Origin of the sequence: Citrobacter sp. TBCS-14, assembly GCF_005280805.1 — a bacterium.
GTDB classification, from domain to species: Bacteria; Pseudomonadota; Gammaproteobacteria; order Enterobacterales; family Enterobacteriaceae; genus Citrobacter; species Citrobacter gillenii.
The window spans coordinates 56,231-286,916 of sequence record NZ_SZWM01001345.1 but is presented as its reverse complement, the minus strand read 5'-3'; the positions used below and the strand labels follow the sequence as shown (position 1 = coordinate 286,916).

The following is a 230,686-nucleotide window of genomic DNA, read 5'->3' as shown; positions in this document are numbered from 1 at the left end:
TGGCCAATCAGCTCCCGCCAGTTGGCTTCCGGCCAATGTTTATCATCACGGGTTGTCGCGTGTAAAAATACCGCATATTGGCCTGCATCAGCATTAAGATTGTTCAAGAAATGCTGCGCGATAGCATAATCGCCCTGCGACTGTGGTTTGGTATACCCCAGACTTTTCGCAAACAGTTCCCGCGTACGTTCAACGGCATGCTGCTGCCTGGCAATATGATGCTTACAGTTATAAAACAGGCTTGCCAGTGGCTCGCGTGCCGTGCTCCAGTCCATGCCATGCTTGATGCCGCGCCCCAGACGCGTAACCAGAGCGGCACTTTTAACCAGACCTTGGGCATCGATTATCGCGTCATACTGCTGTAAACGCACCGCATCGCGAAACGCTTTACGTTCGGCTTTAATCGGTGCTGAAAACCAGGCTTTACGCCAGCGGCGAATCGCCACGGGGATCACCCGGTCAACGGCTGAATGCCAGGATGGGATTTGCGCGAACCCTTCTTCAACCACCCAGTCAAACTGAATATCTGGAATTGCCCGCTGCGCATCGGTTAGCGCAGGCAATGTATGCAGTACATCGCCCATCGACGATGTTTTAACGATCAGAACCCGCATCCGTCAGGCTTCCTCTTGTAACAACAGGTCGTTCAGTTCTTCCAGAACGCGCTGAGGAGTGATGTCAATCAGGCTCTGATGATACCCTTGTGCCGCATCGCCCTTACGCACTTTGTGATAACCCGTTATCAGGCGGATCACACGTGCTTTATGGGAAAGAGGTGGAGTAAAGTCCGGGCTGCTAGGGCCGTACAGAGCGACCAGCGGACGGTTCAGCGCGGCGGCTACGTGCATTAATCCTGAGTCATTGGTGACTACCGCTTTACAGGCGGCGAGAAGAATAACGGCCTGCTCGAGCTGCGTTTCACCCGCCAGATTACGGCACCATGCCTGCTGTTCGGTGTTGAGTGTCGCCAGAATTTCATTACCGGCTTCATGATCTTTGGCTGAGCCAAACAGTACAACTTGATGACCTTCGTCGATCAGCTGTTTTGCCAGTTCCGCATAGTGATAATGCGGCCAGCGTTTGGCCGGACCAAATTCTGCCCCAGGACAAAAACCGATGATCGGGCGTTCAGCAGAGAGAGAGAACTGGCTACAGGTCAGTGATTTTTCACCTTCGCTGACTTGCAGCTGCGGCCATAACAGCGGCTGCGGTAAATCTTTCGCTGAAAGCATTACGCCTTTATCGTAGGCCAGCGCTACATAGCGCTCGACCATCAGCGGCCAGGCTTCTTTATCCAGCACGCGTGCATCATTGAGCAGCCCGTAGCGCATCTCACCGCGCCATCCGGTACGATGGGGAATGCCCGCAAAGAACGGCACCAGTGCTGACTTAAATGAGTTCGGCAGCACGAAGGCACGATCGTAGCGTTTTTCACGCAGACTGTGGCCGAGTTTACGCCGTTCACCGATCTCCAGCGCACCGTGTCCTAGCGGCATGGCAATCGCGTCGTTGACTTCAGGCATGCGCGACAGCAGCGGACGACACCATGCCGGTGCCATCACGTCGATTATCGCCTGGGGATAGCGCGCCTTGAGCGTGCGATAGAGACTTTGCGACATCATCATGTCGCCAACCCAGGACGGGCCTATCACCAAAATTTTCATACTTACGCGTCGCGGTTCAGCCAGGCCATATATTCCGTTACGCCTTCGGCCACGGTCTTAAACGGCTTGTCGTAGCCTGCTGCGCGCAGGTTAGTCAGATCCGCCTGAGTAAACGCCTGGTAGCGGCCTTTCAGTTTTTCCGGGAACGGAATGTACTCAATGCTGCCTTTTTTATGGTAAGCCAGCGTAGCATCCGCCACGGCCTGGAATGATTCCGCGCGGCCGGTACCGAGGTTAAAGATACCGGATACACCGTTTTCCAGGAACCACAGGTTAACTGCGGCAACATCGCCGACATAGACGAAATCACGTTTGAAGTTTTCGCTGCCTTCAAACAGTTTTGGCGTTTCGCCATTGTTGAGTTGGGTATTGAGATGGAAAGCCACGCTTGCCATGCTGCCTTTATGGCCTTCACGCGGTCCGTAGACGTTGAAATAGCGGAAGCCGACAATCTGCGAATCCGCTTCTGGCAGGATCTGACGAACATACTCGTCGAACAGGAACTTTGAGTAGCCGTAAACGTTCAGCGGTTTTTCATATTCACGGGATTCGATGAAGTCAGAAGTACGCCCGCCGTAAGTGGCTGCAGAAGAGGCGTACAGGAACGGAATTTCGCGTTCCAGGCAGTAGTGCAGCAGCTCTTTGGAGTATTGATAGTTATTGTCCATCATATACTTGCCATCCCACTCGGTGGTGGAAGAGCATGCGCCTTCGTGGAAAATTGCTTCGATATCGCCGAATTCTTCACCGGCCATAATCTGGATCAGGAAGTCTTCCTTATCCATGTAGTTAGCAATATTCAGATCCACCAGGTTAACAAACTTGGTGCCGTCTTTCAGGTTGTCCACCACCAGGATATCAGTGATGCCTTTATCATTCAGTGATTTAACGATGTTGCTGCCGATAAAGCCCGCGCCGCCGGTAACGATGATCATAAATGTAACCTTCGAATTATGGAGTCAGAGACAATCTCAGACACGAATACTTCTATCATATCACTACATGGCCCTGGCTTCAGCCATTCACCGATAAGCCGTGCGGGTACACGTGATTTATGCTTCATTTTGAAGAAGTGATGACGCGTCATCTCGTATCAATGTATAGCTTTGGGTAATATGTGCTGAAATTTGCCCAGTCTGGAGAATTGCAATGCGTGGGAATTTTTACAAGCAGTTAACGAACGACCTGGAAACCGCACGTGCGGAAGGGCTGTTTAAAGAAGAACGCATTATTACGTCTGCGCAGCAGGCGGATATCACGGTAGCTGATGGAAGCCACGTGATTAACTTTTGTGCGAACAACTATCTGGGACTGGCTAACCACCCGGAACTGATTGCAGCGGCAAAAGCGGGTATGGATTCTCACGGGTTTGGCATGGCTTCGGTGCGCTTTATCTGCGGCACCCAGGACAGCCACAAGCAGCTGGAGCAAAAACTGGCGGCGTTCCTCGGTATGGAAGATGCCATTCTTTATTCTTCCTGCTTTGATGCCAACGGCGGCCTGTTCGAAACGCTGCTGGGCGCAGAAGATGCGATTATCTCCGATGCCCTGAACCACGCCTCTATCATCGACGGCGTTCGTCTGTGTAAAGCGAAGCGTTTCCGTTACGCCAATAATGATATGCAGGAACTGGAAGCGCGCCTGAAAGAAGCGCGTGAATCTGGGGCGCGTCACGTGCTGATTGCTACCGACGGTGTGTTCTCGATGGACGGCGTGATTGCCAACCTGAAAGGTGTCTGCGACCTTGCGGATAAGTACGATGCACTGGTGATGGTTGATGATTCCCACGCGGTGGGTTTTGTCGGCGAAAACGGCCGCGGTTCCCATGAATACTGCGAAGTGATGGGGCGTGTCGACATCATTACCGGTACGCTGGGTAAAGCACTGGGCGGCGCGTCCGGTGGTTATACCGCAGCGCGTAAAGAAGTCGTGGAGTGGCTACGTCAGCGTTCCCGTCCGTACCTGTTCTCCAACTCACTGGCTCCGGCGATTGTGGCGGCGTCCATTAAGGTGCTGGAAATGGTTGAGTCCGGCCATGACCTGCGCGATCGCCTGTGGGCAAACGCTCGTCAGTTCCGTGAGCAAATGTCCGCCGCTGGCTTTACGTTAGCCGGTGCCGATCACGCGATTATTCCGGTGATGTTGGGTGATGCAGTCGTTGCACAACAGTTCTCCCGTGAACTGCAAAAAGAAGGTATTTACGTTACCGGCTTCTTCTATCCGGTGGTTCCGAAAGGCCAGGCGCGTATCCGTACCCAGATGTCTGCGGCGCATACCCCTGAGCAGATTACGCGTGCTGTTGACGCGTTCACACGCATTGGTAAACAACTGGGCGTTATTGCCTGAGGATGTGAAATGAAAGCGTTATCCAAACTGAAAGCGGAAGAAGGCATTTGGATGACCGACGTTCCTGAACCGGAAGTCGGTCATAACGATTTGCTGATTAAAATCCGTAAAACAGCCATCTGCGGGACTGACGTTCACATTTATAACTGGGATGAATGGTCGCAAAAAACCATCCCGGTTCCAATGGTTGTTGGGCATGAGTATGTCGGCGAAGTAGTCGGCATCGGCCAGGAAGTGAAAGGTTTTAAAATTGGCGATCGCGTGTCGGGTGAAGGCCACATTACTTGCGGACATTGCCGTAACTGCCGTGGTGGGCGTACTCACCTGTGCCGCAATACGACCGGTGTCGGTGTAAACCGTCCGGGTTGTTTTGCTGAGTACCTGGTGATCCCGGCGTTTAACGCGTTCAAGATCCCGGATAACATCTCCGATGATTTAGCCTCAATCTTCGATCCGTTCGGCAATGCGGTTCACACGGCACTGTCGTTCGATTTGGTCGGAGAAGATGTGCTGGTTTCCGGTGCAGGTCCTATCGGTATTATGGCGGCAGCCGTCGCGAAGCACGTTGGTGCACGCCACGTTGTCATTACGGATGTGAATGAGTATCGCCTTGAGCTGGCACGAAAAATGGGTATTACTCGCGCGGTAAACGTAGCGAAAGAGAACCTGACTGATGTCATGGCCGAGCTGGGTATGACCGAAGGGTTTGATGTGGGTCTGGAGATGTCCGGTGCGCCGCCAGCGTTCCGCACCATGCTGGACACCATGAACCACGGCGGTCGCATCGCCATGCTGGGTATTCCGCCGTCAGACATGTCCGTCGACTGGACGAAGGTTATCTTTAAAGGGCTGTTTATTAAAGGTATCTACGGTCGCGAAATGTTTGAAACCTGGTACAAAATGGCTGCACTTATCCAGTCTGGTCTGGATTTGTCGCCAATCATCACCCATCGGTTCTCCATCGATGAGTTCCAGCAGGGCTTTGACGCGATGCGTTCAGGTCAGTCAGGGAAAGTGATCCTGAGCTGGGATTAACCGTTTCTGATTAATGGGTTCTGTGTGCTGTCCCCGGATATTTATGTTCATTAAATACCCGGGGATTTTTTTCTGGCGCGATCCCGCTTGTCTGGCGCATTTTAGGTCAAAGATAAGAATAACTTTCTCTGATCTTCTGCCGCGTAATATGCTAAAAATTGCCGTTAATTACATTGTTTGGCAGGATTTTATATGACCTATACTCCAGGCCTATTGAGCGTCATTATGCCGCTTTACAATACGGGTGAACCGTTCATTGCGTGTATGGATTCGCTGATCGCGCAAACCTGGAAAAATCTGGAGATCATCATCGTAAATGATGGCTCTACGGATAACTCGGCAGAGCTTGCTCAGGCCTATGCGGATCGTTATCCACACGTCCATTTGCTGCACCAGCGCAACGGGGGCGTCTCGGCAGCGCGAAATACCGGTATGGCGGTAGCAAAGGGCGAGTATATCGCTTACGTCGATGGTGACGACATTGCCTATCCGGAAATGTATGAAACGCTGATGAATATGGCGCTGCAGGACAATCTGGACGTTGCCCAGTGTAACGCCGACTGGTGTATTGCGGAAACGGGTCATACCTGGGCATCTATTCCCACCGATCGTATTCGTTCTACCGGCGTCATGACCGGGCCGGACTGGCTGCGCAAAGCACTTGCCAGTCGTCGCTGGCGGCATGTGGTCTGGATGGGGGTTTACCGTCATCAAACCATCCGCGACGCTGGGCTAACCTTTCTTTCCGGTCTGCACCACCAGGATATTATTTGGACGACGGAGTTTATGTTTAACGCCAAACGCGCGCGTTACACGGAGGTTCCGCTGTATAAATATTTCCTGCACGGCGCGTCCGTCAGTCGCCTGCCGCGTACCGGAGAGAAGAACCTGGCCTATCAGCGCCACTACATCAAAATTACCCGCCTGCTGGATAAGATGAATCATGATTACGCCGGGCGTATTCCGATTTACCCTGAATTCAAACAGCAGGTGATTTACGAAGCGCTACGCGTATGCCATTGCATCCGCAAAGAGCCAGACGAAAAGATTCGCCAGCGCATGATTGCCGAGGTGTTTGTATCGGGTATGTTCAAGCGAATGGTGAGCAATATTTGCAGCGTTAAGCTGGGTTATCAGGTGCTGTTATGGGCCATCCGGTTTAGCAAGTGGCGCGATAAATCACTGACGCCACGCCGTCTGGCCCATGTCACGCTGGGTCTGAAAGACTGATTACGACCAGCCCTGCCACTGCAGGCGCATATATTGTACCAGCGTGCTTTGGGTGATGCTCTCACCGAGCACGCTAAAGAATCGGCTGGCGTAAACGGGTTCTAACGGTTGCTTCGGTTTGCACAGTTTCACCCCGCGGAAAGGATTACGCGGCGCATCAGGCGTGCTGTTTTTCGGCGGCGTCAGATTTGGCGTAGAGGTATCTACCTGTGGTTCATTGAGCAGGCTGCTTGGGCGAACCAGCGTAATGTCGGCGGGCAGGTTATAAACCATTTGCTGCAATACGCGTACCGTCGAAGGATGAGGGTGCCCAATCGCGATAGCAGAACCGTTGCGGCGTGCCAGTTCGACCGCGCGGTTAAACTGGCGGCGAATGTCCGCTTCGTTTTGCGTGTCGTCGAGGAAGACTTTGCGTTTGATCACTTTCACGCCCGTTCCTCCTGCCGCACGCATGGACTGGCTGTTACCGATGGTCATACTGTCCAGGAAATAAAGATCGTACCGTTCCAGTGCCTGCATCACTTTCTGCATGCCAAACAGGCTGGAGGTCATCGCGCTGCCCATATGGTTGTTAAGCCCGACGGCATACGGCACTTTGCTGACCGCATCGCGAATAATCCGCTCAATCTCGTCGCTGCTCATCTCCGGGCGCAGGGTATCTTTCTCAAGCGGCTGTTTGCTGAGAGGCGCCATCGGCAGATGGATTAAGACTTCATGTCCGCTGTTATGCGCTTTGGTCGCCATCTCCCGTGCATGTGGTGCATTGGGCAGAACGGCAACGGAGATCGCAGAAGGCATCGCTAGCACCTGATTCTCGTTGTGCGGACGATAACCGAAATCGTCAATCACGATGGCAAGCTTACCGGCAAAAACAGAGGGAGCGAATGCCAGCAGGCTGGCGAGTGAGAATATTATGCGGCGAAACTGAGGCAAAACTTATCTTCCCAACCACGGCTGTGGATTGACCGCCTGACCCTGGCGACGAATTTCGAAATAGAGTGCGGGTCTGCCCTGACCGCCGCTGCTACCCACCAGGGCAATCGGCTGTCCGGCACGCACCTGCGTACCTACGCTGACCAGCGCGCTTTGGTTATAGCCGTACAGGCTCATATCGCCTTTACCGTGCTCAACCACGACCACCAGACCATAACCCTGAAGCCAGTCGGCCAGAATAACGCGACCATCGGCAATGGCTTTCACTTCGGTGCCTTCAGATGCGCCAATGACCATCCCTTTCCAACGTAGCTCACCTTGCAGCTGTTCGCCATAACGATGCAGCGTTGGGCCACGGACGGGCCAGAATGCCTGACCGCGCGGCGAACCTAACCCCCCGGTACGGGACATCAAGGATTTTTCGTTTTCGGTCGGCTTGTAGGTCGACCCTTTGCGCGATGCATCCTTTTGCTTATCGCGCACCGCCTGTGCTTCGCGGGCTTCACGTTCAGCGCGCGCTTTGGCGGCGGCCTCGGCCCGTGCAAGGCTGCTGCGTAGGCGGGATTCGTTGGCGCGCAGTTCGCTGAGCTGCTGCTGGCCCTGCTGAATGGAGGACTCCAGCCCTGCGAGCGTTTTTTGGCGCTCGTTACGCGCCTGTTCCAGCTTGGCCTGTTGAGCGCGCTGCTCGTACAGCAGCGTTTGCTGCTCACTCTGTTTATCTTCCAGCTCGGCCTTCTGCGAATCGACTTCTTCGCGGGTTTGCTTCAACTGGGCGATGGTTTCCTGCCGCGCCTGGTTCAGATAGCCAAAATAGGCCTGCAGGCGCTGCCCGCGCTGACTCTCTTCACCACTGAGGATTAACTGAATGCCGGTGTGCTCACCCTGACGAAACGCGGCGTCCAGTTGGGCGGCCAGGCTGCGTTCCTGTGCTGCTCGCTGCTTTTCCAGCTTCGCGAGGGCGGCGTTCATTTCGGCAATTTGCGCATTCAGTTGCGCCAGTGAATTTTGCGTTTCGCGCAGCTGTCGTGCCGCAACGGCGATGGCCTGTTCCTGGGCTTTAAGCTGGGCGAGGAGGGTGGAACGTTGCTGTTGTTGCTGGCGTACCGCGCGTTCTTTTGCCGCGATATCGGCCTGAATAGATTTGAGCTGGTCGCGTTCGTCCGCGTGGGCGGAAAAGGCGCACAACAATACGCCAGCGCTAATCACGCTGGCGTATAACAAGGGCCTGACTGAAAACCTACGCGGTTTTGCGGCCCATGTGATGGTATTAATCGCCTTTCCCCTCATGGGGAGGGATTATTCCACGATGAACAGCGGCTTACCAGTCATCTCTTGCGGGATTTCCATGCCCATCAGCGTCAGCATGGTCGGGGCGATATCGGAAAGTTTACCGCCATCGACAGCTTTGACGTTTTTACCACCGACATAAATCAGCGGAACCGGCAGGTTGGTATGTGCAGTATGTGCCTGACCGGTAGACGGATCGCGCATTTGCTCAGCGTTACCGTGGTCTGCGGTGATCAGCAATTGGCCGCCAACGGACTCAACCGCTTTGGCCACTTGCTCAACGCAGTGATCCAGCGCTTCAACCGCTTTAACCGCAGCATCCATTACCCCGGTATGACCGACCATGTCGCCGTTCGGGTAGTTACAGATGATGGTGTCGTATTTCCCGCTCTCAATCGCGGCAACCAGCTTCTCGGTCAGCTCTGCGGAACTCATTTCTGGCTGCAGATCGTAGGTGGCTACTTTCGGCGAGTTGATCAGGATACGGTCTTCGCCTTTGAACGGCTCTTCTACGCCACCGTTGAAGAAGAAGGTCACGTGTGCATATTTTTCAGTTTCGGAAATACGTAGCTGGGTTTTGTCGTGCTTCGCCATCCACTCGCCGAGGGTATTCGCCAGAGACGTTGGTGGGTAAGCTACCGCTGTTTTGATGTCGGCCGCGTATTCGGTCAACTGCACAAAGTTGAGGTTAACCACTTTCTTACGCGCGAAGCCATCGAAGTCAGCGTTCACAAACGCGCGGGTGATTTCACGTGCACGGTCAGCACGGAAGTTCATGAAAATCAGCGTATCGCCGTCTTCCATTGCGGCATCGGCCTGGCCTTCTGCGCGGATCACGGTCGCTTTTACGAATTCGTCGTTTTCATCACGAGCATAAGCGGCCTGCAGACCTGCTACTGCGGTGTCAGCCTGGAATTCACCCTGGGCCAGCGTCATCAGGTCATACGCTTTTTCAACGCGATCCCAACGGTTGTCGCGGTCCATGGCGTAGTAACGACCAATAATGGACGCAACGCGACCTTTGCCCAGCGCGGCAAATTTTTCTTCGAATTTTTGCAGCGACTTTTCAGCGCTGCGCGGTGGGGTGTCACGGCCATCGAGGAAGGCGTGCAGATAGATTTTTTCTGCGCCGCGTTCTGCCGCCAGCTCAACCATCGCCAGGATGTGATCTTCGTGGCTGTGTACGCCGCCCGCAGACAGCAGACCCATGATGTGTACTGCTTTGCCGCTATTTTTCGCCTGGTCGACCGCATCGGTCAGTACCGGGTTAGTGAAGAAAGTCCGTTCTTTAATTTCAACATCCAGACGGGTCAGATCCTGATACACGATACGGCCCGCGCCCAGGTTGACGTGACCCACTTCGGAGTTACCCATCTGGCGGTCAGGCAGGCCGACTTCCAGACCAGATGCGTCAATCAGGGTATGTGGACGTTTGGCCCACAGAGCATCCATAACCGGGGTTTTAGCATTAAAAATGGCGTTATCCTGGCTGTCTTCGCGATAGCCGTAGCCATCCAGAATCACCAGTACCATAGGTTTTTTAGAAACCGACATTGCGACAACCTCACACTTAATAGATAAAAATAATTGCGTAATTTTACTACAGCTGAATCGATAAAGTAGCCCCCGAAGATCAAATAATGGGGTATAGCACGTCAGGGAGGACTCGGATTTACGTTTTTTTTTCCGTAGCGCCCCGCAAAAATGCAATCCAATGCACGCTCTGGCTGTATTTGCGCCAACGCGCAGGTATACTCTTTCCCTGGTTTTTTTAATCACTGAGTCGGGAGTTGTTACCCCCCATGCAAGAAATTATGCAATTTGTTAGTCGCCACCCTGTCTTGAGTATCGCCTGGATTGCGTTACTGGCGGCTGTATTATTTACGACCATCAAAAGCCTGACCTCGAAAGTGAAGGTGATTACCCGCGGCGAAGCCACTCGTCTTCTCAATAAAGAAGATGCGGTTATTGTGGATTTACGTCAGCGTGATGACTTCCGCAAAGGCCATATCGCCGGTTCAACTAACCTGCTGCCGAGCGAAATTAAAGCCAACAACTTCGGCGAGCTTGAAAAACACAAAGCCAAACCGGTTATTGTGGTTGACGGTTCTGGCATGCAGTGCCAGGAATCTGCAACTGCGCTGATTAAAGCGGGTTTTGAGCAGGTGTCCGTGCTGAAAGACGGCGTAGCAGGCTGGAGTGGTGAAAACCTCCCGCTGGTACGTGGCAAGTAACACCGTAAGTTAATATCGGAGATAAGTCATGGCCAACATCGAGATCTACACCAAAGCAACCTGCCCATTTTGCCATCGCGCGAAAGCGCTATTGAACAGCAAGGGCGTGAGTTTCCAGGAACTTCCGATTGACGGCGACGCCGTGAAGCGCGAAGAGATGATCAAACGCAGTGGTCGTACGACGGTTCCGCAGATTTTTATTGATGCACAGCACATTGGTGGTTGTGACGACTTGTATGCGTTGGATGCGCGTGGTGGACTGGATCCCCTGCTGCGTTAAGGCGTACGGATAGTATTTAAAGGACAACACTAAAGGGTTTTCTAAACATGTCAGAACAAAATAACACTGAAATGGCTTTCCAGATCCAACGTATTTATACCAAGGATGTGTCTTTCGAAGCGCCAAATGCACCGCATGTTTTCCAGAAAGATTGGCAGCCAGAGGTTAAACTTGATCTTGATACTGCATCTACCCAACTGGCAGATGACGTGTATGAAGTTGTGCTGCGTGTCACCGTAACGGCTTCTCTGGGTGAAGAAACGGCGTTCCTGTGCGAAGTTCAGCAGGGCGGGATTTTCTCCATCAGCGGAATTGAAGGGACTCAGATGGCGCATTGCCTGGGTGCATACTGCCCGAACATCCTGTTCCCGTATGCCCGTGAATGCATCACCAGCCTGGTATCACGCGGTACGTTCCCGCAGCTGAACCTTGCACCGGTCAACTTTGATGCGCTGTTCATGAACTATTTACAGCAGCAGACTGGCGAAGGTACTGAAGAACATCAGGATGCCTGATGAATCAAAGTAATGCTTCAATGACTGTGATTGGTGCCGGCTCGTACGGCACCGCTCTTGCCATTACCCTGGCAAGAAACGGCCACCCGGTTATCCTGTGGGGCCACGATCCCAAACATATCGCAACGCTCGAGCACGATCGCTGCAACGTTGCGTTCCTTCCTGATGTGCCTTTTCCCGATACGCTGCGCCTGGAAAGTGATTTAGCCACTGCGCTGGCCGCCAGCCGTAATATTCTGGTGGTGGTGCCGAGCCACGTCTTTGGCGAAGTGCTGCGTCAGATCAAACCGTTGATGCGCTCTGATGCGCGCCTGGTTTGGGCGACAAAAGGTCTGGAAGCAGAAACGGGACGCCTGTTACAGGATGTCGCGCGTGAAGCGTTGGGGGATGCCATTCCGCTGGCGGTGATTTCCGGTCCTACGTTTGCCAAAGAACTGGCTGCAGGCATGCCTACGGCGATTTCGCTGGCGTCAACGGACGAGACGTTTGCTGACGATCTCCAGCAACTGCTGCACTGCGGCAAAAGTTTCCGCGTTTACAGCAACCCGGACTTCATTGGTGTACAGCTCGGCGGTGCAGTGAAAAACGTGATTGCTATTGGCGCAGGGATGTCTGACGGCATCGGCTTTGGTGCTAATGCCCGTACGGCATTGATCACCCGCGGGTTGACCGAAATGTCACGCCTTGGCGCGGCGCTGGGTGCCGATCCGGCGACCTTCATGGGCATGGCGGGTCTGGGCGATCTGGTGCTGACGTGTACCGACAACCAGTCGCGTAACCGCCGTTTTGGCATGATGCTCGGTCAGGGCATGGATGTTCAGGGCGCGCAGGACAAGATTGGCCAAGTGGTTGAAGGCTATCGCAATACGAAAGAAGTTCGTGAATTGGCGCACCGTTTTGGTGTCGAAATGCCAATAACCGAGGAAATTTATCAAGTATTGTATTGCGGAAAAAATGCGCGCGAGGCAGCATTGACGTTATTAGGTCGTGCACGCAAGGACGAGCGGAGCAGCCACTAGCCGTAAGGAACCGTTTTATTATAACGACCCGACCCGCGTAGAACGGGTTGGTCGTTTTGCTACCTTCTGTGGAGTACGCAATGCCGTGTGAAGAACTGGATATCGTCTGGAAAAATATTAAAGCAGAAGCCCGGGCACTGGCGGATTGTGAGCCAATGCTGGCCAGTTTTTACCACGCAACGCTGCTCAAGCATGAGAATCTCGGCAGCGCGCTAAGCTATATGCTGGCGAATAAGCTTGCGTCGCCAATCATGCCGGCGATTGCTATTCGTGAAGTGGTGGAAGAAGCCTACGCCGCCGATCCGGAAATGATTGCCTCGGCGGCCTGCGATATCCAGGCTGTGCGCACGCGTGACCCGGCTGTCGACAAATATTCCACCCCGCTTTTGTACCTGAAGGGCTTCCATGCGCTGCAGGCTTACCGCATCGGCCACTGGCTGTGGCATCAGGGGCGTCAGGCACTGGCGATCTTCTTGCAAAATCAGGTGTCCGTGACTTTCCAAGTCGACATTCATCCGGCGGCAAAAATTGGTCGTGGGATCATGCTCGATCATGCCACCGGAATTGTGGTGGGTGAAACCGCGGTGATCGAAAACGACGTCTCGATCCTGCAATCCGTCACCTTAGGCGGGACTGGTAAAGCGGGCGGCGATCGTCACCCAAAAATTCGTGAAGGCGTGATGATTGGCGCGGGCGCAAAAATTCTCGGCAACATCGAGGTTGGGCGCGGGGCGAAGATAGGCGCGGGTTCTGTCGTCTTACAGCCCGTACCGCCACATACCACCGCCGCAGGCGTTCCGGCACGGATTGTCGGTAAACCTGACAGCGATAAGCCGTCCATGGATATGGATCAGCATTTCAACGGGATACATCATACGTTCGAATGCGGCGATGGCATCTGATTTCGAGCTATCTTACTTGCCATATTGAACCTGGGCTGTGCTCGTCATCCTCACGTACTGCGTGTACGCTCCGGTGACTGTGCGCAGTCCGTGTTCAATCTGTCTGCGCCGATAACGCTCGAAACGAATAACATCAAATTAATGTAGGTCGGATAAGGCGCTAGCCGCATCCGACAAAATCAACTGCGTAATACGGCGCCCGGATACCCCAGCTGGCGCCAGGCCTCATACACTACCACCGACACCGCGTTAGACAGGTTCATGCTGCGGCTGTCCGGCATCATCGGAATACGAATTTTTTGTTCTGCAGGCAGCGCGTCGAGAATGCTGGCGGGCAGGCCGCGCGTTTCCGGGCCAAACATCAGATAATCACCATCCTGATAGCTTACCGCGCTATGGGCCGGCGTCCCTTTGGTGGTCAGCGCAAAAAGACGTTGCGGACTTTCTGCAGCCACAAAGGCGGCGTAATCAGGGTGGCGCAGTACGGCGGTAAATTCGTGATAATCCAGCCCCGCGCGACGCAGGCGCTTGTCGTCCCAGGTAAAGCCCATGGGTTCAATAATATGCAGACGAAAGCCGGTATTGGCGCATAGGCGGATGATATTGCCGGTATTTGGCGGGATTTCTGGTTCGAATAAAACGATGTTAAGCATACTGCCCCCTTAATAACGGGGGGCAGGATAGCAGAAAGGACGGGTACTATGCGACGGTCAGAGGCTGCGGTTTATAGCGTTGCAGCTTATAAAGCGTTGCGGCAGCAGCCAGCAGCGCGGGAACGCTGAGGAACATCAATATGCTGTCAGCCTGCCATTGCAGAGAAAGTAATTGGGCGCTGGTCATGGTCCCGGCGACGCCACCAAAGCGGCCCACGCCCTGCATCCAGGCAATACCTGTTGCGCGACAGTGGGTCGGGTAAAACGTTGCCGCCAGCGTCTGTAGTCCGGACTGTGCACCGTTCATGGTGATCCCCATCAGGAAGATTAGGGCGCCAAACAGAATGATGTGGTTATGTTCAAACCCGAGCGCCAGTGCAAACAGCATTGTCAGGATAAAACCGATGGAGACGACTTTGTGCGCTTCCCAGCGATCCATCAGCCAGCCGGCCAGCAGGATCCCCGCGGTACCGCCGAAGGTGAACAGTGATGTCAGCCAGGCAGATTCTGCCAGCGGGTAACCCATTCCCAGCATCAGCGTCGGCATCCAGCTCAGCAGCACATAATAGATAACCAGCCCCATAAAGTAGGTCATCCACAGCATCAACGTGCCCGGCAGCCACGGCATGCTGAACAACTGCGCCACGCTGCCTTTTTTGACGTCAGTCCGTTCTTCATCCAGATAAAAATGGGTGACCTGGTCTATGTCACCTGGCATAAAGCGACGGGCAATTCGTTTGACTTGCGCGATCTCTTTCCCGCGATGGACCAGATACTTGACCGACTCCGGCAGAAATAACACCAGGAGGATGGTCAGCGCCAGCGGGGCAATTGCCCCGGCGAGCAGGACGCTGTGCCAGCCGTAGTTAGGAATCAGCCAGGAGGAGATAACCCCGCCACCTGCTGCACCGAGCGGGAAACCGCAGTACATGGTGTTAATCGCCATCGAGCGGCAGCGTTTTGGCGCAAATTCTGACACCAACGTGATGGCGTTCGGCATTGCTGCACCCAGCCCGAGTCCGGTGAGAAACCGCCAAAACGTTAACATATTTAGCGTCTGGGCATAGGCGGTGCCCAGACTGGCGAGACCAAAGAACAGGCAGGAAAAAACCAGTACGCGTTTACGTCCCATGCGATCGGAAATTGGCCCGGCCAGCAGGGCGCCAAATGAGAGCCCCAGCAGCGCGGCGCTTAATACCGGCCCGAGATCTTGTTTCTTGATCCCCCAGTCGGCTGAGAGGGTAGGGGCAATATATCCCATCGCCGCCGTGTCGAAGCCATCAATGGCCAGCACCAGAAAGCCAAGGACGATGATGACCCAATGAAAGCGTGAAAAAGGACTGTCATCTATCGCCTGCTGGATATTCACTTTACCGGAATAAACCATGTCACCCTCGCCCGTTATGATGGTTGTTGTCGTGTGGATTATTATTGTGTGGGTTGTTGTTGTATTAGCTTGTATATACATTTGGCAGGTGAATAAAAAGTTGTCAAATATATTGAGTGTAAATGTTAACTGGTCGTTATTTTTGCATAAAAAATGGCCGGACTGAGAACAAGCCGACCATTCAAAGTGTAGGGTTTTACGGGGATACGGTTACGCGGCGCTACCCTGGACGAGAGGTGCCAGTGCGGCGGGCAGTTGCTTTCCCAGCTCTTGTACCAGTGAGTCACGGCTGATTTCACGAATGGATTTTGCACCGGTCAGCGTCATCGCCACTTTCATTTCTTTCTCAATAAGGTTCAACAGGTTAGCGACACCTGCCTGACCGTGGGTCGCCAGTGCATACAGGTAAGCACGGCCCAGCAGTACGGTATCTGCACCCAGTGCAATCATGCGCACCACGTCCAGACCGTTACGGATGCCGCTGTCTGCCAGAATCGCAATATCGCCTTTCACCGCGTCGGCAATGGCGGGTAGCGCACGCGCAGAAGACAGCACGCCGTCCAGCTGGCGGCCGCCGTGGTTCGAGACCACGATGCCGTCGGCGCCAAAGCGTACGGCGTCGCGGGCATCTTCCGGGTCGAGGATCCCTTTGATTACCATCGGACCGTCCCAGAATTCACGGATCCACTCGAGGTCTTTCCAGGAGATGGACGGATCGAAGTTGTTTGCCAGCCAGCCGATGTAATCCTCCAGGCCGGTGGGTTTACCCAGGTAGGTCGAGATATTGCCTAAATCATGCGGACGACCGTTCAGGCCAACGTCCCACGCCCACTGCGGATGGGTTACCGCCTGCCAGTAACGGCGCAGCGCGGCATTCGGACCGCTCATCCCGGAATGTGCGTCACGGTAGCGCGCGCCGGGCGTGGGCATATCGACGGTAAAGACCAGCGTGGAGCAACCCGCTGCTTTAGCACGCTCCAGCGCGTTACGCATAAAACCGCGATCGCGCAGGACGTACAGCTGGAACCACATCGGACGCTTGATCGTCGGGGCAACTTCTTCAATCGGGCAGACGGAAACCGTCGAAAGCGTAAACGGAATACCTTTGGCGTCAGCGGCAGCGGCGGCCTGAACTTCGCCCCGGCGGGCATACATGCCGCACAAGCCAACCGGCGCTAATGCCACCGGCATCGACAGTTTTTCGTTGAACAGGGTGGTTTCCAGACTCAGGTCGGCCATGTTCTTCAGCACGCGCTGGCGTAGTGCCACCTCCGATAAATCTTCGACGTTACGGCGCAGGGTATGCTCTGCATAGGCACCACCGTCGATGTAGTGGAACAGGAAGGGGGGCAGAATGCGCTGTGCTGCGGCGCGATAATCGCTGGCTGCTGAAATAATCATGAATTGTTCTCCCTGCTAATTTCATTATGGTCACCGGGCAGACGGGTAATACGCGCCTGGCGGGCCTGGGCTTCATCAAAGCGTTTAATGGTGGTGTGGACAAAGCTGAGGTGCGCCATCATCGCCTTACGCGCGCCATCAGCGTCCCCGGCGACAATCGCGTCCAGCACGGCAAGGTGCTGTGCTGTGAGCTGTGAAAACACAGGTGGCACCAGGTACATACGCTGGCGGCTCTGTTTTACCGAGGACTGCAATACGTCGAAGAAACCGCGCATGGTCTGGAGCAGCACCACGTTGTGCGACGCTTCCGCAATGGCGAGGTGAAAGCGAACGTCTGCTTGTGAGGCGAGATCCGGGTCCTCACTCTGCGTGGCCTCAAAACAGAGCCTGATTTTCTCTTTGTCGGCAGTCGTGGCGCGCATCGCGGCATGCCATGCGGTGCTGGCCTCAATAGCGTGGCGGGCTTCGAGAATATCGAAGCTGTAATCCGGGTCGTCCGCCATCAGGCTTTTCAGCGGCTGAACGATGTTTTGTTCGGACCAGGCTTCATGCTGCCAGCGGACAAACGTCCCGCCGCCGCGACGGCTGAGCAGCACGCCTTCACTGACCAGCTTTGCCAGCGCCTCGCGCAGTGAATTACGCGACACGCCGAGCTGTACGGCCAGCTGGCGCTCGGCGGGCAACTTCATGCCCGCCTCCAGCTGTTGTTCTTCAATCAGCGCCCGCACGCGAGTAGCGACCTCGTCGGACAGGCGTCTGGGCATCACTATCATGGGATCATCCAGGTTAAGACATAGGCCTGAAGCGTGGTAATCACACCCACCATACAGGTGAATATCAGGCTGTGTTTCACGGTAAAGCGGAACAGGTCAGACTCTTTACCCACCAGCCCCACGGCCGCACAGGCGATGGCGATAGATTGCGGGGAGATCATTTTGCCGGTTACGCCACCGGTGGTATTTGCCGCCACCAGCAGTACATCGGAGACACCGATTTGCTGCGCTGCCGTTGCCTGTAGGGCTGCGAACAGTGCGTTAGAAGAGGTATCTGACCCGGTCAGGAATACGCCCAGCCAGCCGAGGAACGGCGAGAAGAAGGTAAAGGCGCTGCCGGTGTGTGCCAGCGCTAATGCCAGCGTCGAAGACAGTCCTGAGTAGTTAGAGATAAATGCGAATGCCAGTACCATCCCGATGGAATAGATGGGCAACGCCAGCTCTTTCAGCGTGCTGCCGAAGGTTTGCAGGGCGGCAGAGGGCTTCATTTTCAGCCAGACGATAGACAGCAGGGCGGCAAACAGAATGGCGGTGCCGGTCGCTGAGAACCAGTCAAACTTGTATACCGCCGCGTAGGCCGTAGCTTCGTGTACCACCGGCGGCATGCGGGCCACCAGTTTGTCGAGGAACGGTACCGGAACATTCACCACCCAGTGATACATCGCGCCGCCAGGGGCAAACAGCGCTTTAAACGGTGGGATGCTCCACAGCGTGACCGTTGCTGTCAGAAACAGGAACGGTGACCAGGCGCGAACCACCTGGCCGGCGGTGTAGTGAGTGCGGGCCAGCGTTTGATCGACCTGTGAAGCACCCATGTCGCCAAAGCGGAAGATGCGCACCGGCTGCCAGCGTTTCAGGAACAGCGTCAAACACACCAGTGACACCAGAGAAGAGATGATGTCCGGCAGTTCCGGCCCGATAAAGTTAGAGCTGAGGTACTGCGCGATGGCAAAGGAGCCGCCTGCGACCATTACTGCCGGCCAGGTCTCTTTCACGCCGCGCCAGCCGTCCATAATCGCCATGATCCAGAACAGCACGATAATCGTCAGGAACGGCAGCTGGCGGCCTACCATCTGGCCGATTTCAAAACTGTCCAGCCCGGTAACCTGACCAGCAACCAGGATCGGAATACCCATTGCGCCAAACGCCACCGGCGCGGTGTTTACAATCAGGCACAGACCTGCGGCGTACAGCGGGTTGAAGCCCAGGCCAACCAGCAGTGCGGCGGTAATCGCCACCGGGGCGCCAAATCCTGCAGCCCCCTCGAGGAATGCGCCAAAGCAGAAGCCGACAATCAGCATCTGCAGACGCTGGTCCGGGGTAATCGACAGGATTGAGGAACGGATAATGTCGAACTGCCCGGTCTTGACCGAAATCTTATAGACGAATACGGCGGCGATGATTATCCAGGCAATCGGCCACAGACCATAGAAGAAGCCGTACACCACGGATGCCAGCGCGTGATCGACCGGCATTTTGTAGAACAGCAAGGCGACCAACAGGGCAATCCCTACCGTCCACGTCGCAGCGACATAACCTTTCAGCTTGAGCTTAATCAGCGCGAAGAAAAAGAACAGAATAGGGAGTGAGGCAATCAGGCTTGAAAGCCAGATGTTACCGGCCGGGTCGTAGTTTTGTTGCCAGAGATTCATTGCAGGTCTCCTGGGGGCCGCCGACATAATGCAATGAGTCTGTGCTCATCTCGTCGTCACACTATGTGTAAAAGTGGCCCTGCCAATATTGTTGTGTAGGGGTAATGACAACGAATGGTTAATCAAATGTTATTTATTGGCAACGGCATTGTAAGTTATTTTTAACGAAATGTGAGGGGGTATTCGGATCTGGCTAAAATTGGTAGGGCCAATTGGCGGGGAAATAGGAGACCGGGCAAGCGGACGTTGCCCGGAGGGTGATCAAAACTCAGTCTTTGAAAAGCCAGTCATCTCTTTCAGGCCCATTTCACGACCCAGTTCGGTCATCGGGTGTACGATCACCAGACCGCGCACGCTTTTCTTCAGCTTGCCCATGTCGGCCTGCTCTTTTTTGGTGATGGCGCGACGGAACGGGAGCTTGCTGAGCTTTTGTGCTTCTTTGCTCAACTTCTGACCGTGAACTTCACGCAGGCGCACGATCTCGGCTTCCAGCGTTTCTTTTTCTTTTTCCAGCTCGGCATATTTGTCGGCGGCTTCAACCAGTGACAGGTCTGCCTGCTGGTGGCGGATGGCGTCCAGGCGATCGCTCAGACGTTTAATTTCGTTTTTTTCGACTTCTTTCATAGGATAGCTTCTGCTAAAAATAGGATGAATATCCTATAGTATGCGCGCAGAGGGGGATTATTCTCAACTAATCGAAGATAAATAATCAAATGCTGCAAGTATTATTTCGCTAATGAAAATGTTAGCTGTTTGATTAAAAAGGGATTTTAAGAAATAAGATCGTTGATGGTGCTTTTTGTCGGTGGCGGCATAGTGAAGCACGTTTTCCTCAATATAATTAACCATCCGATCCTAAACTTAAACCATCGACCGCGCAGGCGGGTCGCGGATAATACATGGAGGATGAATCATCATGGCGAAAATAGGTGAGAACGTTTCGATTCTTATTGATAAAACCATCGATTTTATGGCGTCAAGCCAGGCTTTTCGTGAGTACTTGAATAAAACGCCGCCGCGTAACACGGTGCCTTCTGAGGTCCCGCAGGAAAACGTGCCGCTGTATCTGCAGCGTCTGGAGTACTATCGCCAGCTGTATCGACCGCAGCAGGATGAGAAGTAAATCGGTATGACGTTATTTCTGAAAGGCTTTCTTTAAGCTGATTTTAGAAATCAGCTCGGTCAGAGAGAGCACCATGGTTGAGCGTACCATTTGCTGGTAGCGCTGGATTTGCATGGCGTACAAACCCGAGTCTGAGGTATCAAACTGGGGCGGGGGCGGGAGCGCCGTCACGCAGTGCAGTTCACCAAACGGTCCGAGAATTTCGTCGTCGGTGAACGCATATTCATTACCGTCGTGATTCAATTCCTCACGCAGCGCCATCAGCAGTTCCGCATCTTCATACTCAGGGCGGCTGAGCACACCCAGGCCGTAGATCAGCTTCAGACGGACCGACAGATCGCCCAGCGGCCCGTCGCCGTCGAGCAACGGTTCCACTGCATATTTAACCGCGTAGTCGTCTTTGCGAAATACCTGAAGCACCAGGATATTCACCGCCTCGGTGAGTAAATCTACGGCGGTGATGAGGAAGCTGCGTACGGTTTTGCCAGCATTCAGACGCTCAAGCACACGATTTTCAAAGGCCTGCGTTTGTTCCATTATTGCCTGCATATCTGACAATCTGATATTCGGGCGCAGGCTGACCTGCGCCGCACTGTGGATCATTTGGTTGCGTTATATGCGTTAACCGCCTCCGCCACCACGTCGCTGTTGGCATCCAGCCCGGAAACCTGTGCCAGCGCGGCCTGTGGGCCTTTTTCGTCAATCAGCGCTGCCAGTTCCTGCGCCTGCGGGTCTTCTTCACTGCGGTAATGCATCGCCGCAGCAATACCCTGCACCAGATTAACGTGCTGCAGGCCGTACTCCAGCGTGCCGAGCAGCGGCTTGATTAAACGGTCGCCTGCGCTCAGTTTACGCAGCGGCTGGCGGCCCACGCGCTCAACGTCATCTTTCAGGTACGGGTTTTCGAAACGACTGAGGATTTTCTGAATGTATGCTGCATGTTTTGCCGCATCAAAGCCATAGCGTTTGATCAGTACCGCGCCGCTCTCTTCCATCGCACCTTTTACCACTGCGCGGATTTTCTCGTCGAGAATCGCGTCACGGATGGTCTGATGACCGGTCAATTTTCCGAGGTACGCGGTTATAGCATGCCCCGTGTTCAGCGTGAAGAGCTTACGTTCGACAAATGCCATCAGGTTATCAGTTAATTCCATTCCCGGGATGTTTGGCAACTCGCCTTTAAACTGGGTTTTGTCGACAATCCACTCGCTGAAGGTTTCTACGGTCACTTCCAGCGGGTCATTGGTGGCAGAGGCGGAAGGCGGAACAATACGGTCTACGGCAGAATCGACAAAACCAACGTGTTCTTCAACCCAGGCTTTATCCGCATCGTCCAGCGCGTTCAGCACGTGGCCTTTCAGCTGGGTGGTGCCGCGCACCATGTTTTCACAGGCAATAATATTCAGAGGGGTGCTAATACCCTGCGCTTTACGCTTGACCAGCCCTTTGGCGATGGCAGGCGCAATGCGTTCCAGCACGACCGGACCAACCGCGGTGGTCACGAGATCAACCTGGGCAATCAGTTCAACGACATCGTCGCCGATGCTGCTGACGGCGTTAACGCCGGAAACGGTATCAACCTGCTCATTTTCACCGACAACATGAACCTGATAGCTATGACGGGCATTCAGGGCGTCGAGAACCACCTGATTTACATCCGCAAACGTCAGTTGTATCCCCGCGTCTGCCAGCAGTTTGCCGATAAAGCCACGACCGATATTACCTGCGCCAAAATGTAATGCTTTCATAGTATTAACCTTCATTAATGTTTTTACCCAAGAGGGCTGGGGTGAGGCTTTTCCCTCAACCTAACCCTCTCCACAAGGGAGAGGATTTTGTAGGCCCGGTAAGCATGAGTCTTACCGGGCAATAACGCTTACTTACGACCTGCCAGCAGTTCCAGCACTTCATCCACGCTGGTGGTCTGCGCCAGACGTTCGATCACGGATTCATCATCCAGCGCGTTGGTCAGGCTGGTAATCACCTGGATGTGCTCATTGTTACGCGCGGCGATACCAATCACCAGGCGGGCAATGTCGTCTTCTTCTTCACCGAAGCGCACACCTTCCGGGTACTGACAGAACACGATGCCGGTTTTCAGCACGCGATCTTTAGCTTCGATGGTGCCGTGCGGTACCGCAATGGACTCACCCAGGTAGGTAGAGGTCAGTTTTTCGCGATCCAGCATTGCCTGGACGTATTCCGGCTCAACATAGCCGCCTTTCACCAGTTGCTCACCGGCAAACAGAATGGCTTCTTCTTTGTTGGTGGCTTTACGGCCAAGGAAGATATTCTCCGCACCCAGTTTGAACAGGTTGTTATCACCTTCATCAAAACTGTCTTTCAGGTGGTCACGTACCTTCTCTTCGTTAATGTTGTGGCGCTGTGCGGCAACCAGACGCTCGGTCAGGCTGGTGTACAGACCGCTGTCGAGGAAGTTGGTCAGCGAAATGTGCTGCGCCTGCGGAACCTGGCGCATAGCGCGTTCGGTCAGGTCACGGTGGGTAATGACCAGATCCACATCCGGCGGCAGATTGTTAATCGCGCTGTTGGTGACGGAGATCTGAGACAGACCGGCATCCTGCACTTTCTTGCGCAGTACGCCTGCACCCATTGCGCTGGAGCCCATACCGGCATCACAGGCAACGATGATTTTACGCACATGGCTCAGGTCGTTGGTGACATCGCCCGCAGACAGCGGAGATGAACCTTTGGATTCTGCTTTCATGTCGTGCATGCGACGGGTCGCTGCATCAATGTCATCTTCTTCTTTCACTTTGCTGGTTTTCAGCAGAATGGCTGAGACCACAAAGGAGACCGCCATGGCCGCACAGATTGCCGCGATGTTAGCGAAGTACGCGCCTTTTGGCGTCATGGCCAGTACGGCCAGGATAGAGCCCGGAGAGGCCGGAGAAACCAGACCGCCGCCGAGGATAGTCAGCGTAAATACGCCGGTCATACCGCCGAGGATAACGGCCAGGATCAGACGTGGGTTCATCAGCACGTACGGGAAGTAGATTTCGTGGATACCGCCCAGGAAGTGGATGATAGCCGCACCGCCCGCAGACTGTTTAGCGCTACCGCGACCGAAGAACATGTACGCCAGCAGGACGCCCATACCCGGACCCGGGTTTGCTTCAATCAGGAAGAAGATGGATTTGCCCATCTCATGGGACTGCTGAATGCCCAGCGGTGAGAAAATACCGTGGTTGATGGCGTTGTTGAGGAACAGGATTTTCGCCGGTTCAACAAAGATAGACGCCAGCGGCAGCATGTCATGGACAACCATGAAGTTAACGCCTGCTGCCAGAATTTTGGACAGGGCCTCAACCAGTGGGCCAATGCCGAGGAACGCCAGGATAGCGAGGATCATCCCGATGATGCCGGCGGAGAAGTTGTTCACCAGCATCTCAAAGCCGGATTTAATCTTACCGTCAACCCAGTTATCGAAGTGTTTAATCGCCCAGCCGCCCAACGGACCGGCAATCATTGCGCCGAGGAACATCGGCATATCGGCACCGACGATCACACCCATTGTGGTGATGGCACCGACCACACCGCCGCGATCGCCACCCACCAATTTACCGCCGGTGTAACCAATCAGCAGCGGCAGAAGATAGGTGATCATAGGGCCAACGAGCTTAGCCAGCGTTTCGCTCGGCAACCACCCTGTCGGAATGAATAATGCGGTGATAATACCCCACGCGATAAACGCGCCGATATTCGGCATCACCATGTTGCTGAGGAATCGACCAAAGCTTTGCACTTTGATCTTAATATCGGATGACATAAAAACACCCCTTCTTATGTTTGCTATCGCGCAGGCTGAAAGCCCGAGGTTTGTTAATGTAGCGGCAGGAGGTAGCCGGACCCTGTAGATACTGCGAAATCTGGCACTGAATCGTTCAACTGTCCAGTCGACGCCTTTTTATGTGATATTCGTCACGTAAATATAGGGTGTATGGCGGTAGTTAATGTGATATTCATCACAAAACACCAGTACAAAAAAACACCTCACGGTTAGAATTCACCCAAAAAGGCAGAAAAATGCGAATTGGTTCACGTTTTATGTTGGCGTGTTTGTTGGGTCTTTGTGATCTGAATCACAAGAAATTTTCATCTGTTTTTTTTCCAGTGTGATCTGAAGCAGATTCTCCCCCGCCCATTTTTTGCGGAAAATAAAGCAATTTTTACTCAGAAAATATATTTTTTTTGTGGTATGGAAAAAATTGCCAACTCCAGTTATGTTCAAGACATCAGCCAGGGTACATACGGCTGCCAGCACAAAAAAACTCTAATTAGTGTGAATTCGAGGCAGGTATGTTTCTAAATTATTTCGCGTTGGGCGTGCTCATTTTCGTCTTCCTGGTTCTGTTCTACGGAATCATCGCCATCCATGATATTCCCTACAACATGGCTAAAAAGCGTAACCATCCCCATGCCGATGCGATTCATACGGCGGGCTGGATTAGCTTGTTTACGCTCCATGCCATTTGGCCGTTCCTGTGGATTTGGGCCACGCTCTACCAACCCGAACGCGGCTGGGGAATGCAAAACCATATTCAGCCAATGACGGGCAACCCTGATATTGACGCTCTTGCGAAGCGCGTAGCCGATCTGGAACAAAAACTGGCTGCGGTGCAACCCGCCGCTGATAAGAACACGCAGGAGCGCTGATCATGGATCTGTTGATTGTTTTGACCTACGTGGCATTTGCCTGGGCCATCTTTAAGATATTCCGTATCCCGGTAAACCAATGGACGCTTGCTACCGCAGCTTTAGGTGGCGTGTTTATTGTTGCGGGCCTCATTTTATTAATGAACTATAACCACCCGTATACCTACACTGCGCAAAAAGCGGTGATCTCCATTCCAATTACGCCGCAGGTTACGGGGATTGTGAGTGAGGTTACCGATAAAAATAATCAGCTGATTAAAAAAGGCGAGGTGTTGTTCAAACTCGATCCAGGCCGCTACCAGGCGCGCGTCGACAGGCTGCAGGCCGACCTGGTTACCGCAACGCACAATATCGATAATTTAAAAGCGCAACTTTCGGAAGCGGTCGCCAACACCACGCGAGTGTCTGCCGAGCGCGATCGTCTGTATAAAGATTATCAACGCTACCTGAAAGGCAGCCAGGCGAAGGTTAACCCGTTTTCTGAAAGCGACATCGACAACGCCCGCCAAAACTACCTGGCACAAGATGCGCTGGTGAAAGGCTCCGTTGCGGAACAAACCCAGATCCAAAGTCAGTTAGACAGCATGGTTAACGGTGAGCAGTCGCAGGTTGCCTCTCTGCGTGCTCAGCTTGCTGAAGCCAAATACAATCTGGATCAGACCGTCGTGCGTGCGCCAAGTAATGGCTATATCACGCAGGTGCTGATCCGTCCGGGGACCTATGCCGCTGCGCTGCCTCTGCGACCGGTGATGGTCTTTATTCCGGAACAGAAACGCCAGATTGTGGCCCAGTTCCGCCAGAACTCATTGCTGCGTCTTGAACCGGGCGATGAAGCGGAAGTGGTGTTTAATGCGCTACCAGGCCAGGTTTTCTCCGGTAAATTGACCAGCATTCTGCCGGTTGTGCCGGGAGGCTCTTATCAGGCTCAGGGCGCATTGCAGTCCTTAACGGTGGTGCCGGGTACCGATGGCGTGCTGGCAACGATTGAACTGGAGCCGAATGCTGAAGTTGACGCCTTACCGGACGGCATTTATGCCCAGGTGGCGGTTTACTCCGACCATTTCGCCCACGTGTCGGTGATGCGTAAAGTACTGCTGCGTATGACCAGCTGGATGCATTACCTTTATTTAGATCATTGAGACCGTCGTCACCTGCCATTTGCCGTGGCCTGAGCCATACTGATATTTTTGTTGGCAAAAAGGACACGGCATGAAACTCATTGGTAGCTACACCAGCCCTTTTGTGCGAAAAATCTCTATTCTGTTGCTGGAAAAGGGCATTACCTTCGAATTCGTTAATGAACTCCCCTACAACGCCGAAAACGGCGTGGCGCGCTACAACCCGTTAGGAAAAGTGCCCGCGCTGGTCACCGATGAGGGCGAGTACTGGTTCGATTCGCCAATCATCGCCGAATACATTGAGCTGCTGGATATTGCGCCAGCCATGTTACCGCGCGATCCGCTGGCGGCGCTGAAGGTGCGTCAGATTGAAGCGCTGGCGGACGGTATTATGGATGCTGGACTTGTCTCCGTACGTGAACAGGCCCGGCCAGCCGCACAGCAATCAGAAATCGAACTGCTGCGCCAGCGCGAGAAAATTACCCGCAGCCTGGATGTGCTGGAAGGCTATCTGGCAGACGGCACCCTGAAAACGGACACGGTGAATCTGGCCACCGTCGCCATCGCCTGCGCCGTGGGTTATCTCAATTTCCGTCGCGTCGCACCCGGCTGGTGTGTTGACCGACCGCGACTGGTTAAACTGGTGGAAACGCTCTTTCAGCGTGAGAGCTTTGCCCGCACGGAACCGCCAAAGGCTTGATGCGTATTATGTCCGCCTGAGCAAACTCACGGTACAATCCCCCCATATTGCTATCCCTCTCCCCGGCGGAGAGGGCCACCAACAGCCAGGCCCTTTCATGACAACCGACATGCGTTCACTCTACAGCCAGCTTCCTGCGATCGATCGTTTATTGCGCGACAGCGCCTTTCTTGCCTTACGTGAGTCTCACGGTCATACCCGAGTGGTGGAGCTTCTTCGCCATATGCTCGACGAAGCCAGGGAAACGATTCGCGACACGCAGGCACTCCCGGCGTGGAGTGACGACTGGGCGCAAGAAGCCAGCGCCCGGCTGGAGCGCGAGTCGCACAGCGCGCTGCGTCCGGTCATCAACCTGACGGGTACGGTGCTGCACACCAACCTGGGTCGTGCGTTGCAGGCGCAAGAAGCGATTGAGGCGGTGATGCAGGTGATGCACGCGCCGGTGACGCTGGAGTATGACCTCGACGGCGCCGGTCGTGGGCATCGCGATCGTGCGCTGGCGGACCTGTTGTGTCGCATTACGGGAGCCGAAGATGCCTGCATCGTTAATAACAATGCGGCAGCGGTACTGCTGATGTTGGCTGCAACCGCCAATGGTAAAGAGGTGGTGGTTTCACGCGGTGAGCTGGTGGAAATTGGCGGCGCATTTCGTATTCCGGACGTGATGCGCCAGGCCGGGTGTGTTCTACATGAGGTCGGTACCACTAACCGGACGCACGCCAGCGATTACCGTCAGGCAGTGAATGAAAATACCGGTCTGTTGATGAAAGTGCATACCAGCAATTACAGCATTGAAGGCTTTACCAAAACGGTGGATGAAGCCGAGCTGGCGGCGATCGGTCATGAGCTGGATATTCCGGTGGTGACGGATCTGGGCAGCGGCTCGCTGGTGGATCTCAGCCTGTACGGTTTACCCAAGGAGCCGATGCCGCAGCAGTTGATTGCCGCGGGTGTTAGCCTGGTCAGCTTCTCGGGCGACAAGCTGCTGGGCGGGCCGCAGGCCGGAATTATCGTCGGTAAGAAAGAGATGATTGCCCGGCTGCAGCGTCATCCGCTGAAACGTGCGCTGCGGGCCGATAAAATGACCCTGGCGGCACTGGAAGCCACGCTGCGGCTTTATTTGCATCCGGAAGCACTGGCGGAAAAATTACCCACGCTGCGCCTGCTCACCCGTAAGGACGAGGCGATCCGCGAACAGGCACAACGCTTACAGGCACAGCTCGAACAACATTATGGCGGCGAGTTTGCACTGAACGTGATGCCTTGTCTGTCGCAGATTGGCAGTGGTTCGCTACCGGTTGATAGACTGCCCAGCGCGGCATTAACCTTTACCCCGCATGACGGGCGCGGTAGCCGCCTTGAGGCCCTGGCTGCCCGCTGGCGCGCGCTACCGGTGCCGGTCATTGGGCGAATTTATGATGGCCGCTTATGGCTGGATCTGCGCTGTCTTGAAGACGAGCCCCGGTTTATGGAGATGATGCTGAAATGATTATTGCAACAGCCGGACACGTTGACCACGGAAAAACCACGTTATTACAGGCGATTACCGGTGTGAATGCCGATCGTCTGCCGGAAGAAAAAAAACGTGGCATGACTATCGATTTGGGCTATGCCTACTGGCCGCAGCCGGATGGCCGCGTGCTGGGGTTTATCGACGTTCCCGGACACGAAAAGTTTCTGTCCAACATGCTGGCGGGCGTCGGCGGCATCGATCACGCGCTGTTGGTGGTGGCCTGCGATGATGGCGTGATGGCGCAAACGCGGGAGCATTTGCAGATCCTGCAACTGACGGGCAATCCGCAGCTCACCGTGGCGCTGACCAAAGCCGATCGCGTGGATGACGCGCGTATTGACGACGTGCGTGCAGAAGTGCAGTCAACGTTGGCAAACTTTGGTTTTGCCGGGGCGACACTTTTCGTGACCGCCGCCAGTGAAGGGCTGGGTATTGATGCATTACGTGAGCATCTGCTGCAGCTGCCTGCGCGAGAGCTGGCCCGCAATCACACCTTCCGGCTGGCAATTGACCGCGCCTTTACGGTGAAGGGGGCGGGCCTGGTAGTTACCGGCACGGCGCTCAGTGGTGAAGTGAACGTTGGCGACACGCTGTGGCTGACTGGGGTCAACAAACCGATGCGCGTGCGTAGTCTGCATGCGCAAAACCAGGCCACTGAGTACGCTCATGCCGGGCAGCGTATTGCCCTGAATATTGCCGGCGATGCGGAGAAAGAACAGCTCACCCGCGGTGACTGGCTGTTGTCCGATGCACCGCCGGATGCCTTGACCCGCGTCATTGTCTCTTTAGAGCACGCCGCCCCGCTGACACAGTGGCAACCGCTGCATATTCACCACGCGGCCAGCCACGTGACCGGGCGTATTTCCCTGCTCGAAGGGACGCTGGCGGAGCTGGTGTTTGATACGCCGCTGTGGCTGGCCGATAACGACAGACTGGTGCTGCGCGATATTTCTGCCCGCACGACGCTTGCGGGTGCACGCGTGGTGACGCTCAACCCGCCGCGTCGTGGCAAGCGTAAACCGGAGTATCTGCAGTGGCTATCGGCGCTGGAAAACGCACAGAATGACGGCGACGCGCTGGCAGTGCATCTGACGCGTGGCGCGGTGAACATCCCCGATTTCGCATGGGCGCGCCAGCTTAACGGCGACGGGATGCGCCCGTTGATTGAGCAACATGGTTTTATTCAGGCTGGATATAGCCTGTTGAATGCCTCTGTCGCCGCCCGCTGGCAGCGTAAAATTTTGGATACGCTGGCGACGTACCACGAGCAGCATCGCGATGAGCCGGGACCGGGGCGTGAGCGTCTGCGGCGCATGGCGCTGCCGATGGAAGACGAAGCGCTGGTCCTGCTGCTGATCGAAAAAATGCGCGATAGCGGCGTTATCCATAGCCACCATGGCTGGCTGCATTTACCGGACCATAAGGCCGGCTTTAGCGATGAGCAGCAGGCCATCTGGCAAAAAGTTGAGCCTCTCTTCGGCGATGAGCCGTGGTGGGTGCGGGACCTGGCGAAAGAAACGGGCACTGATGAGCAGGCCATGCGTCTGGCGTTACGGCAGGCAGCGCAGCAGGGCATCATTACCGCGATCGTCAAAGATCGCTATTATCGTAACGATCGCATCGTGGCTTTTGCCAATATGATCCGCGAACTGGATCTGGAAAGAGGATCAACCTGTGCCGCTGATTTCCGCGACAGGCTGAATGTGGGACGTAAATTGGCTATCCAAATTCTGGAATATTTTGACCGTATTGGGTTTACCCGTCGCCGGGGAAATGATCATTTATTACGCGATGCATTACTGTTTCCCGAAAAGTAATGACACAATTAATTCATAGAAAACATGAATTAATACAAAATAGCGGTTGATTTATATAAGCACATTAGATTTTAAACCTAATGTGCTTTTTTAATTTCTGGTGTTATTAAAATAACAACCACGATCATATTTTGATGGGATTTTCACACGTATGCTGCCTACCTCTTTAGAGTAATTAAGGATTGTACAATGGCTGCTTCAACATTTTTTATCCCATCTGTGAACGTAATCGGTACTGGTGCATTGAAGGATGCCATGAATACAATGGCGGAATATGGATTCCGTCGTACGTTAATCGTGACGGATGCCATGCTGACCCAATTAGGGATGGCGGGCGATATTCAAAAGGCCTTACAGGAACGTGATATTTTCAGTGTTATTTTTGATGGTACGCATCCTAACCCAACTACCAGCAACGTTGCGGCAGGTCTGAAACTTCTGCAAGAACACCAGTGTGATAGCGTTATTTCCCTGGGCGGCGGCTCACCACACGACTGTGCGAAAGGCATTGCGCTGGTGGCGGCTAACGGCGGCGACATTCGTGACTACGAAGGCGTTGACCGTTCTGCAAAACCACAGCTGCCGATGATTGCCATCAACACCACGGCGGGTACGGCATCTGAAATGACCCGTTTCTGCATCATCACTGATGAAGAACGCCACATTAAAATGGCGATTGTTGATAAGCACGTAACCCCGCTGCTGTCGGTAAATGATTCCTCGCTGATGGTCGGTATGCCGAAGTCTCTGACGGCGGCCACCGGTATGGATGCGCTGACCCACGCCATTGAAGCCTATGTTTCCACTGCTGCCACGCCGATTACCGATGCTTGTGCACTCAAAGCGGTAACGATGATTGCTGAAAATCTGACGGTTGCCGTGGAAGAGGGCAGTAACGCGCAGGCGCGCGAAGCCATGGCCTACGCGCAGTTCCTCGCCGGTATGGCCTTTAACAATGCATCTCTGGGTTACGTTCACGCAATGGCGCACCAGCTGGGCGGTTTCTATAACCTGCCGCACGGGGTGTGCAACGCCGTCCTGCTGCCGCATGTTCAGGTGTTCAACAGCAAGGTTGCTGCGGCTCGCCTGCGTGACTGTGCGGCTGCAATGGGTGTGAATGTGGCGGATATGAGCGAAGCGCAAGGCGCTGAGGCCTGCATCGCGGCGATCCGTGAGCTGGCGCAGAAAGTGGCAATTCCGGCAGGCCTGCGCGACCTGAACGTGAAGGAAGAAGATTTTGCTATTCTGGCGACCAACGCCCTGAAGGATGCCTGTGGTTTTACCAACCCGATTCAGGCGACGCATGAGGAAATCATGGCGATCTATCGCGCGGCAATGTAAACCGTGACATCTGTCGTAAAGCAGTAAATGGCTGGCGAATAATTCGCCAGTCCCGTCTACCTTTGTAGTACCCCTACAGCAAGGAGACGGTCATGACCAATAACCCCCCTTCAACGCGTATTCATCCCGGCGAGTATGGTTATCCCCTGAAGTTAAAAGCCCGATACGATAACTTTATCGGCGGCGATTGGGTGGCACCGGTGGACGGTGAGTATTACCAGAACCTGACGCCGGTCACCGGGCAGTTACTGTGCGAAGTGGCCTCTTCCGGCAAAAAAGACATCGACCTGGCATTGGATGCCGCGCACAAAGTCAAAGATAAATGGGCGCATACGTCCGTTCAGGATCGTGCTGCGCTCCTGTTCAAGATTGCCGATCGCATGGAGCAAAACCTGGAGCTGCTGGCGACGGCAGAAACCTGGGATAACGGTAAGCCAATCCGCGAAACCAGCGCGGCAGATGTGCCGCTGGCCATTGACCATTTCCGCTATTTCGCCTCCTGTATTCGAGCCCAGGAAGGGGGGATCAGTGAAGTCGACAGCGATACGGTGGCGTATCATTTCCATGAACCGCTCGGCGTAGTCGGGCAAATTATCCCGTGGAACTTCCCGTTGCTGATGGCGAGCTGGAAGATGGCGCCGGCCCTGGCAGCGGGTAACTGCGTGGTGCTGAAGCCAGCTCGTCTGACGCCGCTGTCGGTGCTGCTGCTGATGGAAGTTATCGGCGATTTGCTGCCACCGGGCGTGGTGAACGTGGTCAACGGTGCGGGCGGAGAAATCGGCGAATATCTGGCGACATCAAAACGCATTGCGAAAGTGGCGTTTACCGGTTCGACGGAAGTCGGCCAGCAGATCATGCAGTACGCCACACAGAATATTATCCCTGTCACGCTGGAACTGGGTGGCAAGTCGCCGAATATCTTCTTTGCCGACGTTATGGATGAGGAAGATGCGTTCTTTGACAAGGCGCTGGAAGGTTTTGCGCTATTTGCCTTCAACCAGGGCGAGGTGTGTACTTGCCCGAGTCGTGCACTGGTGCAGGAATCTATATACGAACGTTTTATGGAGCGAGCCATTCGCCGTGTGGAGAGTATCCGCAGCGGTAACCCGCTTGATAGCGTCACGCAGATGGGCGCGCAGGTCTCGCATGGGCAGTTAGAAACCATTCTGAACTACATTGATATCGGTAAGAAAGAAGGGGCGGATATCCTGACCGGCGGGCGGCGTAAGCAGCTGGATGGGGAGTTAAAAGAGGGCTACTACCTCGAGCCAACCATCCTGTACGGAAAGAACAATATGCGCGTTTTCCAGGAAGAGATCTTCGGCCCGGTGCTGGCGGTCACAACCTTTAAAACTATGGAAGACGCGCTGGAGATCGCCAACGATACCCAATACGGACTGGGTGCTGGTGTCTGGAGCCGTAACGGTAATCTGGCCTATAAGATGGGACGTGGTATTCAGGCCGGACGCGTCTGGACCAACTGCTACCATGCCTACCCGGCACATGCGGCGTTTGGCGGCTATAAACAGTCGGGTATCGGGCGGGAAACTCACAAGATGATGCTGAACCACTACCAGCAGACCAAGTGCCTGCTGGTGAGCTACTCTGATAAACCGCTGGGGCTGTTTTAATCTCCTGTCACTTATTGCCCGGTATCGCATAGCGAGCCGGGCATCAAGTTCTGCTCTGCAGTTTACTCAGGTAAATGACTGGGGTGAGCGAACGAAGCCAACAAAGAAGCAGTTCAAAAGACGATGGGTATATATAAACCCATATATCGTTATATAAATAAGACAATTGCATCCAATCTGGTTATTCCACTATTATGCTCAAATCTATTATTTAAAACTAATAGCATACAAATTCTTTATTTTTAATCCCTGAGGCAAATATGTTTCTTGATTATTTTGCATTAGGAGTGCTTATTTTTGTATTCCTGGTCATTTTTTATGGGGTTATTATTCTGCATGATATTCCCTATCTAATTGCAAAAAAACGTAACCATCCTCATGCCGACGCTATCCATGTTGCGGGATGGGTAAGTCTGTTTACGCTGCATGTTATTTGGCCCTTTTTATGGATTTGGGCAACGCTTTACCGCCCGGAGCGCGGTTGGGGCATGCAAAGCGCTGATTCTTCCCTGATTCAACTTCAGGAACGGGTAGCCGATCTGGAAAAGAAACTGGCCGAGGTTAAGACCTCCCCGGCGGAGTAATATCGATGGATTTACTGATCGTTTTGACCTATGTGGCTTGTGCATGGTCTGTATTTAAAATTTTCAAAATTCCTGTAAATAAATGGACAGTACCGACTGCAGCATTGGGCGGTATTTTTATTGTTTGCGGACTTATATTACTGATGAACTATAACCATCCGTATACATTTAAGGCGCAAAAGGCGGTTATTTCTATTCCCGTCGTGCCGCAGGTGACCGGGGTGGTAACAGAAGTCACGGATAAGAAAAACACGCTGATCAAAAAAGGCGAGGTGCTGTTTAAGCTTAACCCAGGGCGTTATCAGGCGAGGGTTGACCGCCTGAAAGCCGACATTGTCACGGCACAGCATAAAGAGCAGGCGCTGGTTGCGCAGTTAGATGAAATGAAAGCGAACACGCAGCAGAAAAAGGCCACGCGTGACAAGTTGGCAAAAGATTACCAGCGTTACGCGCAGGGTAGCCAGGCGAAGGTAAATCCTTTTTCTGAACGCGATATCGATGCGGCACGGCAAAACTATCTGGCGCAGGAAGCGTCGGTAAAATCGTCCCTCGCAGAGCAACAGCAAATACAGAGCCAGTTAGACAGCATGGTGATGGGTGAGCATTCACAAATTGCCAGCCTGAAAGCCCAGCTGGCGGAAGCAGAATTTAACCTCGATCAAACCGTGGTTCGTGCGCCCAGCGATGGCTATGTTACCCAGGTGCTGATCCGACCGGGCACCTATGCCGCTGCGCTGCCGATGCGTCCGGTGATGGTGTTTATCCCGGATCAAAAACGACAGATTATTGCCCAGTTCCGCCAAAACTCACTTCTGCGACTGGAGCCAGGTGACGAAGCTGAAGTGGTATTTAACGCGCTACCGGGGAAAGTTTATAGCGGAAAACTGGCCGCGATTAGCCCGGCGGTTCCGGGTGGTACGTATCAGTCGAACGGCGCGTTGCAATCCTTAAACTCCACGCCGGGTTCGGAAGGGGTGATCGCCACGATTGAACTGAATGAGAATGTGGACGTCAACGCGTTGCCTGATGGTATTTACGCTCAGGTCGCGGTGTATTCGGACCATTTCGCCCATGTATCAGTGATGCGTAAGGTCCTGTTACGCATGACCAGTTGGGTGCATTACCTGTATCTCGACCACTAGGTGCAGACTATTTTACTTACTCAGGTGGCTGTTGTAGCACCTGAGTAAGCTGCTCGCGAATCTCCGCCAACATCTCATCCAGAATAAACTGCACTCGCCAGGGTTGGTATTCACGCTTACGGAAAATCGCGACCAGATCCAGCCACCACTCGTGCTGTTCAGAGAAGCACGGAACCAGCGCCCCAGCCTCAATATCAAGTTGAACGCTTTCATTGGGCGCAAAAACAATGCCCAGATGATTACGTGCCAGCGCCAGCGCGGATTGCGTATTATCGCAGACGTAATTTCCTGTCACCCGATAGTCATGCATCTCCTTGCCACCGGCTGAATTGAATCGCCAAATATTGGCGTCATCAATCATCATTGAATCAATCAAAATACAGGAATGTTGCTCCAGTTCTTCAGGGCTACTGATGGGGTGCTTATCGAGATATCCCTGGCTGGCAAAAGCCGTAACCGCATATTTAGTAATGAAACTGGCAACCAGTGTTTCATCTTTGGGATGTGCGTAGGAAATTAAAACATCACAATCATCAGGGAATTCGACCCCTTCATAAAATGCTTTACGTTCCAGGTTATAGGTTTTCAGCGAGAGGCTAATTCCACCAATATTCTGAATTTTTGCAATAACATGTTGCGATAAGTAAGCAATAATTCCCGTTGGTGCATATACAGTGACCCGACCACGTTTTTCATGCTTATAATCGGCAATAAAATTGTTCAGCTGTTCGTTTCTGTCTAACATGTCATTGATGTAGGGTAGCAACGCGGTGCCAAAGGGCGTCAGGGTAAGTTGTCGGGTGGTTCTGTCAAACACCTTTAATCCAACTTTTGATTCAAAATCAGCAAGATATTTGCTGACGTTGGCCTGCGCAATGCCGAGTACGGTTGCGGCATGGCTGATGTTTTCACTGGCAGCAATGACCGAAATAATTTTCAGTTCCCGGTGTTTGAGTTGTAATTTGTTCATCGCTGAATCCAATATATATATGATTTTATATATTACTATATAAATATGCGTCTTGCACTGATGAAATTGTAAGCATTATTATGCGCCTGCTTTGTAGCTTATTTTAAAATGGAAAGTTGGCATGTTAATTAAACGCAATATTGCGGCGCTAGTTGCTTTGTCTTTTATGGCAAGTGCATCAGCCGCAGAGTTTTCTCTTGGCGGTGGGGCTGTATATAACGAATCTCCTTATCGTGGATACAATGAAAATGTCCATGCAGTACCGCTTATCAGTTATGAAGGCGAATCATTTTATTTTAGGCAAACAACGCTAGGTTATATTCTGTCGAAGAGTGAAAGTAATGAATTTAGCATTACTGCTTCGTGGATGCCGCTTGAGTTTGACCCAGGCGATAACGACGATCATGCGATGAAGCAGCTCGACAAGCGTGACGCAACCGCAATGGCGGGGGCCGCATGGTATCACCATGAGAAATGGGGCAGCGTGAAAGTCTCTGCCGCAGCGGATGTAATGGACAACAGCAGCGGTTGGGCTGGCGAAGTTTCTCTGTTCCGTCCAATGCCGATGGGCAAGCTGACGCTGACGCCGTCCATTGGTGTGCTCTACTACGATGAAAAATTCAACGAATATTACTACGGCATCTCAGGCAATGAGTCTCGCCGTAGCGGGTTATCTAGCTATTCCCCAGGCGATAGCTGGACACCGTATGCCGGTCTGTCCGCAAAATATGCGTTAACCGCTAACCTGACACTGCTGGCCAGCGCCAACTATAGCGTGCTGCCAGATGATATTAAGGATAGCCCAATGGTTGATCGCGATGACAGCTTCACTTTCCTGTCAGGGGTGAGCTGGCGTTTCTAATTCTCACCCGTTTGTCCTCATGGAAGAGGGCAATTTTTTCATGATGTTTTGACGGATGGCGCCAACAGTCGCCATCCGTCATATCATTACTGCTCGTTGACCCAAATCCGCATTTCACCTTCACCACGGTTCGCCCAGCTAAACCACGGAATAAACGTCAGCGTATGCGTTTGCCGGGAAGCGGGGGAGACATCGTAGTGCCACAACGATTGCTGCGTGGCATCATCAGCGCTTTGCTTCACCCCTTCCGTTTGAATCAGTATTTTATGGCTGAATAGCCCTTTCCCCTCAAAGACCCTGAATTCACTCTCTTTGGGCAGCCACAGGTTATGCAATTCCTCGCCGTTATCCGCCTGCTCCAGACAATAGACTAACGGTCCACGTTGAATGGCAACTTTACCGGCAACATGGCGAACCAGCGGATTGCCGTATACCCGACGCACCGGCATCGGGAGCGTCAGGCTCAGCGTATCCCCTTCTTGCCAGGTGCGGGTTATGTGCAAATAGCCTTTGTGAACATCCTGCTCGACCGGCAGACCGTTCAGCATGACCTGCGGCGCGGAGCACCAGTCCGGCAGGCGTAGTGCCAGGGTGTGGTGTACTGGCTGCACGGAATCAATGGTGATATTAACCTGCTCATGCCACGGATAATCTCCGCTAATGCGGAGTTTCAGCGTCCCGTTTTCAACGGGTATTTCCATGCTGTTGCCCACATACATATTGATATACAGCGCGTCCTGGCGCGGCGTGTAGAGGTAATGGCCAATCGACGTTAACACGCGCGCGATATTCGGTGGGCAGCAGGCGCAGCCAAACCAGCGCTGGCGAATGGGCTTCACGTGGTCATAAATATGGTTAAATTTTAGAGATTTAGGATGCACTTCCAGCGGGTTAACGTAGAAAAAGTGTTTCCCGTCAAGCGCCATACCACCCAGTACGGTGTTATACAGCGCGCGTTCCATCACGTCGGCGTACTGACTGTCGGCCTCCATCTCCAGCATCCGGCGGGCGAACATCATCAGACCAATAGAGGCGCAGCTTTCCGCATACACAGAGTCGTTGGGCAGATCGTAGTCGCTGCTAAACGCCTCGCCGCTGCTTTGCGAGCCGATCCCGCCGGTAATGTACAACTGGCGCTGGGCCATATTGTTCCACAGTCGCAGGCAGTCCTGGCGCTTGCCTTCGTCCTGGCTTAAGCGGGCCAAGTGGGCCACACCGGTCATCAGGTAGACAAAGCGCACGGCGTGACCGATGGCGGTTTGCTGTTCAGATATTGGCTGGTGCGCCTGGCTGTAAGGCTTGTCTTTCACCATCCACGCCGGGCCGTAGGTGTGCCAGTAGGAGGTGCGACCGCGTTTTTCGTACTCTTCATCGTAGAAATGCGGCTGTGTGCCACGCTGCTCAACAAAATAATTTACCAGCGTCATATACCGTGGTTGCTGCGTGACTTCATACAATCGCATGAGCGCCAGCTCAATTTCCGGGTGTCCGGGATAGCCATGCAGCTGGTTTTCACCGGGTCCAAAAACGTTGTCGATATGGTCTGCCAGACGACATACCACCTCCAGTAAGCGGCGTTTTCCCGTCGCCTGAAAGAAGGCCACACCCGCTTCTATCATGTGACCCGCGCAGTACAGCTCATGACATTCGGCCAGATTCGTCCAGCGTTCTTCAGGGGCCTTCACCGTAAAATAGGTGTTGAGATAGCCATCTTCGCACTGGGCGGCGGCGACCAGTTCAATCACCTCATCGGCGGTTTTTTCCAGCTCGGTATCCGGTTTCTGACACAGCGACCAGGCCACGGCCTCCAGCCATTTGGCCACGTCGCTATCCTGAAAAACCATGCCGTAAAACTCACCGGATTGCTGGCCCGCAGCAATGCGGAAATTCTCGATAGCGTGGCTGGGATCGGCTTCTGCAATGCGGTCATTGAGTGCATCCCACTGATAGGGGATCACCACGTCGCGCACCAGTTGCTGGTATTGTCCGAGGAACGGATCGCTGACCGTGAGCTTATGCAGGTCGACTTCTTGTGCGTTCATTTCGTGCTCCTTAAGGCTGTACATGACGCTGACGCAGATCGGTAGCAATGCGCGACATCATCGGGTTATTGAGTTTGCAAAGGCGGATAGACAGCGCCAGCAGTAGGTGGAACAGGGCGGGTAGCAGCGTCTCCATGGCGGTAATACCTTGCAGCGAACTGGCGGTTTGGTTGCCAGCGCCAGGCTGATAGGCGACAAAAATAAACAACACGCTGATGATCCCGGCACTGGAGGCCCAGGCCAGCTTGATGAAAAACAGGTTGAAGGCGAAATTCATGCCGGAGGAACGCACGCCGGTTTTCCATTCGCCGTAATCATCAGCAAAGGCCATCAGCGAGAAGTGCAGCGGCAGCGTGAAGCCGAGAATAATGCCGTTGCCGAGAATCACCGCCAGCCATAACGTCTGGTGCGCTGGACCGGTTGGCAGGAACCACATTAACGCTGCCAGCGCCGCCAGTACCAGGTTGGTGTAGTAATAGAGTTTGACGGTGTCGATGCGTCGCGTCAGCGGGCTAACCACCACCGAACCGATGATCGAAGCGAAGGTGACCATGGTGAAAAACAGCGAGGTGTAAGCGGTACTGCCTTCCAGCACGTAGGTAATGAAGTACATGTACCCGCCGCCACGAATATTAAAGACATTGATCAGCAGGAAGGACATCACCAGCATCAGCAGCAGTTGGTCATTTTTACGCAGTCCGCCGATGTGTTCGCGCAGCGTAAATTTCCCCATCATCGCCAGCGGTACTCGCTCGCGCACCCAGAAGAAACAGCACAGGAACATGACGACTGCGATGGCACACAGGATGCCCACGCCAAACTGATAACCCTGCGCGGCGTTGCCCTGACCGAGTATCTCCACCATCCACGGCAGGCCGACGGAGACTAAAAAACCGGCGACACCGCACAGCACAAATCGCCAGGACTGGCAGGCGATCACTTCATTGTGGCGCGTCGTCATGGTGTTGATCAGCGCACAATACGGCACATTGATCGCGGTATAGCCGACGGAAAGCAGCAGATAGGTGCCAAATGCCCAGGCGATTTTTACCCCCATGCTGGCGTCCGGGACGGTAAAGGTCAGAACGCCAATAATGCCGATGGGAACGGCCACCCACAGCTGCCATGGGCGAAAGCGTCCCCAGCGGCTTTGCGTGCGGTCGGCGAGGACACCCATGATCGGGTCAGAAACCGCGTCAAATACGCGCAGGGCAATAAACAAGGTGCCGACCAGTGCGGGCGTTAAGCCAAACACATCAGTATAGAAAAAAGTCAGGAAGTTCATGATCAGGCAGGTAATAACGGTCCCGCCTGCATCGCCTAATCCGTAACCTATTTTTTCACGCAGAGATAATTTGTCGTCTTGTGCACGTTGTGCCAAATCGTTGGTCGTAATCGGAGCCGAAGTCATAAATAACTCCCGGAGAGGATGTTCAGAAAGTACCCCGCTACATTGCGGGCTTTTATTGTGTCATTTGCAAAGTACGTTATTTATTCTGCACCAAATACTCAGACCAACAAGGGAAGGGAAAAGTATAAAAAGATGACAATTCCGACGTAATTGAAAAAGTGTGATTTCGATCCGGCGAGATACTATTTTATCGTGAATAATCAAAGATGAAGGCAGGTTTTTAGGGTGCTAAAAGCGGGAAATTGAATAGTTATGCTTGAATTATCCATGTCACTTCCGATTAAAGTACAAAATGGCGGGCTGTTTATTTCTCGTGGCGTGGGAAGTCATCCGGCGCGGCAACTTCATTCCTGGGAAATTATCTTTGTCGAAAAAGGGACATTAACGATTCGTGAAGGGAACGCTATTTTTAGCGTGCAGGCTGGAGAGAGTTTGCTGTTGTGGCCGCAGCGTTTACATGTCGGCGTGGAACAATTTCCGCCCGATTTAAAATTTTATTGGCTGCATTTTGAAGTGAAGTCCGGTGAGCGTGTTTCACCGCCTGAAGCGCTGCTTTCGATCCCGCAACAGACTCGGGTGAATGAGCCACAATATATTATTTCGCTGTTTCGCCAGTTTTTACGTGAGCAGGAGAATATCCATCGCAGCGTTGCGCTGGAGCTGATCCTGTTGCTGATTTTGCAGCAAATATCCGCTGCCGCCAGCGAACAACCTGCCGATACGCCCGGTAATGCGCTGGCGTGGAAAGCGCAGCAAATGATACATACGCAGTTCCATTTACCCCTATCAGCCTCATTGCTGGCGAAAGAACTGCATTGCAATGCAGACTATCTGGGGCGTGTATTCCGGGGTGTTTTTCGGCTGACGTTAACCGAAGCGCTGCATCGCCAGCGGGTGAGGGCGGCAGAAAAGCTGTTGATCAGTGATTCGCTGTCGCTGACCGAGGTGGCGTTTAAATGTGGATTTAACGACGTGGGGTATTTTCGCAAAATTTTCCGTACGCACACCAGCCTGACCCCGGCGGCGTGGAAGCGCCGTTACTGCAAAGAGCATATTAATTCGGCGTAGTTGCCCCTGCCTGGCTCATACACCTGACAAAATTCCACCGTTTCCCCTGTCCGATCAAAGCGGTGGGGGCCGGCTCTCTGGCACTCTGTGGTTTTAACGGCGACGGAGAAGGCAATGAACGGGTTTATTATGGCGGATGCGGCTAAATGCATTGGATGTCGAACCTGCGAAGTGGCCTGCGTCGTCGCGCATCAGGAAAACCAGACGTGTGCGACGGTCTCCTCCGGGGCATTTATCCCGCGTATTCGTGTGATTAAAGACGACGCGTTTACCACGGCGGTAACGTGTCATCAATGCGAAGACGCACCTTGTGCGAATGCCTGCCCGACCACCGCTATTCGCCGCGAACATGGGCATATCTTCGTGGAACAGGCACGCTGCATTGGCTGTAAGAGCTGTATGCTGGCCTGTCCGTTTGGGGCCATGAATGTGGTTGCACAGCGCTCGCGGGTGCAGGCGGTTAAATGTGATTTGTGCTGGCATCGCGAAACGGGCCCGGCGTGTGTAGAATCCTGCCCGACCCGTGCGTTGCAATGCGTTGACGCCGCAAAAATTCAGCAGCAGCGTTTGCGTTCACAGCCGTTGTAATGCGTGACCCGACCGATTAGGCGGTCGGGTTTGCCATCAGCCTTCACGCCAGGCGCGTTCTATCTCTTCAGCCAGAATCTTCACGCCAGCCTCGATTTTCTCCGGCTCCGGAACGTAGTTCATCCGCATGCACTGGTGGGTGTGCGGCCACGGCTTGTCCAGCCCCGGGAAGAAGTAATCACCGGGAACCATCAACACGCCGCGTGCTTTCAGGCGCTGATACAGCAGCTCGGTGGTGATAGGCAAGTCCTTGAACCACAGCCACAGGAAAATCGCCCCTTCTGGTTTATGGATAAGGCAGCGCTCTTCGGATAAGTAACGGCGAATGATCGCCACGGTCTCCTGAACGCGCTGATAATAAAACGGCTTGATCACGGTCTCCGACAGGCGCAGGAGATCGTTGCGTTTAATCATCTCGCACATGATAGCCGGACCCATACCGCCAGGGGCAAGGCTGATGATGCCGTTCATGTTGGTGATCGCGGTGATGATTTTTTCATTGGCGATAATAATACCGCAGCGCGAACCTGGCAGCCCGAGCTTGGAAAGGCTCATGCACAGTACAATGTTGGGGTTCCACAGCGGGCGGGCTTCGCTAAAGATAATGCCGGGGAACGGGACGCCATAGGCATTATCAATGACCAGCGGAATACCGTGCTGATTGGCGAGACGGTCCAGCTTCAATAACTCTTCGTCAGTAATCACATTACCTGTCGGGTTGGTGGGGCGCGACACGCAAATCATGCCGGTCTCTTCGCCAATGTGCAGGTGTTCAAAGTCAACGTGATACTTAAACTGACCTTCCGGCAGCAGCTCGATATTCGGGCGCGCAGAGACGAAGAGCTCCTCTTCCAACCCGGAATCGGCATAGCCAATGTATTCCGGTGCCAGTGGGAACAGGACTTTTCGGGTGGTCCCGTCGGCGCGACGTCCGGCGAAAAGATTGAATAAGTAGAAAAACGCGCTCTGACTGCCATTTGTCAGTGCAATATTTTGTGGTTCGATATCCCAGCCCAGCTTCTCGCGCAGCAGCGTGGCCAGTTCGGCCAGTAGCTCGGTTTTCCCTTGTGGACCGTCATAATTACAAAGCGCATCAGTGACTTTGCCGTTTTCCAGCATCTCGGCTAGCAGAGACTGGAAGTACTCCTGCATCTGTGGGATTTGCGCCGGGTTACCGCCGCCAAGCATGATCGCGCCGGGCGTACGTAAACCGTCGTTGAGGTCCTCCATCAGGCGGGTGATGCCTGAATGGCGGGTAAATTTGTCGCCAAAAAGTGAGAATGTCATAGCAGGTGGTCTGTCGAGCTGAGTAATAAAGTGGCTAACCATAGCGCTACCTATGGCGGGGTGCAAATCAGGCCTGTGAGACTAAATTGACGTTTTGTGCTACACATTTGTAACAGGGTGGTGTTTTATTTTGCATAACGCTTCTCGCCCCACCGGGTACGAGAAGCCAGGGGGGATTAGGGCTGACCTGCCCAAATGACCATCACTTTGTCGTCACCGTGCTCGCGGGAAAATCCGTATCCTTGTTTCAACGTCAGCGTGGTTTGTTTACCAGCGCCGATGGCGGCATGTCTGGCCCTGAACTGGCTGATTTTCTGCCAGTGTGCGACGCTGGCGGCCGATTTACCGCTGACGTCCTGCCAGTTCATATCGGATCGCGTGCCTTGTAAAGGGTCTGAGCCGGTCGGGCCGAAAGGACGCGCGGATTCGTCACCGTAAAACAGCTGCACCGCGCCCGGAGCCAGTAGCAACAGCTCGGCGGCTTTATCTCCACCTTCGCGGAACAGGCGCGTGTCGTGCGATGAGAGATAGCTCAGAACGTTAAAATCCTGCAATTTATCCGCCATCTGCTGCCAGGTGAGATCCATATTCGCCAGGCAGTCGACGGCGCTGGCCGCCTGCTCTTGATAATCAAAATTGATCATCGCATCAAAGCCGTGGCGGTAATACTCACTGCGCATAACGCCGTGACCCCAGGCTTCGCCGGTCATCCAGAAGGGTTTATCATCCAGCGCTTTGTCCGGGTTAGCTTTCTTCCATTCGGTCAGTGCTGCGCTGGCCTGGGTTTTCAACTGCTGCCAGGCGGGAAGTTCGACGTGTTTGGCGGTATCGACCCGAAACCCGTCAATCCCGTAGTCGCGCACCCACTGGCTGAGCCAGTGGGTCAGATAATCTCGTGGCGCGTAGCCCGCAATGGCTTTGGCGTGGGTATCCGGTTTGTTATTGTAAAACACCGGTAACCCGGAAGGCGTGTTGGACTCGGTTTTCAGATCGGGCAGGAAGGCCAGCGACATCGTCAGGTCGTCAAAACCGGGGCTGTCGTAGTCGCCGATGTCGGTACGGATCCAATTTTTCCCCCACCATTTTTCCCAGGCGGCTTTATCACTGAAATTGATGTAATCATTAAAGCTGTGCCAGCTCTGTCCGGCGGCGGGCTTCCAGTCCGTCCAGCGTTCACCGAGCGTATGTTTCAATTCATCGCCCGATAAATATAACGCGCCAAACTGATAAGCCTGCATATCGGCCAGCGTCGCGTAACCGGCATGGTTCATCACCACATCGAACAGAATGCGGATACCGCGCTGGTGAGCGCCATCGACCAGCGCACGCAGATCGGCCTCGTTGCCCATATTGGCATCAAGCGTGGTCCAGTCTTGCGTGTAATAACCGTGATAGGCGTAGTGGGGGAAATCCCCTTTGGTGCCACCACCTACCCAGCCGTGAATCTGCTCAAACGGAGCGCTGATCCACAGGGCGTTAACGCCTAACTGTTGCAGATAGTCGAGTTTGCTGGTGAGGCCACGTAAATCGCCACCGTGAAACGTCCCAATCTCCTGCATGCCGTCGTTGTGGCGACCGTAGCTGTGGTCATTGGTCGGATCGCCGTTTTGAAAGCGATCCGTCAGTACGAAATACACTGTGGCGTTATGCCAGTCGAAGGGGGCAGGGGCGTCCGTTTCTGCGCGTTCAAGCAGTAATAGCCCGTTGCTACTGGCTGCGGGTTGGAGGGTGATTTGACCGTGCTTAACCATTGCCGTCTGCTGGCTGTAGTAATCACGCACCACGGCACCTTCAGGGAAAGTCTGACTCACATCCAGCGTCAGCGGTGAGCCATCCCATTTCGGACACTGGCGAATCAGGTTGCTCACCGGCTCAACGGCGGATGCTAGTGACAGCATCAACGTTGGCGTTCCGGAGCGGGTATCCACTTCCAGCGTGTAACTACCGTCTTTGAATAAACGCCACTGTGGTGGCTCGCCTGTGCAAGGTTTTAGCGACAGCATCTGGTTGAGTTTAATGGTTTCGGCAGGCTGCCAGCACTGTTGGTCAAAATTTAGTATTAAAGGACGGGTACCCTTCGTCAACGTTGCATGGCTGACAAACTTACCCGTACCCTCCACTTCGAAGGTGGGGAACCCTTGAGAAGTCCATGACGAGGCGATGGTGATGCCTGGCATAAGCGCCAGCGCAAAGGCGGCAAGTTTCATAACGCTGTCCTGAATGCTGCGATTTTAGCCAGTTTGCCAGCGAATTACGGTCGGAGACTCATCCTTTGGGTGGATTCCGCCAGGATGAGACGTGAGGGTGAGCGATCGTGCGCAAAAAACGGCATTATTTTGCGATAACACCCGCATTTTCTTCGAATTAATACCAATCTTAACCGTTAGCGCGTGACATAGTTTCGGAATTGGACTATTCCTTTGGGTGCTCTTGACGGCTATTTTTGCTATGATTTGAGATTCATCTCTCATTTTTATGAAAAATATAAGGTGTTGGAATGTATAAATCCGACCAGGAGACCTAATGATATTGACTCCCATTCGACGATATGGGGCCATGATTCTAATGTTACTCACCATTGCATTTTCCGGTGAGGTGCTGGCAAAGACACACACGGCAACAACGAGTCAGAAGCCCCAGGCAACCAAGACAAGTAATACACAGGTAAGCAGTAAACAAGAGTATTCTCGCAATAGTGCAAAGAGTAGTTCACTTCCTGATTTGCGAAAATACCCTTCCGGAACACCAAGGAAAAAAGCGTTTCTCCGGACGGTTATGCCTTACATTACTAGTCAAAATGCGGCCATTACTGCTGAACGTAACTGGCTGATTTCAAAACAGTACCAGAATCGCTGGTCGCCGAGCGAGCGTGCGCGCATGAAAGATATCGCCAAACGCTACAAGGTGAGCTGGTCTGGCAACACGCGTAAAATTCCGTGGAACACGCTGCTTGAGCGCGTGGATATTATCCCTACCAGTATGGTGGCAACCATGGCTGCGGCAGAAAGCGGCTGGGGTACGTCGAAGCTGGCACGTAGCAACAATAATCTGTTTGGCATGAAATGTGTCAAAGGTCGTTGCACCAATGCGCCGGGTAAGGTGAAAGGCTACTCTCAGTTTGACTCGGTGAAAGAGTCAGTGACGGCTTACGTCATTAATCTGAATACGCATCCGGCATACTCTTCTTTCCGTAAGTCACGCGCTCAGCTGCGTAAAACCGATCAGGAAGTCACCGCCACGGCGATGATTCATAAGCTGAAGGGGTATTCCACCCAAGGGAAGAGCTACAACAACTATCTGTTCGCGATGTACCAGGATAACCAGCGCTTAATTGCAGCGCATATGTAATTCCTGCGCCTGATGGCGCTACGTTTATCCGGCCAACAAGATGACTCGTCGGCCGGATAAAGCGCAGTCGCCATCCGGCAACACATCACATCAGCACTTCGCTGTTCACATCGCGGTATTCTTTTGGCGTCGTGTCGTACTCTTTCTTGAACACCGAATAGAAATACTGCAGAGACGGGTAGCCGCACATTTGTGAAATCTCGTTGATGGAAAGCGTGGTGGAAATCAGCAGGCTGCGCGCTTTCTCCAGCTTTTCGGCATGGATCACCGCATGAATGGTTTCCCCGACCTCCTCTTTAAAACGCTTCTCCAGATTCGACCGTGAAATCCCCACCGAATCCAGTACCTGTTCGACCTTGATGCCCTTACAGGCATGGTTGCGGATGAAGTGCATCGCCTGAATAACGGCCGGATCGGTAAGTGAACGGTAGTCGGTTGAACGACGTTCCACGACGCGTACCGGAGGGACCAGAATGCGTTGTAGCGTCGGCTCTTCGTTCGCCAGCACGCGGTGCAGGAGTTTTGCGGCCTGATAGCCCATCTGACGAGCACCCTGAGCAACGGATGATAACGCCACGCGCGACAGGTAGCGGGTCAGTTCTTCGTTATCAATGCCAATGACGCACAGTTTCTCCGGTACCGGAATATGCAGATGTTCACAGGCCTGCAAAACGTGCCGTGCACGCGCGTCGGTGACGGCGATAATCCCGGTTTGCGGCGGCAGAGTTTGCAGCCAGTCGGCTAACCTGTTTTGTGCGTGTTGCCAGTTTTCTGGTGCAGTTTCCAGGCCCTGATAGACCACGCCACGGTACTTTTCTTTCGCTACCAGTTGGCAAAAGGCATATTCACGCTCCTCGGCCCAGCGTTTGCCGCTGGAAGGTGGTAGACCGTAAAATGCAAAGCGGTTCACCCCTTTTTCTTTCAAATGCAGAAAGGCGCTTTCAACCAATGCGTGGTTATCGGTGGCAATGTAGTGGACCGGTGGATAATGTTCAGCAAGATGGTAAGAACCCCCGACGCCAACGATGGGGACATCGACATCGGCAAGTAATTGCGCAATGTCATCGTCGTCATAATCGGCAATAACACCGTCGCCTAACCAGTCTTTAATATTATCAATACGCGCGCGAAAATCTTCCTCGATGAATATATCCCATTCAGATTGCGACGCTTGCAAATATTCACCCACGCCCTCAACCACCTGGCGGTCGTAGGCTTTATTGGCATTAAATAAAAGAGTGATACGGTGACGTTTATCAAACATAAGAGCCTGTCCTGGAAAGGGTGAATATGGGCCTGTCGATACTACCAAAACCGTGGATAATGCTGCCTGATTATGTGTGACAAATTTTTGATTTGCGTAGCGCTACGCAAAACTCACATACCCTAAGCGGGAAGGCAATTGTCATATCTTATCCGCGGATTATGGTTTTTAGTTTATTCATCAGGTTTCGATCCCGATCGTCTTTTTATTTCTTTATTTAGCGCGTTTTTTTGGGAGCCAGCGCACATTTGGGTATTCTCTTAATAGCGGTGTGAAATAACGTAATTGAGCAATAAATCAGGAAATTCCAGTATGGCGATATCGCAGTTTACTTGCCGTATTACCTGATTATGGAGCTTATTATGCAGGCTTATTTTGACCAACTCGACCGTGTTCGTTTTGAAGGGACAAAATCCACTAACCCGCTCGCATTTCGCCATTACAATCCTGATGAGACAGTGTTAGGCAAGCGTATGGAAGATCACCTGCGTTTTGCCGCCTGCTATTGGCACACTTTCTGCTGGAATGGTGCAGACATGTTCGGCATGGGGGCCTTTGACCGCCCATGGCAGCAACCCGGTGAAGCGCTGGCGCTGGCGAAACGCAAAGCGGATGTGGCGTTTGAGTTTTTCCACAAGCTGAACGTGCCTTACTACTGCTTCCATGATGTAGATGTCTCGCCTGAAGGTGCTTCGCTGAAAGAGTACAAAAACAACTTCGCGCAGATGGTTGATGTGCTGGGCGCTAAACAGGAACAAAGCGGCGTGAAGCTGCTGTGGGGGACGGCAAACTGCTTTACTAACCCACGTTACGGCGCAGGCGCGGCTACCAACCCGGACCCGGAAGTGTTCAGTTGGGCGGCCACCCAGGTGGTGACTGCCATGGATGCTACGCATAAATTAGGCGGCGAGAACTATGTTCTGTGGGGCGGTCGTGAAGGCTATGAAACCCTGCTTAATACCGATCTGCGTCAGGAACGCGAGCAGATTGGCCGTTTCATGCAACTGGTGGTTGAGCACAAACACAAAACCGGTTTTCAGGGGACTTTGCTTATCGAACCGAAGCCGCAGGAGCCGACCAAACATCAGTACGACTACGATGCGGCGACCGTTTACGGCTTCCTGAAACAGTTTGGCCTGGAAAAAGAGATCAAACTGAATATCGAAGCCAACCACGCCACGCTGGCTGGCCACTCGTTCCACCACGAAATTGCCACCGCAATCGCGCTGGGCCTGTTTGGCTCTGTCGATGCCAACCGCGGAGATGCGCAGCTGGGCTGGGATACCGACCAGTTCCCGAACAGCGTGGAAGAGAATGCGCTGGTGATGTACGAAATCCTGAAAGCGGGTGGTTTCACCACGGGTGGCCTGAACTTTGATGCCAAAGTGCGTCGCCAGAGCACCGATAAATACGATCTGTTCTATGGTCATATTGGGGCGATGGACACCATGGCACTGTCGCTGAAAATCGCAGCTCGCATGATTGAAGATGGCGGCCTGGATCAGCGCGTTGCAAAACGTTATGCCGGTTGGAATGGTGAGCTGGGCCAGCAAATTCTGAAGGGCCAGATGACGCTGACCGAAATTGCGCAGTACGCTGAACAACATAATCTGGCGCCGGTGCATCAGAGCGGTCATCAGGAACAGCTGGAAAATCTGGTAAACCATTATTTGTTCGACAAATAACGGATCGTTAAGAACGTTCGTCAGCCCGGATAGCTTTGCGCTGCCGGGCATTTCTTTAAGGAACGATACCCTATGTATATCGGGATAGATCTGGGCACATCAGGCGTAAAGGCCATACTGCTGAATGAGCAGGGTGATGTTGTGGCCTCGCAGACGCAGAAACTCACGGTTTCGCGTCCTCATCCGCTATGGTCGGAGCAGGATCCTGAACAGTGGTGGCTGGCAACGGATCGCGCCGTCAAAGCACTGGCTCAGCAACATTCACTCAGTGAGGTGAAGGCGCTGGGGATTGCCGGTCAAATGCACGGTGCGACGCTACTTGATGAGCAGCAGAAGGTATTGCGCCCGGCGATCCTGTGGAATGACGGACGCTGCGCACAAGAGTGCGAGATACTGGAAAACCAGGTTCCAGAGTCTCGCGGCATTACCGGCAATCTGATGATGCCGGGTTTTACGGCACCCAAATTGCTGTGGGTTCAGCGCCATGAACCGGATATTTTCCGCCAGGTTGATAAAGTCCTGCTGCCGAAAGATTACCTGCGTTTGCGTATGACCGGGGAATTCGCCAGCGATATGTCTGATGCCGCCGGTACGATGTGGCTGGACGTTGCGAAGCGCGACTGGAGCGACGTCATGCTGGCAGCCTGTCACCTGACCCGTGCGAATATGCCTGCGTTGTTTGAAGGCAGCGAGATTACCGGCACGTTGTTGCCTGCGGTCGCGCAAGCCTGGGGCATGTCCGAGATCCCGGTGATTGCGGGTGGCGGAGATAACGCGGCAGGCGCGGTTGGCGTCGGTATGATGAATGCCGGTCAGGCGATGCTTTCGCTGGGTACATCCGGTGTTTACTTTGCGGTAAGCGACGGATTCCTCAGTAAACCAGAAAGTGCGGTACACAGTTTTTGTCATGCTTTACCTGAAAGATGGCATCTGATGTCCGTTATGCTCAGTGCGGCATCCTGCCTGGACTGGGCGGCAAAATTAACCGGGCTGAGCAGCGTTCCTGCGCTAATAACTGCGGCACAACAGGTGGATGAGCAGGCTGAACCCGTCTGGTTTTTGCCGTACCTGTCGGGTGAACGTACGCCGCATAATAATCCGCAGGCGAAAGGCGTCTTTTTTGGTCTGACGCATCAGCATGGGCCGGCAGAACTGGCGAAAGCAGTGCTGGAAGGCGTGGGATTCGCGCTGGCAGATGGTATGGATGTGGTGCATGCCTGTGGTGTTAAACCGGCCAGCATTACGCTCATTGGCGGGGGGGCTCGCAGCGAGTACTGGCGCCAGATGCTGTCTGATATCAGCGGGTTGCAGCTGGATTACCGTACCGGCGGTGACGTTGGTCCTGCGTTGGGGGCGGCACGTTTGGCACAAATTGCGATGAATTCCGATAAGCCATTATCTGACCTATTGCCTCAACTGGCGCTGGAACAGGCGCATTATCCTGACGCAGATCGCCATGCGCTTTATTTGCAGCGTCGCGAAACCTTCCGTCGTCTCTATCAGCAATTGCTGCCGCTGATGTCATGATCATATTTCCCCTCTGCTAAATGGAGGGGATTTTTATAATCTATGTGTTTTTTAAATTAATAAGTTACGTGCATGGATTTATTCTGAAAATATAACTTAGTGCTATTTTTCTGTGTTGTCTTTAGTGGGTTATTCATATTGTATCCGTGATGGATAAGGAGATCCCAATGAAGACTACGAGGTTTATGGCATGGCTATTATTCCTTTCGGGTGCACTCATTTACGTTATTGGTTTATGGCGCGCCTGTCCCTTATTGAACGGGAAAGGATACTTTCTGGGTGTCCTGATGACAGGGATGTTTGTGACGTACGCTTACCAGCGTGCTGAAAATAGTAATCAGAATGACGAACACTTTACGCGTGTGTGCCAGATGGTGGCATTGATAACAGTAGGGTTGCTGCTGCTGGGGATGCTGAACGCTCCCTTGTCACTCATCGAAATGGGCGCCTATCCAATGGCATTCTTCGTGTGTTTAGCGGGGCAAATTATGCTGATGCGCCCGCTAAAAGAGTAACGACGGGTGAGTGTTAACTCACCAGTCGGCGTGTATCGATGCGTTGCAGCAGAACCGAAAGTAGCAGGCTGCCCGCCAGCGTGGCGCTGAAAATCCACAGCATATCCAGCGGCGGCCAGTTCTTGAGCTCGATACTGTTAGTGCGCAGCGCATGAATGATCAGCGCGTGGAAGCCATAGATACCCAGTGAGTGGCGGGAAATCAGGCACAGTACGGGGACAGTGCGTGCGCTAAGGGTGTTTTTGACCAGCGTCAGCAGCGAGACTGCGCAAATAAATACGGCTGGGCCGCAGTAGAGATACCAGGTGTCGGCAAAATTCCCTCGCCAGCGGAGCTCGTATAAGGTTCCGCGAGAGATAACAAAGACGGCGGTGACGCACAGTGCCGCACTGACCCAGGTGAGTGCGCGTTTTTGTGTATTCATCATGCCAATCGCCCTGCCCAGCAAGCCGTACAGGATGTAATAGACCGTGTCGCCGCTGATGTACAGGTTGATGGGCAGCCACTCAACGCCCCCCATTTTTAGCGAGACGGTGTTGGGATTAGCAACGATGCCAAGCACCACCATCAGCGCCAGCAGCATTTTTCCGCTAATACTTTTCACTTGAATCAGCGGTGAGACCAGGTAGATGACGGCGATGGCGAAGAAAAACCACAGGTGATAGAACACCGGTTTTTGCAGCAGATTTTTCAAAGACAGCTCGGCGTTAATCGAGGTGAACAGTGAGATGTAGGCCAGTGCGACGGCGCTATAAAACAGAACGCAGAGCGCAATACGGAGAAAATGTCGCGGCTGGGCGCTGCGCTCGCCAAAGAAAAGAAAGCCTGAAATCATGAAAAACAGCGGTACGCTGACGCGTGAAGCTGAATTGAGCACATTGGCAAGATCCCAGGCTAACGGGCTGACGCTGTGCGCATTGGTGATGTACCAGGTGGTGGTATGGATCATAACCACCATTAAACAGGCAATCCCGCGCAGGTTATCAATCCAGAAAATTTTGGGCTGCATCAGTTCCTCTGTTTCCATTAAAAAAAGTCTGACTGGCATTTCGCGGATGTATCTCACTGGAATAATCTGAGTTTTTACGCTAAAGCTTGTGATGGTCCGATGAGATTCTCAAAATAGGATCCGTTTCCAGACAGTAATAATAATAAGACTGACCCGCAAATCAGAGGGTAATAAAATGATGATGAAGTATTTCTTTCCCGCGATGGCTGCCCTCCTGCTGGCAGGATGCGCGGACCCACAGCCGCCGGCACCGACTCAGAAAGCGCAAAAGGCCAAAGTGAGCTCTTCACGTTCGCTGGATATGGAAGCATTATGCAAAAATGAAGCGGCTGAACGTTATAACACCGGGACGCAGAAAATAGACGTAACCGGCTTCGAACAGTTCCAGGGCAGCTATGAGATGCGTGGTTCTACCTTCCGTAAAGAGAGTTTTGTCTGCTCATTTGACGCAGACGGGCAGTTTTTGCACCTTTCCATGCGCTAAGTTCCTCCTTTTTCCCGTTTCGTACTGTATATCTTGCAGCCAGCGGGTATACTGATCGCTTCCTTTAAATCCACACGTATCCAGCACGAAATAATATGCAAAAGTTTGATACCAGGACCTTCCAGGGCTTGATCCTGACCTTACAGGATTACTGGGCTCGCCAGGGCTGCACCATTGTTCAACCATTGGACATGGAAGTCGGCGCGGGTACTTCTCACCCAATGACCTGCCTGCGCGCGCTGGGGCCGGAGCCGATGGCGACTGCTTATGTGCAGCCTTCTCGTCGTCCGACCGACGGTCGCTATGGCGAAAACCCGAACCGCTTACAGCATTACTATCAGTTCCAGGTCGTCATTAAGCCGTCCCCGGACAACATTCAGGAGCTGTACCTTGGTTCGCTGAAAGAGCTGGGTATGGATCCAACCATTCACGACATCCGTTTCGTGGAAGATAACTGGGAAAACCCAACGCTGGGTGCCTGGGGTCTGGGTTGGGAAGTGTGGCTGAACGGCATGGAAGTGACGCAGTTCACCTACTTCCAGCAGGTTGGTGGTCTGGAATGTAAGCCTGTGACCGGAGAAATCACTTACGGTCTGGAACGTCTGGCGATGTACATTCAGGGCGTAGACAGCGTTTACGACCTGGTCTGGAGCGACGGCCCGCTGGGTAAAACCACTTACGGCGATGTGTTCCATCAGAACGAAGTCGAGCAGTCGACTTACAACTTTGAATACGCTGACGTGGACTTCCTGTTCACCTGCTTCGAGCAGTATGAGAAAGAAGCCCAGCAGCTGCTGGCGCTGGAAAACCCACTGCCGCTGCCTGCTTACGAACGTATTCTGAAAGCCGCCCATAGCTTCAACCTGCTGGATGCGCGTAAAGCCATCTCCGTCACCGAGCGTCAGCGTTATATTCTGCGCATTCGCACCCTGACCAAAGCAGTGGCAGAAGCTTACTATGCTTCCCGTGAAGCCCTTGGCTTCCCGATGTGCAACAAAGACAAATAAGAGGCGGCCATGTCTGAGAAAACTTTTCTGGTGGAAATTGGCACTGAAGAGCTGCCACCAAAAGCACTGCGCAGCCTGGCTGAGTCCTTCGCTGCGAACTTCACTGCGGAGCTGGACAATGCTGGCCTCGCACACGGCAACGTAGAGTGGTTTGCTGCGCCGCGTCGTCTGGCGCTGAAAGTGGCTGCCCTTGCTGAATCGCAACCTGACCGTGAAGTAGAAAAGCGCGGCCCGGCGATTGCCCAGGCGTTTGACGCGGAAGGTAAACCGAGCAAAGCGGCAGAAGGTTGGGCGCGCGGTTGCGGTATCACCGTTGATCAGGCTGAACGACTGACCACCGACAAAGGTGAATGGCTGCTGTATCGTGCGCATGTGAAAGGCGAAAGCGCAGAAACGCTGCTGCCAAACATGATTGCCACGTCACTGGCTAAGCTGCCGATCCCGAAACTGATGCGCTGGGGCGCGTCTGACGTCCATTTCGTGCGCCCGGTTCATACCGTCACGCTGCTGCTGGGCGACAAAGTCATCCCGGCAACGATTCTGGGTATTCAGTCCGATCGCGTGATCCGCGGCCACCGCTTTATGGGTGAGCCTGAATTCACCATCGACAATGCCGACCAGTATCCTGAAATCCTGCGCCAGCGCGGCAAAGTCATTGCCGATTACGCCGAGCGTAAGGCAAAAATCAAGGCCGATGCCGAAGAGGCGGCGCGTAAGATTGGCGGTAACGCTGACCTGAGCGAAAGCCTGCTGGAAGAAGTCGCGTCTCTGGTTGAATGGCCGGTGGTGCTGACGGCGAAGTTCGAAGAAAAATTCCTCGCGGTACCGTCTGAAGCGCTGGTTCACACCATGAAAGGTGACCAGAAGTACTTCCCTGTGTACGCGAACGACGGCAAACTGCTGCCGAACTTTATCTTCGTCGCTAACATCGAATCGAAAGATCCGATGCAGATTATTTCCGGTAACGAGAAAGTGGTTCGTCCGCGTCTGGCGGATGCCGAATTCTTCTTCAATACTGACCGCAAAAAACGTCTGGAAGATCATCTGCCGCGTCTGCAAACCGTGCTGTTCCAACAGCAACTGGGTACCCTGCGCGACAAGACCGATCGTATTCAGGCGCTGGCGGGCTGGATTGCCGAACAGATTGGCGCTGACGTCAACCATGCCACCCGCGCGGGCCTGCTGTCCAAGTGTGACCTGATGACCAATATGGTCTTCGAGTTCACCGACACCCAGGGCGTGATGGGCATGCACTACGCACGTCATGATGGTGAAGCGGAAGATGTAGCGGTAGCGCTGAACGAGCAATATCAGCCACGCTTTGCCGGTGATGACCTGCCGTCTAACCCGGTGGCCTGTGCGGTAGCCATTGCCGATAAAATGGACACCCTGGCGGGTATTTTCGGTATTGGTCAGCATCCAAAAGGTGACAAAGACCCGTTTGCACTGCGTCGTGCTGCGCTGGGCGTGCTGCGTATCATCGTTGAGAAGAACCTGAACCTTGATCTGCAAACGCTGACCGAAGAAGCGGTACGTCTGTACGGTGACAAGCTGTCCAACGCGAACGTAGTGGATGATGTCATCGACTTTATGCTGGGCCGCTTCCGTGCCTGGTATCAGGACGAAGGCTACACCGTTGATACCATTCAGGCGGTGCTGGCGCGTCGTCCGACGCGTCCGGCTGATTTCGACGCACGTATGAAGGCGGTTTCGCACTTCCGTACGCTGGAAGCCGCGTCTGCGCTGGCTGCGGCTAACAAACGTGTTTCTAACATCCTCGCGAAAACGACAGAGCCGCTGAACGACCGTGTGAATGCAGCAACGCTGAAAGAGCCGGAAGAAATTACGCTGGCGATGAAGGTTGTAGTACTGCGTGACAAGCTGGAGCCTGCGTTTGCTGAGGGTCGCTATCAGGAAGCGCTGGTTGAACTGGCCGAACTGCGCGAACCGGTTGATGCGTTCTTCGAGAAAGTAATGGTTATGGTGGAAGATAAGGATTTACGTATCAACCGTCTCACCATGCTCGAAAAACTGCGTGAGCTGTTCCTGCGCGTGGCGGATATTTCGCTGCTGCAGTAACCGTCTGTTTTGATGTAAAAAATGCCGGATATGCAATTGCTTATCCGGCATTTTTTTATGCTGTTAGCGCAGCTGCAATTCGGTCAGACAGGTCTGGCTGTCATTCATCGTTTTGATGGCGTGAGACGCTTTTTTGCCGTTGTAGCTCACTTCAATTGTGCCTTCCATATTGCGTGGTAGCCATACGCCGATAAAACCATTGCGGTAGCTGGTCATTGCTTTCTGCACCACCACGTCTCCCTTGCTATCCGTCACTTTGACATCAAAGGTCTTCTCGGGCATTTCTCCCTTGCAGCCAGAAAGGCTGTGGTTAAAGCAGGGGTGAGTTTGCCATTCGTACGGGGCAAAGGAGAGATAGAACTTGTCACCAAGCGGTAGCGTATAAACCTGTTCACCGGAAGAGAGTTTTAGTTCGGTGCTGGTGATGGAAGCAGAATAGGGCAGTGGTCGACTCTGAGGCGACTGGTCAATGGCGTCGACAATTTGCTCAACGGATTTCCCGCTTAGCCCATGTTGCGCCAGAAAGGTTGATTCCGGGGTAGCAGCGAATACGCTACTTGTGGTGAGTAAACCTAATAACAGCAACAGTGAGGTTTTCGACATAGCTTCAATTCCTTGTGAAAATTGTGGAATACATGCCGACGTACTATAAAGCTTACCCTTAGGGAAAGGTCAAAGGTGCGGTGGGTAAAGTAATGCAAAGAAGAAAGCTGGGGAAATTTATTGCGAGAGACAGATAAAAAAAATCCCCGCCGTTTGGCAGGGATCTAGAATTTTGAGCTTTTTAAGCTTACAGGCTGGTTACGTTGCCAGCTGCCGGGCCTTTAGCGCCGCTTTCGATGGTGAAGGAAACTTTCTGACCTTCGTCCAGAGATTTGTAGCCTTCGTTCTGGATAGCAGAGAAGTGTACGAACACGTCTTTTGAGCCATCGTCAGGAGTGATGAAACCGAAGCCTTTATCAGCGTTGAACCATTTTACGATACCAGTCATTTTACCGGACATAGTGTATTACCTTTTAAAAAATAAGTGTGCCTTTCGGCGATATGGCGTGCTTTACAGATTTTTTAACAGTAAAGGAAAATGCTCACTACGAAGGGTATCAATGATAACTCTTGAAGGGACTTGCCTTACTAAACTGCTGTAATGGTCTGTACGTCAAACCGTTGAGTGCATTAACTCATTTTACGCCGGAGGATGCAACTACTATTTTCTTTTTTGTTGCTGGGGTTGGTAGTAGAACGGTCCATTTACAGGACCGTTCTGAAGAAAAACCAGAAAAAACATCAATCCATCAACTGCTTACTTAATCTCGGGTCGGCCTGAATCAGGCGCATCAATTTCAATTCGGTACTGGAAGGCTTTACGCGTTTAGACTCCCACTCATGAACCATCGCAACCGTAACGCCCATTACTCGGGCAAAATCATCTGTTTTTAAACCCGTCCCTCGTCGTAGCTGTTCAAATTCGGTAAACGGGTTGGCTTTTTGCGTCAAGGTGACGGTCTGCGATACATCTTTAAAAACAATCTGTTCCAGACTGCTAAGCAGTTCAAGCATAGGATCTTTATATTCCATTGAGGACTCCTAAAATCACACAGCGGGATCGTGAATTTCATCGAAGCTCATTAAGAATAGTCGCAAAAAAAGACGGCGGGCGTGGCGCGCGCGCGGTGGGCGCGTTTCAGCGGATCGCGGTGGCCGACCTGTAGTTTGCTAACGATCTGATAACGGTCGGGATCTCCTCTCGGCCAAACTCATTTGTAAAGATGACAAAATTTTTACGCCATTCGGCTGATGGCGCATTGTTCAGCAAAACGCAGGGCCACCGAAACGGGTATTTTCCCCGACAAGATTACGCGGAAAGGGTATCTTGCGGGGCTGACCTGGACTATCCTTGTCATCGTCAGGCACGCGGGTGTCGTTGTGCGCATTTTTGGGTGAAGGAGTATTAAAATGGCGACAGGTAAGTCCTGCTCTCGCTGGTTTGCGCCTGTTTTGGCGCTCTTAATGGTAGTTGGCCTGAGTGGGTGTTTTGATAAAGAAGGCGATCAACGCAAAGCGTTTGTCGATTTCCTGCAGAATACTGCAATGCGTAGCGGAGAGCGTTTACCGACGCTGACCGCCGATCAGAAAAAACAGTTTGGCCCGTTTGTCTCCGATTACGCGATTCTTTATGGTTATTCACAGCAGGTGAATCAGGCGATGGACTCCGGTCTGCGCCCGGTTGTGGATAGCGTAAATGCCATCCGTGTTCCTCAGGATTACGTGACCCAGCGTGAACCGCTGCGTCAGGCAAATGGTGCGCTGGGCGTGTTAGGGCAACAGCTGCAGAATGCGAAGCTGCAGGCCGATGCCGCACGTGGTGCGCTGAAGCAAAGCGAGGATCTGAAACCCGTCTTTGATCAGGTCTACAGCAAAGTCGTGACTGCTCCGTCAGAGGCGCTACAGCCGCTGATTCCTGCCGCGCAAATCTTTACGCAGCAACTGGTACAGGTGGGTGATTTTATCGCGCAGCAGGATACGCAGGTGAGCTTTGTGGCGAACGGTATCCAGTTCCCGACCTCACAACAGGCAAGCCAGTACAACACGCTGATTGGCCCGCTGGCAGCCCAGCATCAGGCATTTAATCAAGCCTGGACTGCTGCGGTGAACGCAGCCCAGTAATTCAGGGAATAGCGATATACAGAATGCCGGGTACGCAGTAGCGCCACCCGGCATTTTTTTATCCTGCTACCTGCGGATTCACACAGTTCTTCTCGACGTTCCCTTGCAGTGCATCAATTAAGTTATCTACCGCACAGGCCGCCATGTTGTAGCGGGTTTCATGGGTTGCTGAACCAATATGCGGTAGCGCCACCACGTTTGGTAACGACAGCAGCGGAGAGTCTACTGGCAGCGGTTCCTGCTCAAACACATCCAGACCGGCGGCATGAATCTCCCCGCTTTGCAGGGCGGCAATCAGTGCGGTTTCGTCCACGACCGGGCCACGTCCAGCGTTGATGAAAATGGCGGAGGACTTCATTTTGGCGAACTGCGCGGCGCCAAACAGATGGTGAGTCTCATCCGTTAGCGGCAGGATCAGACAGACAAAATCCGATTCCTGCAACAGCGTATCCAGATTGCAGTAGCGCGCGTTGAAGCGCTCTTCCGCTTCCTTATGCTGGCGGCGTGCATTGTAGAGAATGGGCATGCCAAAGCCGAAATGGGCGCGTTGTGCCAGTGCGAGGCCGATGCGGCCCATACCGACAATCCCCAACGTTTTGTGATGTACATCGGTGCCGAACCAATCCGGCCCGATGCTCTTGGTCCATTCACCTACTTTCACGCGTTCAGCCACCTCGACTACGCGGCGAGCCGTGCTTAACACCAGTGCCATTATCGTATCCGCCACGGTTTCGGTCAGTACGGTTGGGGTGTGCATCAGTAAGACATTACGGGCGTTAAGCGCCTCGACGTCGAAATTATCATAGCCTACGGAGATTGTTGAGGTTGCGCGCAGCCTGGGCATGTTCTCCAGCAGGGCGCTATTGACGGTTTCGCTGGAGCCCAGCAGACCTTCCGCACTGGCGAAGGCCTGCGCGTGCTGTGCGACCGTTTCCGGGCGCAGGTTAGGGACTTGAGTCACCGAAAAATGTGCTTCCAGGCGCTGCAGTAAATCGTCAGGTAACGCTTTGTAGAGAATAATGGACGGCTTCATGCGAATCTCCGTAAGTTAAAATTTAAGCGTGGCGTGCGCCAACCGGAATGCGGGTATTATTAGCAGGCTTAACAATCAGAGTTAGCCACACTGAGACAAAAAGCGCCACCCCCATAAAAATGTACGAGGCGGACGGGCTGCCGGTGGTGCCATTGAGGTAGCCAACAAACCAGGAGCCAAAGAATGACCCCAGCGCGCCCATACTGTTAATCAGCGCCATGGCGCCCCCGGCGACGTTACGCGGCAGCATTTCAGGAATGATGGCGAAGAAGGGACCATACGGGGCGTACATCGCCGCACCGGCTATCACCAGCAGGGTGTAAGACATCCAGAAGTGGTCAGCGCCAACGGCCCAGGAGCCGATAAAGGCACACGCGGCGATCAGTAACAGCGGCCAGACAAACAGCTTACGGTTTTGCAGTTTGTCGGAAGCCCATGAGGCCAAAATCATCGCGACGGTGGCGGCCAGATACGGGACCGATGAAAGCCAGCCCACTTCCACCATGCCGAGATTCGCGCCGCCGCTGCGGATAATTGACGGCAGCCACAACACAAAACCGTAAACGCCGATACTCCAGGTAAAATACTGCATACACAGCAGGATCACATTGCGTGAGCGGAAAGCCTCACCATAGTTACGCACGGCTTTAATTCCCTGCTGCTCTTGTTCCAGCTGTGCCTGCAGCGCGCTTTTTTCGGACTCCGTCAGCCAGCCCACCTGGGAAGGTTTGTCTTTGACCAACACCCACCAGCAGAACGCCCAAATGACGGCCGGAAAGCCTTCGATGATGAACATTTCACGCCAGCCGAGCGCCTGAATCAAATAACCCGAAACGACGGACATCCACAGCACGGTGACCGGGTTACCGAGGATCAGGAAGGTGTTGGCGCGTGAACGCTCGGATTTGGTAAACCAGTTGCTGATATAAATCAGCATCGCGGGCATGACGGCGGCTTCTACGACGCCAAGAATAAAGCGGATGGCGGCAAGCATGGGGATGTTACTGACCATTCCGGTCAGCGAGGCGCACCCGCCCCACAGGATCAGGCAGATAAAAATGAGTTTTCGTACGCTGCGGCGCTCGGCGTAAATTGCGCCTGGGATCTGGAAAAAGAAATAGCCGAGGAAAAACAGGGCACCCAGCAGGGAAGAGATCCCTTTGGTAATGCCAAGATCCTCGTTAATGCCTGCGGCGGAGGCGAAGCTGAAGTTCGCGCGGTCGAGATATGCCAGGCTGTACGTGATGAACACGATTGGCATGATGTACCACCAGCGTTTTGCTGCATTGGTTGAGCTATTCATAGACTGCCCTCTGGTTATGCTGTTACGCCGCCTCTGTATGTAGGGTACAGAGTGGGCCGGGGGTTTATTCCGCTAATTGTTCACGTGTGGGTAATCCTTCACTGTCGCCCTGAACCTGTATGGCCAGGGCGCCAATTTTATTGCCTCGGGTCACCGCCTGATGCAGTGAGTGCCCTTCCAGCAGGGCGCTGATGACGCCGACCGCAAAGCCATCGCCCGCGCCGACGGTATCGACCACGTTGTCGACCTTCACCGGTGCGACGCAGCCCTGCTCGCCGTTGGCTGCCTTATACCAGGCGCCATCGGCACCTGTTTTAACAATCACTGCCTTCACGCCGTGGCGCAGATAAAAGTCAGCGATGCCTTCAGGCGTCTGTTGTCCCGTCAAAATCATGCCCTCTTTTAACCCCGGCAGAACCCAGTCGGCCTGGAATGCGAGTCGGTTGAGTTTCTCCACCATCTCCGCTTCGCTATTCCACAGCACCGGGCGTAAATTGGGATCGAACGAGATAGTCTTTCCCTGGGCTTTCATGGTGCGGGCGGTATGGGCCAGCAGTTCGTAAGAACTGGCGGACAGCGCTGCCGCCACGCCACTCAGGTGCAGGTGGCGTGCGCTGGAGAAGTACGCTTCGTGATAATCCTCCATGCCAAGATGGCTGGCGGCTGAGCCTTTGCGAAAATATTCCACGATGGGATCGGTTCCATTTTCGACTTTAGATTTCAGCTGAAAGCCGGTTGCGTAGCGTCCATCCTGGGTGACTCCCTGCGCATCAATCCCTTCTTTTTCCAGCGACTTAATAATAAATCGGCCAAAACTGTCGTGACCTACGCGACTCACCCAGCCGACCTTCAGGCCCAGACGGGCAAGGCCGGTTGCCACGTTAAGCTCTGCGCCCGCGACCCGTTTGATAAATGTCTCTACATCCGCCAGTTCGCCGGTTTGCGTGGCGACAAACATCGTCATTGCTTCGCCAATGGTGACGACATCCAGTGAATTTTTCATGTGTTACTCCTCGCGTAGCAGTTCGACGTAGTGACGGGTCACCGCCGCTAAATCGTGCCCTTCCAGGGGGAATTCAATGCCGCGCGGGACGTCCGTGGGCAGCGTGTTTAACAGTGCCAGCCAGCGCGGGTCTGCCCGATCGGGCGCAACGGCACGAAAGCTGTCGAGATGCGGAGTGGCGGCCTTCACATGGATATATCCCACGGTTGAGGCGAGCGCCTGCGCGGCGTCTTCGGGGGAGTCGCCGACCCACAGCCAGTTGCCCATATCAAAGGTCAGGGATACCGGCAGCTCCTGCTTCTGGCAGGCATCCCTGAAGTGCAGCATAGGCTGCAGGCGTCCGCAGGGCGTTTGATCGTTCTCGACCACCAGTTCCATACCGCTGTCGTTGAGCCACTCACGCAGTGTGTCGAATTGCTGAGTATGGGAAAAATGACCCAGGGAGACTTTTAACCATAACGCCTGCAACGTTTGGGCTTCCTGAAGGAGCGCCGGCAGGTGGGGATTGAGATGACCATCTTGTAGAAATAGCGGTTCTGGCGCGGAGTAGCAGGCCAGCAGGCCGAAGATTTCAATCGCGGATGCCAGGGTTGGCAGCGTTTTAAGCTCGGTGTCGCTCAGCATTTCGCGGCGAATTTCAACGCCGTCAGCACCAGCTTCAGCAATAATAGGCAGCATGGCAGTTTGCCCGCCAGCTGCATGCACCTGGTCGTAACCGTAAGCAGCGGTGACCACCATAATTTTTCTTTTCATGGAAACTCCAAATCGTGCGTTCTTGCTATAACGCTAGATGGAACCGGTTCCAAAGAAAAGACTATGATGCCGAATTTATGATCACCATCACGAAGGAAATTTAACGGGCGGTAGACCCGCGAACGATCAGCTCACCGGAGAAAACCTGTTCCTGAACAGCATCCGATTTACCATCGATCCGGCGTACAACCTGCTCGACGGCGGTATAGCCAATCTGCCAGGTGGGCTGCTTCAGGGTGGTGATGCCGACGCCAGCCAGTTCGGCCCATTCCAGTTCGTCAAAACCGAGCAGGCCGATGTCGCTGCCCCAGTTGAGGCCAATACGCTTCAGCGAGCGGGCCACCTGCAGCGTGAGCGCGCCGTTGGCAGAGATAACGGCCTTACGCATTCCGCGATGCTGCTGATGAAACTGACGCAGCGTGTCATCCAGTTGCGTATTTTCCGCCAGCGAAACCTCGGCATTTTCGGCGATAACGCCGGGATATCGCGCCAGCGTGGCGCGAAAAGCAGTCAGACGTTCGCGTCGGGTGTTAACCATCCCCAACGGCTCGCTGAGGAACAGAATAGCTTCGAAGCCTTGTTCAATCAGGTGCTCAGTGGCAACTGTCGCCGCCTGGGTGTTATCCAGACCGACCATATCACAGGCGAAATCCGGAATTTTACGATCAATCAACACCATCGGTAGTGCAGACTGTTGCAGGCGGTTCAGCCCTTCTTCGCGCATGCCGACGGCATTCACCACAATCCCCTCAACCTGATAGCTGCGCAGCAGATCGAGATAATGCAGCTCCTGGTCCACTTCGTTGTTGGTATTACAGACCAGCGGGGTAAAACCTTTTTCGCGACAGGCAGCTTCGATACCGCTTAACACGTTAACGGAGTAGGGGTTGGTAATGTCGGCGATAATCAGGCCTATCAGGCGGGTACGGCCATGCTTCAGGCCTCGTGCCATCAGGCTGGGGCGATAGTCGAGTTCGGCAATGGCGTGTTCAATGCGGGCCAACAGCGCGTCGGAAAGCAGATGCTTCTCACCGTTGAGGTAGCGTGAAATGCTGGTCTTACCCGTTTTTGCAGCTTTCGCCACATCGCTGATGGTGGCACGTGTTGATTTGCTCATCGCTGATTTCCCTGAATTTAGTGTGAACACCTTATCGTGAAAATCAACGATGGCAAGTGCTTCATGCCGGATAAGGCGCAGCCTGTCTCCGGCACAAAACGTTACTGAATTGGACTCAACGTGATTTCTACGCGGCGGTTTTGTGCTTTACCTTCCGCGGTGCTGTTGCTGGCTATTGGATTCGCCGGGCCCATTCCACGGGTGCGGATACGGTTAGCTTCCACACCCTGAGTGATCAGGGCGCTGGCAACGGAGTCCGCACGCTGCTGTGACAGACGCATGTTCAGATCCTGGCTGCCGGTGCTGTCGGTGAAGCCCAATACGTTGACCGCGGTTTTATTGTACTCTTTCAGTACCATAGCCACGCCGGTCAGGGTGTTGGCCCCGGCAGGTTTCAGGTTGGCGCTGCTGCTGTCGAAGGTGACGTTGTTGGGCATATTCAGAATGATGTTATCGCCACTGCGCGTCACGCTCACGCCGGTTCCCTGCATTTTTTCGCGCAGTTTTGCTTCCTGCACGTCCATGTAGTAACCGATACCACCACCCACGGCGGCCCCTGCGGCTGCGCCAATCAACGCGCCTTTGCCGCGATCTTTCTTCGACGAGGAGAGCGCGCCAATGCCCGCACCCACCAGCGAACCAATGCCCGCCCCCATGCCGGATTTACCCGCTTCGCGTTCACCGGTGTAAGGGTTTGTTGTGCAGCCAGAAACCGCCAGGGCGCCGCTCACGATGGCAGCAATCACAAATACACGTTTCTTCATCTTAATTCCTTAATGACTTTTTTATTCTTTACCACAGCGACTGTGGCGGTTGATTATGACGTGTGAACATGAAGAAAATTCCAGGGAAGACTCTGAAATTTGTAAGTAACATTGAACGGCATAATAAATAAGCCGTCACATCGCATTCAGGAGCGCCATCTTGGCTAATTCACCCGCACATTACTCGGTATTAACCGCCGCCCACTGGGGACCCATTCTTGTTGAAACCGATGGCGACACGGTTTTCTCCTCGCGTGGCGCATTGCCCACTTCACAGCCCAATTCGTTGCAGACCGTGGTGCGCGATCAGGTACACAGCAAAACGCGGGTGCGTTTTCCGATGGTGCGTAAAGGCTTTCTGGCCTCGCCGGAGGCCCCACAGGGTGTGCGCGGGCAGGATGAGTTTGTCCGTGTCAGCTGGGATGAGGCGCTGAATCTGATCCATACCCAGCATAAGCGCATTCGCGACAGTTACGGTCCGTCCTCCATTTTTGCCGGTTCGTACGGTTGGCGTTCGAACGGTGTGTTACACAAGGCCGCGACCCTGCTGCAGCGGTATATGGCGCTGGCGGGTGGTTATACCGGCCATTTGGGGGATTACTCAACGGGGGCGGCGCAGGCCATCATGCCGTACGTCGTGGGCGGGAACGAAGTCTATCAGCAGCAGACCAGTTGGCCCGTCGTACTGGAGCACAGCGACGTGGTGGTGCTTTGGAGCGCGAATCCGCTCAACACCCTGAAGATTGCCTGGAACGCCTCTGATGAGCAGGGGCTCGCGTACTTTGAGGCGTTACGCAACAGCGGTAAACGCCTGATCTGCATTGATCCGATGCGATCGGAGAGCGTGGATTTCTTTGGTGACAAAATGGAGTGGGTCGCCCCGCATATGGGTACCGATGTCGCCCTGATGCTCGGCATTGCCCATACGCTGGTGGAAAACGGCTGGCACGACGAGGCGTTTCTTGCCCGCTGTACCACCGGTTATGAACGATTTGCCGACTATCTGGTGGGGAAATCCGATGATGTCGCCAAAACGGCAGAGTGGGCTGCGGAGATTTGTGGTGTACCTGCGGCGAAAATACGTGAACTGGCAGAAATATTTCACCAAAATACCACCATGCTGATGGCCGGGTGGGGTATGCAACGTCAGCAGTATGGTGAACAAAAGCACTGGATGATCGTCACGTTGGCCGCCATGCTTGGGCAAATTGGCACGCCTGGCGGTGGTTTTGGTCTCTCTTATCATTTTGCTAACGGCGGCAATCCGACGCGTCGCGCGGCGGTGCTCGCCTCCATGCAGGGGAGCGTAAAAGGTGGCACCGATGCGGTGGATAAAATCCCGGTTGCGCGCATCGTTGAGGCTCTGGAGAACCCCGGAGGGTTCTACCAACACAACGGTATGGACCGCCATTTCCCGGATATCCGTTTTCTCTGGTGGGCGGGCGGGGCAAACTTCACCCATCATCAGGATACCAATCGTCTGATTCGCGCCTGGCAAAAGCCAGAGCTGGTGGTGATCTCCGAGTGTTTCTGGACTGCGGCGGCGAAGCATGCCGATATCGTTTTGCCCGCCACCACCTCTTTTGAGCGCAACGACCTCACCATGACCGGTGATTACAGTAATCAGCATCTGGTACCGATGAAGCAGGTTGTGCCGGCACGCGATGAGGCGCGCAATGATTTTGATGTTTTTGCTGAACTCAGCGGGCGCTGGGAGCAGGGGGGGTATGAACGGTTTACGGAAGGCAAAAGCGAGCTGGAATGGCTGGAGACCTTTTACAAGATTGCCGGGCAGCGCGGGGCCAGCCAGCAGGTGACGTTGCCGCCCTTTGCCGAGTTCTGGCAGGCCAACAGGCTTATCGAAATGCCGGAAAGTGCCGTCAACGCGCAGTTTATTCGCTTTGCTGATTTTCGCCGTGACCCGCAGGCGCATCCGCTGAAAACTGACAGCGGCAAAATCGAAATCTACTCGCAGAAGATTGCAAGTTACGGCTACGCGGATTGTGCAGGGCACCCGATGTGGCTGGCGCCGGATGAATGGTTCGGTAATGCTGAGCCCGAGCAATTACAGGTGCTGTCGGCCCATCCGGCGCACCGTTTGCACAGCCAGTTGAATTACAGCACGTTACGCGAGCAGTACGCGGTGGCGGATCGCGAACCGGTGACCATTCACCCGCAGGATGCGAGGGCGCGGGGGATTGCCGATGGCGACACGGTCAGGGTGTGGAATCATCGCGGGCAAATTCTGGCCGGGGCGGTGGTGACGACAGGCATCAAAGCGGGCGTGATTTGTATTCACGAGGGCGCCTGGCCAGATTTGGACCTGTCCGCAGGGGGTATTTGTAAGAATGGCGCGGTGAATGTGCTGACCTGCGATCTCCCCAGCTCGACGCTGGGGAATGGCTGCGCGGGCAACACCGCGCTGGCGTGGCTGGAAAAGTACACCGGGCCCGCACTGGCGCTTACGGCGTTTGATCCGCCTGCCAGTTCATAATCCACGTGGGGTGATGCGTCTCTTCCTGCCATGCGCTGTCTTCAATACGAAAACCCAGCGCATGGTAGAAATTCACCGCCGACTGGTTCTTCTGATAAACCTCAAGGCTGAGCAACGAAAAGCGCTGCTGGACATGCTGCACCAGCGCTTTGCCGATCCCGCTTCTGATGGCGGTAGGTTCAACAAACAGTGCGCCCAAAAAGCGCGCTTCCATCACGCTGGCAAAGCCTTTGAGCTGGCCGCTTTCCTCCCATACCCAGGTTTGTGCTGCGGGCAGGTAGACATCGCGTACGATGGGTTCACTCTCACGCCAGTAGCGTTCTTCAATAAACGGATGAGCATAAATCGTGCTATCCATCCACAGCGCCAGAATCGGCGCCAGATCGTCAGGCGTTGATTGGCGAATCATGTTGACCCTCCGGGTAGCAAATACAGCCGGTGACATGGTCGTTGACCAGCCCGCATGCCTGCATAAAGGAGTAACAGATGGTGGTGCCGACAAACTTAAAGCCGCGCTTTTTTAACGCTTTTGAGAGCGCGTCAGACGCAGGGGTTGAGGTGGGGATGTCGCTCAGGCTGGCGGCGCGCGTCAGCTGCGGTTGATGATCAACGAACGACCAGACAAACTCGCTAAACGGTTCGCCGTTTTGCGCCATCGCCAGGTAGGCGCGTGCGTTGCCGATAATGGCCTGAATTTTCCCTCGATGACGAATAATACCGGCATCCAGCACCAGCCTTTCGACATCATCTTCGGTCATCGCGGCAACGGCGACAGGATCGAAATGGTGGAAAGCATGACGATAGTTTTCCCGTTTCTTCAGGACGGTTATCCACGATAACCCCGCCTGCTGCCCCTCCAGACAGATCATCTCGAACAGCTTTTGACCGTCGGTTTCGGGGACACCCCACTCCTTGTCGTGATAGGCAATGTATAGTGGATCCTGACTGACCCAGCCGCAACGCTGCATATTCTTCCTCGCTGTTTTTACTGGCGTAAAAATTTCATTCGGCTCGCCTTGACGCGCCCGCTAAAAAGACAATATTTAATACAGGGCCTAATGTGCCCGATATCCTTCACACAATGACAATAATATCGCCGAATTCGGCTCTTTTCTGGAGTCGCGTTGATGATTATAAGAAACAGTAGTGGTCGCCAGAGGTTCAGCCTTCTGGTGAGCGTCGTGGTCTGTGCGCTGTCTACCCATACGGCCTATGGCTGGCAACAAGAATATATCGTTGATGCTATGTCAGGTCATACGGCTGAACGTTATACATGGGACAGCGATCACCAACCACGCTATAACGACATACTTGAAGAACGCATTCGTTCCACGAAGAGCGTGGCGGGTCCGGTGGTGAACCTGGCGGACCAAACGACGCTGGATACGACCAGCGGTATGAGTATGGGCTGGAATTTCCCCGTGTCCAGACAAGTGACGACCGGCCCGATCGCAGCCCTACATTATGACGGTTCGGCAACGTCCACCTATAACGAGTTTGGCGACAGTGCGACGTCCGTCACGCAGACCGATCCGTTATGGCATGCCAGCGTTAGCACCTTAGGCTGGCGGGTTAATTCGCAGTTTGGCGATCTGCGTCCGTGGGCGCAAATCAGCTATAACCAGCAGTTTGGCGAGAATATCTGGAAGGCGCAATCGGGCCTCAGCCGGATGTCTGCGGCGAGTCAGGACGGCAACTGGCTGGATGTTACCGTGGGTGCCGATATGCTGCTCAATCCGCATATGGCGGCCTATGCTGCGCTCTCTCAGGCGGAAAATAGCACCAATAATAGTGACTATATGTACACCATGGGAGTAAGCGCTAAATTTTAACGCGAACATGCGTAAATAAAACAACTCCGTTACAAATTAGAATCAATAATCACACGCGTCTCAGTGATAGCGGGTACTCACTTGTGTGAAAAAAACCGGTCCTCTCACTTTTTGTCTCGTCATTCATTCCGCAATCCAGGCATTTCATTCCGTTCTGATGGCACTTCATGCCGTTTTCCCCTCGTCATAAATGCACTTCGGTATGGTTGTTGGCAGAGAATTTCCCAATTTGCTTATGCAGGAATACTGCCATGAAAACTTCTGATTATCAGCGTACCCGGTGGCTGACCCTGATCGGCACCATCATTACCCAATTTGCCTTAGGTTCGGTTTACACCTGGAGCCTGTTCAATGGCGCGCTTTCTTCAAAGCTGGATGCGCCGGTCAGCCAGGTGGCTTTCTCCTTTGGCCTGTTAAGCCTGGGCCTGGCGATTTCTTCTTCTGTCGCCGGGAAACTTCAGGAACGTTTTGGCGTGAAACGCGTCACCATGGCATCCGGTATCCTGCTGGGCGTGGGCTTCTTCTTAACCGCACACTCTGACAGCCTGATTATGCTGTGGCTGAGTGCGGGTGTACTGGTGGGCCTGGCGGATGGTGCGGGCTACCTGTTAACGCTGTCCAACTGCGTAAAATGGTTCCCTGAGCGTAAAGGGCTGATTTCTGCTTTTGCTATCGGCTCTTATGGCCTCGGCAGCCTCGGCTTCAAGTTTATCGACACTCATCTGCTGGAAACCGTCGGGCTGGAGAAAACCTTTGTTATCTGGGGTGCCATTGTGCTGGTGATGATCGTCTTTGGCTCTACGCTGATGAAAGATGCACCAAATCAGGAAGTAAAAACGGTGAATGGCGTGGTCGAGCACGACTACACTCTGGCGCAATCGATGCGCAAACCACAGTACTGGATGCTGGCAGTGATGTTCCTGACCGCGTGTATGAGTGGGCTGTATGTCATTGGTGTGGCAAAAGATATTGCGCAAACTCTGGCGCATATGGATGTGGCGACAGCGGCCAATGCGGTGACGGTGATTTCCATCGCTAACCTGTCAGGCCGTCTGGTGCTGGGCATCCTGTCCGACAAGATTTCCCGTATTCGCGTTATCACCATTGGTCAGGTTGTTTCGCTGGTCGGTATGGCGGCGCTGTTATTCGCACCGCTGAACGAAGCGACCTTCTTCGCGGCGATTGCCTGCGTTGCCTTTAACTTTGGCGGTACGATTACCGTATTCCCGTCCTTGGTCAGTGAGTTCTTTGGCCTGAATAATCTGGCTAAAAACTATGGGGTTATCTATCTGGGCTTCGGGATTGGCAGCATCTGTGGGTCCATCATCGCTTCCCTGTTTGGCGGTTTTTACGTGACCTTCTGTGTCATCTTCGCGCTGTTAATCATCTCGCTGGCGCTGTCTACCACCATTCGTCAGCCTCAGCGTAGCGTATTTACCGAGGCGCACGCCTGATTCTATTAGTGGTGTCATTAATACCTGGCGCATATATTTACAAAAATATATGCGCCATTTTCATTCTCTATAAGCACTTTTGCGTTTACCTGTGGTCTACTTACTCGCGCCCGTAGACATTTCAAACTCTGCCGTTGTCGCATCTTTCACCTGCCCGGTCTAACTGACTGTAAGTAGGGCTTTTTATCCCGTTTTCCAGGTTTTATTGATGAGATATATTAAGTCGATGACGCAGCAGAAGCTCAGTCTCTTGCTGGCAATCTATATCGGTCTGTTTATGAACTCCGCTGTATTTTACCGTCGTTTTAGCGGATATGCGTACGAGTTCACCGTCTGGAAAGGAATCTCTGCGGTTGTTGAATTAGCTGGCGCGGTGCTGGCAACCTTCTTTTTACTTCGTCTTCTCTCTTTATTTGGCCGACGCGCCTGGCGTGTACTGGCAACCTTTGTGGTGCTGTGTTCTGCAGGTGCCAGCTATTATATGACCTTCCTGAACGTGGTGATCGGTTACGGCATTATTGCCTCGGTTATGACCACCGATATTGATTTATCGAAGGAAGTTGTGGGCTGGCATTTTATTGCGTGGCTGGTTTCGGTCAGTATTTTGCCGTTGCTCTTAATCTGGAATAACCGCTGTCGCTACACCCTGATAAAACAGCTGCGCACGCCAGGTATGAGATTTCGCAATGTGGCGGTCGTTTTGCTGGCGGGGATCATGGTATGGGCGCCGATTCGTCTGCTCAGCATGCAGCAGAGATCCGTCGAGCGTGAAACCGGCATCGATTTACCCAGCTACGGCGGCGTCGTGGCAAACTCCTATCTGCCGTCAAACTGGCTCTCCGCGTTAGGGCTGTATGCCTGGGCGCAGGTTGATGAGTCCTCAGACAACAAATCGCTGATGAACCCGGCGAAAAAATTCACCTATGTTGCCCCCAAGAATCTCGATGACACCTACGTGGTGTTTATTATTGGTGAGACCACGCGCTGGGATCATATGGGGATTTTTGGCTACGAGCGAAATACCACACCAAGGCTGGCTCAGGAGAAAAACCTGGCGGCATTCCGTGGGTATTCATGTGATACCGCGACCAAGTTGTCGCTGCGCTGCATGTTTGTACGTCAAGGTGGTGCGGAAGAAAACCCACAGCGGACGCTGAAAGAACAAAACGTTTTTTCCGTACTCGGTCAGTTAGGGTTTAAAACAGACCTTTACGCGATGCAAAGCGAGATGTGGTTCTACAGTAATACCATGGCGGAAAACATCGCCTATCGTGAACAAATTGGCGCAGAGCCGCGTAACCGTGGCAAAACGGTTGACGATATGCTGCTGATTACCGAAATGCAGCAATCCTTAAAGCAGAATGACAGCGGTAAGCGCCTGATTATTCTGCATACCAAAGGTTCACACTTTAACTACACGCAGCGCTACACTCGCGAGTATGCACAGTGGAAGCCTGAGTGTGTGGATGTCGATAGCGGCTGTTCGAAAGAACAGATGATTAACTCTTTCGACAACTCGGTGACCTATGTCGATCACTTTATTACCAAAGTGTTTGATCAACTGCGCGATAAGAAAGCGATAGTGTTCTATGCCGCCGATCACGGTGAGTCTATTAACGAACGTGAGCACCTGCACGGTACGCCGCGTAAAATGGCGCCGCCAGAGCAGTTCCGCGTGCCGATGATGGTGTGGATGTCGGATAAGTATCTGGAAGACCCCGATCATGCGAAGGCGTTTGCTCACCTGAAGCAAGAGGCGGATATGAAGGTCCCGCGCCGTCATGTGGAACTGTATGACACCATTTTGGGTTGCCTCGGTTATACCTCGCCAAACGGCGGTATAAATGAGAACAATAACTGGTGCAACGTTCCGGGTGGGCAGAAAGTCGCGGCGCAGTAACCGGGCTGCTGACTTTCTCGCCGATCGAATGGCATTTTGATACGAAGGGATTGACGGGCGCGCACCTGAGCAGTAAGATGCGCCCCGCATTCGGTGATTGGCGCAGCCTGGTAGCGCACTTCGTTCGGGACGAAGGGGTCGGAGGTTCGAATCCTCTATCACCGACCAAATTTAAAGCCCTGCTCAACGAGCAGGGCTTTTTGCATTTGATGCAGAGAGGATGAGAACCTCCGGGGGCAAGGGGTTCGACTCGAGCGGAGCGAGAGAACGTTGCGTCAGCAACGGCCCGCAGGGCGAGCCACGTAGTGGCGAGTCATCCTCTATCACCGACCAAATTCAAAGCCCTGCTCTACGAGCAGGGCTTTTTGCATTTGATGCCGAGAGGATTTGTAGGCCTGATAAGCGTAGCGCCATCAGGCAATTAAAGCGCGTGGGAGTCTGCATCGCCGGATGGCGGCGCAGACGCCTTATCCGGCCTACGGGCTGCTTCCCCGTTTCATCTTCATTTCGCCTGCAAAAATTGTGTACCACTTCCCACTGTCTGTTAACGATTCTGTGACATATTCCATTGTCTTTTTTTATATTTGCTTGAATCTTTTTTTGCGTTACTTATGGCTGAACCTAGCATTTTCCGCTGTGCGCTTTAACGTTCATGGTATTAATCGCTCAGATATGCAGCATTCATTAAGAAATTTTTCACATTTTGCATAAATGTTAATCACTAAACGTTGCTAAATATGAAGATATTTATTCTGGTATAGGCCGCGTAGCACAAATTTCCCTGCTGAAAATGCCCCTCTGCACTTTTTTTAATCTTTGTTTGCGAATTCTCACCGTTGGCGTAAATCACGGTTACCTGTATTGACGTTTTCACATTCTGTTGACAGATTGTAGGGCATGAGGGGCATTTCATGGAGAATCCGCACTGCAACTCAGTCGCTTATGTGAACGGAATCCCCATCCTCTTAACGCCGACCCGGCCGGGTAAAAAACAAAAAAGGCCAGGCGGTGCAAACCCACTGCAAAGGGTAAAACAACAAACATCACATTTGGAGCAGAAGAATGAGTATTTCCTTGAAGAAGTCAGGGATGCTGAAGCTTGGTCTGAGCCTGGTGGCTATGACCGTCGCAGCAAGCGTACAGGCTAAAACTCTGGTTTATTGTTCAGAAGGATCTCCTGAAGGCTTTAACCCACAGCTTTTCACTTCTGGCACAACCTATGATGCCAGCTCAGTACCGATCTACAACCGCCTGGTTGAGTTCAAAACCGGTACGACTGAAGTGATCCCGGGCTTGGCTGAGAAGTGGGAAATCAGCGAAGACGGTAAAACCTATACCTTCCACCTGCGTCAGGGCGTGAAGTGGCAGGACAATAAAGAATTTAAACCGACGCGTACCTTCAACGCTGATGACGTGGTGTTCTCCTTTGACCGCCAGAAAAACGCCCAGAACCCGTACCATAAAGTCTCTGGTGGCAGCTATGAGTACTTCGAAGGGATGGGCTTGCCGGATCTGATCAGTGAAGTGAAGAAAGTCGACGATAACACCGTCCAGTTCGTACTGACCCGCCCGGAAGCACCGTTCCTGGCAGATCTGGCGATGGACTTCGCGTCTATTCTTTCCAAAGAATATGCCGACAACATGCTGAAAGCCGGCTCCCCGGAGAAAGTGGATCTGAACCCAATCGGTACCGGTCCGTTCCAGATGCAGCAGTACCAGAAAGATTCGCGCATTCTGTATAAAGCGTTCGAAGGTTACTGGGGCACCAAGCCGAAGATCGATCGTCTGGTCTTCTCCATCACCCCTGATGCATCCGTGCGTTACGCCAAGCTGCAGAAGAATGAGTGCCAGGTGATGCCGTACCCGAACCCGGCTGACATCGCGCGCATGAAGCAGGATAAAAACCTCAACCTGCTGGAGCAGGCGGGCCTGAACGTGGGTTACCTGTCTTTCAACACCGAGAAAAAACCGTTTGATGACGTGAAAGTGCGTCAGGCGCTGACCTACGCGGTGAACAAAGAAGCGATCATCAAAGCGGTATATCAGGGCGCAGGCGTTGCAGCCAAGAACCTGATACCGCCAACCATGTGGGGCTATAACGACGACGTTGAAGACTACAGCTACGATCCGGAAAAAGCCAAAGCGCTGCTGAAAGAAGCGGGCCAGGACAAAGGCTTCACCGTTGAACTGTGGGCGATGCCGGTACAGCGTCCGTACAACCCGAACGCACGCCGTATGGCTGAAATGATCCAGGCGGACTGGGCGAAAATTGGCGTCCAGGCCAAAATCGTCACCTACGAGTGGGGCGAGTACCTCAAGCGTGCCAAGTCTGGTGAGCACCAGGCGGTGATGATGGGCTGGACCGGGGACAATGGGGATCCGGATAACTTCTTCGCCACCCTGTTCAGCTGTGCGGCAGCGAAAGACGGCTCCAACTACTCTCGCTGGTGCTACAAGCCGTTTGAAGATCTGATTCAACCGGCCCGCGCGACCGACGACCACAACAAGCGTGTTGAACTCTACAAACAAGCTCAGGTAGTGATGCATGACCAGGCGCCTGCGCTGATCATTGCTCACTCCACCGTGTATGAGCCAGTGCGTAAAGAAGTCAAAGGCTATGTGGTTGATCCATTAGGCAAACACCACTTCGAAAACGTCTCTATCGAATAATTAAAACTCAGGGGTGTTCATGCACCCCATGCCTGGCGGCGCTACGCTTGCGCAGGCCTACGAGAGTAGGCCGGATAAGCGTAGCGCCATCCGGCGTAGTGCTTTACCCACAGTTGTTTATGCGTGGGATAAGATTTGTGAGCAATACAGATTCACGGTTCCAGGCCGTGCGTCATTAGAGAGAATCCGGGTTATGTTGCAGTTCATTCTCCGACGTTTGGGACTCGTCATCCCTACGTTTATCGGTATCACTCTTCTCACTTTTGCCTTCGTCCATATGATCCCCGGCGATCCGGTAATGATCATGGCGGGTGAGCGTGGGATCTCCCCTGAGCGTCATGCTCAACTGCTGGCTGAACTCGGTCTGGATAAACCGATGTGGCAGCAGTACCTCCATTACATTTGGGGGGTTATGCATGGTGACTTAGGCATTTCGTTAAAAAGCCGCTTGCCGGTGTGGGAAGAGTTCGTGCCGCGCTTTAAAGCGACGCTGGAACTCGGTGTCTGCGCCATGATGTTTGCCACCGCGGTAGGGATTCCCGTTGGCGTACTCGCCGCGGTTAAGCGTGGTTCTATTTTCGATCACACCGCTGTGGGTCTGGCACTGACCGGTTACTCCATGCCTATCTTTTGGTGGGGCATGATGCTGATCATGCTGGTTTCCGTGCAGTGGAACCTGACGCCGGTTTCCGGGCGGGTGAGCGACATGGTGTTCCTTGATGACTCCAACCCGCTGACCGGGTTTATGCTGATCGACACCGCCATCTGGGGTGAAGAGGGTAACTTCATTGATGCCGTGGCGCATATGATCCTGCCCGCGATGGTGCTGGGCACCATTCCTCTGGCCGTTATCGTGCGTATGACCCGTTCGTCAATGCTGGAAGTGCTGGGCGAAGATTACATTCGTACCGCGCGCGCCAAGGGGCTGACGCGGATGCGCGTGATCGTCATTCATGCTCTGCGCAACGCCATGCTGCCCGTGGTGACCGTTATCGGTCTGCAGGTCGGTACGCTGCTGGCTGGGGCTATTCTGACCGAAACCATTTTCTCGTGGCCGGGTCTGGGGCGCTGGCTGATTGATGCGCTGCAACGCCGTGATTATCCGGTAGTGCAGGGCGGTGTATTACTGGTAGCGACGATGATTATTCTCGTCAACCTGCTGGTAGACCTGCTGTACGGCGTGGTGAACCCGCGTATTCGGCATAAGAAGTAAGGGGCCATCATGTCACAGGTTACTGAAAATAAAGTTATTGCTGCACCGGTGCCGATGACCCCGTTGCAGGAGTTCTGGCACTATTTTAAACGCAACAAAGGTGCGGTCGTTGGCCTCGTTTATGTGGTCATCGTGCTGTTTATTGCAATTTTCGCCAACTGGATTGCGCCCTATAACCCGGCGGAACAGTTTCGCGATACGCTGCTGGCACCTCCTGCGTGGCAGGAAGGCGGCTCGTGGGCGCATCTGTTTGGTACTGACGACGTAGGGCGCGATGTGCTGTCGCGCTTGATGTACGGTGCACGCCTGTCGCTGCTGGTCGGCTGTCTGGTGGTGGTGCTCTCGCTGCTGATGGGCGTGATTCTCGGGCTGGTGGCCGGTTATTTCGGCGGCATCGTTGATAACGTCATCATGCGAGTGGTCGATATCATGCTGGCACTGCCGAGCCTGTTGCTGGCCTTGGTGCTGGTGGCGGTATTTGGCCCATCGATAGGTAATGCGGCGCTGGCACTGACGTTCGTGGCGCTGCCGCACTATGTGCGTCTGACACGTGCCGCCGTGCTGGTGGAAGTGAACCGCGACTACGTCACCGCCTCTCGCGTGGCGGGTGCCGGTGCGATGCGCCAGATGTTCGTCAATATTCTTCCTAACTGTCTTGCGCCGCTGATTGTTCAGGCGTCGCTCGGCTTCTCTAACGCCATTCTCGATATGGCCGCGCTTGGCTTCCTGGGCATGGGCGCGCAGCCGCCAACACCGGAATGGGGCACTATGCTCTCCGACGTGTTGCAGTTCGCGCAAAGTGCCTGGTGGGTCGTGACCTTCCCGGGTCTGGCGATCCTGCTGACGGTGCTGGCATTTAACCTGATGGGTGACGGTCTGCGTGACGCGCTCGATCCCAAACTGAAGCAGTAAGAGGTTCGAGATGGCGTTATTAAATGTAGACAAATTATCTGTACATTTCGGCGACGTTGGCGCCGAATTCCGTGCCGTAGACCGCATCAGCTACAGTGTGAACCAGGGCGAAGTGGTGGGGATTGTCGGGGAATCCGGCTCCGGTAAGTCCGTCAGTTCACTGGCGATTATGGGGCTGATTGACTATCCCGGCCGCGTGATGGCGGAAAGCCTTGAGTTTAACGGCCGCGACCTGAAACGCATCTCTGAAAAAGAGCGTCGCCAGCTGGTGGGTGCTGAAGTGGCGATGATTTTCCAGGACCCAATGACCAGCCTCAACCCGTGCTACACCGTCGGCTACCAGATTATGGAAGCCATTAAGGTGCATCAGGGTGGCAACAAGAAAACCCGTATTCAGCGGGCGATTGACCTGCTGACGCTGGTGGGCATCCCTGACCCGGCTTCACGTCTTGATGTGTATCCGCACCAGTTGTCTGGAGGTATGAGTCAGCGCGTGATGATCGCCATGGCGATTGCCTGTCGTCCGAAACTGCTGATTGCCGATGAACCGACAACCGCGCTGGACGTGACTATTCAGGCGCAGATCATCGAACTGCTGCTGGAGCTTCAGCAGAAAGAAAATATGGCGCTGGTGTTGATTACTCATGACCTGGCGCTGGTGGCAGAAGCGGCACACAAAATCATCGTTATGTATGCCGGTCAGGTGGTGGAAACCGGGGCTGCACACGATATTTTCCGCGCGCCCCGCCATCCGTATACCCAGGCATTGCTGCGTGCGTTGCCGGAGTTTGCGCAGGATAAAGCGCGACTGGCCTCGTTGCCGGGCGTGGTGCCGGGTAAATACGACCGCCCGAACGGTTGTCTGTTGAACCCTCGCTGTCCGTATGCCACGGACAAATGCCGTAGCGTAGAGCCGGAGCTGAACATACTGGGCGAAGGTCGCCAGTCGAAATGCCACTACCCACTCGATGATGCCGGGAGGCCCACACTATGAGTACGCACGAGGCCACCTCGCAACAGCCATTGTTGCAGGCAATTGACCTGAAAAAACACTATCCGGTGAAGAAGGGGATGTTCGCCCCGGAGCGCCTGGTTAAAGCGCTGGACGGCGTGTCATTTACCTTAGAGCGTGGCAAAACGCTGGCGGTGGTTGGCGAGTCGGGCTGCGGGAAATCAACGCTGGGTCGCCTGCTGACGATGATTGAAGTTCCGACCGGCGGAGAGCTGTATTACCAGGGGCAGGATCTGCTCAAGCATGACCCGCAGGCGCAGAAGCTGCGTCGGCAGAAAATCCAGATTGTGTTCCAGAACCCGTATGGCTCGCTGAACCCGCGTAAGAAAGTGGGGCAGATTCTGGAGGAGCCGCTGCAGATCAACTCCTCGCTCAGCAAAGAGCAGCGTCGTGAAAAAGCGCTGGAGATGATGGCGAAAGTGGGCCTGAAAACCGAGCACTACGACCGCTATCCGCACATGTTCTCCGGTGGTCAGCGTCAGCGTATTGCCATCGCCCGCGGTCTGATGCTTGACCCGGACGTGGTGATTGCCGACGAACCGGTCTCCGCGCTGGACGTTTCCGTGCGTGCACAGGTGCTGAACCTGATGATGGATCTGCAGCAGGATCTGGGGCTGTCCTATGTCTTTATCTCCCACGACCTGTCGGTAGTGGAACATATTGCCGATGAAGTGATGGTGATGTATTTAGGTCGCTGCGTGGAGAAAGGGACCAAAGATCAGATCTTCAACAATCCGCGCCATCCGTACACCCAGGCGCTGCTCTCCGCGACGCCGCGTCTGAACCCGGACGACCGTCGTGAGCGCATCAAGCTGACCGGCGAGCTGCCAAGCCCGCTGAATCCACCGCCGGGCTGCGCGTTCAACGCCCGCTGCCGCCGTCGTTTTGGTCCTTGTACCCAGCTACAGCCGCAGCTTAAAGATTACGGCGGTCAGCTGGTGGCGTGCTTTGCCGTAGACCAGGATGAGAATCCGCAGCAATAAGCGTGGGTTATGACCCAATAACCGGAGCCTTGTGCTCCGGTTTTTTTATATTTCGTTTTTACTTCCACAATGTGAGTCCATTGGCAGAACATTATTCCACAGCGTCTAGAATGTAGTCAGATTCTTGAGCGTCACCGAAATATCTACTTCGCAGTTGCTAACTACCTGGAGCAAATGTGGTCACGATACGCTGGGATATTAAAACAATTGATCGCCTGTCTATGGTTGAGGATGTCCTGAAGGAGTTTTCCTGCTGTGATATCAATATCATCTCAATGAAAGTGACGGCAGGCCGGATCCTGATTAAATCCTGGTGTCGTCAGTTGCAGGATATTTCCTGCGTGCAATCCAGTTTAAGTCAGCGTGCCGATATTATTAACGTTGCTTACTTTTGCGAAGAGATAAGCGAACTGTCGATGCCCGAAGTGGAACGCCCACGCTATTTTTCAGACATTATTTGCAGCAGCCAGAGCATGCAGGCACTGATCGAAAAAGCGATCAGAATTGCGGACAGCAAATATACCGTCCTGATCCGCGGTGAAACCGGCACCGGTAAAGAGCTGCTGGCCCGAGCGATTCATAACTCTGGCCAGCGCAGCTTTTATCCATTTATTCCGGTTAACTGCTCTGCATTACCCGAGTCGCTGATGGAGAGTGAATTCTTCGGATACGAAAAAGGCGCCTTCAGCGGTGCGGACGGTAAAGGCAAAAAAGGGCTGTTTGAAATGGCGGATAAAGGCACCCTTTTCCTGGATGAATTTGGTGAGATGCCGCTGAATTTACAGGCCAAATTACTGCGAGTACTGCAAGATGGCGGGATCCGCCGCGTGGGCGGGGCGCAGATTATTCCGGTTAACGTGCGTATTATTGTGGCGACCAACGCCAATCTGGAAGAGATGGTCGAACAACGCCTGCTGCGCGCCGACCTGTATTATCGAATTAACGTTCTCTCCCTGACTATTCCTCCGTTGCGGGAACGCCCGCAGGATCTCAGCCTGCTGATCCGCCATTTTGTGCAGAAATACGCGAAAGAATTTCAGCGCCGGTTAATTTTGGATAAAGGCTGCTTTGATGCGATGCATCATCATGGTTGGCCGGGGAACGTGCGCGAACTGGAAAACACCATTATTCGTCTGATGTTGATGGCAGAATCTGATGTGATTACCCGAGAGGATTTGGGTATCGCGAGTATAACCTCAGTTAATCAGGCACGCGGCGGACAGCCTTTTAAACAGCAGGTTCAGTGCGCTGAGCGTCAGTTAATAGAGCAGATGATGGATGAGAATGTTTCATCGCGGCATATTGCCAAAGCGTTGGGGGTGTCGCATACCACGGTACTGAATAAAATCCGTAGCTATCAGCTGGAGAGCGTGGAGTAAGCGCCGTCAGGGCTGACGGCGCTGTTATCGGGTTAATTAATTTGTTATTCAATCAGCTTCAACAGCGGTGACAGGCACAGCAACATTCCGTACAGCAGGATAAGCCAGGTTTTTATCCCGCGCAGTTTTTCCAGCTGTGTGACTTTATAAATCAGGAAGAACGGAATAATGCACGAGACGATACCGTAAAGCGGGCTACCCAACTGGAAGAACACCAGTACTGATACGCGGAACGACACCCAAATCACCAGCGTGGTGACGATAAAGGCGCAAATCCCCAGCGTCAGAACCAATGGATTAATTTTCTCAACGTCGATAACACGACCCAGTACGTTAAGAATAATACCCTTCATAGCCTCGTGGAATCCCAGATAAATACCGAAGAATGCTGTCAGTACGGCAAAAATATTCAACACCGTGGAGGTGATGTGAATAATTTGTCCTGGGATAACTTGAGCCGCCAGCGCCAGTGCGGAAATATTTTGTTCGAAGGCTGAGACCGCTTCTTCATGGCTAATAGAGAAGGTAAAGGAAAATGAGAAGAACAGAATGACTGCAATCAACGTAATATAACTGATGCGGTGGGTACGAATGACCATGCGCGTAGCCAACACCCGGTCTGACACCCGTTTGCGGTAGGCGATATTCATGGGGTTCAGTACCTGAATAAACACCGCCGAGAAGAAACAGAACGGGATGGTTAGCAGGACATCGCGGAAGAAGACGCCCGCCTCAGGGAATGCGCTGATATTATTAAAGTTCCAGTGCGGGACCATCGCAAAGCCAAATACAATGATGATGCCAACTTTTACCACCACCATCGGGCCGGAGATTTTGAACAGCAGCTTTTCTCCGCCGGAAGCAATGGCAACCAGCACCGCAAAAATCGCGACTTTGTAGATAATTGACTGCGAAAGATCGGCATCGGTGAGTCCGAAGGTTTTGATATAGGACGCACTGTCAAAAACAACCGATAATGAATAAATAAAGATGCCGTGGATAATCATCAGAAAATAGATGACGCCAAGAAATACGCCCCAGTTCTTACCTAAATAATGACTAATAATATCGGTGTAGTCATTACAGGTTTCACTTTCAGAGAGCGTTTTTAAATAAATGTCCTGCACAATATAGGTGGCGGGATAAGCAATAATAAAGGCGACAATAAATACCCAAATACCGGTTAAACCAATTTGTACCGGCATCAGCACCGTTCCGGCGCCAATTGCCATGCCGATACAGAGTAATACCCAACCAAAATCGTATTTTGTAAAAGGTAGCTTTGTTGAGAAGGATGCGGCGGTTGCTGTAGTGTTGCTTAATTGTAATGTGTTGTCCTGCATAGAACCCCCTGCCGAAAATACACGCTCTCCCCCCGAAAAGGAATTACGTGTATAGCCAGGCTGTTGTGCCTTGATTCTCAACGGCCTGAACCGATCTGCATCGGTTCAGGCCGTAATAGTCAGAATGTTGCCTTTCTGATGGCGTGTTCAAGGTCGTTAATAATATCTTCTGGATCTTCAAGACCAACAGAAAGACGGATAAGTCCGTCGGTAATACCTGCTTTAAGCCGTTCCTCTGGCGCAACGGGCGAATGTGTCATAGACGCTGGGTGCTGAATGAGGGTTTCGGTGTCACCGAGACTGACCGCGAGGAGGCACAATTCTACAGAATTGATCATCCGTCTGCCAGCCTCGAGGCCGCCGGCGATTTCGAAGCTGATAATTCCTCCCGGCAGGCTCATCTGACGTTTACCCAGCTCATACTGCGGATGTGAAGGCAAGCCAGGGTAATACACGCGGGTAATGGCCGGATGCCCTTCCAGGAAGCGGGCAATTTTTAACGCGTTTTCACAATGGCGCTCCATTCGGATGCCCAGCGTTTTCACGCCGCGCAGCGTCAGCCAGGCGTTGAACGGACTCATGCAGCCGCCGGTGATATCTTTCAGCCCGACGAATCGTGCCTGGTCGATAAATTCCTGCTTGCCAACAATCACACCGCCAATCACGTCCCCGTGGCCGTTGATGTACTTGGTCACGCTGTGCACCACGATGTCGGCACCTAACAGCAGAGGTTGCTGGCAGTAGGGCGACATAAAGGTGTTATCCACGACCAGCAATGCGCCTTGCTGATGGGCGATACCGGCGACCGTTTCAATATCAACCAGCGAGAGCGTTGGGTTTGCTGGTGTTTCGATATACACCACTTTGGTTTCCGGGCGCATGGCCGCGCGGATTTCTTCCGGCTTGGCGGCGTCGACGAAGCTGACGTTAATGCCGAACTTCGGCAGGCTGTGTGACAGAAAAGCGTGAGTGCAGCCGTAAATGGCACTGGCGGAAACGATATGGTCGCCCTGCTGGCACAGGGTCAGCAACGAGGTGGTGATGGCTGAAATACCGGATGCAGTTGCCAGCGCGGCATCGCCTCTTTCCAGCACAGCCAGCTTTTTCTCCAGCGCGTCGGTGGTGGGGTTTCCAAGGCGCGTATAGATGTAGCCGGGTTCTTCAAGCGCAAAGCGGGCGGCGCCCTGTTCGGCACTGTCAAAAACGAAGGTTGACGTCTGGAAAATAGGCGTACTGAGCGCGCCAGTGGAAGGGTCGGGTTGTTGGCCCGCATGAACGATCTGGGTATTGAATCCGTAAGCACGACAGTCAGACATGATATCTCCTTTGATTCGGAACAGAACAGCTCACAGTCAAATAGCAATCGCTGTGCCAGAACATGAATGCATAGAAATCAATGTGTTAGTAATTTAATCATTTGAGATGCCGTCAGGAAAGTTGCCAGCTGGCAAATAACTTTCCAGTTACGGCGAGATAAACGTGAATGCGAGGCTTCATGCAGACGCGGTACTGGCGAAGTGGTTGGGGTGATGTGTTACCGCAGAATCATCGATAAACCGGGCTTGTCCGGTGAGGCGTAATCTTGCGGCCTTTTTCGCCTTTCTGTCGGTAACTTTCCACGCCAGGCGTCAAACCTGCGGCGAAAATACGCGATGGGAACTTTTCAGATAGCGCCTCTCTTAATAACGCTATGATCGGGTATACTCTGACGGCAGTTTTATTTATCCATGGAGAGTCAGTTTGCGTGTCAGTCGCTCGTTAACAATTAAGCAGATGGCGATGGTTGCGGCCGTAGTCATGGTGTTTGTTTTTATTTTTTGCACCGTTTTGCTGTTTCATTTGGTACAGCAGAACCGCTATAACACGGCTACGCAACTGGAAAGTATCGCCCGCTCTGTACGTGAGCCCCTGTCGGCCACCATTCTGAAAGGGGATATCCCCGAAGCGGAGACGATTTTACGGCGAATTCAGCCCGCGGGCGTGGTCAGCCGTGCCGATGTGGTACTGCCGAATCAGTTTCAGGCTTTGCGGATGAGCTTTATTCCCGAACGTTCGGTCCCGGTAACGGTGACGCGTCTGTTCGAACTACCGGTGCAGATCTCGCTGCCGGTCTATTCTCTGGAGCGTTCTGCCAACCCACAGCCGCTGGCCTATCTGGTGCTGCAGGCGGATTCGTACCGTATGTACAAATTCGTGATGAGCACGCTCTCAACGTTAGTGACCATTTACTTACTTTTATCCCTGGTCCTGACGGTGGCGATCTCCTGGTGTATTAACCGCTTGATTGTGCATCCGTTACGTAAAATAGCCCGAGAACTGAATGAGATCCCTCAGCAGGCGTTAATGGGCTACCAACTGGCGTTGCCGCGCCTGCATCAGGATGATGAGATTGGCATGCTGGTGCGCAGCTACAACCTGAACCAGCAGTTGGTGCAGCGCCGCAGCGAAGAGTTGAGCGACTATTCAATGCGTTTTCCGGTCTCCGAACTGCCCAACAAAACGTTTTTAATGGGGCTGCTGGAGCAGGTTGTATCCCGTAAGCAGACCACAGCACTGATGATTGTCACCTGCGAAACGTTGCGGGATACCGCAGGCGTGCTGAGCGAAACTCAGCGGGAAATCCTGCTGCTGACGGTTGTCGAAAAACTCAAGTCGGTACTGGCGCCCAGAATGGTGCTTACCCAGGTAAGTGGCTACGATTTTGCCATTATTGCGCATGGTGTGAAGGAACCCTGGCATGCCATCACATTAGGTCAGCAAGTACTCACTATCATTAATGAGCGTTTGCCTATCCACGGCATCCAACTGCGCCCCAACTGCAATATTGGGGTCGCGATGTTTTATGGCGACTTAACCGCAGAGCAGCTTTACAGCCGTGCGCTCTCTGCGGCACTCACCTCACGCCGGAAGGGTAAAAACCAGATTCAGTTCTTTGACCCGCAGCAAATGGAAGAAGCTCAGCAGCGTTTGACGGAAGAGAACGACATTCTTACCGCGCTGGACAACCAGCACTTTGCGCTGTGGATGCAGCCGCAGGTAGAAATTGCCAGCGGCAAAATACTGAGTGCGGAAGCGCTGTTACGGATGCAGCAGCCGGATGGAAGCTGGGAACTGCCGGAAGGGTTAATCGACAGGATTGAATCCTGTGGTCTGATGGTAACTGTCGGGTACTGGGTGCTGGAAGAGTCCTGCCGCCAGCTTGCTGCCTGGCAGGAGCGCGGTCTGATGCTTCCACTATCGGTCAATCTTTCTGCACTGCAGTTAATGCACCCGAATATGGTGTCAGACCTGCTGGAACTACTAAACCGGTATCGTGTGAAGCCCGGCACGCTGATTCTCGAAGTGACCGAAAGCCGACATATCGATGATCCCAACGCGGCCGTTGCCATTTTGCGCCCGCTGCGTAATGCAGGTGTGCGTATCGCGTTGGATGACTTTGGTATGGGCTACGCCGGTTTACGCCAGCTACAGCATATGAAGTCGCTGCCGGTGGATGTGCTCAAAATCGATAAGATGTTTGTCGACGGCGTGCCTGAGGATTGCAGCATGATCACGGCGATTATTCAGCTGGCGCACAGCCTCGATTTACAGATGATTGCCGAAGGTGTCGAAACCGAAGCCCAACGCGCGTGGTTGGAACAGGCGGGCGTGGAAGTGGCGCAGGGATTCTTATTTGCCCGTCCAGTTCCGGCAGATATCTTCGAAGAACGTTATTTAACGCAGTAATGGGCTGATTACAAAACTTAAAAAAGGGTGCGCTTGTGCGAGCCAGCTCAAAATTTTTAACATTTTTGTATCAATTATGATCTTTGTACATTTCTGTCATGTTGTGTGGGTGTTACTTTAGGGCCGCAGGTTAAATAAAACCTTACAAGACCTGTGGTTTTTACTTTAAGGACACCCTATGAAAACCTCAATATTCAAAAGCCTTTACTTTCAGGTCCTGACAGCGATTGCCATCGGTATTCTCCTTGGCCATTACTACCCTGAATTGGGCGCCCAAATGAAACCGCTTGGCGACGCGTTCGTTAAGCTCATTAAGATGGTCATCGCTCCCGTCATCTTCTGTACTGTCGTTACCGGCATTGCAGGCATGGAAAGTATGAAAGCAGTAGGCCGCACGGGTGCGGTTGCACTGCTTTATTTTGAAGTAGTCAGTACGATTGCGCTGATCATCGGTCTTATCATTGTCAACGTGGTGCAACCCGGTGCCGGGATGAACGTTGATCCGGCCACGCTGGATGCCAAAGCTGTCGCGATTTACGCTGAGCAGGCAAAAGACCAGGGGATTGTGGGCTTCCTGATGGATATTATCCCAGGTAGCGTCATTGGCGCGTTCGCCAGCGGCAACATCCTGCAGGTATTGCTGTTCGCGGTGATGTTTGGTTTCGCGCTGCACCGTCTGGGCAGCAAAGGCCAAATGATTTTCAACGTGATTGAAAGCTTCTCGCAGGTCATTTTCGGCATCATCAACATGATCATGCGCCTGGCGCCAATCGGTGCTTTCGGGGCCATGGCCTTTACCATCGGTAAATATGGCGTCGGTACGCTGGTACAGCTGGGGCAGTTGATTATCTGCTTCTACATCACCTGTATTCTGTTTGTGGTGGTGGTGCTGGGGTCTATTGCTCGTGCAACCGGCTTTAGCATCTTCAAGTTCATCCGCTATATCCGTGAAGAATTGCTGATCGTTCTGGGGACATCATCTTCCGAGTCCGCGCTGCCGCGTATGCTTGATAAGATGGAAAAACTGGGCTGTCGGAAGTCGGTGGTCGGGCTGGTTATCCCTACCGGTTACTCGTTTAACCTTGATGGGACATCGATCTATCTGACGATGGCGGCGGTGTTTATCGCTCAGGCCACGAACAGTCATATGGATATCTTCCATCAGATAACCTTGTTGGTGGTGCTGCTGCTCTCCTCGAAAGGGGCTGCGGGTGTCACCGGAAGTGGCTTCATTGTCCTGGCGGCGACGATCTCCGCTGTGGGCCATTTACCGATTGCCGGTCTGGCGTTGATTCTCGGTATTGACCGCTTTATGTCTGAAGCCCGTGCGCTGACCAACCTGATTGGTAACGGTGTGGCCACGGTCGTTGTGGCTAAGTGGGTGAAAGAATTGGATACCAAAAAGCTGGATGACACGCTGAATAACCGTGCGCAGGATGGCAAAACGCACGATTTATCCTCTTAATCTCGTCACTTCTGCCCGTAGTCCCTTGTAGGGCTACGGGCTCCTGCGCATAATTACCCCCTGTACCTGAAGCCGTCGATCCGATGGCTTCGGGATTTTTTCACTTCTTCCGTGACATTTTTATGTTTTCGCGGTCTAACACGAAGTGTTTTAACGTCATATTCAGAGAGTCCTGTTCAGGGCTGTCTTTTTATTACCAGGATTGTTGATCAGGGGTTCACATGCAGGGCACAAAAATTCGACTTTTAGCGGGCAGCTTGCTGATGATGGCCTCTGCCGGCTATGTGCAGGCAGATGCGCTCCAGCCTGACCCGGCGTGGCAACAGGGTACGCTGGCAAACGGTTTACAGTGGCAAGTATTAGCCACCCCCCAGCGCCCCAGCGACCGTATCGAGGTTCGCCTGCTGGTTAATACCGGTTCACTCACCGAAAATACACAACAGAGTGGTTTCAGCCATGCGATCCCGCGTATCGCGCTGACGCAAAGCGGTGGCCTTGATGCCACGCAAGCCCGTTCACTGTGGCAGCAGGGGTTCGATCCCAAGCGTCCCATGCCGCCTGTTATCGTTTCCTATGATTCCACACTGTATAACCTCAGCTTGCCCAACAGCCGTAACGACCTGCTGAAAGAGTCGCTCTCTTATCTGGCGACTATCTCCGGCAAACTGACCATCACGCCAGAAACCATCAACCATGCGCTGAGTAGCGAAGATATGGTGACAACCTGGCCGGTGGACACCAAAGAAGGCTGGTGGCGCTACCGACTGAAAGGATCAACGCTGCTGGGACACGATCCTGCCGATCCGCTGAAAACCCCGGTCGATGCTGAGAAAATCCAGTCGTTCTACCAGAAATGGTATACCCCGGATGCCATGACGCTGATTATCGTCGGCAACGTTGACGCACGTAACGTGGCAGAGCAAATCAACAAAACCTTCGGCGAATTAAAAGGTAAACGTGAGACTCCGGCACCGGTGCCGACACTTTCTCCGCTACGCGCTGAAGCGGTGAGCATTATGACCGATGCGGTACGCCAGGATCGCCTCTCCATCATGTGGGATACGCCGTGGCAACCGATTCGTGAATCTGCCGCGCTGTTGCGCTACTGGCGTGCTGATTTAGCCCGTGAAGCGCTGTTCTGGCACATTCAGCAGACGCTTACTAAAAACAATGCGAAAGATATCGGCCTCGGCTTTGACTGTCGGGTGTTGTTCCTGCGTGCGCAGTGCGCCATTAACGTTGAGTCACCGAATGATAAGCTGAATGCGAATCTGGGTACGGTGGCGCGTGAGTTGGCGAAAGTGCGTGATAAGGGGCTGCCGGAAGATGAATTTAACGCGCTGGTGGCACAAAAAAATCTGGAACTGCAGAAGCTGTTTGCCACCTATGGCCGAACCGATACCGATATCTTAATCAGCCAGCGCCTGCGCTCGCTGCAAAATCAGGTGGTGGATATTGCGCCGGAACAATACCAGCGTTTACGCCAGAACTTCCTCAATGGCCTGACCGTAGAAATGTTGAATCAGGACCTGCGCCAGCAACTGTCGCAAGAAATGGCACTCATTCTGCTGCAGCCGAAGGGTGAGCCGGAATTCAATATGAAGGATCTGCAGGCGACGTGGGATGCCATCATGGCGCCGGTGGCCGCTGCGGCAGCGTCGGTTGAAACCGATGAGTCGCATCCTGAAGTGACGGATATTCCGCCAGTACAGTAGAGGGTATCGTAACCTGTAGGCCGGGCAAGCGAAGCGCCCCCGGCGTACCCAATGCCGGATGCGGCGTTAACGCCTTATCCGGCCTACAAGAACAATAAGTTACTGCGGCATTGCGTCGCGGGGAATAATCGCCCCGCGATGCTGAATCACCGTGCTGGCCGTCAGATGACCGCGTTTGGCGGCTTCTGCGGCATCACCACCGGTTAAGCGTACGGCCAGATACCCGGCGCTGAACGAGTCGCCTGCGGCAGTGGTATCAATCACTTTCTCTTTCGGCAGTTTTACCGCCGGTACATCAATGAGCTCTTCGCCATTGATAGACACCAGGCACGAGTCTGCGCCGCGTTTCACCACTACCTCTTGCACACCGGCCGCGTGGGTGCGGGCAATGACCTCAGCAACGGGTTTTTCACCCCACAGCGCGTCTTCATCATCCAGCGTCAGGAACGCGATATTGGTGCACTCCAGCATCTGCTGATACACCTGCTGCGTCTCTTCTTTACTGCTCCACAAGCGCGGGCGGTAGTTGTTGTCAAAAATGACTTTTCCGCCGTTGGCGCGGCATTCGCGCAGCAGTGACAGCAGTTTCTCGCGGCTGGTCGGGCTTAAGATCGCCAGGCTTATACCGCTCAGGTACAGGTAGTCGAACGTCGCCAGCTCTTCGCAAATGGCGGCGGATTGTTCACTCTCCAGCCAGAATTTTGCCGCGGCTTCATTACGCCAGTAATAGAAGGTACGTTCGCCGGTGCTGTCTGTCTCAATGTAATAGAGACCCGGAAGGCGATTGTCCATGCGTTGCGTTAATGAGGTATCGACGTTTTCGCCATGCCAGGATTCCAGCATCTGTTGGCTGAAACTGTCCGTGCCCAGCGCCGTGACATAGTGTACAGAAAGGGCCGCAGAATCGACCTGACGGGCGATATAAACGGATGTATTCAACGTGTCGCCACCGAAACCGCGCTGAACGTCTGCGCCTTTCTGTGACAGTTCAATCATGCATTCGCCAATCACGGCAATCTTGCTGGACATAGTCGTAACCTGCTCTGAAAAAAATTAACGGTAGTGTGCGCTGTGGGTGTTAAGTGGTCAACTATATTAAAACATCGTTCCATTAATTTTTTGAGCCAACGCGTATTCTGCGCAATTTTTTTGCTGCCTGGTTTTTATTTTGCGATGTGCTGAACGTAAAGTTCTGCGCCCGAGCGCCGATAACCTTTGACGAGTCCGGTCAGTCACACTCTTATTTACAGGACATCTCAGATGATAAAGCAGGTTACCCAGCAGCTAATTACGCCTGATGCGAGTATCGAGAGCTTGCTGGAGAGACGCTATTGGCTGCAGTGCGAGCGTGCTTACACCTACCAGCCGATTTACCAGACCAATGGGCGGCTGATGGCCGTTGAACTGCTGACAGTAGTGAGCCATCCTGACAATCCTGCCCAGCGTCTTGCGCCGGACCGCTATTTTGCCGAAATAACCGTACGTCATCGTATTGACGTGGTGAAAGAGCAGCTTCTGCAACTCCAACTGAAAAGCGACTTTTTCAGAGCCCACGACCTGCTGGCGTCGGTGAACGTCGATGGCCCGACGCTGCTGGCGATGCGCCAGGATCCCGACATACTGAAAATCATTGAATGCCTGCCGTGGCTGCGCTTTGAACTGGTGGAGCATATTCGTTTACCGAAGGGAGCGTCATTTGCCTCAATGTGCGAGTTTGGCCCGCTTTGGCTGGATGACTTTGGCACCGGGATGGCGAATTTCTCCGCTCTGAGCGAAGTCAGCTATGACTACATTAAGGTAGCGCGGGATCTGTTTATTATGCTGCGCCAGACGCCGGAAGGCCGCAACCTGTTCACACTGCTGCTGCAGTTGATGAACCGTTATTGCCGCGGTGTGATTGTTGAAGGTGTGGAAACACTGGAAGAGTGGCGCGACGTGCAAAACTCACCGGCGTTTGCTGCGCAGGGCTATTTTCTCTCGCGTCCGGTTCCCCTGAATACCCTTGAAGAGGTGATATTGTCGCTGTGATGTTGGCGTCATCGGCCTCCTTTTAACCCTGCTGGACTATCTTTAGAACAGGCAAGGAAGAAAGTGAGGAGGTAAAAGATGACGAAAGCAGGCAAAATAACCACAGCAGTATCAGGGGTTTTCTTGTTGTTGATCGTCGTACTCATCATCGTGATTGCGACATTTGACTGGAACCGGCTCAAACCGACCATCAACCAGAAAGTCTCTACTGAACTCAACCGACCGTTCGCGATACGCGGTGATTTGGGCGTCGTCTGGGAACGCCAGAAGCAGGAAACCGGCTGGCGAAGCTGGGTTCCGTGGCCGCACATTCATGCGGAGGATATTATCCTCGGCAACCCGCCGGATATCCCTGACATCACCATGGTGCATCTCCCGCGCGTTGAAGCCACGCTCGCGCCGCTGGCGTTGCTGACCAAAACGGTCTGGCTACCGTGGATTAAGCTGGTGAAACCGGACGCGCGGCTTATTCGCCTGTCGGAGAAAAACAACAACTGGACCTTTACCCTCGCGGGGAGTGAAAACCCCGATCCCAACACCCCGCCTTCAGCCTGGTCATTTCGACTCGATAATATTTTGTTCGATCAAGGACGTATCGCCATCAACGATAAGATCACCCAATCGGAGATTGAAATCGTCGTTGATCCGCTGGGCAAACCGTTGCCCTTTAGCGAAGTGACGGGAACGAAAAGCACAGAAAAGCGTGCCAACGTTGGCGATTACGTTTTCGGCCTGAAGGCACAGGGGCGGTATCGCGGTGAACCGCTAACCGGCAGTGGAAAAATCGGTGGAATGCTGGCGTTACGCGGCGAAGGCACACCGTTCCCGGTGCAGGCCGATTTCCGTTCAGCTAATACGCGGGTGGCCTTTGTCGGTGCGGTAAATGACCCGATGAATATGGGCGGCGTCGATCTTCAGTTGAAATTCTCCGGTGATTCGCTCGGGGATTTGTACGATTTGACCGGCGTTCTGCTGCCGGATACTCCCCCCTTTGAAACAGACGGGCGGCTGGTGGCCAAAATAGGCAGCGAGAAATCTGCCGTATTTAGTTATCGCGACTTTAATGGCCGCATCGGCGACAGCGATATTCACGGCACGCTGGCTTACACCACCGGCCAGCCGCGCCCGAAACTGGAAGGCGACGTTGAGTCGCGCCAGCTGCGGCTGGCGGATTTAGGGCCGCTGATTGGCGTGGATTCCGGTAAAGGTGCACAACGCGCCAAACAATCTGAACAGCGTAAAGGCGAGAAGAGCGTTCAGCCCGCGGATAAAGTCTTGCCGTACGACCGTTTCGAAACCGATAAATGGAACGTGATGGATGCCGATGTGCGCTTCAAGGGACGGCGTATTGAGCACGGCAGCAGCCTGCCGGTAAGCGATCTCTCCGCCCATATCATCCTGAACAATGCCGACCTGCAACTGCAGCCGCTGAAATTTGGTCTGGCAGGAGGCAGCATCGTCTCTCGCATTCATCTGGAAGGGGATAAAAAGCCGATGCAGGGCCGGGCGACTATTCAGGCGCGTCGTCTGAAGCTGAAAGAGCTGATGCCGGATGTGGAACTGATGCAGAAAACGCTCGGTGAAATGAATGGTGATGCCGAATTTCGCGGGAGCGGGAATTCGGTGGCTGCGCTGCTCGGAAACAGTAATGGCAACCTGAAGTTGTTGATGAACGACGGGTTGATCAGTCGAAACCTGATGGAAATAGTGGGGCTGAATTTGGGCAACTATATCGTCGGACAGATATTTGGTGATGACGAAGTGCGAGTGAACTGTGCGGCGGCGAATCTGGATATCGTCAATGGCGTTGCGCGCCCGCAAATTTTTGCTTTTGATACCGAAAATGCGGTTATCAATGTTACGGGAACAGCGAGTTTTGCCTCTGAACAGCTGGATTTAACCGTCGATCCGGAGAGTAAAGGCATTCGTATTATTACGCTGCGCTCACCGCTGTATGTTCGCGGGACATTCAAAAATCCGCAGGCCGGAGTGAAAGCAGGGCCGCTGATTGCGCGTGGGGCCGTCGCCGCGGCACTGGCAACGCTCGTCACGCCGGCTGCCGCCCTGCTGGCACTGATCTCACCGTCAGAAGGTGAGGCTAATCAGTGCCGGACGATTTTGTCGCAAATGAAGAAGTGATGTCTGGCCGGATGTTTACCCGGCCTGGATTTCATGCTCAACGTAGGCCGGATGAGGTGGTTACACCGCCATCCGGCAAAAGAATCACAACGACTGATGACGCGTCTCGTGGATTAACAGCAGCGCGATCAGCGTTAATGCGGCCATCGAGGCCAGATAAATCCCGACGGCCGGCAAACCATAGTTACCTTGCAACCATGCCGCGATGTAGGGGGCCACGGACGCGCCGAGAATCGATGAAACGTTATACGAGAACGACGCGCCCGTGTAGCGCACCTCGGTCGGGAACAGCTCCGGCAGCAGCGCGCCCATCGGGCCGAATGTCAGCCCCATCAGGCTCAGCCCCAGCAGCAGGAAGACAAAGACCAGCGCCGGATTGCCAGAACCCAGCAGCGGTTTAAAGGCGAACAGGGCGAACAGAATGATAAGCGTGGTGATGATGAGCATGCTCTTGCGACGACCAAACGCGTCGGCCAGCAGTCCGGCAACCGGGACCATCACGCCAAAGCCAATCACCGCCATCATCAGCATCCACAGGACTTCATTACGCGGTAAACCAAGGCCCACAGGGGCGGCGGCGGTACTGAAGGTCATTGAGTAAACGGTCATGATATAGAACAGCGTATAGGTCGCCAGCATGATAAACGTGCCGAGGATCGTGACGCGAACATGTTTTGTCAGCAGGGTTCCCAGCGGGATCTTAACCTGCTTTTTCGCTGCCGCGACTTTGGCGAACACCGGGGATTCATGCAGTGAGACGCGAACGTACAGACCGATAATCACCAGTACCGCAGAGGCTATAAACGGTACACGCCAGCCCCAGCTCATAAACTGCTCATCGGTCAGCAGCCAGGAGAGCAGCAGAAACGTGCCGTTGGCAAAGAAGAAGCCGATCGGTGCGCCCAACTGCGGGAAGGACCCATAGAGCGCCCGTTTGCGCGGTGGGGCATTTTCTGTGGCCAGCAATGCAGCACCGCCCCATTCACCGCCAAGACCCAATCCCTGACCAAAACGCGCCAGTGCCAGCAGGATCGGGGCGAAAATCCCAATCGACGCATAACCCGGCAACAAGCCGATAATCACCGTCGAGATCCCCATGGTCAGCAGCGAAGCAACCAGCGTGACCTTACGCCCGACGCGGTCGCCGAAATGTCCGAACACCGCCGAGCCGATCGGCCGCGCCACAAAGGCGATAGCAAAGGTGGCGAGAGACTGCAGCGTGGCCGCCGCCGGGTCGCCCTGCGGGAAGAAGATATGGGGGAAAACGATCACCGCGGCGGTCGCGTAAATATAGAAGTCGAAGAACTCAATGGCGGTACCGATGAGTGAGGCGACGACGACTTTATTGCGCGAATTGACCGGGGCGTGTTCCTGTTCGTTGTCGAGCGTTGTGGCGGTTGCTTGCATAATATTTTCTTATTTTTTGTCGAACGAACGGTCATATTACGCACAGCAAAAGAGACATTTCAATCTGTAACAAACGTTGCGCTTGGTCAAAAATCGGGCAAAAAGGGGATAATGTTTAGGCCGAAGATTTCGCTTCTATGAAATGCTTCACATAATTTAAAACTTGGATGATAAAACTGGTTTTTGGTTAAATAAAAGTTACGGGTTGGATTTATTCACTGAATCAGTGAGAGCGGGCGGCATTATAATTGCCGGATGGCGCTACGCTTATCCGGCCTACAAAACTCACCAGTAGGGCAGATAAGCGTAGCGCCATCCGGCAGTTAACGAAGATTAGCGGTGTGTTTTCCCCGGCATACGCGGGTCGTCTTTGTATTCCGCGGTGGCTATCCAGGCGGCGCAGAACAGGGTCAAACGGGCGAAGAAGTAGAAGAAAGCCATTAGACCTAATACCGAGCCAAACGCCGCGCCTGACGGGGATTGCACCAGCGACGGCAGCGTGTAAGTCATAATAATTTTGATTGCTTCAAAGCCAAAGGCCGCAATAAAGGTACCGCGAATGAGCGCCTTCTTACGTGGGCGATGACGCGGGAGTCGCCAGAAAATCCAGAAGAACAACAGATAGTTGGCGAAAATAGAGATCGCCAGGCCGATCAGTCGCCAGGCGGGTTTCAGCCAGTCAATACCATCGAGGTACAGGGCCGAGATTATCATCTGCTGGGCGGAACCGGCGATGGAGGTAATTGACAGGGTGACAATCAGCGCAATCAGTAATCCAATCAGCGAGACAAAATCGCGCAGATATTTGACCCAGATTTTCTCCTGATCCTGCGGCGTGCGTTCCCAGACATCACGCGACTGGGCGCGAATGGCCTCGCGCAGGTTTCCCATCCAGTTAACCCCGGAGTAAAGGGCGATACCCAGCCCGACCAGCCCGACGGTGGTACGTTGCTGAACGGCGGTATTGATGGTGTTTTTCAGCGTGGATGCCAGCGTCGGATCGCTGACGTTGGCCAGGATTTTACTGAAGATATCCTGCAATAACGTGGGGTGCGACGCGAGAATAAAACCGGCGGCAGCGAACGATACCATCAGGATAGGGATCATCGACAGGAACGAGAAATAGGTGATTGCTGCACCAAACTGGTTTCCCATCCGGTCATTAAAACGTTCTGCGGCGCGGATAAGGTGGGCGATCATGGGCTGGCGTTGAACGCGTTCCGCCAGAGTCAGGGCTGTTTTCAGCGCCTGATGGGTCTTATTGTTGGTTTCTGTCTGGTCACGCTCTGGTGTGTCAATTTTGGCGATCGGCGCGTGCTCAAGTTCCTGAATGGGGCGTTTTACGTCTTTTTCCTGCGTCATCAGGGCGGTAGTCCTTATTCTGTGCATTCACAGGACAGTATAGCGCGTCAGTCCACATAGTCTTTCATCACGCCGGTCAGCCATTCCATAAACAGGTGGACCCGGCGGGAGAGATTACGGCGATGTGGATACAGCAGAGAAACCGGCATCGGTTCGGCGCGATACTGCGGTAAGACTTCAACCAGCGTACCGGCGCGCAATGCCTCACGTACACCCACGCGTGGGACCTGAATGATGCCCAACCCGGCAAGACAGGCCGCATGATAGGTTTCGGTACTGTTCACCGTCAGCATGCCGCCGGTTTTTATCCAGCGGGGCCCGTTGTCGGTCGCTATTTCAAAGCCCTGAGAACGGGTACCCAGATTTACCGCGTAATGCACCACCGCATGCGAGGCCAAATCGTCCAGACTTTCGGGATAACCAAAACGGGCCAGATACTGTGGGCTGGCGCAGTTAATCTGCGTCAATTTCCCCAGCGGGCGGGCAATCAGCCCTGAATCTTTCAGCGCACCCACGCGCACCACGCAGTCGAAACCCTCACGGATTAAATCCACCAGACGGTCGCTGCTGCTGAGTTCTAGCTCAAGTCCCGGATACTGATGCAAAAAGGCAGGCAGGCGGGGCATCACCAGATTTCTGGCCACGCCAACCGGCATATCGACCCGCAGTTTACCGCTGATGCTGGTGGGATCGTGATGAAAAAGTCCGTCCAGCTCATCCAGATTGCTCAACAGATCTTTCGCACGTTCGTAATAGATCATCCCGTCCTGGGTCAGTTGAACGCGGCGGGTGGTGCGATGCAGCAACTGGGTACCCAGATGATTTTCCAGCGCTTGGATTTGTCGCGATACGCTTCCCTTAGGCAGTCCGAGGGTGTCGGCCGCACGCGAAAAACTCTCCAGTTCTGCGACGCGGAGGAACAACTGCATTGCGTGAATTTTATCCATCTCTCTGCCCTATTGTTGTTCCCAAGGAAACAGTAATGCGCAATTCGACATATTTATTGTTTTTCTAACACCTAATAAGCTTTATCTCAATCTTCACAACGCCTGAAATGAGGTTTCTTATGACGCAACGTATTGTATTGGTGACCGGCGGCGGTCGTGGACTGGGGAAAAACGCGGCGCTTAAGCTGGCGAGTAAAGGTATGGGCATCATTCTGACGTGGAACAGCAATGAAAAAGAAGCTCAACAGGTGGTGGATGATATTCGCCAACTTGGCGGCAAAGCAGCAGCATTGCCGCTGAATGTCGGCGATATCTCAACGTTTCCGCGCTTTGTTGAACAAATGCAGGAGACGCTGCAAACCCAGTGGCAATGTACGAGGTTTGATTATTTATTGAACAACGCCGGAATCGGCATAACTGCGCCGTATTCTGCCTTCACCGAAGTGCAGTTTGACCAGCTTTTGAACATCCAGTTTAAAGGGCCTTTTTTCCTGACGCAGAGCCTGTTGCCGCTGATAAACCAAGGGGGCAGGATCCTCAATGTGTCGACCGGGCTGTCGCGTTTTGCTCTGCCAGGCTACAGCGCCTATGCCGCCATGAAAGGCGCGATGGAAGTGCTGACCCGCTATCAGGCAAAAGAGTTGGGGGAGCGCGGTATTACGGCGAACATTATTGCGCCCGGCGCGATTGAAACCGATTTTGGCGACGGGAACGTGCGGGACAATGCGCAGCTGAATGCATATATTGCCTCGCAAACCGCATTGGGACGTGTCGGGCTGCCGGATGATATTGGTGATGCCATCGCTGCGTTGCTTAGTGATGACCTGGCGTGGATGACCGCGCAGCGCATTGAGGTCTCTGGCGGGATGTTCCTGTAAACCCGTCCCGTGCTTATTCGGTCACCGACTCTGATTAAATAAGCACTTCATGCTACATTATTTTTTGTAACATATTTCCCTGATATGCCATGTTCCTTATTTTTGGTGAAAAACATAGACTCTGATTAATTAATATTACTTGGCGAGAGGTATGCGCTAATAATAAGGAATTACTTAATTCAGAGTCTTTTTATGACCTCTTTATGTAATCCTTTTGTTTGAGCTGTAACTATTCATAACTTCTGCTTCTCTCTTCTTCTTTCATCGGTAGAATGGCCCCTGCCAAATGGTGAGTTCTTATTTTACCCCGTGGGTAATACCCTTCCGCGTGTTAAGGCCAATATCTTATTCAGACGGAGAGAAATAATGCAGGTAATAATGTTTGACAGGCAGTCAATATTTATTCATGGAATGAATGTCAGTTTACAAGAAAATCTTCCAGGAGTGGATGTTCAGGGTGTCAGTCAGGCAGATGACCTTTGGCAAAAGCTGGAAGACAATCCCAATGCGTTGGTTATGCTTGATGGCGATCTTGGCAGTGAGTTTTGCCGTGAACTGCTCCAACAACTCGCGCAACGCTATGCGACAGTAAAAGTACTGATCACCGCCACAGATTGCCGTAAAAAATGGCTGCAGGAGGTGACACAGTTAAACGTGCTGGCCATTGTGCCGCGCGACGCTGACGCAGAAACATTCGCGCTGGCGCTCAATAGCGTGGCAATGGGCATGATGTTTTATCCCAGAGATTGCTTAACGCCAACCGCGTGCGGTAGCCAAAATATAAAAGCACTAAGTTCGCGTCAGCGCGAGATCTTGACCATGCTGGCTGCAGGGGAGTCCAATAAACAAATTGGTCGCCTGTTAAATATCAGCACCGGGACGGTAAAAGCGCATCTGGAGTCGCTGTATCAGCGTCTGGAGGTAAAAAACCGTACCCAGGCGGCGATGATGTTAAACGAAGTACATTAATCAACGCTTATTTCACAGTCAGATCGTCTCTGGCTGTGAAATATGAGCAGGCCACATTTCTGATGCGCAAAACCGGGTTATCCCCACGCTAAACATCCAGGCAATTAATGCTTCCAGCTGAAACAGATCGTTCAGTTGCGGCAGTTTCGCCTGGATTAATTCCTCGCAGGCGTAGAGATCCATGAGCAGCAGCGTTTCTGCCTGTGCTACTGAAATTTGGCTCGTGAAGGTTTCACCTACGGTGATTTCATGCCCGTAGCCAATGACCCAGACCCCGCGTTCATCCTGATATTTTTCCAGCGACAATCCCTGTCCTTGTTTAATAAAGGCGATACAGGCGGGCGTAAAATGTGATGAATGGCGGTACATACTGATTTCTCTGCAAAGAGAACCATTCTAGAGCAAACCTTCCGTTATGGTACCTGCCATACAGCCCGTTTTTTCAGTAAGACGCCTTATGACGCGCGGAGCGGATATTCGTGCTTTAACAGGCCGAAAATCCAGTCATCGTGCCAGGTTTGATGCAGCCAATAGCTTTCGCGCAGTGTACCTTCGAGAATAAATCCCGTCTTTTCCAGCAGACGTCGAGACGCATAATTGCCGGCGGTGACGCAGGCCGTCATACGGTGTAGCCCGCCGGTTGTAAACGCGAAATCACACACGGCATGCAAAGACTCCGCGCCATAGCCTTTACCTTGCGCTTCGGGCGCGAGCAGAAACCCCACTTCGGCACACTCATTATTTTCGTGAACATATCCGGTGACGCCGAGCGGCGTTCCCGAGTCGTTATCGCACATGACGAGGCATAGCCAGTGTGGGCTTCCGGGAGACCATTTAGCTAAACGCGAGTCGAATATTGCCCGTACGTCTTGTTCAGAGCGCGCATCGGAGACATAGTGCATTACGCCAGGATCCTGCTGTAATGCTAAGAAAAAATCCCAATCAGACGCCGTCAGCGGGCGGCAGGTCAGTCGTGGTGTTTTTAACACGGGCACAGGCTTATCTCCTGATAATTTTCCATGATTACGAGGTCATCACTGTAAAACACATTCATTTGTTATATGAATGTGTTTCAGTTTACACCGGCACGTTTTAATACGGCGTCGCGTTTATAAAAAGAGCAATAAAGACCATTGTGAGGCCGTACCGTTACGGCCCTTTTAGGGATGATAATGACCAATAGCGCATTACCGGCGACATGTACGCCATTTGAACACTGTTTGGGGATCATCCGCCAGGCATCGGTGGAAATCCTGTTGTTGTTAGGTGTGCATGTTGCAGAGGGAAAAGACCCGCGCTGGTTTCTGGAACAGCTCGACCAGGCTCGCCTGAATCTGGGTGGCTGGGGGGCGGTAGCCAGACGATTGCAGATGAACGATGCGCAATTAAGCCAGTTCACCCTGCGGTTACGCCATCTTCAGCAAAATGTTCCCCAGTATGAAAGTGGTCAGGATGTCAGTGAAAATCAGCTCATTTCTGCGCTGCGTTTTGTCGCGTCTCTGGAGCAACTGCGCCAGCTTCAGCCGATCCTGCACTATCAAACCGATATTGAAAGTGGAGGACAGGAGGCGCAGCTGCAAGCGCAGAGCCAACTTCGTGCTATAGAGTTAACCCTCAAAGCCCTTGTCGCAAGGGTATGGCCGGACCAGCATCCGCTCAACAGCTTCCTGAAACAGCACTTCGGTGCCGACCGACTGCGCCGCTGGCTTAAGCTGGGTGAGGGGCGTGATGCGCTGGACGGCATGTTGTTTAGCGAGCTGGCGCTGATGGTGGTCGATAAGAAACTGTTCGTGCGCCACTTTACCCAGATTTTTAATGACACTTCGGTACTCACGCTGTTTGTCGAACCGCGCTTAACGCTGCGCATGTTTCTTGATGATTGCCGGATAGCACGTAATAGCGTCATTGCTCAGCAGCCGCTGACCTCGGTACAGCTGATGTTGTTAAAGTATCAGTACCGACAAATTACCCACCCCGTGCAGCGGGCGTTTGAAGAACGTCGTGTCCGCATCAATCCCGCATCGTATCTGGAATCTGATCAGGGTCTCGTTCGCCAGTTCTGGGAAACGGCAAAGCAAAAGGCTGAACAGACCGGGGATGATAAACACGAAATTGCCGACAGCATTGACCCACCAGAAAAGCGAGCGCAGCGTACGGCTGAAGAGCGTGAGCAGCTGATTTCCAACATGCTGTGGGTCGCCGTTGGCGCGATGGTGCTGGCAATATCGCTGGGCGCATTCTGGTTATTTAGCTCGCCTGCGCCGCGGGTGACCGCCGGTCAATCGGTTGAAATCATACAAGAGGAACCGCGACGTGATGCTCCTTCCGCACGGGAAGCCGTGACCCGCATGGGCATTTCGTGGGATGCGTTTACCATGCGGGCGGCTATCGATCGCAATGATACCCGCATTACGTCATTGTTTTTACAAGGCGGGATGGACTGGAAGCTGGCGTGGACGGAGCAGGCGTTCTCTGCGGGCAATACTGCTGTACTGAAGCTGTTGTTGCGCTATCCCTCGCAGATGGATGAAACCCAGCCCTGTCAGCAGTTTATGAGTACGCTAAGTCATGCGATGTCGAACGGCGCATCGCTGACGTCGCTGCATAAAAGCTATCTGCAAAGTTTTTGTGCTAAACCGGACGTTGTCGCGCGCCAACGGTATGACGCCGAGCAAGCCGAACGACGCGCTCGCGCGGAGCCAAACGCCGAAAACAAGAAATGGCAGAAAATTCATACCGCGCTGTATGACGCCATTAACTGACGGCCTGATGAGCAACGTCCTGTCAGACCGTTACGGCTCGCCGTAGAGACCGATTAATCGGCGCACGACGCCGTTGGTCCAGCCAAAGCCATCCTGCAACGGGTACTCGCCGCCGCCGCCTTCACGTGGCGTGCCGTCGGCGATATGGTACTTCTCGATAAGCTTATGGTGCTCCTGATAAAAAAAGTTAACCGTTTTCAACCAGTTGCGGGCAATCTCATCTCCCAGGTGGTCGTCACCGTACAGCTTGAAGCCCTGAATCGCCATCCACTGCAGCGGTGCCCAGCCGTTGGGTTTATCCCACTGTTCACCGGTTTCGTATTCCGTCGCCATAATACCCCCGGGGGTTAACAGACGGCTGCGTACGGCATTAGCGAGGCGGTCGGCTTGTGCATGAGTTGCCATACCGACATACAGCGGCACGATACTGGCGGCGGAGAAGAGGGCCATCTCTTCGCGTCGCCAGTCATAATCCCGATAACAGCCGTTTTCATCATCCCATAGAAAGTGGTCCACGGCGGCGCGGCGGTTGGTGGCTTTCTGGCGAAACAGAGCCTCGGTTTCGCGATCGCCTTTCAGTGCCGAAATGTTTGCAATGGTGCTTTCCAGTTTGTACAGGAAGGCGTTGAGATCAATGGGGATGAACTGGGTGGTGCGGATGCTGGCAAGGCGGCCCGCATCGCGCAGCCAGCGTGAGGAGTAATCCCAGCCGGAAGCCGCACCGGCACGCAAATCCCGATACACCTCATTCGGCGGCCGGCCAGAATGCTTGGCCGTTTCGACGTCTTCGATCCACGATTCATCGCGCGGGGTATCACGATCGTCCCAATAACGGTTGAGCAGAGAACCATCTGGCATTCTGATGACATGACGGTACGCCTGGTTTAACGCCAGGGAATCTGCGCCATCCATCCAGAACGCGTATTCCATTTTGAGATGATCCAGATAACGCCGCGCGCCGCGCACGCCATCTTCTTCAAACAGTTCCACCATCAGTGCAAACACCGGCGGCTGAGAGCGACTCAGGTAGTAGGTCCGATTACCGTTCGGGATATGGCCATAGTTTTCAATCATCCAGGCAAAGTTATCCGCCATACATTTCAGCAGATCCCCCCGACCGCTCTCCGCCAGACCGAGCATAGTGAAGTAGGAATCCCAGTAGTAGGTTTCGCTAAAACGTCCGCCTGGCACAATATATGACTGCGGCAGCGCCAGCAGCGAAGACCAGGGAATGTGATCCTGCGGTTCGCGTGTCAGCACTGGCCACAGCTGGTCAATATGCTCTTTCAGCGAGTCCTGCGGGTTGGAAACGTACTCACTCGACGGGGTCTCGGGGAGCCAGAAATGGTTCTCAACAAAGCGCTGCAGGTCAAAGTCCCGGTGCCGTTTAACCTTGCGATAGCGGATCAAAATGTCCAGCGGGTCCATTTTGGGCGCGCAGTCGGGGAAGGTTTTGCTGTCGGCAAACAGCTTTGACGACTGAACATGTTCGAACAGTTCGAGGTAACGATCGGCGGGCGTTAACGCATCTGAGGCAGGCAGCCCTTCAATCATCTCCGGCTCAGGCTCTGCCTCAATCATTTCATCCAGCTTTAACTCGCACGGATCCATTTCATAAAGCAGATCGAGGTCGATCGTCAGTTCTTCTGAAGGGGCGTGGGGTAGTTTCTGGTTGAGCATAATGAGAAAGACCTCCGGTAAAGAGATGGTGAAAGGAAACGGCTATTGCCCGGCTGTCTGTTAAGCGTAGACATTCGCTTCGGTGTCGGGTGAGTAAAGCGTGCGGTTGATCACGTTCTTATGTTTTTTAATATTTAAAAAATAAAACTATCTTAATGATAATAATGAAGAATTATTGGTCTTGTGCGATCTGTATATTTTCCATTTTCAGAACATTCGATTGCAACGAGGTGTGAACAGAATCAGCTAACATCCGATCCCTGTAATAGGTGTAGGCTATTCTAATGATAGTTCTGGCCCATGTAATTGATTGATACTTATCAAAATAATACTCCACTTATTTTCTATGATGGTCAAGTCTGACAAAGACTGCGCATTAATTATTTCAATTTTCTGGGTCACAATAACTCACAACGGTGAGGGTAAAATAATGAAAATCATTACCCGTCTTACCGCGATTGCCATAACAGGCATCGTAATTTGTTATTTTGGATTATCCGGTTATGTGTGGTATCACGATAATCAACGTAGCAAACAGGCTGATGTTCAGGCCTCTACGCTGGAAGCCAATAATAAGGTATTAGGATTTTTACGCGAAAAGGGATGTGATTATTGTCACACGCCTTCAGCTGAATTGCCTTTCTATTCTTCCTTTCCCGTCGCTAAACAATTGATGAATTATGACATTCAATTAGGATACAAATCATTCAATCTTGAAGCTGTTCGTGCCGCGCTGGTTGCGGATAAACCCGTTTCGCAAAGTGATTTGAATAAAATTGAATGGGTGATGCAGTATGACACCATGCCACCAACGCGTTATACCGCGCTGCACTGGGCCGGTAAGGTCAGCGATGCTGAGCGAGAAGACATTCTTGGCTGGGTAGCCAAACAACGTGAGCAGTACTACGCCAGCCGTGATACCGCCACGCAGCATCGCAATGAGCCCGTACAGCCAATACCGGAAAGTATTCCGACTGATGCCCGCAAAGTGGCGCTGGGCTTTACGCTGTATCATGACCCGCGCATTTCTGGCGACAGCACGATCTCCTGTGCGCACTGCCACGCCTTAAACGCAGGCGGTGTGGATGGCAGGAAAACGTCAATCGGTGTCGGTGGCGCCGTTGGACCGATTAATGCACCGACGGTGTTTAACTCGGTCTTTAACGTGGAACAATTCTGGGACGGTCGCGCACCAACATTGCAGGCGCAGGCGGGTGGTCCACCGTTAAACCCGATTGAAATGGCGTCGAAATCCTGGGATGAAATTATCCAGAAGTTAGATAAAGACCCGGTGCTGAAGCAAGAATTTATCACCGTTTATCCTCAGGGATTCAGCGGGGACAATATTACCGATGCGATTGCTGAGTTTGAGAAGACGTTAATTACGCCAAATGCACCGTTTGATAAATGGCTGCGGGGTGATGAAAGCGCGTTAACGGCTCAGCAAAAACATGGCTATCAATTATTTAAGGAAAATAAATGTGCCACCTGCCATGGCGGTATTATTTTAGGCGGGCGTTCATTTGAACCCTTAGGCTTGAAAAAGGACTTTAATTTTGGTGAGGTCACTGCCGTAGATATTGGTCGAATGAACGTCACCAATGAATTACGAGATAAGCTGCGCCAGAAAGTCCCTGGATTACGCAACGTTGCACTGACTGCGCCTTATTTCCACCGGGGAGATGTGCCAACCCTCGACGGCGCGGTAAAACTGATGCTGCGTTATCAGGTCGGCAAAGAACTGCCGCAAAAAGATATCGACGATATCGTGGCGTTCCTTGAAAGCCTCAACGGGATCTATACGCCGTATATGCAGGATAAGTGATTAATACAATGCCGAAGGGCGACTGATGCTTTATCTGGCCTACATATTACGGTGTTTGTAGGCCGGATAAGGCATTAGCTGCCATCCGGCATTTATAGTATTAACGCATGGTGACAAATTCTTCCGACGCGGTCGGGTGAATAGCGACTGTGTTGTCGAAGTCTTTCTTGGTCGCGCCCATTTTCAGTGCCACGGCAAAGCCCTGCAGCATTTCGTCCATGCCAAAGCCGATGCCGTGAATACCGACAATCTTCTCTTCCGGACCCACGCACACCAGCTTCATACGGCACGGCTGACGGTGTGTGGTGACAGCGGTATACATCGCGGTAAACGATGATTTATACACTTTCACCTGATCATCGCCGTGCTGCTCGCGCGCCTGTTGCTCGGTTAAGCCGACGGTGCCAATTGGCGGATGGCTGAAGACCACGGTCGGGATGTTGCTGTAGTCCAGATGTTCGTCCGGCTTGTTGTTAAACAGACGTTCGGACAGGCGACGACCCGCGGCAACGGCAACCGGCGTTAATTCAACGGCACCGGTGTTATCGCCCACGGCGTAAATTCCTGGAACGCTAGTATTCTGGTATTTATCAACGATGATGTAGCCTTTTTCGTTGGTTTTCACGCCAGTAACCGCCAGGTTAAAGTTATCGGTTGCCGGTTCACGGCCAATCGCCCAGATCAGGCAATCCACGGTCTGGCTACGACCATCTTCCAGCTCCAGGGTCAGGCTGCCATCTGCATTTTTAACCACCGCTTTTGGAATCGCGTGTGTATGCAGGGTCGGGCCTTCGGCATTCATTACCTCAACCAGCGTGTCGACGATCATCGGGTCAAAGCTGCGCAGTGGCGCGTGTTTACGCACGAACAGATGTGTTTCTGCGCCCAGGCCGTTAATCACGCCAGCCAGTTCAACGGCGATGTAACCTGCACCAACTACCGCAACGCGCTTCGGCAGGGCCGGCAGTTCAAAGAAACCGTCGGAATCAATACCGTATTCCACGCCTGGAATGTTCGGGTGGCTCGGGCGGCCGCCGGTAGCAATCAAAATATGATTGGCGGTGATGGTTTCACCGTTTACTTCAATGGTCTTGGCATCAACGAAGCGGGCAAAACCTTTGATCACATCGACATTATTTTTACCCAGTACGTTGTCGTACGAGGTGTGAATGCGGTCGATATAGGCGGTACGGGTGGCAATCAGCTTGTCCCAGTCGAATTTATTGATGGTGGTATCGAAGCCGTAGTCCGGGCCGTACATATGGATCGCTTCACGAACCTGTGCGGCATGCCACATCACTTTCTTCGGTACGCAGCCAACGTTGACGCAGGTACCGCCCAGTTCTTTGGCCTCAATCAACGCGCATTTCTGACCGTACATGGCCGCGCGGTTAATGGAGGCGATACCGCCGCTGCCGCCGCCGATAGCGATGTAATCATAGTGTTTGGTCATGACCGCTCCTTCATGTTCATTGTAGGGCGGAGAAGCGTTATGCCTTCCGCCAAAATATTCGCGATTGTATACCTGAAATCAAAAGGTTCCACCGATGGCTGCGATTACTCCGGTACGATCCAGCTTACCGAGGTATGTCCGGTTCCCGCCGGAACCAGTTTGCGGTGCAGCCATGGCAGCACATTGTTCATTTGCTGTTCCAGCTTCCACGGTGGGTTAACCACAATCATGCCGGACGCCGTCATGCCGCGTTGATCGCTGTCCGGACGAACCGCCAGCTCAATTTGCAGGATACGGCGAATGCCGGTCGCTTCCAGCTCTTTGGTCATGCGTTTGATTTGCTGGCGCAGGACTACCGGATACCACAGGGCATAGGTGCCGGTCGCGAAACGCTTATAGCCTTCGTGGATACCGGCCACTACCGCCTGGTAGTCGGTTTTAATTTCGTACGGCGGATCGATGAGGATCAGCCCGCGACGGGAGACGGGTGGTAATTTCGATTTCAACTGCTGATAGCCGTCGGCTTTTGCCACGCGCGCGCGCTCATCTTTCTGGAATTCGGAGCGCAGCAGCGGAAAATCGCTCGGGTGCAGTTCGGTTAGCTGCAGGCTGTCCTGCGCGCGCAGCAGCTGGCGGGCAATCAGCGGAGAGCCTGGGTAGTAGCGCAGTTGACCGCTACGGTTGAAATGATTCACTACGCTGATGTACGGCTCGAGTTCTGCCGGCAGGTCGTCCTGCTGCCAGATGCGGGCGATGCCTTCCAGATACTCACCGGTACGTTCAGCACGTTCACTGCTCAGCTGATAACGGCCCGCACCGGCGTGGGTGTCCAGATAGAGAAACGGTTTATCTTTCTCTTTGAGCGACTCGATGATCAGGCTCTGAACCGTGTGTTTAAGGACGTCGGCGTGGTTGCCAGCGTGAAAGCTGTGGCGATAACTGAGCATGGGTAAACGTGTTCCAGGTTGTAAACGTAGGCCCGATAAGCTGCGTGCCATCGGGCGAAAATAGAGCGTATCGCCACAGTATACAGAAAAGTCGTCACTGCCGCGAAAGCGCAACGCCTGGCATTGAAATCCTCTACACTTAACCCCATTCTACAAATAATATGCACAGCGCCGGATGCGCGCTTCATTCACTCTTTTCTACAGGACTGCGCTAATGACCAATCCATTGCTGACTCCCTTCGAACTGCCGCCGTTTTCCAAAATTCAGCCGGAGCATGTTGTACCCGCCGTCACTAAGGCGCTGAACGACTGCCGCGAAAACGTCGAGCGCGTGGTTGCGCAGGGGGCGCCATACACCTGGGAAAATCTTTGCCAGCGGCTGGCGGAAGTGGACGATGTTCTGGGGCGTATCTTCTCTCCGGTCAGCCATCTGAACTCGGTGAAAAATAGCCCGGAACTGCGCGAAGCCTACGAACAAACGCTGCCGCTGCTGTCTGAGTACAGCACCTGGGTTGGGCAACATGAAGGCCTGTACCAGGCGTACCGCGATCTGCGTGAAGGTGACCATTACGCCACTCTGAATACCGCGCAGAAAAAAGCCGTCGATAACGCTCTGCGTGACTTTGAGCTTTCTGGTATCGGCCTGCCGAAAGAAAAACAGCAGCGCTACGGTGAAATCGCGACCCGCCTGTCTGAACTTGGCAACCTGTACAGCAACAACGTGCTCGACGCCACCATGGGCTGGACCAAACTGGTCACCGACGAATCTGAGCTGGCTGGCATGCCGGAAAGTGCGCTGGCGGCAGCAAAAGCCCAGGCCGAAGCCAAAGAGCAGGAAGGTTATCTGCTGACGCTGGATATCCCGAGCTATCTGCCGGTGATGACCTACTGCGACAACCAGGCATTGCGTGAAGAAATGTACCGCGCCTACTCCACCCGTGCGTCCGATCAGGGGCCCAATGCGGGCAAATGGGACAACAGCCCGGTGATGGAAGAGATCCTCGCGCTGCGCCACGAGCTGGCTCAATTGCTGGGCTTTGAAAGCTATGCCTTTAAATCTCTCGCCACTAAAATGGCCGAGAACCCGCAGCAGGTGCTCGACTTCCTGACCGATCTGGCAAAACGTGCCCGTCCGCAGGGGGAAAAAGAGCTGGCCCAGCTGCGCGCCTTCGCCAAAGCAGAGTTTGGCGTTGATGAGCTGCAGCCGTGGGATATCGCCTACTACAGCGAGAAACAGAAACAGCACCTGTACAGTATCAGCGACGAGCAGTTGCGCCCGTACTTCCCGGAAAACAAAGCCGTAAACGGTCTGTTCGAAGTGGTTAAGCGTATTTATGGCATCACTGCCAAAGAGCGTACCGATGTTGAAGTCTGGCACCCGGAAGTGCGTTTCTTTGAGCTGTATGACGAACACAACGAACTGCGCGGCAGCTTCTATCTGGATCTTTATGCGCGTGAAAACAAGCGCGGTGGGGCATGGATGGACGACTGCGTCGGGCAGATGCGTAAAACCGACGGCACGCTGCAAAAACCGGTCGCTTACCTGACCTGCAACTTTAACCGTCCGGTCAGCGGCAAGCCGGCGCTGTTTACCCACGATGAAGTGATTACCCTGTTCCACGAGTTCGGTCACGGCCTGCATCATATGCTGACCCGCATCGAAACGGCCGGAGTTTCCGGTATCAACGGTGTGCCGTGGGATGCTGTCGAACTGCCAAGCCAGTTTATGGAAAACTGGTGCTGGGAGCCGGAAGCGCTGGCGTTTATCTCCGGTCACTATGAAACCGGTGAGCCGCTGCCTAAAGAACTGCTGGATAAAATGCTGGCGGCGAAAAACTACCAGGCGGCGCTGTTCATCCTGCGTCAGCTGGAGTTCGGCCTGTTCGACTTCCGTCTGCACGCTGAGTTTAACCCGCAGCAAGGGGCGAAAATTCTCGACACCCTGGCGGAGATCAAAAAACAGGTTGCCGTGGTGCCAGGCCCAAGCTGGGGTCGTTTCCCGCATGCTTTCAGCCATATTTTTGCCGGGGGTTATGCGGCGGGATATTACAGCTACCTGTGGGCTGACGTGCTGGCGGCGGACGCCTTCTCCCGCTTTGAAGACGAAGGGATTTTCAACCGTGAAACCGGCCAGTCGTTCCTCGATAACATCCTGACCCGCGGGGGTTCCGAAGAGCCTATGGAGCTGTTCAAACGCTTCCGTGGCCGTGAGCCGCAACTGGATGCGATGCTGGACCATTACGGCATCAAGGGCTGAAAACTGGCGTGAAAATTTGTTTACTGGATGAAACGGGCGCCGGAGACGGCGCCTTATCTGTTCTGGCTGCCCGCTGGGGACTGGAACACGATGAAGACAATCTGATGGCGCTGGTGATGACACCGGCGCATCTGGAACTGCGCAAGCGCGATGAACCCAAGCTCGGCGGCATCTTCGTTGATTTTGTCGGCGGGGCGATGGCCCACCGGCGCAAATTTGGCGGCGGTCGCGGTGAAGCGGTGGCGAAAGCCGTTGGCGTGAAAGGCGATTATCTGCCGGACGTGGTGGACGCGACGGCCGGGTTGGGACGCGATGCGTTCGTGCTGGCCTCCGTGGGCTGTCGCGTACGGATGCTGGAACGTAACCCGGTGGTGGCGGCGTTGCTCGACGATGGCCTGGCGCGCGGTTATGCCGATGCGGAAATTGGCCCATGGTTGCAGGCGCGTTTGCAGTTAATTCATGCATCCAGCCTGACGGCGCTAACTGATATTACCCCGCGTCCGCAGGTGGTGTACCTCGACCCGATGTTCCCGCATAAGCAGAAGAGTGCGCTGGTGAAAAAAGAGATGCGCGTGTTTCAGTCGCTGGTGGGGCCGGATTTAGATGCTGATGGCCTGCTGGAGCCTGCGCGCCAGTTAGCCACTAAACGCGTGGTGGTCAAGCGCCCGGACTATGCCCCACCGCTGGCGGAGGTGGCAACGCAGAACGCGGTGGTGACTAAAGGGCACCGGTTTGATATTTATGCCGGAACTCCGTAGGCCGGATAACACGCGTCGCGTCGCCATCCGGCATGGTTTGCTGCCCGATGGCGCTGCGCTTATCGGGCCTACGCGCAGCCTTGCGAGTACGCTGACATCCGGCAATATCAATTACACAAACGGTGCCAGCGGGTCGGCAATCTCAAAGGCGACTGCACGGTCCGCTTTCGGTGGATAAATCAGCTCGCTGACGATTGATCGCTTCAGTTTCTTCGCCTCTGCGCGCGTCAGTTTCACCTGCTGATCCCAGCCTTCGCTGTACACCGCGCCCCACGCGCCCAGATCCAGACAGGTGACGTAGTTTTCCTGGCGATAGGGCAGTGGCATCACATCTAACAGGCTGGCAGCGGCATTGTTCCCGGCGAATTTACCCAACAGAATCGCGTGCTGGCAGGTCATTAAGGCGTGGTTGCCTTTGTCATCAGTGGCGGCCCAGGCGACATCACCCGTCGCGTAGATATCCTCGTGGCCCACAACCTGAAGATGCGCATTCACATGCAGACGGCCCTGACGATCGCGCGGGGCGTCGATCTGTGCCGTTAAGCCGTTTGCCTGCACGCCGACTGTCCAGATAACGGTTTGTGATGCAATCGTCTGCCCGTCTTTCAGCGTCACGCCGGACGCATCCACGCTTTCGACTTCTGCATTGACCCGCCATTCCACACCCAGTTCAGCGGAGGCTTCGGCGATCACATCGCGCAGCTCCTGGCTCCAGCGTGCACCCGGTTGCGGGCCGCGTTCAACTACGACAACTCTGGTCTTAGCATCAGCGCCGAGAATGTCGCGCAGGCGACCCGGTAATTCCAGCGCCATTTCGATCCCGGTAAAGCCGCCGCCGCAGACCACCACGGTATTGCGCGCCTCGCTTTCTGGTCTGTGCGCGAGATCTTTCAGATGCTGCTCCAGTACGGTTGCGCTTTCCAGCTGATCGAGGTCGAAGGCGTGCTGCGCAGCGCCGGCAACCCTATTGCGATTAACTTCACTGCCGCTGGCCAGAATCAGCCGGTCGTAGCGGAGAAGCTGTTTTTGGCCCGTTGCGTCCGTCCAGCTCACTTCTTTAGATTGTGGAAGCAACTGGGTAACCGTGCCGCGCAGGAAGTTCACACCGGTGACATCAAACAGCGGCTGCAGTGGCGCAACCAGCGTCTGGACATCATTCTCATAAAAACGCGGGCGCACGCGCAGCTCTGGCTGCGGCGCAATAACAGTAATATCAATGGGCTGCTGATGTTTATCCGCCAGTCGTGCGGCGCTTAATGCTGCCCACATACCGGCAAAACCGGCGCCCACGATCAGAATTTTTTTACGCATTGGCGTTTCTCACTGGTGACTATGAATTATTTACTCGGATTTTATTGGTCGTAGTTAAAGATTGCAATGTGATTTCCTGTAAAAGCGCTTCTTTGTCTGTCGAATTGTATTTATATATTTGATATTTAATGAATTAAATTTTATTTATGAGCAGGTGAATTCTGAGTATCTGGTATGTGCAGGCCGAAAAAGTTACAATAACTCAGATTCATTTTGGCTGAGATAAGAGCATGGCATTCTACAGTTCCGGGGTTGAGTACGGCATCCATAGCCTGATGTGTATGGTTGACAGTAAGGGGGATGCGCGGGATATGAGCGTACGGGAAATTGCTGAGCTACAAAGCGTGCCGTATGACTATCTGGCGAAGATCTTCACCCGTCTGTCGAAGGCCGGACTGGTGCGCAGCAGTGAAGGAAAGGGCGGCGGTTTTCAGCTTGCCAGGCCCGCCGAGCACATCACGGTGCTGGACGTGGTCAATGCTATTGACGGCGACAAGCGTATCTTCGAATGCCGTGAAATCCGCCAGCGCTTAGCGGTCTTTGAGGAGCATCCGCCGGAGTGGGCCTGTGAAGGGATTTGCGGCGTGCGCTCAGTGATGGACATGGCGCAGCAGCGTATGGAAGAGGCGCTTGGTCAGCACACGATCCTGGATTTGGCGCGTAAGATGTATCGCAAAGCACCGGATACGTTTGTCGTAGAAGTGCAGGACTGGATCGACGCACGCAAAGGATAACCACTAAAAATGCCCGATAGCGCAAGGCGTATCGGGCATAATGAATGTAGGCCGGATAAGGCAATAGCCGCCATCCGGCACGGCGTATTACTGTTCAGTACTCGGCGTATTAATCATCCGATTCAGCCAGGGCACCATAATCGCCATTACTACCGTGACCGCTAGCGTGACCAGACCGATTTTACTAAAGACGTTGGTATAGATAGGCAGCGTCTGTAGCGGGTCAGTGATGTTTTCCGGTACCGCGGTGAACGTTGCCACGTAGCCACCCATCAGGAACGCTGCAGCCTGGGTCAGGAACCACATCCCCAGAATAAAGCCCATCAGATGCTGCGGCACCAGCGCGGCGACCATGGCCAGCCCCAGGGCGCTAATCAGCAACTCACCCAGACTCTGGAACAGATACACCAGCACGATGAACCACGGCGAGGTCAGCCCCTGCGCATCGGCAAACCACATACCCGCGGCAGCAGCGGTCAGGAAGCCCAGTGAGCACAGGAACATACCGAGCGTGAACTTCATCGGCATGGTCAGGTCTTTGCCCTTGTTGCCCAGACGGGTATAAATCATTGCCAGTACCGGGCTGGCAAGCACCACCCAGAACGGGTTCAATGCCTGGAAGCTCACCGGGTTGATGGCGAAACCGAGAATTTCATGGTGCACGTTATTGATGGCAAAGAAGTTCAGTGATGTCGGCATCTGCGCGTACAGCACGTAGAACACCACCGCTTCCAGCATCAGGATAAAGGCTACGAACATCTTATTGCGCCCGGTTTTATCCAGTTTGAATGCCTGACGGAAGAAGATGATGGTGACGATAATCGACAGGACGATCAGCACCAGGTTGGCAACTTTCACGTTGTGCATCAACCAGGCGCACACGAATATCATCACCACGGTACCGGCCAGTACACACAGCAGATTGCGGAATACCAGCGGCTTATGGTCCGGCTCAGAACCGATATCCTTCACCATGCCACGGCATGCAAAATAGACCAGCAGTGCAACGATAAGTCCCGCGCCACACAGGTTGTAAGTCACCGCATAGCCAAACTTATCGGCAATGACCGGCGCCAGCGACAGCGACAGCAGGGAGCCGATGTTAATCGACATATAAAACAGGGTGAAGGCGCCGTCCAGTCGGGCGTCTTTTGGCGGATAGCATTTTGACAGCAAGCTTGCCGGGTTAGCTTTAAACAGCCCGTTACCTACGGCGATGGTACCCAACGCAATAAAAATCAGGTCGGGTTTCAGCAGCGACATTCCGGTCATGAAATAGCCAATGGCTAACACTATAGCGCCGAGAACCAGCGTGCGCTTGGTGCCCAACAGGTGGTCGCCAACGTAGCCGCCAATGGATATCAGGCCGTACACCAGCGCGGCAAACGCACCGAAGGTGATAAACGCCTGTTCCTGAGAGAAGCCGAGTTGTTTAACAAAAAATACCGCCAGGATGCCCTGAACGCCGTAATAGCCAAATCGTTCCCATAATTCTACAAAAAAGATCATGAAGAACGGACGAGGTTGCTGCAGCAAGCCCGTAGGTGCTCGTGTATTCATATTCCTTCGCCTTTCAAAGCCATCCCGAAAAGTATGAACGCGTATTCTAAAACGCGCCGAAAAAGTCTTATTTTGTTATAGACTGCGGTGATAGGCCGCGTGGGTAGAGTATTATAGAGATAGTTTTCGATCCAATTAGTTGATCACACTAATTATGATTTATTTGTTGGATTGATGTACTGATAGGAAGTAATTTTCACGCAAGGTACAAAAACAAAAACGCCCGCACAGGCGGGCGCTTACAGGCTTAAATGTTTACAGCGGGGCGGGTTACCCCCCGACAGCTAGCATTTTATGCTTCTTCGTCATCTCGCAGCGGGACAATCAACATGTCGACGTGAACGGTGTTGATCAGCTGGCGCGCAGAGGACATCAGCTTGCTCCAGAAATCCTGGTGATGGCCGCACACGACAAGATCCATATCGTATTTTTTGATGGCATCAACCAGAACCTGACCCAGATCGCCGCTACCGCTCAGGGTTTCGGTGATAGGGTAGCCTGCGTTGGTGGACAGTTCGGTTAACGCGTGATGAGTTTCTTCAGAAATGCGTTTCTGCATGTCGCCCAGATTTACGTCGATTAGCCCGGTGTACAGGTCGGAATAGTTTACGTCAACGTGGATAAGGGAAACTTTTGCATTGTAAGGCCGCGCCATAGAGACCGCTTTTTCAACCAGAACTTTGCTTTCCGGAGAAAGATCAACCGCGATGAGAATGTGTTTATAAGCCATAGTGTTACTCCTTCCATAAGTTGTCGATGACTAGCCTTCTGGCGATCGTTTGCCGCCGCGTCATCCGCATCCTGCGGACCTTACGCGCGGGGCTAGCCCAGTCGTAAAGACGTACCCTATAGGGACTATCCTTACATTATAGCGACCAGAATAATCCGTCAATCCACCTTGATTGCCAAGTAGTTAAACAAATTTTTCAGTTAATTGTATTGATAGTGATTAACCTTCTGGCAAAAAAATTAACTAATCTCCTACACTATCTAGAGAGGCGCTCGGATGCGTGACACTAACACGAGCGGTTTCGGTAGCACTCTTCACTGCATAGTTTGGTAGGGTATCGGGGAGCGGTAGTCCCGGAGAGGAACTCCGTGGGCGGGTCGCCGGGGAGGGGGTATGATAAGCACCATTGCGTTATTCTGGGCTTTGTGTGTCGTTTGCATTGTTAATATGGCGCGCTATTTCTCGTCGTTGCGCGCACTGTTAGTGGTACTTCGTGGTTGCGATCCATTGCTTTACCAGTATGTTGATGGCGGAGGCTTTTTTACCTCGCATGGGCAACCCAACAAGCAGATGCGTCTGGTGTGGTATATCTACGCTCAGCGCTATCGCGATCATCATGATGATGAGTTTATTCGCCGCTGTGAGCGCGTGCGCGGTCAGTTCATTCTCACCAGTTCGTTATGTGGCCTGGTATTAATCAGTATGGTTGCGCTGATTATCTGGCACTGAACCTGATGACAGCGTAAAAAAAAGCGGACCTGTTTGCAGGCCCGCTTTTTTATTGCGCATTCGCTTAGATAAGCTTCAGGGAGAGCCAGTACAGCCCCCCGGAAAGAATAATCGCCGCAGGCAGGGTGAAGACCCAGGCCATCAGAATGCTGGTCACTGTTTTACGCTGTAAGCCGCCACCGTCAACGACCATCGTACCCGCAACGGAAGAGGAGAGTACGTGGGTGGTGGAAACTGGCATACCGGTATAACTGGCGAGACCGATAGAGACGGCGGCCGTCATCTGCGCCGACATCCCCTGAGCATAGGTCATGCCTTTCTTACCGATTTTCTCACCGATAGTGGTTGCCACGCGACGCCAGCCAATCATCGTACCGCAGCCCAGCGCCAGCGCAACGGCCATGATGATCCACACCGGAGCGTACTCAATGGTGCTCAGCATGTCGGTTTTCAGTTTCTTCAACAGACGCTGATCGTCGTTGCTTACACCAGGCAGTTTCACGACCTTATCGGTGGTATCGGAAATGCACAGCATAATACGGCGCAGTTGTCCGCGCTGCTCAACGCTTAACTTGTCGTAGGTTTCCAGATTCGCCAGCATACCTTTCGCACGTTCCAGCGCGTTAATGGTATTAGCCGGGTGGCAATGGAACTCTGTCGTCGTCGCTGTACCTGTTTCCGTCGGTGACGGAATCAACTGGTCTACGCCGGTCGCCTGCTTGAGCAGGTCAGGACGTTGCTGGAAGAAGGTTTCGACGTTATTGATAGCATCGCGGGTACGGGTAATTTCGTAACCGGAAGCGTTCATATTCACCACGAAACCGGCAGGTGCTACGCCAATCAGTACCAGCATGACCAGACCAATGCCTTTCTGCCCGTCGTTTGCGCCATGAGAGAACGCCACGCCGATTGCGGAGAGGATCAGTGCGATACGCGTCCAGAATGGCGGCTTTTTCTTGCCGTCTTTCTTTTCACGCTCTGCTGGCGTCAGGTGAATACGGGCACGTTTTTTAGTACCGCTCCAGTAGCGACGCAGCAAAAAGATCAGGCCGCCTGCAACCACCAGGCCGACAATCGGCGAGATGATAAGAGAGGCAAAAATACCTATCACTTTCGGGATGTTAAGTGCATCCACGACCGATGTGCCGTTCATCAACGCATTGGTTAAACCAATACCGATAATCGCGCCAATCAGCGTGTGGGAGCTGGATGCAGGCAAACCAAAGTACTAGGTACCCAGGTTCCAGATAATTGCCGCCAACAGCATAGAGAACACCATGGCGAGGCCATGTGATGAACCCATGTTGAGCAGCAGATCCGTTGGCAACATATGCACGATGGCATACGCTACGCTGAGACCGCCCAGCAAAACACCAAAGAAGTTAAACACCGCAGCCATGATCACCGCCAATTGCGAACGCATGGCACGGGTGTAGATCACAGTAGCGACGGCATTGGCTGTATCATGGAAGCCGTTAATTGCTTCGTAGAACAGAACAAAAGCCAAAGCAAGCAAGAGTAAAAGCCCGGTATGTAAATCCAGGCCAGCAAACAAATGTAGCATAGGACGTTACGCCATTTTGAGGACATGAACGCGGCGCATTATCAGTGACTTTGGCGGCGCGGGCAAAGTGAAATATAGAGTTTTTTTGATTTGTCTCCTGCTTTGTATGACACCACTAAAGAATTATCTTATAGAATTCAGATAAATACCTATTTTTGATGGTTTGGTGCTGGTGCGGCCACTGAGGAATCTTTACAATTCACGCCCGCTTTTTAGAGAGGATCGCAACGTGGAAAGGTTTGATACCGTTATTATAGGCGCTGGCGCAGCGGGTATGTTCTGTGCCGCGCAGGCAGGACAAGCAGGAAGTCGAGTACTGCTTATTGATAATGGTAAAAAGCCCGGTCGCAAGATCCTCATGTCTGGCGGGGGGCGCTGTAACTTTACCAATCTTTATGTTGAGCCTGCGGCTTATTTGAGTCAAAACCCTCATTTCTGTAAGTCAGCGTTGGCGCGCTATACCCAGTGGGATTTTATCGATCTGGTGGGTAAACACGGCATTGCCTGGCATGAAAAAACGCTCGGCCAGCTTTTTTGTGACGACTCCGCGCAGCAAATAGTCGATATGCTGGTAGCGGAATGCGAAAAAGGTAACGTTACGATGCGCTTACGTAGCGAAGTTCTGAGCGTCGCACGGGATGATGAGGGCTTTACGCTGGAGCTCAACGGCGCAACTGTTGGTGCGACGAAACTGGTGATTGCCAGCGGTGGGCTTTCTATGCCGGGTCTGGGTGCGACGCCATTTGGTTATAAAATTGCCGAACAGTTTGGCCTGAATGTGCTGCCAACGCGTGCGGGTCTGGTGCCTTTTACGCTGCATAAGCCGCTGCTTGACCAGCTTCAGGTGCTCTCCGGCGTGTCTGTTCCCTCTGTCATTACCGCTGAGGACGGCACCGTATTTCGTGAAAACCTGCTCTTTACGCACCGTGGGCTGTCAGGCCCGGCCGTTCTACAAATTTCGAGTTTTTGGCAGCCGGGTGAATTTGTCAGCATTAATTTGTTGCCAGATGTTGACCTCGAAAGCTTCCTTGATGAACAGCGCAGCGCGCATCCCAATCAGAGTCTGAAGAACACGCTGGCGATGCAATTACCGAAGCGACTGGTGGAGTGTTTGCAGCAGTTGGGGCAAATCCCGGACGTGACGTTGAAGCAACTTAACCTACGCGATCAGCAAGCACTGGTGGAAACGCTGACCGAATGGCGCGTGCAGCCAAACGGCACGGAAGGGTATCGCACGGCAGAGGTGACGCTGGGCGGAGTAGACACCAACGAATTGTCTTCACGGACCATGGAAGCCCGCAAAGTACCGGGCCTTTATTTCATTGGCGAAGTGATGGACGTCACCGGCTGGCTGGGTGGTTATAACTTCCAGTGGGCATGGTCGAGCGCCTGGGCGTGTGCGCAGGATTTAGTGTTGTGAACTGATAAAAAAGTTATCCCACTGACATAAAAGTTTTACCGCTAAGCGATTTTATACAATTAAAGTTATACTACTAAATCGTATTAGTGTTTGATTTATATGTAATATTATTTTCATGTATTGTTTTGTTACGATGCGTTGATTGAATTTTGAGCTGTTTTGTGTATTGAATTTACTGCAATCTAACTAATTTAGCTGTTCAGCCAACTGACTTATCCTGGTATCTCGATCGAGGTAACTATGAGCAGAGGAAGGCGGTTTACATCTCATGAGAGCTATCTAAAGCAACAGTGGACAGGAGCAGAGCAGTGTGATGCTCATAAGAAACCACTTACCTTGATGGAATACCCTACTCGTTCAGGTATGGTAGATGCACTCTCTGACTTGTTGATTTTCGGTATTCCGTCTTTTGGTTATGAGGGAAGTGATCATATTTTTAATCCTGACGAAGAGACCCGAAATTTCAGCGAGAATCACAGAGTGAATGATGCTTATGTTGTTGGGTATCCCAACGAGGCCAAATCTCGTCATGTTTATATTAAGCGTTGCGCCGAAAAAAAATTATCTGACTGGCTTCGCTTTCACAGGGGAGTGATTTCTGAAAAATATTACCTCAGGCCAGGGTATTACAATCCGGCTCAAATGGCTGAAACTCTTCTGACAAAACCCGGGGCACATCTTCCCCGCCTGTATGAAGAATTAATCAACAATCCTCATTATGACTTTAAGGTTTATGCAGAAAAGTTGACGGAGTTCTGCACTGAATTTATAGGCATATTTAATCAAACGAGTATCCCGATAAAAGTACTGAAGGCAGTCGACGCCAGGTGCCATTTTTGTCCGACCGGTAGTGATGCGCGCACATGCAGAGTAAATGGATCCCTTGCATGGTTTTATCTTATGACCCCCATTTTAAAGGAAGAATCAAATGGCACGGAATTTATTTTTAGTGGTTCGCGAGAGGAATTAAATGAATATTTGTTTGGCATATATCGCAAATATTGTCCTTTCGATCGACAGGGACATCCGCTGTCCGGAGTGAGTATTATTGACTGGGCAAGCGCTGATGCCTGTTTCCCGGTTCAAAAAACTGATATGGGTAATGAAAAAGAAGAACAAAGCCCTGTAACGGGAAAAGGTAATAAGCAAAGTGGGATGACACCCGAACCCAGTTTATATCGTGAGCAAAAATATTTACGACATCAGGTTGTTTTGCTTCGTAAGCAAAATGCTTTGCTTACGAATTTACTTGAGGCTAAAAATGATAAGTAGGTATTCTTTTCTGGAATTACTGCTAACTGATAAAGATGCGGTCAGCAGAAATACCAGAGCAGATATGTCACTTATGAGAACCAATCAACTGAATATCGCCCAGGCGCAGTCCGCAGTCCGCAGTCCGCAGTATCCAATGTTGATATTGTGGCTCAGTTGCTCAAGCATATGGCAAAAGAAGACAACCTCGGTGATACTCTTGTTTGCGCAAGCTTTTCTACCGCCTCACCTCTTCTGATCCTTTGATACCTATAACAGCCAGTCCTAGTTGGTAACCCACACATCCAATGGAAAAACTCATTATGGACGGAACTGGCAACCGAGCCGAAAGTGGCTCTTGATATGTCAGTCATCCAGATAGATGATTATTTTTAACTCCACCACTTGAAAAAAAACGAAGCGACACCATCTAAAATGGAATTCACAATAAATGTGGGGTCAATATGAGCATTCAGAGTAAATTCCTTAAATTTCATGATGCTATAAAGCTTGGACGAAAAGATCCGGAATACAACAATGCACGTCAAAAAGATGACAGCATCACTGCGAGCATTAAGGAACGATTCCGCTTGGATGGATACCCTGTTATCGACGATTTCATTCAGGGTTCTCTCGCAACAAGTACTGCAATTCGGGAAAAGGGCCAAGATTTTGATATTGACCGTGCGATTGTTATCGAATCTAGTGCGGCCCCGGAAAATCCAATTACGCCTAAGTTGGCCGTTCTTGAAGTGTTAGAGGCTCGCGGATTTAAACACGCGAAAATTAAGAAACCATGTGTTACTGCCGATTATAAATCTGAAAATCTGCACATTGATATCCCTGTTTACCGTCAATATGAAAATGGGCAGTATGAGCTTGCAGTAGGAAAACGCCTATCTGATGAAAACAACAGAGAGTGGGCTATGTCCGCACCAGTCGAGCTTATCGACTGGGTTAAGAGTTACAACAAAGACGTTGCTTATGCTTCTGAAAAACATGATCAGTTTCGGCGTCTTGTTCGATACCTGAAGCGGTGGAGAAACTACACATTTGCAGATGAGGTCCGCCGTAAAATCTTCTCCATCGGGATTACCGTCATGGTGAAGGAGTGCTTTGTCTCTTCAGTTGATAACGAAGGTTTTGCCGATGACCTTGCAGCATTAAAGTTAACAGTGTCAGCAATTCTGGCTTCTCCTTGGTATTTTACTTCTTTAGGAGAAGGTAAATATAATGTCAGGGTTTCTTTGCCTGTAGGTACCCGGCGGGACATATTTGATGGAAGCAGCGTAGTGACGGGCACTCAGTTCAGGAACAGACTCGCAGCATTATTGAAGACACTTGAGAGTGCTGTTAATGAAGACGATGAATCAAAGCAGTGTGAACTTCTTCGTTCTGAATTCGGTGAGGATTTCCCGGAGGGTAAATCTACTTTACCATTGAAAAATATGAGTAAAAATGCCGTCTATGCAACTTCCGGTGCAGTAGGGACTTCGCAAGGCGCATGAACTTCCCAGCAATCTCGACCCATCTAACAGAATGCGGATATAACGTATCCGCGATTCCTGGTTCAGATGAATCTGTAGTCCTCCGCGTTGAATTGCGCATCGGAAAATATAATGTATCTCTAATTCATTGGCCGATGAGCGAGTTGACAGGCTTGCCTGCCTTTTTTCTTGATAAGGCATCCACTTTCCCCAGACTCGCTCATACTTATGTTTTCAGGGAATCAGATGTGGCAAGCATTTGCATCAATGTCCCTGATGCTGTATCCGTAAATTTTGAACGTCCTGAATTGGCTTTTGAGGAGTCTTTGAAGCGGCATATTAATTTACTAACATGTGCATTAACTGATGAAGAATGGAATGCATCCGAGTTGCTCCGTGAATTTGAGGCTGGTTGGCATAGAATCGTTGGGCCAGATATGTTTGAGTTTGTTTGTTTGTCCGAGAGAGGTGAGCTAGAAGAGTTATCCATTTTAAAACCCCGGGCAGGGCGCTCGACAGGTTTGCAGTCTTATTTCTTCGGTTATCCAGAAGGATATGCCACCGATAAATCATTTTCTCCAATTAACCAATTATTGAATGATAGGGAAGCGGCAAAAGGCATTGGGATTGTGATTCCACTGAGTAACCTTAAGCTTGCTCCTGAGCGCGTTGATGAACTTGCAGAGTGGTACTTGGCTGCCCTGTCAGATTTGGCTGAAGCTGATAGAGTTCACCTCACGGAACTCTATTCTAAGCATCGCTCGCACGAGTTCTGGGTTGTTTTTAATGCACCGACACCTTCTGGGAGAACTTGGTTCGGGATCCGTTTGACTTTAAAAAATACTCAAAAAGGTGGAAAAAAGACACTACCATTAAAAGATGTACATCTTAGAAACTGGAATCTAAAAGCATTTACGGTTTCGCTTTTTAACAAAGAAAGGTTGATGCCACGTAGTGGAGCCAATAGTTCTCTAGGTGATAAAAATATCCTTTTAATTGGATGTGGGTCTGTAGGTGGAGAAATTGCAGACAAACTTGCTGCATCTGGGATTGGACGTATGACGTTGTCCGACCCTGACACCCTAACTCTGGATAATCTTTACCGTCATATTTTGGCCCCAATGCATGTTTCTAGTTATAAATCATCCGCTCTTAAGTTTAGTCTTATTTATAAATATCCTTGGCTTAGCATTAATGGTATGACTCATAGGTTATTAGACCTACGAAATCGGGACTTTCTTACTAGGTTTGACCTCATCATCATCGCAATCGGCTCGCCCACCCACGAGCGTTTATTCAATGAGTATCTTCTGAAAGAAAAAATCAAAACACCAGTGATAAATACATGGGTCGAAGGATATGGTGTAGGTGGGCATGCAGTATTAGCGATCCCGGGCAAGAAAGGGTGCTTGCTCTGTTCCTACATGGATCCAACTGATTTTTCCAGAGGCCTTGCTTCTAATTTGAATTTCCTAAAGCCAAATCAAAACCTAACGAAGAATCATGCTGGATGCGGTGATGCTTTCCTGCCGTACAGCTATATTTCATCAACACAAACATCCTTGATTGCTGCGGATCTTGCAGTGAAATATTTATTGGGTACGATTAGTGACTCTTCTAAAGTTAGCTGGAAAGGTGATCCCTCTGATGCAATGAAAAGTGGATTTCAACTGAGTGATAGATTTAAGTCGTTTACATGTTCCCTTGAAATTATACCTCTCTATAAACAGGGATGCGATCTTTGTGATGAATAGCGACTATCTTGTTATATCAGGCTCAGGATTCCAGGTATTGATACATCCAAAAGTATGCAGTGTTTTGGATAGTTTTCGTCAGATTGATAAGACCGCACCTGAGGCGTTTGGTGTGCTGATTGGTGGAAGAACGCTGGATAATAAACAGTACAAAATCACTGAAATTACCGAGCCAAAGGTCGGAGATCATTGTTCAAGGACACGCTTTACTTTAAAGGATCCGGAGCATCAAGCCATTGTAGATAAACACTATGTTGATTCGGGAGGTGAGCTTGCGTATCTGGGAACTTGGCATACACATCCTGAAGATTTCCCTAATGCTTCCCTGACAGATATCAACGACTGGAAGGAATGTGCGAAACGTAATTTGGATCGACAGTTATTTTTTGTGATCGTAGGATTAAAAAAAATGGCTTTATATTATTACGATAAGAGAGTCCTGAACCGGATTGAGTTCTGAGCAAAAGATACAAACGGTGTATGAGTATTTTTGTATAGATTAGCTCTACAAACAGTCAGTTGCATCAGAAAGTTTACAACGGGGCTATCAGGAATACTGATAACTTTTCAAAATTTATTACACGCATGGATGGTTTTATGACGAGTGTTAATGAGTCTATTTTAAACTTGGCGAATCAAGCTCTTCTTCCCCCCCTTGATACCAGTGAAAATGTTGAAAGTTATTTCGAATTTATAAACACGAATATTCAATGGAATGATGTTATTGTTTTGAGTGATGATAATCATCAGAACACACTTATTCTTCTTTTAAAAAATAAATTAATTGTTTGCGCTATGCGTTTCAATTTAGAACAGTCTGAATTTGTAACGGTCATTCAGCGGTTATGTCGGAATGGTAAAGATCTTAAGCTGGCAGTATTACAAGGTAATGTTCTTAGTGAAGCAGATATAGCTGAGTTTACATCGCTTCAGAATGTTCTGGTTAAATGTTGTTTCCAGACAATTAAAGTGACGCTCACTGAAATTAAAAAATTTCTGGCATCTATTGGAAAGCCAGGGGCTAAGGGCAGGGGCCCCAGATTCACTAAAGACACGAAAGAGGCTATCTGGAAAGATAGCCATGGGAGATGTATGTTTACAGGGTGTGGACTGCGCCTTGGTATCGATGAATTGTCTGGTGAGAGGGGAAACTTTAGCTATCTTGCCCATAATGTTGCATCTTCTGAGAATGGGGAACGAGGAATACCTGTTCTTTCTGACAAGCTATCTAATGAAACAAGTAATGTATTGTTATTATGTGATAAACATCATCGACTTGTAGATAAGATTGCTGGTTGTAACTATCCCGCTAGTCGTCTTTCTGATATGCGTGTACAACATTGCCAGTTATCCGAAATATTGCTGGATGGCCTGAGTTACGAGCCTGTAGACGTATACGTTTTGTTGTGGCCTGTGAATACTCAGGTTGTCTCCCCTCCAGGTTCGAGAGATATTGCAGGCTCTCTGGCCACGATGAAGCTACGATCATTATGTTCTCCGAATGTGCTGGATAACGGGGGGGAGAACGTGTTTCAGCGAGTGGAGGCAACTGATGGTCTACTTCCTGCAATTATAGAATCATCTGCACGTCGGATTTTGGATCAGACAAGAAGACATGATTTCAAGGCGGCATTGTTTGTTTTTGGGCCTATGCCAGCGTTAGTTGGCTTGGGAGCATTACTTGGCAACAAAGGACAATTCCTTCCAATGCTTCGGTACAGGGATGGTGGGTGCTGGATGTGGCCGACAGAAGAACCAGTCAGCAAATTCTATTCTGTTGAAGGTAAGGACACACTGGTTGATCATGAAGATTTAGTCATCAGTATTAATTTCACTGCAATATCCAAGACTGTTGAAAATAAAACGCAAGAATTAAAATATCGATTGGGGTGTGGCGTTATTAGCTACACAGCGGATCCTGAATTTATGGGTAATGGTGCAATTCCTCATCCTGTAAATGGCATCGCTTTTTGTGCCCAGTTACAACAGGACATGCATGATTTCAGGCTTAAATATGGTGTTAAACGTGTCCACCTTCTGATTTGTGCATCTAATGCTGCTTCTGTTTTTGTGGGGCAAGCATACGATTTGCATCATCCGGACATGATTGTTTATGATTTTGAAGGTGATAGGATGAAGCCTGTTCTTTTGATTAGTAATAAACCTGATGGTACAAAGTTATTATCGCCTGAGTGTTGAGTAGTTAGAATAAATGCGCCGGAGGTGCATTTATTCTAAAGATATATAAAACTGCCCGAAGATCCTGCTCCATTCAGAAACAGAATTAAGGTATGATATTCAATATCCAGACTAGAGGTTATTTTGATGACAACTCACGATATTACAGAATATAATCTTTTATCCGCTATCTCTGTTACGCCCCTACATTCGTGAGAGCATCACAATTGCTCAGTAGGGTACATCTCGTGCTTAGGTGGGAATACAGGTGGGATAACCATAGCGCATTTACCGCCCCCACCGTGTGAGCGGGGGAGTATAAAACGATGCCCCTGTCGCGGTAGCTATCTCAAGGGTTATATTCTAATTACGCTTGGATCATGGACATTATCCCTGATGCGCTATTTGACGGGTGGGGGGTATTTCTGCTGGGGGTTAGCGATTTGTACACCGCTAATGTCAGGTGATTAATGTGGCTAGTATAAAGCATCTGCGTTCAATAGACGTCACAGTAATGCTGAACAGCATCGCCCTCAGGTGTCCTTTGTTACAGTGATTGAAAATTGATAAATGCTCTGAATTTACAGGAAAATACTGCAAAAATAGGTATGTGAAAGTGGTATCTGCATTGACTTCTCCCGACAGTGAAAACAGACGGATAACGGCCATGGCTGAGTGTTCAATGTCAGACCGCGGTATGGGATTGAGGACCTCATTTTATTTAGCCAAGAAATTTGCGATTATTCCTGATGATAATTGGAGAATATTCGTGATCAAAATCACAGTTCAACATTACTAACTAACTAATATATATAATATTAGGGGAAGATCAATAGCAATTTTTTGCTATGTGGGGGGGGATATGAAAAATACTGTTTGCAGACCCAACCGTGATAAAAGAATTAGCATGCGTGTAACCGAAGAAGAATGCGCAGTTATCGACTATGCTGCTACTTTGGTGAGCAAGAATCGAAGCGCTTTTATCATTGATAATGCAGTGCATGAGGCACAAAACATCATCCTTACTCAAAGCATTATCCACCTTGATGATGCTCACTATCAGGAGTTTATTGAACAACTTGAAGCCCCATTGCAAAATGTAGAAGGGCGTAAACGCTTAATGAATCTTAAACCTGATTGGAAATAATCATCATCCCATTGCAAAGGTGGTCGAAGAATAAATTTTTTAGGCTTTCGGCTATGAAAATGAAGTACTGAGCTCTCTGGAATCGTTCATTGATGTATTCGCATCTTTAACTAAATAAAATTTCATATAAGTCCGTACATACCGTAAATTGTCAGGAGAAGGATGAGCTTCTACCCCCATTAATTAATACATCCGCGAGATTAGTAAGCGTCAGCAGCATGATGATATCCTATCCTTATGAATAATCTGAGGTTAATGTATGGAAAGTGAAGAACTTTATATTTCAGTTGATATTGAAACATCAGGCCCCGTCCCGGGTGAGTTTAGTCTTCTATCCGTGGGTGCTTGCTTGGTACAGGACCCTACAAAATCGATTTATATAGAGATACAGCCTGAGAGTTCTCGACACGAACCTGAAGCACTGGCAGTTACAGGTTTGAGTCTGGAGCATCTGGAACAATATGGACTTCCCCCTATAAAAGCAATGGAGTGCTTTTATGAATGGATCAACTCGCTAAAAAAACCAGAAGTGAAAGTAATTTTCGTTGGATTGAATGCTCCTTTTGACTGGTCGTTTATCAATTATTATTTCCATAAATACCTTGGAGAAAACCCGTTTGGATTTACTGCAATTGATATCAAGGCTTATTACATGGGGTTAACAGGGTGTTCCTGGTCCGAAACCAAATCCTCACGCATGGCCGAGAGGCTTAGCCCCATTAGCCACCCCAGCCATAATGCTTTGGATGACGCAAGGTTTCAGGCTGAATTGTTCTCATTGATGATTGAAATGCAGAAAAGAAACTAAGCACATGAACATAAAATGTCATACATAATGAATATGTAACAGCTTGTACCATATTCCTAAATTAATGTAGCGGTACAAGCCTATACGGGATACCACCCGATCTCTTAATCTTTCGGTTGTGTACGCATGATAAACCCACTGTTTTCATGCCTGTGTGACAGGCCATAAATACCCCACGGATAGGGGTTTGGGTTTGATTGTTCGAACTGGTACACAATGATATCGCCCATGTTCCTGTTATCATAACGCCGTCCAAAATTAAGGACGACGCTACTCTGCGCCGACAATATCAGATGCACAGTACGGATACCCCGGCTGGAAAGAGTTTTAACTTTTTCTGCAAATTCCAGTGAGAGGCGACGTTGCTTTGCCAGAGACCAGTGATTATTGAATGTATTATTTTCCAGATACAGATGCTTGATGCCCTGACCGGGAAAGCTCTTGGCAACTTGCTCAATGTCCACTCTGTATGAACAAGAGACAGCTAGCACTATCTCGTCTGAATTTGATTCACAGATGGTTTCGTGAACAAAGCTTTCTCCGTCATCTATATTGTTCGCAGAAATGTATTTCCATTCCTCATCTTTTCGGTCCCAATCAAATACAGTGACATCCCCTTTATCATCCAGAACATTTCCAAGGAAAAAGGTAAATGGTACGGGGAGAAAACCGCCATAAGCAACCTGTACCATATCCGGTTCAGCTTTAGACAAACTCTGTGTAATATTGTCCTTTGCGGGCAATATCTGCCGCTGGAAAGTAATTTCAGGCTCAATAACAACCCCATCGCGTATGCGTTGGGTAATATCTATATCTTGTGGCTGAATTATTCCTTGCAGCACTTTCCGCACAACCTTCTCTAGACCAGTACCTGTTGTAGTCCTCAAACCATTACCAGTAACAAGTATGATGCGTTTGCGAGAGTTTTGCTTGATCGTCTGAAATTCACCGATTGATATAAAAACCAGACCTGCAAGGGCGAGTATCACCCCAATGATTGGCACAATGTAATCACTAACCACATTACCGTCTGCTGTGCCAATAGATAGCGCCTCCCCGCGAAAAGTCCCGGTCAACACGAAGTTCCATACATTCGGTCCTACCGCAAGGGCCGCCCCTGTCGCCATCATAATTACGCCTGGGCGCTTTTGACGGGTCAGATAATCGATAATTTTGGAAAGCTGGTGCTTCCAGAATTCATTCATGTTTTGTCCTGTTACCGTGTGATTGTGCCTGAATGCAGGCTAAAATTTTCTTCGGTCTCGTGGGGCAGTTACCTGGCGCGAGATTTCTTCATAATAGATCCCATCATCACTGTCATTTGGATGTGCACCACCACCTTCCCATTTCCCAGAATGTAGCCACTGTTCAAAGTAAAACAACCACAGTGAAGCCCAGGGAAGGATTGTTTCACTCAACTGGTACTGTGGCAGCCATTCGGCAAATTTATCAGGATGCCTTTCTTTTGGTAAATAAAGGCACAGTTGCGTGATTTTCGAAGATGATGGGGAAGCATATGTATGAGGGATCCTCTTACCTCCAGATAGTTGTTTCAGTTCCGGAGAAATCACGAAACAACGCGGAGCAGAAGGAGGGGCGTACTCCAGTCGGACTTTATATCCACGACTGAACGGGATAGGTCTGAGTATCCCTTCCCAAACAAGTTTCTTGTTTTTCCCTGTGATCGTACACTGGCCATCAGGAAATCGGGCGCAAAGCCCATGATAATGCTCAACCAGAGTAAGGTGTCGATGAGGCTTGAATACATTCATCCGAGCTCAATCCCCAAAGAAAGTGTTCTTTGGCACGACCACCGGTGATGCAGCCTCTTCACCATAAAACGTGTTTGCTGGTACCCGCCGGGCAGCGACGGATGTACTTACAGCTCCCGCTGACAGTGCCCCGGTAAAGGGTAATACGTTCAAGCTATTTTGGCTCCGGGCTGCGTTGATCCCTTCCAGCATAGCTTTACGCACTGTTTTAACTGGTCTTTCACCGAAATATTTACTCAAATTATCAAGCAGTTCATCTTCACCTTCGGAAGCTGCGATCTCATTGATGCTTTCTATTGCAGCCTCATGCCACTGGATAAAGTTACTTTTGAGCTTTTTGCCTTTACCACTTTCCGCGATATTCCATTTCTCTGCAAAGTTCTCTGCGGGCATACCTGGGTTAGAGACGTGATAATTCCCATCTCTGAAATCAATAAAGTCCGGCATTAGGTCGAGCACATCAAGGATTACGTCGAAATCAGTATCGTAAACCTTTTCCTGGTCGCAGATGAGGTTATATGCGTGTGCTGAAAGTGTCGTAATGATCGCCGAGATAGGTTTGAACTCAACACAATCTTCCCCCTGGTTAGCGGCCCAGACATCGCGATGGCGCTTGAAAATCTGCACTATACGGTTCAACAACTTCTTGTGATTATGATTGGGCAGCGGCCTGACTGACGCCGATTTAGCGAAACTTTCGCTGGCAGACTCAAGCATTAAAAATAAGGGCGACTTCTCTGTAATGGTGTCAAACCATGTTGCATAGCCTGCTGGGTTGGATTCTTTCCAGTTCCTGAGTCGGGAGTCAGGTACCCAGAGAGGGTGAGTTTTTTCAGATGGGTTATTACTCCAGTCAATCCCGGGAGTGATGTCCAAATGATAATCGCCCGCATACATGATGCGATAGCCTCTGGGAAGCGGGTAAAGCATTTTACGGTAGGTTTCATGATTGTTCAGGCGCTCGTAAACGGCGTCGAGTACTTGTGCCCAGCCGGTAGTTTTACGGGCATTTGGCAAATAACACAGCAGGTCAACGTCATACTGTTCACTGCCCTTAGGCTTGACAGTAGTGTTAAGTCTGACGCTGCCTTGTGAATAAATTATGGCCCCTTCAAGAATAGGATTGTCACCTTCAGAAAGGTACTTTCCGACTGCATGGTAGGCACTTTTAATGTGCTTATGTTGTGTCTCTGTCAGATCCAATGAATCCACGATGCAATCCAGAAAATCACCAACATATTGTTTTTTTTCTTTACTAACTCGTAAAGCTGAACCGGAATTGCGCATGTAGGATACCCCTGCCTTGGATTCAATATAATGTGCTTCATTTGACTTTATGTGCATACATGTTGTGTTTCACATGTCTATAGTGACTATCATAGTAAGGAAAAAAAACTGATCAAGGCTTGAAATTTAGCTTATTCAGAGCTCCAGATTTTGCATAAAGCGCAGAGCCACATCTGGTAAGACCTGAGCCTATTGTCAATGCAAAATAAATATTTTTTCGAGGTAGTAAATGGTAAGTTTTGTGAGCGATCGTTCGGCGGAAATTGATTGAAATCAGTGCTTATGTGGCAGTTGCAATTTCTTTTGGAGGTTGATTCTGACCAGAAATGCTTTCATCATTAATCATGCAGTGTACGAGGCACAGAACCTCATCTTTGGCTCTATGTGTAATGTCTCTTGATAGCACTTGCTATCAGGAACTACTTGATGCCCCAGTTACAAAATATAGAAGGGCATATACGCTTAACGAATGTGAAACCTGAATGGAAATAACCATCGCCAGAATAGTTCCTATCATCCCCCAGAAGGAGGAGTGTATTCAGTTATAATTCCCTCAAAATCATGCCACACCAACCCTGCTAGAGTTCGCATTAACTTCCATCAAAGCCGATACGGGGTCAGCTCAGGCAGGATTTCTACAGACCCACGACAATACATAACATCACTGGCGTTGCCATTTTTTCTGAGGATATCCCCTTGGGGGACTAAAGTTTGAACAGGCTGTCACCCTATCTTGGCTGAATGAAGGTGAGCCAAATATCTTCAGTTTCATTCATATAACCTGCAATCAGCTATGAGATATTAAAACCTAAACAAAACAGTTTGTTATGTTGTTTAGTGGTATAACTACCACCGTTTTCACAATTAGTGGCATAACTTTTTTATCACATTACAAGTGTCCGGGGAGTGACGGTGAAGGTAAACCGTATAACGTTTTAATATTACGCGTCATCTGATGTAGTCGTGGCCAGCAACGTAATAGACGTCACTCTTCTTTCGGCAGGCACTGCAAATGGCCGTGGCGCACGCCGCGTTGGGAGATAACGTCATCGGCAAAATGCTGAACATCGCCCATATCGCCTTTCAGCACAGCGATTTCCAGGCAGTCGTCATGGTTGATGTGCACGTGCAGTGTGGCGACCGACAAGTCGTGGTGGTGATGCTGGGTCGAGACAATACGGCTGGCTAAGTCACGTTTCTCATGTTCATAAACATAGGAGAGCACCGCAAAGCCCTGGGTGCCATGCTCTTGCGTGCTTTCCTGGGACAGCGCGCCGCGCAAAATGTCGCGGATGGCTTCGGAACGGTTGTTATAACCCCGGCGCTGGCTCAGGCTGTCCAGCGTTTCCAGTAAATCGTCATCAAGAGTAATAGTGACTCGTTGCATCTAAAGTTAACCTTTTATGTGGCGTACAGGGCATGCGGAAATAGCGTATTTTGTAACACACGTGTGGCATCTGGGGAAAAGGTTAATGCGCTCGCAATAAACGCAGCAGGGTGCTTACCTGCTCATCCAGCGGCGCTAGCGTCTCTTTGACGATCAGATGCAACGGTGTGGCACGGCGAGCGCCGTGACTTAACGGCAGCGGACGTAATAGCCCCTGCTCAAGCTGCGCTTGAATGCGCTCCTCGGGCAACCAGCCGTAACCGACCTGATACAGTACCGCATCAATAGCGGCATCAATGGTAGAGAAGGTCCAGGCGTCGCGAACCGCCTGCTGTGGGTTGTCGCGATCGGCAATACGTATCAGCGGCCAGGCGCGTAAGGCGTCTTCATCCAGCGGCGTATCCTGCGTGCAGAGCGGGTGATCGCGGTGGGCAACGGCCACGAAATCAATATTCATCAACCATTCACCGCGTCCGGTGACATCCTGACGCCGGGTCAGAACCATCACGTCCGCATCGGCATGTGCCGCCAGCCGATCGTCAGCATTCTCCAGCACTTCAGTCAGACGCACCTGCGTCTGCGGCCACGCCTGCTGGAACTGCTTGAGGATCGCGAACAGGCGTTTGCGTGGGAAGATGCTATCTACCATCAAATCCAGTCGTGTTCGCGTGCCATCGCGTAAAGTCGCCGCCCGGGTTTCCACCCATGAAAAAGCCTTCAATAGCGGTTTGACCTGATTGAGCAGTACCTCGCCTGCCGGAGTTAATACAGCTCTGCGGCCTTCCGGCGTCAGTAGCGTAACACCGAGCCGCTCCTGTAACAGTGCAAGATTGTAGCTCACCGAAGACTGACTACGGTTGGTCTCTTCCGCTGCTTTAGTAAAGCTACCCAGCTCCACCACTTTTTCCAGCAGGGCCCACTGCTCCAGGGTTGTCTTATGCATAACTCATCTAAAAATTGAATGAATATGATGTAAACATAGCGTTATTCATCCAATTTTTGAAGCGTTAAGATCGCCCCATCAACTGAGAGGAGAACGCATATGAGCGCTTTTGATAAACATGATTTGAGCGGGTTTGTCGGCAAACATCTGGTCTATACCTACGATAATGGCTGGAATTACGAGATCTACGTGAAAAATGACACCACGCTGGATTACCGTATTCACAGCGGTATTGTGGCTAACCGTTGGGTGAAAGATCAGCGGGCGTACATTGTGCGAGTTGGGGAGAGCGTTTATAAAATTTCATGGACCGAACCGACCGGAACCGACGTCAGCTTGATCGTAAATCTGGGTGACAAACTTTTCCACGGCACCATCTTCTTTCCACGCTGGGTGATCAACAATCCGGAGAAAACGGTCTGCTTCCAGAATGACCATGTTCCGCTGATGATGTCGTATCGTGATGCGGGCCCGGCGTATCCAACCGAGGTGATTGATGAGTTCGCGACCATTACCTTCGTGCGTGACTGCGGGGCGAATAATGACAGCGTTATTGCCTGTGCTGCCAGCGAATTGCCGGATAACTTCCCGGAAAATTTACGCTAAGGTATCCAGTCTCTGCACGGCGTCGGCGGTCAATGTAAACGGCGTTGGCGTACACACGGCCAGGCTCAGGGTATCGAGCTGGCACTGACTGACAGAGAGTGAGGACGTCAGGGTGGTGCTGTCGACGCTGACAATTTGCCAGGCGCTGCCGCCACGTTGCTTAACGATGGCCTCTTTGCGCGTCCAGATGCGCCAGAACGCCGCCAGCTGGTGGTCCGGGCGTTCAGCTTCGACTTCGGCATGTTCCCCAAGGCTGAATACTGTATTTGCCAGCGTCCGCCAGTTATCACGGGGGCGCACGACTTCAATATCGCAGCCGACTTCCCCTTCATCACTGAGCAGCAGGGCGATGTCATCCCCGCTGTGGCTGAGATTAAACCACAGCGGCGTGTCGCCTGAGAATGCCGGTTTTCCCTGCTCACCATAGACAATGTCAGGCAGTGGTGACAAGGCATGGGAAAGCAGCACGCGGCCAGCCAGCCAGCGCGTGCGGCGCGCACCTTGCGGCGCCTGTTCATACAACGCGCGAGGCAGGGTGCCAGCGCTTAAAACAGAAACTTTCCCAACAACGATCCGGTACATATCAGGGCCAACGTTTGATGATAATAGAAGTATTTATGCCGCCAAACGCAAAGTTATTGCTCTGCAGGAACTCACAATCAATCTTGCGGGCTTCACCCATAATGTAATCCAGCGCGCCACAGTTGGCATCAGGCTGGCTTAAATTTAGCGTAGGCGCAAACCAGCCTTCGCGCATCATTTGCAAACTCATCCAGGCTTCCAGCGCCCCACAGGCGCCAAGGGTATGGCCAAAATAACTTTTGAGCGAGGACAGCGGCACATTATCACCGTAAATGGCGGCGGTTGCCTGACTTTCTGCAATATCACCTCGATCGGTCGCCGTGCCGTGGGCTGAAATATAACCGATATCCCGCGCGCGTAAGCCCGCCATTTTCAGCGACTGCTCCATGCAAATCTGCATCGTCTCGCGCTGCGGCTGGGTGATATGCGCCGCATCGCAGTTGGTAGCAAAACCGACAATCTCACCGTAAATTGTCGCGCCGCGCGCTTTGGCGTGCTCAAGCTCTTCCAGAATCAACGTGCCTGCGCCTTCGCCAATTACCAGCCCGTCGCGATGTTCATCAAACGGCGAGGGCGTGGTTTTTGGTTCGTCGTTGCGCTGGCTGGTGGCGAACAGGGTATCAAACACCGCCGCTTCCGACGGACACAGCTCTTCCGCGCCGCCGGCGACCATCACCGTTTGGTAGCCGTGACGAATGGCTTCCCATGCGTAGCCAATCGCCTGGCTGCCGGAGGTGCAGGCGCTGGAGGTGGGGATCACTCGCCCACGCAGGCCGAAGAATAATCCGGTGTTGACGGCGGTGGTGTGCGGCATCATCTGCACGTAGGTGGTGCCGGTTATATTGTTGGTGTGCTTCTCGGTCAGCATGGTGGCGAACTCGCTCACCGGACCGGTGCTGCCGGTTGACGAGCCGTAGGCAATCCCAGTTTCACCGTTGGTCAGCACCGCATCGCCAATCAGCCCGGCCTGCTCCAGCGCCAGTTCGGTCGCGCGGGTGGACATCAGCGACACGCGACCCATAGAGCGAATACGCTTGCGGGTATAGTGCTCCGGTGGGGTGAAATCATCGACCGGCGCGCCCAGCAGCGTGTGCAGCCCGTCATAAACCTGCCACTCCGGCATTTTGCGCACCGCGTTTTCATACGCCAGTAGCCTGGCGGAGACATCCTGCCAGTTTTCCCCAAAGGCGGTGACGCCGCCCATCCCTGTAATGACCACGCGACGCGTCATAGCATCCCTCCATTGATAGAAATCACCTGGCGGGTGACGTAACCCGCGATATCCGACATTAAATAGCTGGCAAGCCCGGCCACTTCATCGGCCTGGCCCATCCGTTTCATCGGGATCATCGACATCGCCTCTTTCAGCGCGGCCTCTTCCATTTCGATCATCCCGGTATCAATCAGCCCCGGCGCGATGCAGTTGACGGTAATTTTGCGTTTTGCCAGCTCAATCGCCAGCGCTTTTGTCGCTCCAATAATCCCCGCCTTGGCGGCGCTGTAGTTGACCTGACCGCGATTGCCCATCACGCCGGAAACCGACGATAAGGTAATGATGCGCCCACCCAGGCGGGCGCTAATCATCGGCATCATGCACGGCTGGATGACGTTGTAGAAGCTGTCGAGGTTGGTGTGGATCACCGCATCCCAGTCGTTGTCGCTGAGCGCCGGGAAGGCCGCATCACGGGTAATACCGGCGTTACTGACGATGCCGTACCACGCACCGTGCGCGTCGTTATCTTGCTCCAGCACTTCACGGCACTGCTCACGGTTGGCGACGTCAAAGGCCAGCAGACGCCCCGTGCCTCCAGCAGCGAGGATTGCATCCAACGTCTCCTGGGCACCTTGCGCATCGCGATGATAGTGAACGCCGACCACAAAGCCGTCCGCCGCCAGCTGGCGGGCGATGGCGCGACCAATGCCCTTGCTGGCGCCGGTAACCAAAACTGAACGACTCATGCGGACGCTCCTTGTTGAAATAGGGTGTTAAGTTCTTCCGCTGTCGGCTGGAAGGTGTTGACGCGACCGCTTGCCAGCAGCTCTTCACCGGCCTGAACGGTGCATTCAAAGCTGCCAAAACGTGCATCTTGCATCAGTAGCGTGACGCTAATATCCAGCGTCAGGCCGCCGGGCAATATTCCCGCCGCGCAGACTAATTCACGTGCGCCGAGCACCATGCCTAAGGAGATGCTGGCCTGGCCCGCCTGATGACGGTGCCAGCCGGACCAGACGCCAACGGTTTGCGCCATTAGTTCAAGGGCGAACCAACCGGGTAGATTGCCCTCGGCATCGAGAAACGGAGCCAGTACGCCGTCGGGCGATACCATGACGCGGCAGGTGGCGGAGTCGTCCGTCACGCTGAGCACTTCTTCAAGCAGTAGCATCGGCGCGTCGTGCGGCAGATAGTCGCCGGGTGCTAAATAGCGGCTCATGAATTTCTCCCTAGCAGGATACTGGCGTTATTGCCGCCAAAGGCAAAGGAGTTTGACAGGATGACCGGGTGCGGTAGCGGCTGCATTTGTTCGATGATCCCACAGGCAGGCAGCGTTTCATCGCGTGGCGAGGAGCCAAAATCCTGCGGTGGCAGCGCCAGGTCACGCTGTAAAATCAGCATGCTGATGGCAGCTTCGGTGATCCCCGCAGCACCTAGCGTGTGTCCGGTCAGATGTTTAGTCGAACTGCACGGGACGCTTTCGCCAAATAGCGTGTTCACTACGTTAGCCTCAATTTTGTCGTTCAGCGGCGTGGCGGTGCCGTGCAGATTGATGTAGCCCACCTGCTCTGGCGTCATCCCCGCGTCGTTAAGCGCCTGCGTAATGGCGCGGATCGCCCCTTCGCCCTGCGGATGCGGGGCCGAAATATGGTACGCATCGCTGGATTCGCCAACGCCCAGCAGCGCAATCGGCTGCGGTTCGCGGGTCAGCAGCATCAGCGCCGCGCCTTCACCGATGGTAATCCCGCAGCGGTCGCGACCAAATGGCTGGCATAACGTTGGCGAGAGTGATTCCAGGCTGTGGAAACCGTTGATGGGCATCCGGCTTAGCGTGTCCGCCCCGCCGACAATCGCCACGTCCGCCAGCCCGGATTCAATCAGGCGGCGTCCGCTCATGATCGCGCGGGCGCTGGAGGAGCAGGCGGTAGAGAGCGTAAACGCCGGGCCGTCCAATGCCAGCCAGTGGCTGAGAAAGCGCGACGGGTCGCCCAGCTCCTGCTGCGGGTACTGCCAGGCGCTGCTCGCTTTGCCGTTGAGCGTGAGATCAACATGCACGTCGCCTTCGTCCAGTCCGGAGGTGCTGGTGCCGAGCACCACGGCAACGCGGTCGCGACCAAACTGCGCAATGGCGTCATCTACCTGCGGCTGGATTTGCGCCAGTGCCGCCAGCAGCAGCTGATTATTGCGCGAACGGTGAGCGCTAAATTCATCGGGGATCGTCGGCAGTTCACCGTCAACGCCGGCTAACACCGCATGCGGATGGCCCTGAAGCCAGCCGGTGCGCGGGCGCATACCGGGGGCCACGCCGCGCGTCAGGTTGGCGGCAATCTCATCGAGGTTGTTGCCCAACGCGTTAATCATGCCAACCGCAGAAATGTAGATCATCTCAGTCACCCAGATATTGAATGGTGATGTGGTATTTAAACACGTGCTGTTCGATGCTGATGGGCTCGCGCTTGCCTTTGCGGTTCAGGTAGGTGATTTCTGTGACCAGCTTGCCGCGGGCGTTGCGCAGCTCGCGCTTGTCGCCGATATCGGTAAGCGTCCAGCCCTTCGGCAGCTGCGGCTGCCAGGCGCTAATCGGCCAGTGGCTGAGCATCACGTCGGCCAGAACCTGGCTGGCGGGCGGCAGTTGCGGCACCACAATCGACTGTTCGGCATGCAGCCCTTTTTCATCGTAAGTGACGAGGAACAGGCGGATACCGACAGAGGAGAGGCCTGCCAGGGTGAGTTTTTTATCATCGGCGTTAAGCATCACCAGCAGCGACTGGGTTTTGCCGTTAAAGCTGCCGGTGAGGAGCTGCTGGGAACTGACCGCCGGAGAGATCCCCGGCGCGGGTAGCGTCACGCGTGCGCCCGGCTCCAGCCACGCCTGTGGTCGGCCTTCTTGTTCGGGCTGTGAGTGGCTGCAACCGGCCAGCATCAGCGTGGCGACGAGCAGGCCCCGCCGGATGGCGCTGCGCTTATCCGGCCTACAATTGATGTGCTGACGTAGGCCGGATAAGGCAATGCCGCCATCCGGCAAAAGCCCACTCAACCAACGAAATATCAGTTTACTCATCGTCTTTTTTTCTCTTTTTCACTGGCATCGCCAGCGGTGACAGCAGGAAGGCGGTGAAAATGCCGCTCACCAGCACGATACCAAAGCTGCTGATAGCCTGGGTGGCACTGAAAACCAGCATGCCGAGGGTCAGCAGCGTGGTCAGCATCGCCAGCGTAATCGCTAAAAATGAGGTTAACGGTGTGCCGCGCGGATTGCTGAAAAACAGCGTGTAGTTAATGCCGATGCCGAGTACCAGCACCAGCGCCAGCAGCGAGAACAGATTGACTGCATGGCCGCTGAGCGCCAGCACCGCCAGACCGCAGCCTAGCGATAATACCGATGGCACGAGACTGATTAGCCCTTTGCGCCAGCCAAGCCGCACCATCGCGCCGCAGGCAATCACTGCCAGCGCAACCAATAGCAGGCCGGTCAGAATATGGCGATACAGCGCGAACAGTTCGTCAAAGCTGCTTTTACGATCTACCCACGCGACGCCGGTGTATTGGGTACTGAGGGTGTTTAATGCAGCGCTGTCTTTCACCCCTTCAACCGGTACCAGCACGCCGCTTTCGCCATTGGCCAGGGTCAGCCACAGTAGCCGCCAGCCTTCGCTGGCCGGGCTGGCAAGCCAGGCATCGACCGTTACCGGCATGGCGTTAAGTTCGGCATTTACCGTCGCCAGTCCGGCGTTGTTCAGGGCTTTAGTGACGGCTGGTGCAGCGTTTTTCAGCAGGCTGAGATCCTGTTGCTGGCGGGCGAGTGAATTCAGCGGAATAGTGCGATACCCGCCAAGCCATCCCTCTTTTTTCGCCTGCTCCAGCGCAGCAGTAAAGGCTTCCAGCCGTTCCAGCGTTTGCTGTACAGATTGGCCGTACACCACAAACCACTTCTGATCGACACTCTGCCCGGTCAGCGCGGTAATCGCTTTTTCCTGTGCCAAAATATCCTGCGGCAGCGCCTGAAGCTGCGAGATATCATCGTCCACGCGCAGTGTGGCAAGACCCGCCAGCGAGAACAGGGCCAGCGCCACCGGCAAGCCGACGGAAAGCTTTTTATTGCGTCGCCATGCGGCAAGCCAGCGTAGCATCAGTACCATCGCCGGAACCGGGCGCACCGGCAGCCCACGACACAGCCACGGGTGCCAGAAAATCACCGTCAGGCAGGAAGCGCTCAGGCCCACCGCCGCGAATACCGCCATCTGACGAATGCCGGGGAAGGGCGCGAGCATCATAATCAGATACGCCGCCACGGTGGTAAGCAGCGCCAGCAGCAGGGCATTGCGCACTTTGCTGAGGCTTTGCCACGGTGAGGTTTCTGCGCCGTGCACCATCCGCTCGGTCAGATAGTAGAGCGTGTAGTCGGCGGAGATCCCGATGATGCTCATGCTCATCACCAGCGTCATCAGGTGCAGCTCGCCAAAAATCAGCAACGTGATGACGGTGCCTGCCAGCGCGCCAATGCCGATCGAAATCAGACACAGCAGCAGCGGGCGCAGGGAGCGGAACACCGCCACAATCAGCAAAATCACCCCAAGCAGGGTGGCGACACCGAGGGTCGAAACATCCCGCTTTGCCTGCTGGCTGGCGTAATCGCTGTAGAACATGGTCCCGCGAGACAACAGCTGCGCCTGCGGATATTGCGCCTTGAGTTCACCTTCCAGCGTATTCAGCGTGGTGACCAGCTGGTGCGTCTGCTGCATGTCAAACGACGAACCGGCCAACTCGCCGTGCAGCAGGTACCAGTAGTTGCCCTGATCATCCTGAGCCACCAGCCAGCCGTCCATCAGCCGCAGGCGCTGGCCGTTTTTGGCCATTGCCAACTGCGAGCCGCGCATCAGCATCAGCGGGTCGTTTTGCAGCTCTTTGCCGCTGACACCGGAAAAAGCAGAGTAGAGCTGGGAAAGTATCCATTGCGCCTGCGCTTCACCGCCGTTTTGTAGGCGGGCGCGGGTGTCGCTATCGATCAGGCCGTTGCGGTGCTGCCAGAAGAAAGCGCCCCATGCCTGCTGGCTGTCGGCGTCCATCGGGCCTTTGACCTCAGCCAGCGCCTGCGATTTCTGTAATAGCGACAACCAGCTGCGGGCAACCTGCGGGTCGGCTTTTTTCCCGGGGCTTACCAGCCAGACCAGTTGCCGGTCAAGGCGCTGCATAAAGCCGTCGTTGAGGCTCGGCGGGATCGCCCCCAACGTCTGCTTGGGCAGCATTGCCAGCACGCTGCTGTTAAGCCGTGCCTGAGGCAACAGCGTCAGCAACACGCCCAATAGGATCAGGCAGGCGATTCCCCACAGCAGCGCGGGACGTTTACTGGGCGGCAAAGCGTTGGCGTTCATCATCAGTCAGCTGTGCGGGCGTCAGTTGGTGTTGGGAAAGCGTGATGTCGGTGCGATCGCCCTGCTTATCGTTCAGTTGAATGCTCTCCAGATAAGTTTTTCCGGCTAAATCAATGGTCGCGAAAATCTTATCCAGCGGCGTGGTGATCGGCGTCAGGCGCAGCGTCCAGCGGCCTTCACCTTTGTCGGCAAACGCCACGCGGAAGTTCTGTTCCAGCACGTTACGATCCGCCTGGAACAGTGCGCGCAGCAGATGGTTGAACTGGAACATCTGCGGGTTGTTCTCAGCGGTGAGGGTTTGCGGCGGCTGGCCGTTGATCACCTGCACCATCCGTTTGTCATCGAGCAGCAGCTGCATCGGGAATGGGGACGTTTGATCCCACAGCAATCCCTGGTCGCGGGCGATCAACATGTTGCCCTGCGATCGCAGCGGCTGCGGCAGATCCTTGATGGTGCGGGTTTGATCGAAGTGGGCGCGAACGACCGGCTGTTCGGTAAAGCGCTGTTGCAGATCATCCAGCGTCAGAGCGCTGACCCATGGGCTGATAAGCAGCGCCAGCAGCGGTAAAAATCTCATGGCGTGACCCCCATACGTTCGAACAGGATAGCCGGGCTGACGAAGCACAGTTCGCGGCTGTTCTCTTCTACCGCCACCTGGATGGTATAGCCGGTAGTCGCGCGTTTGCCGGTTTCGGCATCGAAAATTTCGTAACCAATGCGCAGACGGTTTTCGAACTCCTCAAGGCGGGCGCGTACGCGAATGCGCTGCTCAAAGGTCAGAGGGTTGCGGTACTTGACGCGGGTATCGACCACCGGCCACAGATAGCCCGATTCTTTCATTTGCCGATAGCCATAATCGAACTGGTTAAGCAGCGCCTCGCGGGCAATTTCGAAATAGCGGAAATAGTTGCCGTGCCACGCCACGCCCATCATATCGACGTCGTGGAACGGAATGGTCAGCTCGACTTCAGCCGTAAAGCGGGGATCGTTAAGCACCCTTACTCCTTGTCTTTGGTATCCGGCAGCTGCCAGAAATCGAAAAAGTTAAACCAGTCGAGCGGCGACTGTAGCGCGTAGTGCTCCAGACGCTCGGCGTAGCGATCGATGGCTTGCTGTAACGCGTTTTGCCGTTCGGCGCGTGGCAACAGTAGCGGGTCGGCGAAAGGCTCGCAGTGAATACGCAGTTTCCCCTGTTGTCGCAGGGCGAAAATCAGATCCACCGGGCAGCGTAAAATAGAGGCGAGAATAAAGGGTCCCTGCGGGAAGGGGGCCGCTTGCCCCATAAAGCGGCTCCAGCAGACGCGCCATTCGCCGCCGCGTTGCGGGTTGACTGCAATACGATCGCCGACGATGGCAATCCACTCGCCGCGATCCAGCTTCTCTTTAAGCAGGATCGCGGTATCCGGGCCAATATCGGTCACCGGCAGTAGGTTCAGCCCGGCCTGCGGGGCCATCTCTTGCATAATTTGCTTAAAGCGCTGGGCATTGTCGCTAAACACCAGCGCGTTGATGGTTTTGCTGGCCTGTAATTGCGCCAGCGCGCGACAGGCTTCCACATCGCCCAGATGCGAGGCCAGCAGCAGCTTGCCGCGTGGTGAGCTAACGTTGAGCGTCTCTTCAGCACCTGGGGCAAAGATCACATCGCGGCCTAACCGCAGTTCGCCACGCCAGCTGGCAATTTTATCGAGCATCGCATCGCCAAAACGCAGGAAGTGCTGATAGCTGGTGAGCGATGGCGGCAGCGGTATCTGGCGTGCGGTTAGCTGTTCGCGCACGCGGGCAATCCAGCGTTGGGAGGACTGGCGGGCGGTGGTTGCCGTCAGACAGTAAACGCCGACCACCGGGTAGAGCAGCAGGGAGAATGCTTTGCGCCCCAGTAAGCGCCAGACCAGTAGCATCAGGCGCATCCCCCATAATCCCTTTACTTCCTGCTGGCGCGCCCAGTGTGGCGATGCGCGGCGAAAAAGCAGCGACGGGATGCGCGGCAACATGCCAAAAAACAGGCGCGTGTGCATCCGTGAAATGCGCAGGTTGTCTTTGAGGGCATCGAAATGAGAGAGACCGTCCAGCGGATAGGTGACGCGGGTGGGGACAAAATAGCTGGTGTTGCCTTGCCAGTAGAGGCGCACCATTACTTCGGTATCAAAATCCATTCGCTTGCCGAGGGTCACGCGCTGCGCCAGCTGTAGCGTCGGTGCTACCGGATAAACCCGAAAGCCGCACATGCTGTCTTTGAGCTGGAGCGAGAGCGTTTCAATCCACACCCAGACGTGGGTCACCCAGCGTCCGTACAGGCGCGAGCGGGGAATTGAGTCGTCATAAATAGGCTGCCCGGAAATCAACGCTGTTGGGTGAAGCTCCGCCAGTGCAAGCAGCTTCGGGATATCTTCAATGGCATGCTGCCCGTCGGCGTCTACCTGCACCGCGTGGCTGAATCCGGCTTCTGCCGCTGCCTGCATACCGCTAAGCACCGCCGCGCCTTTGCCTGCGTTTTCAGGCAGACGAACTAAGGTCAGTTGGGGATGAGCTACTGCCAGGCGAGCAAGTTCATCCCGCGTGGTGGTGTCGCTGCCGTCATCCACCACAATGCAGGGCAGGCCAAACGGCTGCAAACGTGCCAGCACGCTGGCCATCATTGCGCCATGGTTGTAGCAGGGGATCAGCACGCAGGGAGAAAACGTTAACGGCATAACCGGATCTTCCCGCTGCTGGCGGTATGGCGCGCTTCGCCGTCGTGGCGCTGGTAGCTGAAGGTTAGTATCTGGCGCTCTTCTTGCCAGTCCAGGGCTAGCGTGACGGTGTTCTCCGGTAACAGCGGAGCCTGAAATTTCACGTTCTGAATGCTGTGAAAGCGCCAGCTGGGGGCGAGCAGCGTGGTGGCATAATGCATCACCCAGTCGATCTGTGCCACGCCGGGCAGCAGTGGCTGCACGGTAAAATGTCCGCAGAACCAGAATAGAGAAGGGTCGAGATGCAAAACAATCTCCACCTGCTGAGGTTGTGCCTGATGACGCTCAATTTCATGGGGTTTCATGGAATAACTCCTGTAATTGCGCATAGACACGCTTGTTCATACTGTTCACCGGGATTTCGTCAATCACCCGCCAGTAGCGGGGAACAGCAACCGGCTCCAGCCATGGGCGCAGCGCGCGCCGCCAGCTCAGCTCTTGTGGTTTCCCTCCGCGCTGATACCAGCGTTGACGCGTTTCGTTATCCAGAACCAGCAGGACGCCAACGCCCTGGCGTCCGCCGCGTGAGACAGGCATAGCAGCAACGTCGCAAATGCCGTCCAGTGCCAGCAGACGGCGCTCTACTTCGCTTAGCGAAATACGCTTTTCTTCAATTTTGACCACCCGGCCCCGCCGTCCCATCAGGCGGAACTGACCGTTTTCTGCAAAATGCAGAATATCGTCGAGCAACAGGCCATCATCAGCAGCAATCAGCGGGGAAAATACGCGAAACGCGTCATTTTCTGACCGGAATCTGATGTCGGGGAAGGGCTGCCATGCCACATCATCCTGCTGGCGATAACGCCAGGCGAGGATGCCGGTTTCAGTGCTGCCGTAGATCTCATCAGGCCAGACGTTTAGCCAGTCTGCTGTCTGCGTGACGTCCTGCCAGGGCAGCATACCGCCCGCTGACAGAACCATCCGGACCGGCGGCGCGGCAAGCTGGTGGTCGAGGCGTTTCAGAAACGCCGGGCTGCTGATAAACACATACTGATGCTCATGGCCCAACGCCGCCAGTTGTTCGGCGTACCAGAGCATTGCCGCGTGTAGCGGCAAGCCCAAGGACATCGGCAGGAAGATACGAAATGTCAGGCCGTACAGATGCTGTGGCAACACTGATGCCACCACCCGACAACCTGTTAAACGGTCGGCAAAGCGCGCGGCGAGCAACGCCGCTTCGTTATCGAGACGCCCGATCGGTTTAACGACCCGCTTCGGCTGGCCGGTAGAGCCGGAGGTGAAGAGTTCCACAAAGGCGTCGCTGCGGATGGGGGGAAACGTCACGTCGTCTGTGGCGGCCGTCATGGCAGACTGGACAACCTGTAGCGGACCCTGCCAGTTCAGCGGTTTATCGCTCAATACGCCGTCAAACAGCGCATGCTGCTCGTTCAATAATGAAACGCGACAATGGCCCGGGATCACCGGCGTTTTGCCAGCATGGAGCGTTGCCAGCAGTGCCACGATAAACAGATAGCTGTCCTCAAAGCACAGTGCCCAGCGTTCACCCTCCTGCTGCTGCAGGTACGTTATCAACAGGGCAACATCGTGGCGTAGATGGCCGAGTGTCCAGGTCGCGTCTTCTAACCACGCAACGGGTACGTCGGATGGACGTGGAGCGCTGAGCCACTCAGAGAGTGGAAGGGGCTGCTTCATGGGTTATCTCGTTTTATCACCTGGCGGCGCACCAGCCACTCTCCTGCCATCAGTGTTCCCATCAGCAGGTAGGAGAGCATGCCGTTCCACACCGTCCACAGGGACATATCGCCATACAGCGCGGTACCGAGCGCAATGCTGCCATTGAGGATGAAAAAGGCACACCAGATTTGCGTGACGCGGCGCGTGTAGCGCACGCCTGCTGCGGGTAGATTGGGATCGCGCAGCCGTGCCAGGCGTTCGACAACCGGCATGGTAGACCAGAGTGAGCCACCAAAGACTGCCAGCATGACCCCGTTGACCACCACCGGATAAAACAGCAGCAACTGGTGCGTTTTGAGCAGATAGCTGGTAACGCAAAGCGTGATGCCCGCTACCGCCACTATCTGCGTCACGACGCGCAACGGTCCCGCCTGTCGCCGGGTCTGGCGAAAGCGTACAAACAGCAGCAATGCCATCAGCGGTAGCAGCCAGTGCAGGCCGTTATGTGCCAGGCCAAACCAGATTAAAAATGGCCAGGCCAACAGCAGTAAGCCTGTCAGCAGTTGTACGACTGGCAGCGAACGCGCGCCCGACACGATGCGTTATGCTTCTTTGAGCAGGCGTTCTACCGCATCGACGACATCCTGCACAGTCCGCACCGCTTTAAATTCCTCCGGCTTGATTTTCTTGCCGGTTTTCTTTTGCAGATGCACGATCATGTCAACAGCGTCAATGCTGTCCAGTTCCAGATCGTCGTACAGGCGCGCCTCGGGCTTAATGTCCTGTGGGTCGACTTCAAACAGCTTAACCAGCAGCGCGGAGACTTCTTCGTAAATGGCTTTTTGTTCAGTCATAACGGACTTTCCTCAGGCACGTTGCGCGTGAATGAAAGATGCCAGCGTGGCGACGGAGAAGAAGTGCTGGCGCATCTCTTCGCTCTCAGCCGAGAGAACCACGCCATACTCATTTTTCACCGCCAGGCCTAACTCCAGGGCGTCGATGGAGTCCAGCCCTAAGCCATCGCCAAAGAGTGCTGCGTCGGTTTCAATATCGTCAGCAGTAAGTTCGTCGAGATTCAATGTCGTTATAATGAGATTTTTGATTTCAAGATAAAGCGCTTGCATCATTAATTCCTGAAAGAGGTAACGTACCTGGTTGTAATTGAAGCAAAAGATGCCGGTTCAACTGCCTTGCGGCCAGCGCCGGTTCTTGTGAATTTGCATCGTAAAATTGGTCGATTTTTACCCGTGCGCGGACGGAAATGGTAAACACGGGTTTAGCCGGTGGAATGTCATACCATTTGCTTTGCTTATCAAGCATTTGCTCGCTGCAGCTAATCGTGACTATGCGTAAGTCGCTGTGGCAGCGCACGGCGATATTTGCCGCACCACGCTGGAGCGTCATTTCCTCACCGGGACGCGTGCGTGTCCCCTCGGGGAAAATCAATATTGTATCGCCTTGTTCCAGCCGCTGCTGACAGGCGGGCAACAGTGCATCAGCCTGGCTGTTAATCAGATAATCCGCCGCCCGGACTACGCCGCCGAGGAACGGATTCTTCAGGAGCGCGCTTTTCACCAGACAGTCTGTTTCTGCCATGACCGAAGCCAGTAGCACATAGTCGATGAGCGTCGGATGGTTGGCGACGACCAGACATCCTCGTTCCTTGAGCAAAACGTCACGCCCTTCAATGTGGTAATCCAGCACGCCAAGCCCCTTCGTCACCGTTAAAAAGAGACGAAAACTGGCGGCTATGCTGCGTCTGGCAATGCGCCGACGTCTGGAATTATTCCATACTGTGATTAACAATACGTTAAACCAGATAGTGGAAAGAAGCAGTCCGCCGATGCCAAACAGGGCGAAGCATAAACCGGTCATCACCAGTCGCCATGCCCGGTTAAGGGTCTGGAACACCGCGCTCATCCCTGACTCCATTGCCACTGTACGCGTTCACCCGTCAGCGTAAACGCCGGGGTATCTCGCAGATAGTGTTGTAAAAACAGCAGGCTTTGCGGCAACGTGGACTCGCCGTGGTCGCGGTATGGGCGGGTTTCACACCGCCACTGACTACCTGGTTCAATAACCAACGCGACGGCAAATGGCCAGGTCGGCATGTCAGCAGGCAGCCGCGGGTGATAAAACTCAGGCAGGAAACCATCGAAATCGACCATTAACACCCGCTGATATCCCGCCTGTAGCAGGCCCATCACTTCGCATAACCCTTGCTGGAACGTGTCTTTGCCTGCTGAGAGCGAGGAGGAGACGATCGGTTTTTTTGCGGCGATGGTCAGGTTGCCGACGGCGGAGTTATGCACGGACAGGGCGAAATCGGTCGGAGAGATCGGCTGCTCTGTCGCTAATGCGTGCAGGATGCGGTAGTTACGTTCCAGTTCACCGTGACGACTGGTATAGAGGACGGCATCGATCGCATGGCGACGGAGCATTGCCAGCCCGCACTCGACGGCCAGCTTGCTACCCGAACTGAGGCGGCGAGCGGTCATCATCGGTAATTCACTGAGCTTTCCCTGTGGCGCGGCTGGATCGATGGTGTGCGAAAGCCGTGACCATTCATGCCACTGTGCCGCTTCGCTTAATCCTGGAGCTTTTGCCTGCCAGTCGGTAATGTTTAATGCAAATTTCATCAACGCGCGTCCGCGATAAATCGGTTATTCCAGTTGTTTGTTATTTTTTCTTCTGGCATATCAATAAAGTATGCCCAATACCCAGGTTATCGTGGCGTTCATCTACCTGAAAACCTGCCTGTTTCAGATAGTGATAAAACTTCTCTACGCTGTAGAAACGACTGTTGCCGTTCGCCATACAGGTAAAATAAAGCGAAGACGCATTCAGGCTAAATGAGGCCGCTTCAAATTTCTGCGCATCCCAGAACAGTTCCATAATGCAGAGTTTGGCACCGGGTTTCATTACGCCGGCAATCTTGCTCAGCATGGCGATAATTTGCTCCGGGGAAAAACAGTCCAGGAATTGACTCATCCACCAGATATCAGCCTCTGCGGGTAAAGGCGAGTCACTAAGCATATCCACAGCATGGAACTTTATGCGATGAGATAATCCTGCATTTTCGATATTTTCACGGGCCAGCGCAATTTGTTGTGGTAAATCTAATAACGTGACGGCGATATTGTCATCATGCTGACAACAACGTAATGCCCATTTTCCGGTATTTCCGCCGACATCGTACAGGGTTGCATGGGCATTAGCGAATACATACGGTAATGCCGCGTCAAATGCCCCGTCTGAATAGTAATGATCAAAAGCAAACCAACTTTCACGCGCCGCCAGCGGTAATTGCGACAGGGCGGGATAAATGGTTGGCCAGTCGCCAAATATTTTTAATCCGGCGGGTTTACCTTCTTTCAGCGCATTTTCCAGATAGAACAGCCCCTGATAGCAAACATCCTGAGTGAAATCCATGTTCACTCTGGTCATCGTGTCATGTAAAAGAAAATGACCGATTTTGGCGAGGTAATAATATCCCTCTTTGTGGGTAATGATGCGCCCACTTAATCCCATATCCAGCAATATGCTGGCGGCATATTCGTTGATGGTGCTGTTTTCGGTAATTTCGTCGAGCGTAGTGCCGCGTTTACCTTGCTTATCCAGCCAGGTCAGTACTCCCGCATTTCGCAGGCACAACGCGGTTTGAAAAAGCATAGGGGCAAATGCGATACGTTGTGCTTCAGTAATAGCATCCAGTGCGCTGAGCGAGTCCTGTTCGTACATGTGGGAACAACCTGTTGAGTGGCAGATAGTGAGGTTATCGGGCCTTATCGGCCCGACTTTAGGCATAATTACAGATTGGCACCGGCTGCCAGATTGACCTGAATGTCTTTGTCCAGATTGCGCACCCAACGGTTATAGTTTTTATGAATTTTTCCGCCTGAAGCCTGCAGGTTAAGACTGCTGTCATATTTGATGTCGTAGCTGGTCGCGGTGTAGGTGATACGGACTTCTGCCACGTGATCGCGTGTCTGTTGACGAGCTTTGATCACCCCCGGGTTAATTTCCGTCATGATCCACTGGCGTTGAATGCCGGCTTTTAGAATGGCGTTTTTAACCTGGTCCTGAGTGTGCCCCGCGCTAACGCTTGAGTGAACTTGATCGATCGGCGCAGTACGCGCACAGCCTGCCAGCGCGCCGACAACCGCAATAGCGGCAAACCACTTAATATACTGTTTCATTAAAACTCCCTATCACGGTATTTTTATACGATTGAAATAATAAGTGATGAAATTATTCTCGCCTTTCATCATCTGTATCTTTATTTAAGCTAAATTAGACTTGTATTCCACATGACAGATAACACGGTGCTGGTGGCATGATTTCTTAATATTTAATGGTTTTCTTCAGTTGAAAATTTTGCAGCAACATGATTGGTGCGAAGTATACGTTATCAAGCTAAGCGCATCAATTTAAATGGTTTTTAAATATAGTGGGTTAGTGCCGGAGATGTGTTTTTGGAAGGTTTTTTATTTTAGTTATTATGGTTTTACTTTGTATATTGGTTTTTTATTTAAGTTAAGATGGTAATGTCTGCGTTATTACCATCTTATTCGTAATATATAAACTACCTTGTCTGGTAGTTTATCCCGGTAATCGACTTTTCGGTCTACCGGGGCCAAGCAAAATTGCCAGCTTGCTGCCACCCCTGGTGGTTTCCATCCAGATTTTACACACGCTGGTAAGCGGCACGGAAAGTAACATGCCGACCGGACCTAGCAGCCATCCCCATACCAGTAAGGACAGGAAGACAACAAGCGTCGACAGGCCTAAACGATGGCCCATCATACGCGGCTCGAGGATATTGCCAATCACCATATGTACGACCAAAAATAGGGCGCCGACCAGCACGCATTCGTAAATCCCGTTGAACAGCAGCGCCTGCAGCATGGGGGGGACGGCGGAAATCACCGAGCCAATATTGGGTACATAGTTAAGCAGGAATGCCAGCACGCCCCACATCAGCGCAAACTGAATGCCCATTAGCGCCAGTCCCAGCCAGACGATAGCCCCGGTCCATAAGCTGAGCAATGTTTTTAACGCCAGGTAGTGAGAAACGCCCTTCAATGCACGGTGCAGACCCGCAATATGGATCTGCGGATTATTCAGCGCAAAGCGCAGCTTGTAAGGAACATGGCGCACCTCAAACAGCATAAACACCACCGTCATTACCAGCAGGAAGACGCTGGCCATTGCGCCGGAAAGTCCGGTCATCAGCGTGGTCGTGAAGGTCATTAGCTTGTCGGAGTCAATACGTTGCAGTAGACGTTCTGGCGACATGTGCAGGTTAAGAAAGGGCACCATCTCTTGCACGTAGAGGACCTTGCGCGTCAGCTCCTTGTTGTACTTTGGCAGCATGTCCATGAATTCCGTGATTGAAGATGCGAGAACGCCGACCAGCGCGGTGAGCACGAACAGCATCACTACCACCACCAGCGTAATGGCAATCGGGCGACGCAGCCCCCGGCGAATAAACCAGGTCACCAGCGGGTTCAGGACGATGGCAAAAAAGAGGGCCAGCAACAGCTGCACAATAATGTCGGCAGCCGCATGAATACCTGCGAGGATCACCACCAGGGCGGCCAGTTTGAGCAAAATATGCAAACCTGTTTTATCAGGCTGAGCGCTTGTCATGTGTTCTTCCTTTTTACGTTTTGCTCTAAGTGTAGCGGCTGGCTTACGACCTATATTCCTAAACTGTCTGCTGATTTCTGCCCGGCAACATGGTAGAAATGAAACACTGTTGTAAAAATGTGGTGACCCTTCATGCCCGAACCCGTCGCTGAACCGGCGCTTAACGGATTTCGTCTCAATCTGCGCATTGTCTCGGTGGTGATGTTTAACTTCGCCAGCTACCTGACTATTGGCTTGCCGCTCGCGGTGCTACCCGGCTATGTTCATGATGTTATGGGTTTTAGCGCCTTCTGGGCTGGGCTTGTGATCAGCCTGCAATATTTCGCCACATTGTTGAGCCGCCCGCATGCGGGGCGATACGCCGATCTGCTGGGGCCGAAAAAGATTGTCGTGTTCGGGCTGTGCGGCTGTTTTTTAAGTGGCCTGGGCTATTTGCTGGCGGGAACAACCAGCGGCTGGCCGATGGTGAGCTTACTGTTGCTGTGCCTCGGGCGTGTGATCCTGGGGATTGGGCAAAGTTTTGCCGGTACCGGTTCAACGCTGTGGGGCGTGGGTGTGGTGGGCTCCATACACATTGGGCGGGTGATTTCATGGAACGGTATCGTCACCTACGGGGCGATGGCGATAGGCGCGCCGCTGGGCGTGCTGTGTTACGCCTGGGGTGGTTTGCAGGGACTGGCGCTGACCATCATGGCGGTGGCTCTGTTAGCAATACTGTTGGCGCTGCCACGTCCGGCGGTGAAGGCCAGCAAGGGCAAGCCGATGCCGTTTCGCGCGGTGCTCGGGCGCGTCTGGTTGTACGGTATGGCGCTGGCGTTGGCTTCCGCTGGTTTTGGGGTGATCGCCACCTTTATCACGCTGTTTTATGACGCCAAAGGCTGGGACGGCGCGGCATTCGCGTTGACGCTGTTTAGCTGTACGTTTGTCGGGACCCGCCTGTTATTCCCAAACGGCATTAACCGCTTAGGCGGGTTAAATGTGGCGATGATCTGTTTTAGCGTGGAAATAGTTGGGCTGCTGCTGGTAGGGATGGCGGATCTGCCGTGGATGGCGAAAGTAGGCGTTCTGTTGGCAGGTGCGGGGTTCTCGCTGGTGTTCCCGGCGCTGGGCGTGGTGGCGGTAAAAGCGGTGCCGCAGCAGAATCAGGGCGCTGCGCTGGCGACCTACACGGTATTTATGGATCTCTCACTGGGGATTACCGGGCCGCTGGCGGGACTGGTGATGACGTGGGCGGGCGTACCGGTTATTTATCTGGCGGCAGCCGGGCTGGTGGCGGTGGCGTTATTGCTGACCTGGCGGTTAAAAAAACGGCCCCCGGAGGACTCTGCGGAGGCCGTGTCATCGTCTTAACCGTTACTGGATAACCAGCGTGTTAATGATGTTCTCTGCGGTCGCCTGCGCTTTCTGCTGATCGTCAGCAGGCAGCGTGATCTGCAGGGTCAGAAGCTGGTTGTCCACTTTGCCCAGCACCACAGAAGAGTAAGCGGTCTGGCCTTTGGCGGAGATGATGCTGTCTAACTGCTGCAGGGTATGGCCCTTCAGCTCAATCGACTTGTTGGTGACGACCTGCAGCTGCGGGTCACGGCTACGCTGCTGATCTTCCAGGCGTTTGGCCAGCACGGTCAGGTCTTCACTGGTGTCATCACCGACAATCACAATCACTGCTTTCTGGCCGGTTGCGTCAGAATACACGTGCATATTGTTGGCCTGAGTACCCAGCTTGCCGCTCTGATCGGTCATATCTGCTGGCAGGGAAAAACTGAGCTTGCCGTCCAGCAGGCTGACCGGTTGTCCGGCGGCGTTACTTTCCGCGGCAGCACCCTCGGCTGGCGCTTTGGTATCGCTATTATCACAGGCCGCAAGCCCCATAACCAGCAGGCCAATACCGACATATTTAACCAGATTGCGCATTGACTTCTTCCTTTCGATAAACGGCCATAACGGCTCATTCGTCCATCTTATCACAACTCGGAAAATGAACCTTTAACTCGTCTGTAATGCCGCGATTTCGGATTTATCTGCCAGCCTTTTCAGTAACATATTCAGCAACACACCGTACATCGGCAGGAAGAAAATAATACTGATCAGCACCTTGAAACAGTAATCGACCAGCGCGATTTCCATCCAGTGCTCGGCCATAAAGGCATCCGGGCTGCGCCAGAAGGCGATAAAGAAGAAGGCCAGCGTATCGCTGATGTTGCCAAACAGCGTGGAGGCGGTAGGTGCGAGCCACCAGCGGCGGTTTTGACGCAGGCGGTTAAAGACGTGCACATCCAGAATTTGACCCAGTGCGTAGGCCATAAAGCTGGCGGCGGCGATACGGGCGACAAACAGATTAAAGTGCAGCAGCGCGTCAAATCCTTGCCAGGACCCCATATAAAACAGCGCGGAAACCCCATAGGAGATCAACAGCGCGGGGATCATGACCGCAAAAATGATGCGTCGTGCCAGCGGTGCGCCAAAAATGCGAACGGTCAGGTCGGTGGCGAGGAAAATAAACGGAAAGCTAAAGGCGCCCCATGTGGTATGGAAACCGAAGATGGTGATCGGCAGTTGTACCAGATAGTTGCTGGATGTGATCACCAGCAGATGGAATAGCGATAGCCAGAACAACGCTTTTACGCGCTGAGTTTGTGTAAACGGAGTCATATTGTACCTTTTTAGTCAAGAATTGGGGTGAGGGAACCCAATAAAACGGTCGCATGATACTGCTTTAACAGGGCTTTGCAATGGTTGTTTTTCACGCAATCGTTAACCTGATTGGCTTACTGACCAACAGAGCGTAAAATAACGCCGTTTTTTATTGAACGAGACAACGATGAGCGATTTGTTTACCTCTCCCGACCATACCCTTGATGCCCAAGGGCTGCGCTGCCCGGAACCAGTGATGATGGTGCGTAAAACTGTGCGCGGCATGCAGGCCGGTGAAACGCTGCTGATTGTCGCGGACGATCCGGCGACAACCCGCGACATTCCCGGCTTTTGTACGTTTATGGAACATGAGCTGGTGGCCAAAGAGACCGACTCTCTGCCGTACCGCTATTTAGTGCGCAAAGGTCAGTAAGCTTGTTTGCCGGATGGCGGCGCAAGCGCCTAATCCGGCCTACGAATGACGAACAACCAGTCGGCCTGATAAGCGAAGCACCATCAGGCGAGAAACAGGCACTACCCTTTCCGTAACAGTCGCAGCGCGTTGGCAGTCACCAGTACCGTTGCCCCTGTATCTGCCAGCACCGCCAGCCACAATCCGGTTATCCCCAGTAGCGTGGTTATCAGGAAAATCCCCTTCAGACCCAGCGCAATGGCAATGTTCTGGCGAATATTGGCGTGAGTGGCGCGTGCCAGTTGGATCATTTGCACCAGGCCGCGCAGGCGGTTATGGGTCAGGGCGGCATCCGCCGTTTCCAGCGCGACGTCGGTGCCGCTTCCCATCGCAATGCCGATGGTGGCCACTTTCATTGCCGGCGCGTCGTTAATCCCGTCCCCAACCATCGCCAGCGGGGACTGCTGGTTCAGGCTGGTCACTACCCGAACTTTATCCTCCGGTAGCAGGCCTGCTTTGAATTCCAGCCCCAACTCACCGGCAATTGCTGCCGCCGCAAGTGGGTTATCCCCGGTCAGGATCACGCCTTTTACGCCCAACTGATGAAGCTCGTTGATGGCGGTCAGGGCGTCGTCACGCAGTGTATCCTGTAAGGCCAGCACGCCGAGCACCGCATCGTTGCGCAGCACCAGTACCACCGTTTGCCCGGCGCTTTCCAGTTCGCTAATCTGTCCGACAAAGGCTTCGGCGGGCTGTTTGCCCGCTGCGCAAATCAGTATCCGCTCGCCGTTGACCTGCGCTTCAATACCCGAACCCACCAACGCCCGCTGCGCTTGTGCTGCCGGGATGGTCAATTCACGGGTCTGCGCTTCACGGACAATCGCCTGAGCCAGCGGGTGCGTGGCACCTTGCTCAACCGCTGCCGCCAGCGCCAGCAGTTCGGACTCGCTGATGCCGCTCGCTGGATGAATCGCCGTCACGCGCGGTTTACCCACGGTCAGGGTACCGGTTTTATCGAATGCCACATGAGTGACCCTACCTAATTGCTCCAGCGCGGCTCCGCCTTTAATCAGCGCCCCACGCCGCGCCGCTGCCGCCAGCCCGGAGGTGATTGCGGCAGGCGTTGAGATCACCAGTGCACACGGGCAGCCAATCAACAGCAGCGTCAGCCCTTTATAAATCCACTCCTGCCAGGAGGCGGCAAACAGCAGTGGGGGAACAAGAGTGACCAGCAGGGCGATCGCCATGATGGCCGGAGTGTAAATGCGGCTGAAGCGATCAATAAACCGCTCAATCGGGGCCCGACGCTCTTCGGCTTCTTCTATCAGCTTCAGGATGCGGTCAATGGCGCTGGCGCCCGGTTCAGACAGGACTTCCAGCGTGACAAGGCGGTCAACGCTGGTGGCGCCCGCCGGGACTTTATCGCCCGTGGCGCGTTCGACAGGAATAGATTCGCCGGTCAGGGCGCTTTCATCAAAGCTGGCAAAGCCGGAGACCAGTTTGCCGTCGGCGGGTAAGCGCCCACCTGCAGCCACTTCAATCACGTCGCCGGGCTGGAGGCTGTTAATGGCCACCTCTTCGCGCTCGCCATTGCGCAGGCGGACGGCGGTTTCGGGTTTTAGCGCCATCAGCGCGCTGACCCCTTTGCGGGCGCGGCTGGCAGCCCATCCTTCCAGGCGTTCGCCAATTAAAAACAGCAGCAGTACCATCGCGGCTTCCGCCGTGGCACCAATAAACAGCGCACCAATGGCGGCGACGCTCATTAACGTTTCAATGGCAAAGTAGCTACCGGTTTTCATCAGGCGCAGCGCCTGACGGGCAATGGGATACAGCCCGACCAGCGTCGTGGCGATAAACGCCATCTGACCAAAGGGATGATTGAACTGCTCCAGCCCCCAGCTAATCGCCATCATGACGATGAGGGTGATCAGCGGCAGATTTTCTTTAAACCGCGACTCGGGTGCGGCTTCCGGTGCTTGCTCATCGCGCAGGGTATAGCCCGCTTTTTGCACCGCGTTTTCTATGTTCTGGCGAATATCGGCCCCGGCATCGACCACCAGTTTTTCGGTAGCGAACAGCACCTGAACCTGGTTGACGCCGCTGACCTGGCGGACCGCATTTTCAACTTTACGCGCGCAGGCGGCGCAATCCATGCCTGAGACTTTCCAGGTATAGCGCGTGCCGTCCACCGTATTGGATACGGGCGTGGGTGAGGGTGCGGCTGTCGAGCAACGGCCTTCACTGCAGCAGTCATCAACCTTCTGCGGTGCAGGCGCGAGCTTGAATGAAGAAAATTGTGGGGCCTTTTTGCCATTAGTATCGGGCGTCGACATGGCATCCTCCGGTTGATAATCATTTCGTATTAACCGGAGGATACACTCTGGAGTCGACTCCAGAGTCAAGCGTTTTTAAAGGTACAGTGAACGTACAATCAGGAAATGTCCGGCGAAGTAGCAGGCGGCGGCAATGGCGTTATCGGCGCGGAAGCGGCGGCGATAATGACTACCCAGCCAGACAATATTGCCGATGAACAGCAATGAGGCACCCATAAATGCCGATAGCGCCGGGGCGGTTGGGCGGAAGAACCACAGCTCGCCAGCCATCCAGACCATCATCAGAGTGATGCCGATAAAGGTGCAGATGGCGACGCGCAGTTCTTCCAGTCGCGTCCAGATCACGGCGATCAGCAGGGCACCCAATACCAGCAGCACCAGCGGCAGAGGCCAGAAGAATGACATCGTCATTTGGCTGGCGAAATAGATGGTATAGAGTAAATGCGACAGGAAAAACGCCCCCACGGCGTACAGCAGACGTTGACGCGGCAACAGCGTCAGCGCATCGCCGAGCAGCGAGGCCAACAGGCCGGCCAGCACCAGATAGCTGATGGCATTAAACATTGGCGCCTGCCAGGCCAGCAGCAACAGCAGCAATAATGTCAGGGGTTTAAAGACCCAGCGTTGCCAGGTGGGACCACGATAGGACGCATCCACGAACAGCCATGCGGAAAGACAAACAGCGATAAACGACCAAAGCATCTTAGTTCCTTGAATTCGTTATTTTTTCGTAAGCGGGGTGCTTACGGCTCTTCTGTCCAGTGTAGAGGTCGATACCGCCAGATGACAACACCATAACAGGCAGGGTATGCTTATTTCCGCATTTTCTGATGGGTTAATAAAATGAGTAAGCCACCACTTTTTTTCATTGTTATCATTGTATTAATCGTTGTCGCCGCATCGTTTCGCTTTGTCCAACAGCGCCGGGAAAAAGCGGATAATGATGCCGCGCCGCTGGTGCAAAAGCAGGTTGTGGTGAGCAATAAGCGGGAAAAACCGCTGAATGACCGACGTTCGCGCCAGCAGGAAGTGACTCCAGCGGGTACCAGCATGCGTTATGAAGCGAGCTTTAAGCCACTTAGCGGGGGAATGGAGCAGACGTTTCGCCTGGATGCGCAGCAGTATCATGCGTTAACGGTCGGCGATAAAGGCACGCTGAGTTACAAAGGGTCGCGCTTTGAGGGATTTAAGACTGGGCAATAACCCCGAACGGCATAGTGTTTATTCCGCCACTGGCGACAATAAATTCAACCGAAATATATAATGCCATTCAAGTATAGTTGTTATTTATTTAACTGTGGTAATACCGTTATTATTATATTTTTTGTGTGATACAACATCGAACACATCACTATTCTGCTATCCGATTTTCACTATCATACTATTTCAATATTATCTCAGGTATACAAAAATATAATTTTAAATGGCTAAGGGATTTATATGGCAAATACAATGTGGTTAACCTTAAATGGGCAGGCGCAGGGATTGATTTCTGCTGGATGCGCCTCGGTAAATTCGATAGGAAATAAATCACAACCTGCTCATCGTGATCAGATAATGGTAATGACAGTTAGTCATAGCATGAGCCGGGTACAAAATGTGAACCATCAATGTTTGACGTTTATTAAGCCAGTAGATAAATCCTCACCGTTATTAGGTAAAGCTATCACTGACAATGAAACATTGAGCTGTGAATTTAGCTTCTATCGCACCAGTCAGGCGGGTTTAAACAAATGCTATTACACGTTAAAACTGATTAATGCCAGAATATCCAGCATCCATCTTCAGGTACCTCATACCATTGATGACAGCGCGGGTCAGCCAGAAGAAATTATTGAGCTGTCGTATGAGTCTATTGCCTGGGAACACCTTATTGCAGGAACCAGTGCATACAGCACCTGGGATGAACGAATTTTTTAAGGAGTAATAATGGAAGGGTATTATGACTGGATTAGGAATCACCGTGAAGATATTCTTAGAGGAAATAACTGGCAACGTAATCAGCGTATCGAGGACGAAATCAGAACGCTGAAAAATAATCTGAATAGCAATACACAACACATTATGCTGCTAACGCTTGAAGAGGCGCAGGGCGTGATTGATGATTTGCTGGGCAGCAAACCCGTCAGTTTTTCGACGAATTATGCCGGTAACATCAAAGATGCGGCTGATGCGACTAGAAAGCTGTCGAAGCTTTTTTCTTATCAGCAGGCCGGAAAGATTGTCTTCACCTTAAAAGGCCTTGGGATTAAAGCAACGCAATATACTTATCAGGGGAAGCTGTATGTGAAGATTACTGGCTACCCTTCTCTGCGGCGCATTCTGAACGGCACCCGTTACCGGATTAACCATCCTAAAGTACTTGAAGTGGGCATTGGCAGCGCCGGGTTTCGAAATGGCATAATGTCAGGGGCCAGATTCTGCATCTGGTTTTCCGCATGCTGGCGGTTCATTGAGGTGGTGTTTAAATCCGAGCATGACGTCGCCGCACTGCTGGGGAACGTGACGATGGATGTGGCGAAGGTGATTGTAAGTATTTTTGTCTCAAGATTATCAGGCAATGTTATTCGTTGGGGCGTCTCTCTTTTTGTAACGAGTGCGGCTGTTCCCGTTTGGGGAGAAATTATTGGTGCTGTTGCGTTAGGTCTATTCATTGCCTGGTCTCTGAATGAAGTGGACAAAAAATATGAGCTATCAGACAAACTGATAGCGTGTATTCGTGAGGGACTTAAAGAACGGCAAAGAATCGAAGAGTGGAACGCCCAACGATTGGGGTACAGAAACTCCCTTTACGGCGGAATTTATTGATATGAATATTAATCTGGAGAGCATTAAGAAAAGATGTTGTTTGTTTCTTTTTATGCTTTTTGTGGGAGGGATTAGTTGGGGGTTTTATTATGCCAGTGTGCCAGACATTACCGATCTTATTGAATCCAGGAGCATTGTTTATTTTTTCTGGGGGTCGTTTTGTCTGCTGCTTATGTTTCCTGTAGGGTTTTTCTTTGTTTTATGTATTGCCTACGTGACCTTTACGAAAAGCATGCAGCCGCCTAAATTCTTCGACAGGGCATTTACTATCGGTATCCATGTTGCGGGGGTAGGATTTGTTATTGGTAATATCCTCTCTTTTATTGTCATTTTTTATCCTCTTGGTACTAACTATGTTTTATGTGAGCGTCCAGGCCCGACGTCTGGCACCTATTACACCCGGACAGAAGAGATTTGCGAGCAGGTGAAATACCTGAGGAAAACAAGAGCCAGTAAAGATATTCCAAAACTGAAAGATCAACTGGACGGCATATTACCACCGTGATGACGTTTTGCAGGCCCGGCTCGCAACGCGCCGCCGGGCGAAAAGATCACGGCTACTTCTTCAACTGATCTTTAATCTTCTTCTGCCAGACCAGCAACTCAAACACGCCGAACAGGAAAATACGCACTTTCTCGCCGGTGGTCATCTGCGGGCCGTCTTTCGGCAGGGTGCTTTTTAGCAGCGCCAGCTGCATGCCGTGCATCAGCACCATAAACACCAGCGCCACGTTAACGAAGATATTGAGCGGGCGCGGGAAGGGCTGAAAAAGGTTGAGCAGCAAGAATGCCCAGACGCCCAGCATCAGCAGGCGTCCCAGGTTAATCAGCATGGTGTTCTCCTCGTGCTTCACGTTGATACAGGCGATAGGCAACCTGGCCGGCGACTTTTTCACGATACAACGACCAGTTAACCGGAACCGGCGGCAGGCCGTTTTCGACTTCGCTCTCAACGTAAATATACGCCTCGTTTGCCAGCCAGCCATTCGTTTCCAGAAGCGTTAATGTTTCTTCCAGTAATCCTTTACGAAACGGCGGATCAACAAACACTACATTATGCGGCGACCCTGCCTGAGCCAGAAACGCCAGCGTATTGGTGTTGACGACGCGGGCGTGATTGGCCTTCAGCGTGACGAGATTTTTTTGTAGCTGCTGAGACACCGCCCGATCCATTTCCAGAAGCGTTGCGCCTGCGGCATAACGGGAGAGTGCTTCCAGCCCCAGCGCACCGCTGCCAGCAAAGCAGTCCAGACACTGGGCATCGACCATCATTGGTGCCAGCCAGTTAAACAACGTTTCGCGGACACGGTCAGTAGTGGGTCGCAGACCCGGGCTGTCCGGAACCGGGAGTTTACGGCCGCGCCATTGCCCGCCAATAATGCGGATCTGGCCGCTGCCTGAGTGATTCGGTTTTTTCATTTCTATTATTGCTCAATCCGCCTATAGCATGTCATTCCAGGCGGTGATGTGAGTTAAGTTAACCCGTCGCCTTTCAAGTGACCTCTTCGTTGGCTGCACTTACTCACCCGAATCACTTACTAAAGTAAGCTCATCGGGATTCGTGCGCTTGCCGCCTTGACGTAACTCGAAATTCATTGGGTATAAGTGATAGACTATTTCATCATTTTTTTAGCTGCTATGTACATAGCGTTGACGCTGTGCCATGAAGCAACAGCGGGGAGTGTAGTCGCAAATGGCGAAAGAGAAAAAACGTGGCTTTTTTTCCTGGCTGGGCTTTGGTCAAAAAGAGCAGGCACCGGAAAACGAGACAGAATTAAAAAACGAAGAACAACAACAGGTTGTGGAAGAAGCTGCCGTTGTTGAGGAACAGCCGCGCGCGCAGGAAAACCATAGCGAAGCCGAAACGGAGGCCTTTGCGGCTGAAGTTGTGGAAGTCACTGAACAGGTTGCAGAAATCGAAAAACTGCAGCCTGAGCCGGAACCTGTGGTCGAGCAACCGCAGCCGGAGGTTGAACCGGTTGTTGAAGCTCCTGCGCCAACGGCGGTTATCGAACACGAAGAGTTACCGCTGCCGGAAGAAGTAAAAACTGAAGAAATTTCGCCAGAAGAATGGCAGGCCGAAGCGGAAACCGTTGAAATTGTTGAAGCGGTTGAAGAAGAAGCGGAAAACGAACCGCAGCTGACCGACGAAGAACTGGAAGCGCAGGCGCTGGCTGCTGAAGCGGCAGAAGAAGCCGTCATGGTTGTGCCGGTAGAAGAACCAGTCGTAGAAGAACCTGCTGTAGAAGAGCCAGCAGAAGAAGAAGCGGTACAGGAACAGGAGAAACCGACGAAAGAAGGTTTCTTTGCGCGTCTGAAACGCAGCCTGCTAAAAACCAAAGAAAACCTCGGTTCCGGATTTATCAGTCTGTTCCGCGGTAAAAAGATCGACGATGATCTGTTTGAAGAACTGGAAGAGCAGTTGCTGATCGCCGATGTGGGGGTCGAAACCACCCGGAAGATCATCGCCAACCTGACGGAAGGGGCCAGCCGCAAGCAGCTTAAAGATGCTGAAGCGCTGTACGGTCTGCTGAAAGATGAAATGGGCGAGATTCTGGCAAAGGTTGATGAACCGCTAAATGTGGATGGTAAGACGCCGTTTGTTATCTTGATGGTTGGCGTGAACGGTGTGGGTAAAACCACCACCATCGGCAAGCTGGCACGTCAGTTCGAGCAGCAGGGCAAATCGGTGATGTTGGCTGCGGGAGATACCTTCCGTGCGGCGGCGGTCGAGCAGCTGCAGGTCTGGGGCCAGCGTAACAACATTCCGGTGATTGCACAGCATACCGGCGCGGATTCCGCGTCCGTTATCTTTGATGCCATCCAGGCGGCGAAGGCGCGTAACGTTGACGTGCTGATCGCCGATACCGCAGGTCGCTTGCAGAACAAAGCGCATCTGATGGAAGAATTGAAAAAAATCGTTCGCGTGATGAAAAAGCTCGACGAAGATGCGCCGCATGAAATTATGCTGACCCTTGACGCCAGTACCGGGCAGAATGCCATAAGCCAGGCCAAACTGTTCCATGAAGCGGTGGGTTTGACCGGTATTACCCTGACCAAGCTGGACGGTACGGCGAAAGGTGGGGTAATTTTCTCGGTTGCCGACCAGTTTGGCATCCCTATCCGCTACATCGGTGTGGGCGAACGTATCGAGGATTTACGTCCGTTTAAAGCGGACGATTTTATAGAGGCACTTTTTGCCCGAGAGGATTAACAATGATTCGCTTTGAACATGTCAGCAAGGCCTATCTCGGTGGGAGACAAGCGCTGCAGGGAGTCACATTCCATATGCAGCCTGGCGAGATGGCGTTTCTGACCGGCCACTCCGGTGCGGGGAAAAGTACCCTGCTGAAGCTGATCTGTGGGATTGAACGGCCCAGTGCCGGGAAAATTTCCTTCAGCGGGCATGACATCAGCCGTTTGAAAAACCGTGAAGTGCCGTTTCTGCGTCGCCAGATCGGCATGATTTTTCAGGATCACCATCTGCTGATGGATCGGACCGTTTTTGACAACGTGGCGATTCCGCTGATTATCGCGGGTGCCAGCGGGGACGATATTCGTCGCCGCGTGTCAGCGGCGCTGGACAAGGTCGGGCTGTTGGACAAAGCGAAGAATTTCCCGATTCAACTCTCCGGCGGTGAGCAGCAGCGTGTGGGAATTGCCCGTGCGGTGGTGAATAAACCTGCGGTACTGCTGGCGGATGAACCGACCGGGAACCTCGATGACGCGTTGTCGGAGGGGATCTTACGCCTGTTCGAAGAGTTCAACCGCGTCGGGGTTACGGTATTAATGGCGACGCACGACATTGGGCTGATCTCCCGTCGTTCCTATCGCCAGATGGTCCTGAGCGACGGACACCTGCATGGAGGCCTGGCGCATGAATAGACGTGACGCTATTAATCAAATCAAACAGTTCGGTGGGCGACTGGACCGTTTTCGTAAATCGGGCGGTGCGCCAGGTGACGGGGGACGCAACGCGCCGAAGCGGGCAAAATCCTCACCAAAGCCGAACTCACGTAAAACCAATGTCTTTAACGAGCAGGTACGCTATGCGTTCCAGGGCGCGTTACAGGACCTGAAAAGCAAGCCGCTGGCGACGTTCCTGACGGTGATGGTGATCGCCATCTCCCTGACGCTGCCGAGCGTGTGTTACATGGTCTATAAGAACGTAAACCAGGCGGCAAGCCAGTATTATCCGTCCCCGCAGATCACCGTGTATTTGCAGAAAACGCTGGATGATGACGCGGCGGCGCGGGTGGTTGGTCAATTGCAGGCCGAGCAGGGCGTGGAGAAGGTAAATTATCTTTCCCGCGACGATGCGCTGGGTGAATTCCGTAACTGGTCTGGTTTTGGCGGTGCGCTGGATATGCTGGAAGAGAACCCGCTGCCGGCCGTGGCGGTGGTTATCCCAAAACTGGATTTCCAGGGCACGGAGTCGCTGAACACGCTGCGTGATCGGGTGGCACAAATCAATGGTATTGATGAAGTGCGCATGGATGACAGCTGGTTTGCGCGGCTGGCGGCGTTGACGAGTCTGGTGGGGCGCGTTTCGGCAATGATTGGCGTGCTGATGGTGGCCGCGGTGTTCTTGGTTATCGGCAACAGCGTACGACTGAGCATTTTTGCCCGTCGCGATACCATCAACGTACAGAAACTGATTGGTGCAACGGATGGGTTTATCCTGCGACCGTTCCTCTACGGCGGAGCGCTGCTTGGCTTTTCGGGCGCTTTTCTTTCACTGATTTTGTCAGAAATTTTGGTGATGCGTCTGTCTTCAGCGGTCACTGAAGTGGCACAGGTTTTTGGAACTAAATTTGATATCAACGGCTTATCATTCGACGAGTGCCTGCTGCTGCTGCTGGTGTGCTCAATGATTGGCTGGGTGGCAGCCTGGCTTGCCACGGTCCAACATTTACGCCACTTTACCCCCGATTAAAAAATCTCTGGTATAATCTTTCCCTGCACTGAGAAGTTCGCTCTGCAGGGAAAGAGTCCCTGTTGTCTCTTCCCGACATAGTCATTGTGATGTCACATTTTGTGCGTAATGTATACACAGTACGACATGGAACTTGTGGATAAAATCACTGTCTGATAAAAGATTGAATGATATTCTCGTTGCTCATAAGCTCTGGCATGGTTGTTGCTATCGATTTTTCAACGCGCCAGATGATATAGATTGAGAGGATTTGAATGACCAAAGAAATGCAAAATTTAGCTTTAGCCCCTGTTGGTAACCTGGAATCTTACATCCGGGCTGCAAACGCGTGGCCGATGTTGTCGGCTGACGAGGAGCGGGCACTGGCTGAAAAGCTGCATTACCAGGGCGATCTGGAAGCAGCTAAAACGCTGATCCTGTCTCACCTGCGCTTTGTTGTTCATGTTGCTCGTAACTACGCGGGCTATGGCCTGCCGCAGGCGGATCTGATTCAGGAAGGTAATATCGGCCTGATGAAAGCCGTGCGCCGTTTCAACCCGGAAGTGGGTGTGCGCCTGGTGTCTTTCGCCGTGCACTGGATCAAAGCAGAGATCCACGAATACGTTCTGCGTAACTGGCGTATCGTTAAAGTCGCGACCACCAAAGCACAGCGTAAGCTGTTCTTTAACCTGCGTAAAACTAAGCAGCGTCTGGGCTGGTTTAACCAGGATGAAGTTGAAATGGTCGCTCGCGAGCTGGGGGTTTCCAGCAAAGACGTCCGCGAAATGGAATCCCGTATGGCGGCGCAGGACATGACGTTTGACATGTCTTCGGACGACGAGTCCGACAGCCAGCCGATGGCTCCGGTGCTTTATCTGCAGGACAAATCGTCTAACTTTGCTGACGGCATTGAAGACGATAACTGGGAAGAGCAGGCGGCGAACAAATTGACTTACGCGATGGAAGGTCTGGACGAACGTAGCCAGGACATCATCCGTGCTCGTTGGCTCGACGAAGACAACAAGTCGACGTTGCAGGAGCTGGCCGATCGCTACGGTGTTTCCGCTGAACGTGTGCGTCAGCTTGAAAAGAACGCCATGAAAAAACTCCGCGCGGCAATCGAAGCGTAATTTTCGCGAATTGCCAATGAACCCTCGAATGTGAATTCGGGGGTTTTGTTTTTTGTAGGCCGGATAAGGCGTTTACGCTGCCATCCGGCAACACGTTTGCCTGATGGCGCTTCGCTTATCGGGCAAACGGGCCTTTCCTCCCCTCCCACCGACACGAATCTGTTATCTGGATGTAAAATTAGCTATTCCAAAATAATAAAAATCGGGTATGTTTTAGCAGAGTATGCTGCTAAAGCACGGGTAGCTATCCAATAATCGAAATAAAGTGCTGAACAACAACATCACAACACACGTAATAACCACAATAATGGGGATTGTCAGGATGAATATGAAGGGTAAAGCGTTATTGGCAGGATGTATCGCCCTGTCTTTGAGCAATATGGCCTTTGCTAAGGATATTAAAGTTGCCGTCGTCGGCGCGATGTCGGGTCCGGTGGCGCAGTATGGCGACCAGGAGTTTACCGGTGCAGAACAGGCGATTGCAGACATTAACGCCAAAGGCGGCGTGAAGGGTGACAAGCTGGTCGTGGTGAAATACGACGATGCCTGTGACCCGAAACAGGCGGTAGCGGTTGCCAACAAAGTGGTTAACGACGGGATTAAATACGTTATCGGTCACCTGTGCTCGTCTTCTACTCAGCCCGCGTCAGATATCTATGAAGACGAAGGCATTCTGATGATCACCCCGGCGGCAACCGCGCCGGAACTGACCGCGCGTGGCTATAATCTGGTGATGCGTACCACTGGCCTGGACTCTGATCAGGGGCCAACCGCCGCGAAATATATTGTTGAAAAAGTGAAGCCGAAACGCATTGCCATCGTTCACGACAAGCAGCAGTACGGCGAAGGTCTGGCGCGCTCTGTGCAAGACAACCTGAAGAAAGCGAATGCTGATGTGGTGTTCTTTGACGGTATCACCGCCGGTGAGAAAGACTTCTCCACCCTGGTGGCGCGTCTGAAGAAAGATAACATCGACTTTGTTTACTACGGTGGCTACCACCCGGAAATGGGGCAGATCCTGCGTCAGGCGCGTGCTGCTGGCCTGAAAACCCAGTTTATGGGACCAGAAGGGGTGGCGAACGTGTCGCTGTCTAACATCGCCGGTGAATCTGCGGAAGGCTTACTGGTGACCAAGCCGAAGAACTATGACCAGGTTCCGGCGAACAAACCGATCGTGGATGCCATCAAGGCCAAGAAACAGGATCCAAGCGGCGCGTTTGTGTGGACCACCTACGCTGCGCTGCAATCATTGCAGGCTGGTCTGAACCATTCCGACGATCCGGCTGAAATTGCTAAATACCTGAAAGCAAACTCTGTTGAAACCGTGATGGGGCCGCTGTCATGGGATGCGAAGGGTGACCTGAAAGGCTTCGAGTTCGGCGTGTTTGATTGGCATGCTAACGGTACGGCTACAGACGCTAAGTGAGTAACTGCCCGGTGGCGCTTTGCTTACCGGGCCTACAACGAGCACTTCATAGGCCGGATAAGCGTCAGCGCCATCCGGCTTTTTTATTACCGTTTCTCCCAGCCATCCGCCTGTGTGCTAAACCCTAATGCCTGCATAAATGCGGCCATCACGCCGCGGTCTTCCACGCCTACATCTGCCATCCACCATGAACTCACGTCAGGGTTTTCGCGGATCACTTCTTCGATCAAATACTGCCCGACGCCGCGACGGCGGGTGATTTCGCGTATGCGTAAGGAATCCAGCGCGCCTTGCGTACCGCTCAGGGTGACGCGTACTGCGCCTAACAGGCGCTCATTAAACCGCGCAGCATAGATCCGGTGAGCGTCATCGACGCGTAGAGATGAGGCGGAATATTCCGGCCAGATTTTGCCCAGATCAATGTTGTCCTGAGCACTAAAGTTTTCTAAACGAATGATGGTCAGCTTCATTGACAGCGTGTCCAAATCACAAAAGATGAAATCAGTGTACCGAAATAATTCCCCCGGACGCTTTCTCTTTTTTATGTGAATAACCAGGTGATTAATTTTATAACAACGATAATTACAGTTTGAAACATTAGGCATTGAAAAACAGGCAGGATATTACCCTAGGATGCAGCATTTTATTCCGCTCTTTGTGCCATTATTTTATGCTGACAAACGTGCTTTTTTTTGTTTATCTATAGTGAAAAGCAGAATATTATCTTTTCTTAATCGACTGAAAAATAGAGATTTTAGCGGTAATTTGCTTAAAAAACTGTGCTAAACCATTAATCAGACTGGTAAAAATAGTACAGTTCAAAAAAAGCACAGTCTGCTTTTTAACCATATAAATACAAAATAAATACACAACATCACGAATGGGGATTCAGGAATGAAAAGGAATGCGAAGACAATCATCGCAGGGGTAATCGCACTGGCAATGTCGCACACGGCTATGGCGGAGGAGATCAAAGTCGCTGTGGTCGGGGCAATGTCAGGTCCGGTCGCGCAGTGGGGCGATATGGAATTCAATGGCGCGCGTCAGGCGATTAAAGATATTAATGCCAAAGGTGGCATCAAAGGCGACAAGCTGGTGGGCGTGGAATATGACGACGCCTGCGATCCAAAACAGGCGGTGGCCGTGGCGAATAAAATCGTTAACGACGGCATTCAGTATGTGATTGGTCACCTGTGCTCATCGTCGACTCAACCTGCATCCGACATCTACGAAGATGAAGGCATCCTGATGATTTCCCCGGGTGCCACCAACCCGGAACTGACGCAGCGCGGTTATGCGCACATCATGCGTACGGCCGGTCTGGACTCCTCTCAGGGACCCACCGCGGCGAAATATATTCTTGAGACGGTTAAGCCTCAGCGTATTGCCATCCTCCATGATAAGCAGCAGTACGGTGAAGGACTGGCGCGCTCGGTACAAGACAGCCTGAAAGCGGGCAAAGCCAATATCGTCTTCTTTGATGGGATCACTGCCGGAGAAAAAGATTTTTCTGCGCTGATTGCCCGTCTGAAGAAAGAAAACATCGACTTCGTTTATTACGGCGGCTACTACCCGGAAATGGGACAAATGCTGCGTCAGGCACGCTCTGTGGGCCTGAAAACGCAGTTTATGGGACCAGAAGGCGTGGGTAATGCGTCACTGTCCAACATCGCGGGCGAGGCAGGCGAAGGCATGCTGGTGACCATGCCAAAACGCTATGACCAGGATCCGGCGAATAAGGCTATCGTCGATGCGCTCAAAGCGGACAAGAAAGATCCGACCGGACCATATGTGTGGATCACCTACGCCGCTGTGCAGTCGCTGGCAACCGCTTTGGATCGCAGCGGCAGCAAAGAACCGCTGGATCTGGTGAAAGATTTAAAAGCACACGGGGCTGATACCGTGATTGGGCCGCTGAATTGGGATGAAAAAGGCGATCTAAAGGGATTTGAGTTTGGTGTCTTCCAGTGGCACGCCGACGGGTCGTCCTCGGTAGCCAAATAATTATCCCACCGCCCGGTGATGCCGGGCGGGTATGAAAAGGTTTGCATATGTCCGAGCAGTTCCTCTATTTCTTACAGCAGATGTTTAACGGCGTCACGCTGGGAAGCACCTACGCGCTGATCGCTATCGGTTACACGATGGTGTACGGCATTATCGGCATGATCAACTTCGCCCACGGCGAGGTGTATATGATCGGCAGCTATGTCTCCTTTATGATCATCGCTGCGCTAATGATGATGGGTATTGATACCAGCTGGCTGCTGGTAGCGGCCGGATTCGTCGGCGCTATCGTGATTGCCAGCGCCTACGGCTGGAGTATTGAACGCGTGGCATACCGGCCCGTGCGCAGCTCCAAGCGCCTGATTGCGCTGATTTCCGCCATCGGGATGTCCATCTTCCTGCAAAACTACGTCAGCCTGACCGAAGGCTCGCGCGACGTGGCGCTGCCCAGCCTGTTTAACGGCCAGTGGACCATCGGCAGTAGCGAAAACTTCTCTGCCTCCATTACGACCATGCAGGCGGTTATCTGGGTTGTGACCTTTGTAGCCATGCTGGCGCTGACGATTTTCATCCGCTACTCGCGTATGGGCCGTGCGTGTCGCGCCTGTGCAGAAGATCTGAAAATGGCCAGCCTGCTCGGTATTAACACTGACCGCGTGATTGCGCTGACTTTTGTGATCGGTGCGGCGATGGCGGCAGTGGCGGGCGTGCTGCTCGGCCAGTTCTACGGCGTTATCAACCCGTATATCGGCTTTATGGCCGGGATGAAAGCCTTTACCGCCGCCGTACTGGGTGGCATCGGTAGCATCCCTGGGGCGATGATTGGCGGTCTGATTCTGGGTGTAGCGGAAGCGCTTTCCTCTGCGTATCTGAGTACGGAATACAAAGACGTGGTGTCGTTTGCACTGCTGATTATCGTGCTGCTGGTGATGCCGACCGGTATTCTGGGTCGCCCGGAGGTAGAGAAAGTATGAAACCAATGCACGTTGCGATGGCGCTGCTCTCTGCCGCCATGTTTTTCATCCTCGCGGGTGTCTTTATGGGCGTTCAGTTAGAGCTGGATGGCACCAAGCTGGTCGTTGATGTCGCCAGTGATATTCGCTGGCAGTGGGTGTTTATCGGCACCGGAGTCGTTTTTCTGTTCCAACTGCTGCGCCCGGCTTTCCAGCACAGCATGAAGCGAGTTTCCGGCCCGAAGTTTATTCTGCCGGCGATTGACGGCTCCACCGTCAAACAAAAACTGTTCCTGGTGGCGCTGCTGGTGATTGCCGTAGCGTGGCCGTTTATGGTCTCACGCGGCACGGTCGATATCGCCACCCTGACGATGATCTATATCATCCTCGGTCTGGGCTTGAACGTGGTGGTGGGGCTGTCTGGTCTGTTGGTGCTGGGCTACGGAGGTTTTTATGCTATCGGTGCTTACACCTTCGCGCTGTTGAACCACTATTACGGTCTCGGTTTCTGGACCTGCCTGCCGCTGGCAGGCCTGGTCTCTGCGGCAGCGGGTTTCCTGCTCGGCTTCCCGGTACTGCGTCTGCGCGGTGACTATCTGGCGATTGTGACCTTAGGTTTTGGTGAGATCGTCCGTATTCTGTTGCTGAACAATACTGAAGTGACCGGTGGCCCGAACGGCATCAGCCAGATCCCGAAACCGACTCTCTTCGGTCTCGAGTTCAGCCGTAGCGCCCGCGAAGGCGGCTGGGATACCTTCAGCAACTTCTTCGGCGTGAAGTATGACCCGTCTGACCGTGTGATTTTCCTCTATCTGGTGGCGTTGCTGCTGGTGGTTTTCTCACTGTTCGTCATTAACCGCCTGCTGCGTATGCCGCTGGGCCGCGCGTGGGAAGCCTTGCGTGAAGATGAAATCGCCTGCCGCTCGCTGGGTTTAAACCCAACACGTATCAAGCTGACCGCCTTTACCATCAGTGCCGCGTTTGCCGGCTTTGCCGGCACGCTGTTTGCTGCGCGTCAGGGCTTCGTTAGTCCGGAGTCTTTCACTTTTGCCGAATCGGCCTTCGTACTGGCGATTGTAGTCCTCGGTGGCATGGGGTCGCAGTTTGCGGTGATCCTGGCGGCCATCCTGCTGGTGGTGTCACGCGAACTGATGCGTGATTTCAATGAATACAGCATGTTGATGCTCGGTGGTTTGATGGTACTGATGATGATCTGGCGCCCACAGGGGCTTCTGCCGATGACCCGTCCACAGTTGAAGTTGAAAAACGGGCAAGCGAAAGAAGGAGAGCAGGCATGAGTCAGCCATTATTATCCGTGAACGGCCTGATGATGCGCTTCGGCGGTCTGCTGGCGGTCAACAACGTTGAACTGGAACTGAGGCCACAGGAAATTGTCTCGTTAATCGGGCCAAACGGTGCGGGTAAAACCACAGTTTTCAACTGTCTGACCGGTTTTTACAAGCCGACGGGTGGGACGATCAAGCTGCGCGATCAGCATCTGGAAGGGCTGCCGGGCCAGCAAATTGCCCGCATGGGCGTGGTGCGCACCTTCCAGCACGTGCGTCTGTTCCGCGAGATGACGGTGATTGAAAACCTGCTGGTGGCGCAACACCAACAGCTGAAAACCGGTGTCTTCTCCGGATTGCTGAAAACCCCGTCTTTCCGTCGTGCCCAGAGCGAAGCACTGGACCGTGCTGCCACCTGGCTTGAGCGTATCGGTCTGCTGGAACACGCCAACCGTCAGGCCAGTAACCTGGCCTATGGTGACCAGCGTCGTCTGGAGATTGCTCGTTGCATGGTGACCCAGCCGGAAATCCTGATGCTCGACGAACCTGCCGCGGGGCTCAACCCGAAAGAGACTAAAGAGCTGGATGAGCTGATTGCTGAGCTGCGTAATCATCACAACACTTCAATCTTGTTGATTGAACATGACATGAAGCTGGTGATGGGGATTTCAGACCGTATCTACGTGGTGAACCAGGGCACGCCGCTGGCAAACGGGACGCCGGAACAGATTCGTAATAACCCGGATGTCATCCGCGCCTATTTAGGTGAAGCATAATGGGGGCGAGCCAAAAGATGGATAAAGCGATGTTAACGTTTGACAAGGTGAACGCCCACTACGGAAAGATCCAGGCGCTGCACGACGTCAGTCTGTATATCAATCAGGGTGAGATCGTGACGTTAATCGGTGCCAACGGTGCGGGTAAAACCACGCTGCTCGGCACATTGTGCGGCGATCCGCGAGCGACCAGCGGGCGCATTGTTTTTGATGGTAAAGACATCACCGACTGGCAGACGGCGAAAATCATGCGTGAAGCGGTGGCGATTGTCCCGGAAGGGCGTCGCGTGTTTTCGCGCATGACGGTGGAAGAGAACCTGGCAATGGGTGGCTTCTTTGTTGAACGCAACCAGTTTCAGGAACGTATCAAGTGGGTGTATGACCTGTTCCCACGCCTGCATGAGCGTCGTATTCAGCGGGCGGGCACCATGTCCGGCGGTGAACAGCAGATGCTGGCGATTGGCCGCGCGCTGATGAGCCAGCCACGTCTGCTGCTGCTTGATGAACCATCTCTGGGGTTGGCGCCGATTATCATCCAGCAGATCTTTAACACCATCGAACAGCTGCGTGAGCAGGGGATGACCATCTTCCTCGTCGAGCAGAACGCCAATCAGGCGCTGAAGCTCGCCGATCGCGGCTACGTGCTGGAAAACGGTCATGTGGTTCTGGAGGACACCGGCGATGCGCTGCTGGCCAACGAAGCGGTGCGCAGCGCCTATCTGGGCGGGTAATATTTCTTGAAATAGACCAGGGGCCGATGTGGCCCCTTTTTATTGCTCCATGTTATTATTGAGAATAATTATCAATAATAAAATGAACAAGGAGAAAGGATGCGACGTTCTGGCACCTGCATGATGATTGGAAGTCTGTTTTTGGCGCTCTCATCCAGCGCTCAGGCATTGAAGCCGCAAACGTTCGACCCGCGCGATCCCGCTATCTGGGAAGAAAAAACCACCAATCCGTTAGCACAATCCAACTCGCCCTGCGAAGTATTCACCAGCTCGGTGTGCCCGAGTTGGGAAGATGAAAAATCGGATATCCAGCGTGAGCGTGAGCGGCGGGAGCAGCAGCGTTTACAGAATGAGTACGAACGACGCTGGCGTAGAGATTAAGGCCGGCAACGCTGTTGCTTGCCGTTACGCCAGTTGCGCTGCTGCATTCCTCTGTAGGAGTGCTCCAGCAGGTCGATCTGCGCAATCTGCCGGTGGAAGTCTGTGGTCGCGTGGTTTATCCCATCTCTTCGCTGAAACTTCCTGCGTTACGGGGAAAACGCATCATTAACGCCCAGTCACGCCAACTCAAGTTTCTGGAAAGCCTGGTGGCGATATCTCCGGAAGAAAACATCCATGGTATGCAGATCCTGGGGTTGGCGCTGGAATTTATTTTCGCGCAATCTTCCTGATTTTACTGGACTGATAAAATCCCTCCGTAGGCCGGGTAAGACATCACCACTACCCGGCTTTGTTGTGCACCACCCCGCATTTTCCTGTCACTACGCCTTCACTGCCTTGCCATCTCTCTGTCGCCTTACTATCTTTTTTTTGTAATAAAAAAGTTATTTTTCTGTCATTCGAGCATGTCATGTTACCCCCGCGAGCTTAAAACGCGTGATATCGCGCATCCGGCACAACAAGAGAGATAACCGATGAAATCGTTACGACATACAGCTTTAGGACTGGCAATCAGCCTGGCATTTGCAGGTCAGGCACTGGCCGTCACCACTATCCCGTTCTGGCATTCAATGGAAGGCGAACTGGGTAAAGAAGTTGATTCACTGGCGCAACGTTTTAATGAATCCAATCCCGACTACAAAATCGTTCCGCAGTACAAAGGCAACTATGAGCAGAGCCTGAGCGCGGGGATCGCCGCATTCCGTACCGGTAACGTGCCTGCTCTGCTGCAGGTTTACGAAGTCGGGACGGCAACCATGATGGCCTCAAAGGCAATTAAGCCGGTCTATGAAGTGTTCAAAGAGGCTGGAATTAACTTTGATGAGTCTCAGTTTGTGCCGACGGTTTCCGGTTATTACACCGACTCTAAAACCGGACATTTGCTCTCCCAGCCGTTTAACAGCTCCACCCCGGTGCTGTACTACAACAAAGATGCCTTCAAAAAAGCCGGTTTAGACCCTGAACAGCCGCCAAAAACCTGGCAGGACCTGGCGGAGTACACCGCGAAGTTGAAGGCTGCAGGCATGAAGTGCGGCTATGCCAGCGGCTGGCAGGGGTGGATCCAGATTGAAAACTTTAGTGCCTGGAACGGTTTGCCGGTCGCCACTAAAAACAATGGTTTTGACGGTACCGATGCGGTGCTGGAGTTTAATAAGCCGGAGCAGGTGAAACATATTGCACTGCTGCAAGAGCTAAACAAGAAGGGTGATTTCAGCTACTTCGGGCGCAAAGATGAATCCACCGAGAAGTTTTACAGCGGTGACTGTGCGATTACCACTGCTTCTTCCGGCTCTCTGGCCGACATCCGTCACTATGCGAAATTCAACTATGGCGTCGGTATGATGCCGTACGATGCCGACGTGAAAGGTGCCCCGCAGAACGCGATTATCGGCGGTGCGAGCCTGTGGGTGATGCAGGGTAAAGACAAAGAAACCTACGCTGGCGTGGCGCAGTTCCTTAACTTCCTGGCGAAGCCTGAAATTGCGGCTGAATGGCACCAGAAAACGGGCTATCTGCCGATCACCACCGCCGCCTACGATCTGACCCGCGAACAGGGCTTCTATGACAAGAACCCGGGGGCGGATACCGCCACGCGTCAAATGCTGAACAAGCCACCGTTGCCGTTCACCAAAGGACTGCGCTTGGGCAATATGCCGCAGATCCGCACCATCGTGGATGAGGAACTGGAAAGCGTCTGGACCGGTAAGAAAACCCCACAGCAAGCGTTGGATACCGCCGTTGAGCGCGGCAACCAGTTACTGCGTCGCTTCGAGCAGTCGACCAAATCTTAAGTGTATAAGTGCCTGATGGCGCTGCGCTTATCAGGCCTACAGCGTTTGTAGGCCGGATAAGCGCAGCGCTATCCGGCACCTTCCAGGAAAAGAACTGTCATGTCCTCATCCCGACCGGTGTTCCGCTCGCGCTGGCTACCCTATTTATTGGTGGCCCCGCAGCTGGCTATCACCCTTATTTTCTTTATCTGGCCTGCGGGTGAAGCGCTGTGGTATTCGCTACAAAGCGTCGATCCATTTGGTTTTTCCAGCCAGTTCGTGGGGCTGGATAATTTTGTCGCGCTGTTTCATGACCCGTACTACCTTGATTCGTTCTGGACCACCATCAAGTTCAGTACGTTAGTCACGGTAAGCGGTCTGTTGGTGTCGCTGTTTTTTGCCGCGCTGGTGAATTACGTGGTGCGCGGCAGCCGTTTCTACCAGACGCTGATGCTGCTGCCTTACGCGGTGGCCCCTGCCGTCGCTGCGGTGCTGTGGATCTTTCTGTTTAATCCAGGGCGCGGGTTGATTACGCATTTTCTCGGTGAGTTTGGCTACGACTGGAATCATGCGCAAAATAGCGGCCAGGCCATGTTCCTCGTGGTATTTGCCTCGGTCTGGAAGCAGATTAGTTACAACTTCCTGTTCTTCTTTGCCGCATTACAGTCTATTCCTCGCTCGCTGATAGAAGCCGCCGCGATTGACGGTGCGGGTCCAATCCGGCGCTTCTTCAAGCTGGCGTTGCCGCTGATTGCCCCGGTGAGTTTTTTCCTGCTGGTGGTGAATCTGGTGTACGCCTTCTTTGACACCTTCCCAGTGATTGATGCCGCCACGGCGGGCGGACCGGTGCAGGCGACGACCACGCTGATTTATAAGATCTACCGTGAAGGATTTGTCGGGCTGGATCTGGCGTCTTCCGCTGCACAATCGGTGGTGCTGATGTTCCTCGTTATTATTTTGACCGTGGTGCAGTTCCGCTATGTGGAAAGTAAGGTGCGTTACCAATGATTGAGAACCGTCGCTGGCTGACAATATTCAGCCACACCCTGCTGATTCTGGGGATCATGGTGATCCTGTTCCCGCTGTACGTTGCGTTTGTGGCGGCGACGCTGGACAACCAGGCGGTATATGACACGCCGATGACGCTGGTTCCCGGAACCCATCTGCTGGATAACATGCACACCATCTGGGTCAACGGGGTGGGCGTGAACAGCGCACCATTCTGGTTGATGATGCTCAACAGTTTCATCATGGCGTTCAGCATTACGCTGGGGAAAATCACGGTGTCGATGCTCTCCGCATTCGCCATCGTCTGGTTTCGCTTTCCGCTGCGTAACCTGTTCTTCTGGATGATTTTTATTACGTTGATGCTGCCGGTGGAGGTGCGAATATTCCCGACGGTAGAGGTGATCGCCAACCTGAATATGCTCGACAGCTACGCAGGTCTGACGCTGCCGCTGATGGCATCCGCCACCGCGACATTCCTGTTCCGCCAGTTCTTTATGACCCTGCCAGATGAACTGGTGGAAGCGGCGCGTATTGACGGCGCATCACCGATGCGTTTTTTCCGCGACATCGTGCTGCCGTTGTCAAAAACCAATCTGGCGGCGCTGTTCGTCATCACCTTTATTTACGGCTGGAACCAGTATCTGTGGCCGTTGTTGATTATTACCGACGTGAACCTGGGCACGGCGGTGGCGGGTATCAAAGGCATGATCGCCACCGGTGAAGGTACGACGCAGTGGAACCACGTGATGGCAGCTATGCTGCTAACACTTATCCCTCCGGTAATCATCGTGTTAGCCATGCAGCGCGCGTTTGTGCGTGGCCTGGTCGATAGTGAGAAATAAAATGGCTGGTTTAAAACTACAGGCAGTAACCAAAAGCTGGGACGGTAAAACCCAGGTAATTAAACCGCTGACGCTGGACGTTGCGGACGGGGAGTTTATCGTAATGGTCGGGCCGTCCGGCTGCGGTAAGTCTACGCTGCTGCGCATGGTCGCCGGACTGGAGCGGGTGAGCAGCGGCGATATCTGGATTGAAAATAAGCGCGTCACCGAGATGGAGCCGAAAGATCGCGGTATTGCGATGGTGTTCCAGAATTACGCGCTCTACCCGCATATGAGTGTGGAAGAAAATATGGCCTGGGGGCTGAAAATTCGCGGCATGAGCAAAGCGCACATTGCCGAGCGTGTGAACGATGCCGCGCGTATCCTTGAGCTGAGCGAACTGCTCAAACGTCGCCCACGCGAGCTTTCCGGTGGCCAGCGTCAGCGTGTGGCGATGGGACGGGCGATTGTGCGCGAACCGGCAGTATTCCTGTTTGATGAGCCGCTTTCCAACCTTGATGCCAAGCTGCGCGTGCAGATGCGTCTGGAGTTACAACATTTGCACCGGCGACTGAAAACCACCTCACTTTACGTAACCCACGATCAGGTCGAAGCTATGACCCTTGCCCAGCGGGTACTGGTGATGAACAAAGGCGTCGCCGAACAAATCGGTACGCCGGTTGAGGTGTACGAAAAACCGGCCAGCCGCTTTGTGGCGAGCTTTATCGGCAGCCCGGCCATGAACCTTCTGGACGGGCGTATCAGCGCCACGGGCCATCATTTTGAGCTGGAGAGCGGCATGATGTTGCCCCTCGGCAAGGATTATTCGCGCCATATTGGGCGTAACATGACGCTGGGTATCCGCCCGGAGCATATTGCGCTAAGCTCGCAGGCCGAAGGCGGCGTGCCACAGGTGCTAGACACCCTGGAAATGCTGGGCGCGGATAACCTGGCCCACGGACGCTGGGGCGAGCAGAAACTGGTGGTGCGGCTGGCGCATCAGCATCGCCCGACGGCAGGCAGCACGCTGTGGCTTCATCTGCCCGAAAACCATATGCATCTCTTTGATGGCGAAACAGGACAACGAGTATGAGTAACTGGCCTTATCCCCATATTGTCGCCCATCGTGGTGGCGGTAAACTGGCCCCGGAAAACACGCTGGCGGCAATCGATGTGGGGGCGCGATTCGGGCATACCATGATCGAATTTGACGCGAAATTGTCAAAAGATGGCGAGATCTTCTTACTGCACGACGACAACCTTGAACGCACCAGCAACGGCTGGGGCGTCGCAGGGGAGCTGAACTGGCAGGATCTGCTGCGCGTTGATGCCGGGGGCTGGTTTAGCGGCGAGTTCAAAGGCGAGCCGTTGCCGTTGCTTTCTCAGGTGGCGGACCGCTGCCGTCAGCATCGCATGATGGCCAATATTGAGATTAAACCCACTACGGGTAGCGAGGCACTCACCGGCAGAGCCGTTGCGCTGGCAGCGCGTGAACTCTGGGCTGACATGACGCCGCCGCTGCTGTCATCCTTTGACATTGAGGCTCTTGAAGCTGCACAGCAGGCCGCACCGGAACTGCCGCGCGGGCTGCTGCTTGATGAATGGCGTGACGACTGGCGCGAACTCACGTCGCGGCTGGGCTGCGTTTCTCTTCATCTAAACTATACGCTGCTGGATGAAGCGCGTGTCGATGCGATACGTGATGCCGGGTTACGCATTCTGGTGTACACCGTCAACCGTCCCCAGCGCGCGGCAGAGCTATTGCGCTGGGGGGTGGATTGCATCTGTACCGATGCCATTGATGTCATTGGGCCGGATTTTCAGCCCTATTAAGGCCCAATCGTTTTTAACGGCACGTTAGGCTGCGGCGTGCTGGAGGGCTTAAGCATGTCGCCGTTCTTTTTCTCCGACAGCATTTGCTGCTGTTTATTCAGCGTGCTGTCCGGATTGCGGTTGGTGTTTAGCATCCCACCGTTGTTGTTGGGTAGCATTTGCTGTTGGCTGGTATTCAACTCCCCCGGCTGAGACTGGCGCACGCGCTGGGAATTGGTGTTGATCTGATTTTCCATATGCTGCTGTTGCATGCGCGTCTGCGTCTGCAACTGTTGGTTCAGCATCCCTTTCTGCTGAATTTGCTGTGATTGCATTTGTGTCTGCATCCGCTGCTGACTCGGGATCTGATAACCCGGTTTATTCGGGTTGTTCATGGTGTTGATGGGCTGTGCAAAGCCTGCAAACGGCAATAGCATGGCTAAAATCAAGAGTCGTTTCATCGCTTTTCTCCTCTCGGGGATCTCTTTAGTTTACTCCTTTCTCGCCGTTACGATGGTTATTTCAGAGTTATGCACCAGGCTTAGTGGGGGCAGAACCCCGTACATCTGGAGAATAACGATGATAAAACCGACGTTTATACGCCGGGTAGCCATTGCTGCTCTGCTCTCAGGAAGCTGTTTCAGCGCGGCTGCCGCACCGGCTGCGCCGCCAGTATCATATGGCGTGGAAGAAGATGTGTTCCATCCCGTGCGCGCGCAGCAGGGGATGGTTGCCTCCGTGGATGCGATGGCCACGCAGGTTGGGGTAGATATCTTAAAGCAGGGGGGGAACGCGGTAGATGCTGCCGTGGCCGTGGGGTATGCACTGGCGGTGACGCATCCCCAGGCGGGGAACCTGGGCGGCGGTGGATTTATGCTGCTGCGCACCAAAGACGGGAATACGACCGCTATCGATTTCCGTGAAATGGCGCCGGCTAACGCCACGCGTGATATGTTCCTCGACGATCAGGGCAATCCGGACAGTAAAAAATCGCTAACCTCGCATCTGGCTTCCGGCACGCCGGGGACCGTGGCCGGATTCTCGCTGGCGCTGGAGAAATACGGCACCCTGCCGCTCAACAAAGTGGTACGCCCGGCGATGAAGTTGGCGGCAGAGGGGTTTGTGGTAAACGATGCGCTGGCTGACGATCTCAAAACCTACGGCAGCGAAGTGATCCCCAACCACGAGAACAGCAAAGCTATTTTCTGGAAAGACGGCGAACCGCTAAAAAAGGGCGACAAGCTGGTACAGAAAAACCTGGCGAAAAGCCTCGAGATGATTGCCGAGAATGGCCCGGATGCGTTTTATAAAGGGGCGATTGCCGATCAGATAGCCGAGGAGATGAAGAAGAACGGCGGGCTGATGAGCAAAGTCGATTTAGCTGCTTATAAAGCCGTGGAGCGTAAACCGATTAGCGGCGACTATCGCGGATACCAGGTCTTCTCGATGCCGCCCCCGTCCTCTGGCGGTATTCATATCGTGCAGATCCTTAATATTCTCGAAAACTTCGATATGAAGAAATACGGATTTGGCAGCGCCGATGCCATGCAGGTAATGGCGGAGGCGGAGAAGTATGCTTACGCCGACCGCTCTGAATACCTTGGCGATCCGGATTTTGTGAAGGTACCGTGGCAGGCGCTGACCAACAAAGCGTATGCCAAATCGCTTGCCGAGCAGATCGATATCAATAAAGCCAAACCCTCCAGTCAGATCAAACCGGGCAAGCTTGCCCCGTACGAAAGTAACCAAACCACCCACTTCTCGGTGGTGGATAAAGACGGCAACGCCGTGGCGGTGACCTATACCCTGAACACCACCTTCGGCACCGGTATTGTGGCGGGTAACACCGGTATTCTGCTCAATAACGAAATGGATGACTTCTCTGCCAAACCGGGTGTCCCGAACGTTTACGGGCTGGTGGGCGGTGATGCCAACGCGGTAGGGCCGAATAAGCGCCCGCTGTCGTCCATGTCGCCGACCATCGTAGTGAAAGACGGCAAAACCTGGCTGGTTACCGGCAGCCCTGGCGGCAGTCGTATTATCACTACTGTGCTGCAAATGGTGGTCAACAGCATTGATTTTGGAATGAACGTCGCCGAAGCCACCAATGCACCGCGTTTCCATCATCAGTGGTTGCCGGATGAGCTGCGCATCGAGAAAGGCTTCAGCCCGGACACCATCAAACTGTTGGAACAGAAAGGGCAAAAAGTCGCGCTCAAAGAGGCGATGGGCAGCACCCAGAGCATTATGGTCGGGCCGGATGGCGCACTGTATGGCGCGTCTGACCCACGCTCCGTGGATGATTTAACGGCGGGGTACTAAGGTGAATGGCCTACATCGTGCTATACGCTGTAGGCCTTATCTGTCAGCTAGGGAACGTACTGTTGCTGTGATTCAGACCAGCGATATATGCGACTGCTTTTATCCTCAAGGTTAACACGCTCTACGTCATAAAAACCGGCGGTCTTTGCCGTGCGTATTTTCAGGATGTACTTACTTTCGCTGATGTCGTGCTGTCGCGTTCCGTCCTGATTCCAGTCCCCGGCGATATCCTGATATTGGTAAACAAGGTTGGAAAACACGTTGATTATCTTGTTGTCTTTAATCGCGTAGAGCTCCAGCACTTCATAAAATGCACCGCCGCCGGAATACGCATTTGAGTACCCGCCGCGTACCCCGAATGCCAGGGTATCGGGTGCGATCCGATAAGGGGCCAGATCCAGTTTGGTGTAATAAGCCAGCGGTTTGACGGACTCATCATCACTCTGCGCTTCGGCGTTTTCATTCCACGTTGAGAGCTGGTCCAGCGGTTTTTCTGAACGTGCGATCGGCTGCAACTGTTGATTCTGCCAGGAAAAAACGCCGAGATATAATTTATTGACGCGGCTGGTGCTGTAATTTTCCGGACAGCCGTTATCTGCGCGTTTCCTGGTTTGTTCTGCCTCTGCCTGATTATCGGCAAAACAGGCGACGCCAATGTATTTCCCGTTTTTGCCCCAGGCTTTGGCACCGGTCATAATCAGGTTTTTGGGGTCTTCATTCGGCGCAACCCAGCTAATCCATTGCGCTACCTCTAACCCTTGCGGCAGTTCACCAAACCCTTTGGCGGGCGTTGCCCCCATCATTTGCTCGGCGAAAATCTGCTTACCTTCCGGATGTTGAATGGCGTTGGGGATGGAATCCACATTTTGTACGGTCGTGGCGTAGCCGGGGGAAATCGTTGCCAGCAGAACCAGCGATAAAACCTTTTTCACGATGCGTCCTTTCAATAAAAAGGGCGAGATGACTCGCCCAACCATTACTTCACGCGCGCCATAAAGTACGCATCAACGTACTCACCGTTGCGCAGGCCATATTTCTTACCGGTCCCTTCGATTTCAAAGCCATACTTTTTGTACACCGCCACAGCAGGCTCATTATCGACAAACACCGTCAGCTCAATGCGCTCGACGCGCAGCCAGTTGTCGCACATGTCGATCATGGTGCGGATGAGCGCGCTGGCGACGCCGCGATTTTGCCAGCGGGCATCTACGCAGATCCCAAAATCAGCGACGTGACTGCGGCGCGGGCGCTGGGTGACTTCAATGCATAAGTGCCCCACGACAATATCATCAATGCAGGCAACCAGTTGTTTGACACCGGTGCGCTCGGCGAGCCGTTCTTGCCACATCTCCATGGAAGGATGAGGAACCTGTAGCGTATTGTGATACACCTCCGGCTGGGCATGGATTTGACGAATGGCGTCGTAATCTTTCTTTTCAGCGTGGCGTATCACTATCTCACTCATTCCTTATCTCCTGCAGGGTTAATTGTGTATTTACACTCGCTGAGAAAGAAAAATCCGTCAACTGCATTTTTTTTGCAAAAAGAAGTAGACAAGTGCGAATGAGAATGATTATTATTGCTCTGCGTTCAGGGGAACCCTACGGAGAACCTGAAAGCACGACATTGCTCACATTGCTTCCAGTATTACTTTAGCCAGCTTTTGCTGGCTTTTTTTTTGGGGTTTTGTTTCAGCCTGGCTTACTTGCCATTTTGTCCCCGGGAAGTGCTCGTGCTCCTCACGTACATTTAGTACGCTCCGGGTCCTGCGCGCCTGCCGTGAACAAACTGACCGCGACGCCGCCGGCCGATCTTGAGGCTACTGCTTTTGTAGGCCGGATAAGACCACGCCGCATCCGGCACGATGACAGGATGGATTCAGTCTCCCCCCACTTTGCGCTATGGTGTAGGTAATCACCTTCAAAAGGATTGCCTCATGACCTTACACTGCGCATTCATTGGGTTTGGTAAAAGCACCACCCGCTACCATTTACCGTACGTTCTCAACCGCAAAGACAGCTGGCACGTGGCGCATATCTTCCGTCGTCACGCCAAGCCGGAAGAGCAGGCACCGCAATATTCACACATCCACTTTACCAGCGACCTCGACGAGGTATTAAACGATCCGCAGGTGAAGTTGGTGATCGTCTGCACACATGCAGACAGTCACTTTGAATACGCAAAGCGTGCGCTGGAAGCGGGTAAAAACGTGCTGGTGGAGAAACCGTTCACACCAACACTGGCAGAGGCAAAAGCGCTGTTCGAACTGGCGCAAAGCAAGGGGCTGATCGTTACGCCGTACCAGAATCGTCGCTTCGATTCCTGCTTCCTCACCGCCAAAAAGGCGATTGAGAGCGGCAAGTTGGGCGAGATTGTTGAAGTGGAGAGCCATTTTGACTACTACCGCCCGGTGGTGGAAACCCAGCCGGGTCTGCCGCAGGACGGCGCATTCTATGGGCTGGGCGTACACACCATGGACCAAATTATCTCGTTGTTTGGTCGCCCCGACCACGTTGCCTATGACATCCGTAGCCTGCGCAACAAAGCGAATCCTGATGATACCTTTGAAGCGCAGCTGTTCTACGGTGACCTGAAGGCTATCGTCAAAACCAGCCACCTGGTGAAAATCGACTATCCGAAGTTTATCGTTCACGGCACTAAAGGCTCGTTTGTGAAGTACGGTATCGACCAGCAGGAGACCAGCCTGAAGGCCAATATTATGCCGGGGGAACCCGGTTTTGCCGCCGATGATTCAGTGGGTGTGCTGGAATATGTCAACGATGATGGCATTACGGTGAAAGAAGAGATGAAACCGGAAGTGGGCGACTACGGCCGCGTCTATGATGCGCTGTATCAGTCGCTGACCACCGGTACGCCTAATTACGTCAAGGAATCTGACGTTCTTACTAACCTCGAGATCCTCGAGCGCGCCTTTGAACAGGCAACGCCTGCCACGATAACCCTCGCCAAATAGCGCTAAGTGACGCCTCTGGGCTTGTTCATTTTTTTTGAACAGAGGCGTCAATTTTCACCCTCTATGATCCCTGAGTGATTGAGTCCACACTGACTCCATCGAAAACATCTGGGGGTGAACACAATGATCTTCTTACGCAAAGCAAACGACCGTGGTCATGCAAATCATGGCTGGCTCGATTCCTGGCATACCTTTTCGTTTGCCAACTACTATGACCCGAATTTTATGGGGTTTTCGGCACTGCGCGTGATTAACGATGACGTGATCGACGCAGGCCAGGGCTTTGGTACGCATCCCCATAAAGACATGGAAATCCTGACCTACGTACTGGAAGGTGCGGTGGAGCATCAGGACAGCATGGGTAACAAAGAGCAGGTACCTGCAGGTGAATTCCAGATTATGAGCGCCGGGACGGGGATCCGTCACTCGGAGTACAACCCAAGCGACACCGAGAAGCTGCACCTGTATCAGATTTGGATCATCCCGCAGGAAAACGGCATTACGCCACGCTACGAGCAGCGCCGTTTTGATGCCGCGCAGGGCAAACAGCTAGTGCTGTCGCCGGATGCGCGTGACGGTTCGCTGAAGGTTTACCAGGATATGGAGCTGTACCGCTGGGCGCTGCTCAAAGATGAGCAATCGGTACATCAGATAGCCGCGGAACGCCGCGTGTGGATCCAGGTCGTGAAAGGCAATGTCACCATCAACGGAACCAAAGCGTCCACCAGTGATGGTCTGGCAATCTGGGATGAACAGGCCATTTCGATTCATGCCGACAGCGACAGCGAAGTGTTACTGTTTGACTTGCCGCCTGTATAACGTGCTGTAACCCTTGTAGGCCGGATAAGACGCGACAGCGTCGCCATCCGGCTTTTCATCGTTTGTCATTAAATCCGCACGTCCGTGGTAAACTCGGGGAATCTATCCCTTTTTAACGCTTCAGGACGATGAAAAAGAAAAGACCCGTACTTCAGGATGTAGCCGACCGCGTGGGCGTGACCAAAATGACGGTCAGTCGCTTTTTGCGCAACCCGGAGCAGGTCTCCGTGGCGCTGCGGGGCAAAATTGCCGCTGCACTTGATGAGCTGGGTTATATTCCCAATCGTGCTCCTGATATCCTTTCAAATGCTACCAGTCGTGCTATCGGCGTGCTGTTACCCTCTCTCACCAACCAGGTTTTTGCTGAAGTGTTACGCGGCATTGAGGCTGTGACTGACCGCCACGGTTATCAGACCATGCTGGCGCACTACGGCTATAAGCCCGAGATGGAGCAGGAACGTCTGGAGTCAATGCTATCGTGGAATATCGATGGCCTGATCCTCACCGAACGCAGCCACACCCCGCGTACATTGAAAATGATCGAAGTGGCGGGGATCCCGGTGGTTGAACTGATGGACAGCCAGTCTCCGTGTCTTGATATCGCCGTCGGTTTTGACAACTTCGAAGCCGCCCGCCAGATGACCGCCGCCATTATCGCGCGTGGGCATCGCCACATTGCCTATCTGGGAGCGCGTCTGGATGAACGAACTATCATCAAACAGAGGGGCTACGAGCAGGCCATGCGCGACGCCGGTCTGGTGCCGTATAGCGTGATGGTGGAACAATCTTCTTCCTATTCGTCTGGCATTGAGCTTATCCGTCAGGCGCGGCGTGAATACCCGCAGCTGGACGGTGTGTTCTGTACTAACGATGATCTGGCGGTCGGGGCGGCATTTGAATGCCAGCGCTTAGGGCTGAAAATTCCGGATGATATGGCGATCGCTGGTTTCCACGGTCATGACATCGGGCAGGTGATGGAACCGCGTCTGGCGAGCGTGCTCACGCCGCGTGAACGGATGGGCAGCATTGGCGCTGAGCGTCTGCTGGCGCGTATCCGCGGTGAAGCAGTCACACCTAAAATGTTAGATTTAGGTTTCACCTTGTCACCGGGCGGATCTATTTAAGCCGACAAGTTTGACGTAGCTCACACTTATACACTTCGAGCACGAATGGATATTGCTTCTCCATTTGTCCGGCTTGACAATGTTACCGATAACAGTTACCCGTAACAATTCCTGATTCTTGTACCAGTGGGGGCAACGCTTTGAGCACGACTAATCATGATCACCACGTTTACGTTCTGATGGGCGTATCGGGCAGCGGTAAATCTGCTGTCGCCAGCGAAGTGGCGCATCAACTGCAGGCCGCGTTTCTTGATGGCGATTTTCTCCATCCGCGCAGCAACATCACGAAAATGGCCGCCGGTGAGCCGTTGAACGACGACGACCGTAAGCCGTGGTTACAGGCGCTCAATGACGCCGCCTTTGCGATGCAGCGTACCAACAAGGTCTCGCTGATCGTGTGTTCTGCGCTGAAAAAACACTATCGCGACCTGCTTCGCGAAGGCAATCCGAATCTCTCTTTCATCTACCTGAAAGGGGATTTCGACGTGATTGAAAGCCGCCTGAAAGCGCGCAAAGGTCACTTCTTCAAAACGCAGATGCTGGTTACCCAGTTTGATGCGCTGGAAGAACCGGGTGCGGACGAAAGCGATGTACTGGTGGTGGATATCGATCAACCACTGGACGGTGTGGTAGCGAGCACCATTGAGGTTATAAACCAAGGCAGTAAGTAGTGACTACATTAACGCTTGTTTTAACAGCAGTAGGGTCTGTTTTATTACTGCTGTTTTTAGTAATGAAGGCGCGTATGCACGCCTTCGTTGCTTTGATGGTGGTGTCTATTGGTGCAGGTCTCTTTTCCGGTATGCCGCTCGATAAAATCGCGGCCACCATGGAAAAAGGGATGGGGGGCACGCTGGGCTTCCTGGCGATTGTGGTCGCTCTCGGTGCCATGTTCGGTAAGATTTTGCATGAAACGGGCGCGGTCGATCAGATTGCCGTCAAAATGCTGAAATCCTTTGGTCACAGTCGCGCGCACTATGCGATTGGCCTGGCCGGTCTGATTTGCGCATTACCGTTGTTCTTTGAAGTGGCGATTGTGCTGCTGATAAGCGTGGCGTTCTCGATGGCGCGCCACACCGGTACCAACCTGGTTAAGCTGGTCATTCCGCTGTTTGCGGGCGTGGCGGCAGCGGCGGCGTTTCTGCTGCCGGGGCCCGCGCCGATGCTGCTGGCTTCTCAGATGCACGCCGACTTTGGCTGGATGATCCTGATTGGCCTGTGTGCGGCGATCCCTGGCATGATTATCGCCGGGCCGCTGTGGGGCAACTTCATCAGCCGTTACGTTGAGCTGCACGTGCCGGAAGACATTACCGAGCCGCATCTGGGCGAGGGGAAAATGCCATCCTTCGGCTTCAGCCTGTCGCTGATCCTGCTGCCGCTGGTACTGGTGGGTCTGAAAACCATCGCCGCACGCTTTGTGCCGGTCGGTTCTTCAACCTACGAATGGTTCGAGTTTATCGGTCACCCGTTCACCGCGATTCTTGTGGCGTGCCTGGTGGCGATTTACGGCCTGGCCATTCGCCAGGGGATGCCAAAAGACAAAGTGATGGAGATCTGCGGTCATGCGCTGCAACCGGCGGGGATTATTCTGCTGGTGATCGGTGCTGGTGGCGTATTCAAGCAGGTGCTGGTGGATTCTGGTGTCGGTCCGGCACTGGGTGAAGCATTAACCGGAATGGGCCTGCCGATTGCCATCACCTGCTTTGTGCTGGCAGCGGCGGTGCGTATCATTCAGGGTTCTGCAACCGTGGCCTGCTTAACGGCGGTCGGTCTGGTGATGCCGGTGATTGAACAGCTGAACTTCTCCGGCGCGCAGATGGCGGCCCTGTCTATCTGTATCGCGGGTGGCTCTATCGTGGTCAGTCACGTGAATGACGCCGGTTTCTGGCTGTTCGGTAAGTTCACTGGTGCGACCGAAGCGCAAACGCTGAAGACCTGGACGATGATGGAAACCATCCTCGGCACGGTCGGTGCAATTGTCGGTATGATTGCTTTCCAGCTATTGAGCTGAGGGCATTGCCCGGTGGCGCTTGCGCTTACCGGGCCTACAAACGAGCACATTTCCTCACCGTAGACCGGGTAAGCGCTACCCGGCTTTTTTATAGCACGACCAACCCTTCTTCTGTTTTCAGCCAGCGCGGCGCTTTTAGCGTATCGGCGAAATATTCCACCAGATCCTGCAGTAAGTCACCCGCCACGCGTTCCATCTCGTCAGACAGCGTTTTACTCATCAGCAGGTGCGTTAATAACTGACAGTAGCGCCCCATCTGGTCGGGTTCAGGCTCAAAGAGCGGAGAACGGGTGGGGAATGTTTCCACCGTCAGGCTGGCGTGCAGGTGATGCGGCACCGGTTCTGTCAGGGTCGGTTGCAATAACGCGAGGCAGGCCGACAGCCGTGCGCAAATCGCCAGTTTTTCAACCGGGTCATGGCATTCAACAAGTCCTTCGACAAAACGCTCGCAGTTATCCGCCAGCTCGGTGAAATCTGTGGCATGGCTAAAGGGCAGGGTAAATAAAGAGTGTGAAAAGAGAGGGGTAGTCGCCATAGGGCAGCCTCCAATGAGTCAAATTTTACCACCACCTAAGGGACCAACCTTTTGGTGGCGGGCTGAACGGAGTTGGTCCTACCGGCCTCATTGGATACCGGCGCGTCTTACGACGCCACCGTCTAGCCCACCATAGAGGTGTAACTGGTCGCACGATAAAAGTGATTTTATCGCGAATGAGGTAATCAGGGGACCAATCCCGGCACCTGATTTTGCAGGAGCAGCGAGAAGATAATGCTAATCCGCGATGCTGACAAGAGCGTATTCCGGAAGGCGCTTCGCAGAAATGAAAATACGCTTTTTCAGCGGTTTAAAAGCATAAGGAATACCTGAAATTACAGCGGTGCCGTTGACCCGGCTGAAAATCGCTGAGTCGTTTCCTTAACGCCGGGGCGACGCGCAAGGATGCGCGGCGAGGGCGCTGTTTGCATGGACGCTACCTGCGCCCGTCCACGGAAGCGGGAAGGAATAAGATGAGGGAACCGCGAAGCGGCGATTTTCCTGCCGGAGAGCCGGGATTGTTAAGGGGGCTGCGTAGCCCCCTTAACACGTTCACCGGTGACGAGATCTCAGAGAAGCAATGAACATAACGTGAACGGAACCGTTCTCTGAAATACCATGCTCTCCAGCTTCAAAACGGTTGCCCGGTGGTGCTTGCGCTTACCGGGCCTACAAACGAGCACACATCCACATCGTAGGCCGGGTCAGGCGAAGCCGCCACCCGGCGTAATATGAGTGCGTCACCCCTTCATCCACATCCGTACGCCATCGAGGAACATCTGGGTTGCCATCATCACCAGAATCAGCCCCATCAGGCGCTCGAGCGCGTTAACCCCTTTCTCACCCAGCAGGCGCAGGAACAGCGACGACTGCAATAAAATCACAAACGTTCCGCCCCAGGCGATCAGCAGGGCAATCACCAGATGTCCCATCTGATTCGGGTACTGATGCGACAACAGCATCAACGACGCCAGGATGGTGGGGCCCGCCACCAGCGGAATGGCCAGTGGAACGATAAACGGCTCTTCGCCTGCGGGCAGTCCGGTGCTGTTACCGGTGGCGCTGGGGAAAATCATCTTGATGGCGATCAGGAACAAAATGATGCCCCCGGAGATCGACACGGTTTCCGCGCGCAGGTTAAGAAATGCCAGAATTTTCTCGCCCGCAAACAGGAATATCAGCATCACCAGCAGCGCAATAAACAGCTCGCGAATCATAATTGCGCGACGGCGTTTCGGTTCAGTATGTTTCAATACGGACATGAAAATGGGCAGATTTCCGAGTGGATCCATAATCAGGATCAATAAAACTGCCGCTGAAATGATTTCATTCATAACTCAAATTCCCTGATAATTACCGCGGACTTTCTGCTTGCGAGCGCAGCGGGATAAGTCGCATTACTGATGGCTTCGCTATCATTGATTAATTTCACTTGCGACTTTGGCTGCTTTTTGTATGGTGAAGGATACGTCACAGGATAATGGCGTACATACACAGCACACATCTCTGCAGGAAAAAAACGCTATGAAAAATGTTGGTTTTATCGGCTGGCGCGGTATGGTCGGCTCTGTACTCATGCAACGCATGGTAGAAGAACGCGACTTCGACGCCATTCGCCCTGTTTTCTTTTCTACTTCCCAGCTTGGGCAGGCGGCACCGACGTTTGGTGCGACCTCCACCGGCATGCTTCAGGATGCATTTGATCTCGATGCGCTGAAGGCGCTCGACATTATTGTGACCTGTCAGGGCGGCGATTATACCAACGAAATCTATCCAAAGCTTCGTGAAAGCGGTTGGCAGGGTTACTGGATTGACGCGGCCTCTTCACTGCGCATGAAAGACGATGCCATCATTATTCTCGATCCGGTTAACCAGAATGTGATCACCGATGGTCTGAACAACGGCATCAAGACGTTTGTCGGCGGTAACTGCACCGTTAGCCTGATGCTGATGTCACTCGGCGGTCTGTTCGCCAACGATCTGGTGGACTGGGTGTCCGTGGCGACCTACCAGGCGGCTTCCGGCGGCGGCGCGCGTCATATGCGTGAACTGCTGTCGCAGATGGGCCATCTGTATAGCCATGTGGCCGATGAACTGGCGACCCCTTCTTCTGCTATCCTCGATATCGAACGTAAAGTGACAACCCTGTCCCGTAGCGGCTCCCTGCCGGTTGATAACTTTGGCGTCCCGCTGGCCGGGAGCCTGATTCCGTGGATCGACAAACAGCTCGATAACGGCCAGAGCCGCGAAGAGTGGAAAGGGCAGGCGGAAACCAACAAAATTCTTAACACGTCTTCCGTGATCCCGGTAGATGGTCTGTGCGTGCGCGTCGGCGCACTGCGCTGCCACAGCCAGGCGTTCACGATTAAACTGAAAAAAGATGTGTCGATTCCGACCGTGGAAGAACTGCTGGCCGCGCACAATCCGTGGGCGAAAGTGGTGCCAAACGATCGGGATATCACCATGCGTGAGTTAACTCCAGCGGCCGTTACCGGTACGTTGACCACGCCAGTCGGTCGTCTGCGTAAGCTGAATATGGGGCCGGAGTTCCTGTCAGCCTTTACCGTGGGCGATCAGCTGCTCTGGGGTGCTGCGGAACCATTGCGCCGGATGCTGCGTCAGCTGGCGTAATGCGGGACTGCCGGATAAGCATATCGCCATCCGGCAGACACAGACCGTGTTTAAACATTGGGTGCTGAGTCGCCCTTTTTTTTGCGTAATACAGGAGTAAGCGCAGATGTTTCATTTTTTACCGGGAGTAAGATAAAGCATTGGCTATTCTTTAAGAGTGACTTAATACCGGAGGTATTAAGTTGTTGCCTGAAGGTGGGACGACGCAGAGAGGATGCACAATTGTGCTGCGTCGTTCAGGTCAAAAAAAGTGTCACTACCTGATGTCGAAAATCAGTTGGAAGGGGTGACACCATAAAACAGGATGACAACCATGTCCGTTCGTATCGATAGAGACGTGATTAATGCGCTAATTGCAGGCCATTTTGCGGATCCTTTTTCCGTACTCGGTATGCACCAAACTGACGCCGGACTTGAAGTCCGTGCTCTTTTACCTGACGCCACCGAAGTGTGGGTGATCGAACCAAAAACCGGACGCAAAGTCGGCAAGCTGGATTGCCTCGACCCTCGCGGTTTTTTCTGTGCTGTAATTCCCCGCCGTAAAAATTTCTTTCGCTATCAGCTGGCTGTTGTCTGGCATGGACAGCAGAATCTGATCGATGACCCTTACCGTTTTGGCCCGCTTATTCAGGATATGGATGCCTGGTTGTTGTCCGAAGGGACGCATCTGCGCCCGTACGAAACGCTGGGCGCACATGCGGATACCATGGATGGCGTGACCGGCACGCGATTTTCCGTCTGGGCACCGAACGCACGACGCGTTTCGGTAGTAGGACAGTTCAACTACTGGGACGGTCGCCGCCACCCGATGCGCCTGCGCAAAGAGAGCGGAATCTGGGAGCTGTTTATCCCCGGTGCACAGCAGGGGCAGCTGTACAAATACGAGATGATCGATGCCAACGGTCATTTGCGTGTTAAAGCCGACCCGTATGCCTTTGAAGCGCAAATGCGTCCGGAAACGGCGTCGGTGATCTGCGGTTTGCCCGAAAAAGTGGTGCAAACGGAGGAACGCAAAAAAGCCAACCAGTTTGATGCGCCGATCTCTATCTACGAAGTGCATCTGGGCTCGTGGCGTCGCCATACGGACAACAACTTCTGGCTGAGCTATCGCGAACTGGCGGATCAACTGATCCCCTATGTGAAGTGGATGGGCTTTACCCATATTGAGCTGTTGCCGGTTAGCGAGCACCCGTTTGACGGCAGTTGGGGCTATCAGCCGACCGGCATGTATGCACCGACCCGACGCTTCGGCACGCGCGATGACTTCCGCTATTTTGTGAATGCTGCGCATCAGGCGGGGCTGAACGTGATCCTCGACTGGGTACCCGGTCACTTCCCGTCGGATGACTTCGGCCTGGCTCAGTTTGACGGTACCAGCTTGTATGAGCACAGCGACCCGCGCGAAGGCTATCACCAGGACTGGAACACGCTGATCTACAACTACGGTCGCCGTGAAGTCAGTAATTATCTGGTGGGTAACGCCCTGTACTGGATTGAGCGCTTTGGTATTGACGCGCTGCGCGTGGATGCCGTGGCGTCGATGATTTACCGCGATTACAGCCGCAAAAACGGCGAGTGGATCCCGAACGAATTCGGCGGGCGTGAGAACCTCGAAGCCATCGAATTTTTGCGTAATACCAACCGTATTCTTGGCGAACAGGTACCGGGCGCGGTGAGTATGGCGGAAGAGTCGACCGACTTTGCCGGTGTATCAAGACCGCAGGACATGGGAGGCTTAGGTTTCTGGTACAAGTGGAACCTCGGCTGGATGCACGACACGCTGGACTACATGAAGCTGGACCCGGTTTATCGCCAGCACCATCACGATAAGCTGACCTTCGGCATGCTGTACAACTACACCGAGAACTTTGTGCTGCCGCTGTCACACGATGAAGTGGTGCACGGTAAGAAATCGATCCTCGACCGCATGCCGGGCGATGCGTGGCAGAAGTTTGCCAACCTGCGCGCCTACTATGGCTGGATGTGGGCCTTCCCGGGTAAGAAGCTGCTGTTTATGGGTAATGAGTTTGCCCAGGGCCGTGAATGGAACCACGACGCCAGCCTCGACTGGCATCTGCTGGAGGGGGGGGATAACTGGCACCACGGTGTACAGCGTCTGGTGCGCGACCTGAACCACACTTATCGTCATCACAAAGCGCTGCATGAACTCGACTTTGACGGCTATGGTTTTGAATGGCTGGTGGTCGATGACAACGAACGGTCGGTGCTGATTTTTGTTCGTCGTGATAAAGCCGGTAATGAAATTATCGTTGCCAGCAACTTTACGCCGGTACCTCGCCACGGCTACCGCTTTGGCATCAATCAACCGGGCAAATGGCGAGAAATCCTCAACACAGACTCGATGCATTACCACGGTAGCAATACCGGCAACGGCGGCGCAGTACAAAGCGATGAAATTGCCAGCCACGGTCGCCAGCATTCACTGAGCCTGACGTTGCCGCCGCTGGCCACGATTTGGCTGATGCGGGAGGGGTGATGACACAACTGGCAACCGGCAATGCCACCCCCCATGGTGCAACGTATGACGGCCATGGCGTTAATTTCACCCTTTTTTCGGCGCATGCCGAGCGCGTCGAACTGTGCATATTCGATGAGCAAGGCTGTGAGCATCGCTATGATTTGCCGGGGCGTAGCGGTGATGTCTGGCACGGCTATCTGGCCGATGCCCGGCCCGGTTTGCGCTACGGTTACCGCGTACATGGTCCGTGGCAGCCGCAGCAGGGACACCGTTTTAACCCGGCGAAACTGCTGATTGACCCCTGTGCGCGCCGGGTCGACGGCGAGTTAAAAGATAACCCGCTGCTGCACGGTGGAATGAACGAACCGGATCATCACGATAACGCGGCGATTGCCCTGAAAAGCGTGGTGGTGTCAGACCATTATGACTGGGAAGACGATGCCCCGCCGCGCACGCCGTGGGGCAATACCGTTATCTACGAAGCGCATGTTAAAGGGCTGACGTATCTGCACCCGGACATTCCGCAACAGATTCGTGGCACTTACAAAGCGCTCGGTCATCCGGTGATGATCGACTATTTCAAGCGTCTCGGCATTACTGCGCTGGAACTGCTGCCCGTGGTGCATTTCGCCAGCGAGCCGCGACTGCAGCGGCTGGGGCTGTCGAACTACTGGGGCTACAACCCGGTAGCCATGTTTGCACTGCATCCGGCCTATGCCTGCTCACCTGAACACGCGCTGGATGAGTTTCGCGATGCCGTCAAAGCGCTACACAAAGCGGGGATTGAGGTCATTCTCGATATCGTTTTGAACCACAGCGCTGAGCTGGATCTTGAAGGGCCGGTCTTCTCCCTGCGCGGAATTGATAACCGTAGCTATTATTGGATCAGGGACGATGGTGATTACTACAACTGGACCGGCTGTGGGAACACCCTCAACCTGAGCCATCCCGGTGTCGTGGAGTATGCGTGTGAATGCCTGCGCTATTGGGTGGAAACCTGCCATGTGGACGGTTTTCGTTTTGATTTAGCATCCGTCATGGGGCGTACGCCTGCGTTTCGTCAGGATGCGCCGCTGTTTACCGCAATCCAAAACTGCCCGCTGCTTTCAGGCGTTAAGCTGATTGCGGAGCCGTGGGATATCGGTGAAGGCGGGTATCAGGTTGGGAATTTTCCCCCGCCGTTTGCTGAGTGGAATGACCATTTCCGCGATGCAAGTCGACGCTTCTGGCTCCAGCGTAATCTGCCCCTTGGGGAGTTTGCCGGACGTTTTGCGGCTTCCAGCGACATGTTTAAACACCCTGGTCGCAAACCCAGCGCATCGGTCAATCTGGTGACGGCGCACGATGGTTTTACGCTGCGTGACTGTGTGTGCTTCACAAATAAGCACAATGAAGCGAATGGTGAGGAAAATCGCGACGGCACTAGCAATAACTACAGCGACAATCATGGTAAAGAAGGATTAGGCGGCACGCTGGACCTGATTGAACGGCGACGCGACAGCATGCATGCCCTGTTGACGACGTTGCTGCTTTCTCAGGGTACACCGATGTTGCTGGCGGGAGATGAACATGGTCATAGCCAGCACGGTAACAATAACGCTTACTGCCAGGATAACGCCTTAACCTGGCTGGACTGGCAGCAGGCAAACAGCGGGCTAACCACATTCACCGCCGCGTTGATTCATCTTCGCCAGCAGATCCCTGCCTTAACAGACGATCGCTGGTGGGAAGAGGGCGACGGCAATGTGCGTTGGCTGAACCGATACGCACAACCCTTAAGTGCGGATGAGTGGCAAAACGGCCCGAGGCAGATGCAGATCCTGCTCTCAGACCGTTTTCTGATCGTGATAAACGCCACGCTTGAGGTGACAGATATCGTTTTACCTGAAGGGGAATGGCATGCCGTTCCTCCATTTGCCGGAGAGGATAATCCGGTTATTACGGCTGTCTGGCAGGGACCTGCGCACGGACTGTGTGTGTTCCAAAGATGATAAAAAAGGAGTTAGTCATGGTGAGTTTAGAGAAGAACGATCGTGTAATGTTGGCGCGCCAGCTGCCATTAAAATCTGTTGCCCTAATCCTGGCCGGTGGTCGTGGTACCCGCCTGAAAGATTTAACCAACAAACGTGCTAAGCCTGCCGTGCACTTTGGCGGTAAGTTCCGCATTATCGATTTTGCTTTATCCAACTGCATTAACTCCGGGATCCGCCGTATTGGCGTGATCACCCAGTACCAGTCCCACACGCTGGTGCAGCATATTCAGCGCGGCTGGTCGTTCTTCAGTGAAGAGATGAACGAGTTTGTCGATCTGCTGCCTGCTCAGCAAAGAATGCAGGGTGAAAATTGGTATCGCGGTACGGCAGATGCGGTCACCCAAAACCTGGACATCATTCGACGCTATAAAGCGGAATATGTGGTGATCCTCGCGGGCGATCATATCTACAAACAGGACTATTCGCGCATGCTGATCGACCATGTCGAAAAAGGCGCACGCTGCACCGTGGCCTGTATGCCGGTGCCGATTGAGGAAGCCAGCGCCTTTGGCGTCATGGACGTCGACGACAGCGACAAAATCATCGAATTCGTGGAAAAACCGGCGAATCCACCGGCTATGCCAAACGATCCGACTCGATCCCTTGCCAGTATGGGGATCTATGTTTTCAACGCCGATTATCTGTATGAATTACTTGAAGAAGATGATCTCGATGAAAACTCCAGCCACGACTTTGGCAAAGATATCATCCCGAAAATTACCGCAGCTGGCATGGCTTATGCACATCCATTCCCTAAATCCTGCGTACAGTCAGACCCGGAATCCGAGCCGTACTGGCGCGACGTTGGGACGCTGGAAGCCTACTGGAAGGCTAACCTCGATCTGGCGTCGGTTACCCCGGAACTGGATATGTACGATCAGGACTGGCCGATTCGCACACACATGGAATCACTGCCGCCGGCGAAGTTTGTGCAGGACCGCTCCGGTAGCCACGGCATGACGCTGAACTCGCTGGTCTCTGGCGGCTGTATTATTTCCGGTTCGGTGGTGGTGCAGTCCGTTCTGTTCCCGCGGGTGCGGGTGAATTCTTTCTGTAACATTGATTCGGCAGTGTTGTTACCTGAAGTGTGGGTCGGGCGTTCATGCCGCTTACGCCGCTGTATCGTTGACCGTGCCTGCGTCATCCCTGAAGGCATGGTGATTGGTGAAAACGCGGAAGAAGATGCACGTCGTTTCTACCGTTCAGAGGAAGGTATTGTGCTGGTCACGCGTGAAATGCTGCGCAAACTGCAGATCAAACAGGAGCGATAATGCAGGTTTTACACGTATGTTCAGAGATGTTCCCCCTGTTAAAAACCGGGGGACTGGCAGATGTTCTTGGCGCGTTGCCGGCCGCGCAAATTGCCGATGGCGTGGATGCCCGCGTCGTGCTCCCGGCGTTTCCGGATATCCGTCGCGGCATTCCTGATGCGCAGGTCGTGACGCGGCGCGATACCTTTGCCGGACGTATCACGCTGCTGTTCGGCCATTACAACGGCGTCGGTATTTACCTGATTGACGCGCCGCACCTCTACGACCGTCCCGGCAGCCCGTATCACGATACTAACCTGTTTGCTTACTCTGATAACGTCCTGCGCTTTGCGCTGCTCGGCTGGGTGGGATGCGAAATGGCCTGCGGGCTTGATCCATTCTGGCGCCCGGATGTGGTGCATGCGCACGACTGGCATGCAGGTCTGGCCCCGGCGTATCTGGCGGCACGCGGCCACCCGGCGAAATCGGTGTTCACCGTGCACAACCTGGCCTATCAAGGCATGTTTTATGCAAAGCATATGGATGACATCCAATTGCCATGGTCATTCTTTAATGTGCATGGACTGGAGTTCAACGGGCAGATTTCTTTCCTGAAGGCGGGGTTGTACTACGCCGACCATATTACGGCGGTTAGCCCGACCTACGCGCGGGAAATCACCGAGGCGCAATTTGCCTATGGAATGGAGGGATTGTTGCAGCAGCGTCATCGTGAAGGACGTCTTTCCGGCGTGCTGAACGGCGTTGATGAAAACATCTGGAGTCCGGAAACGGACCTGCTACTGGCATCGCGCTACACGCGTGACTCGCTGGAAGACAAAGCCGAGAACAAGCGTGAACTGCAGATTGCGATGGGGCTTAAGGTTAACGACAAAGTGCCGCTTTTTGCAGTCGTGAGCCGCCTGACCAGCCAGAAAGGGCTGGATCTGGTGCTGGAAGCGCTGCCCGGTTTACTGGAGCAGGGCGGACAGTTAGCGTTACTTGGTGCGGGCGATCCGGTGTTGCAGGAAGGTTTCCTGGCGGCAGCGGCAGAGCATCCTGGCCAGGTGGGTGTACAGATTGGCTATCATGAGGCCTTCTCGCACCGCATTATGGGCGGGGCTGACGTTATTCTGGTGCCCAGTCGCTTTGAGCCGTGTGGCTTAACACAATTGTATGGACTGAAGTACGGTACGCTACCGCTGGTGCGGCGTACCGGTGGGCTGGCTGATACGGTGTCCGACAGTTCGCTGGAAAACCTGGCGGACGGTATCGCCAGTGGGTTTGTATTTGAAGATAGTAATGCCTGGTCGCTGTTGCGGGCAATCCGGCGTGCTTTCGTGTTGTGGTCGCGCCCTTCGCTCTGGCGGTTTGTACAACGTCAGGCAATGGCCATGGATTTTAGCTGGCAAGTCGCGGCGAAATCCTACCGTGAGCTTTACTATCGCTTGAAATAGATATCCAGGAATCACCTATATGAATGCTCCATTTAGTTATGCATCGCCCACACTCAGCGTAGAGGCTCTTAAGCATTCTATCGCCTACAAGCTGATGTTCACGATTGGCAAAGATCCGGTCATTGCCAACAAACATGAGTGGCTGAACGCCACGTTGTTCGCGGTGCGCGATCGCCTCGTGGAGCGCTGGCTGCGTTCTAATCGTGCGCAATTATCTCAGGAAACCCGCCAGGTCTATTACCTGTCAATGGAGTTTCTGATTGGCCGCACGCTTTCCAATGCGCTGTTATCGTTGGGAATTTATGACGATGTCAAAAATGCGCTGGAAGGCATGGGGTTGGATCTCGAAGATCTGATCGACGAAGAAAATGATCCCGGCCTCGGTAACGGCGGCCTCGGGCGTCTGGCAGCCTGCTTCCTCGACTCGCTGGCGACGTTAGGCCTGCCGGGCCGCGGCTACGGTATTCGCTACGACTACGGCATGTTCAAGCAGAATATTGTTGATGGCCGACAGAAAGAGTCGCCGGACTACTGGCTGGAATACGGTAACCCGTGGGAGTTCAAACGCCACAATACGCGCTACAAGGTGCGCTTTGGTGGCCGTGTTCAGATGGAAGGCAAGAAGATGCGCTGGGTCGAGACCGAAGAGATCCTCGCGGTAGCATACGACCAGATTATCCCGGGCTACGACACTGACGCGACCAATACGCTGCGCCTGTGGAATGCTCAGGCCAGTAGCGCAATCAACCTCGGTAAATTTAACCAGGGCGACTACTTTGCGGCGGTGGAAGATAAAAACCACTCTGAGAACGTCTCCCGCGTACTGTATCCGGATGACTCCACCTATTCCGGGCGCGAGCTGCGTCTGCGCCAGGAGTACTTCCTGGTCTCCTCGACGATCCAGGATATTTTGAGCCGCCATTATCAGCTGCACAAAACCTACGACAACCTGGCGGATAAAATCGCCATTCACCTCAACGATACCCACCCGGTGTTGTCGATCCCTGAGCTGATGCGCCTGCTGATTGATGAGCACAAGTTTAGCTGGGACGATGCGTTTGAGGTCTGCTGCCAGGTGTTCTCGTACACCAACCACACGCTGATGAGCGAAGCACTGGAAACCTGGCCGGTGGATATGCTGGGCAAGATCCTGCCGCGCCATCTGCAAATCATCTTTGAGATTAACGACTACTTCCTGAAGACGTTGCAGGAGCAGTATCCGAACGATACCGGCCTGCTGGGACGTACCTCGATCATTGATGAGTCCAACGGCCGCCGCGTGCGTATGGCGTGGCTGGCGGTGGTGGTCAGCCATAAAGTAAACGGCGTGTCTGAGCTGCACTCCAACCTGATGGTGCAGTCGCTGTTTGCTGATTTTGCGAAAATCTTCCCGACGCGTTTTTGCAACGTCACCAACGGCGTGACGCCGCGCCGCTGGCTGGCGCTGGCCAACCCGCCGCTTTCTGAGGTGCTGGACGAGAACATTGGCCGTACCTGGCGAACCGATCTCAGCCAACTCAGCGAGCTGGAACAGCATTGTGATTACCCTCTGGTGAACCAGGCCATACGCCGTGCGAAGCTGGAGAATAAAAAGCGTCTGGCGACGCTTATCGCCCAGCAGCTTAACGTGGTGGTGAACCCGAAATCGCTGTTTGATGTGCAGATCAAGCGTATTCATGAGTACAAACGCCAGCTGATGAACGTGCTGCATGTGATCACCCGCTACAACCGCATCAAGGCCGATCCTGACGCCGAGTGGGTGCCGCGCGTGAATATCTTCGCCGGTAAGGCCGCGTCGGCCTATTACATGGCGAAGCACATCATCCATCTGATCAACGATGTGGCGAAAGTGATCAACAACGATCCGCAGATTGGCGACAAGCTGAAGGTGGTGTTCATCCCGAACTACAGCGTCAGTCTGGCGCAGGTGATCATTCCTGCCGCCGACCTGTCTGAGCAGATTTCACTGGCCGGGACCGAAGCCTCCGGGACCAGTAACATGAAATTTGCGCTGAACGGTGCGTTGACCATCGGTACGCTGGACGGAGCCAACGTCGAGATGCTGGAGCATGTGGGTGCGGAGAATATCTTTATCTTCGGGAATACCGCTGAAGAGGTGGAGGCCTTGCGTAGCAAAGGTTACAAGCCGCGCGAGTATTACGAGAAAGATGAGGAACTGCATCAGGTGCTGACGCAAATTGGCAGCGGGGTCTTCAGTCCTGAAGAGCCGGGACGCTATCGCGACCTGGTGGATTCGCTGATCAACTTCGGTGACCACTATCAGGTGCTGGCGGATTATCGTAGCTATGTCGATTGTCAGGACAAGGTTGATGAACTGTACCGCGAGCCGGAGCAGTGGACCACCAAGGCAATGATTAACATCGCCAACATGGGCTACTTCTCATCGGACAGAACCATCAAAGAGTACGCCGAGAACATCTGGCATATTGATTCAGTACGGTTGTAACAAGAGATAGGGCTACCTGTAGGCCGGATAAGGCGTTAGCCGCCATCCGGCAAAATGCCCGGTGGCGTGACGCTTACCGGGCCTACAGGGCGCTCGTTGCCGGGGGCGCTTCGCTTCCCGGCCTACGTTAATGCACTCTTGTAGGCCGGATAAGGCGTCAGCCGCCATCCGGCATTTTTATCAAGACGCCAGCGACAGCTGGTGTTTTTCAACATACTCGGCCAGCCATTGGGTCATGCGTGCCTGCTGCTCAGCGTTCAGCCACATGCCTTCTTTCGTGCGGCGCCACAGCGCATCGTCGGCGCGGCGTACCCATTCGTGATCGACCAGATACTTCAGCTCTGCCTCATAGAACTCGTGCCCGAAGTCTTCGCCTAACTCAGCAAGCGAGGTCGCCTCGCCGATGATCCACTCGGTGTTGCTGCCGTAGGTGCGCGAGTAGTGGCGCGCCAGTGATTCGGTCAGGAACGGATAGCGACGGCGCAGTTTTGCCGCGTAATCTTCGCGATCGCCGCCGATGTCACCGCCAGGCAGGATGCACTCTTTGGTCCATGCCGGACCTATGCCCTGATAGTACGACGACAGTTTTTCCATCGCGTGCTCGGCCAGTTTACGGTAGGTGGTTAACTTGCCGCCGAAGACTGACAGCAGCGGCGCTTTGCCGTTTTCGTCGTGGATATCCAGCGTATAATCGCGGGTAATAGCCTGCGGCGAGTCGGACTCGTCATCGCACAGCGGGCGTACGCCCGAGTAGGTCCAGACGATATCCTCGCGGCCCAGCTGTTTCTTAAAGTGTGCGTTGTAGACCTGCAGCAGATAATTGATTTCGCTGTCGTCAATTTTCACTGCTTTAGGATCGCCTTTGTATTCGACGTCGGTGGTGCCGATAATTGAGAACTCATCCATCCACGGAATGACAAACACAATACGTTTATCTTCGTTTTGCAGGATGTATGCCTGTTTCTGGGTGTGTACGCGCGGCACCACAATGTGGCTGCCTTTAATCAGGCGGATACCGTAAGGTGAAGGCAGGTGCATACCGTCGTCGAAGAACTCTTTCACCCACGGACCGGTGGCGTTAACCAGGCCGCGAGCCTGCCAGGTGTGTTTCTTGCCGGTATCGATATCTTCCGCTTCGACAATCCACAGACCGTTTTCACGACGAGCGGAGGTGGCGCGAGTACGGGTTAATACTTCCCCGCCTTTACGCACAACCATTTGGGCATTTGCCAAAACTAGCCGTGCATCGTCTACCCAACAGTCAGAATATTCGAAACCGCGCACAATCTCGGGTTTCATCACAGAATCTGCGCCAAAACGCAAACCAGTGGAACTCGGTAAACTGGTGCGTTTGCCCAGATGATCGTACATAAACAGACCAATACGGATCATCCAGGCCGGACGCAGGTGTGGGCGATGGGGCAGACGAAAGCGCATCGGGAAGGCGATATGCGGTGCCATCTTCAACAGGACTTCACGTTCAGCCAGCGCTTCGCTGACCAGACGAAATTCGTAGTGTTCCAGGTAGCGCAGGCCACCGTGGATGAGTTTGGAGCTGGCGGAGGAGGTTGCACAGGCTAAATCCTGCGCTTCCAGCATCAGCACGGATAAACCGCGTCCAGCGGCATCTGCCGCGATACCGGCACCGTTGATGCCTCCACCTATCACAATCAGATCTTTGGTTTCCATGCTGGCCTCTCGCACTTTCGTTATAGCTCATTAATGTTCGTTATCGAGCATAATAGCAAAGAATCGCGCCATTGGTAACATCGGATAAACAATTTACAGTGATACATATAACATTATGGCGTTTACCTGTGCAGGCGACGTACACTGCCAGGTAATATTGGTTACCTGCATAGAAATAATAAGAGAACATCATGGATCAGTTTGAATGTATCAATGTCGAAGAAGCCCATCAGAAGCTGCTGCACGGAACGGCGGTGCTGGTGGATATCCGCGATCCGCAAAGCTATGCCATGGGCCATGCGCCACAGGCGTTTCACCTGACTAACGACACGCTGGGTTCCTTTATGCGTGACCATGATTTTGATACCGTTGTGCTGGTGATGTGTTACCACGGCAACAGCAGTAAAGGTGCGGCACAATATCTGCTTCAGCAGGGGTACGATGCGGTGTACAGCATCGACGGTGGATTCGATGCCTGGCATCGACATTTTCCTGCGGAAGTGACGTTTGGTGCGTAAGCCCGACGCTACAGTGAAGTATGGCGGATATAACAAAGATGCAGCCTGAAACGGGTAGTGTCGATATACTGTCCTCTTTTGTGTGGATGAAGCGACAGCAACGATGTTGATGATTACCTCTTTTGCTAACCCCCGCGTGGCGCAGGCCTTTGTTGATTATATGGCGACACAGGGCGTTATCCTGACGATTCAGCAACATAGTCAAACGGATGTCTGGCTGGCGGATGAGTCCCAGGCTGAACGCGTGCGCGCTGAGCTGGCGCGTTTTCTGGAAAACCCAGGCGACCCGCGTTACCTGGCGGCCAGCTGGCAGTCCGGCCAAACCGACAGTGGCCTGCACTATCAACGTTTTCCGTTTCTTGCCACGCTGCGCGAACGCGCCGGCCCGGTCACCTGGGTGGTGATGGCCGCGTGTGTGCTGGTGTTTATCGCCATGAATGTGGTGGGCGATCAAACGGTGATGCTGTGGTTAGCGTGGCCGTTCGATCCCTCGCTGAAATTTGAATTCTGGCGTTATTTCACCCACGCTTTTATGCACTTCTCGCTGATGCACATCCTCTTCAACCTGCTGTGGTGGTGGTATCTCGGCGGGGCGGTAGAAAAGCGGTTGGGCAGCGGAAAACTGATCGTTATTACCGTTATCAGCGCCCTGCTGAGCGGCTATGTGCAGCAGAAATTCAGCGGCCCGTGGTTTGGTGGGTTGTCTGGCGTGGTGTATGCGTTGATGGGCTATGTGTGGCTACGCGGCGAACGCGATCCGCAAAGCGGTATTTTCCTGCAGCGTGGTTTGATTCTCTTTGCCTTGATTTGGATTGTTGCCGGTTGGTTCGATCTGTTTGGTATGTCGATGGCGAACGGCGCACATATGGCTGGCCTGGCCGTTGGTCTGGCTATGGCATTGGCAGACACGCTCAATGTGCGAAAACGAACTTGAATGAGAGTGTTGTGATAGCAAACTGTAGGCCGGATAAGCGTTAGCGCCATCCGGCAAAATTCCAGGGAACAATAATGAAACAAACACAACGACATGACGCGATCATTGAACTGGTAAAAAAACAGGGATACGTCAGCACTGAGGAGTTGGTGGAGCATTTCTCCGTCAGCCCACAAACGATTCGCCGGGACCTTAACGACCTGGCCGATCAGAACATGATTTTGCGCCACCACGGCGGCGCGGCGTTGCCCTCCAGCTCGGTGAATACCCCCTGGCATGATCGTAAGGCCACGCAGACGGCAGAAAAAGAGCGCATTGCCCGTAAGGTCGCCACGCAGATCCCGAACGGCTCCACGTTGTTTATTGACATTGGTACCACGCCGGAAGCCGTCGCTCACGCGCTGCTGAACCATAGCAACTTGCGTATTGTGACCAACAACCTCAACGTGGCCAATACGCTGATGGTGAAAGAGGATTTCCGCATTATTCTGGCCGGGGGCGAACTGCGTAGCCGCGATGGCGGCATTATGGGCGAAGCCACCCTCGACTTTATTTCACAATTTCGTCTGGATTTCGGTATTTTGGGGATCAGCGGTATCGACAGCGATGGTTCATTGCTGGAATTTGATTACCACGAAGTCCGCACCAAACGCGCCATTATTGAGAATTCACGGCATGTAATGCTGGTGGTGGATCATTCGAAGTTTGGTCGAAATGCAATGGTGAATATGGGCAGCATCAGCATGGTGGACGCCGTGTATACCGACACCCTGCCGCCTGCGGGCGTGATGCAGGTGATTGCCGACCACCATATTCAGCTGGAGTTGTGCTAAGCCAACGACAGGCCCGGTAAGCGTTAACGCCTCCGGGCTAATTACACCCCGTACCCCATCATCTTCAACAGTTTTTGCGCATGCTGTACCGCGTCCTGGCGGTGAGCCACGCCGAGTTTTTGGTACAAATTGCGGATGTGCGTTTTGATGGTCGTCGCGGCAACGGCCAGCTCACCGGCGATTTGCTCGTTGCTGTAGCCGGAATAAATCAGTCCTAACACCTGCCATTCGCGCTGGGTCAGCGGACTGGTGCGGATAAGCTCCGGGACTTCGGGATGGGTCAGCAGACGCTCCACGAACCCTTCATCAAAGTGGGCGAATTTGTGGCGGTGATGTTGGTTAATTTCACGCAGAATGCGCTGGGCGCGATGCTGATCGAGTTCCGGTAACGTATTAAGCTGGATTAGCTGGCGTAACTGCTGCGCCATCGCTTCACCTTCAATCACAAAATGGCTGATAAACCCGGTACGATTCGCCAACTGCAGTGCATCAAGTAACACGCGCTGTGCATCATTTTTGCGTCCAGCCTGCCAGTACAGCTGATTCAGCAGCAACAGGTTGCGGTTGAGATCGCTCATCAGGCGCAGGTTACGCGCATTTTCATTGAGTTCTTCCAGTACAATTTCTGCCGGTTCAAATTCACCGAGCAGGATCTGCGCGCGGGCAATGTTACGCCACTGACCTTGCAGGAAGTGGTTGTTGGCAAACTCCGGTTTCGGCGTATGACGCAGCCAGTTGGCGGCCGAATTTTTGTCACCGACCATTTGCCAGTAAATCACGCGGACCTTATCGGCATTGGAGATCCAGTCGCTGTGATAATGTCCGTTGCCCAGCAGGTTTTCCAGACGGTTGAGCAAGCTGCGGGCATTGTCCAGATCGCCTCGCGCCAGCGAACACTGTACCAGCAGTGCCAGACACTGTAGCTGCTGCTGCGGCTGAAAGGTGGAAAGCAGTTCAATGCCGCTGCGGGCAGACGCTTCGGATTCGTCCAGCCGCGCCCAGGCCCACAGGAGCTGCGCGCGGATGCGTACCAGGAATTCATGCATAGGCAGCTGTTCCAGATGCTGCTCTTTCACCAGCTGGAAGGCTTTTTCCTGGGTTTCCCAGGCGGCTTGCAAAAAGCCCTGGGCGAATAAAATTTCGCTTTGTTGGATCAAACTCCACAACGCGTAATGCCAGACGTCATGATGACGCGCCATTTGCTCCGTTTGCTGCATTAATGACAGCGAGCGTGTCAGGTCGCCCTTACAGTGCAGGACTTCGCCGTGCACCGAGGTGGCGACGATACGGCTGTAGAACCAGGCGATCGGTAACTCATCCAGCGCCAGTTTTGCCAGACGCTCAGCTTCGTCAGGATTACCGTCGTTAATCGCTACCTGAGCACGCAGTGCATTAAATTCGGCATGCAGCGTTGGCTCCATATCACCTTTCATTTCCTGCTCAGCGCGCGCCAGAAGGGTGTTCACTTCACTGTAGCGGTGCTGGCTCTGCATCAGCCAGGCCTGTAGCAGCACCAGACGTGGATTTTCCAGCAGGCTTTCCCACGGCAGCGCTTTTAATGACTCTTCCAGCAGCGCCAGCTCGCTGTGGTTAAACAACCCCCACGCATGATTGAGCAGGATATCTCGCAGCATATGGGCGTCGCCTGCCGCCAGCGCATGGTGAATGGCTTCGCTGGGGAAACCTTGCTCCATCCAGCTTTCTGCAGCGGCGCGATGGATCTCGGGGAGTTCGGCCGCCAGTTCCCACTGACAGCGCTGGCGTAAGAAGTTACCAAACAGCGGGTGATAGCTAAACCATTCGCCGATGTCGTCCATCCGCTGCAGGAATAGCCCCTGACGCTCAATCTCTTCCAGCCGCATTTGGCCGTTCTCTTCCCCGGTCACCCGCACAATCAGCGCATCGTTCATGGAGCGCAATATGGCGCTTTTCAACAGGAAGTGGCGGGTACTGAGATCCACGCTGTCCAGCGCTTCATCGACCAGATAATCTGATAAATGGCTGGCGTTGATCCCGGCCAGGCGTCGTGCCGACTGGTGCGCGGAATGATTGTTCTGGCGTGCGGAAAGGGCGATCAGCTGTAATGCGGTAGCCCACCCGGCGACGTCATCGCACATGCGGCTGCTTTCCGCCGCTTCGATGGGGGAGGATAAACGTCGATCGAAGAACTGTTTCGCTTCCTGATGGTTGAAGGCCAGCTGTTGGCTGCCGATTTCCAATAGCTGATCGCGCACCCGCAGGTTGGCAATACCCAGCTGCGGTAAGTTACGTGACAGCACCACCAGCGTGAGATTCTCAGGTTGGTGGCGCAGGAAAAAACGCATGGCTTCGTGGATGGCCGGATTAGAGATTAAGTGATAATCATCCACCACCAGGTACAGCGGACGATGCCATTCTGCCAGTTCAATGAAGAGCTGAGCAAACAGTGAGGTCAGGCTGGCGTACTGGCGTTTTTGTACCATGGCTTCACTGGTCGTACAGTGTCCACCGGTCGCCTGTTGAATAGCGGCAATCAAATAGCTGGCAAAGCGTTCCTGCTGGTTATCACCCTCATCCAGTGAGAACCAGCCCAGTTCATTTTTCCCCGCCGCCCACTGTGAAACCAGCGTCGTTTTTCCATAACCAGCAGGACTTGTTACCAGGGCGAGCCTGAAATTGTTCGCGCCGGAAAGTTTAGCCAACAGGCGCTCACGAACCACCGTATGGTCGAGACGAACCGGACGACTTAATTTAGACGGAATCAACATATGTTAGTCACTTCACTGTGTGAAAATGGGGAAAATGATTTTTTTTGCGCTTCGTAATTAATAGCTATAAGGTCGGCCAGAAAGTCATTTTATGCAAGCTAAGCGGGTTTTTTGTGTGTCTGAATTTGCACTATGTCACAATTCTATACATCTATTGCAATAATTGCTCTTAGGGGCCACAAAGGCCGTGGCGACTGGGTTTGGCGTTATTCTGATGGTCGCGAAAATACCCACTCGTTTTTTATGACTCGTGTATTGTCCGGAGTGTTGTCATGGGTATTCGCGATCGACTTAAAACTTTCGTGTGAAATATCTTAATCACTATATGTATTTCAGGTTAGAAACTGTTTCTCTGTTTACATATTTTTTCTCAACCGTATCCCGCTATTTGATATTGTCTGCTGAGTCCCTTTTGGTTAATGCGAAAAACCTGTCGCATTGACAGGTATTTTATGTGGGTATTCTGCGTAACGACGGGCAATACCCTCTCCTTTAAGTGGCGGCGATCACATTTTTATGCTCATCCCCGCACCTCCTCCCTCCCTAATCCTCACCAGGATGAGGAAGGTCAACATTGAGCCTGGCAAACTAGCGATAACGTTGTTTATTACCTAAAGGATCTGGAACCTCTATGTCACAGCCAACCTTCAACAAGGATCTCTTTCAAGCGGCCCTGACTCGTCAGTGGCAGCGCTTTGGTTTACTGTCGGCTCACGAAATGACGTCACGTCAGTGGTGGCAGGCCGTGAGTGGGGCGTTGGCTGAATTGCTCAGCGCCCAGCCTGCGGTGAAACCCGCTAAAAACCAGCGCCATGTTAACTACATTTCGATGGAGTTTTTGATCGGTCGCCTGACGGGCAACAACCTGCTAAACCTGGGCTGGTATCAGGGGGTGAGCGATGAGCTGAAAGCGCACGACATCAATCTGACCGACCTGCTGGAAGAAGAAACCGACCCGGCGCTGGGTAACGGTGGGCTGGGACGCCTGGCGGCCTGCTTCCTCGACTCAATGGCAACGGTCGGCCAGTCCGCGACGGGCTACGGCCTGAATTACCAGTACGGCCTGTTCCGTCAGTCGTTTGCTGATGGCCAACAGATGGAAGCGCCGGACGACTGGCATCGCGGAAGCTATCCGTGGTTCCGTCATAACGAGGCGCTGGATGTGCAGGTCGGTATTGGCGGCAAAGTTAGCAAAGAAGGTCACTGGACGCCCGGGTTTATCATCACTGGCCAGGCCTGGGATCTGCCGGTGCTCGGTTATCGTAACGGCGTGGCGCAACCGCTGCGTCTGTGGCAGGCCAGCCACGCGCATCCGTTTAACCTGACCAAATTCAACGACGGCGATTTCCTGCGTGCAGAGCAGCAAGGTATCGACGCTGAAAAACTGACTAAAGTGCTGTACCCGAACGATAACCACACGGCGGGCAAGAAGCTGCGCCTGATGCAGCAGTACTTCCAGTGTGCTTGTTCGGTGGCCGATATTCTGCGCCGCCATCACCTGGCAGGGCGTAAGCTGCATCAACTGGCTGATTTTGAAGTCATTCAGCTGAACGACACCCACCCGACCATCGCTATTCCTGAGCTGCTGCGCGTGCTGATTGACGAGCATCAGATGAGCTGGGACGACGCGTGGGCGATTACCAGCAAAACGTTCGCGTATACCAACCATACGCTGATGCCGGAAGCGCTGGAGTGCTGGGATGAGAAACTGATAAAAGCGCTGCTGCCGCGCCATATGCAAATCATCAAAGAGATTAACGACCGCTTTAAGACGTTGGTGGATAAAACCTGGCCTGGCGACGATGCGGTGTGGGCGAAGCTGGCAGTCGTGCACAACAAGCAGGTACGCATGGCGAACCTGTGCGTGGTTAGCGGCTTTGCTGTTAACGGCGTAGCGGCGCTGCACTCTGATCTGGTCGTGAAAGACTTGTTCCCGGAATATCACCAGCTGTGGCCGAACAAATTCCATAACGTGACTAACGGTATTACGCCGCGCCGCTGGATTAAACAGTGCAACCCGGCACTTGCTGCGTTGTTGGATAAATCGCTGAAGAAAGAGTGGGCCAACGATCTTGACCAGTTGATCAACCTGGAAAAATACGCCGACGACGCTAAGTTTCGTCAGCAGTATCGCGACATCAAGCTGGCGAACAAACAGCGCCTGGTGGCGTTTATTAAAGCGCGTACCGGTATTGAGATAACCACCGACGCCATCTTTGATATTCAGATCAAACGTCTGCATGAGTACAAACGCCAACACCTGAATCTGCTGCATATTCTGGCGTTGTACAAAGAAATTCGTGAGAACCCGCAGGCAGATCGCGTCCCGCGCGTATTCCTGTTTGGCGCGAAAGCGGCACCGGGTTACTACCTGGCGAAGAACATCATCTTTGCTATCAACAAAGTGGCGGAAACCATTAATAACGATCCGCACGTCGGCGACAAGTTGAAGGTGGTATTCCTGCCGGATTACTGTGTCTCAGCGGCGGAAATGCTGATCCCGGCGGCGGATATCTCTGAGCAGATCTCGACGGCGGGCAAAGAAGCGTCTGGTACCGGCAACATGAAGCTGGCGCTGAACGGAGCGTTAACGGTGGGCACGCTGGACGGGGCTAACGTCGAAATCGCCGAGAAAGTGGGTGATGAAAACATCTTTATCTTTGGCCACACCGTGGAAGAGGTGAAGGCGCTGAAGGCGAAAGGCTATGACCCGGTGAAATGGCGCAAGAAAGACAAAGTGCTGGATGCGGTACTGAAAGAGCTGGAAAGCGGTAAATACAGCAACGGTGATAAACACGCCTTTGATCAGATGTTGCACAGCATCGGTAAGCAGGGCGGTGACCCGTATCTGGTGATGGCCGACTTCGCCGCCTACGTTGAAGCCCAGAAGCAGGTTGATGTGTTGTACCGTGACCAGGAGGCCTGGACCCGAGCGGCGATCCTGAATACCGCACGCTGTGGCATGTTCAGCTCGGATCGCTCCATCCGCGATTATCAGGCTCGTATCTGGCAGGCAAAACGCTAATAAGGAACCGCGATGGAAGGCAAACGTCTGGATAATGCCGCGCTGGCGGCGGGGATCAGCCCCAATTACATTAATGCCCACGGTAAACCGCAGTCTATTGGCGCCGATACCAAACGGCGTTTGCTTGACGCCATGCATCGTACTACCGCCGCCACGAAAGTGGCGGTGACTCCGGTGCCAAACGTGATGGTGTATACCGTCGGCAAAAAAATGCCGCTGGCGGTTGAAGGGAGTGGTGAATTTAGCTGGCTGCTGACCACCGAAGACGGTGTGCAGCACAAAGGGCATGTCACTGGCGGTAAATCTTTTCACCTTCCGGCGAAGTTGCCGGAGGGGTATCACACGCTCACCCTGACTCAGGACGAAGCGCGCAGCCATTGCCGCATCATCGTCGCGCCAAAACGTTGCTATGAGCCGCAGGCGCTGCTGGCCGGGCAAAAGCTGTGGGGTGCCTGCGTCCAGCTTTATACCCTGCGTTCAGAGAACAATTGGGGGATTGGTGATTTTGGCGATCTGAAGGCGATGCTGCCGGAAGTGGCTAAACGCGGCGGGGCGTTTATTGGCCTCAACCCGATCCACGCGCTGTATCCGGCGAACCCGGAGAGCGCCAGCCCGTATAGCCCGTCTTCGCGCCGTTGGCTGAACGTGATCTACATTGATGTGAATGCGGTAGAGGACTTCCGTCTGAGCAAAGCGGCGCAGAACTGGTGGCAGAAGCCTGCCACGCAGCAAGCCCTGCAACAGGCCCGCGATGCCGAGTGGGTGGATTACACCACCGTGACCACGCTGAAGATGACCGCGTTACGTCTGGCGTGGAAAGGGTTCTCTGTGCGTGATGATGAGCAGATGGCGGCATTCCGTCGTTTTGTGGCTCAGGAAGGTGAAAGTCTTTACTGGCAGGCGGCGTTCGACGCGCTGCATGCATATCAGGCGAAAGAAGATGAGTCGCGCTGGGGTTGGCCTGCGTGGCCGGAAGACTTCCGGACGGTGGACTCACCGGCGGTGAAACAATTCTGCGCAGAGCACCGCGATGAAGTGGATTTCTACCTCTGGCTACAGTGGCTGGCGTATACCCAGTTTGCTGCCTGTTGGGAAACCAGTCAGGGCTTTGCAATGCCTATCGGGTTGTACCGCGATCTGGCGGTCGGCGTAGCAGAAGGTGGGGCGGAAACCTGGTGTGACCGTGAGCTGTACTGCCTGAAAGCGTCCGTTGGTGCACCGCCGGATATTCTTGGTCCGCTCGGTCAGAACTGGGGCCTGCCGCCGATGGATCCGCATATCATCACCGCGCGCGCCTACGAGCCGTTTATCGAGCTGCTGCGTGCCAATATGCAGAACTGCGGGGCGCTGCGTATTGACCATGTAATGTCGATGCTGCGTTTGTGGTGGATCCCCTACGGCGAAACCGCCGATCATGGCGCCTACGTGCATTACCCGGTCGACGACCTGCTTTCTATTCTGGCGCTGGAAAGTCAACGTCATCACTGTATGGTGATTGGTGAAGACCTGGGTACTGTACCGGTAGAAATTGTCAGCAAGCTGCGTGACAGCGGCGTGTATTCCTACAAAGTGCTCTATTTTGAGAATGACCATGAGAAGAACTTCCGCGCGCCGCAGGCGTACCCGGAACAATCAATGGCAGTCGCGGCGACGCATGACCTTCCTACGCTTAAAGGCTATTGGGACAGCGGTGATCTGACGCTCGGTAAAACGCTGGGGCTGTACCCGGATGAAGTTGTGCTGCGCGGGTTGTATCAGGACCGTGAACTGGCGAAGCAGGGCCTGTTGGATGCGCTGCACAAATACGGCTGTCTGCCAAAACGCGCCGGACACAAGGCGTCGTTGATGTCGATGACGCCGATCCTCAACCGGGGTATGCAGCGCTATATCGCCGACAGCAACAGCGCCCTACTGGGCCTGCAGCCGGAGGACTGGCTGGATATGGCGGAGCCGGTCAATATTCCGGGGACCAGCGACCAGTACAAAAACTGGCGGCGTAAGCTGACGACGACGCTAGAGGCGATGTTTGCCGATGGTGGGGTGAACAAGCTGATTAAGGATTTGGACAAACGGCGAAAAGCTGCCGCGAAGAAGAAGTAAAAAAAAGCCGGGAAAATCCCGGCTTTTTTACATCAGATAGCCATATTTAGCAGCAGGCATCCTACCAGACCGCATACCGAAATAATGGTTTCCAGCATTGACCATGACTTGATGGTCTCGCCGATGGTCAGGTTGAAGTATTCCTTGAACAGCCAGAAGCCCGGATCGTTCACGTGGGAGAAGATGACGGAGCCGGAGCCTACTGCAATAACCATCAGCTCAGGGCTCACGCCGGTCGTTGCAATCAGCGGTGCCACAATCCCACCTGCGGTGATGGCTGCCACGGTAGCAGAACCCAGTGCGATACGCAGTACAGCGGCAATTGACCATGCCATCAGCAGCGGAGAGACGTTGGTTTCATGCATCATAGAGGCGATGTATTTGTCGACGCCGCTATCCACCAGTACCTGTTTGAACGCACCGCCACCGCCGATAATCAGCAGCATCATTGCGATGATCTTGATGGAGGACACCAGCGTGTCGTTAATCTGATCCATCGAACGTCCACGGTTCAGACCAAAGGTGAACATCGCAATCAGAACGGCAATCAGCGTTGCCATAACCGGGTCACCGAGGAACTCTGCAACCGGCAGGAAGGCATGGCCTTTCGGCAGGATCATCTCCGCGATAGCACGCATCGCCATCAGCACGACCGGAACCAGAGAGGTCCAGACGCTGACGCCAAAGCCTGGCATTTCTTCTTCAGTGAAGGTTTTTGCACTGTACAGACCTTCCGGGATTGGCTTATCAATGCCCTTCAGGAAACGCGCATACACCGGACCCGCCAGAATAACGGTCGGGATCGCCAGAATCGTACCAAACAGCAGGGTTTTACCCATATCGGCGTGGAAAATGGTGGCAATTGCGGTCGGGCCCGGGTGTGGCGGCAAGAAGCCGTGGGTCACAGACAGCGCAGCGGCCATTGGCACACCGACATACAGCAGCGGGATGTTCGCGGCGGCAGCGATGGTGAATACCAGCGGCAGCATCAGCACGAAGCCCACTTCGTAGAACAGCGCAAAGCCCACGGTGAAGCCGGTTAATACCACGGCCCACTGGATGTGCTTTTTGCCGAATTTAGCAATCAGCGTGGTGGCAATACGTTGCGCACCGCCGCAGTCTGCCAGCATTTTGCCCAACATGGCGCCAAAACCCATAATCAGGGCGAGGCTACCAAGGGTTCCGCCGACGCCGGCTTTAATTGAACCGATGACTTTATCCAGTGGCATCCCTTGCATCAATCCGACAGCAAGCGCCACCAGGACGAGAGCGATGAAGCCGTTCATTTTGAAACGGATCATCAGGAGGAGTAACAAGATTACACCGATAGCAACGATGACTAATGGCATGATTTACCTGGCCTTTACTTTGTTATGGGTAACGTCAGTGTTTAGATGACAAATTCTGATTGTCCCGACCGGGAACAGAGTTATTACGGCACCAATGCTGATTGCCTTCAAAACTACGTAGTTTAGCTGGCTGTTATGAGTGTTCCAGGTGCGTGCGATAATGATACGGGTAACATGTAGTGATTGAAAATCACCTGGGCAGGCAAAATTTAAATTATGAGAGGCAGGTCAAATTATAGGGGGGTTGTTGCAGGACATATGCGGAGAAATGCAGGGGTGTAGGCCGGATAACGCGTTTACGCTGCCATCCGGCACCAATGCCCGATGACGACGCTGATGCGTCTTATCGGGCCTACGGATACTAGTAGTAAGAGTGTTCGCCGCGCTGGTGTTCGGTCAAATCGCGAACGCCTTTCAGCTCCGGGAATTCAGCCAGCAGCTGCTTCTCGATGCCTTCTTTCAGTGTGACATCGACCATTGAACAGCCGTTACAGCCGCCACCGAATTGCAGAATTGCGTAGCCTTCGTCGGTGATTTCCATCAAGGAGACACGGCCACCGTGGCCAGCCAGCTGTGGGTTAATCTGTGACTGCAGCATGTACTCCACGCGTTCCATCAGCGGTGCGTCATCAGACACTTTACGCATTTTCGCATTAGGTGCTTTCAGGGTCAGCTGGGAGCCTAACTGGTCGGTAACAAAATCAATTTCTGCCTCTTCCAGGTACGGTGCGCTCAGTTCATCAACGTAAGCGGTCAGCAGGTCAAATTTAATGGCGGTGTCGGTTGCTTCCACGGCGTCCGGCGGGCAATAAGAAACGCCGCATTCAGCGTTAGGCGTGCCGGGATTAATCACAAATACGCGAATTTGTGTCCCTTCTTCCTGATTTGCCAACAGTTTGGCAAAGTGCGCTTGTGCAGCATCGGAAATATGGATCATAGTAATGGCCTAATAGTTGACTATTTTACTTGGTTATAATACGCCCATCATCGAGGCTCTACAAGGTTCGACACAGGCACCATACCTGGACAGTCGCCGCGCCGTTGCGTAAAAGCAGCTGCGCGATCTCCGCGACGGTACTTCCGGTAGTGACGACATCATCCACAACAACCATATGGAGTCCCTGCACCGGCAATTCAAGGCGAAACGCATTTTTCAGGTTGCGTTTGCGTAATCGGGCGCTGAGATGGTGCTGTGTGGCGGTGGGGCGAGTTCGTGTGATGGCCTGACCGTCCCAGTCGCAGCCCAGCCAGCGTGCCAGTGAGCGACACAGTAAGTCACTTTGATTAAATCCCCTGCGCCAATGGCGGCGTTGCCAGAGTGGAACGCTAATCAGCCGATCCGGCAGGGGAAGGCCACGAGTACGGCGAGCCTGTAATACCTCCAGCAACATCAAGCGCGACAGTGCGGGGGCGATGTCACTACGCCGGGAAAACTTCAGCTGGTGGATTAGCCCGCTCAGCGGCGGCACGTAGTCACTGACCGCGATCAGTCGCTGCCACGGCGGCGGCTTTTGCAGGCAGCGTCCGCAGGGAATATCGGGGTGGGCGGCGGGCAGCCCGCACTGTGGGCACAGGCAGACATGTTGACACGTCGCACGCGTGCAAACGGAACACATTCCCCAGTGCCCGAGCATTAACGGCATTCGGCATAGCCAGCACAATCCTGGTACTGTTAGCATAGGTTCATCCTTGTTGGTCAAAAGAGAACAGTAACTGATGAATGACATCTGGTGGCAGACCCGGGGTTCGGGAAATTGCCATCTTGTGCTGCTGCACGGATGGGGACTGAATGCGGAAGTCTGGCATTGCATAAGTGAGGAATTAAGCTCGCATTTTACGCTGCACCTGGTTGATTTACCGGGATTTGGGCGCAGTCAGGGTTTTGGTGCGATGCCGCTGGAAGAAATGGCGGAGTGCGTTTTGCAACAGGCTCCGGAGAAAGCCATCTGGCTGGGCTGGAGTCTGGGCGGATTGGTGGCGAGTCAGGTGGCGTTGACCCATCCTGAGCGCGTGCAGGCGCTGGTTACCGTCGCCTCTTCGCCATGCTTTAGCGCACGCGATGAGTGGCCTGGTATTAAGCCTGAAGTGCTGGCGGGCTTCCAGCAGCAGCTTAGCGAAGACTTCCAGCGGACGGTGGAGCGTTTCCTGGCACTGCAAACGATGGGGACGGAGACGGCGCGTCAGGATGCGCGTGCGCTGAAGAAAACGGTGCTGGCGTTACCGATGCCGGATGTGGCGGTGCTGAATGGTGGGCTGGAGATCCTGAAAACGGTCGACCTGCGTGAGCCGCTCTGCGCCCTGGACATGCCGTTCCTGCGTTTGTACGGCTATCTCGATGGTCTGGTGCCGCGTAAAGTCGTGCCGATGCTGGATGCACTGTGGCCGCAGAGTGAGTCGTTGATATTTGCCAAAGCGGCACATGCGCCGTTTATTTCGCATCCTGCTGAGTTCTGTACCGCGCTGGTGGCGTTGAAGCAGCAGATCTAGCGCTGTATCCCGCTCGGGGATTGGGGCTATTTGTAGGCCGGATAAGCGTAGCGCCATCCGGCCTATTGCAACAGGTTAGCGTAATGCCCACCACTCGCGCAGACAGGCTTTCCCTTCAGGGCAACTCTTGCAGCTTCCAGAAAGACACCCGTCGGCATCTTCCTGAATACGTACTGCTTTACCCATCTGTTCTAACTGATTCAGCATGGCGTCAATCATCGGCTGCGGGGTGTGCAGCGTATGGCTGATTTGTGTTGCCTCCATACGCCCCCGCAGAGCCAGTAAATCACGTACCTGAATAAGCGATGCCATCATTCACCGCCTAGTGGCAATCGCCGGTGGTGCTGGCACAGCAGGAACCTGGCGTCTTATTGGTCGCCAGCAGTTCGATATCTACCCGACTGCGTGCGCGGCGCAGCATTCCCAGCAGCACGATGTTAAACAGAATGACGGTTAAAATGCACACCAGACTGTAGGTCGGATGCTCTTTGTAGCTGACCGTCTGGTAAAACAGCGTCGACAGAGAGTAGGCGATGTTCAGTCCCCACAGAATGGAGAAGCCCATCCAGCCACGGCTGGATTCACGAGCAATAGCGCCCATTACCGAAATGCACGGGACATACAGCAGCACGAAAATCAGGTAACTGTACGCGGCGGCGGCGCTGCCGAACTTCGCACCCATCACGCCCATTGCGCCGGTTGCCATCTCACCGTCGCCTTTGCTGGCTTCGATAGGGTTAGCCAGCACGCTCAGGCTGAAGGTGTCTTTCAGACTTTGCCAGGTTTCACCCAGCGCACCTGCTAACTCGTCACCGAGGTTGAACTCGGCCGGGTTGAACTCTTCTTCCTGAATATTTTCAGCGGTATAGAGCGTATTCAGCGTACCGACAACCACTTCTTTTGCCATGGCTCCGGTGAACAGACCCACGGTGGCCTGCCAGTTATCTTCGTGTACGCCAATCGGTTTGAAGATAGGGGTGATTACGCGACTGACGGACGCCAGCGCCGAGTCGTTGATGTTATCGACGATTTTTCCGCTCAGGGAGAAACTGTTAAACGCGCTGAGGAAAATACTGACGATGATGATGACTTTACCGGCGCGCAGGACAAAGCCTTTCAGGCGCTGCCAGGTCTGAATGACCAGGCTTTTAACGTGCGGTACATGGTAAACCGGCAGCTCCATCACGAACGGTGTGGCTTCGCCACGCATAATGGTGTGCTTGAGCATCAGGCCGGTCAGTACCGCCATGACGATACCCAGTACGTACAGTGAGAAGACGGCCAGCGCGCCGTTCTGGCCAAAGAACGCCGCAGCAAACACGGCGAAAATCGCCAGACGCGCACCGCAGGACATAAACGGCGCCATCATGATGGTCATCAGACGTTCACGCGGTGCATCCAGCGTGCGTGCGCCCATCACGGAAGGGACGTTACAGCCGAAGCCGACAATTAGCGGGACAAACGATTTACCCGGTAATCCCAGTGCCTGCATCAAACGGTCCATCACAAACGCAGCACGCGCCATATAGCCGGAGTCTTCGAGGAACGAGAGGAACAGGTACATCATGCCGATTTGCGGCACCAGCGGCAGCACGGTGTTAATCCCGCCGCCAAGACCCTGCGCCAGGAAGATGGTTAACCAGTCCGGGAAGTGCAGGGTGTAGCCAATCCACTGAATACCATGGATAAAGAGTGCCACGGAACCGACGTCAAACAGCGGCTGCAGCGCGCCACCGATGTTAATGGCGAGCAGGAACATCAGGTACATTACGAACAGAAATACTGGCAGGCCGAGGAAGCGATTAAGTACGACCTTATCGACCGCGGTGGTGAAGCGGCTTGGCTCTGCGGTCAGGGTGTTGCTGACGGTATCGCAGATGGCGGCAATGCACTGGTAACGTGCATCAGCAATATGCAGCGCCGGATCGTCCATTGTTTCACTCAGACGAGTCAGCGCGGCATCCAGATTTTGTGCCGCATCACCCGCGTAGGCGCGGCTGTAGATATCGCCTTCCAGCATCTGCAGACCGAGCCAGCGACGTTGTTGCTGCGGCATCTCTTTGGCCATCGCGTCAGCCAGAGACTCGGCTTCACGCAGCAGCGGTTGGGCATAATGTACCAGCTCGACGGTGTCGTTTTCTTTGTAGCGATCGATAGCCAGCTTCAGTGCTTCAATCCCGCGACCACGGGTTGAGACCAGCGGCACCACCGGGCAGCCCAGACGGGCGGAAAGGGCATCGATATCAATCCGGATTTGCTGCTTCTCAGCAATGTCCAGCATGTTCAGCGCGACGATGCAGGGGATACCCAGTTCAAGCAGTTGCAGCGTCAGGTAGAGGTTACGCTCGAGGTTGGAGGCATCGACCACGTTGATCAGCAGGTCGGCGTCGCCGCTTAAGATATAGTGACAGGCAATTTGCTCATCGAGGGAGGTCTGCGATGAGATGGTCGTCAAAGAATAGGTGCCGGGTAAATCCACCAGCGTAACCTGATGGTCAGTTGTCGAGAAATGACCTTCTTTGCGCTCAACGGTAACGCCAGCCCAGTTACCCACACGCTGACGTGCGCCGGTAAGCTGATTGAATAATGTTGTCTTGCCGGAATTAGGATTACCAATTAAACCAATGGTTAGTTTTTTCATTTTTATAGACTCACTGTATTAACAGGAAACCGCTTCCACTTCTAATAACGCCAGATCTTTTTTCCGCAACACCAGGCTGACTCGGCGTGTTTCAATATGGATAGGATCGCCTAATGGGGCGACGCGAACCACATTGAACGATGAGCCTGGCAGCATGCCGAGCGACAAGAGCTTCTGCCGGTACGCCGGGCTGATATCACGAGAAAAACCGGTAATTTTCCAAGCAGTGTCTGGAGTGAATTGCATAGGGACCTACTTATATCTCGCTAACTGGATGATTACCTCATGGGGCGAAAGGCGGCATGAGACCAGATGATTAGCCAACGAAGGAAAGAGTAAATAATCAACAAAACAATGATAATGAGAATGGTTTCTATCATCAATAGAATAAATGTGACGGAATGTTGGATTGGCGAATAATTTGAGTCAATTTTGATATGGCTCAACATTTATTCAGGTCTGACATGAATGATTCGAGGGAGAAACTATTGGAATTTATTAATGTTTAATTAAGGTTTCAGCTGTTAATAAAGTGATAAATATATTGTGACGGAAAGCGATAAATATATTAAATAGGCCGGATGGCAACGCTCGCGCGTCTTATCCGGCCTACAAATTAATAACGACAAGTTGGCCGGCTAAGGTGTTTACACCGCCATCCGGCACACGCGTCACACTAGCGCTTTTTACCCATTGCCGCCGCCAGTGCATCCATCATCGCACTGTTACCGGCTGACTGCGCTTCACGACCACGGGGTTTTGCGGCTTTAGGCGCCGGGCGGTTACCCTGTGTGCGCTCGTTGTTGCCACCGCCGCCGCGACGGGCATTGGTTTCACCCGGCTGTTCGTCCAGACGCATGGTCAGGGCGATACGCTTACGCGGTAGATCAACCTCCAGCACTTTCACCTTCACAATGTCGCCGGCTTTTACCACGGTGTGCGGGTCTTCAACGAATTTGTTCGATAACGAGGAGATATGCACCAGACCGTCCTGATGAACGCCGATATCGACAAACGCACCAAAGTTGGTGACGTTGGTGACTGCGCCTTCCAGAATCATGCCCGGCAGCAGATCGTTCATGGTTTCTACGCCGTCAGCAAACTGTGCGGTTTTGAACTCAGGACGCGGGTCACGACCCGGTTTTTCCAGCTCTTTGATGATGTCGGTTACGGTCGGCACCCCGAAGCGCTCGTCGGTAAAGTCGGCTGCTTTCAGGTTACGCAATTCGGTGCTGTTGCCCATCAGGTCGCGCAGCGACTGCTCGGTGGCGGCCAGAATGCGTTCCACTATCGGATAGACTTCCGGGTGAACGGTTGAGGCATCCAGCGGGTTATCGCCGTGGTTAATGCGCAGGAAGCCCGCGCACTGCTCAAAGGCTTTAGGCCCCAGACGGCTGACTTTTAGCAACTGTTGACGGTTCTGGAACTGACCGTTCTCATCACGCCAGGCAACAATGTTCTGCGCCATCATGCGGGTTAAACCGGCTACGCGAGTCAACAGCGGCACGGAGGCGGTATTCAGATCAACGCCGACGGCGTTTACGCAGTCCTCGACTACCGCATCCAATTTACGGGCAAGCTGGGTCTGGCTAACGTCGTGCTGGTACTGGCCGACACCGATCGATTTCGGGTCGATTTTCACCAGCTCGGCCAGCGGATCCTGCAGACGGCGGGCAATAGATACCGCACCGCGCAGGGAAACGTCGAGATCCGGGAACTCCAGTGCCGCCAGTTCAGAAGCAGAGTACACCGAGGCCCCGGCTTCGCTGACGATCACTTTTTGTGCGGTCACTTTCGGGAACTGTTTCTGCACGTCGAGGAAGAAGCGTTCGGTCTCACGCGATGCGGTACCGTTGCCAATCGCCACCAGCTCAACGTTGTATTTTTCGCACAGCGCGGCCACCGCAACGGCGGCTTTGGCTGCCTGTCCGGTATGCGGATAAATGGTGTCGGTCGCCACCAGCTTGCCGGTCCCGTCAACAACCGCGACCTTCACGCCGGTACGCAGACCAGGATCGAGACCCATAGTGGCACGCAACCCGGCCGGAGCGGCCATCAGCAGGTCGTGCAGGTTGCGGGCAAAGACGTTAATGGCCTCATCTTCCGCACGTTCGCGCACGGTGCCCATCAGTTCGGTTTCGAGGTGCATCAGCACTTTGATGCGCCATGTCCAGCTGACAACGCCTTTACGCCAGCTGTCCGCCGGCGCGTTGTTCAGGCGCAGACCCAGATGATCGCGGATAATCTGCTCGCCGTGGCTCTCTTTTGGCGGCTCATCGAACTGCGGGTCAGCATTCAGAGAAAGCTGCAGCACGCCTTCGTTACGCCCGCGGAACATCGCCAGTGCTCGGTGAGAAGGAACGGTGGAAATAGGTTCGTGGTGATCGAAGTAGTCGCGGAATTTGGCGCCTTCCTCTTCTTTCCCGCTCACTACGATGGAAACCAGATGGGCGTTCTTCCACAGGTAATCACGGACTTTTGCCAGCAGCGCGGCGTCTTCGGCAAAACGCTCCATCAGAATGTAGCGCGCGCCGTCGAGAGCCGCTTTGGTATCCGCCACACCGTTTTCGGCATTGAGGTATTTGGCTGCTTCGGTTTCTGGGTCGTGAGAGGGATCGTTCCACAGCAGGTCGGCCAGCGGCTCAAGACCCGCTTCAATGGCGATTTGCCCACGGGTGCGGCGTTTAGGTTTGTACGGCAGGTAGAGGTCTTCGAGTTCGGTCTTACTTAACGTGCCGTTGATCGCTTTCGCCAGATCGTCGGTCAGTTTGCCTTGCTCGCCGATAGATTTGAGGATCGCCTGACGGCGGTCTTCCAGTTCCCGCAGATATCCCAGACGGGTCTCCAGATTACGCAGCTGCGTGTCATCCAGACCGCCGGTGATTTCCTTACGATAACGTGCGATAAACGGCACGGTGTTCCCTTCATCAAGCAGGCGAACGGCAGCTTCTACCTGTTCAGCACGAGCCTGAATTTCACCTGCGATAATGCGGCAGAAAGAATCATTCATCATGGATAGCTTCGTCTTTAGGATAAAAATCAGGGGATAGTTATACGGATTGACTGGCAAAAATGCCAGCCATCAGCAGGGGCTTCGGATTGTTCCGTCTTATTTAACGTACTCAATCTCATTCACGTACCAGCTTGCTTCTCCGCCAGGGGTGTTCACTACCGCGAGATCGCCGACCTCTTTTTTGAGCAGGGCGCGCGCCATCGGTGAGTCGATAGAGATGTAATCCTTACGGCCAAAGATTTCATCGTAGCCGACAATGCGAAATTTGCGGATGTCGCCGTCATCATTTTCAATCTCAACCCATGCGCCAAAGAACACTTTTCCTTCCTGCTGAGGGGAGTAATCGACAATTTTTAGATTCTCCATGCACTTGGTCAAATAACGGACGCGTCTGTCGATCTCACGCAGGCGCTTTTTATTATACTGGTAGTCAGCGTTTTCGCTGCGGTCACCCAGACTGGCGGCCCAGGTCACTTTCTTGGTGACTTCCGGGCGCTCTTCACGCCAGAGGTAATTCAGCTCTTGTTTGAGTTTTTCATACCCTTCACGGGTTATCAGGGGCGTTTTCATCTTATTGTTTTACCTTGATTCTGTGATGATGCGCACAATTGGTATTACGTGAGCATATCAACAGAATAAATAATGTATTACGAGAAACATTGTATACTTAAGCTGCTGTTTAATATGCTTTGTAACAATTTAGCCTGGAATTCATACCAGAATTTGCTGGTTACTCAGGTGAGCTTTCTTAAGAATACACACTTACAATTGTTGCGAACCTTTGGGAGTAATAACAATGCAAGAGAACTATAAGATTCTGGTGGTCGATGACGACATGCGCCTGCGCGCGCTACTGGAACGTTATCTGACCGAGCAGGGCTTCCAGGTTCGAAGCGTCGCAAACGCTGAGCAGATGGATCGTCTGCTGACCCGTGAATCCTTCCACCTTATGGTACTGGATTTGATGCTGCCAGGTGAAGATGGTCTGTCGATTTGCCGCCGCCTGCGTAGCCAGAGCAACCCAATGCCGATCATTATGGTGACGGCGAAGGGGGAAGAGGTTGACCGTATCGTTGGGCTGGAAATCGGCGCTGACGACTATATTCCGAAACCGTTTAATCCGCGCGAACTGTTGGCGCGTATTCGTGCCGTACTGCGTCGTCAGGCAAATGAACTGCCGGGCGCGCCGTCTCAGGAAGAAGCGGTTATCGCTTTTGGTAAGTTCAAACTGAACCTCGGCACCCGTGAGATGTTCCGTGAAGATGAACCTATGCCGCTGACCAGCGGTGAATTTGCCGTGCTGAAAGCGTTGGTCAGTCACCCGCGTGAGCCGTTGTCCCGCGATAAGCTGATGAACCTGGCCCGTGGTCGCGAGTACTCCGCGATGGAACGTTCTATTGACGTGCAGATTTCCCGTCTGCGTCGTATGGTGGAAGAAGATCCGGCACATCCACGTTATATTCAGACCGTATGGGGTCTGGGCTACGTCTTTGTCCCGGACGGTTCTAAAGCATGAGGCGAATGCGCTTCTCGCCACGAAGTTCGTTTGCTCGCACGTTATTGCTCATCGTCACCTTGCTGTTCGCCAGCCTGGTGACGACTTATCTGGTGGTGCTGAACTTCGCGATCCTGCCGAGCCTCCAGCAGTTTAATAAGGTCCTGGCTTACGAAGTCCGTATGCTGATGACCGATAAACTGCAGCTGGAGGACGGCACGCAACTGGTCGTGCCTCCCGCATTCCGCCGGGAAATTTACCGTGAGCTGGGGATTTCCCTCTATTCCAACGAAGCCGCTGAAGAAGCGGGGTTGCGTTGGGCGCAGCACTATGAATTCTTAAGTCATCAGATGGCGCAGCAGCTGGGCGGCCCAACGGAAGTTCGCGTTGAGGTCAACAAAAGCTCGCCGGTCGTGTGGCTGAAAACCTGGCTGTCTCCGAATATCTGGGTTCGCGTTCCTCTCACTGAAATTCATCAGGGCGATTTCTCGCCGCTGTTCCGCTATACACTGGCGATCATGCTGCTGGCAATCGGTGGTGCATGGCTGTTTATTCGTATCCAGAACCGGCCGTTGGTGGATCTGGAACATGCGGCGTTGCAGGTGGGTAAAGGCATTATTCCGCCGCCACTGCGCGAATATGGTGCCTCTGAGGTGCGCTCGGTGACCCGAGCCTTCAACCATATGGCGGCGGGCGTGAAGCAGCTGGCCGATGACCGAACGCTGCTGATGGCCGGGGTGAGCCATGATTTACGTACGCCGCTGACGCGTATCCGCCTGGCGACCGAGATGATGGGGGAAGAAGACGGCTACCTTGCGGAGTCCATCAATAAGGACATCGAAGAGTGTAACGCCATTATCGAACAGTTTATCGACTATCTGCGCACCGGGCAGGAGATGCCGATGGAGATGGCGGATCTGAACGCGGTGTTAGGAGAAGTCGTTGCGGCAGAAAGCGGTTATGAACGTGAGATTGATACCGCGCTGCAGCCTGGCCTCATTCAGGTGAAGATGCATCCGCTGTCGATCAAACGCGCGGTCGCCAATATGGTGGTCAATGCTGCCCGCTATGGTAATGGCTGGATTAAGGTTAGCAGTGGCACAGAGCCACATCGCGCCTGGTTCCAGGTCGAGGATGATGGTCCGGGCATCAAACCGGAGCAGCGTAAACATCTGTTCCAGCCGTTTGTACGCGGCGACAGTGCCCGTAGTACCAGCGGTACCGGTCTGGGCCTGGCGATCGTGCAGCGCATCATCGATAACCATAACGGCATGCTGGAAATCGGCACCAGCGAACGCGGTGGGCTGTCGATTCGCGCCTGGCTTCCTGTTCCTGTCTCCCGTGTGCCGGGAACAACCAAAGACGCATAAAAAAGGGAGGCGAAAGCCTCCCTCTGTTTATGGGGTAAACAGTAAAACCTCTGGCTTAAATTGCTTTTAATTGATTAATTATAAATGGGTTTTTTTGAATTAATAAAAGCAGTTTTCTTGGTGCTCCAGTGGGTTGGCGTCGTTTCGTTTCCCAGCTTTTAACCAGGTCATAACTCACACCAACCGCTATGGCAAAATCCTGTTGGCGTAACCCTGTTGCTTCGCGGATGGCTTTAACATCAATTTCGCTAAAAGTATGTACATGTTCAGGTTTAGGTGTTTCTTCACCTTTCTCTATACGTACCATTTCTTCTGCACTGGCCAGCAAATCGGCAAATAATTCGTCTTTCATTTTGGCCTCACCACACCGGATCGCGGTGTCCTGATGATTAAAATTCTCATAATTAAATCAGCATATCGGATAAGTGCATTAAAACTCTTTTTTGCTCTTCGGTTAAATCATCCTGTTCATTCTTAGGATAGAGCAAAGCCAGATAGATTCGACCTTTACGCGTCACGTTGTAATAGATAACCCGAATACCGCTGCGCTTACCCATACCAGAGCGACTCCAGCGAATTTTTCTGAATCCCCCCGTACCAGCGATAGTATCCCCTGCCTCAGGGTTTTCAATAAGCGCCTCTTGAAAGGCACGAAACTCATCGTCAGGTAAAAGTAACGGACGGCGTTTACTAAATCCCTGTAGCTCAATAAATGTGAACATGGCGCTTCCTGCGCATGGGGCTAATAGTACAAATTATAGGTGTACAGAGTACATTTTAAAAGAGTAAATACAATAAAAAGCCCCTTATCCTTTCAGATAAGGGGCTATATAACGAATCAAAAATTACAGCTTCGGACCGGCGCTGACTAACGCGGCACCCGCTGGGGTATCGGTATACTTCTCGAAGTTTTCGATAAACAGTTTCGCCAGCGCATTGGCTTTTTCCTGCCACTGTTCTGGTGACGCGTAGGTATTACGCGGATCGAGAATACGTGTGTCTACGCCCGGCAGTTCGGTTGGGATCGCCAGGTCAAACATCGGCAGACGGAACGTTTCTGCGTCATCCAGAGAACCGTTCAGGATGGCATCGATAATGGCGCGGGTATCTTTAATCGAGATACGTTTGCCGGTACCGTTCCAGCCGGTGTTAACCAGATAGGCCTGTGCGCCAGCAGCCTGCATGCGTTTCACCAGCACTTCTGCGTACTGCGTCGGGTGCAGTGACAGGAAGGCCGCACCGAAACAGGCAGAGAATGTTGGGGTCGGTTCAGTCACGCCGCGCTCGGTTCCAGCCAGTTTGGCGGTGAAGCCAGACAGGAAGTGGTACTGGGTTTGATCTGCGGTCAGACGGGATACCGGTGGCAGAACGCCAAACGCATCGGCGGTCAGGAAGATAACCTTGGTGGCATGGCCCGCTTTTGACACTGGTTTAACGATATTATCGATGTGATAAATCGGGTAGGAAACGCGGGTATTCTCGGTTTTAGAACCGTCATCGAAGTCGATAGAGCCATCTTCACGTACGGTGACGTTTTCCAGCAGCGCATCGCGGCGAATTGCATTGTAGATTTCTGGCTCTGCATCTTTAGACAGCTTGATGGTCTTCGCGTAGCAGCCGCCTTCAAAGTTGAACACGCCGTCGTCGTCCCAACCGTGCTCATCATCGCCAATCAGGCGACGTTTCGGGTCGGTAGACAGCGTGGTTTTACCGGTACCGGACAGGCCAAAGAACACCGCCACATCACCTTTTTCACCGACGTTTGCTGAGCAGTGCATGGAGGCAATGCCTTTCAGCGGCAGCAGGTAATTCATCACGGAGAACATGCCTTTTTTCATCTCTCCGCCGTACCAGGTCCCGCCAATTAACTGAATACGTTCAGTCAGGTTGAAAGCCACGAAGTTCTCAGAGTTGAGCCCCTGTTCTTTCCACTGCGGGTTGGTGCATTTCGCACCGTTCATCACGATAAAATCAGGTTTAAAATCAAGCAGTTCTTCGTCGCTTGGGCGGATAAACATGTTTTTAACGAAATGTGCCTGCCAGGCGACTTCGGTAATAAAGCGCACTGAAAGGCGGGTATCGGCGTTCGCGCCGCAGAATGCATCAACGATAAACAGGCGTTTGCCTGAGAGTTGCTGGGTGACTAATCCTTTCAGGTGCTGCCAGGTTTCCTGGGAAAGCGGTTTGTTGTCGTTCTTACCTTTACCCTTGTCGGACCACCAGAGCGTATCTCGCGTGGTGTCGTCACGGACAATGTACTTATCCTTTGGTGAACGCCCGGTAAAGATACCGGTATCAACAGCAACGGCGCCCAGATTAGTTAACACTCCGCGCTCGTAGCCTTCCAGATTTGGATCAAGCTCTTCCTGGTACAGCAGGTCGTAGCTGGGATTGTAAACGATATCCTGAACGTCATTGATACCATAAGCCTCGAGATCTTGCGGGGTTAAACTGTTGTTCACACGCATTTCACTGCTCCTTAGCCAATATGTATTACCTGGAATAGTAAGGTTTTTTAGGGATTGTTAACCGCGACAAGGCTCATAGATTTACGCATCCGGCAAAATCACAGATAACTGAATACGCTGCGACTCCTGTCGCAAATAGGCGGATATTATGGCAGGAAACCCTTTTTTGTTGTGGAAAATGTTCTTAAAACGTTAATGGAGAGTATATTTGGCGGGAATCTTGTGAGTGTAATCGCATTCATGTAGGAAAATAACGTAACTCAAACATATGAAATATCGATTCACGTCGCGTTGTGAGGGGCTGAAAGACACCGGTAAGTGCCAATAATTGTGATGTTGATGCGATAATGATCTTTTCCCCTCATTCTGGATTACGACATGGACAGTGTTGAGCTTTCACGTACGACCCGCTGGGGCATGATGTTTATTGGCCTGCTGCAAGGCGTAGTGTGTTACCTGCTGATGACTTACCTCATCCCCCATAACAGTAGCTGGCTGTTCTATGGAATGCCTGTAACGATAGCGCTGACGTCGGCGATTCTGCTTTCTGTGGTCTCGTTTAAACAGCGCGCGCTGTGGTGCTGGATGGCGGTGATCTTCTGCGTCGTACTGGCGATGAGCATCTGGTTGAAGGGGCACGTTGCAGGAGGGAACCGGTGGAATGAGAATGAGATTTTCTTTGTCTACGGTTGGCGCCTCTTTCTCATGGCTATGCTGGCGTTACCCTGGATCCAGTACCAACTCCATACGCGTACCGACCAGGCGCGCTATCCGCAGTTTTACAGCCAGATATGGCTGAATGTTCTGACATTGCTGATCGTCTTTGTCGCCAACGGCCTGTTCTGGCTGGTCCTCTTGCTGTGGAGCGAGATGTTTAAGCTGGTCGGTATTCCCTTTTTTAACACGCTATTCTTTGAGACCGACTGGTTTGGTTATGTAACGTTTGGCCTTATTACCGCGCTGGCGGTGATTCTGGCACGTACGCAGTCACGCCTGGTGACGGCGGTACAAAAGCTTCTGACGTTGATCGCCACGGGTCTGCTGCCTCTGGTCGCGTTGTTAGCGCTGATGTTTATGCTGACATTACCCTTTACCGGTCTGGAGGCGATTTCGCAACGGGTGTCTGCGGCGGGGTTAATGTCGACGCTGACGTTGCTGCTCCTGCTATTGATGGTCGTTGTGCGCGAGCCGCATAAACGCGACTTACCCTATCCAGGGGCATTACGTTATCTGATTAACACCTCACTTCTCGTCGCCCCGGTTTATATGTTGATAGCCAGCTGGGCGCTCTGGGTCCGCGTCAATCAGTATGGCTGGACGCCTGAGCGTCTGCATGGTGCGCTGATCATCGCAGTGCTGCTGGTTTGGTCATTCGGCTACATGGCGAGCATTATGCGCCGTGGACGCAATCCACTGGAAATTCAGAGCAAAGTCATCCTCGGTGTTTCGTTACTGTCTCTGGGACTGTTGATTCTGCTGACATCGCCGGTCATTGACGTCTGGCGTATTAGCGTCAACAGCCATATGGCCCGTTATCATAGTGGCCAAATTTCACCGGATCAGGTCAGCCTGTACATGTTGCGTAATAGCGGAAAACCGGGGCGTGCTGCGTTGGAGGCGTTACAAAAGGATGACGCTTTCACTAAGGACAGTAAGCGCAGACGTGATTTAAACGCCATTCTACGCGGAAACCTCGATCCCATGTGGGAACTGACCACAACGCAACTGGCACCTATGGTGATGATTGCGCCGGGTAGCAAAAAACCCGATGACGCATTCTGGCGGTTTGTAAAACAGCAAAGCTACCGTATTAGCTCCTGTGTTGAGCAGGATGCATGCGTGTTAGTGAATCAGGATCTTAACGCAGATGGTCAGCCGGAGCAGGTGCTTTATGCTTTTGGCGAGGGAGAAAGTCTGATCTTTGGCATGAAGGAAAAGCAATGGTCTTTGCTCGGCGCAGCCCAGTTACCTGAAGGATTCACGAAAGCGACGCTTTTGCAGGCGGTGGAAAATCACAGGCTGACTACAGCCCCCAGAATCTGGCGGGATATCACTCTCGATGGGAAACGGTTAGAGATTAACTACTACGCTGAGTAAACGCTGGAACAAGTAGCCCGGCAGAATGGACTGTCTGCCGGGCTATGAACTTAATGCACTTGTGGGTCAGCAGGGGATGCGTTGTTGCGGATCTCAGCAATATCCATCGCGTTAAACAGATAGTGGCTCGCGCAGTAATCGCAATTCATATCGATCTCGCCTTCTTCAGCCAGAATGCTGTCCACTTCTTCGTCCGGCAGGGTTCTTAGCGCATCTGCACAACGCTCACGTGAACAGGTGCATTTGAACACCACGTCCTGCGGATCGTACAGAGTCACCTCTTCTTCGTGATACAAACGCCACAGCACATCATTCGCTGGCAGCGTCAGCAGCTCTTCGGCTTTAATGGTTTCCGTCAGCGTGGCGAGGTGGGTAAAATCATCGGCCTGCGCGTCTTGTGCTGGCATCACCTGCAACAGCATACCGCCTGCTGCTGGCTTGCCATCGACGTCGCCAGTGCGGATAAACAGACGCGTTGGCAGCTGTTCTGAACGCAGGAAGTAATCTTCCAGACAGGCGGCCAGCGTGTCACCTTCCAGACCCACCACGCCCTGATAGCGTTCACCTTCTTCCGGTGTAATGGTGATCACCAGATAGCCGTTACCGACCAGCGTTTTCAGATCTGCATCTTCAGGGATATCGCCCTGAATGCGCGCGACACCGCGCATCTGCTGCTTGTTGTTACCGTTAATCACCGCCAGGCTCAGCGGGCCATCGCCCTGGAGCTGTACGGTGATATCACCGGCAAACTTTAGCGTAGCGGTCAGCAGGCTGGTGGCGACCAGCAGCTCGGCCAGTACGGTTTTAACCGGCTGTGGGTAAGTATGGTTTTCGAGGATCTGTTGCAGGGTTTGTGAAACAGTTACCAGCTCGCCGCGCACGGCAAAGTTTTCAAACAGATAACGATGTAATTGGTCATGTTGCGGCATAATCATCTCTCTTGCGGGTGACAGTCATTCACTGTCGCCGTGTTTAAATCGTAACAGGTCGCGGCGCTCTTTTTTGTCCGGTCGCCTGTCCGGGTGCGGCATGGTCAACGCGTTAAGTTTACGCGCCAGCGCTATTTTTTCGCGCTTTTCCACGCTTTGCGCGGTTTCTTCGTACAGCGTAACGGCTTCCGTTGCCGGGCGACGCTGTTCGGTAATGGCCTTAACAATCACCGTCCGCTCGTCATTTCCCTGGCGCAAGGTGAGGGTGGCATTCAGCTCGACAATCTTGCTCGGCTTACTGCGCTGCCCGTTGTAATGCACCTTACCGCCTTCAACCATTTCGCGAGCTATCGCACGCGTTTTATAAAAACGCGCAGCCCACAGCCATTTATCCAGCCTGACGTCAACAGGGGGCTTCTCTTTCATGGCATCTCCTTCACATCAGTGAGGGGATCAGTCGGCGGTAGTCATTCAGTGACGGATGGCGTGCATACTGTTTTTCCGCAATACCTGAATCGGGATTGGTCACGCCGAGGCAGTAACGAATGCCGAATTGAGCAGCGGCGTCGAGAATGGCTTCGCTGTCGTCAATAAACAGCGTTTTCTCAGCACGCATTCCCGTTTCTTCAGCTACAGCGTGCCATAACCGCTGATCCTCTTTGGGATAACCAAATGTATGGGTGGAAAGTAATAAATCAAGGTGTGAGGCCAGACCGGTATGCTCCAGCTTCACCGCCAGGTTATGTGGATGCGCGTTGGTCAGCAAAATACGGCGCTTGCCGCAGGCCTTTAAGGCATCAAGAAAGGGGACAGTATCTTCGCGCAGCACGGCGCGTGGCCCTTGGGCTGTCGTCATGGCACAAATATCCAGACCCAGGCGTTCGCTCCAGTAATCCAGGCAGTACCAGTTTAGCGTATGTTGCACGGCGTGATATTGCTGGCGAATATAGTTCTGGGCTTCCTCGGGAGAGATCCCCTGCTGCGCGCCATACGTTTCCGGCACCAGTTTTTGCCAGAAATAGTTATCGAACGCCAGATCGAGCAGTGTGCCGTCCATATCCAGCAGCACGGTGTCGACGTCCTGCCAGGCGATATCAATATGCATAGGAACTCCCAAAGGAAAACAGATGCGCGACAGGGTAGCATATCCTGTCGCGCGGGCGTGTTATCGAATGAGGCTTTCCGGATCGTCAATCAGCGTGGGATTCAGGCAACTTTCGTAGTATCCCTGAATTTCTGCGATGCGTGAGCGGTGGCGCTGGTAGCGTCTGAACGCCTGAATGCCGTTATAGAGCGCACAACCCAGCATGGAAAACATCAGCAAGGTGGTGCCGAGGTAACGCCACAGGCCTGAACGATCCGGGATACGGTGCAGCCCGATGTGTTGGGTTCCATTGGCATCGGTCGTGACATTGGTGACGATCCCTTCCGCGCGGAATGGTGTCTGCATGAGCATCTGCGCCAGACGCTGGAAGGCGTTCCACTGCTCCTGAGGCGGATAGTCATACAACGATGTGGCAGGCCAGGGCTGATCG

206 protein-coding genes, 1 tRNA gene, 1 other RNA gene and 2 pseudogenes (2 of these 210 cut by a window edge) are annotated in these 230,686 nt (G+C 53.3%); 108 read left to right on the top strand and 102 right to left on the bottom strand.

Annotated elements, in window-relative coordinates:
• The 3 genes in view from rfaC to rfaD are tightly spaced (at most 3 nt apart) and all read right to left on the bottom strand, a layout consistent with a single transcriptional unit that may run on beyond the window.
• Nucleotides 1–614: the 5' portion of a lipopolysaccharide heptosyltransferase RfaC gene (gene rfaC / locus FDX22_RS29105; protein WP_146718161.1), read on the bottom strand. It extends 355 nt beyond the left edge of the window; 614 of the gene's 969 nt are visible here — the first part of the coding sequence; it begins with the start codon at nt 612–614; the stop codon falls past the left edge of the window.
• Between the two features lie 3 nt (nt 615–617).
• Nucleotides 618–1,664, bottom strand: coding sequence for an ADP-heptose--LPS heptosyltransferase RfaF (rfaF, locus tag FDX22_RS29100; protein WP_146718160.1), 1,047 nt, complete (start codon nt 1,662–1,664; stop codon nt 618–620).
• A 2-nt stretch (nt 1,665–1,666) separates the two neighbouring features.
• Nucleotides 1,667–2,599, bottom strand: a complete 933-nt coding sequence (rfaD, locus tag FDX22_RS29095; protein ID WP_146718159.1) for an ADP-glyceromanno-heptose 6-epimerase — start codon at nt 2,597–2,599, stop codon at nt 1,667–1,669.
• Nucleotides 2,600–2,813: 214 nt separating this feature from the next.
• Between rfaD and kbl the strand changes: the two genes are divergently transcribed.
• The 3 genes from kbl (at nt 2,814) to FDX22_RS29080 (ending at nt 6,275) form a co-directional block, all read left to right on the top strand.
• A complete protein-coding gene (gene kbl / locus FDX22_RS29090; RefSeq protein ID WP_117342546.1) occupies nt 2,814–4,010 on the top strand; it encodes a glycine C-acetyltransferase in 1,197 nt (398 codons plus the stop codon).
• Between the two features lie 9 nt (nt 4,011–4,019).
• Nucleotides 4,020–5,045, top strand: a complete 1,026-nt coding sequence (tdh, locus tag FDX22_RS29085) for an L-threonine 3-dehydrogenase (RefSeq protein WP_137399933.1) — start codon at nt 4,020–4,022, stop codon at nt 5,043–5,045.
• A gap of 192 nt (nt 5,046–5,237) precedes the next feature.
• Nucleotides 5,238–6,275 (top strand): glycosyltransferase, encoded by a 1,038-nt coding sequence (locus tag FDX22_RS29080; RefSeq protein ID WP_135911224.1) that lies wholly within the window; start codon nt 5,238–5,240, stop codon nt 6,273–6,275.
• On the opposite strand, the gene FDX22_RS29075 is transcribed toward FDX22_RS29080, so the two are convergent.
• From FDX22_RS29075 to gpmM, 3 genes are read right to left on the bottom strand one after another with little or no spacing between them, the layout of a single operon-like run.
• Nucleotides 6,276–7,208 carry a divergent polysaccharide deacetylase family protein gene (locus FDX22_RS29075; RefSeq protein ID WP_146718158.1) on the bottom strand — a complete coding sequence of 311 codons (933 nt, stop codon included), beginning with the start codon at nt 7,206–7,208 and terminating at the stop codon, nt 6,276–6,278.
• 3 nt (nt 7,209–7,211) lie between these two features.
• Complete coding sequence (gene envC / locus FDX22_RS29070) at nt 7,212–8,471, bottom strand: murein hydrolase activator EnvC (protein WP_232058724.1); 1,260 nt, start codon at nt 8,469–8,471, stop codon at nt 7,212–7,214.
• Between the two features lie 33 nt (nt 8,472–8,504).
• Nucleotides 8,505–10,049 (bottom strand): 2,3-bisphosphoglycerate-independent phosphoglycerate mutase, encoded by a 1,545-nt coding sequence (gene gpmM / locus FDX22_RS29065; RefSeq protein WP_096759095.1) that lies wholly within the window; start codon nt 10,047–10,049, stop codon nt 8,505–8,507.
• A gap of 248 nt (nt 10,050–10,297) precedes the next feature.
• On the opposite strand from gpmM, the gene FDX22_RS29060 reads away from it, so the two are divergent.
• The 5 genes from FDX22_RS29060 to cysE all read left to right on the top strand — a co-directional run bounded on the left by FDX22_RS29060 (nt 10,298) and on the right by cysE (nt 13,445).
• Nucleotides 10,298–10,729: a rhodanese-like domain-containing protein gene (locus FDX22_RS29060; RefSeq protein WP_096759096.1), complete on the top strand. Its 432-nt coding sequence runs from the start codon at nt 10,298–10,300 to the stop codon at nt 10,727–10,729.
• A gap of 28 nt (nt 10,730–10,757) precedes the next feature.
• Complete coding sequence (gene grxC, locus FDX22_RS29055; protein ID WP_003024152.1) at nt 10,758–11,009, top strand: glutaredoxin 3; 252 nt, start codon at nt 10,758–10,760, stop codon at nt 11,007–11,009.
• A 47-nt stretch (nt 11,010–11,056) separates the two neighbouring features.
• Nucleotides 11,057–11,524, top strand: a complete 468-nt coding sequence (secB, locus tag FDX22_RS29050; protein WP_096759097.1) for a protein-export chaperone SecB — start codon at nt 11,057–11,059, stop codon at nt 11,522–11,524.
• Nucleotides 11,524–12,543, top strand: a complete 1,020-nt coding sequence (gpsA, locus tag FDX22_RS29045; protein ID WP_117342542.1) for an NAD(P)H-dependent glycerol-3-phosphate dehydrogenase — start codon at nt 11,524–11,526, stop codon at nt 12,541–12,543. Before secB ends, gpsA begins: the two co-directional genes overlap by 1 nt.
• An 80-nt stretch (nt 12,544–12,623) precedes the next feature.
• Entirely contained in the window at nt 12,624–13,445 is an 822-nt protein-coding gene (gene cysE / locus FDX22_RS29040; RefSeq protein WP_096759099.1) for a serine O-acetyltransferase, read from the top strand.
• Between the two features lie 179 nt (nt 13,446–13,624).
• On the opposite strand, the gene trmL is transcribed toward cysE, so the two are convergent.
• The 6 genes from trmL to FDX22_RS29010 form a co-directional block, all read right to left on the bottom strand.
• Entirely contained in the window at nt 13,625–14,098 is a 474-nt protein-coding gene (gene trmL / locus FDX22_RS29035; RefSeq protein ID WP_115257181.1) for a tRNA (uridine(34)/cytosine(34)/5-carboxymethylaminomethyluridine(34)-2'-O)-methyltransferase TrmL, read from the bottom strand.
• 46 nt (nt 14,099–14,144) lie between these two features.
• Complete coding sequence (locus FDX22_RS29030; protein ID WP_117342540.1) at nt 14,145–15,485, bottom strand: aromatic acid/H+ symport family MFS transporter; 1,341 nt, start codon at nt 15,483–15,485, stop codon at nt 14,145–14,147.
• Nucleotides 15,486–15,695: 210 nt separating this feature from the next.
• Entirely contained in the window at nt 15,696–16,886 is a 1,191-nt protein-coding gene (gene lldD, locus FDX22_RS29025) for an FMN-dependent L-lactate dehydrogenase LldD (protein ID WP_096759102.1), read from the bottom strand.
• Nucleotides 16,883–17,659, bottom strand: coding sequence for a transcriptional regulator LldR (lldR, locus tag FDX22_RS29020; protein ID WP_146718157.1), 777 nt, complete (start codon nt 17,657–17,659; stop codon nt 16,883–16,885). The genes lldD and lldR overlap by 4 nt, the downstream gene beginning before the upstream one ends.
• Nucleotides 17,656–19,311 (bottom strand): L-lactate permease, encoded by a 1,656-nt coding sequence (gene lldP, locus FDX22_RS29015; protein ID WP_096759104.1) that lies wholly within the window; start codon nt 19,309–19,311, stop codon nt 17,656–17,658. Before lldP ends, lldR begins: the two co-directional genes overlap by 4 nt.
• Before the next feature lie 261 nt (nt 19,312–19,572).
• Complete coding sequence (locus tag FDX22_RS29010; RefSeq protein WP_096759105.1) at nt 19,573–19,935, bottom strand: YibL family ribosome-associated protein; 363 nt, start codon at nt 19,933–19,935, stop codon at nt 19,573–19,575.
• Nucleotides 19,936–20,227: 292 nt separating this feature from the next.
• Between FDX22_RS29010 and FDX22_RS29005 the strand changes: the two genes are divergently transcribed.
• A complete protein-coding gene (locus FDX22_RS29005) occupies nt 20,228–20,434 on the top strand; it encodes a hypothetical protein (RefSeq protein WP_096759106.1) in 207 nt (68 codons plus the stop codon).
• A 12-nt stretch (nt 20,435–20,446) separates the two neighbouring features.
• On the opposite strand, the gene mtlR is transcribed toward FDX22_RS29005, so the two are convergent.
• The 3 genes from mtlR to mtlA form a co-directional block, all read right to left on the bottom strand.
• The gene (gene mtlR / locus FDX22_RS29000) at nt 20,447–21,037 is read right to left on the bottom strand and encodes a mannitol operon repressor MtlR (RefSeq protein WP_096759107.1); all 591 of its coding nucleotides are present in this window, start codon (nt 21,035–21,037) and stop codon (nt 20,447–20,449) included.
• Complete coding sequence (gene mtlD, locus FDX22_RS28995; RefSeq protein WP_146718156.1) at nt 21,034–22,182, bottom strand: mannitol-1-phosphate 5-dehydrogenase; 1,149 nt, start codon at nt 22,180–22,182, stop codon at nt 21,034–21,036. Before mtlD ends, mtlR begins: the two co-directional genes overlap by 4 nt.
• Before the next feature lie 128 nt (nt 22,183–22,310).
• The gene (mtlA, locus tag FDX22_RS28990; RefSeq protein ID WP_146718155.1) at nt 22,311–24,224 is read right to left on the bottom strand and encodes a PTS mannitol transporter subunit IICBA; all 1,914 of its coding nucleotides are present in this window, start codon (nt 24,222–24,224) and stop codon (nt 22,311–22,313) included.
• 530 nt (nt 24,225–24,754) lie between these two features.
• Between mtlA and FDX22_RS28980 the strand changes: the two genes are divergently transcribed.
• The 9 genes from FDX22_RS28980 to FDX22_RS28940 all read left to right on the top strand — a co-directional run bounded on the left by FDX22_RS28980 (nt 24,755) and on the right by FDX22_RS28940 (nt 34,957).
• A complete protein-coding gene (locus FDX22_RS28980) occupies nt 24,755–25,111 on the top strand; it encodes a DUF3302 domain-containing protein (protein ID WP_117342538.1) in 357 nt (118 codons plus the stop codon).
• A gap of 2 nt (nt 25,112–25,113) precedes the next feature.
• A complete protein-coding gene (locus FDX22_RS28975; RefSeq protein ID WP_115257186.1) occupies nt 25,114–26,250 on the top strand; it encodes an HlyD family secretion protein in 1,137 nt (378 codons plus the stop codon).
• A 70-nt stretch (nt 26,251–26,320) separates the two neighbouring features.
• Nucleotides 26,321–26,929 (top strand): glutathione S-transferase, encoded by a 609-nt coding sequence (locus FDX22_RS28970; protein ID WP_135911231.1) that lies wholly within the window; start codon nt 26,321–26,323, stop codon nt 26,927–26,929.
• 97 nt (nt 26,930–27,026) lie between these two features.
• Nucleotides 27,027–28,418 carry an L-seryl-tRNA(Sec) selenium transferase gene (gene selA / locus FDX22_RS28965; protein WP_146718154.1) on the top strand — a complete coding sequence of 464 codons (1,392 nt, stop codon included), beginning with the start codon at nt 27,027–27,029 and terminating at the stop codon, nt 28,416–28,418.
• Entirely contained in the window at nt 28,415–30,259 is a 1,845-nt protein-coding gene (selB, locus tag FDX22_RS28960) for a selenocysteine-specific translation elongation factor (protein WP_117342535.1), read from the top strand. Before selA ends, selB begins: the two co-directional genes overlap by 4 nt.
• 189 nt (nt 30,260–30,448) lie before the next feature.
• The gene (gene yiaY, locus FDX22_RS28955; RefSeq protein ID WP_135911233.1) at nt 30,449–31,600 is read left to right on the top strand and encodes an L-threonine dehydrogenase; all 1,152 of its coding nucleotides are present in this window, start codon (nt 30,449–30,451) and stop codon (nt 31,598–31,600) included.
• A 92-nt stretch (nt 31,601–31,692) separates the two neighbouring features.
• Nucleotides 31,693–33,231: an aldehyde dehydrogenase AldB gene (gene aldB / locus FDX22_RS28950; protein ID WP_146718153.1), complete on the top strand. Its 1,539-nt coding sequence runs from the start codon at nt 31,693–31,695 to the stop codon at nt 33,229–33,231.
• Between the two features lie 260 nt (nt 33,232–33,491).
• Nucleotides 33,492–33,815 carry a DUF3302 domain-containing protein gene (locus FDX22_RS28945; RefSeq protein ID WP_117342532.1) on the top strand — a complete coding sequence of 108 codons (324 nt, stop codon included), beginning with the start codon at nt 33,492–33,494 and terminating at the stop codon, nt 33,813–33,815.
• Nucleotides 33,816–33,820: 5 nt separating this feature from the next.
• Nucleotides 33,821–34,957 carry an HlyD family secretion protein gene (locus FDX22_RS28940; RefSeq protein ID WP_135911235.1) on the top strand — a complete coding sequence of 379 codons (1,137 nt, stop codon included), beginning with the start codon at nt 33,821–33,823 and terminating at the stop codon, nt 34,955–34,957.
• Between the two features lie 16 nt (nt 34,958–34,973).
• Here FDX22_RS28940 and FDX22_RS28935 read toward each other — a convergent pair whose 3' ends face one another.
• Entirely contained in the window at nt 34,974–35,927 is a 954-nt protein-coding gene (locus FDX22_RS28935) for a LysR family transcriptional regulator (protein ID WP_115257191.1), read from the bottom strand.
• Nucleotides 35,928–36,048: 121 nt separating this feature from the next.
• Between FDX22_RS28935 and FDX22_RS28930 the strand changes: the two genes are divergently transcribed.
• Entirely contained in the window at nt 36,049–36,789 is a 741-nt protein-coding gene (locus FDX22_RS28930; RefSeq protein ID WP_096759120.1) for a MipA/OmpV family protein, read from the top strand.
• An 86-nt stretch (nt 36,790–36,875) separates the two neighbouring features.
• Here the strand turns inward: FDX22_RS28930 and FDX22_RS28925 are convergent, their stop codons facing one another.
• Together FDX22_RS28925 and FDX22_RS28920 are read right to left on the bottom strand one after the other, a co-directional pair.
• The gene (locus FDX22_RS28925; protein ID WP_135911237.1) at nt 36,876–38,831 is read right to left on the bottom strand and encodes a glycoside hydrolase family 127 protein; all 1,956 of its coding nucleotides are present in this window, start codon (nt 38,829–38,831) and stop codon (nt 36,876–36,878) included.
• A 10-nt stretch (nt 38,832–38,841) separates the two neighbouring features.
• Nucleotides 38,842–40,242 carry an MFS transporter gene (locus tag FDX22_RS28920; RefSeq protein ID WP_096759122.1) on the bottom strand — a complete coding sequence of 467 codons (1,401 nt, stop codon included), beginning with the start codon at nt 40,240–40,242 and terminating at the stop codon, nt 38,842–38,844.
• A gap of 252 nt (nt 40,243–40,494) precedes the next feature.
• Here FDX22_RS28920 and FDX22_RS28915 point away from each other — a divergent pair, with 252 nt between their 5' ends.
• Both FDX22_RS28915 and FDX22_RS28910 read left to right on the top strand, forming a co-directional pair.
• The gene (locus FDX22_RS28915) at nt 40,495–41,310 is read left to right on the top strand and encodes a helix-turn-helix domain-containing protein (RefSeq protein WP_115257193.1); all 816 of its coding nucleotides are present in this window, start codon (nt 40,495–40,497) and stop codon (nt 41,308–41,310) included.
• A gap of 114 nt (nt 41,311–41,424) precedes the next feature.
• Nucleotides 41,425–41,898 carry a 4Fe-4S dicluster domain-containing protein gene (locus FDX22_RS28910; RefSeq protein ID WP_117342522.1) on the top strand — a complete coding sequence of 158 codons (474 nt, stop codon included), beginning with the start codon at nt 41,425–41,427 and terminating at the stop codon, nt 41,896–41,898.
• A 36-nt stretch (nt 41,899–41,934) separates the two neighbouring features.
• Here the strand turns inward: FDX22_RS28910 and avtA are convergent, their stop codons facing one another.
• Entirely contained in the window at nt 41,935–43,185 is a 1,251-nt protein-coding gene (avtA, locus tag FDX22_RS28905; RefSeq protein ID WP_096759134.1) for a valine--pyruvate transaminase, read from the bottom strand.
• A 176-nt stretch (nt 43,186–43,361) separates the two neighbouring features.
• A complete protein-coding gene (malS, locus tag FDX22_RS28900; protein WP_146718152.1) occupies nt 43,362–45,392 on the bottom strand; it encodes an alpha-amylase in 2,031 nt (676 codons plus the stop codon).
• 316 nt (nt 45,393–45,708) lie between these two features.
• Between malS and FDX22_RS28895 the strand changes: the two genes are divergently transcribed.
• Complete coding sequence (locus tag FDX22_RS28895) at nt 45,709–46,533, top strand: protein bax (RefSeq protein WP_096759137.1); 825 nt, start codon at nt 45,709–45,711, stop codon at nt 46,531–46,533.
• A gap of 85 nt (nt 46,534–46,618) precedes the next feature.
• Here FDX22_RS28895 and xylR read toward each other — a convergent pair whose 3' ends face one another.
• On the bottom strand, nt 46,619–47,797 hold the full coding sequence (gene xylR / locus FDX22_RS28890) for a D-xylose utilization transcriptional activator XylR (protein ID WP_115257197.1): 1,179 nt from the start codon (nt 47,795–47,797) through the stop codon (nt 46,619–46,621).
• 362 nt (nt 47,798–48,159) lie between these two features.
• Here xylR and xylA point away from each other — a divergent pair, with 362 nt between their 5' ends.
• From xylA to yiaB, 3 genes are all read left to right on the top strand, one after another.
• The gene (gene xylA / locus FDX22_RS28885; protein ID WP_146718151.1) at nt 48,160–49,482 is read left to right on the top strand and encodes a xylose isomerase; all 1,323 of its coding nucleotides are present in this window, start codon (nt 48,160–48,162) and stop codon (nt 49,480–49,482) included.
• 72 nt (nt 49,483–49,554) lie between these two features.
• Entirely contained in the window at nt 49,555–51,009 is a 1,455-nt protein-coding gene (gene xylB, locus FDX22_RS28880) for a xylulokinase (protein ID WP_146718150.1), read from the top strand.
• 167 nt (nt 51,010–51,176) lie between these two features.
• A complete protein-coding gene (yiaB, locus tag FDX22_RS28875; protein WP_115257199.1) occupies nt 51,177–51,524 on the top strand; it encodes an inner membrane protein YiaB in 348 nt (115 codons plus the stop codon).
• Between the two features lie 13 nt (nt 51,525–51,537).
• On the opposite strand, the gene FDX22_RS28870 is transcribed toward yiaB, so the two are convergent.
• The gene (locus FDX22_RS28870) at nt 51,538–52,533 is read right to left on the bottom strand and encodes an acyltransferase (RefSeq protein ID WP_146718149.1); all 996 of its coding nucleotides are present in this window, start codon (nt 52,531–52,533) and stop codon (nt 51,538–51,540) included.
• Between the two features lie 175 nt (nt 52,534–52,708).
• On the opposite strand from FDX22_RS28870, the gene FDX22_RS28865 reads away from it, so the two are divergent.
• The 3 genes from FDX22_RS28865 (at nt 52,709) to glyS (ending at nt 56,103) form a co-directional block, all read left to right on the top strand.
• Nucleotides 52,709–53,017, top strand: a complete 309-nt coding sequence (locus FDX22_RS28865; RefSeq protein ID WP_115257200.1) for a YsaB family lipoprotein — start codon at nt 52,709–52,711, stop codon at nt 53,015–53,017.
• A gap of 95 nt (nt 53,018–53,112) precedes the next feature.
• Nucleotides 53,113–54,024, top strand: a complete 912-nt coding sequence (gene glyQ, locus FDX22_RS28860) for a glycine--tRNA ligase subunit alpha (protein WP_001168551.1) — start codon at nt 53,113–53,115, stop codon at nt 54,022–54,024.
• A gap of 9 nt (nt 54,025–54,033) precedes the next feature.
• Nucleotides 54,034–56,103 carry a glycine--tRNA ligase subunit beta gene (gene glyS, locus FDX22_RS28855; RefSeq protein WP_115257201.1) on the top strand — a complete coding sequence of 690 codons (2,070 nt, stop codon included), beginning with the start codon at nt 54,034–54,036 and terminating at the stop codon, nt 56,101–56,103.
• A 63-nt stretch (nt 56,104–56,166) separates the two neighbouring features.
• Here the strand turns inward: glyS and cueP are convergent, their stop codons facing one another.
• The 3 genes from cueP to FDX22_RS28840 form a co-directional block, all read right to left on the bottom strand.
• Entirely contained in the window at nt 56,167–56,706 is a 540-nt protein-coding gene (cueP, locus tag FDX22_RS28850; protein WP_096759144.1) for a copper-binding periplasmic metallochaperone CueP, read from the bottom strand.
• Nucleotides 56,707–56,893: 187 nt separating this feature from the next.
• Nucleotides 56,894–57,106 (bottom strand): RNA chaperone/antiterminator CspA, encoded by a 213-nt coding sequence (gene cspA / locus FDX22_RS28845; RefSeq protein ID WP_004126446.1) that lies wholly within the window; start codon nt 57,104–57,106, stop codon nt 56,894–56,896.
• 281 nt (nt 57,107–57,387) lie between these two features.
• The gene (locus FDX22_RS28840) at nt 57,388–57,678 is read right to left on the bottom strand and encodes an HTH-type transcriptional regulator (protein ID WP_115257202.1); all 291 of its coding nucleotides are present in this window, start codon (nt 57,676–57,678) and stop codon (nt 57,388–57,390) included.
• A gap of 378 nt (nt 57,679–58,056) precedes the next feature.
• Between FDX22_RS28840 and FDX22_RS28835 the strand changes: the two genes are divergently transcribed.
• Nucleotides 58,057–58,767, top strand: a complete 711-nt coding sequence (locus tag FDX22_RS28835; protein ID WP_096759146.1) for a DUF3053 domain-containing protein — start codon at nt 58,057–58,059, stop codon at nt 58,765–58,767.
• A 58-nt stretch (nt 58,768–58,825) separates the two neighbouring features.
• Here the strand turns inward: FDX22_RS28835 and ghrB are convergent, their stop codons facing one another.
• The 6 genes from ghrB to FDX22_RS28805 form a co-directional block, all read right to left on the bottom strand.
• The gene (gene ghrB / locus FDX22_RS28830; RefSeq protein ID WP_096759147.1) at nt 58,826–59,800 is read right to left on the bottom strand and encodes a glyoxylate/hydroxypyruvate reductase GhrB; all 975 of its coding nucleotides are present in this window, start codon (nt 59,798–59,800) and stop codon (nt 58,826–58,828) included.
• 22 nt (nt 59,801–59,822) lie between these two features.
• Nucleotides 59,823–61,103, bottom strand: coding sequence for an MFS transporter (locus tag FDX22_RS28825; RefSeq protein WP_137399633.1), 1,281 nt, complete (start codon nt 61,101–61,103; stop codon nt 59,823–59,825).
• A gap of 64 nt (nt 61,104–61,167) precedes the next feature.
• Complete coding sequence (locus tag FDX22_RS28820; RefSeq protein WP_146718148.1) at nt 61,168–62,106, bottom strand: sugar kinase; 939 nt, start codon at nt 62,104–62,106, stop codon at nt 61,168–61,170.
• Nucleotides 62,107–62,109: 3 nt separating this feature from the next.
• Nucleotides 62,110–62,859 (bottom strand): sugar phosphate isomerase/epimerase, encoded by a 750-nt coding sequence (locus FDX22_RS28815; RefSeq protein WP_146718147.1) that lies wholly within the window; start codon nt 62,857–62,859, stop codon nt 62,110–62,112.
• A gap of 100 nt (nt 62,860–62,959) precedes the next feature.
• The gene (locus FDX22_RS28810) at nt 62,960–63,976 is read right to left on the bottom strand and encodes a LacI family DNA-binding transcriptional regulator (protein ID WP_096759151.1); all 1,017 of its coding nucleotides are present in this window, start codon (nt 63,974–63,976) and stop codon (nt 62,960–62,962) included.
• Between the two features lie 101 nt (nt 63,977–64,077).
• The gene (locus FDX22_RS28805) at nt 64,078–64,740 is read right to left on the bottom strand and encodes an OmpA family lipoprotein (RefSeq protein ID WP_045448680.1); all 663 of its coding nucleotides are present in this window, start codon (nt 64,738–64,740) and stop codon (nt 64,078–64,080) included.
• Between the two features lie 160 nt (nt 64,741–64,900).
• Here FDX22_RS28805 and FDX22_RS28800 point away from each other — a divergent pair, with 160 nt between their 5' ends.
• The gene (locus FDX22_RS28800; RefSeq protein WP_146718146.1) at nt 64,901–67,234 is read left to right on the top strand and encodes a molybdopterin guanine dinucleotide-containing S/N-oxide reductase; all 2,334 of its coding nucleotides are present in this window, start codon (nt 64,901–64,903) and stop codon (nt 67,232–67,234) included.
• Here the strand turns inward: FDX22_RS28800 and FDX22_RS28795 are convergent.
• Complete coding sequence (locus FDX22_RS28795; protein ID WP_096759154.1) at nt 67,203–67,643, bottom strand: N-acetyltransferase; 441 nt, start codon at nt 67,641–67,643, stop codon at nt 67,203–67,205. The genes FDX22_RS28800 and FDX22_RS28795 overlap by 32 nt on opposite strands.
• Complete coding sequence (gene tag, locus FDX22_RS28790; RefSeq protein WP_096759155.1) at nt 67,621–68,202, bottom strand: DNA-3-methyladenine glycosylase I; 582 nt, start codon at nt 68,200–68,202, stop codon at nt 67,621–67,623. Before tag ends, FDX22_RS28795 begins: the two co-directional genes overlap by 23 nt.
• A gap of 159 nt (nt 68,203–68,361) precedes the next feature.
• Between tag and FDX22_RS28785 the strand changes: the two genes are divergently transcribed.
• The 12 genes from FDX22_RS28785 to FDX22_RS28730 all read left to right on the top strand — a co-directional run bounded on the left by FDX22_RS28785 (nt 68,362) and on the right by FDX22_RS28730 (nt 80,589).
• Nucleotides 68,362–69,066, top strand: coding sequence for an autotransporter outer membrane beta-barrel domain-containing protein (locus tag FDX22_RS28785; protein WP_137399638.1), 705 nt, complete (start codon nt 68,362–68,364; stop codon nt 69,064–69,066).
• 251 nt (nt 69,067–69,317) lie between these two features.
• Nucleotides 69,318–70,520 (top strand): MFS transporter, encoded by a 1,203-nt coding sequence (locus FDX22_RS28780; RefSeq protein WP_117342513.1) that lies wholly within the window; start codon nt 69,318–69,320, stop codon nt 70,518–70,520.
• Nucleotides 70,521–70,728: 208 nt separating this feature from the next.
• Nucleotides 70,729–72,420 (top strand): kdo(2)-lipid A phosphoethanolamine 7''-transferase, encoded by a 1,692-nt coding sequence (gene eptB, locus FDX22_RS28775; protein WP_117342512.1) that lies wholly within the window; start codon nt 70,729–70,731, stop codon nt 72,418–72,420.
• A gap of 91 nt (nt 72,421–72,511) precedes the next feature.
• Nucleotides 72,512–72,588, top strand: a tRNA-Pro gene (locus tag FDX22_RS28770).
• A gap of 31 nt (nt 72,589–72,619) precedes the next feature.
• Nucleotides 72,620–72,753, top strand: a non-coding RNA gene (locus tag FDX22_RS28765) — RtT sRNA.
• 578 nt (nt 72,754–73,331) lie between these two features.
• Nucleotides 73,332–73,568 (top strand): hypothetical protein, encoded by a 237-nt coding sequence (locus FDX22_RS30355; protein ID WP_162604169.1) that lies wholly within the window; start codon nt 73,332–73,334, stop codon nt 73,566–73,568.
• Nucleotides 73,483–75,090, top strand: a complete 1,608-nt coding sequence (gene dppA / locus FDX22_RS28755) for a dipeptide ABC transporter periplasmic-binding protein DppA (RefSeq protein WP_146718144.1) — start codon at nt 73,483–73,485, stop codon at nt 75,088–75,090. Before FDX22_RS30355 ends, dppA begins: the two co-directional genes overlap by 86 nt.
• A 193-nt stretch (nt 75,091–75,283) precedes the next feature.
• On the top strand, nt 75,284–76,303 hold the full coding sequence (gene dppB / locus FDX22_RS28750) for a dipeptide ABC transporter permease DppB (RefSeq protein WP_096759162.1): 1,020 nt from the start codon (nt 75,284–75,286) through the stop codon (nt 76,301–76,303).
• A gap of 9 nt (nt 76,304–76,312) precedes the next feature.
• Nucleotides 76,313–77,215 carry a dipeptide ABC transporter permease DppC gene (gene dppC, locus FDX22_RS28745; RefSeq protein WP_115257214.1) on the top strand — a complete coding sequence of 301 codons (903 nt, stop codon included), beginning with the start codon at nt 76,313–76,315 and terminating at the stop codon, nt 77,213–77,215.
• A 10-nt stretch (nt 77,216–77,225) separates the two neighbouring features.
• The gene (gene dppD, locus FDX22_RS28740; RefSeq protein WP_096759164.1) at nt 77,226–78,209 is read left to right on the top strand and encodes a dipeptide ABC transporter ATP-binding protein; all 984 of its coding nucleotides are present in this window, start codon (nt 77,226–77,228) and stop codon (nt 78,207–78,209) included.
• Entirely contained in the window at nt 78,206–79,210 is a 1,005-nt protein-coding gene (gene dppF / locus FDX22_RS28735) for a dipeptide ABC transporter ATP-binding subunit DppF (protein WP_115257215.1), read from the top strand. Before dppD ends, dppF begins: the two co-directional genes overlap by 4 nt.
• A gap of 176 nt (nt 79,211–79,386) precedes the next feature.
• The gene (locus FDX22_RS28730; RefSeq protein WP_146718143.1) at nt 79,387–80,589 is read left to right on the top strand and encodes a sigma-54-dependent Fis family transcriptional regulator; all 1,203 of its coding nucleotides are present in this window, start codon (nt 79,387–79,389) and stop codon (nt 80,587–80,589) included.
• 44 nt (nt 80,590–80,633) lie between these two features.
• Here FDX22_RS28730 and FDX22_RS28725 read toward each other — a convergent pair whose 3' ends face one another.
• Together FDX22_RS28725 and megL are read right to left on the bottom strand one after the other, a co-directional pair.
• Nucleotides 80,634–81,932: an amino acid permease gene (locus tag FDX22_RS28725; RefSeq protein WP_146718142.1), complete on the bottom strand. Its 1,299-nt coding sequence runs from the start codon at nt 81,930–81,932 to the stop codon at nt 80,634–80,636.
• 119 nt (nt 81,933–82,051) lie between these two features.
• Nucleotides 82,052–83,248 carry a methionine gamma-lyase gene (gene megL, locus FDX22_RS28720; RefSeq protein ID WP_096759168.1) on the bottom strand — a complete coding sequence of 399 codons (1,197 nt, stop codon included), beginning with the start codon at nt 83,246–83,248 and terminating at the stop codon, nt 82,052–82,054.
• A gap of 424 nt (nt 83,249–83,672) precedes the next feature.
• Here megL and hmsP point away from each other — a divergent pair, with 424 nt between their 5' ends.
• From hmsP to FDX22_RS28705, 3 genes are all read left to right on the top strand, one after another.
• Nucleotides 83,673–85,658 (top strand): biofilm formation regulator HmsP, encoded by a 1,986-nt coding sequence (gene hmsP / locus FDX22_RS28715; RefSeq protein WP_096759169.1) that lies wholly within the window; start codon nt 83,673–83,675, stop codon nt 85,656–85,658.
• 178 nt (nt 85,659–85,836) lie between these two features.
• Entirely contained in the window at nt 85,837–87,123 is a 1,287-nt protein-coding gene (locus FDX22_RS28710) for a dicarboxylate/amino acid:cation symporter (protein WP_115257217.1), read from the top strand.
• A 221-nt stretch (nt 87,124–87,344) separates the two neighbouring features.
• On the top strand, nt 87,345–88,838 hold the full coding sequence (locus FDX22_RS28705) for a pitrilysin family protein (RefSeq protein WP_115257218.1): 1,494 nt from the start codon (nt 87,345–87,347) through the stop codon (nt 88,836–88,838).
• Nucleotides 88,839–88,937: 99 nt separating this feature from the next.
• On the opposite strand, the gene FDX22_RS28700 is transcribed toward FDX22_RS28705, so the two are convergent.
• The gene (locus tag FDX22_RS28700) at nt 88,938–89,867 is read right to left on the bottom strand and encodes a sugar kinase (RefSeq protein ID WP_096759172.1); all 930 of its coding nucleotides are present in this window, start codon (nt 89,865–89,867) and stop codon (nt 88,938–88,940) included.
• Nucleotides 89,868–90,098: 231 nt separating this feature from the next.
• Between FDX22_RS28700 and pdeH the strand changes: the two genes are divergently transcribed.
• Both pdeH and FDX22_RS28690 read left to right on the top strand, forming a co-directional pair.
• Nucleotides 90,099–90,866 carry a cyclic-guanylate-specific phosphodiesterase gene (gene pdeH / locus FDX22_RS28695; RefSeq protein ID WP_146718141.1) on the top strand — a complete coding sequence of 256 codons (768 nt, stop codon included), beginning with the start codon at nt 90,099–90,101 and terminating at the stop codon, nt 90,864–90,866.
• 78 nt (nt 90,867–90,944) lie between these two features.
• Entirely contained in the window at nt 90,945–93,005 is a 2,061-nt protein-coding gene (locus tag FDX22_RS28690) for an AsmA family protein (RefSeq protein ID WP_135911249.1), read from the top strand.
• Between the two features lie 84 nt (nt 93,006–93,089).
• Here FDX22_RS28690 and FDX22_RS28685 read toward each other — a convergent pair whose 3' ends face one another.
• The 3 genes from FDX22_RS28685 to FDX22_RS28675 form a co-directional block, all read right to left on the bottom strand.
• Nucleotides 93,090–94,412, bottom strand: a complete 1,323-nt coding sequence (locus tag FDX22_RS28685) for an MFS transporter (protein WP_146718140.1) — start codon at nt 94,410–94,412, stop codon at nt 93,090–93,092.
• A 333-nt stretch (nt 94,413–94,745) separates the two neighbouring features.
• Nucleotides 94,746–95,774 (bottom strand): inner membrane protein YhjD, encoded by a 1,029-nt coding sequence (yhjD, locus tag FDX22_RS28680; RefSeq protein WP_115257221.1) that lies wholly within the window; start codon nt 95,772–95,774, stop codon nt 94,746–94,748.
• A 47-nt stretch (nt 95,775–95,821) separates the two neighbouring features.
• Nucleotides 95,822–96,721 carry a LysR family transcriptional regulator gene (locus FDX22_RS28675; RefSeq protein WP_096759177.1) on the bottom strand — a complete coding sequence of 300 codons (900 nt, stop codon included), beginning with the start codon at nt 96,719–96,721 and terminating at the stop codon, nt 95,822–95,824.
• A gap of 119 nt (nt 96,722–96,840) precedes the next feature.
• On the opposite strand from FDX22_RS28675, the gene FDX22_RS28670 reads away from it, so the two are divergent.
• Together FDX22_RS28670 and FDX22_RS28665 are read left to right on the top strand one after the other, a co-directional pair.
• Entirely contained in the window at nt 96,841–97,599 is a 759-nt protein-coding gene (locus tag FDX22_RS28670) for an SDR family NAD(P)-dependent oxidoreductase (protein WP_146718139.1), read from the top strand.
• 366 nt (nt 97,600–97,965) lie between these two features.
• A complete protein-coding gene (locus FDX22_RS28665) occupies nt 97,966–98,568 on the top strand; it encodes a response regulator transcription factor (RefSeq protein WP_096759179.1) in 603 nt (200 codons plus the stop codon).
• A gap of 18 nt (nt 98,569–98,586) precedes the next feature.
• Here FDX22_RS28665 and FDX22_RS28660 read toward each other — a convergent pair whose 3' ends face one another.
• Nucleotides 98,587–98,937 (bottom strand): lysozyme, encoded by a 351-nt coding sequence (locus tag FDX22_RS28660; RefSeq protein WP_117342504.1) that lies wholly within the window; start codon nt 98,935–98,937, stop codon nt 98,587–98,589.
• Nucleotides 98,938–99,023: 86 nt separating this feature from the next.
• The gene (locus FDX22_RS28655) at nt 99,024–99,563 is read right to left on the bottom strand and encodes a GNAT family N-acetyltransferase (RefSeq protein WP_146718138.1); all 540 of its coding nucleotides are present in this window, start codon (nt 99,561–99,563) and stop codon (nt 99,024–99,026) included.
• Nucleotides 99,564–99,740: 177 nt separating this feature from the next.
• On the opposite strand from FDX22_RS28655, the gene FDX22_RS28650 reads away from it, so the two are divergent.
• Nucleotides 99,741–101,330, top strand: coding sequence for an STY4199 family HEPN domain-containing protein (locus FDX22_RS28650; RefSeq protein ID WP_146718137.1), 1,590 nt, complete (start codon nt 99,741–99,743; stop codon nt 101,328–101,330).
• Nucleotides 101,331–101,360: 30 nt separating this feature from the next.
• Here FDX22_RS28650 and FDX22_RS28645 read toward each other — a convergent pair whose 3' ends face one another.
• Entirely contained in the window at nt 101,361–103,010 is a 1,650-nt protein-coding gene (locus tag FDX22_RS28645) for an alpha,alpha-trehalase (protein ID WP_146718136.1), read from the bottom strand.
• A gap of 430 nt (nt 103,011–103,440) precedes the next feature.
• Between FDX22_RS28645 and FDX22_RS28640 the strand changes: the two genes are divergently transcribed.
• A complete protein-coding gene (locus FDX22_RS28640) occupies nt 103,441–104,835 on the top strand; it encodes a cytochrome-c peroxidase (RefSeq protein WP_115257228.1) in 1,395 nt (464 codons plus the stop codon).
• A gap of 100 nt (nt 104,836–104,935) precedes the next feature.
• Here FDX22_RS28640 and gorA read toward each other — a convergent pair whose 3' ends face one another.
• Nucleotides 104,936–106,288: a glutathione-disulfide reductase gene (gorA, locus tag FDX22_RS28635; protein WP_146718135.1), complete on the bottom strand. Its 1,353-nt coding sequence runs from the start codon at nt 106,286–106,288 to the stop codon at nt 104,936–104,938.
• A 104-nt stretch (nt 106,289–106,392) separates the two neighbouring features.
• Nucleotides 106,393–107,235, bottom strand: coding sequence for a 23S rRNA (adenine(2030)-N(6))-methyltransferase RlmJ (locus tag FDX22_RS28630; protein WP_096759184.1), 843 nt, complete (start codon nt 107,233–107,235; stop codon nt 106,393–106,395).
• Nucleotides 107,236–107,449: 214 nt separating this feature from the next.
• Between FDX22_RS28630 and prlC the strand changes: the two genes are divergently transcribed.
• Together prlC and rsmJ are read left to right on the top strand one after the other, a co-directional pair.
• A complete protein-coding gene (prlC, locus tag FDX22_RS28625; protein ID WP_146718134.1) occupies nt 107,450–109,492 on the top strand; it encodes an oligopeptidase A in 2,043 nt (680 codons plus the stop codon).
• Between the two features lie 8 nt (nt 109,493–109,500).
• Nucleotides 109,501–110,250 carry a 16S rRNA (guanine(1516)-N(2))-methyltransferase RsmJ gene (gene rsmJ, locus FDX22_RS28620; RefSeq protein ID WP_137362475.1) on the top strand — a complete coding sequence of 250 codons (750 nt, stop codon included), beginning with the start codon at nt 109,501–109,503 and terminating at the stop codon, nt 110,248–110,250.
• Between the two features lie 111 nt (nt 110,251–110,361).
• Here rsmJ and FDX22_RS28615 read toward each other — a convergent pair whose 3' ends face one another.
• Nucleotides 110,362–111,561, bottom strand: coding sequence for an NAD(P)/FAD-dependent oxidoreductase (locus FDX22_RS28615; protein WP_146718133.1), 1,200 nt, complete (start codon nt 111,559–111,561; stop codon nt 110,362–110,364).
• Nucleotides 111,562–111,791: 230 nt separating this feature from the next.
• Between FDX22_RS28615 and FDX22_RS28610 the strand changes: the two genes are divergently transcribed.
• On the top strand, nt 111,792–112,295 hold the full coding sequence (locus FDX22_RS28610) for an Rrf2 family transcriptional regulator (protein ID WP_115257233.1): 504 nt from the start codon (nt 111,792–111,794) through the stop codon (nt 112,293–112,295).
• Nucleotides 112,296–112,382: 87 nt separating this feature from the next.
• Here FDX22_RS28610 and dtpB read toward each other — a convergent pair whose 3' ends face one another.
• A complete protein-coding gene (gene dtpB / locus FDX22_RS28605; RefSeq protein WP_146718132.1) occupies nt 112,383–113,855 on the bottom strand; it encodes a dipeptide/tripeptide permease DtpB in 1,473 nt (490 codons plus the stop codon).
• Nucleotides 113,856–114,147: 292 nt separating this feature from the next.
• The gene (gene uspA / locus FDX22_RS28600; RefSeq protein WP_003023368.1) at nt 114,148–114,585 is read right to left on the bottom strand and encodes a universal stress protein UspA; all 438 of its coding nucleotides are present in this window, start codon (nt 114,583–114,585) and stop codon (nt 114,148–114,150) included.
• 393 nt (nt 114,586–114,978) lie between these two features.
• Between uspA and uspB the strand changes: the two genes are divergently transcribed.
• The gene (gene uspB / locus FDX22_RS28595) at nt 114,979–115,314 is read left to right on the top strand and encodes a universal stress protein UspB (protein ID WP_096759190.1); all 336 of its coding nucleotides are present in this window, start codon (nt 114,979–114,981) and stop codon (nt 115,312–115,314) included.
• A gap of 64 nt (nt 115,315–115,378) precedes the next feature.
• Here uspB and pitA read toward each other — a convergent pair.
• Nucleotides 115,379–116,878 (bottom strand): annotated as a pseudogene (pitA, locus tag FDX22_RS28590) (inorganic phosphate transporter PitA).
• A gap of 229 nt (nt 116,879–117,107) precedes the next feature.
• On the opposite strand from pitA, the gene FDX22_RS28585 reads away from it, so the two are divergent.
• The 8 genes from FDX22_RS28585 (at nt 117,108) to FDX22_RS28550 (ending at nt 126,923) form a co-directional block, all read left to right on the top strand.
• Nucleotides 117,108–118,298: an NAD(P)/FAD-dependent oxidoreductase gene (locus FDX22_RS28585; RefSeq protein ID WP_146718131.1), complete on the top strand. Its 1,191-nt coding sequence runs from the start codon at nt 117,108–117,110 to the stop codon at nt 118,296–118,298.
• Nucleotides 118,299–118,538: 240 nt separating this feature from the next.
• Nucleotides 118,539–119,570, top strand: a complete 1,032-nt coding sequence (locus tag FDX22_RS28580) for a hypothetical protein (protein ID WP_186805490.1) — start codon at nt 118,539–118,541, stop codon at nt 119,568–119,570.
• A 443-nt stretch (nt 119,571–120,013) separates the two neighbouring features.
• The gene (locus FDX22_RS28575) at nt 120,014–121,057 is read left to right on the top strand and encodes a nucleotidyltransferase (RefSeq protein WP_146718129.1); all 1,044 of its coding nucleotides are present in this window, start codon (nt 120,014–120,016) and stop codon (nt 121,055–121,057) included.
• Complete coding sequence (locus FDX22_RS28570; RefSeq protein WP_146718128.1) at nt 121,054–122,790, top strand: ThiF family adenylyltransferase; 1,737 nt, start codon at nt 121,054–121,056, stop codon at nt 122,788–122,790. Before FDX22_RS28575 ends, FDX22_RS28570 begins: the two co-directional genes overlap by 4 nt.
• Nucleotides 122,783–123,250, top strand: a complete 468-nt coding sequence (locus FDX22_RS28565) for a Mov34/MPN/PAD-1 family protein (RefSeq protein WP_146718127.1) — start codon at nt 122,783–122,785, stop codon at nt 123,248–123,250. Before FDX22_RS28570 ends, FDX22_RS28565 begins: the two co-directional genes overlap by 8 nt.
• Before the next feature lie 137 nt (nt 123,251–123,387).
• On the top strand, nt 123,388–124,989 hold the full coding sequence (locus FDX22_RS28560) for an SAVED domain-containing protein (protein WP_186805489.1): 1,602 nt from the start codon (nt 123,388–123,390) through the stop codon (nt 124,987–124,989).
• Between the two features lie 841 nt (nt 124,990–125,830).
• Nucleotides 125,831–126,115, top strand: a complete 285-nt coding sequence (locus FDX22_RS28555) for a DUF1778 domain-containing protein (RefSeq protein WP_146718125.1) — start codon at nt 125,831–125,833, stop codon at nt 126,113–126,115.
• Nucleotides 126,116–126,374: 259 nt separating this feature from the next.
• Complete coding sequence (locus FDX22_RS28550) at nt 126,375–126,923, top strand: 3'-5' exonuclease (RefSeq protein WP_146718124.1); 549 nt, start codon at nt 126,375–126,377, stop codon at nt 126,921–126,923.
• Nucleotides 126,924–127,027: 104 nt separating this feature from the next.
• Here the strand turns inward: FDX22_RS28550 and FDX22_RS28545 are convergent, their stop codons facing one another.
• The 5 genes from FDX22_RS28545 to FDX22_RS28525 form a co-directional block, all read right to left on the bottom strand.
• A complete protein-coding gene (locus FDX22_RS28545; RefSeq protein WP_146718123.1) occupies nt 127,028–128,128 on the bottom strand; it encodes an SAVED domain-containing protein in 1,101 nt (366 codons plus the stop codon).
• Between the two features lie 39 nt (nt 128,129–128,167).
• Nucleotides 128,168–128,695 (bottom strand): hypothetical protein, encoded by a 528-nt coding sequence (locus tag FDX22_RS28540; RefSeq protein WP_146718122.1) that lies wholly within the window; start codon nt 128,693–128,695, stop codon nt 128,168–128,170.
• A 6-nt stretch (nt 128,696–128,701) separates the two neighbouring features.
• Nucleotides 128,702–129,982 carry a nucleotidyltransferase gene (locus tag FDX22_RS28535; RefSeq protein WP_146718121.1) on the bottom strand — a complete coding sequence of 427 codons (1,281 nt, stop codon included), beginning with the start codon at nt 129,980–129,982 and terminating at the stop codon, nt 128,702–128,704.
• A gap of 985 nt (nt 129,983–130,967) precedes the next feature.
• Complete coding sequence (gene nikR / locus FDX22_RS28530) at nt 130,968–131,369, bottom strand: nickel-responsive transcriptional regulator NikR (RefSeq protein WP_096759193.1); 402 nt, start codon at nt 131,367–131,369, stop codon at nt 130,968–130,970.
• An 82-nt stretch (nt 131,370–131,451) separates the two neighbouring features.
• Nucleotides 131,452–132,312, bottom strand: coding sequence for a LysR family transcriptional regulator (locus FDX22_RS28525; RefSeq protein WP_146718120.1), 861 nt, complete (start codon nt 132,310–132,312; stop codon nt 131,452–131,454).
• Between the two features lie 99 nt (nt 132,313–132,411).
• Between FDX22_RS28525 and FDX22_RS28520 the strand changes: the two genes are divergently transcribed.
• Nucleotides 132,412–132,918, top strand: coding sequence for a phenolic acid decarboxylase (locus FDX22_RS28520; protein WP_137399856.1), 507 nt, complete (start codon nt 132,412–132,414; stop codon nt 132,916–132,918).
• Here FDX22_RS28520 and acpT read toward each other — a convergent pair.
• The 20 genes from acpT to FDX22_RS28420 all read right to left on the bottom strand — a co-directional run bounded on the left by acpT (nt 132,910) and on the right by FDX22_RS28420 (nt 150,101).
• Nucleotides 132,910–133,500 (bottom strand): 4'-phosphopantetheinyl transferase AcpT, encoded by a 591-nt coding sequence (gene acpT, locus FDX22_RS28515; RefSeq protein ID WP_146718119.1) that lies wholly within the window; start codon nt 133,498–133,500, stop codon nt 132,910–132,912. The genes FDX22_RS28520 and acpT overlap by 9 nt on opposite strands.
• 1 nt (nt 133,501) lies before the next feature.
• A complete protein-coding gene (locus FDX22_RS28510; protein WP_135911257.1) occupies nt 133,502–134,731 on the bottom strand; it encodes a beta-ketoacyl-ACP synthase in 1,230 nt (409 codons plus the stop codon).
• A complete protein-coding gene (locus FDX22_RS28505) occupies nt 134,728–135,459 on the bottom strand; it encodes a 3-ketoacyl-ACP reductase FabG2 (protein WP_146718118.1) in 732 nt (243 codons plus the stop codon). Before FDX22_RS28505 ends, FDX22_RS28510 begins: the two co-directional genes overlap by 4 nt.
• Nucleotides 135,456–135,932: a 3-hydroxy-fatty acyl-ACP dehydratase gene (locus FDX22_RS28500; protein WP_146718117.1), complete on the bottom strand. Its 477-nt coding sequence runs from the start codon at nt 135,930–135,932 to the stop codon at nt 135,456–135,458. Before FDX22_RS28500 ends, FDX22_RS28505 begins: the two co-directional genes overlap by 4 nt.
• Nucleotides 135,929–137,098: a beta-ketoacyl-[acyl-carrier-protein] synthase family protein gene (locus FDX22_RS28495; RefSeq protein WP_146718116.1), complete on the bottom strand. Its 1,170-nt coding sequence runs from the start codon at nt 137,096–137,098 to the stop codon at nt 135,929–135,931. Before FDX22_RS28495 ends, FDX22_RS28500 begins: the two co-directional genes overlap by 4 nt.
• Before the next feature lies 1 nt (nt 137,099).
• Nucleotides 137,100–137,636, bottom strand: coding sequence for a DUF3261 domain-containing protein (locus FDX22_RS28490; RefSeq protein WP_117342614.1), 537 nt, complete (start codon nt 137,634–137,636; stop codon nt 137,100–137,102).
• 130 nt (nt 137,637–137,766) lie between these two features.
• Complete coding sequence (locus FDX22_RS28485) at nt 137,767–140,088, bottom strand: MMPL family transporter (protein WP_146718115.1); 2,322 nt, start codon at nt 140,086–140,088, stop codon at nt 137,767–137,769.
• Nucleotides 140,057–140,662: an outer membrane lipoprotein carrier protein LolA gene (locus FDX22_RS28480; protein ID WP_135911262.1), complete on the bottom strand. Its 606-nt coding sequence runs from the start codon at nt 140,660–140,662 to the stop codon at nt 140,057–140,059. The genes FDX22_RS28485 and FDX22_RS28480 overlap by 32 nt, the downstream gene beginning before the upstream one ends.
• Entirely contained in the window at nt 140,659–141,081 is a 423-nt protein-coding gene (locus tag FDX22_RS28475) for a thioesterase family protein (protein WP_146718114.1), read from the bottom strand. The genes FDX22_RS28480 and FDX22_RS28475 overlap by 4 nt, the downstream gene beginning before the upstream one ends.
• Nucleotides 141,082–141,083: 2 nt before the next feature.
• The gene (locus tag FDX22_RS28470) at nt 141,084–142,775 is read right to left on the bottom strand and encodes a glycosyltransferase (RefSeq protein ID WP_146718113.1); all 1,692 of its coding nucleotides are present in this window, start codon (nt 142,773–142,775) and stop codon (nt 141,084–141,086) included.
• Nucleotides 142,766–143,119, bottom strand: coding sequence for a beta-hydroxyacyl-ACP dehydratase (locus FDX22_RS28465; RefSeq protein WP_146718112.1), 354 nt, complete (start codon nt 143,117–143,119; stop codon nt 142,766–142,768). Before FDX22_RS28465 ends, FDX22_RS28470 begins: the two co-directional genes overlap by 10 nt.
• Nucleotides 143,106–144,467: an AMP-binding protein gene (locus tag FDX22_RS28460; RefSeq protein ID WP_146718111.1), complete on the bottom strand. Its 1,362-nt coding sequence runs from the start codon at nt 144,465–144,467 to the stop codon at nt 143,106–143,108. Before FDX22_RS28460 ends, FDX22_RS28465 begins: the two co-directional genes overlap by 14 nt.
• Nucleotides 144,464–145,045, bottom strand: coding sequence for a hypothetical protein (locus FDX22_RS28455; protein ID WP_115257257.1), 582 nt, complete (start codon nt 145,043–145,045; stop codon nt 144,464–144,466). Before FDX22_RS28455 ends, FDX22_RS28460 begins: the two co-directional genes overlap by 4 nt.
• 6 nt (nt 145,046–145,051) lie before the next feature.
• Nucleotides 145,052–145,303, bottom strand: a complete 252-nt coding sequence (locus tag FDX22_RS28450) for an acyl carrier protein (RefSeq protein WP_096759208.1) — start codon at nt 145,301–145,303, stop codon at nt 145,052–145,054.
• A gap of 12 nt (nt 145,304–145,315) precedes the next feature.
• Nucleotides 145,316–145,573: a phosphopantetheine-binding protein gene (locus tag FDX22_RS28445; RefSeq protein ID WP_096759209.1), complete on the bottom strand. Its 258-nt coding sequence runs from the start codon at nt 145,571–145,573 to the stop codon at nt 145,316–145,318.
• Nucleotides 145,554–146,369, bottom strand: coding sequence for a 1-acyl-sn-glycerol-3-phosphate acyltransferase (locus FDX22_RS28440; protein WP_146718110.1), 816 nt, complete (start codon nt 146,367–146,369; stop codon nt 145,554–145,556). Before FDX22_RS28440 ends, FDX22_RS28445 begins: the two co-directional genes overlap by 20 nt.
• Nucleotides 146,366–147,088 carry a beta-ketoacyl synthase chain length factor gene (locus FDX22_RS28435; protein ID WP_135911267.1) on the bottom strand — a complete coding sequence of 241 codons (723 nt, stop codon included), beginning with the start codon at nt 147,086–147,088 and terminating at the stop codon, nt 146,366–146,368. The genes FDX22_RS28440 and FDX22_RS28435 overlap by 4 nt, the downstream gene beginning before the upstream one ends.
• A 40-nt stretch (nt 147,089–147,128) precedes the next feature.
• A complete protein-coding gene (locus tag FDX22_RS28430; protein WP_146718109.1) occupies nt 147,129–148,190 on the bottom strand; it encodes a class I SAM-dependent methyltransferase in 1,062 nt (353 codons plus the stop codon).
• Between the two features lie 68 nt (nt 148,191–148,258).
• Nucleotides 148,259–148,636: a hypothetical protein gene (locus tag FDX22_RS28425; protein WP_135912828.1), complete on the bottom strand. Its 378-nt coding sequence runs from the start codon at nt 148,634–148,636 to the stop codon at nt 148,259–148,261.
• A gap of 415 nt (nt 148,637–149,051) precedes the next feature.
• Nucleotides 149,052–150,101, bottom strand: a complete 1,050-nt coding sequence (locus FDX22_RS28420; RefSeq protein ID WP_115257262.1) for an AI-2E family transporter — start codon at nt 150,099–150,101, stop codon at nt 149,052–149,054.
• Nucleotides 150,102–150,233: 132 nt separating this feature from the next.
• Here FDX22_RS28420 and FDX22_RS28415 point away from each other — a divergent pair, with 132 nt between their 5' ends.
• On the top strand, nt 150,234–151,451 hold the full coding sequence (locus FDX22_RS28415) for an MFS transporter (RefSeq protein WP_096759215.1): 1,218 nt from the start codon (nt 150,234–150,236) through the stop codon (nt 151,449–151,451).
• Nucleotides 151,452–151,454: 3 nt separating this feature from the next.
• Here the strand turns inward: FDX22_RS28415 and FDX22_RS28410 are convergent, their stop codons facing one another.
• Together FDX22_RS28410 and FDX22_RS28405 are read right to left on the bottom strand one after the other, a co-directional pair.
• Nucleotides 151,455–152,012 carry a DcrB family lipoprotein gene (locus tag FDX22_RS28410; RefSeq protein ID WP_115257264.1) on the bottom strand — a complete coding sequence of 186 codons (558 nt, stop codon included), beginning with the start codon at nt 152,010–152,012 and terminating at the stop codon, nt 151,455–151,457.
• A gap of 72 nt (nt 152,013–152,084) precedes the next feature.
• The gene (locus FDX22_RS28405; protein ID WP_096759217.1) at nt 152,085–152,750 is read right to left on the bottom strand and encodes a 7-cyano-7-deazaguanine/7-aminomethyl-7-deazaguanine transporter; all 666 of its coding nucleotides are present in this window, start codon (nt 152,748–152,750) and stop codon (nt 152,085–152,087) included.
• Between the two features lie 169 nt (nt 152,751–152,919).
• Between FDX22_RS28405 and tusA the strand changes: the two genes are divergently transcribed.
• On the top strand, nt 152,920–153,165 hold the full coding sequence (gene tusA, locus FDX22_RS28400) for a sulfurtransferase TusA (protein ID WP_003827551.1): 246 nt from the start codon (nt 152,920–152,922) through the stop codon (nt 153,163–153,165).
• Between the two features lie 101 nt (nt 153,166–153,266).
• On the opposite strand, the gene zntA is transcribed toward tusA, so the two are convergent.
• Nucleotides 153,267–155,477, bottom strand: coding sequence for a Zn(II)/Cd(II)/Pb(II) translocating P-type ATPase ZntA (gene zntA / locus FDX22_RS28395; protein WP_146718108.1), 2,211 nt, complete (start codon nt 155,475–155,477; stop codon nt 153,267–153,269).
• A gap of 75 nt (nt 155,478–155,552) precedes the next feature.
• On the bottom strand, nt 155,553–156,179 hold the full coding sequence (locus FDX22_RS28390) for a lysoplasmalogenase (RefSeq protein WP_096759219.1): 627 nt from the start codon (nt 156,177–156,179) through the stop codon (nt 155,553–155,555).
• A gap of 141 nt (nt 156,180–156,320) precedes the next feature.
• Between FDX22_RS28390 and FDX22_RS28385 the strand changes: the two genes are divergently transcribed.
• The 4 genes from FDX22_RS28385 (at nt 156,321) to FDX22_RS28370 (ending at nt 158,790) form a co-directional block, all read left to right on the top strand.
• On the top strand, nt 156,321–156,680 hold the full coding sequence (locus tag FDX22_RS28385; RefSeq protein ID WP_115257266.1) for a DUF2500 domain-containing protein: 360 nt from the start codon (nt 156,321–156,323) through the stop codon (nt 156,678–156,680).
• Between the two features lie 237 nt (nt 156,681–156,917).
• Entirely contained in the window at nt 156,918–157,397 is a 480-nt protein-coding gene (locus tag FDX22_RS28380; RefSeq protein ID WP_115257267.1) for an Hcp family type VI secretion system effector, read from the top strand.
• Between the two features lie 9 nt (nt 157,398–157,406).
• On the top strand, nt 157,407–158,285 hold the full coding sequence (locus FDX22_RS28375) for a hypothetical protein (RefSeq protein WP_115257268.1): 879 nt from the start codon (nt 157,407–157,409) through the stop codon (nt 158,283–158,285).
• Nucleotide 158,286: 1 nt separating this feature from the next.
• A complete protein-coding gene (locus FDX22_RS28370) occupies nt 158,287–158,790 on the top strand; it encodes a DUF1240 domain-containing protein (protein ID WP_249359153.1) in 504 nt (167 codons plus the stop codon).
• Nucleotides 158,791–158,842: 52 nt separating this feature from the next.
• Here the strand turns inward: FDX22_RS28370 and FDX22_RS28365 are convergent, their stop codons facing one another.
• A complete protein-coding gene (locus FDX22_RS28365; RefSeq protein WP_096759221.1) occupies nt 158,843–159,118 on the bottom strand; it encodes a DUF1145 family protein in 276 nt (91 codons plus the stop codon).
• Nucleotides 159,108–159,704: a 16S rRNA (guanine(966)-N(2))-methyltransferase gene (gene rsmD, locus FDX22_RS28360; protein ID WP_096759222.1), complete on the bottom strand. Its 597-nt coding sequence runs from the start codon at nt 159,702–159,704 to the stop codon at nt 159,108–159,110. Before rsmD ends, FDX22_RS28365 begins: the two co-directional genes overlap by 11 nt.
• A gap of 274 nt (nt 159,705–159,978) precedes the next feature.
• Here rsmD and ftsY point away from each other — a divergent pair, with 274 nt between their 5' ends.
• The 5 genes from ftsY (at nt 159,979) to FDX22_RS28335 (ending at nt 165,756) form a co-directional block, all read left to right on the top strand.
• Nucleotides 159,979–161,499 carry a signal recognition particle-docking protein FtsY gene (gene ftsY / locus FDX22_RS28355; RefSeq protein ID WP_146718107.1) on the top strand — a complete coding sequence of 507 codons (1,521 nt, stop codon included), beginning with the start codon at nt 159,979–159,981 and terminating at the stop codon, nt 161,497–161,499.
• Between the two features lie 2 nt (nt 161,500–161,501).
• Nucleotides 161,502–162,170, top strand: a complete 669-nt coding sequence (gene ftsE / locus FDX22_RS28350; protein ID WP_096759224.1) for a cell division ATP-binding protein FtsE — start codon at nt 161,502–161,504, stop codon at nt 162,168–162,170.
• The gene (gene ftsX, locus FDX22_RS28345) at nt 162,163–163,221 is read left to right on the top strand and encodes a permease-like cell division protein FtsX (protein ID WP_096759225.1); all 1,059 of its coding nucleotides are present in this window, start codon (nt 162,163–162,165) and stop codon (nt 163,219–163,221) included. The genes ftsE and ftsX overlap by 8 nt, the downstream gene beginning before the upstream one ends.
• Before the next feature lie 254 nt (nt 163,222–163,475).
• Nucleotides 163,476–164,330, top strand: coding sequence for an RNA polymerase sigma factor RpoH (rpoH, locus tag FDX22_RS28340; RefSeq protein WP_096759226.1), 855 nt, complete (start codon nt 163,476–163,478; stop codon nt 164,328–164,330).
• Nucleotides 164,331–164,652: 322 nt separating this feature from the next.
• Nucleotides 164,653–165,756 (top strand): branched-chain amino acid ABC transporter substrate-binding protein, encoded by a 1,104-nt coding sequence (locus tag FDX22_RS28335; protein WP_138140553.1) that lies wholly within the window; start codon nt 164,653–164,655, stop codon nt 165,754–165,756.
• Between the two features lie 86 nt (nt 165,757–165,842).
• Here FDX22_RS28335 and panM read toward each other — a convergent pair whose 3' ends face one another.
• Nucleotides 165,843–166,226 carry an aspartate 1-decarboxylase autocleavage activator PanM gene (panM, locus tag FDX22_RS28330; RefSeq protein WP_115257270.1) on the bottom strand — a complete coding sequence of 128 codons (384 nt, stop codon included), beginning with the start codon at nt 166,224–166,226 and terminating at the stop codon, nt 165,843–165,845.
• Between the two features lie 424 nt (nt 166,227–166,650).
• On the opposite strand from panM, the gene livK reads away from it, so the two are divergent.
• The 12 genes and pseudogenes from livK to ugpQ all read left to right on the top strand — a co-directional run bounded on the left by livK (nt 166,651) and on the right by ugpQ (nt 177,378).
• A complete protein-coding gene (gene livK / locus FDX22_RS28325) occupies nt 166,651–167,760 on the top strand; it encodes a high-affinity branched-chain amino acid ABC transporter substrate-binding protein LivK (protein ID WP_115257271.1) in 1,110 nt (369 codons plus the stop codon).
• A gap of 47 nt (nt 167,761–167,807) precedes the next feature.
• Nucleotides 167,808–168,734: a high-affinity branched-chain amino acid ABC transporter permease LivH gene (livH, locus tag FDX22_RS28320; RefSeq protein WP_096759229.1), complete on the top strand. Its 927-nt coding sequence runs from the start codon at nt 167,808–167,810 to the stop codon at nt 168,732–168,734.
• Nucleotides 168,731–170,011, top strand: coding sequence for a branched chain amino acid ABC transporter permease LivM (gene livM / locus FDX22_RS28315; RefSeq protein ID WP_096759230.1), 1,281 nt, complete (start codon nt 168,731–168,733; stop codon nt 170,009–170,011). The genes livH and livM overlap by 4 nt, the downstream gene beginning before the upstream one ends.
• The gene (gene livG / locus FDX22_RS28310) at nt 170,008–170,775 is read left to right on the top strand and encodes a high-affinity branched-chain amino acid ABC transporter ATP-binding protein LivG (RefSeq protein ID WP_096759231.1); all 768 of its coding nucleotides are present in this window, start codon (nt 170,008–170,010) and stop codon (nt 170,773–170,775) included. The genes livM and livG overlap by 4 nt, the downstream gene beginning before the upstream one ends.
• A 17-nt stretch (nt 170,776–170,792) precedes the next feature.
• A complete protein-coding gene (gene livF / locus FDX22_RS28305; RefSeq protein WP_146718205.1) occupies nt 170,793–171,506 on the top strand; it encodes a high-affinity branched-chain amino acid ABC transporter ATP-binding protein LivF in 714 nt (237 codons plus the stop codon).
• A gap of 99 nt (nt 171,507–171,605) precedes the next feature.
• The gene (locus FDX22_RS28300; RefSeq protein WP_115257272.1) at nt 171,606–171,887 is read left to right on the top strand and encodes a hypothetical protein; all 282 of its coding nucleotides are present in this window, start codon (nt 171,606–171,608) and stop codon (nt 171,885–171,887) included.
• Between the two features lie 20 nt (nt 171,888–171,907).
• Nucleotides 171,908–172,177, top strand: a pseudogene (locus FDX22_RS28295) (dTDP-glucose pyrophosphorylase); the annotation flags it as partial.
• Between the two features lie 243 nt (nt 172,178–172,420).
• Nucleotides 172,421–173,737, top strand: coding sequence for a sn-glycerol-3-phosphate ABC transporter substrate-binding protein UgpB (gene ugpB / locus FDX22_RS28290; protein WP_146718106.1), 1,317 nt, complete (start codon nt 172,421–172,423; stop codon nt 173,735–173,737).
• A 99-nt stretch (nt 173,738–173,836) separates the two neighbouring features.
• Entirely contained in the window at nt 173,837–174,724 is an 888-nt protein-coding gene (ugpA, locus tag FDX22_RS28285; RefSeq protein WP_096759234.1) for a sn-glycerol-3-phosphate ABC transporter permease UgpA, read from the top strand.
• Nucleotides 174,721–175,566 carry a sn-glycerol-3-phosphate ABC transporter permease UgpE gene (gene ugpE / locus FDX22_RS28280; RefSeq protein WP_146718105.1) on the top strand — a complete coding sequence of 282 codons (846 nt, stop codon included), beginning with the start codon at nt 174,721–174,723 and terminating at the stop codon, nt 175,564–175,566. The genes ugpA and ugpE overlap by 4 nt, the downstream gene beginning before the upstream one ends.
• Nucleotide 175,567: 1 nt before the next feature.
• Nucleotides 175,568–176,638: a sn-glycerol-3-phosphate import ATP-binding protein UgpC gene (locus tag FDX22_RS28275; protein WP_115257275.1), complete on the top strand. Its 1,071-nt coding sequence runs from the start codon at nt 175,568–175,570 to the stop codon at nt 176,636–176,638.
• Nucleotides 176,635–177,378: a glycerophosphodiester phosphodiesterase gene (gene ugpQ / locus FDX22_RS28270; RefSeq protein ID WP_115257276.1), complete on the top strand. Its 744-nt coding sequence runs from the start codon at nt 176,635–176,637 to the stop codon at nt 177,376–177,378. Before FDX22_RS28275 ends, ugpQ begins: the two co-directional genes overlap by 4 nt.
• Here ugpQ and FDX22_RS28265 read toward each other — a convergent pair.
• On the bottom strand, nt 177,375–177,818 hold the full coding sequence (locus FDX22_RS28265) for a DUF2756 family protein (RefSeq protein ID WP_115257277.1): 444 nt from the start codon (nt 177,816–177,818) through the stop codon (nt 177,375–177,377). The two genes, ugpQ and FDX22_RS28265, sit on opposite strands and share 4 nt — an antisense overlap.
• A 118-nt stretch (nt 177,819–177,936) precedes the next feature.
• Here FDX22_RS28265 and ggt point away from each other — a divergent pair, with 118 nt between their 5' ends.
• Nucleotides 177,937–179,679: a gamma-glutamyltransferase gene (gene ggt, locus FDX22_RS28260; protein WP_146718104.1), complete on the top strand. Its 1,743-nt coding sequence runs from the start codon at nt 177,937–177,939 to the stop codon at nt 179,677–179,679.
• 47 nt (nt 179,680–179,726) lie between these two features.
• On the opposite strand, the gene FDX22_RS28255 is transcribed toward ggt, so the two are convergent.
• Complete coding sequence (locus FDX22_RS28255) at nt 179,727–180,611, bottom strand: hypothetical protein (protein WP_117342612.1); 885 nt, start codon at nt 180,609–180,611, stop codon at nt 179,727–179,729.
• Nucleotides 180,612–180,655: 44 nt separating this feature from the next.
• Entirely contained in the window at nt 180,656–181,144 is a 489-nt protein-coding gene (gene yhhY / locus FDX22_RS28250) for an N-acetyltransferase (RefSeq protein WP_096759242.1), read from the bottom strand.
• Nucleotides 181,145–181,615: 471 nt separating this feature from the next.
• Between yhhY and FDX22_RS28245 the strand changes: the two genes are divergently transcribed.
• From FDX22_RS28245 to gntU, 5 genes are all read left to right on the top strand, one after another.
• A complete protein-coding gene (locus tag FDX22_RS28245; protein WP_137399872.1) occupies nt 181,616–182,653 on the top strand; it encodes an oxidoreductase in 1,038 nt (345 codons plus the stop codon).
• 123 nt (nt 182,654–182,776) lie between these two features.
• Nucleotides 182,777–183,472, top strand: coding sequence for a quercetin 2,3-dioxygenase (gene yhhW, locus FDX22_RS28240; protein WP_115257283.1), 696 nt, complete (start codon nt 182,777–182,779; stop codon nt 183,470–183,472).
• A 128-nt stretch (nt 183,473–183,600) separates the two neighbouring features.
• Nucleotides 183,601–184,596 carry a gluconate operon transcriptional repressor GntR gene (gene gntR, locus FDX22_RS28235; protein ID WP_096759245.1) on the top strand — a complete coding sequence of 332 codons (996 nt, stop codon included), beginning with the start codon at nt 183,601–183,603 and terminating at the stop codon, nt 184,594–184,596.
• 140 nt (nt 184,597–184,736) lie between these two features.
• Entirely contained in the window at nt 184,737–185,267 is a 531-nt protein-coding gene (gntK, locus tag FDX22_RS28230) for a gluconokinase (protein ID WP_096759246.1), read from the top strand.
• Nucleotides 185,267–186,607, top strand: coding sequence for a gluconate transporter (gntU, locus tag FDX22_RS28225; protein ID WP_115257284.1), 1,341 nt, complete (start codon nt 185,267–185,269; stop codon nt 186,605–186,607). The genes gntK and gntU overlap by 1 nt, the downstream gene beginning before the upstream one ends.
• Before the next feature lie 88 nt (nt 186,608–186,695).
• Here the strand turns inward: gntU and FDX22_RS28220 are convergent, their stop codons facing one another.
• Both FDX22_RS28220 and yhgN read right to left on the bottom strand, forming a co-directional pair.
• Nucleotides 186,696–187,142 (bottom strand): hypothetical protein, encoded by a 447-nt coding sequence (locus FDX22_RS28220; RefSeq protein ID WP_146718103.1) that lies wholly within the window; start codon nt 187,140–187,142, stop codon nt 186,696–186,698.
• Nucleotides 187,143–187,882: 740 nt separating this feature from the next.
• Entirely contained in the window at nt 187,883–188,476 is a 594-nt protein-coding gene (gene yhgN / locus FDX22_RS28210) for an NAAT family transporter YhgN (protein WP_003023480.1), read from the bottom strand.
• Between the two features lie 190 nt (nt 188,477–188,666).
• Here yhgN and asd point away from each other — a divergent pair, with 190 nt between their 5' ends.
• The 6 genes from asd to glgP all read left to right on the top strand — a co-directional run bounded on the left by asd (nt 188,667) and on the right by glgP (nt 199,456).
• Nucleotides 188,667–189,773, top strand: coding sequence for an aspartate-semialdehyde dehydrogenase (gene asd / locus FDX22_RS28205; RefSeq protein ID WP_096759248.1), 1,107 nt, complete (start codon nt 188,667–188,669; stop codon nt 189,771–189,773).
• A 313-nt stretch (nt 189,774–190,086) separates the two neighbouring features.
• Nucleotides 190,087–192,270 carry a 1,4-alpha-glucan branching enzyme gene (glgB, locus tag FDX22_RS28195; RefSeq protein ID WP_146718102.1) on the top strand — a complete coding sequence of 728 codons (2,184 nt, stop codon included), beginning with the start codon at nt 190,087–190,089 and terminating at the stop codon, nt 192,268–192,270.
• The gene (gene glgX / locus FDX22_RS28190; protein WP_117342471.1) at nt 192,270–194,243 is read left to right on the top strand and encodes a glycogen debranching protein GlgX; all 1,974 of its coding nucleotides are present in this window, start codon (nt 192,270–192,272) and stop codon (nt 194,241–194,243) included. The genes glgB and glgX overlap by 1 nt, the downstream gene beginning before the upstream one ends.
• Before the next feature lie 17 nt (nt 194,244–194,260).
• Nucleotides 194,261–195,556 carry a glucose-1-phosphate adenylyltransferase gene (gene glgC, locus FDX22_RS28185; RefSeq protein ID WP_115257287.1) on the top strand — a complete coding sequence of 432 codons (1,296 nt, stop codon included), beginning with the start codon at nt 194,261–194,263 and terminating at the stop codon, nt 195,554–195,556.
• A complete protein-coding gene (glgA, locus tag FDX22_RS28180; RefSeq protein ID WP_115257288.1) occupies nt 195,556–196,989 on the top strand; it encodes a glycogen synthase GlgA in 1,434 nt (477 codons plus the stop codon). The genes glgC and glgA overlap by 1 nt, the downstream gene beginning before the upstream one ends.
• Nucleotides 196,990–197,008: 19 nt before the next feature.
• Nucleotides 197,009–199,456, top strand: a complete 2,448-nt coding sequence (gene glgP, locus FDX22_RS28175) for a glycogen phosphorylase (protein ID WP_115257289.1) — start codon at nt 197,009–197,011, stop codon at nt 199,454–199,456.
• A 180-nt stretch (nt 199,457–199,636) separates the two neighbouring features.
• Here the strand turns inward: glgP and glpD are convergent, their stop codons facing one another.
• Entirely contained in the window at nt 199,637–201,145 is a 1,509-nt protein-coding gene (gene glpD, locus FDX22_RS28170) for a glycerol-3-phosphate dehydrogenase (RefSeq protein WP_096759254.1), read from the bottom strand.
• 191 nt (nt 201,146–201,336) lie between these two features.
• Here glpD and glpE point away from each other — a divergent pair, with 191 nt between their 5' ends.
• From glpE to FDX22_RS28155, 3 genes are all read left to right on the top strand, one after another.
• A complete protein-coding gene (glpE, locus tag FDX22_RS28165) occupies nt 201,337–201,663 on the top strand; it encodes a thiosulfate sulfurtransferase GlpE (RefSeq protein ID WP_096759255.1) in 327 nt (108 codons plus the stop codon).
• Nucleotides 201,664–201,766: 103 nt separating this feature from the next.
• Nucleotides 201,767–202,597 (top strand): rhomboid family intramembrane serine protease GlpG, encoded by an 831-nt coding sequence (gene glpG / locus FDX22_RS28160; protein WP_137362557.1) that lies wholly within the window; start codon nt 201,767–201,769, stop codon nt 202,595–202,597.
• Nucleotides 202,598–202,671: 74 nt separating this feature from the next.
• A complete protein-coding gene (locus FDX22_RS28155; RefSeq protein ID WP_096759257.1) occupies nt 202,672–203,430 on the top strand; it encodes a DeoR/GlpR family transcriptional regulator in 759 nt (252 codons plus the stop codon).
• 41 nt (nt 203,431–203,471) lie between these two features.
• Here the strand turns inward: FDX22_RS28155 and malT are convergent, their stop codons facing one another.
• Nucleotides 203,472–206,177 carry an HTH-type transcriptional regulator MalT gene (gene malT, locus FDX22_RS28150; RefSeq protein WP_146718101.1) on the bottom strand — a complete coding sequence of 902 codons (2,706 nt, stop codon included), beginning with the start codon at nt 206,175–206,177 and terminating at the stop codon, nt 203,472–203,474.
• Between the two features lie 631 nt (nt 206,178–206,808).
• Between malT and malP the strand changes: the two genes are divergently transcribed.
• Nucleotides 206,809–209,202 (top strand): maltodextrin phosphorylase, encoded by a 2,394-nt coding sequence (malP, locus tag FDX22_RS28145; protein ID WP_135911284.1) that lies wholly within the window; start codon nt 206,809–206,811, stop codon nt 209,200–209,202.
• Nucleotides 209,203–209,214: 12 nt separating this feature from the next.
• Complete coding sequence (malQ, locus tag FDX22_RS28140; protein ID WP_146718100.1) at nt 209,215–211,302, top strand: 4-alpha-glucanotransferase; 2,088 nt, start codon at nt 209,215–209,217, stop codon at nt 211,300–211,302.
• Nucleotides 211,303–211,334: 32 nt separating this feature from the next.
• Here the strand turns inward: malQ and gntT are convergent, their stop codons facing one another.
• From gntT to gntX, 3 genes are all read right to left on the bottom strand, one after another.
• Nucleotides 211,335–212,651, bottom strand: coding sequence for a gluconate transporter (gene gntT / locus FDX22_RS28135; RefSeq protein ID WP_045448464.1), 1,317 nt, complete (start codon nt 212,649–212,651; stop codon nt 211,335–211,337).
• Nucleotides 212,652–213,012: 361 nt separating this feature from the next.
• Entirely contained in the window at nt 213,013–213,588 is a 576-nt protein-coding gene (gene nfuA, locus FDX22_RS28130) for a Fe-S biogenesis protein NfuA (protein ID WP_096759262.1), read from the bottom strand.
• Between the two features lie 58 nt (nt 213,589–213,646).
• Nucleotides 213,647–214,330, bottom strand: a complete 684-nt coding sequence (gene gntX, locus FDX22_RS28125) for a DNA utilization protein GntX (protein WP_115257293.1) — start codon at nt 214,328–214,330, stop codon at nt 213,647–213,649.
• A 37-nt stretch (nt 214,331–214,367) separates the two neighbouring features.
• On the opposite strand from gntX, the gene bioH reads away from it, so the two are divergent.
• Nucleotides 214,368–215,138 (top strand): pimeloyl-ACP methyl ester esterase BioH, encoded by a 771-nt coding sequence (gene bioH, locus FDX22_RS28120; protein WP_146718099.1) that lies wholly within the window; start codon nt 214,368–214,370, stop codon nt 215,136–215,138.
• A 75-nt stretch (nt 215,139–215,213) separates the two neighbouring features.
• On the opposite strand, the gene feoC is transcribed toward bioH, so the two are convergent.
• From feoC to greB, 5 genes are all read right to left on the bottom strand, one after another.
• Nucleotides 215,214–215,450 (bottom strand): [Fe-S]-dependent transcriptional repressor FeoC, encoded by a 237-nt coding sequence (gene feoC / locus FDX22_RS28115; protein ID WP_096759504.1) that lies wholly within the window; start codon nt 215,448–215,450, stop codon nt 215,214–215,216.
• 10 nt (nt 215,451–215,460) lie between these two features.
• On the bottom strand, nt 215,461–217,779 hold the full coding sequence (gene feoB / locus FDX22_RS28110) for a Fe(2+) transporter permease subunit FeoB (RefSeq protein WP_115257295.1): 2,319 nt from the start codon (nt 217,777–217,779) through the stop codon (nt 215,461–215,463).
• A gap of 18 nt (nt 217,780–217,797) precedes the next feature.
• Nucleotides 217,798–218,025 carry a ferrous iron transporter A gene (gene feoA, locus FDX22_RS28105; RefSeq protein ID WP_115257296.1) on the bottom strand — a complete coding sequence of 76 codons (228 nt, stop codon included), beginning with the start codon at nt 218,023–218,025 and terminating at the stop codon, nt 217,798–217,800.
• Nucleotides 218,026–218,455: 430 nt separating this feature from the next.
• A complete protein-coding gene (locus FDX22_RS28100) occupies nt 218,456–220,792 on the bottom strand; it encodes a Tex family protein (protein ID WP_146718098.1) in 2,337 nt (778 codons plus the stop codon).
• 96 nt (nt 220,793–220,888) lie between these two features.
• Nucleotides 220,889–221,362, bottom strand: coding sequence for a transcription elongation factor GreB (greB, locus tag FDX22_RS28095; protein WP_003023524.1), 474 nt, complete (start codon nt 221,360–221,362; stop codon nt 220,889–220,891).
• 226 nt (nt 221,363–221,588) lie between these two features.
• On the opposite strand from greB, the gene ompR reads away from it, so the two are divergent.
• Together ompR and envZ are read left to right on the top strand one after the other, a co-directional pair.
• On the top strand, nt 221,589–222,308 hold the full coding sequence (ompR, locus tag FDX22_RS28090; protein ID WP_001157751.1) for a two-component system response regulator OmpR: 720 nt from the start codon (nt 221,589–221,591) through the stop codon (nt 222,306–222,308).
• Nucleotides 222,305–223,657, top strand: coding sequence for a two-component system sensor histidine kinase EnvZ (gene envZ / locus FDX22_RS28085; protein WP_096759268.1), 1,353 nt, complete (start codon nt 222,305–222,307; stop codon nt 223,655–223,657). The genes ompR and envZ overlap by 4 nt, the downstream gene beginning before the upstream one ends.
• 55 nt (nt 223,658–223,712) lie before the next feature.
• On the opposite strand, the gene nadS is transcribed toward envZ, so the two are convergent.
• The 3 genes from nadS to pckA all read right to left on the bottom strand — a co-directional run bounded on the left by nadS (nt 223,713) and on the right by pckA (nt 226,125).
• Complete coding sequence (gene nadS / locus FDX22_RS28080; protein WP_003837894.1) at nt 223,713–224,009, bottom strand: NadS family protein; 297 nt, start codon at nt 224,007–224,009, stop codon at nt 223,713–223,715.
• A gap of 52 nt (nt 224,010–224,061) precedes the next feature.
• A complete protein-coding gene (locus tag FDX22_RS28075; protein WP_117342464.1) occupies nt 224,062–224,379 on the bottom strand; it encodes a type II toxin-antitoxin system RelE/ParE family toxin in 318 nt (105 codons plus the stop codon).
• 123 nt (nt 224,380–224,502) lie between these two features.
• The gene (gene pckA, locus FDX22_RS28070; protein WP_115257300.1) at nt 224,503–226,125 is read right to left on the bottom strand and encodes a phosphoenolpyruvate carboxykinase (ATP); all 1,623 of its coding nucleotides are present in this window, start codon (nt 226,123–226,125) and stop codon (nt 224,503–224,505) included.
• Between the two features lie 378 nt (nt 226,126–226,503).
• On the opposite strand from pckA, the gene FDX22_RS28065 reads away from it, so the two are divergent.
• Entirely contained in the window at nt 226,504–228,222 is a 1,719-nt protein-coding gene (locus tag FDX22_RS28065; protein WP_146718097.1) for a DUF4153 domain-containing protein, read from the top strand.
• A 50-nt stretch (nt 228,223–228,272) separates the two neighbouring features.
• Here the strand turns inward: FDX22_RS28065 and hslO are convergent, their stop codons facing one another.
• The 4 genes in view from hslO to igaA are tightly spaced (at most 60 nt apart) and all read right to left on the bottom strand, a layout consistent with a single transcriptional unit that may run on beyond the window.
• A complete protein-coding gene (hslO, locus tag FDX22_RS28060) occupies nt 228,273–229,151 on the bottom strand; it encodes an Hsp33 family molecular chaperone HslO (protein ID WP_096759272.1) in 879 nt (292 codons plus the stop codon).
• Nucleotides 229,152–229,175: 24 nt separating this feature from the next.
• A complete protein-coding gene (gene hslR, locus FDX22_RS28055; protein ID WP_146718096.1) occupies nt 229,176–229,577 on the bottom strand; it encodes a ribosome-associated heat shock protein Hsp15 in 402 nt (133 codons plus the stop codon).
• 10 nt (nt 229,578–229,587) lie between these two features.
• Complete coding sequence (yrfG, locus tag FDX22_RS28050) at nt 229,588–230,256, bottom strand: GMP/IMP nucleotidase (RefSeq protein ID WP_096759274.1); 669 nt, start codon at nt 230,254–230,256, stop codon at nt 229,588–229,590.
• A gap of 60 nt (nt 230,257–230,316) precedes the next feature.
• Nucleotides 230,317–230,686, bottom strand: partial view of an intracellular growth attenuator protein IgaA gene (gene igaA / locus FDX22_RS28045; RefSeq protein ID WP_117342462.1) — the final stretch only. Its footprint extends 1,766 nt past the window's final position; 370 of the gene's 2,136 nt are visible here — the last part of the coding sequence; its start codon lies off the right edge, out of view; it ends in the stop codon at nt 230,317–230,319.

What these genes read in the sequence shown, in the direction of transcription:
- FDX22_RS28415 (WP_096759215.1), top strand. Translation starts at nt 150,234, where the DNA reads ATGCCCGAACCCGTCGCTGAACCGGCGCTTAACGGATTTCGTCTCAAT.
- uspA (WP_003023368.1), bottom strand. Translation starts at nt 114,585, where the DNA reads ATGGCTTATAAACACATTCTCATCGCGGTTGATCTTTCTCCGGAAAGC.
- ftsX (WP_096759225.1), top strand. Translation starts at nt 162,163, where the DNA reads ATGAATAGACGTGACGCTATTAATCAAATCAAACAGTTCGGTGGGCGA.
- dppC (WP_115257214.1), top strand. Translation starts at nt 76,313, where the DNA reads ATGTCACAGGTTACTGAAAATAAAGTTATTGCTGCACCGGTGCCGATG.
- FDX22_RS28335 (WP_138140553.1), top strand. Translation starts at nt 164,653, where the DNA reads ATGAATATGAAGGGTAAAGCGTTATTGGCAGGATGTATCGCCCTGTCT.
- FDX22_RS28915 (WP_115257193.1), top strand. Translation starts at nt 40,495, where the DNA reads ATGCTTGAATTATCCATGTCACTTCCGATTAAAGTACAAAATGGCGGG.
- ghrB (WP_096759147.1), bottom strand. Translation starts at nt 59,800, where the DNA reads ATGAAGCCGTCCATTATTCTCTACAAAGCGTTACCTGACGATTTACTG.
- dppD (WP_096759164.1), top strand. Translation starts at nt 77,226, where the DNA reads ATGGCGTTATTAAATGTAGACAAATTATCTGTACATTTCGGCGACGTT.
- FDX22_RS28935 (WP_115257191.1), bottom strand. Translation starts at nt 35,927, where the DNA reads ATGAACAAATTACAACTCAAACACCGGGAACTGAAAATTATTTCGGTC.
- FDX22_RS28510 (WP_135911257.1), bottom strand. Translation starts at nt 134,731, where the DNA reads ATGACGCGTCGCGTGGTCATTACAGGGATGGGCGGCGTCACCGCCTTT.
- mtlR (WP_096759107.1), bottom strand. Translation starts at nt 21,037, where the DNA reads ATGATCCACAGTGCGGCGCAGGTCAGCCTGCGCCCGAATATCAGATTG.
- prlC (WP_146718134.1), top strand. Translation starts at nt 107,450, where the DNA reads ATGACCAATCCATTGCTGACTCCCTTCGAACTGCCGCCGTTTTCCAAA.
- FDX22_RS28385 (WP_115257266.1), top strand. Translation starts at nt 156,321, where the DNA reads ATGAGTAAGCCACCACTTTTTTTCATTGTTATCATTGTATTAATCGTT.
- FDX22_RS28675 (WP_096759177.1), bottom strand. Translation starts at nt 96,721, where the DNA reads ATGGATAAAATTCACGCAATGCAGTTGTTCCTCCGCGTCGCAGAACTG.
- FDX22_RS28565 (WP_146718127.1), top strand. Translation starts at nt 122,783, where the DNA reads ATGAATAGCGACTATCTTGTTATATCAGGCTCAGGATTCCAGGTATTG.
- acpT (WP_146718119.1), bottom strand. Translation starts at nt 133,500, where the DNA reads ATGTACCGGATCGTTGTTGGGAAAGTTTCTGTTTTAAGCGCTGGCACC.
- FDX22_RS28410 (WP_115257264.1), bottom strand. Translation starts at nt 152,012, where the DNA reads ATGCGCAATCTGGTTAAATATGTCGGTATTGGCCTGCTGGTTATGGGG.
- FDX22_RS28710 (WP_115257217.1), top strand. Translation starts at nt 85,837, where the DNA reads ATGAAAACCTCAATATTCAAAAGCCTTTACTTTCAGGTCCTGACAGCG.
- bioH (WP_146718099.1), top strand. Translation starts at nt 214,368, where the DNA reads ATGAATGACATCTGGTGGCAGACCCGGGGTTCGGGAAATTGCCATCTT.
- glyQ (WP_001168551.1), top strand. Translation starts at nt 53,113, where the DNA reads ATGCAAAAGTTTGATACCAGGACCTTCCAGGGCTTGATCCTGACCTTA.
- feoC (WP_096759504.1), bottom strand. Translation starts at nt 215,450, where the DNA reads ATGGCATCGCTTATTCAGGTACGTGATTTACTGGCTCTGCGGGGGCGT.
- yiaY (WP_135911233.1), top strand. Translation starts at nt 30,449, where the DNA reads ATGGCTGCTTCAACATTTTTTATCCCATCTGTGAACGTAATCGGTACT.
- malT (WP_146718101.1), bottom strand. Translation starts at nt 206,177, where the DNA reads ATGTTGATTCCGTCTAAATTAAGTCGTCCGGTTCGTCTCGACCATACG.
- zntA (WP_146718108.1), bottom strand. Translation starts at nt 155,477, where the DNA reads ATGTCGACGCCCGATACTAATGGCAAAAAGGCCCCACAATTTTCTTCA.
- FDX22_RS28525 (WP_146718120.1), bottom strand. Translation starts at nt 132,312, where the DNA reads ATGCATAAGACAACCCTGGAGCAGTGGGCCCTGCTGGAAAAAGTGGTG.
- eptB (WP_117342512.1), top strand. Translation starts at nt 70,729, where the DNA reads ATGAGATATATTAAGTCGATGACGCAGCAGAAGCTCAGTCTCTTGCTG.
- FDX22_RS28430 (WP_146718109.1), bottom strand. Translation starts at nt 148,190, where the DNA reads ATGTACGAACAGGACTCGCTCAGCGCACTGGATGCTATTACTGAAGCA.
- feoB (WP_115257295.1), bottom strand. Translation starts at nt 217,779, where the DNA reads ATGAAAAAACTAACCATTGGTTTAATTGGTAATCCTAATTCCGGCAAG.
- FDX22_RS28100 (WP_146718098.1), bottom strand. Translation starts at nt 220,792, where the DNA reads ATGATGAATGATTCTTTCTGCCGCATTATCGCAGGTGAAATTCAGGCT.
- FDX22_RS28460 (WP_146718111.1), bottom strand. Translation starts at nt 144,467, where the DNA reads ATGAAGCAGCCCCTTCCACTCTCTGAGTGGCTCAGCGCTCCACGTCCA.
- FDX22_RS28575 (WP_146718129.1), top strand. Translation starts at nt 120,014, where the DNA reads ATGAGCATTCAGAGTAAATTCCTTAAATTTCATGATGCTATAAAGCTT.
- FDX22_RS28420 (WP_115257262.1), bottom strand. Translation starts at nt 150,101, where the DNA reads ATGACAAGCGCTCAGCCTGATAAAACAGGTTTGCATATTTTGCTCAAA.
- FDX22_RS28785 (WP_137399638.1), top strand. Translation starts at nt 68,362, where the DNA reads ATGATTATAAGAAACAGTAGTGGTCGCCAGAGGTTCAGCCTTCTGGTG.
- FDX22_RS28930 (WP_096759120.1), top strand. Translation starts at nt 36,049, where the DNA reads ATGTTAATTAAACGCAATATTGCGGCGCTAGTTGCTTTGTCTTTTATG.
- FDX22_RS28920 (WP_096759122.1), bottom strand. Translation starts at nt 40,242, where the DNA reads ATGACTTCGGCTCCGATTACGACCAACGATTTGGCACAACGTGCACAA.
- ugpE (WP_146718105.1), top strand. Translation starts at nt 174,721, where the DNA reads ATGATTGAGAACCGTCGCTGGCTGACAATATTCAGCCACACCCTGCTG.
- rfaF (WP_146718160.1), bottom strand. Translation starts at nt 1,664, where the DNA reads ATGAAAATTTTGGTGATAGGCCCGTCCTGGGTTGGCGACATGATGATG.
- uspB (WP_096759190.1), top strand. Translation starts at nt 114,979, where the DNA reads ATGATAAGCACCATTGCGTTATTCTGGGCTTTGTGTGTCGTTTGCATT.
- FDX22_RS29005 (WP_096759106.1), top strand. Translation starts at nt 20,228, where the DNA reads ATGGCGAAAATAGGTGAGAACGTTTCGATTCTTATTGATAAAACCATC.
- FDX22_RS28700 (WP_096759172.1), bottom strand. Translation starts at nt 89,867, where the DNA reads ATGTCCAGCAAGATTGCCGTGATTGGCGAATGCATGATTGAACTGTCA.
- FDX22_RS28835 (WP_096759146.1), top strand. Translation starts at nt 58,057, where the DNA reads ATGGCGACAGGTAAGTCCTGCTCTCGCTGGTTTGCGCCTGTTTTGGCG.
- livF (WP_146718205.1), top strand. Translation starts at nt 170,793, where the DNA reads ATGGATAAAGCGATGTTAACGTTTGACAAGGTGAACGCCCACTACGGA.
- livH (WP_096759229.1), top strand. Translation starts at nt 167,808, where the DNA reads ATGTCCGAGCAGTTCCTCTATTTCTTACAGCAGATGTTTAACGGCGTC.
- FDX22_RS28840 (WP_115257202.1), bottom strand. Translation starts at nt 57,678, where the DNA reads ATGGAATATAAAGATCCTATGCTTGAACTGCTTAGCAGTCTGGAACAG.
- malS (WP_146718152.1), bottom strand. Translation starts at nt 45,392, where the DNA reads ATGAAACTTGCCGCCTTTGCGCTGGCGCTTATGCCAGGCATCACCATC.
- lldP (WP_096759104.1), bottom strand. Translation starts at nt 19,311, where the DNA reads ATGAATCTCTGGCAACAAAACTACGACCCGGCCGGTAACATCTGGCTT.
- trmL (WP_115257181.1), bottom strand. Translation starts at nt 14,098, where the DNA reads ATGCTTAACATCGTTTTATTCGAACCAGAAATCCCGCCAAATACCGGC.
- rpoH (WP_096759226.1), top strand. Translation starts at nt 163,476, where the DNA reads ATGACCAAAGAAATGCAAAATTTAGCTTTAGCCCCTGTTGGTAACCTG.
- ftsY (WP_146718107.1), top strand. Translation starts at nt 159,979, where the DNA reads ATGGCGAAAGAGAAAAAACGTGGCTTTTTTTCCTGGCTGGGCTTTGGT.
- FDX22_RS28265 (WP_115257277.1), bottom strand. Translation starts at nt 177,818, where the DNA reads ATGAAACGACTCTTGATTTTAGCCATGCTATTGCCGTTTGCAGGCTTT.
- yhgN (WP_003023480.1), bottom strand. Translation starts at nt 188,476, where the DNA reads ATGAATGAAATCATTTCAGCGGCAGTTTTATTGATCCTGATTATGGAT.
- malP (WP_135911284.1), top strand. Translation starts at nt 206,809, where the DNA reads ATGTCACAGCCAACCTTCAACAAGGATCTCTTTCAAGCGGCCCTGACT.
- FDX22_RS28895 (WP_096759137.1), top strand. Translation starts at nt 45,709, where the DNA reads ATGATATTGACTCCCATTCGACGATATGGGGCCATGATTCTAATGTTA.
- FDX22_RS28630 (WP_096759184.1), bottom strand. Translation starts at nt 107,235, where the DNA reads ATGCTCAGTTATCGCCACAGCTTTCACGCTGGCAACCACGCCGACGTC.
- mtlD (WP_146718156.1), bottom strand. Translation starts at nt 22,182, where the DNA reads ATGAAAGCATTACATTTTGGCGCAGGTAATATCGGTCGTGGCTTTATC.
- FDX22_RS28485 (WP_146718115.1), bottom strand. Translation starts at nt 140,088, where the DNA reads ATGATGAACGCCAACGCTTTGCCGCCCAGTAAACGTCCCGCGCTGCTG.
- kbl (WP_117342546.1), top strand. Translation starts at nt 2,814, where the DNA reads ATGCGTGGGAATTTTTACAAGCAGTTAACGAACGACCTGGAAACCGCA.
- livG (WP_096759231.1), top strand. Translation starts at nt 170,008, where the DNA reads ATGAGTCAGCCATTATTATCCGTGAACGGCCTGATGATGCGCTTCGGC.
- hslO (WP_096759272.1), bottom strand. Translation starts at nt 229,151, where the DNA reads ATGCCGCAACATGACCAATTACATCGTTATCTGTTTGAAAACTTTGCC.
- malQ (WP_146718100.1), top strand. Translation starts at nt 209,215, where the DNA reads ATGGAAGGCAAACGTCTGGATAATGCCGCGCTGGCGGCGGGGATCAGC.
- FDX22_RS29030 (WP_117342540.1), bottom strand. Translation starts at nt 15,485, where the DNA reads ATGGTTTATTCCGGTAAAGTGAATATCCAGCAGGCGATAGATGACAGT.
- FDX22_RS28650 (WP_146718137.1), top strand. Translation starts at nt 99,741, where the DNA reads ATGACCAATAGCGCATTACCGGCGACATGTACGCCATTTGAACACTGT.
- tusA (WP_003827551.1), top strand. Translation starts at nt 152,920, where the DNA reads ATGAGCGATTTGTTTACCTCTCCCGACCATACCCTTGATGCCCAAGGG.
- FDX22_RS28550 (WP_146718124.1), top strand. Translation starts at nt 126,375, where the DNA reads ATGGAAAGTGAAGAACTTTATATTTCAGTTGATATTGAAACATCAGGC.
- FDX22_RS29010 (WP_096759105.1), bottom strand. Translation starts at nt 19,935, where the DNA reads ATGAAAGAAGTCGAAAAAAACGAAATTAAACGTCTGAGCGATCGCCTG.
- livM (WP_096759230.1), top strand. Translation starts at nt 168,731, where the DNA reads ATGAAACCAATGCACGTTGCGATGGCGCTGCTCTCTGCCGCCATGTTT.
- cspA (WP_004126446.1), bottom strand. Translation starts at nt 57,106, where the DNA reads ATGTCCGGTAAAATGACTGGTATCGTAAAATGGTTCAACGCTGATAAA.
- dppF (WP_115257215.1), top strand. Translation starts at nt 78,206, where the DNA reads ATGAGTACGCACGAGGCCACCTCGCAACAGCCATTGTTGCAGGCAATT.
- FDX22_RS28865 (WP_115257200.1), top strand. Translation starts at nt 52,709, where the DNA reads ATGATGATGAAGTATTTCTTTCCCGCGATGGCTGCCCTCCTGCTGGCA.
- FDX22_RS28820 (WP_146718148.1), bottom strand. Translation starts at nt 62,106, where the DNA reads ATGAAAAATTCACTGGATGTCGTCACCATTGGCGAAGCAATGACGATG.
- pckA (WP_115257300.1), bottom strand. Translation starts at nt 226,125, where the DNA reads ATGCGTGTGAACAACAGTTTAACCCCGCAAGATCTCGAGGCTTATGGT.
- FDX22_RS28300 (WP_115257272.1), top strand. Translation starts at nt 171,606, where the DNA reads ATGCGACGTTCTGGCACCTGCATGATGATTGGAAGTCTGTTTTTGGCG.
- feoA (WP_115257296.1), bottom strand. Translation starts at nt 218,025, where the DNA reads ATGCAATTCACTCCAGACACTGCTTGGAAAATTACCGGTTTTTCTCGT.
- FDX22_RS28445 (WP_096759209.1), bottom strand. Translation starts at nt 145,573, where the DNA reads ATGCAAGCGCTTTATCTTGAAATCAAAAATCTCATTATAACGACATTG.
- FDX22_RS28660 (WP_117342504.1), bottom strand. Translation starts at nt 98,937, where the DNA reads ATGTACCGCCATTCATCACATTTTACGCCCGCCTGTATCGCCTTTATT.
- FDX22_RS28370 (WP_249359153.1), top strand. Translation starts at nt 158,287, where the DNA reads ATGAATATTAATCTGGAGAGCATTAAGAAAAGATGTTGTTTGTTTCTT.
- xylB (WP_146718150.1), top strand. Translation starts at nt 49,555, where the DNA reads ATGTATATCGGGATAGATCTGGGCACATCAGGCGTAAAGGCCATACTG.
- rfaD (WP_146718159.1), bottom strand. Translation starts at nt 2,599, where the DNA reads ATGATCATCGTTACCGGCGGCGCGGGCTTTATCGGCAGCAACATCGTT.
- FDX22_RS28470 (WP_146718113.1), bottom strand. Translation starts at nt 142,775, where the DNA reads ATGCCGTTAACGTTTTCTCCCTGCGTGCTGATCCCCTGCTACAACCAT.
- FDX22_RS28390 (WP_096759219.1), bottom strand. Translation starts at nt 156,179, where the DNA reads ATGCTTTGGTCGTTTATCGCTGTTTGTCTTTCCGCATGGCTGTTCGTG.
- FDX22_RS28480 (WP_135911262.1), bottom strand. Translation starts at nt 140,662, where the DNA reads ATGAGATTTTTACCGCTGCTGGCGCTGCTTATCAGCCCATGGGTCAGC.
- FDX22_RS28670 (WP_146718139.1), top strand. Translation starts at nt 96,841, where the DNA reads ATGACGCAACGTATTGTATTGGTGACCGGCGGCGGTCGTGGACTGGGG.
- gntR (WP_096759245.1), top strand. Translation starts at nt 183,601, where the DNA reads ATGAAAAAGAAAAGACCCGTACTTCAGGATGTAGCCGACCGCGTGGGC.
- megL (WP_096759168.1), bottom strand. Translation starts at nt 83,248, where the DNA reads ATGTCTGACTGTCGTGCTTACGGATTCAATACCCAGATCGTTCATGCG.
- tag (WP_096759155.1), bottom strand. Translation starts at nt 68,202, where the DNA reads ATGCAGCGTTGCGGCTGGGTCAGTCAGGATCCACTATACATTGCCTAT.
- grxC (WP_003024152.1), top strand. Translation starts at nt 10,758, where the DNA reads ATGGCCAACATCGAGATCTACACCAAAGCAACCTGCCCATTTTGCCAT.
- FDX22_RS28220 (WP_146718103.1), bottom strand. Translation starts at nt 187,142, where the DNA reads ATGGCGACTACCCCTCTCTTTTCACACTCTTTATTTACCCTGCCCTTT.
- FDX22_RS28500 (WP_146718117.1), bottom strand. Translation starts at nt 135,932, where the DNA reads ATGAGCCGCTATTTAGCACCCGGCGACTATCTGCCGCACGACGCGCCG.
- FDX22_RS28970 (WP_135911231.1), top strand. Translation starts at nt 26,321, where the DNA reads ATGAAACTCATTGGTAGCTACACCAGCCCTTTTGTGCGAAAAATCTCT.
- FDX22_RS28365 (WP_096759221.1), bottom strand. Translation starts at nt 159,118, where the DNA reads ATGCTGATTAACCTGGGACGCCTGCTGATGCTGGGCGTCTGGGCATTC.
- dppA (WP_146718144.1), top strand. Translation starts at nt 73,483, where the DNA reads ATGAGTATTTCCTTGAAGAAGTCAGGGATGCTGAAGCTTGGTCTGAGC.
- nikR (WP_096759193.1), bottom strand. Translation starts at nt 131,369, where the DNA reads ATGCAACGAGTCACTATTACTCTTGATGACGATTTACTGGAAACGCTG.
- FDX22_RS28380 (WP_115257267.1), top strand. Translation starts at nt 156,918, where the DNA reads ATGGCAAATACAATGTGGTTAACCTTAAATGGGCAGGCGCAGGGATTG.
- mtlA (WP_146718155.1), bottom strand. Translation starts at nt 24,224, where the DNA reads ATGTCATCCGATATTAAGATCAAAGTGCAAAGCTTTGGTCGATTCCTC.
- xylA (WP_146718151.1), top strand. Translation starts at nt 48,160, where the DNA reads ATGCAGGCTTATTTTGACCAACTCGACCGTGTTCGTTTTGAAGGGACA.
- cysE (WP_096759099.1), top strand. Translation starts at nt 12,624, where the DNA reads ATGCCGTGTGAAGAACTGGATATCGTCTGGAAAAATATTAAAGCAGAA.
- FDX22_RS28440 (WP_146718110.1), bottom strand. Translation starts at nt 146,369, where the DNA reads ATGAGCGCGGTGTTCCAGACCCTTAACCGGGCATGGCGACTGGTGATG.
- FDX22_RS28780 (WP_117342513.1), top strand. Translation starts at nt 69,318, where the DNA reads ATGAAAACTTCTGATTATCAGCGTACCCGGTGGCTGACCCTGATCGGC.
- ftsE (WP_096759224.1), top strand. Translation starts at nt 161,502, where the DNA reads ATGATTCGCTTTGAACATGTCAGCAAGGCCTATCTCGGTGGGAGACAA.
- glgX (WP_117342471.1), top strand. Translation starts at nt 192,270, where the DNA reads ATGACACAACTGGCAACCGGCAATGCCACCCCCCATGGTGCAACGTAT.
- yiaB (WP_115257199.1), top strand. Translation starts at nt 51,177, where the DNA reads ATGAAGACTACGAGGTTTATGGCATGGCTATTATTCCTTTCGGGTGCA.
- FDX22_RS28580 (WP_186805490.1), top strand. Translation starts at nt 118,539, where the DNA reads ATGAGCAGAGGAAGGCGGTTTACATCTCATGAGAGCTATCTAAAGCAA.
- FDX22_RS30355 (WP_162604169.1), top strand. Translation starts at nt 73,332, where the DNA reads ATGGAGAATCCGCACTGCAACTCAGTCGCTTATGTGAACGGAATCCCC.
- FDX22_RS28685 (WP_146718140.1), bottom strand. Translation starts at nt 94,412, where the DNA reads ATGCAAGCAACCGCCACAACGCTCGACAACGAACAGGAACACGCCCCG.
- FDX22_RS28570 (WP_146718128.1), top strand. Translation starts at nt 121,054, where the DNA reads ATGAACTTCCCAGCAATCTCGACCCATCTAACAGAATGCGGATATAAC.
- FDX22_RS28545 (WP_146718123.1), bottom strand. Translation starts at nt 128,128, where the DNA reads ATGAATGAATTCTGGAAGCACCAGCTTTCCAAAATTATCGATTATCTG.
- yrfG (WP_096759274.1), bottom strand. Translation starts at nt 230,256, where the DNA reads ATGCATATTGATATCGCCTGGCAGGACGTCGACACCGTGCTGCTGGAT.
- FDX22_RS28910 (WP_117342522.1), top strand. Translation starts at nt 41,425, where the DNA reads ATGAACGGGTTTATTATGGCGGATGCGGCTAAATGCATTGGATGTCGA.
- FDX22_RS28640 (WP_115257228.1), top strand. Translation starts at nt 103,441, where the DNA reads ATGAAAATCATTACCCGTCTTACCGCGATTGCCATAACAGGCATCGTA.
- FDX22_RS28520 (WP_137399856.1), top strand. Translation starts at nt 132,412, where the DNA reads ATGAGCGCTTTTGATAAACATGATTTGAGCGGGTTTGTCGGCAAACAT.
- FDX22_RS28375 (WP_115257268.1), top strand. Translation starts at nt 157,407, where the DNA reads ATGGAAGGGTATTATGACTGGATTAGGAATCACCGTGAAGATATTCTT.
- FDX22_RS29080 (WP_135911224.1), top strand. Translation starts at nt 5,238, where the DNA reads ATGACCTATACTCCAGGCCTATTGAGCGTCATTATGCCGCTTTACAAT.
- nfuA (WP_096759262.1), bottom strand. Translation starts at nt 213,588, where the DNA reads ATGATCCATATTTCCGATGCTGCACAAGCGCACTTTGCCAAACTGTTG.
- lldD (WP_096759102.1), bottom strand. Translation starts at nt 16,886, where the DNA reads ATGATTATTTCAGCAGCCAGCGATTATCGCGCCGCAGCACAGCGCATT.
- yhhY (WP_096759242.1), bottom strand. Translation starts at nt 181,144, where the DNA reads ATGAGTGAGATAGTGATACGCCACGCTGAAAAGAAAGATTACGACGCC.
- FDX22_RS28870 (WP_146718149.1), bottom strand. Translation starts at nt 52,533, where the DNA reads ATGCAGCCCAAAATTTTCTGGATTGATAACCTGCGCGGGATTGCCTGT.
- aldB (WP_146718153.1), top strand. Translation starts at nt 31,693, where the DNA reads ATGACCAATAACCCCCCTTCAACGCGTATTCATCCCGGCGAGTATGGT.
- FDX22_RS28615 (WP_146718133.1), bottom strand. Translation starts at nt 111,561, where the DNA reads ATGCGTAAAAAAATTCTGATCGTGGGCGCCGGTTTTGCCGGTATGTGG.
- hslR (WP_146718096.1), bottom strand. Translation starts at nt 229,577, where the DNA reads ATGAAAGAGAAGCCCCCTGTTGACGTCAGGCTGGATAAATGGCTGTGG.
- ugpQ (WP_115257276.1), top strand. Translation starts at nt 176,635, where the DNA reads ATGAGTAACTGGCCTTATCCCCATATTGTCGCCCATCGTGGTGGCGGT.
- FDX22_RS28065 (WP_146718097.1), top strand. Translation starts at nt 226,504, where the DNA reads ATGGACAGTGTTGAGCTTTCACGTACGACCCGCTGGGGCATGATGTTT.
- rsmD (WP_096759222.1), bottom strand. Translation starts at nt 159,704, where the DNA reads ATGAAAAAACCGAATCACTCAGGCAGCGGCCAGATCCGCATTATTGGC.
- envZ (WP_096759268.1), top strand. Translation starts at nt 222,305, where the DNA reads ATGAGGCGAATGCGCTTCTCGCCACGAAGTTCGTTTGCTCGCACGTTA.
- glpG (WP_137362557.1), top strand. Translation starts at nt 201,767, where the DNA reads ATGTTGATGATTACCTCTTTTGCTAACCCCCGCGTGGCGCAGGCCTTT.
- secB (WP_096759097.1), top strand. Translation starts at nt 11,057, where the DNA reads ATGTCAGAACAAAATAACACTGAAATGGCTTTCCAGATCCAACGTATT.
- selB (WP_117342535.1), top strand. Translation starts at nt 28,415, where the DNA reads ATGATTATTGCAACAGCCGGACACGTTGACCACGGAAAAACCACGTTA.
- FDX22_RS28075 (WP_117342464.1), bottom strand. Translation starts at nt 224,379, where the DNA reads ATGTTCACATTTATTGAGCTACAGGGATTTAGTAAACGCCGTCCGTTA.
- glpD (WP_096759254.1), bottom strand. Translation starts at nt 201,145, where the DNA reads ATGGAAACCAAAGATCTGATTGTGATAGGTGGAGGCATCAACGGTGCC.
- selA (WP_146718154.1), top strand. Translation starts at nt 27,027, where the DNA reads ATGACAACCGACATGCGTTCACTCTACAGCCAGCTTCCTGCGATCGAT.
- glgC (WP_115257287.1), top strand. Translation starts at nt 194,261, where the DNA reads ATGGTGAGTTTAGAGAAGAACGATCGTGTAATGTTGGCGCGCCAGCTG.
- nadS (WP_003837894.1), bottom strand. Translation starts at nt 224,009, where the DNA reads ATGAAAGACGAATTATTTGCCGATTTGCTGGCCAGTGCAGAAGAAATG.
- FDX22_RS28645 (WP_146718136.1), bottom strand. Translation starts at nt 103,010, where the DNA reads ATGCTCAACCAGAAACTACCCCACGCCCCTTCAGAAGAACTGACGATC.
- glpE (WP_096759255.1), top strand. Translation starts at nt 201,337, where the DNA reads ATGGATCAGTTTGAATGTATCAATGTCGAAGAAGCCCATCAGAAGCTG.
- FDX22_RS28975 (WP_115257186.1), top strand. Translation starts at nt 25,114, where the DNA reads ATGGATCTGTTGATTGTTTTGACCTACGTGGCATTTGCCTGGGCCATC.
- gntT (WP_045448464.1), bottom strand. Translation starts at nt 212,651, where the DNA reads ATGCCATTAGTCATCGTTGCTATCGGTGTAATCTTGTTACTCCTCCTG.
- FDX22_RS28490 (WP_117342614.1), bottom strand. Translation starts at nt 137,636, where the DNA reads ATGCTGGCCGGTTGCAGCCACTCACAGCCCGAACAAGAAGGCCGACCA.
- ggt (WP_146718104.1), top strand. Translation starts at nt 177,937, where the DNA reads ATGATAAAACCGACGTTTATACGCCGGGTAGCCATTGCTGCTCTGCTC.
- FDX22_RS28945 (WP_117342532.1), top strand. Translation starts at nt 33,492, where the DNA reads ATGTTTCTTGATTATTTTGCATTAGGAGTGCTTATTTTTGTATTCCTG.
- FDX22_RS28825 (WP_137399633.1), bottom strand. Translation starts at nt 61,103, where the DNA reads ATGAATAGCTCAACCAATGCAGCAAAACGCTGGTGGTACATCATGCCA.
- FDX22_RS28815 (WP_146718147.1), bottom strand. Translation starts at nt 62,859, where the DNA reads ATGAAAAGAAAAATTATGGTGGTCACCGCTGCTTACGGTTACGACCAG.
- FDX22_RS28665 (WP_096759179.1), top strand. Translation starts at nt 97,966, where the DNA reads ATGCAGGTAATAATGTTTGACAGGCAGTCAATATTTATTCATGGAATG.
- panM (WP_115257270.1), bottom strand. Translation starts at nt 166,226, where the DNA reads ATGAAGCTGACCATCATTCGTTTAGAAAACTTTAGTGCTCAGGACAAC.
- FDX22_RS28560 (WP_186805489.1), top strand. Translation starts at nt 123,388, where the DNA reads ATGACGAGTGTTAATGAGTCTATTTTAAACTTGGCGAATCAAGCTCTT.
- FDX22_RS28810 (WP_096759151.1), bottom strand. Translation starts at nt 63,976, where the DNA reads ATGAGCAAATCAACACGTGCCACCATCAGCGATGTGGCGAAAGCTGCA.
- dppB (WP_096759162.1), top strand. Translation starts at nt 75,284, where the DNA reads ATGTTGCAGTTCATTCTCCGACGTTTGGGACTCGTCATCCCTACGTTT.
- FDX22_RS28505 (WP_146718118.1), bottom strand. Translation starts at nt 135,459, where the DNA reads ATGAGTCGTTCAGTTTTGGTTACCGGCGCCAGCAAGGGCATTGGTCGC.
- gpmM (WP_096759095.1), bottom strand. Translation starts at nt 10,049, where the DNA reads ATGTCGGTTTCTAAAAAACCTATGGTACTGGTGATTCTGGATGGCTAC.
- FDX22_RS28805 (WP_045448680.1), bottom strand. Translation starts at nt 64,740, where the DNA reads ATGAAGAAACGTGTATTTGTGATTGCTGCCATCGTGAGCGGCGCCCTG.
- asd (WP_096759248.1), top strand. Translation starts at nt 188,667, where the DNA reads ATGAAAAATGTTGGTTTTATCGGCTGGCGCGGTATGGTCGGCTCTGTA.
- FDX22_RS29060 (WP_096759096.1), top strand. Translation starts at nt 10,298, where the DNA reads ATGCAAGAAATTATGCAATTTGTTAGTCGCCACCCTGTCTTGAGTATC.
- FDX22_RS28450 (WP_096759208.1), bottom strand. Translation starts at nt 145,303, where the DNA reads ATGACTGAACAAAAAGCCATTTACGAAGAAGTCTCCGCGCTGCTGGTT.
- glgB (WP_146718102.1), top strand. Translation starts at nt 190,087, where the DNA reads ATGTCCGTTCGTATCGATAGAGACGTGATTAATGCGCTAATTGCAGGC.
- lldR (WP_146718157.1), bottom strand. Translation starts at nt 17,659, where the DNA reads ATGATAGTGATGCCCAGACGCCTGTCCGACGAGGTCGCTACTCGCGTG.
- FDX22_RS28705 (WP_115257218.1), top strand. Translation starts at nt 87,345, where the DNA reads ATGCAGGGCACAAAAATTCGACTTTTAGCGGGCAGCTTGCTGATGATG.
- gntX (WP_115257293.1), bottom strand. Translation starts at nt 214,330, where the DNA reads ATGCTAACAGTACCAGGATTGTGCTGGCTATGCCGAATGCCGTTAATG.
- FDX22_RS28555 (WP_146718125.1), top strand. Translation starts at nt 125,831, where the DNA reads ATGAAAAATACTGTTTGCAGACCCAACCGTGATAAAAGAATTAGCATG.
- FDX22_RS28275 (WP_115257275.1), top strand. Translation starts at nt 175,568, where the DNA reads ATGGCTGGTTTAAAACTACAGGCAGTAACCAAAAGCTGGGACGGTAAA.
- FDX22_RS28405 (WP_096759217.1), bottom strand. Translation starts at nt 152,750, where the DNA reads ATGACTCCGTTTACACAAACTCAGCGCGTAAAAGCGTTGTTCTGGCTA.
- tdh (WP_137399933.1), top strand. Translation starts at nt 4,020, where the DNA reads ATGAAAGCGTTATCCAAACTGAAAGCGGAAGAAGGCATTTGGATGACC.
- livK (WP_115257271.1), top strand. Translation starts at nt 166,651, where the DNA reads ATGAAAAGGAATGCGAAGACAATCATCGCAGGGGTAATCGCACTGGCA.
- gpsA (WP_117342542.1), top strand. Translation starts at nt 11,524, where the DNA reads ATGAATCAAAGTAATGCTTCAATGACTGTGATTGGTGCCGGCTCGTAC.
- glgA (WP_115257288.1), top strand. Translation starts at nt 195,556, where the DNA reads ATGCAGGTTTTACACGTATGTTCAGAGATGTTCCCCCTGTTAAAAACC.
- gorA (WP_146718135.1), bottom strand. Translation starts at nt 106,288, where the DNA reads ATGACCAAACACTATGATTACATCGCTATCGGCGGCGGCAGCGGCGGT.
- FDX22_RS28465 (WP_146718112.1), bottom strand. Translation starts at nt 143,119, where the DNA reads ATGAAACCCCATGAAATTGAGCGTCATCAGGCACAACCTCAGCAGGTG.
- yhjD (WP_115257221.1), bottom strand. Translation starts at nt 95,774, where the DNA reads ATGACGCAGGAAAAAGACGTAAAACGCCCCATTCAGGAACTTGAGCAC.
- glgP (WP_115257289.1), top strand. Translation starts at nt 197,009, where the DNA reads ATGAATGCTCCATTTAGTTATGCATCGCCCACACTCAGCGTAGAGGCT.
- ompR (WP_001157751.1), top strand. Translation starts at nt 221,589, where the DNA reads ATGCAAGAGAACTATAAGATTCTGGTGGTCGATGACGACATGCGCCTG.
- ugpB (WP_146718106.1), top strand. Translation starts at nt 172,421, where the DNA reads ATGAAATCGTTACGACATACAGCTTTAGGACTGGCAATCAGCCTGGCA.
- FDX22_RS28725 (WP_146718142.1), bottom strand. Translation starts at nt 81,932, where the DNA reads ATGCAGGACAACACATTACAATTAAGCAACACTACAGCAACCGCCGCA.
- FDX22_RS28535 (WP_146718121.1), bottom strand. Translation starts at nt 129,982, where the DNA reads ATGCGCAATTCCGGTTCAGCTTTACGAGTTAGTAAAGAAAAAAAACAA.
- FDX22_RS28690 (WP_135911249.1), top strand. Translation starts at nt 90,945, where the DNA reads ATGACGAAAGCAGGCAAAATAACCACAGCAGTATCAGGGGTTTTCTTG.
- FDX22_RS28245 (WP_137399872.1), top strand. Translation starts at nt 181,616, where the DNA reads ATGACCTTACACTGCGCATTCATTGGGTTTGGTAAAAGCACCACCCGC.
- yhhW (WP_115257283.1), top strand. Translation starts at nt 182,777, where the DNA reads ATGATCTTCTTACGCAAAGCAAACGACCGTGGTCATGCAAATCATGGC.
- FDX22_RS28925 (WP_135911237.1), bottom strand. Translation starts at nt 38,831, where the DNA reads ATGAACGCACAAGAAGTCGACCTGCATAAGCTCACGGTCAGCGATCCG.
- FDX22_RS28540 (WP_146718122.1), bottom strand. Translation starts at nt 128,695, where the DNA reads ATGAATGTATTCAAGCCTCATCGACACCTTACTCTGGTTGAGCATTAT.
- FDX22_RS28435 (WP_135911267.1), bottom strand. Translation starts at nt 147,088, where the DNA reads ATGAAATTTGCATTAAACATTACCGACTGGCAGGCAAAAGCTCCAGGA.
- FDX22_RS28940 (WP_135911235.1), top strand. Translation starts at nt 33,821, where the DNA reads ATGGATTTACTGATCGTTTTGACCTATGTGGCTTGTGCATGGTCTGTA.
- greB (WP_003023524.1), bottom strand. Translation starts at nt 221,362, where the DNA reads ATGAAAACGCCCCTGATAACCCGTGAAGGGTATGAAAAACTCAAACAA.
- FDX22_RS28610 (WP_115257233.1), top strand. Translation starts at nt 111,792, where the DNA reads ATGGCATTCTACAGTTCCGGGGTTGAGTACGGCATCCATAGCCTGATG.
- FDX22_RS28795 (WP_096759154.1), bottom strand. Translation starts at nt 67,643, where the DNA reads ATGATTCGCCAATCAACGCCTGACGATCTGGCGCCGATTCTGGCGCTG.
- FDX22_RS28980 (WP_117342538.1), top strand. Translation starts at nt 24,755, where the DNA reads ATGTTTCTAAATTATTTCGCGTTGGGCGTGCTCATTTTCGTCTTCCTG.
- cueP (WP_096759144.1), bottom strand. Translation starts at nt 56,706, where the DNA reads ATGTCGAAAACCTCACTGTTGCTGTTATTAGGTTTACTCACCACAAGT.
- glyS (WP_115257201.1), top strand. Translation starts at nt 54,034, where the DNA reads ATGTCTGAGAAAACTTTTCTGGTGGAAATTGGCACTGAAGAGCTGCCA.
- ugpA (WP_096759234.1), top strand. Translation starts at nt 173,837, where the DNA reads ATGTCCTCATCCCGACCGGTGTTCCGCTCGCGCTGGCTACCCTATTTA.
- avtA (WP_096759134.1), bottom strand. Translation starts at nt 43,185, where the DNA reads ATGACATTCTCACTTTTTGGCGACAAATTTACCCGCCATTCAGGCATC.
- dtpB (WP_146718132.1), bottom strand. Translation starts at nt 113,855, where the DNA reads ATGAATACACGAGCACCTACGGGCTTGCTGCAGCAACCTCGTCCGTTC.
- FDX22_RS28495 (WP_146718116.1), bottom strand. Translation starts at nt 137,098, where the DNA reads ATGATCTACATTTCTGCGGTTGGCATGATTAACGCGTTGGGCAACAAC.
- pdeH (WP_146718141.1), top strand. Translation starts at nt 90,099, where the DNA reads ATGATAAAGCAGGTTACCCAGCAGCTAATTACGCCTGATGCGAGTATC.
- xylR (WP_115257197.1), bottom strand. Translation starts at nt 47,797, where the DNA reads ATGTTTGATAAACGTCACCGTATCACTCTTTTATTTAATGCCAATAAA.
- FDX22_RS28155 (WP_096759257.1), top strand. Translation starts at nt 202,672, where the DNA reads ATGAAACAAACACAACGACATGACGCGATCATTGAACTGGTAAAAAAA.